The 230,686-nt window shown below is 50.1% G+C and carries 173 protein-coding genes and 1 tRNA gene (1 of these 174 cut by a window edge); 73 read left to right on the plus strand and 101 right to left on the minus strand.

What is annotated here, in order from left to right; translation table 11 throughout:
* Positions 1-11: 11 nt before the first annotated feature.
* Complete coding sequence (locus ACY0JR_RS03560) at positions 12-365, minus strand: hypothetical protein (RefSeq protein ID WP_462632497.1); 354 nt, start codon at positions 363-365, stop codon at positions 12-14.
* 288 nt (positions 366-653) lie between these two features.
* On the opposite strand from ACY0JR_RS03560, the gene ACY0JR_RS03565 reads away from it, so the two are divergent.
* The 3 genes from ACY0JR_RS03565 to ACY0JR_RS03575 all read left to right on the plus strand — a co-directional run bounded on the left by ACY0JR_RS03565 (position 654) and on the right by ACY0JR_RS03575 (position 3,436).
* On the plus strand, positions 654-1,295 hold the full coding sequence (locus ACY0JR_RS03565; protein ID WP_462632498.1) for a C40 family peptidase: 642 nt from the start codon (positions 654-656) through the stop codon (positions 1,293-1,295).
* Between the two features lie 293 nt (positions 1,296-1,588).
* Entirely contained in the window at positions 1,589-2,479 is an 891-nt protein-coding gene (locus ACY0JR_RS03570) for a YkvA family protein (protein WP_462632499.1), read from the plus strand.
* A 204-nt stretch (positions 2,480-2,683) separates the two neighbouring features.
* Positions 2,684-3,436 carry a M48 family metallopeptidase gene (locus ACY0JR_RS03575; RefSeq protein ID WP_462632500.1) on the plus strand — a complete coding sequence of 251 codons (753 nt, stop codon included), beginning with the start codon at positions 2,684-2,686 and terminating at the stop codon, positions 3,434-3,436.
* Positions 3,437-4,297: 861 nt separating this feature from the next.
* Here the strand turns inward: ACY0JR_RS03575 and ACY0JR_RS03580 are convergent.
* From ACY0JR_RS03580 to ACY0JR_RS03595, 4 genes are all read right to left on the minus strand, one after another.
* Positions 4,298-4,516, minus strand: coding sequence for an acyl carrier protein (locus tag ACY0JR_RS03580; RefSeq protein WP_462632501.1), 219 nt, complete (start codon positions 4,514-4,516; stop codon positions 4,298-4,300).
* Between the two features lie 374 nt (positions 4,517-4,890).
* The gene (locus ACY0JR_RS03585; protein WP_462632502.1) at positions 4,891-5,634 is read right to left on the minus strand and encodes a LytR/AlgR family response regulator transcription factor; all 744 of its coding nucleotides are present in this window, start codon (positions 5,632-5,634) and stop codon (positions 4,891-4,893) included.
* Positions 5,631-6,656, minus strand: coding sequence for a sensor histidine kinase (locus ACY0JR_RS03590; protein ID WP_462632504.1), 1,026 nt, complete (start codon positions 6,654-6,656; stop codon positions 5,631-5,633). The genes ACY0JR_RS03585 and ACY0JR_RS03590 overlap by 4 nt, the downstream gene beginning before the upstream one ends.
* Positions 6,657-6,706: 50 nt before the next feature.
* A complete protein-coding gene (locus ACY0JR_RS03595) occupies positions 6,707-7,528 on the minus strand; it encodes a LiaF transmembrane domain-containing protein (protein ID WP_462632505.1) in 822 nt (273 codons plus the stop codon).
* Positions 7,529-7,840: 312 nt separating this feature from the next.
* On the opposite strand from ACY0JR_RS03595, the gene pheS reads away from it, so the two are divergent.
* Together pheS and ACY0JR_RS03605 are read left to right on the plus strand one after the other, a co-directional pair.
* The gene (gene pheS / locus ACY0JR_RS03600; protein WP_462632506.1) at positions 7,841-8,866 is read left to right on the plus strand and encodes a phenylalanine--tRNA ligase subunit alpha; all 1,026 of its coding nucleotides are present in this window, start codon (positions 7,841-7,843) and stop codon (positions 8,864-8,866) included.
* Positions 8,867-9,072: 206 nt separating this feature from the next.
* Positions 9,073-9,146 (plus strand) — tRNA-Asn (locus tag ACY0JR_RS03605).
* A 221-nt stretch (positions 9,147-9,367) separates the two neighbouring features.
* Here the strand turns inward: ACY0JR_RS03605 and ACY0JR_RS03610 are convergent.
* From ACY0JR_RS03610 to ACY0JR_RS03690, 17 genes are all read right to left on the minus strand, one after another.
* The gene (locus tag ACY0JR_RS03610) at positions 9,368-10,123 is read right to left on the minus strand and encodes an NUDIX hydrolase (RefSeq protein WP_462632507.1); all 756 of its coding nucleotides are present in this window, start codon (positions 10,121-10,123) and stop codon (positions 9,368-9,370) included.
* A 309-nt stretch (positions 10,124-10,432) separates the two neighbouring features.
* Entirely contained in the window at positions 10,433-11,308 is an 876-nt protein-coding gene (locus ACY0JR_RS03615; protein ID WP_462632857.1) for an alpha/beta hydrolase, read from the minus strand.
* A gap of 381 nt (positions 11,309-11,689) precedes the next feature.
* Complete coding sequence (locus ACY0JR_RS03620) at positions 11,690-13,441, minus strand: glycoside hydrolase family 43 protein (RefSeq protein WP_462632508.1); 1,752 nt, start codon at positions 13,439-13,441, stop codon at positions 11,690-11,692.
* Between the two features lie 105 nt (positions 13,442-13,546).
* Complete coding sequence (locus ACY0JR_RS03625) at positions 13,547-14,908, minus strand: glycoside hydrolase family 43 protein (protein ID WP_462632509.1); 1,362 nt, start codon at positions 14,906-14,908, stop codon at positions 13,547-13,549.
* 65 nt (positions 14,909-14,973) lie between these two features.
* Positions 14,974-16,548 carry a glycoside hydrolase family 43 protein gene (locus ACY0JR_RS03630; RefSeq protein ID WP_462632510.1) on the minus strand — a complete coding sequence of 525 codons (1,575 nt, stop codon included), beginning with the start codon at positions 16,546-16,548 and terminating at the stop codon, positions 14,974-14,976.
* A 29-nt stretch (positions 16,549-16,577) separates the two neighbouring features.
* The gene (locus tag ACY0JR_RS03635) at positions 16,578-17,429 is read right to left on the minus strand and encodes a sialate O-acetylesterase (protein WP_462632511.1); all 852 of its coding nucleotides are present in this window, start codon (positions 17,427-17,429) and stop codon (positions 16,578-16,580) included.
* Between the two features lie 133 nt (positions 17,430-17,562).
* Positions 17,563-20,043 (minus strand): glycoside hydrolase family 95 protein, encoded by a 2,481-nt coding sequence (locus tag ACY0JR_RS03640; protein WP_462632512.1) that lies wholly within the window; start codon positions 20,041-20,043, stop codon positions 17,563-17,565.
* Positions 20,044-20,260: 217 nt separating this feature from the next.
* Positions 20,261-22,207, minus strand: coding sequence for a glycoside hydrolase family 97 protein (locus ACY0JR_RS03645; RefSeq protein ID WP_462632514.1), 1,947 nt, complete (start codon positions 22,205-22,207; stop codon positions 20,261-20,263).
* 22 nt (positions 22,208-22,229) lie between these two features.
* Positions 22,230-23,372, minus strand: a complete 1,143-nt coding sequence (locus tag ACY0JR_RS03650; protein WP_462632515.1) for an endo-1,4-beta-xylanase — start codon at positions 23,370-23,372, stop codon at positions 22,230-22,232.
* A 424-nt stretch (positions 23,373-23,796) separates the two neighbouring features.
* Entirely contained in the window at positions 23,797-23,961 is a 165-nt protein-coding gene (locus tag ACY0JR_RS03655) for a hypothetical protein (RefSeq protein ID WP_462632516.1), read from the minus strand.
* Positions 23,962-23,979: 18 nt separating this feature from the next.
* The gene (locus tag ACY0JR_RS03660; RefSeq protein WP_462632518.1) at positions 23,980-24,657 is read right to left on the minus strand and encodes an alpha/beta hydrolase; all 678 of its coding nucleotides are present in this window, start codon (positions 24,655-24,657) and stop codon (positions 23,980-23,982) included.
* 398 nt (positions 24,658-25,055) lie between these two features.
* The gene (locus ACY0JR_RS03665) at positions 25,056-27,173 is read right to left on the minus strand and encodes an endo-1,4-beta-xylanase (protein ID WP_462632519.1); all 2,118 of its coding nucleotides are present in this window, start codon (positions 27,171-27,173) and stop codon (positions 25,056-25,058) included.
* Positions 27,174-27,198: 25 nt separating this feature from the next.
* A complete protein-coding gene (locus tag ACY0JR_RS03670; RefSeq protein WP_462632520.1) occupies positions 27,199-28,230 on the minus strand; it encodes a DUF5627 domain-containing protein in 1,032 nt (343 codons plus the stop codon).
* Positions 28,231-28,282: 52 nt separating this feature from the next.
* A complete protein-coding gene (locus tag ACY0JR_RS03675) occupies positions 28,283-30,025 on the minus strand; it encodes a RagB/SusD family nutrient uptake outer membrane protein (protein WP_462632522.1) in 1,743 nt (580 codons plus the stop codon).
* Between the two features lie 25 nt (positions 30,026-30,050).
* Positions 30,051-33,020 carry a SusC/RagA family TonB-linked outer membrane protein gene (locus tag ACY0JR_RS03680; RefSeq protein WP_462632523.1) on the minus strand — a complete coding sequence of 990 codons (2,970 nt, stop codon included), beginning with the start codon at positions 33,018-33,020 and terminating at the stop codon, positions 30,051-30,053.
* Positions 33,021-33,112: 92 nt separating this feature from the next.
* Positions 33,113-34,999 (minus strand): RagB/SusD family nutrient uptake outer membrane protein, encoded by a 1,887-nt coding sequence (locus ACY0JR_RS03685; protein WP_462632524.1) that lies wholly within the window; start codon positions 34,997-34,999, stop codon positions 33,113-33,115.
* 10 nt (positions 35,000-35,009) lie between these two features.
* Complete coding sequence (locus ACY0JR_RS03690; RefSeq protein ID WP_462632525.1) at positions 35,010-38,144, minus strand: SusC/RagA family TonB-linked outer membrane protein; 3,135 nt, start codon at positions 38,142-38,144, stop codon at positions 35,010-35,012.
* Positions 38,145-39,498: 1,354 nt separating this feature from the next.
* Between ACY0JR_RS03690 and ACY0JR_RS03695 the strand changes: the two genes are divergently transcribed.
* From ACY0JR_RS03695 to ACY0JR_RS03710, 4 genes are all read left to right on the plus strand, one after another.
* The gene (locus tag ACY0JR_RS03695; protein WP_462632526.1) at positions 39,499-43,515 is read left to right on the plus strand and encodes a hybrid sensor histidine kinase/response regulator transcription factor; all 4,017 of its coding nucleotides are present in this window, start codon (positions 39,499-39,501) and stop codon (positions 43,513-43,515) included.
* 468 nt (positions 43,516-43,983) lie between these two features.
* Entirely contained in the window at positions 43,984-46,410 is a 2,427-nt protein-coding gene (locus ACY0JR_RS03700; protein WP_462632527.1) for a TonB-dependent receptor, read from the plus strand.
* A 24-nt stretch (positions 46,411-46,434) separates the two neighbouring features.
* Positions 46,435-47,679, plus strand: a complete 1,245-nt coding sequence (locus ACY0JR_RS03705; RefSeq protein WP_462632528.1) for a DUF4374 domain-containing protein — start codon at positions 46,435-46,437, stop codon at positions 47,677-47,679.
* Positions 47,680-47,748: 69 nt separating this feature from the next.
* Positions 47,749-48,984 carry a PepSY-associated TM helix domain-containing protein gene (locus ACY0JR_RS03710; RefSeq protein WP_462632530.1) on the plus strand — a complete coding sequence of 412 codons (1,236 nt, stop codon included), beginning with the start codon at positions 47,749-47,751 and terminating at the stop codon, positions 48,982-48,984.
* 197 nt (positions 48,985-49,181) lie between these two features.
* Here the strand turns inward: ACY0JR_RS03710 and ACY0JR_RS03715 are convergent, their stop codons facing one another.
* From ACY0JR_RS03715 to ACY0JR_RS03740, 6 genes are all read right to left on the minus strand, one after another.
* On the minus strand, positions 49,182-50,561 hold the full coding sequence (locus tag ACY0JR_RS03715; protein WP_462632532.1) for a DUF58 domain-containing protein: 1,380 nt from the start codon (positions 50,559-50,561) through the stop codon (positions 49,182-49,184).
* Between the two features lie 89 nt (positions 50,562-50,650).
* The gene (locus tag ACY0JR_RS03720; RefSeq protein WP_462632533.1) at positions 50,651-51,649 is read right to left on the minus strand and encodes an AAA family ATPase; all 999 of its coding nucleotides are present in this window, start codon (positions 51,647-51,649) and stop codon (positions 50,651-50,653) included.
* 6 nt (positions 51,650-51,655) lie between these two features.
* Positions 51,656-52,855: a DUF4350 domain-containing protein gene (locus tag ACY0JR_RS03725; RefSeq protein WP_462632534.1), complete on the minus strand. Its 1,200-nt coding sequence runs from the start codon at positions 52,853-52,855 to the stop codon at positions 51,656-51,658.
* Positions 52,852-53,583: a DUF4129 domain-containing protein gene (locus ACY0JR_RS03730; RefSeq protein WP_462632535.1), complete on the minus strand. Its 732-nt coding sequence runs from the start codon at positions 53,581-53,583 to the stop codon at positions 52,852-52,854. The genes ACY0JR_RS03725 and ACY0JR_RS03730 overlap by 4 nt, the downstream gene beginning before the upstream one ends.
* 9 nt (positions 53,584-53,592) lie before the next feature.
* Positions 53,593-54,477, minus strand: coding sequence for a hypothetical protein (locus tag ACY0JR_RS03735; RefSeq protein ID WP_462632536.1), 885 nt, complete (start codon positions 54,475-54,477; stop codon positions 53,593-53,595).
* Entirely contained in the window at positions 54,452-55,423 is a 972-nt protein-coding gene (locus ACY0JR_RS03740) for a stage II sporulation protein M (RefSeq protein WP_462632537.1), read from the minus strand. Before ACY0JR_RS03740 ends, ACY0JR_RS03735 begins: the two co-directional genes overlap by 26 nt.
* Before the next feature lie 69 nt (positions 55,424-55,492).
* Here ACY0JR_RS03740 and ACY0JR_RS03745 point away from each other — a divergent pair, with 69 nt between their 5' ends.
* On the plus strand, positions 55,493-56,221 hold the full coding sequence (locus tag ACY0JR_RS03745; RefSeq protein WP_462632538.1) for an RDD family protein: 729 nt from the start codon (positions 55,493-55,495) through the stop codon (positions 56,219-56,221).
* A gap of 28 nt (positions 56,222-56,249) precedes the next feature.
* Here ACY0JR_RS03745 and ACY0JR_RS03750 read toward each other — a convergent pair whose 3' ends face one another.
* The 8 genes from ACY0JR_RS03750 to ACY0JR_RS03785 all read right to left on the minus strand — a co-directional run bounded on the left by ACY0JR_RS03750 (position 56,250) and on the right by ACY0JR_RS03785 (position 67,702).
* Entirely contained in the window at positions 56,250-56,738 is a 489-nt protein-coding gene (locus ACY0JR_RS03750) for a DUF421 domain-containing protein (protein ID WP_462632540.1), read from the minus strand.
* Between the two features lie 27 nt (positions 56,739-56,765).
* Entirely contained in the window at positions 56,766-57,239 is a 474-nt protein-coding gene (locus ACY0JR_RS03755; RefSeq protein ID WP_462632541.1) for a hypothetical protein, read from the minus strand.
* A 387-nt stretch (positions 57,240-57,626) separates the two neighbouring features.
* Positions 57,627-59,228 (minus strand): family 43 glycosylhydrolase, encoded by a 1,602-nt coding sequence (locus ACY0JR_RS03760; RefSeq protein ID WP_462632542.1) that lies wholly within the window; start codon positions 59,226-59,228, stop codon positions 57,627-57,629.
* A gap of 79 nt (positions 59,229-59,307) precedes the next feature.
* Positions 59,308-60,396: a glycoside hydrolase family 43 protein gene (locus ACY0JR_RS03765; RefSeq protein WP_462632543.1), complete on the minus strand. Its 1,089-nt coding sequence runs from the start codon at positions 60,394-60,396 to the stop codon at positions 59,308-59,310.
* 66 nt (positions 60,397-60,462) lie between these two features.
* On the minus strand, positions 60,463-61,620 hold the full coding sequence (locus tag ACY0JR_RS03770) for a cellulase family glycosylhydrolase (protein ID WP_462632544.1): 1,158 nt from the start codon (positions 61,618-61,620) through the stop codon (positions 60,463-60,465).
* Between the two features lie 228 nt (positions 61,621-61,848).
* Positions 61,849-62,940 carry a glycoside hydrolase family 43 protein gene (locus tag ACY0JR_RS03775; protein ID WP_462632545.1) on the minus strand — a complete coding sequence of 364 codons (1,092 nt, stop codon included), beginning with the start codon at positions 62,938-62,940 and terminating at the stop codon, positions 61,849-61,851.
* A 69-nt stretch (positions 62,941-63,009) separates the two neighbouring features.
* A complete protein-coding gene (locus tag ACY0JR_RS03780) occupies positions 63,010-64,545 on the minus strand; it encodes a RagB/SusD family nutrient uptake outer membrane protein (protein WP_462632546.1) in 1,536 nt (511 codons plus the stop codon).
* 34 nt (positions 64,546-64,579) lie between these two features.
* Complete coding sequence (locus tag ACY0JR_RS03785) at positions 64,580-67,702, minus strand: SusC/RagA family TonB-linked outer membrane protein (protein ID WP_462632547.1); 3,123 nt, start codon at positions 67,700-67,702, stop codon at positions 64,580-64,582.
* A gap of 1,009 nt (positions 67,703-68,711) precedes the next feature.
* Here ACY0JR_RS03785 and ACY0JR_RS03790 point away from each other — a divergent pair.
* From ACY0JR_RS03790 to ACY0JR_RS03805, 4 genes are all read left to right on the plus strand, one after another.
* Positions 68,712-70,349: a sodium/sugar symporter gene (locus tag ACY0JR_RS03790; RefSeq protein ID WP_462632548.1), complete on the plus strand. Its 1,638-nt coding sequence runs from the start codon at positions 68,712-68,714 to the stop codon at positions 70,347-70,349.
* Positions 70,350-70,442: 93 nt separating this feature from the next.
* A complete protein-coding gene (locus ACY0JR_RS03795) occupies positions 70,443-71,609 on the plus strand; it encodes a galactokinase (RefSeq protein WP_462632549.1) in 1,167 nt (388 codons plus the stop codon).
* A gap of 39 nt (positions 71,610-71,648) precedes the next feature.
* Positions 71,649-72,671 carry a UDP-glucose--hexose-1-phosphate uridylyltransferase gene (locus ACY0JR_RS03800; protein ID WP_462632550.1) on the plus strand — a complete coding sequence of 341 codons (1,023 nt, stop codon included), beginning with the start codon at positions 71,649-71,651 and terminating at the stop codon, positions 72,669-72,671.
* A 449-nt stretch (positions 72,672-73,120) separates the two neighbouring features.
* Positions 73,121-74,488, plus strand: a complete 1,368-nt coding sequence (locus ACY0JR_RS03805; RefSeq protein ID WP_462632551.1) for an MBL fold metallo-hydrolase — start codon at positions 73,121-73,123, stop codon at positions 74,486-74,488.
* 450 nt (positions 74,489-74,938) lie between these two features.
* Here the strand turns inward: ACY0JR_RS03805 and ACY0JR_RS03810 are convergent, their stop codons facing one another.
* The gene (locus tag ACY0JR_RS03810) at positions 74,939-76,477 is read right to left on the minus strand and encodes a SulP family inorganic anion transporter (RefSeq protein ID WP_462632552.1); all 1,539 of its coding nucleotides are present in this window, start codon (positions 76,475-76,477) and stop codon (positions 74,939-74,941) included.
* 936 nt (positions 76,478-77,413) lie between these two features.
* Between ACY0JR_RS03810 and ACY0JR_RS03815 the strand changes: the two genes are divergently transcribed.
* Together ACY0JR_RS03815 and ACY0JR_RS03820 are read left to right on the plus strand one after the other, a co-directional pair.
* Positions 77,414-78,568 (plus strand): S8 family serine peptidase, encoded by a 1,155-nt coding sequence (locus ACY0JR_RS03815; RefSeq protein ID WP_462632553.1) that lies wholly within the window; start codon positions 77,414-77,416, stop codon positions 78,566-78,568.
* A gap of 615 nt (positions 78,569-79,183) precedes the next feature.
* Positions 79,184-79,357 carry a hypothetical protein gene (locus tag ACY0JR_RS03820; protein ID WP_462632555.1) on the plus strand — a complete coding sequence of 58 codons (174 nt, stop codon included), beginning with the start codon at positions 79,184-79,186 and terminating at the stop codon, positions 79,355-79,357.
* Positions 79,358-79,443: 86 nt separating this feature from the next.
* Here ACY0JR_RS03820 and ACY0JR_RS03825 read toward each other — a convergent pair whose 3' ends face one another.
* The 5 genes from ACY0JR_RS03825 to ACY0JR_RS03845 all read right to left on the minus strand — a co-directional run bounded on the left by ACY0JR_RS03825 (position 79,444) and on the right by ACY0JR_RS03845 (position 85,598).
* Positions 79,444-81,813 (minus strand): T9SS type A sorting domain-containing protein, encoded by a 2,370-nt coding sequence (locus ACY0JR_RS03825; RefSeq protein WP_462632556.1) that lies wholly within the window; start codon positions 81,811-81,813, stop codon positions 79,444-79,446.
* A 592-nt stretch (positions 81,814-82,405) separates the two neighbouring features.
* Positions 82,406-83,017 (minus strand): sterol desaturase family protein, encoded by a 612-nt coding sequence (locus ACY0JR_RS03830; protein ID WP_462632557.1) that lies wholly within the window; start codon positions 83,015-83,017, stop codon positions 82,406-82,408.
* A gap of 84 nt (positions 83,018-83,101) precedes the next feature.
* Complete coding sequence (locus ACY0JR_RS03835; RefSeq protein WP_462632558.1) at positions 83,102-83,644, minus strand: shikimate kinase; 543 nt, start codon at positions 83,642-83,644, stop codon at positions 83,102-83,104.
* Between the two features lie 288 nt (positions 83,645-83,932).
* Positions 83,933-85,048, minus strand: coding sequence for a BT_3928 family protein (locus ACY0JR_RS03840; protein ID WP_462632559.1), 1,116 nt, complete (start codon positions 85,046-85,048; stop codon positions 83,933-83,935).
* Complete coding sequence (locus ACY0JR_RS03845; protein WP_462632560.1) at positions 85,029-85,598, minus strand: DUF1599 domain-containing protein; 570 nt, start codon at positions 85,596-85,598, stop codon at positions 85,029-85,031. Before ACY0JR_RS03845 ends, ACY0JR_RS03840 begins: the two co-directional genes overlap by 20 nt.
* A 24-nt stretch (positions 85,599-85,622) precedes the next feature.
* On the opposite strand from ACY0JR_RS03845, the gene folP reads away from it, so the two are divergent.
* From folP to ACY0JR_RS03860, 3 genes are all read left to right on the plus strand, one after another.
* A complete protein-coding gene (gene folP / locus ACY0JR_RS03850) occupies positions 85,623-86,501 on the plus strand; it encodes a dihydropteroate synthase (RefSeq protein WP_462632561.1) in 879 nt (292 codons plus the stop codon).
* Positions 86,498-87,328 (plus strand): diadenylate cyclase CdaA, encoded by an 831-nt coding sequence (gene cdaA / locus ACY0JR_RS03855; RefSeq protein WP_462632562.1) that lies wholly within the window; start codon positions 86,498-86,500, stop codon positions 87,326-87,328. The genes folP and cdaA overlap by 4 nt, the downstream gene beginning before the upstream one ends.
* Positions 87,329-87,803: 475 nt before the next feature.
* Positions 87,804-88,760, plus strand: coding sequence for a serine hydrolase (locus ACY0JR_RS03860; RefSeq protein ID WP_462632564.1), 957 nt, complete (start codon positions 87,804-87,806; stop codon positions 88,758-88,760).
* Positions 88,761-89,133: 373 nt separating this feature from the next.
* Here the strand turns inward: ACY0JR_RS03860 and ACY0JR_RS03865 are convergent, their stop codons facing one another.
* Entirely contained in the window at positions 89,134-90,579 is a 1,446-nt protein-coding gene (locus ACY0JR_RS03865; RefSeq protein WP_462632565.1) for a phytoene desaturase family protein, read from the minus strand.
* A 136-nt stretch (positions 90,580-90,715) separates the two neighbouring features.
* Here ACY0JR_RS03865 and ACY0JR_RS03870 point away from each other — a divergent pair, with 136 nt between their 5' ends.
* Both ACY0JR_RS03870 and ACY0JR_RS03875 read left to right on the plus strand, forming a co-directional pair.
* A complete protein-coding gene (locus ACY0JR_RS03870; RefSeq protein ID WP_462632566.1) occupies positions 90,716-91,393 on the plus strand; it encodes a 3'-5' exonuclease in 678 nt (225 codons plus the stop codon).
* 221 nt (positions 91,394-91,614) lie between these two features.
* Entirely contained in the window at positions 91,615-92,931 is a 1,317-nt protein-coding gene (locus tag ACY0JR_RS03875; protein WP_462632567.1) for an erythromycin esterase family protein, read from the plus strand.
* A 201-nt stretch (positions 92,932-93,132) separates the two neighbouring features.
* Here ACY0JR_RS03875 and ACY0JR_RS03880 read toward each other — a convergent pair whose 3' ends face one another.
* The 3 genes from ACY0JR_RS03880 to ACY0JR_RS03890 form a co-directional block, all read right to left on the minus strand.
* Positions 93,133-94,044 carry an NYN domain-containing protein gene (locus tag ACY0JR_RS03880; RefSeq protein WP_462632568.1) on the minus strand — a complete coding sequence of 304 codons (912 nt, stop codon included), beginning with the start codon at positions 94,042-94,044 and terminating at the stop codon, positions 93,133-93,135.
* Positions 94,045-95,324: 1,280 nt separating this feature from the next.
* A complete protein-coding gene (kbl, locus tag ACY0JR_RS03885; RefSeq protein WP_462632570.1) occupies positions 95,325-96,518 on the minus strand; it encodes a glycine C-acetyltransferase in 1,194 nt (397 codons plus the stop codon).
* Positions 96,519-96,605: 87 nt separating this feature from the next.
* On the minus strand, positions 96,606-97,301 hold the full coding sequence (locus ACY0JR_RS03890; protein ID WP_462632571.1) for a serine aminopeptidase domain-containing protein: 696 nt from the start codon (positions 97,299-97,301) through the stop codon (positions 96,606-96,608).
* A gap of 214 nt (positions 97,302-97,515) precedes the next feature.
* Between ACY0JR_RS03890 and ACY0JR_RS03895 the strand changes: the two genes are divergently transcribed.
* The 10 genes from ACY0JR_RS03895 (at position 97,516) to ACY0JR_RS03940 (ending at position 109,218) form a co-directional block, all read left to right on the plus strand.
* Positions 97,516-98,478 carry an NAD-dependent epimerase/dehydratase family protein gene (locus ACY0JR_RS03895; RefSeq protein WP_462632572.1) on the plus strand — a complete coding sequence of 321 codons (963 nt, stop codon included), beginning with the start codon at positions 97,516-97,518 and terminating at the stop codon, positions 98,476-98,478.
* A gap of 267 nt (positions 98,479-98,745) precedes the next feature.
* The gene (locus tag ACY0JR_RS03900) at positions 98,746-99,474 is read left to right on the plus strand and encodes a DUF3891 family protein (protein WP_462632573.1); all 729 of its coding nucleotides are present in this window, start codon (positions 98,746-98,748) and stop codon (positions 99,472-99,474) included.
* A gap of 84 nt (positions 99,475-99,558) precedes the next feature.
* Complete coding sequence (locus tag ACY0JR_RS03905; protein ID WP_462632574.1) at positions 99,559-99,888, plus strand: thioredoxin family protein; 330 nt, start codon at positions 99,559-99,561, stop codon at positions 99,886-99,888.
* Between the two features lie 75 nt (positions 99,889-99,963).
* Entirely contained in the window at positions 99,964-101,403 is a 1,440-nt protein-coding gene (locus ACY0JR_RS03910) for a DUF4403 family protein (RefSeq protein ID WP_462632575.1), read from the plus strand.
* Positions 101,404-101,604: 201 nt separating this feature from the next.
* Positions 101,605-102,510 (plus strand): YihY/virulence factor BrkB family protein, encoded by a 906-nt coding sequence (locus ACY0JR_RS03915; protein ID WP_462632576.1) that lies wholly within the window; start codon positions 101,605-101,607, stop codon positions 102,508-102,510.
* Positions 102,511-102,953: 443 nt separating this feature from the next.
* Positions 102,954-103,445: a hypothetical protein gene (locus ACY0JR_RS03920; protein WP_462632578.1), complete on the plus strand. Its 492-nt coding sequence runs from the start codon at positions 102,954-102,956 to the stop codon at positions 103,443-103,445.
* 311 nt (positions 103,446-103,756) lie between these two features.
* Positions 103,757-104,425 (plus strand): tRNA (5-methylaminomethyl-2-thiouridine)(34)-methyltransferase MnmC2, encoded by a 669-nt coding sequence (mnmC2, locus tag ACY0JR_RS03925; protein WP_462632579.1) that lies wholly within the window; start codon positions 103,757-103,759, stop codon positions 104,423-104,425.
* 742 nt (positions 104,426-105,167) lie between these two features.
* The gene (locus ACY0JR_RS03930) at positions 105,168-107,678 is read left to right on the plus strand and encodes a S9 family peptidase (protein WP_462632581.1); all 2,511 of its coding nucleotides are present in this window, start codon (positions 105,168-105,170) and stop codon (positions 107,676-107,678) included.
* Between the two features lie 509 nt (positions 107,679-108,187).
* Complete coding sequence (locus ACY0JR_RS03935; protein WP_462632583.1) at positions 108,188-108,775, plus strand: hypothetical protein; 588 nt, start codon at positions 108,188-108,190, stop codon at positions 108,773-108,775.
* 59 nt (positions 108,776-108,834) lie between these two features.
* Positions 108,835-109,218, plus strand: coding sequence for an SRPBCC domain-containing protein (locus ACY0JR_RS03940; RefSeq protein WP_462632584.1), 384 nt, complete (start codon positions 108,835-108,837; stop codon positions 109,216-109,218).
* Between the two features lie 97 nt (positions 109,219-109,315).
* Here ACY0JR_RS03940 and ACY0JR_RS03945 read toward each other — a convergent pair whose 3' ends face one another.
* From ACY0JR_RS03945 to ACY0JR_RS04000, 12 genes are all read right to left on the minus strand, one after another.
* A complete protein-coding gene (locus tag ACY0JR_RS03945) occupies positions 109,316-110,701 on the minus strand; it encodes a SusD/RagB family nutrient-binding outer membrane lipoprotein (RefSeq protein WP_462632585.1) in 1,386 nt (461 codons plus the stop codon).
* A gap of 12 nt (positions 110,702-110,713) precedes the next feature.
* Entirely contained in the window at positions 110,714-113,893 is a 3,180-nt protein-coding gene (locus ACY0JR_RS03950) for a SusC/RagA family TonB-linked outer membrane protein (RefSeq protein WP_462632586.1), read from the minus strand.
* Between the two features lie 564 nt (positions 113,894-114,457).
* Positions 114,458-115,027: a 5-formyltetrahydrofolate cyclo-ligase gene (locus ACY0JR_RS03955; RefSeq protein ID WP_462632587.1), complete on the minus strand. Its 570-nt coding sequence runs from the start codon at positions 115,025-115,027 to the stop codon at positions 114,458-114,460.
* Between the two features lie 2 nt (positions 115,028-115,029).
* On the minus strand, positions 115,030-116,586 hold the full coding sequence (bshC, locus tag ACY0JR_RS03960) for a bacillithiol biosynthesis cysteine-adding enzyme BshC (protein ID WP_462632588.1): 1,557 nt from the start codon (positions 116,584-116,586) through the stop codon (positions 115,030-115,032).
* Positions 116,587-117,392: 806 nt separating this feature from the next.
* Complete coding sequence (gene rimO / locus ACY0JR_RS03965; RefSeq protein ID WP_462632590.1) at positions 117,393-118,760, minus strand: 30S ribosomal protein S12 methylthiotransferase RimO; 1,368 nt, start codon at positions 118,758-118,760, stop codon at positions 117,393-117,395.
* A gap of 346 nt (positions 118,761-119,106) precedes the next feature.
* On the minus strand, positions 119,107-120,066 hold the full coding sequence (ftsY, locus tag ACY0JR_RS03970) for a signal recognition particle-docking protein FtsY (protein ID WP_149089628.1): 960 nt from the start codon (positions 120,064-120,066) through the stop codon (positions 119,107-119,109).
* Positions 120,067-120,174: 108 nt separating this feature from the next.
* On the minus strand, positions 120,175-120,327 hold the full coding sequence (locus ACY0JR_RS03975) for a DUF4295 domain-containing protein (protein WP_071887815.1): 153 nt from the start codon (positions 120,325-120,327) through the stop codon (positions 120,175-120,177).
* A gap of 2 nt (positions 120,328-120,329) precedes the next feature.
* Complete coding sequence (rpmG, locus tag ACY0JR_RS03980) at positions 120,330-120,518, minus strand: 50S ribosomal protein L33 (protein ID WP_062543030.1); 189 nt, start codon at positions 120,516-120,518, stop codon at positions 120,330-120,332.
* 212 nt (positions 120,519-120,730) lie between these two features.
* Positions 120,731-122,314 carry an aminopeptidase P N-terminal domain-containing protein gene (locus tag ACY0JR_RS03985; protein WP_462632591.1) on the minus strand — a complete coding sequence of 528 codons (1,584 nt, stop codon included), beginning with the start codon at positions 122,312-122,314 and terminating at the stop codon, positions 120,731-120,733.
* A 45-nt stretch (positions 122,315-122,359) separates the two neighbouring features.
* The gene (gene rpmB / locus ACY0JR_RS03990; RefSeq protein ID WP_181305142.1) at positions 122,360-122,599 is read right to left on the minus strand and encodes a 50S ribosomal protein L28; all 240 of its coding nucleotides are present in this window, start codon (positions 122,597-122,599) and stop codon (positions 122,360-122,362) included.
* A gap of 110 nt (positions 122,600-122,709) precedes the next feature.
* Positions 122,710-122,907, minus strand: a complete 198-nt coding sequence (locus tag ACY0JR_RS03995) for a DUF5522 domain-containing protein (RefSeq protein WP_462632592.1) — start codon at positions 122,905-122,907, stop codon at positions 122,710-122,712.
* A gap of 576 nt (positions 122,908-123,483) precedes the next feature.
* A complete protein-coding gene (locus tag ACY0JR_RS04000) occupies positions 123,484-124,215 on the minus strand; it encodes an SIMPL domain-containing protein (RefSeq protein WP_462632594.1) in 732 nt (243 codons plus the stop codon).
* A gap of 157 nt (positions 124,216-124,372) precedes the next feature.
* Between ACY0JR_RS04000 and rocD the strand changes: the two genes are divergently transcribed.
* Both rocD and hemB read left to right on the plus strand, forming a co-directional pair.
* A complete protein-coding gene (gene rocD, locus ACY0JR_RS04005) occupies positions 124,373-125,617 on the plus strand; it encodes an ornithine--oxo-acid transaminase (protein WP_462632595.1) in 1,245 nt (414 codons plus the stop codon).
* 720 nt (positions 125,618-126,337) lie between these two features.
* A complete protein-coding gene (hemB, locus tag ACY0JR_RS04010) occupies positions 126,338-127,318 on the plus strand; it encodes a porphobilinogen synthase (RefSeq protein ID WP_462632597.1) in 981 nt (326 codons plus the stop codon).
* A gap of 126 nt (positions 127,319-127,444) precedes the next feature.
* Here hemB and ACY0JR_RS04015 read toward each other — a convergent pair whose 3' ends face one another.
* Positions 127,445-130,318: a T9SS type A sorting domain-containing protein gene (locus ACY0JR_RS04015; protein ID WP_462632598.1), complete on the minus strand. Its 2,874-nt coding sequence runs from the start codon at positions 130,316-130,318 to the stop codon at positions 127,445-127,447.
* A gap of 77 nt (positions 130,319-130,395) precedes the next feature.
* Positions 130,396-130,770, minus strand: coding sequence for a hypothetical protein (locus tag ACY0JR_RS04020; RefSeq protein WP_462632600.1), 375 nt, complete (start codon positions 130,768-130,770; stop codon positions 130,396-130,398).
* Positions 130,771-131,059: 289 nt separating this feature from the next.
* On the opposite strand from ACY0JR_RS04020, the gene ACY0JR_RS04025 reads away from it, so the two are divergent.
* From ACY0JR_RS04025 to ACY0JR_RS04035, 3 genes are all read left to right on the plus strand, one after another.
* Positions 131,060-131,872 (plus strand): metallophosphoesterase family protein, encoded by an 813-nt coding sequence (locus ACY0JR_RS04025; protein ID WP_462632601.1) that lies wholly within the window; start codon positions 131,060-131,062, stop codon positions 131,870-131,872.
* Between the two features lie 5 nt (positions 131,873-131,877).
* Positions 131,878-132,489, plus strand: coding sequence for a hypothetical protein (locus ACY0JR_RS04030; protein ID WP_462632602.1), 612 nt, complete (start codon positions 131,878-131,880; stop codon positions 132,487-132,489).
* A 148-nt stretch (positions 132,490-132,637) separates the two neighbouring features.
* Positions 132,638-133,174, plus strand: coding sequence for a CopD family protein (locus ACY0JR_RS04035; protein ID WP_462632603.1), 537 nt, complete (start codon positions 132,638-132,640; stop codon positions 133,172-133,174).
* A gap of 484 nt (positions 133,175-133,658) precedes the next feature.
* On the opposite strand, the gene ACY0JR_RS04040 is transcribed toward ACY0JR_RS04035, so the two are convergent.
* Positions 133,659-133,829 carry a hypothetical protein gene (locus ACY0JR_RS04040; RefSeq protein WP_462632605.1) on the minus strand — a complete coding sequence of 57 codons (171 nt, stop codon included), beginning with the start codon at positions 133,827-133,829 and terminating at the stop codon, positions 133,659-133,661.
* 318 nt (positions 133,830-134,147) lie between these two features.
* Here ACY0JR_RS04040 and ACY0JR_RS04045 point away from each other — a divergent pair, with 318 nt between their 5' ends.
* Complete coding sequence (locus ACY0JR_RS04045; protein WP_462632606.1) at positions 134,148-134,378, plus strand: hypothetical protein; 231 nt, start codon at positions 134,148-134,150, stop codon at positions 134,376-134,378.
* 305 nt (positions 134,379-134,683) lie between these two features.
* Here the strand turns inward: ACY0JR_RS04045 and ACY0JR_RS04050 are convergent, their stop codons facing one another.
* The 10 genes from ACY0JR_RS04050 to ruvX all read right to left on the minus strand — a co-directional run bounded on the left by ACY0JR_RS04050 (position 134,684) and on the right by ruvX (position 145,378).
* Positions 134,684-135,064, minus strand: coding sequence for a co-chaperone GroES (locus tag ACY0JR_RS04050; protein WP_462632607.1), 381 nt, complete (start codon positions 135,062-135,064; stop codon positions 134,684-134,686).
* Between the two features lie 306 nt (positions 135,065-135,370).
* Positions 135,371-137,308 (minus strand): tetratricopeptide repeat-containing sensor histidine kinase, encoded by a 1,938-nt coding sequence (locus ACY0JR_RS04055; protein ID WP_462632608.1) that lies wholly within the window; start codon positions 137,306-137,308, stop codon positions 135,371-135,373.
* A 427-nt stretch (positions 137,309-137,735) separates the two neighbouring features.
* Positions 137,736-138,935, minus strand: a complete 1,200-nt coding sequence (locus ACY0JR_RS04060) for a homogentisate 1,2-dioxygenase (RefSeq protein WP_462632610.1) — start codon at positions 138,933-138,935, stop codon at positions 137,736-137,738.
* A gap of 125 nt (positions 138,936-139,060) precedes the next feature.
* Entirely contained in the window at positions 139,061-140,713 is a 1,653-nt protein-coding gene (locus ACY0JR_RS04065; RefSeq protein ID WP_462632611.1) for a S41 family peptidase, read from the minus strand.
* 133 nt (positions 140,714-140,846) lie between these two features.
* The gene (locus ACY0JR_RS04070) at positions 140,847-141,575 is read right to left on the minus strand and encodes a hypothetical protein (protein WP_462632612.1); all 729 of its coding nucleotides are present in this window, start codon (positions 141,573-141,575) and stop codon (positions 140,847-140,849) included.
* Between the two features lie 128 nt (positions 141,576-141,703).
* On the minus strand, positions 141,704-142,441 hold the full coding sequence (locus tag ACY0JR_RS04075) for a hypothetical protein (protein ID WP_462632613.1): 738 nt from the start codon (positions 142,439-142,441) through the stop codon (positions 141,704-141,706).
* A gap of 118 nt (positions 142,442-142,559) precedes the next feature.
* Positions 142,560-143,513 carry a zinc dependent phospholipase C family protein gene (locus ACY0JR_RS04080; RefSeq protein WP_462632614.1) on the minus strand — a complete coding sequence of 318 codons (954 nt, stop codon included), beginning with the start codon at positions 143,511-143,513 and terminating at the stop codon, positions 142,560-142,562.
* Positions 143,514-143,664: 151 nt separating this feature from the next.
* Positions 143,665-144,177 (minus strand): hypothetical protein, encoded by a 513-nt coding sequence (locus tag ACY0JR_RS04085; protein WP_462632615.1) that lies wholly within the window; start codon positions 144,175-144,177, stop codon positions 143,665-143,667.
* Between the two features lie 218 nt (positions 144,178-144,395).
* Positions 144,396-144,962 (minus strand): peptide deformylase, encoded by a 567-nt coding sequence (gene def, locus ACY0JR_RS04090; protein WP_462632616.1) that lies wholly within the window; start codon positions 144,960-144,962, stop codon positions 144,396-144,398.
* On the minus strand, positions 144,959-145,378 hold the full coding sequence (ruvX, locus tag ACY0JR_RS04095; protein WP_462632618.1) for a Holliday junction resolvase RuvX: 420 nt from the start codon (positions 145,376-145,378) through the stop codon (positions 144,959-144,961). Before ruvX ends, def begins: the two co-directional genes overlap by 4 nt.
* A gap of 166 nt (positions 145,379-145,544) precedes the next feature.
* On the opposite strand from ruvX, the gene ACY0JR_RS04100 reads away from it, so the two are divergent.
* The 3 genes from ACY0JR_RS04100 to ACY0JR_RS04110 all read left to right on the plus strand — a co-directional run bounded on the left by ACY0JR_RS04100 (position 145,545) and on the right by ACY0JR_RS04110 (position 151,428).
* A complete protein-coding gene (locus ACY0JR_RS04100; RefSeq protein WP_462632619.1) occupies positions 145,545-147,110 on the plus strand; it encodes a serine hydrolase in 1,566 nt (521 codons plus the stop codon).
* A 486-nt stretch (positions 147,111-147,596) separates the two neighbouring features.
* Positions 147,597-150,584 carry a M16 family metallopeptidase gene (locus ACY0JR_RS04105; protein WP_462632620.1) on the plus strand — a complete coding sequence of 996 codons (2,988 nt, stop codon included), beginning with the start codon at positions 147,597-147,599 and terminating at the stop codon, positions 150,582-150,584.
* 178 nt (positions 150,585-150,762) lie between these two features.
* Complete coding sequence (locus ACY0JR_RS04110; RefSeq protein WP_462632622.1) at positions 150,763-151,428, plus strand: hypothetical protein; 666 nt, start codon at positions 150,763-150,765, stop codon at positions 151,426-151,428.
* 82 nt (positions 151,429-151,510) lie between these two features.
* On the opposite strand, the gene ACY0JR_RS04115 is transcribed toward ACY0JR_RS04110, so the two are convergent.
* Positions 151,511-153,775 (minus strand): TonB-dependent receptor, encoded by a 2,265-nt coding sequence (locus ACY0JR_RS04115; RefSeq protein ID WP_462632623.1) that lies wholly within the window; start codon positions 153,773-153,775, stop codon positions 151,511-151,513.
* A gap of 323 nt (positions 153,776-154,098) precedes the next feature.
* Here ACY0JR_RS04115 and ACY0JR_RS04120 point away from each other — a divergent pair, with 323 nt between their 5' ends.
* The 6 genes from ACY0JR_RS04120 (at position 154,099) to ACY0JR_RS04145 (ending at position 161,995) form a co-directional block, all read left to right on the plus strand.
* Entirely contained in the window at positions 154,099-155,376 is a 1,278-nt protein-coding gene (locus ACY0JR_RS04120) for a serine hydrolase domain-containing protein (protein ID WP_462632624.1), read from the plus strand.
* A gap of 70 nt (positions 155,377-155,446) precedes the next feature.
* Complete coding sequence (locus ACY0JR_RS04125; protein WP_462632625.1) at positions 155,447-157,954, plus strand: glycoside hydrolase family 9 protein; 2,508 nt, start codon at positions 155,447-155,449, stop codon at positions 157,952-157,954.
* A 455-nt stretch (positions 157,955-158,409) separates the two neighbouring features.
* A complete protein-coding gene (locus tag ACY0JR_RS04130; protein WP_462632626.1) occupies positions 158,410-158,856 on the plus strand; it encodes a hypothetical protein in 447 nt (148 codons plus the stop codon).
* A 73-nt stretch (positions 158,857-158,929) separates the two neighbouring features.
* A complete protein-coding gene (locus ACY0JR_RS04135; RefSeq protein ID WP_462632628.1) occupies positions 158,930-159,322 on the plus strand; it encodes a hypothetical protein in 393 nt (130 codons plus the stop codon).
* A gap of 135 nt (positions 159,323-159,457) precedes the next feature.
* Positions 159,458-160,876: an SDR family oxidoreductase gene (locus tag ACY0JR_RS04140; RefSeq protein WP_462632858.1), complete on the plus strand. Its 1,419-nt coding sequence runs from the start codon at positions 159,458-159,460 to the stop codon at positions 160,874-160,876.
* Positions 160,877-161,092: 216 nt separating this feature from the next.
* Complete coding sequence (locus ACY0JR_RS04145; protein WP_462632629.1) at positions 161,093-161,995, plus strand: NmrA family NAD(P)-binding protein; 903 nt, start codon at positions 161,093-161,095, stop codon at positions 161,993-161,995.
* Between the two features lie 21 nt (positions 161,996-162,016).
* Here the strand turns inward: ACY0JR_RS04145 and ACY0JR_RS04150 are convergent, their stop codons facing one another.
* On the minus strand, positions 162,017-164,032 hold the full coding sequence (locus ACY0JR_RS04150; RefSeq protein WP_462632630.1) for a cation:proton antiporter: 2,016 nt from the start codon (positions 164,030-164,032) through the stop codon (positions 162,017-162,019).
* Between the two features lie 360 nt (positions 164,033-164,392).
* Here ACY0JR_RS04150 and ACY0JR_RS04155 point away from each other — a divergent pair, with 360 nt between their 5' ends.
* The 3 genes from ACY0JR_RS04155 to ACY0JR_RS04165 all read left to right on the plus strand — a co-directional run bounded on the left by ACY0JR_RS04155 (position 164,393) and on the right by ACY0JR_RS04165 (position 166,962).
* Positions 164,393-165,712: a gluconate:H+ symporter gene (locus ACY0JR_RS04155; protein WP_462632631.1), complete on the plus strand. Its 1,320-nt coding sequence runs from the start codon at positions 164,393-164,395 to the stop codon at positions 165,710-165,712.
* A gap of 105 nt (positions 165,713-165,817) precedes the next feature.
* Positions 165,818-166,513: a DsbA family oxidoreductase gene (locus tag ACY0JR_RS04160; RefSeq protein ID WP_462632632.1), complete on the plus strand. Its 696-nt coding sequence runs from the start codon at positions 165,818-165,820 to the stop codon at positions 166,511-166,513.
* Positions 166,514-166,557: 44 nt separating this feature from the next.
* Positions 166,558-166,962, plus strand: a complete 405-nt coding sequence (locus ACY0JR_RS04165) for an ACT domain-containing protein (RefSeq protein ID WP_462632633.1) — start codon at positions 166,558-166,560, stop codon at positions 166,960-166,962.
* 291 nt (positions 166,963-167,253) lie between these two features.
* On the opposite strand, the gene ACY0JR_RS04170 is transcribed toward ACY0JR_RS04165, so the two are convergent.
* Entirely contained in the window at positions 167,254-169,884 is a 2,631-nt protein-coding gene (locus ACY0JR_RS04170; RefSeq protein ID WP_462632634.1) for a glycoside hydrolase family 3 C-terminal domain-containing protein, read from the minus strand.
* Positions 169,885-170,346: 462 nt separating this feature from the next.
* On the opposite strand from ACY0JR_RS04170, the gene ACY0JR_RS04175 reads away from it, so the two are divergent.
* The 7 genes from ACY0JR_RS04175 to ACY0JR_RS04205 all read left to right on the plus strand — a co-directional run bounded on the left by ACY0JR_RS04175 (position 170,347) and on the right by ACY0JR_RS04205 (position 177,833).
* A complete protein-coding gene (locus ACY0JR_RS04175) occupies positions 170,347-170,907 on the plus strand; it encodes an outer membrane beta-barrel protein (protein WP_462632636.1) in 561 nt (186 codons plus the stop codon).
* Between the two features lie 279 nt (positions 170,908-171,186).
* Positions 171,187-172,200 carry a PDDEXK nuclease domain-containing protein gene (locus ACY0JR_RS04180; protein WP_462632637.1) on the plus strand — a complete coding sequence of 338 codons (1,014 nt, stop codon included), beginning with the start codon at positions 171,187-171,189 and terminating at the stop codon, positions 172,198-172,200.
* Between the two features lie 584 nt (positions 172,201-172,784).
* Complete coding sequence (locus ACY0JR_RS04185; RefSeq protein ID WP_462632638.1) at positions 172,785-174,521, plus strand: AAA family ATPase; 1,737 nt, start codon at positions 172,785-172,787, stop codon at positions 174,519-174,521.
* A gap of 4 nt (positions 174,522-174,525) precedes the next feature.
* On the plus strand, positions 174,526-175,446 hold the full coding sequence (locus ACY0JR_RS04190; protein ID WP_462632639.1) for an HNH endonuclease family protein: 921 nt from the start codon (positions 174,526-174,528) through the stop codon (positions 175,444-175,446).
* 158 nt (positions 175,447-175,604) lie between these two features.
* Entirely contained in the window at positions 175,605-176,186 is a 582-nt protein-coding gene (locus ACY0JR_RS04195) for a Crp/Fnr family transcriptional regulator (RefSeq protein WP_462632640.1), read from the plus strand.
* Between the two features lie 154 nt (positions 176,187-176,340).
* Positions 176,341-177,216 carry a pirin family protein gene (locus ACY0JR_RS04200; protein WP_462632641.1) on the plus strand — a complete coding sequence of 292 codons (876 nt, stop codon included), beginning with the start codon at positions 176,341-176,343 and terminating at the stop codon, positions 177,214-177,216.
* A 242-nt stretch (positions 177,217-177,458) separates the two neighbouring features.
* Positions 177,459-177,833, plus strand: a complete 375-nt coding sequence (locus tag ACY0JR_RS04205) for an endonuclease domain-containing protein (RefSeq protein ID WP_462632642.1) — start codon at positions 177,459-177,461, stop codon at positions 177,831-177,833.
* Positions 177,834-178,204: 371 nt separating this feature from the next.
* Here the strand turns inward: ACY0JR_RS04205 and ACY0JR_RS04210 are convergent, their stop codons facing one another.
* Together ACY0JR_RS04210 and ACY0JR_RS04215 are read right to left on the minus strand one after the other, a co-directional pair.
* Positions 178,205-179,005, minus strand: coding sequence for an SDR family oxidoreductase (locus ACY0JR_RS04210; protein ID WP_462632643.1), 801 nt, complete (start codon positions 179,003-179,005; stop codon positions 178,205-178,207).
* A gap of 31 nt (positions 179,006-179,036) precedes the next feature.
* Entirely contained in the window at positions 179,037-180,845 is a 1,809-nt protein-coding gene (locus ACY0JR_RS04215) for a glycoside hydrolase family 15 protein (RefSeq protein WP_462632644.1), read from the minus strand.
* Between the two features lie 327 nt (positions 180,846-181,172).
* Here ACY0JR_RS04215 and ACY0JR_RS04220 point away from each other — a divergent pair, with 327 nt between their 5' ends.
* The 4 genes from ACY0JR_RS04220 (at position 181,173) to ACY0JR_RS04235 (ending at position 185,656) form a co-directional block, all read left to right on the plus strand.
* Positions 181,173-181,820: a DUF5025 domain-containing protein gene (locus ACY0JR_RS04220; protein WP_462632645.1), complete on the plus strand. Its 648-nt coding sequence runs from the start codon at positions 181,173-181,175 to the stop codon at positions 181,818-181,820.
* Between the two features lie 46 nt (positions 181,821-181,866).
* A complete protein-coding gene (locus ACY0JR_RS04225; RefSeq protein ID WP_462632646.1) occupies positions 181,867-183,048 on the plus strand; it encodes a serine hydrolase domain-containing protein in 1,182 nt (393 codons plus the stop codon).
* A gap of 566 nt (positions 183,049-183,614) precedes the next feature.
* A complete protein-coding gene (locus tag ACY0JR_RS04230) occupies positions 183,615-184,118 on the plus strand; it encodes a VOC family protein (protein WP_462632647.1) in 504 nt (167 codons plus the stop codon).
* A 143-nt stretch (positions 184,119-184,261) separates the two neighbouring features.
* Positions 184,262-185,656 (plus strand): MATE family efflux transporter, encoded by a 1,395-nt coding sequence (locus ACY0JR_RS04235; protein ID WP_462632648.1) that lies wholly within the window; start codon positions 184,262-184,264, stop codon positions 185,654-185,656.
* Positions 185,657-185,943: 287 nt separating this feature from the next.
* Here the strand turns inward: ACY0JR_RS04235 and ACY0JR_RS04240 are convergent, their stop codons facing one another.
* A complete protein-coding gene (locus ACY0JR_RS04240) occupies positions 185,944-186,930 on the minus strand; it encodes a M90 family metallopeptidase (RefSeq protein WP_462632649.1) in 987 nt (328 codons plus the stop codon).
* Positions 186,931-187,386: 456 nt separating this feature from the next.
* Between ACY0JR_RS04240 and ACY0JR_RS04245 the strand changes: the two genes are divergently transcribed.
* Positions 187,387-187,842 (plus strand): DUF1801 domain-containing protein, encoded by a 456-nt coding sequence (locus tag ACY0JR_RS04245; RefSeq protein WP_462632650.1) that lies wholly within the window; start codon positions 187,387-187,389, stop codon positions 187,840-187,842.
* 117 nt (positions 187,843-187,959) lie between these two features.
* On the opposite strand, the gene ACY0JR_RS04250 is transcribed toward ACY0JR_RS04245, so the two are convergent.
* The 3 genes from ACY0JR_RS04250 to ACY0JR_RS04260 all read right to left on the minus strand — a co-directional run bounded on the left by ACY0JR_RS04250 (position 187,960) and on the right by ACY0JR_RS04260 (position 190,094).
* Positions 187,960-188,523, minus strand: a complete 564-nt coding sequence (locus ACY0JR_RS04250; protein WP_462632651.1) for a cupin domain-containing protein — start codon at positions 188,521-188,523, stop codon at positions 187,960-187,962.
* A 2-nt stretch (positions 188,524-188,525) separates the two neighbouring features.
* Positions 188,526-189,413, minus strand: a complete 888-nt coding sequence (locus tag ACY0JR_RS04255; RefSeq protein WP_462632652.1) for a c-type cytochrome — start codon at positions 189,411-189,413, stop codon at positions 188,526-188,528.
* Positions 189,414-189,554: 141 nt separating this feature from the next.
* The gene (locus tag ACY0JR_RS04260; RefSeq protein WP_462632654.1) at positions 189,555-190,094 is read right to left on the minus strand and encodes a hypothetical protein; all 540 of its coding nucleotides are present in this window, start codon (positions 190,092-190,094) and stop codon (positions 189,555-189,557) included.
* A gap of 315 nt (positions 190,095-190,409) precedes the next feature.
* On the opposite strand from ACY0JR_RS04260, the gene ACY0JR_RS04265 reads away from it, so the two are divergent.
* The 4 genes from ACY0JR_RS04265 (at position 190,410) to ACY0JR_RS04280 (ending at position 193,390) form a co-directional block, all read left to right on the plus strand.
* Positions 190,410-191,429, plus strand: coding sequence for a helix-turn-helix transcriptional regulator (locus ACY0JR_RS04265; protein ID WP_462632655.1), 1,020 nt, complete (start codon positions 190,410-190,412; stop codon positions 191,427-191,429).
* 100 nt (positions 191,430-191,529) lie between these two features.
* The gene (locus tag ACY0JR_RS04270; RefSeq protein WP_462632656.1) at positions 191,530-192,036 is read left to right on the plus strand and encodes a GbsR/MarR family transcriptional regulator; all 507 of its coding nucleotides are present in this window, start codon (positions 191,530-191,532) and stop codon (positions 192,034-192,036) included.
* A gap of 75 nt (positions 192,037-192,111) precedes the next feature.
* Positions 192,112-192,474, plus strand: a complete 363-nt coding sequence (locus tag ACY0JR_RS04275) for a hypothetical protein (RefSeq protein WP_462632657.1) — start codon at positions 192,112-192,114, stop codon at positions 192,472-192,474.
* 4 nt (positions 192,475-192,478) lie between these two features.
* Positions 192,479-193,390, plus strand: a complete 912-nt coding sequence (locus ACY0JR_RS04280; RefSeq protein ID WP_462632658.1) for a TIGR01777 family oxidoreductase — start codon at positions 192,479-192,481, stop codon at positions 193,388-193,390.
* Between the two features lies 1 nt (position 193,391).
* Here ACY0JR_RS04280 and ACY0JR_RS04285 read toward each other — a convergent pair whose 3' ends face one another.
* The 8 genes from ACY0JR_RS04285 to yjjX all read right to left on the minus strand — a co-directional run bounded on the left by ACY0JR_RS04285 (position 193,392) and on the right by yjjX (position 204,078).
* Positions 193,392-195,533, minus strand: coding sequence for an ATP-binding protein (locus tag ACY0JR_RS04285; RefSeq protein WP_462632659.1), 2,142 nt, complete (start codon positions 195,531-195,533; stop codon positions 193,392-193,394).
* A 250-nt stretch (positions 195,534-195,783) separates the two neighbouring features.
* Entirely contained in the window at positions 195,784-198,579 is a 2,796-nt protein-coding gene (locus ACY0JR_RS04290) for an outer membrane beta-barrel protein (RefSeq protein WP_462632660.1), read from the minus strand.
* A gap of 598 nt (positions 198,580-199,177) precedes the next feature.
* A complete protein-coding gene (locus ACY0JR_RS04295; RefSeq protein WP_462632661.1) occupies positions 199,178-200,368 on the minus strand; it encodes an NRAMP family divalent metal transporter in 1,191 nt (396 codons plus the stop codon).
* 64 nt (positions 200,369-200,432) lie between these two features.
* A complete protein-coding gene (locus tag ACY0JR_RS04300) occupies positions 200,433-200,945 on the minus strand; it encodes a hypothetical protein (RefSeq protein WP_462632662.1) in 513 nt (170 codons plus the stop codon).
* A 19-nt stretch (positions 200,946-200,964) separates the two neighbouring features.
* A complete protein-coding gene (locus tag ACY0JR_RS04305; RefSeq protein WP_462632663.1) occupies positions 200,965-201,735 on the minus strand; it encodes a LamB/YcsF family protein in 771 nt (256 codons plus the stop codon).
* The gene (locus ACY0JR_RS04310) at positions 201,732-202,733 is read right to left on the minus strand and encodes a 5-oxoprolinase subunit C family protein (protein ID WP_462632664.1); all 1,002 of its coding nucleotides are present in this window, start codon (positions 202,731-202,733) and stop codon (positions 201,732-201,734) included. Before ACY0JR_RS04310 ends, ACY0JR_RS04305 begins: the two co-directional genes overlap by 4 nt.
* Positions 202,723-203,454, minus strand: a complete 732-nt coding sequence (pxpB, locus tag ACY0JR_RS04315; protein ID WP_462632665.1) for a 5-oxoprolinase subunit PxpB — start codon at positions 203,452-203,454, stop codon at positions 202,723-202,725. The genes ACY0JR_RS04310 and pxpB overlap by 11 nt, the downstream gene beginning before the upstream one ends.
* A gap of 57 nt (positions 203,455-203,511) precedes the next feature.
* Complete coding sequence (gene yjjX, locus ACY0JR_RS04320) at positions 203,512-204,078, minus strand: inosine/xanthosine triphosphatase (protein ID WP_462632666.1); 567 nt, start codon at positions 204,076-204,078, stop codon at positions 203,512-203,514.
* Positions 204,079-204,276: 198 nt separating this feature from the next.
* Between yjjX and ACY0JR_RS04325 the strand changes: the two genes are divergently transcribed.
* Both ACY0JR_RS04325 and ACY0JR_RS04330 read left to right on the plus strand, forming a co-directional pair.
* Positions 204,277-206,880: a M1 family metallopeptidase gene (locus ACY0JR_RS04325; RefSeq protein WP_462632667.1), complete on the plus strand. Its 2,604-nt coding sequence runs from the start codon at positions 204,277-204,279 to the stop codon at positions 206,878-206,880.
* A gap of 157 nt (positions 206,881-207,037) precedes the next feature.
* Positions 207,038-207,745, plus strand: a complete 708-nt coding sequence (locus tag ACY0JR_RS04330) for a YceI family protein (protein ID WP_462632668.1) — start codon at positions 207,038-207,040, stop codon at positions 207,743-207,745.
* Between the two features lie 82 nt (positions 207,746-207,827).
* Here ACY0JR_RS04330 and ACY0JR_RS04335 read toward each other — a convergent pair whose 3' ends face one another.
* A complete protein-coding gene (locus ACY0JR_RS04335) occupies positions 207,828-208,499 on the minus strand; it encodes a DUF4136 domain-containing protein (RefSeq protein WP_462632669.1) in 672 nt (223 codons plus the stop codon).
* A gap of 184 nt (positions 208,500-208,683) precedes the next feature.
* Positions 208,684-209,484, minus strand: a complete 801-nt coding sequence (locus tag ACY0JR_RS04340) for an alpha/beta hydrolase family protein (RefSeq protein WP_462632670.1) — start codon at positions 209,482-209,484, stop codon at positions 208,684-208,686.
* Positions 209,485-209,787: 303 nt separating this feature from the next.
* Here ACY0JR_RS04340 and fabF point away from each other — a divergent pair, with 303 nt between their 5' ends.
* Positions 209,788-211,032 carry a beta-ketoacyl-ACP synthase II gene (gene fabF, locus ACY0JR_RS04345; RefSeq protein ID WP_462632671.1) on the plus strand — a complete coding sequence of 415 codons (1,245 nt, stop codon included), beginning with the start codon at positions 209,788-209,790 and terminating at the stop codon, positions 211,030-211,032.
* A 280-nt stretch (positions 211,033-211,312) separates the two neighbouring features.
* Here the strand turns inward: fabF and ACY0JR_RS04350 are convergent, their stop codons facing one another.
* The 6 genes from ACY0JR_RS04350 to ACY0JR_RS04375 all read right to left on the minus strand — a co-directional run bounded on the left by ACY0JR_RS04350 (position 211,313) and on the right by ACY0JR_RS04375 (position 221,569).
* Complete coding sequence (locus tag ACY0JR_RS04350; protein WP_462632672.1) at positions 211,313-212,443, minus strand: glycoside hydrolase family 18 protein; 1,131 nt, start codon at positions 212,441-212,443, stop codon at positions 211,313-211,315.
* Positions 212,444-212,654: 211 nt separating this feature from the next.
* The gene (locus ACY0JR_RS04355) at positions 212,655-214,001 is read right to left on the minus strand and encodes a glycosyl hydrolase family 18 protein (RefSeq protein WP_462632673.1); all 1,347 of its coding nucleotides are present in this window, start codon (positions 213,999-214,001) and stop codon (positions 212,655-212,657) included.
* Positions 214,002-214,034: 33 nt separating this feature from the next.
* Positions 214,035-215,630 (minus strand): SusD/RagB family nutrient-binding outer membrane lipoprotein, encoded by a 1,596-nt coding sequence (locus ACY0JR_RS04360; protein WP_462632674.1) that lies wholly within the window; start codon positions 215,628-215,630, stop codon positions 214,035-214,037.
* Positions 215,631-215,653: 23 nt separating this feature from the next.
* On the minus strand, positions 215,654-218,785 hold the full coding sequence (locus ACY0JR_RS04365) for a SusC/RagA family TonB-linked outer membrane protein (protein WP_462632675.1): 3,132 nt from the start codon (positions 218,783-218,785) through the stop codon (positions 215,654-215,656).
* 260 nt (positions 218,786-219,045) lie between these two features.
* The gene (locus ACY0JR_RS04370) at positions 219,046-220,278 is read right to left on the minus strand and encodes a glycosyl hydrolase family 18 protein (protein WP_462632676.1); all 1,233 of its coding nucleotides are present in this window, start codon (positions 220,276-220,278) and stop codon (positions 219,046-219,048) included.
* 232 nt (positions 220,279-220,510) lie between these two features.
* Positions 220,511-221,569, minus strand: a complete 1,059-nt coding sequence (locus tag ACY0JR_RS04375) for a proline iminopeptidase-family hydrolase (protein ID WP_462632677.1) — start codon at positions 221,567-221,569, stop codon at positions 220,511-220,513.
* Positions 221,570-222,046: 477 nt separating this feature from the next.
* Here ACY0JR_RS04375 and ACY0JR_RS04380 point away from each other — a divergent pair, with 477 nt between their 5' ends.
* Entirely contained in the window at positions 222,047-222,364 is a 318-nt protein-coding gene (locus tag ACY0JR_RS04380) for a hypothetical protein (RefSeq protein WP_462632679.1), read from the plus strand.
* 1,068 nt (positions 222,365-223,432) lie between these two features.
* Here the strand turns inward: ACY0JR_RS04380 and ACY0JR_RS04385 are convergent.
* From ACY0JR_RS04385 to ettA, 3 genes are all read right to left on the minus strand, one after another.
* The gene (locus ACY0JR_RS04385; protein WP_462632680.1) at positions 223,433-223,633 is read right to left on the minus strand and encodes a helix-turn-helix transcriptional regulator; all 201 of its coding nucleotides are present in this window, start codon (positions 223,631-223,633) and stop codon (positions 223,433-223,435) included.
* Positions 223,634-223,637: 4 nt separating this feature from the next.
* On the minus strand, positions 223,638-224,075 hold the full coding sequence (locus tag ACY0JR_RS04390; protein WP_462632681.1) for a hypothetical protein: 438 nt from the start codon (positions 224,073-224,075) through the stop codon (positions 223,638-223,640).
* 172 nt (positions 224,076-224,247) lie between these two features.
* Positions 224,248-225,915: an energy-dependent translational throttle protein EttA gene (gene ettA / locus ACY0JR_RS04395; protein WP_462632682.1), complete on the minus strand. Its 1,668-nt coding sequence runs from the start codon at positions 225,913-225,915 to the stop codon at positions 224,248-224,250.
* A gap of 253 nt (positions 225,916-226,168) precedes the next feature.
* Between ettA and ACY0JR_RS04400 the strand changes: the two genes are divergently transcribed.
* The 4 genes from ACY0JR_RS04400 (at position 226,169) to ACY0JR_RS04415 (ending at position 229,515) form a co-directional block, all read left to right on the plus strand.
* Positions 226,169-227,485, plus strand: a complete 1,317-nt coding sequence (locus ACY0JR_RS04400; RefSeq protein WP_462632684.1) for a DUF349 domain-containing protein — start codon at positions 226,169-226,171, stop codon at positions 227,483-227,485.
* Positions 227,486-227,534: 49 nt separating this feature from the next.
* Positions 227,535-228,323 (plus strand): outer membrane beta-barrel protein, encoded by a 789-nt coding sequence (locus tag ACY0JR_RS04405; protein ID WP_462632685.1) that lies wholly within the window; start codon positions 227,535-227,537, stop codon positions 228,321-228,323.
* Positions 228,324-228,492: 169 nt separating this feature from the next.
* Complete coding sequence (locus ACY0JR_RS04410; RefSeq protein WP_022821757.1) at positions 228,493-228,714, plus strand: DUF2795 domain-containing protein; 222 nt, start codon at positions 228,493-228,495, stop codon at positions 228,712-228,714.
* A gap of 72 nt (positions 228,715-228,786) precedes the next feature.
* Complete coding sequence (locus ACY0JR_RS04415) at positions 228,787-229,515, plus strand: ABC transporter ATP-binding protein (protein WP_462632686.1); 729 nt, start codon at positions 228,787-228,789, stop codon at positions 229,513-229,515.
* Positions 229,516-229,631: 116 nt separating this feature from the next.
* On the opposite strand, the gene ACY0JR_RS04420 is transcribed toward ACY0JR_RS04415, so the two are convergent.
* Positions 229,632-230,114, minus strand: a complete 483-nt coding sequence (locus ACY0JR_RS04420) for a GyrI-like domain-containing protein (RefSeq protein ID WP_462632687.1) — start codon at positions 230,112-230,114, stop codon at positions 229,632-229,634.
* Between the two features lie 35 nt (positions 230,115-230,149).
* On the minus strand, positions 230,150-230,686 hold the 3' portion of the coding sequence (locus ACY0JR_RS04425) for a 2-C-methyl-D-erythritol 4-phosphate cytidylyltransferase (protein ID WP_462632688.1). Its footprint extends 180 nt past the window's final position; 537 of the gene's 717 nt are visible here — the last part of the coding sequence; the start codon falls outside the window, past its right edge; its stop codon occupies positions 230,150-230,152.

The raw sequence follows: 230,686 nt of genomic DNA on the forward strand, positions 1-230,686 counted from the left end.
CTGCCCTAATTTCAGACGGCAGAAGTTGGAGGCGTTTGGGGCTTGTTTTTGGCCAGATGTTCCTCTTTTACGCCTGCCATGCGGGCTTCCACTTCATATTTGTTGTTATAGTAGCCTACCCGCACAGATTCTACTAAGTAGAGCCATAAAAATTTAAGGTAGCCATGTTCCTGAAACTGACGCACATGACACAGTTCATGGGCCACCCAAGGGGTGTCACGCAGAAAATTTTCTTTGGAAACTCCGCTTAAGTGAATAGTTTTGCCCAGCACCATGGCTACGTTAGAACTCTTCAGTTTCCAGCGGGCAATACGGGCAAAAAGTGAATTCTCAATTATTTTGAGATTTTTTTCAGGCAGTTGCATCTTCTTATTTTGCCATTTTATACGGCATTCTGGTGGCTTAGGCTACGTTTTCACCTCTCCCAAAATTTTATCTTCCTGCTTTAATACTAAAAGCGCGCTTTTACGAGTTTGTTTTTAAAAGGTTTCATTTTTACCTTTGAAATAGTGAGAGAAAGTTGAAAATCAACAAACTCTCTGTAAAAGGGCTTTCTTCCTGTTTTTCGGGCGCTTTAGGGCGCTGACAGTTGGAAGGGCCGCGAGTGGTCTCTGCTGCAGCCGGTACCACCCGATGTTTCACCATTAAAACAGATGATGAAAAGTTACATTCTGTCTGCACTAGCCTTAGGCTCTGCGTTTATGTCCTTCTTTTATGAAGTACAACCATCTTCAGCCTCTACTTACTCTGAAGATTTTATCACAGTCACCCCATCAGAACAAATTCAGGAATGGGCTTTGGAACACAACAACTTTGGTGCTTCTGACCCGGTCAACGAGGTAGCCCGCGAAAAGGGCCTCACCTACAAAGACTCCCTCTTCTACAACTACTACTCCCAGTCTTTGGGACTTCGCCTAGATTATGACGAAGACAAAGCCCTGCTGGAAACCGTAGCCGATTGGATTGGCACTCCTTACCGTTCCGGCGGAAACACCCAACGCGGCACCGACTGCTCCGGCTTTGTCAGCAAAGTATACAAGCAAGTGTACGGCATTTCGCTTACCCACAGTTCCCGCTCTATGTTCCATGAAGTGAACAGGGTTTCTAAAAACGCCATGGAAACCGGAGATCTGGTTTTCTTCCGCCGCGGCCCCGGCCAACCAATTTACCATGTGGGCATTTACCTGGAAGACGGAAAATTCATTCATGCAGCCTCTAACGGTGGTGTTATGATCAACTCGCTCATGTCGCCTTACTACAAGAAAAACTTCTACGCAGCCGGCAGAGTCATCTAACCCAAGCTGCTGACAGCAATAGAAAAGCGCCTGCTTCTGGTTTCCAGAGCAGGCGCTTTTTTTATGTCCGCTAAAGAATTACTCTTTCCGGTCAGTTTCACAGAAAGGGCTTCAGAAACAGAATGGCCGCACTAACTATTTACCGCGAAAACGAGTATACAACATGTTAGCGGCCAGAATAACCCACAAAGGCATAAGACAGAAATCACGTGTTTGTGCTTGGGTTATTTTTTGTTTCTTCGCCCTAGAAAATAAGCTTCCAACGCCATAGAGATACCTAAATCACTTTTCATATGAAAGACCAAACGGATAATACCCAGAACATACACCAGTCCTCGTTTTTCAAGCGCTTTTTGCAGAAAGCCGAGGATTACCTGAAACAGCCTCTCCGCATCAAAACGCTGCTGAACGATGCCTACCAGAAAGCGAGCGAGCGCAAGGACTTCGGGACTATTGCCGCTGAGGTAATGGAGAGCCTGGCCACGTTAACACGCCTCATCAAAGCATCGGTTTCCGGTGAATACCACGGTATTCCTAAAAACACGGTGGTTATGGCTGTGGCGGTGCTCATTTACTTCCTGTCGCCCATTGACGTAATCCCCGACTGGATTCCGGTGATTGGTCTCTTAGATGACGCTACGTTGCTGGCCTGGTTTATGACCAGCATCAAAACCGAAATGGATAAATTCCACGCCTGGGAAGCGACTCAGCCCGCCGCCACTTCTAATGACGCAAGCCCGCAGGTAGCCGGAGTTTTGAGCGTAGATAACTCGGCCCATACGCCCAAATATGAGAACGAGGCTCCGGGCCAGTACAGCGCCGGCAGCGGCACTACCAACCCCGTTACCGCTCCGTCCAACTCTGGGGTAGGCTCATCGGGGCCGCAGCAGAACCCAACATACGGCGAAGGCAACATTCAAATGGGCAATAACTCGTCTGGGTCGCAGGGCTCTACCGGCGGCGTTATCCCCACGCAGAATGACACTCCGGTTACCAGCTATGACAGCGTAGAAGGCACGCCCATTCAGGAAATAGACCCCACGGCTACCGCCGATGCCGCCCCCACCGATCAAGGTGTTCCTTCCGGCTACGGCGAACCCGAAGTACGCGCCTCTACCACAGACAGCTCCCGCGTTCCCAGCAGCAACAGCTATGACACCGACCACGGCGGAAACGTGCGGTAGGTTGGATTGAGTGAGTGAGTGATTGAATGATTGATTGAGAGAATGTTAACCTGAAGTAGGATTAGCTTCCTCCTTACATTCCTTAAAGCAATTTTAACAAAAAGACGCCTCGTTTGGGGCGTTTTTTTTTGTTGGCGCCCGATGAAAAGCCCGTCTTCTGCATAAGAGGAAAATAACGTGGCAGGCTGTATCTTTGCTTTAGATATGGAGAGGAAGAAAAGCAGCCCCACCCTTACCACGGGGATTCTGGAGAAGGAGATAGAAACCATTGGTTTGGTGCAGTTTGTACCCAGCGCCACCGCCAAATACGTTAGAATCAATATCAAGCCCGGCAAAGGCGTACGCGTGACCATGCCCAAACGGGCTACCCTGGCCCAAGCCGAAGCCTTTGTGCAGGAGAAAGCCGCCTGGATCAGGAAACATTTAGCCTCGCAGCAACAGGAACAACAAAACAAAACACTGTTCTCGCCAGAGTCCGAATTCAGGACCCGTTTCCATCAGTTGCTACTGCTCCCCCACCCGTTACCGCACTGCAAAAGTCGACTCAAAGACGGCATTCTGTATGTGTGGTACCCCGAGCAGGTCACCTGGGAACACCCCGACATCCAGGACTACATCAAGAACGCCGTAGAATACACCCTTCGGCTGGAAGCCAAACGCTACTTACCCCAACGCGTAGCGCATTTCGCCCAGCAATTTGGGTTCACGTACCAGCAGGTGACCATCAAGAACGCCAAGACCCGTTGGGGCAGCTGTTCGCACACCAACAACATCAACCTGAACCTCCACCTCATGCGCCTCCCAGAACACCTCTGCGATTACGTGATCCTGCATGAACTGGCCCACACCGTAGAAAAAAACCACGGCCCCCGTTTCTGGGCGCTCCTGGACAAAATTAGCGGAGATGCCCGCGGCCTAGACAAACAGATGAAGGCTTACCGGTTGCAAGGGTACTAAAGGGAGTTCTGAGTCTTGAGTTCTGAGTTCTGAGTGGGAATACTTTCCATTTTTTACCGTTATTCTGAAAGGGAAGGCAGCAACGCTTTTTTGAAAGATAGTAGCGGAACCACCCCCAGCCCCTCCTAAATCAGGAGGGGAGCTTTTGCGCCTATGGCGTTTTGGGCTGTTTTGCTGAAAAGGAGGGCAAAAGCATAAACCAATTCAGCACCACTACGTCCGCAGGACGACGAAGGCGTTGCAACGGAACAAACAGCAACAAGGCTCTCCTGCGTCTTCCCCAGCGGAGGGCCGCCTGCGTAGCCCGAAGCTAAGGGAAACGCAAGCAGCGGCGGTTCAATTGGCAACAGCGCAAGCTCCCTATGGAACAGAGGACGGCTGCCCGGTGGTACTGAATTGAAGCTCCGCCTGTCTGAGCGGCAGCGAGTTCGGAGCTTCTTGATTCTTTTGGTTACTTTTCTCATCAAGGAGAAAAGTGACAAACGCCCGCAGAGCGCATCTGCCGCCAAGAAGTTAGCAAGAAGGAAGTGGAAAGTAAAGGCTAACTGGAGCGGCGGTCTTGGTTGTTGGTGAGAACACCAACAACGGCGAGGATTCAGCTAAAGGGAAGGCCTATCCGTTCCGCCAATCAGGAGATTGGCTGGCCACCAAGTGCGTAGAGCGCTGCCGCTAACTCTACGCACAGCAAATAATTCTACGCACAGCGAAAAAGTAATTCAGCGAAAGAGAAGAAAGAAGTGAGAGGAAACTATGCTAACACAAAAGCACCTATAACTGGCCACTTCACCAACCTCACGAAAGAAAGGCAGAAGGAAATTCCCGCTGCCTTTCGGAGTCAAAAAATGAGCAATAATAAAGGGGTTAAGAAGCTTGCCGCATGGTGTGGGTGGACACATAGTCCACAAAATCACCCACGGTATTCAGAGGCACTTCATCTGGAATCACAATCTGGAAGTTCTTTTCCAACTCCAGGATAATGTCTACCACATCAACGGTATCAAACCCAAACTCTTTGCTTAGGTTCGCAGAAGCCAGGAGACGGGATGGCTTAATCTCCTTGGTTTTGCTTATAATTTTCACGACTTGCCGGGTAACAGAGGGAGTATGTGCAGTAATCATATAGGTAAAATTAAGGTCCTTCATCAATCAAATCAGCCTACCAGAACCGCCAAGCGCTATGACCTTATGTATGAGCATCACGATGGACGTATCCATCTTGATGACTGCCAAACACGGTTCCACCCCTACGCCTGAAAGAAATAATTTCAGAAAATTTTTCAGTAGTTGAAAAAAACAGGGCAAAACGCGCCTTCAGCCACTTAAAGCAGTTTCCGTTTTACAGTAGTTTGCGGAAAAGAGGCTGGAAAGGAGTTGGCTCTATGAACGGGGCTTCATATCCTGATTTACCCTTGCCACCTAGGCAGGGAATTCCGGTCAAGGCCGGAAGCCTGAGGCTATATGCCTAAAACAGCCTTCAGCTTGGGGTAACCGGTTTTGCTGAGCGGAATGCGGGTGCCGTTGCGGAGCAGGGCCACGTGCGTTTCTTTCTCCAGCGGCTCTATGCGGGTGAGTTGGTCCAGGGCCAGAAGGAAAGAGCGGTGCACCCGTACAAACTTGCGGCTATCCAGGGTTTTCTCATAGTAACCCATGGTCTTCTTCTTCAGGAAGCAGCCGTACGCGGTATGAATTTTCACGTAGTCATCATAGGCTTCCAGGTAGTGGATGTCCTGCACGGGGATAATTCGGATGTCGTTGTTCACCTTCACCACCACGCGCACCTGTTCCTCGGGCTGTTTGGCGGTGACTTCCTCCAGCACTTTCACCGTTGCCTCTGCCGCAGGTTGCTGCTGTTTTTGCCGCCATTTCTTCAAAGCAGCATCAAAACGCTCCTGGGTGAAGGGTTTGAGCAGGTAATCTACAGCGTTGGTTTCAAAGGCCTTGATGGCGTACTCGTCAAAGGCGGTGGTGAAAATTACGCTGGGCACGGCCTCTACCAGTTCCAGCATCTCAAACCCGTTAATTTTGGGCATCTGAATGTCCAGGAACACCAACTCAGGCTGGTGCTGCATAATGGCTTTCACGCCCTCAAACCCGTTGTTGCATTCCTGCACCATCTCAATGTCGGGGTACTGTTGCAGGTATTCGCAGACAATGCTGCGGGCCAAAGGCTCATCGTCAATTACCAGGCACTTGATCATGGTTTCTGCGGAATTTTAACGGTGGTGATGAAAATGTTGTCTTGTTGTTGGGTGGAAAGTAAATCTGTGCGAGCGTACAGTAAATACAGGCGACGGCGCACCGAGTCCAGCCCGAAACCGGTGCCCTGCTTGTGTTGCAGCAACCCAGAGTCAAAAGGATTGACGGTACTGATGACCAGCATGGAGTCCTGCAGGGTGGCGGTAATCTGAATCAGGATGTCGTCAATGGTGTCATACAAACCAAATTTGATGGCGTTTTCCACAATGGGTTGCAGCAGCAGGTACGGCAGAGTCCCTTGCAGGCTTTCTTCCTGGTAATCTACCTGGGTCTGCAATCGGTGCCCGAAACGCACTTTCTCAATCTCCAGGTAAATCTGCAGGTGCTGTAGTTCATCTGCGAGGGGCACCATGGTCTGGTCGTCTTTGCGCAGGGTGCCGCGCAGAAAATCTGAAAGTTGCTGTACCATGAGCTTAGCTTGGTCGGGCTTGGTTTTCACCAGGGCACTAATGGAATTGAGGCTGTTGAACAGGAAATGCGGCTGTAATTGCTGGCGCAGGTTGAACAACTCGGCTTCACGGGCCAGTTTCTCGGTGGCGGCTTTGCGCTCTTCGGCTTCCTGTTTTTCGCGGGCGTAAAACCAAAGCCAGTTCTGCAGCACAATGAACAGCACCATGAGCCACGCAAAGGCCAGCCGCACAAAGAAGGTGTTGTCTACAAACGCCAGGTATTCTTCCTGAGCGGCCAGCAGGTACTCTATGCCCACATTGAACAGCAGCAGACTAGCACCCGCCACGCCCAGACTCCACCCCATGAGGTACAAGATCTGCCATACGCCAGGCCGGTAATACCGTAGCGCGAAAGACATCACGTAGCCACTGCTCACCGTCAAGGCACTGCTCAAAACCGCGTCTCTCCAAGCCAACTCCACCGGAAAACCTGCCTGGTAAATGACCACGGTTTGCACCACCGCCCACAGCAAGGCCCAGCCCAGATAGAGGAGAAGAACTTTAAACGAAGACATAAACCAGATAGCTAAACGTGTGCATTTGAGAAGGCGGAAACCGCTTAGATTTAGTAACTTTTGATTTCTATGCCGCCACAGAATATGGTTCCTCGCAGGATCAAGACTTTGTCAGATTCCAGGGCTGCCTCTACAAAGTGGCGTTTGTCATCTATGCCGCCAAACACTGTCACCACCTCAGAACGCACCTTCCAGTGCGCCGGAACCACCAGCTTCACGCCGCCAAACGCCTCATTGATGTTAATGATGACCTCGCCCTGCATGTCTGCGTGTGACAGGTTGTATTCGGCCCCGCCGCAAAAGGTCACAATATCACCGCCCTTGAAATCTTTGGTGAACACGTTTTTCTTGATGCCGCCAAAAATGGCCGTGGCCGTCAGGAAATCATCATGGCTGCCGGGGGCTGCGGTAGAAGGGGAAGTGGTGGTGGAAGTGGCGCTCACAGCCTGAGGCTCCCGGTACCTGCTACTGGACCCGAAGGGCCGTCTGTTTCTGAAGTTTTTCTCATACGGATGCCGGGGCTTGAAAATAAACCAAAGCCCTACCGCCATGATGATGGCTGGCCATAGATACCTTCTCACGGAAAGGCCGGGCATGAGGTCTTCCAGGAGAAAGATACTGCCAATCATCACCGGGAAAATCCACCCCGGGTTCCGGAAATTGTGCCGGATTCCGGAAATCAACCCGATCACGATAATCAGTACTTTCCAGGAGAACACCCAACGCGGCAGCACGATGGCGTTCATCTGATAGGCCAACAAAATGGCGCCAATGCCCACAATGAGCAAGCCGCCGGCCACTCTTCCGCCTCTGGTGGTATGGTGTGCCCACCGCTGGCGATTTTCTAGTCTGTTTATGTGTTGCTTTTCCATAACGCTGTTGCTTTATGTCCCAAATCTAGGCGGAACCCGTACGTGCCACAACGGGAATTAGGCTAAGCCACCTAGAAAGTAGGTAAACGGCCGGTAGCCGTAGGTGAAAGGAGAAGCGCATTCCGTTTACCTACCAACCTTGCCTCTAAACCTGAGCAGCAGCAGACCCAAAGAACGCATTTTCCCGCTGATTTTCAGAAAACAAGCCCCAAACAACTGCGGGCTGATTTGGGGTTAGTTTAGGAAAAGCAACCGTAAAAGGTCTTCTTGATAAAACGGCACGCAATCCCCATTAATCTTTATCTTTGCGCTATGCTATTGGAGAACATAAAACGGCTCACCCAAGAGGTAGAAGCCTATGCTATAGAGAACAAAGAGCAACTGGAAGCCTTCCGGAACACCTACGTGAGCCGCAAAGGCCAGATTGCCGCCCTGTTTGACGAGATGAAAACCGTTGCCCCTGAGCAGCGCAAACAGGTAGGCCAGGAACTGAACCAACTCAAGCAACTGGCCCAGCAGAAAATAGATACCGTTCAGGAAGCCCTGGAGCAGAATGCCACCCCAGATGCCCTGTCTGGCCTGGATTTCACCTTGCCCCCGGTTCCTAACACCTTGGGCACGCGCCACCCGTTGGCCCGTGTGCGGGAGCAGATCATCCGTATTTTCGAGCGCATCGGGTTCAACGTATCGGAAGGCCCCGAGATGGAGGACGATTGGCACAACTTCTCGGCGCTGAACTTCCCAGAGAACCACCCCGCGCGCGACATGCAGGACACGTTCTTCCTGAGCAAAAACCCTGATATGCTGTTGCGTACACACACCTCCAGCGTACAGGTGCGCGTGATGGAGCACCAGAAGCCACCTATCCGCACCCTGTCGCCGGGCCGCGTCTTCCGGAACGAGGCTATCTCGGCGCGCGCACATTGCGTGTTCCACCAGGTAGAAGGCTTGTTCGTAGACCGCGGCGTGAGCTTCAAAGATTTAAAAGATACTTTGTATTACTTCGTGAAGGAGTTGTTCGGGCCAGATACGCAAATCCGGTTCCGTCCGTCGTTCTTCCCGTTCACGGAGCCCTCTGCCGAGATTGACATTACTTGCCTCATCTGCAAAGGCCAGGGCTGTAACATCTGCAAGCAAAGCGGTTGGGTAGAGATTGGTGGCAGTGGCATGGTAGACCCACAGGTACTGGAAAACTGCGGCATTGACTCCAAAGAGTTCTCCGGGTTCGCCTTCGGGATGGGCATTGAGCGGATCACCATGCTCAAGTACCAGATCAAAGACTTGCGCCTGTTCACTGAGAACGATGCCCGTTTCCTGCGTCAGTTTGAAGCTATTTAAGAGTTTGCTTGCGCAAGAATAGAGGTTCAAACCCTGTTTAGGGGCTACTTTCTTAGAAACAGCCCCTAAACAGAAAAATTTCCGGTTTCATTTTCAGAGACTTATCAAAAAAGATGAAATTTTTCCAGACCAACACTTGCGCGCTATCATAGTAGACCCTACTTTTGCATCATCATTCAAGGTCACACGGCCAAAAGATGATAAACTCCTCCTTAGCTCAGTCGGTTAGAGCACATGACTGTTAATCATGGGGTCCTTGGTTCGAGCCCAAGAGGGGGAGCTTCTAAATCAGCCACTTACGAGATAAAACTTGTAAGTGGCTTTTTTGTTTGCATACAATTTGCACACAGCACCTAAAATCAACCACAAATAAGGTTAGAAAAAAGAGCTCGGACCGATAAACAAGAATCTATTGCGACATTACTGAAGCAAAATCCACTAAGCCAACCAATAAGCTTCAATCAAATTAGCCTAATATTAGGTTTAGCCGCCGTTCTTTAGCTATTCAAAAACGTCTCTGTTTTCTCCCTGAATTTTCTTTAAGTTGGGAACAAACTTCAGGAAAGCCTCAAAGTTATCCTGGTATTTCTGCTTGTCTAGTTTGAAGTAGAAGGCACCTTTCTTGGAATTCACTTTCTCCTTGTCCTCCTGCCGCACCAGCAAGCCGGTAGAAAGTACTTTCCGGATGAAGTTGCGTTTGTCAAACGTGGAACCGTAAAGCTTTTCATGGAGGGTTTGCAGTTGCGGCAAGGTAAACTTCTCGGGTAAAAGCTCAAACAAGATGGGGTGCAGGGCTGCTTTGTACCTGAGGCGCATCTTGGCCATCTCTACCATGCGATTATGGTCGAAGATCAGGTGGGGGATTTCGCTGAGCAGGAACCACTCAGCGTGATAATCTGAGCTTAGTTGGGCCTTGTACTTGTGAATGTCAATCAGGGCAAAGTACGGCACGGCAATGGTGCGTTCTACGGGGTCACGGCTGGGTTCACTGAAGGCTGGAATTTGCTCCAGGTAAACGCCATCCAGTCCGGTGAGCTGTTTCAGGACCCGTTGCGCCCCGGCTTCCAGGCTTTCATAGGGGTTGACAAAACCACCCATCAGGCTCCATCTATGTTTTTCAGGCTCAAAGCCCCGTTGAACCAAGAGCAGCTTGAAGTTCTCTCTGTCAAACCCGAATATGATACAATCAACCGCAACCTGAACCTTCGTTTGTCCTGAATACGTCATCCCTCCACCAATAGCTTTCATTTGATTCATTTCATATGGCTAGCATCTTAGGGCTAGTTCAGGTTTTTCATGGCTGCTTATTGGGACTACCCGGCAGGAAGGAGAATTTGCCGAAGGTGTTTCCAGGTGACGGGCATCACGTTTCACTTCCTTTTTTAGAAAAGGATTGCTAGTAGGTACAATCCTAGGCTTCGGCATTTCTTTGCCTATAAAAACCTTGCACTTTAGAGTAAGCTCAAAGGCCAATTCCGTGAAGAATAGACCTTTGAGTTTATCAATATTTAACAGACCAATGTTCCGTCAACGCTTAACTGGGCCGTCCATCAACTGACTGTCTAATTATTTCCCGGTCTTGGCGGTGAGGAATTTGTTCACGTTCAGCCAGTGCATGAAAGCGTCAAACCAACGGTTGCTGGTTCTGTCGGGGTTGCCGAGGCCGAAGCCGTGGCCGCCGTTCTGGTAGAGGTGGAACTCAACCGGAATACCTGCTTTGTACCAGGAATCAATCACGCCGAACTGACCGCGGAAGAGGAAATCATCGGTGGCGATGACGTTGAACATGGGCGGAGCGTTCTTCGGCACCTCCACCGCCCCCATACCGCCATAGATTGGGCCGATGAAGGCCAGTTTCATGGTCTTGGAGTGGAGCGTTGAGTGCATGGTGAGCCCGGCACCGGCCGAGAAACCGATCATGCCGATTCTGTTAGGATCTACCCCCCATTCTTTGGACCGTTTAAGGATCATGGCGTAGGCAGCTTCGGCGTCCTCTAGCTGATTAGACAGATCAGGTTGCTGCGAAGCGGACGGAGTTGCACCTCCCGAAGTAGTGGAAGACGCAGCCGGCGTACGGGGGCTCTCCATCCAAGCCTTGAAGTCATCAAGCGATTCTGGCGTGGGGTGGAGCCGGTATTTCAGGACGAAGGCGGCGATTCCCTTATCCGCAAGCGCTTTGGCTACTTCCCAGCCCTCGTTGTCCATGGAGAGCCACCGGAAACCACCGCCAGGGGCCACAATCACGGCGGTACCGTTCGCCTTGCCCGGGGCAGGCAGGAAAGGAGTGAGTGTGGCCGTGGAGATGTTGCGGGCCATAGGGTCGCCCCACTGCTTGAACCAGGTCTCAGGCGCTTTCTGGCCCTCTACCCCGCCCGTGCCGAGCTTGATTGCATTAGGCTCGGCAGGAGCTTTAAGCGGATAGATGGTACCGTCCTGCGCCATGGCTGGAGCGGCAAAAATCAGGAAGGAGGCGAAAAGCCACGCTTTCGCTACGTTTATCGGTTTATACTTCATAAAGATGATGAATAGGTAAGGTTTAACTATGTAATAGGGTTATGCAATTTCTGAAGTGAGAACGCCTTGATCTGGCGCAAGCGTCCGCTTGTGTCTCCGTTTTGGGGCTACTTTTCCAAAAATGGCCCCGAAACAGAAGCTTAGAATATCCTACAGGCACAAGCAGACGTTTGCGCCATAACCTGAAATAAAAACGCGAACCAGCTTCTATTCAATTTCTGAAAGGCGAACAAAGGAGTTCCGTCTACCCAAGCAGTAGACGAATCTCCCTTGTCACCGTGCAATTGATTCTATGATAGTTAGGCACTTCTACTGAGGAAGTGCATCGTTGGCAGAAGTGGCATACAAACCAATCAACGTACCCGTGAAACCACCTGCCACATTGGTGGAGAGAATATCACCCGACACGGCGCCACCTAGATTGACAAAGTCGGTGTCATTCAGGGCATAACTGAATTGGTAGTTATCTCCGGCGGCTTTCACCTGCAGTTGAATTGGCTTCTTAACGTCTATCTTCTGGCTGGCGATAATTTTAGAGGCACCTTTCTCTGTTCTTTCCAGCACTAAATAATAGTCTTTGTCTTTCTTGGTCAGCCCGAAAACGTAGTTGAATTTCTCGCTTTGCAGCAACGTAATACCCGCCAAATCCTTTTCTGAGGTAGGCTTGTAATCTAGGGTGGTGGTGTAAGAGAAGGTGTTGTGCTGTTGGCGGTGGAAGAGCGTTGACGTAGGTTTCAGTTCTTTGATGTTGGTAGCGAACGGGGTGATCTGTAAACCTTTCTTGGATGTAGAAATAAACGCCTCACGCGGGCCTCTTAACCCAACCCAGCGGTAATCCAGCTTCTTGGAAGTAAAATCATCTTTGAAGGTGAAATTGCCATTAGGGAAGAAGCCTTCTTTTACGGTTTTGTTAACCACTCCTGTTGGTGTTTTCAGCTTCGGCTCCATAGGCACCAGTCCATTAACGAAAATGGGGAACTCCCCTGACCAGTCTACCGGCAAAATAAACGTCTCACGCCCGATATTTACGCGGTTCTTCTCGTTCGGGCGGATACCCAAGAACACGCCATAGTATTTGTTGTCAGGTCCTAGCACTAAATCGGCGTGGCCGGCCCAGTCTACTTTGTTTGGTCTGTTGGGATTCAAACTTCTTTGCGACAGGATAGGGTTATTAGGAGCCGGGATAAAGGGACCCATAGGGGAATCGCTCACGAAAATCACTTCGCTGTGGTTGCCACCCGTACCGCCCTCGGCACACATGAGATAATAGCGTCCGTTTTTCTTGTAGATATGCGGGGCCTCAATCCAGATAGGTTTTTTCGCGAGGTCTACCCCACCGTTTACAATGATCTTATCAGTTCCGGCAATGACCTGGTCTTTGGCAAGATCATATTCCCATACCTTGATTACGCGGTGCCCTTCGTACAGTTCTTTGCCTTTGTCTGGAGCATCATTGTGGACCACATAGGCTTTCCCGTTATCATCAAAGAACATAGAAGGATCTATTCCGCCGAATTTCAGCTTGTAGGGCTCACTCCATCCTTTGGCCGGGTCTTTCGATTTCACCACAATGTTTCCCGCACCTCCGGCAAAGGCTGTCACAATCATGTAGAAGGTGTCATTGTTGGGATTGTACTCAATATCTGGGGCGTAAACACCGGCGCTGATAGGCGTGTCATGCACGTTCAGCTGCGAAACCCGATCCAACGCGTGCCCAATCTGCGTCCAGTTTACCAGATCTTTTGAATGGAAAACAGGAACCCCAGGGAAAATAGCGAAAGTGGAAGCTACCAAGTAGTAATCATCGCCTTTGCGGGTGATGGCCGGGTCTGGATAAGCGCCCTGCAAAATAGGGTTGTAAAATTCACCCTCCTTCAAAGGATAGTTATTGTATACAGGATCGTTTCCTTCATAGACAGAATTGGAAAACACCGGGGCGTTTTGGGCCTGTTTTTTCGAATTCTGGCTGTTTGCGTTAAATCCGATTGAAAAGCACAGAACCACCATAGCACAGAGCAAACCTGCCCGGCGACTTCTAAAAGGAGCAAATTCAAATTTCATTCTCTTCATCTTAAATTATTAGCTGTTTTGTTTTAAGCCTACTTTCCTGAAATCCCCCTTAAAACAGGAGAGTCAGACAAGGTTGATGGGGTTACCAATTAATGACTATTCTGAAAATCTCCAGTAGTCGAAAAACAGGATGTTGCTGGCTGCTTTTCCTTTGAAGACAAAATAGACATCGTGCACTCCGGTGACTTTTTTAACCTCGGTTGAAACCAGGGCCCATCTGTCATTCCCGCCGGTAAGCGGCACATTCACGGTACCTATCAACTCGCCTTCCACACTTCCCAACCGGACTTCCATGGTCACATTGCCATTGTGAGTGGTACCAAGCCGGGCTGTCAATTTGGAGGCGCCTGTTTTCCGGAAATCAACATCTTTTACTTTGGTGTAAGCGCCGTTCCGCAGGGCGGTCACAAATACGCCAACGTTGGCATTCTGCCTGGATTTAACCCCTTCAGACCAGGCCATGGTCTCTGCCTCGTTCTTTACAAATGGATTCAAAGGGGCCAAGCCTTTGGTAATCCCCTTCGTCATTTTCAGAGGCTGTATGGTGCCGTCTTTTTTGAAGACCACTTCCTCCACCGCAACCGAGCGGGTAAAACCGCCGCCGCCCGGCAAGGCTCCGTTGTGATAGAAGAAATAAGTCTTCCCTTTGAAGTCAATGATGCCCGGGTGATTGGTAAAACTGCCGCCTTCGGTGGGCATCAAAAACCCTTGGTACTTCCAGGGGCCGGTAGGACTGGAGCTGGTGGAGTAGCCGATATGCTCTGGAATGGGGCCTGCGGCGAATAGCAGATAATACAGCCCTTTGCGCTTGTAGAGCCACGGGCCTTCCTCGTAGGTGGTGGGCCTGTCTGGGTTGCCTTCGCGCTTGCCGAACGATTCTACCGTGTTGGGCACCTTCACCACTTCTCCCTGGTAAGAAATCATGTCCTCGTTCAGTTTTACGTAGTAACAATTGGGGTTGCCCCAATACAGATAGGCCTGCCCATCGTCATCTATGAACACATTAGGATCAATGTCACCCACGCCACTTTGGACCAAGGGCTTATCCAAAGGGTCTGTGAACGGCCCGTACGGACTGTTGGCAACCGCTACCCCGATGGCACCTTTGTTGTCCTTGGTGGTTACGGGAACATACATGTAGAACTTACCTCCCCGTTCAATGCACTGCGGGGCCCACGCGTTTATTTTCGCCCAACTGAAATCTGAATAGGACAGGATAGTGCCGTGATCAGTCCAGTTCACCATGTCGTCGGTGGTATATAGCTTCCAGTCGTTCATAGTAAACCAGGTAGATTCGTCCTCATCGTGGCTGGTGTACAGGTACAGCTTGTTGTTATACACTATGGGCGCCGGATCGGCGGTATAGGTAGTCTGGATGATGGGATTCTGTGCCTGGGCAAAAATCGACACCAGGCAAAGTACCCCAACCCAGCAGATTTTTTTGAAAGGATTTGTCATGTTTAACACTCAAATTTCTGAAAGCCACTCTCTGGTGACCTTATCTGTATTGCTGAAACTGGTGATTATTCTGCTTGGGTTATTTGCCCGTTTATCCGGAAATAATCGAAATCTACCTGCCCACCCGGTGTCTTGGTGGCGTAGTTGAACAGCCCGAAACGGTAGCCCATGAAGTGCGGAAGCGTGTAGGCCATCTTTAGCGGCGAGCCAATCTTGGTCCAGGTCTTTCCGTCCAGGCTGTAGAAGAAATTCGCCTCGTCCTTCCGCTCTTTGAAATCACATTCGGCCTTCAAATACACTTTATTTTGTTGCAGAGGAATCCGCCCCACTTCCACCGGCCTTCCCGACTGGACGTTGATTGCCACAATGGATTTTGCCCCGTTTTTGAATTTCACCCCCACTAAACCATACCGTTGCTGCAACAAGGCCAGGCCGGCAAAATCACCGTCCTTCATGTTGGACACATCTACAAGGGTGGAACCGGTACTCTCCGGTCCTATGGTGCGTTGGGTAAGCGTGTTTCTGGCCAGCAGGAAAGAAGTATCTACACGGCCGGTAGTCAGGCTGAGGTAGCCCTTCCGCTTGGTGACGGACCAAAGTTTATTGTCTGGGTTGTGGTTCCACTGCCAAACCAACGGCAGGGCCGCCTCGCCTTTCTTACGGGTGAACTCATCCGAAGCCACAATGCCCGGCATCAGGCCTTTACTGGCGGGCAGGTTCAGGTTATCAGGCGCTTTGCCGTCAACTCCCAAAACAGGCCAGCCATCTTTCCAGGTAACCGGCACCAGATACGGAATGCGGCCCACGGCTCCAAAGTCCCGGAACAGGTACGCGTACCAATCGCCGTTTGGTGTGTCAATCAATCCACCTTGCGCTACACCTTTGTCCTGCAGGGCAACCCGGCCTTCATAGGGGCCGGTAATCTTATCTGCCCGATGAACAATCACCGTGCGCATGCCGTCTTTGGGCCAGGCGATATTAAACAGATAGTATTTTCCGTTCACCTTGAAAAGCTGGGACCCTTCGGCGGGTAAACCCACGTTTGGTCCGGCCGGGGCACTGGCATTGTCAATGAGCACCCGTTCCGTACCGGGCTTTGGCCCCGATAGATCTTCTCGGAGCTCAAGTATTTTCAGGTTACCGGCTCCATAGATCAAATACACCTTTCCGTCATCGTCAAAGAAAATGGTGTGGTCATGGTAAGACGGCCTGAAAGAAATCGCCTTCCAGGGACCTTTCTCTATGTCCTTGGTGGTGTACACATGAGTTTTTCCGGTGGTTTGCGCAAAAGTGGTCAAATAGTAGGTACCCTTGTGGTGCCGCAGACTGCTGGCCCAGGAGCCTCTTCCGTAGGTGCTTTTCCCGTTGGTGAGGGTCAGTTCATCTACATTGGCCAGGGTATCATAGGCGTAACTCACCAATTGCCAGTTCACCAAGTCTTTTGACTTCATGATGGGCACACCCGGACTCATGTGCATGGTGGTGCTGCTCATATAATAGGTGTCTCCCACCCGAATCATGGCCAAATCGGGCACATCGGCGTGAATGATAGGGTTTTGGGCACCTTGCCCCTGCGAAGGCAAGGTCCAGCAGAGGGAAAGAAGGGTCAGTAAAGCTATGCGCGAAAGTATCTTACTCATAGGAATCTATGTTCTCTTTTAGGAAGCCGCTACTCAGCCCGAACGTTTTTATAGCCCAACAAGGTCAGCATTTTAGCGCCGTATCTTCTTCCCAACTTTCTATATCCCTCAGCGCTGAAATGCAATTGGTCGGCCACGGCTGGGCAATCTTCTGAAGAGATGATATGGGCGTTAGGTATTACTTGAGGCAGTTTGGCGATGATGGCGTTCATGCTGGCGCATTTACCTCCTTGCTCCTTGCTTACCATTTCGCCGGCCAGCAAAGGCACTTTTTTTGGATTGAGGTTTAGGTCTTTTATCAGGTTGTCGTACACGCCTTTCACCTTGGCAGGCCAGGTTTCTTCACCGGTGTTGGACTCGCCCTGGTGCATCAGAATGCCTTTGATGACGCCGTCTTTCTGGGCCAGTTTGGCCATTTCCACCAGTCGGCCGTAGGGGTTCTTGTCATAGGGCTCCAGCATTGACGTCATCCAGTTAGGGGCCGTGGCCACGTAGGATTGGTAGGTGCCTTTTTCAAACAGCTCTATTTTGCAGCCTCCCACCGCCACGTTGATCACCCCCACTTTGATGTTTTCCGGAAGAGTAGCGAGCAAGGCGCGGCCAAAATAATCGGCGGGAGTAAGACCGGTGTTGCATCTGGCCAGCGGAGGCGTAGCTGGATACCACTCGCCTTTTTTTCTCCCCAGTTCGGGACAATCTACCGCTTCCAGAACTTTAAACCGGTTGTTGGCAGTGGTGTCCTGCGGCTCAAATTTGGCGTGCCCCTCCATGTTGGATTGCCCGAAGCACAGGAAAATGTAGAAATTAGGGTCTTGGGCGAAAGCCGCCGTGTGCAGCAAAAACAAGACAGCCAGCAGGGAAAAACTTCTTTTATAGTTCATGCCATTACTCGTTAGGTTTTAATTAAATATTTTGTCGCTTCGATTTAGAAGCCTTTATACAGTTTCAGAAAAATCCTGCATTGAATCTGTTTTAAGGCCGTTTTCTGTAAAACAGGCTCAAACCAAGCATCCTTTATTTTGCCAGACGTATCGTGTAACTCTTACCGGCTTTGGTAGCAAGGTCATACTCATAGACGGTTCTGGCGGATGTACTTTTCAGGTCATTTACCGAGGCTATCAACGGTTCTTTGGTGGCCGGGACCTGGTAAAAAGGATTCTTATTCGTTCCTTTTGCTTTTTGCAGGCCTTTACCCGTGAGCGGGTAATACGACCTCACTCTACAGTTACCGCCCAAAGCCGACCGGACTATCACTTCACTTGGTTTATTGCCTGCCCAGGTCAGGTTCACTTCAAATCCGCCCGGCGTTCTGAGCCCCTTGATGCTGCCCTGCTGCCAGGCATCGGGCAAAGCGGGCAACAGGTGAATGGCGCCGTCCTGGCTTTGCAGGAGCATCTCGGCGATGCCGGCCGTGCACCCGAAGTTGCCATCAATCTGAAACGGCGGATGCGCATCAAATAAGTTCGGGTACGTGCCTCCCCTTTGCTCGTCGTTTGGCTGAATGGAAGGCGTGAGTTGGTCCTGAATCAGTTTGAGAGCGTGGTTTCCGTCCAGCAGCCGGGCCCAAAGGTTCACTTTCCAACCCATGGACCAGCCGGTAGACTCATCGCCCCGGGCCTGAAGCGAGGTTCTGGCCGCCGCAAACAATTGCGGCGTACGGTACGGCGAGATTTGGTTAGACGGGTAAAGTCCGTACAAATGCGAGACATGGCGGTGGTTGTCTTTGGGATTGTCCCAGTCAGCCATCCACTCCTGGAGCTGCCCCCACTTGCCTACCTGCATGGGCGGAAGCTTTTGCAGACTCGCCTTCAGTTCTGCGGTGAAAGCAGCATCAGTTTTAAGGACTTCCGCGGCCTTGATGGTTTTGCTGAACAGGTCAAATACCAGTTGGTTGTCCATGGTAGTACCCGCCGTAACGGACGTTTTACGGTGCAGGCCAGGCGCATTCTCCGGCGAAATGGAAGGGGCCACCACTAACCATTGATTCACGGGTTCAGCCACCAGAAAATCCAGGAAAAACCGCGAGGCTTCCTTTAAGACGGGGTACACCGATGCCAGGTACGCTTTGTCTCCGGAGTACGCGTATTTGTCAAATAGATGCTGCGAAAGCCAGGCGCCGCCCATGGGCCACATTCCCCAGAAAGCGCCATCTACCGGACCGTTGATGCGCCAGATGTCAGTGTTGTGGTGCAGTACCCAACCTCGGGCACCGTACATGTCCTGGGCTGTTTTCCGCCCGGACTCCGCTACCTCCTGCACCATCTTGACCAACGGCTCGTTCAACTCCGTGAGGTTGGTGATTTCCGAGGGCCAGTAATTCATTTCGGTGTTGATATTCACGGTGTACTTGCTGTCCCAGGGCGGAGTGAGTTGGTCGTTCCAGATGCCCTGCAAATTGGCAGGCTGTCCACCGGGCCTAGAGGCCGAAATCAACAGATAGCGGCCAAACTGAAAATACAGCGCGACCAGATCAGGGTCGTTCCCGTTTCTGAATTTCTCTATTCTTTGGTCGGTGGGCAGGTTTGCAGCCTCGGTTTTCCCTAAACTGAGGCTTACCCGGTCGAAGAACTTTTTGTAGTCGGCCATATGGTCCTGGTAGAGGACGCTGACCTTCTTTTTCAGAGCTTTCTGAAGATAGGCCTCGGCCTGTTTCCCGGCGTTGCCACTGATGTCTTGATAGTTTTTGAAGTTGGAGGCGATGGAAATGTAAATGGTGACCTCATTCGCCCGCTCCACCTGTACACTGGTTCCGGTGGTTTGGACGGTTCCGCCCGAGGCTTGGACCTTGGTTTTGGCCTGAAACTGAACCTTGCCTTCCACGCCGTCCACCGTACCGGTTTTACCTGACAAGAGTAGCATGTCCTTGCCCTGGGTGGAAACCTGGGCGTTTTTGGGTCGATCCATAGTAGCCGAGAAACTGATGGCGCCCGGTTTGTCGGCTGTAATCCTCACCACCATCACCTGGTCTGGGAAAGAGGAAAAGACCTCGGTTTGGTAGTTCACCCCATTCACCCGGTAACGCGACGTAGCCACCGCTTTTTCCAGGTCCAATTCCCGGTAATAGTGGGTGTAGTTTTCATGACCACGGAACGAAAGCTTCAGGTTGCCCACCGTCTCATACGGCATGCCATGGGAGGTTTTGCTGATGAACTTCTGGTTCACCAGCTGCTGGGCCTCTTCATACTTCCCTGCGAAAATCAATTTCCGGGCCTCGGGTAAGGCTTCTTTCGCCTGCGGGTTATCGTTGCGGTTCGGCTGCCCGGCCCACACCGTATTCTCATTAAGCTGAATGGTTTCCTGCACCGGATTCCCGAACACCATCGCTCCTAAACGTCCGTTCCCCACGGGCAAGGCTTCTACCCACTTTTGGGCGGGTTGGGTGTACCAAAGCTTTAGGTTTGAAGTGGTTTGAGCGGATACATTGCACAGGAAGGCCAGGTTGACGATCAGACAACCGATAAAAATCTGGAAGCGCTTCTTTTGCAATCTGTACATGGTGCGAATCTCTCCTTTTGGGGTACGTTGCTTACAGCAGGTAATGCGCTTGGCTCATGCGCTGTTTGGGGCCTGATTTTCTAAAAACAGGTCCGAAACAGCGTTAAGAAACAGAACAAGCTCCTACTCTTTGAGAACTTTTCAATACAGGTAATTATTCCGTGATTTGGGGTCGTTTTCAGAAAAACAGGCCCGAAACACAAAGCAAGTTTTTCTATTACTGGCCCACTACTACAATGCCACCCTGCGGCTGAATGGTGACTTTCAGCTCGCCGTTTTTGGCTACTTTCACTTTTTTGGTGTAGCTGCTGCCGTCCTGGTTATCACCGTAGAAAACGACCTCTTTCCCGGAAAGCATGGGTAAACTGAGTTTCAGGTTCACGGGCTCAGCTTGGGCATTTACGCCAGCCACGTACCAGTTGGCCCCGTGCTGACGGGCCAGTACGCTGTATTTGCCGGGGTACCCGTCTAGGAACTTGGTGTCATCCCAGGTGGTGGGCACCTGCTTCATGAAATCAATCGCGAAGGCGGGGGCGTCTTGCAGGTTGTTGGGCGCGAGGGCGAAAAACTGCACCGGGTTCTGGAACAGCACCGAGGTCGCCAACTGGAACACATCGGTGGTTTTGCGGTGGTTGCCGCCGTTGTTGGTGCGGTTGTAGCGCTTGTTCAACACCACGCCACCAAACTCCATGCTGCCCACGGCGTTCCGAATGAAGGGGTGCAAGGTGGCGCTGAAGGCCTCGCGGTCATTGGAATGTTGGCTGAACATCAGGTTCTCAGAGGCCAGTACGGCTTCGCTGCCCACGTAATTGGGGAACATGCGCTCCCAGCCTCTCGGCAACGTGGCCCCGTGGAAAACCACCATCAAACCATAATCGTTGGCATCCGAGAGGATGTCCTCATAGAGGCGCATGGTTTCCTGTTTGTCTCCCCCGAAGAAATCGACCTTAATGCCTTTCACTCCGTTCTTTTTCATCCACTGCATTTCCTTTTTGCGGGCGATGGCGGTGTTCATTTTATTGAGGGGCGTCTGCGGCGCGTCATTGACCGTTCCGTTGGAGTTGTACCACAGGAAAACCCCTACTTTTTTGGAGGCCGCATACTTTATGAGTTCTTCCATGCGCGGGTACCCAATATTCTTATCCCACAGGGCATCAATGAGGATGAACTGGTAGCCTAGCTGCGCCGCCAAATCAATATACGTGACCTGGTCCTCGTATTTCATGCTTTGGTCCTGCCACATAATCCAGCTCCAGGTTCCTTTGCCGTAGGCGTATTTGATAGAAGGCTCATACAGCGGCTCCACCACGTCATTGGCAACGGTGGTCTCCACAATGGGTTTCAGGCCCTTGCCTACCGTGATGGTGCGCCACGGCGTAGTGCTCGGCACGCCAGTAGCGGCGCCGGTGCTCCCGAACCCGTTGTTCTCTGTGATATCCGGAAACGCGATGGTGTACGTGCCGTCCGGAGTAGGATCGCTGAGGTGGGAACCGCAGTAAAGACCTCTCACGCCAGTTTCAGAGAGAAGCGCCCAGTGGGCTCCTACCCTGAAAAGCCCCGGAAACGTGTAGCCCTGCCCATGCGCAGATTTGGCTGCGATGTCCTGCTCCACCTGGTAGCCTTCCTCGTAGCTCGGCTTGGTTCTGGCAAAACCTACCATGGATTTGGATTGCGGCGTCAGGAAGCCTTTGGCCTGTGCGGGGAAATTAAAGCCAGTCGTTTCTTTTTCCACCACCAGCGCCCGCGGGTCGCCTTGCTCAGGGAGCTGGTACCGGAAGGCGATGTCATTGTTGCTTACCCTGAACACCACCTGCAGCACCTTCTTGTCTTTGTTCACAAACGTGCATTCCAGCTCATTGGCCAGGTAATGCACCTGCGACCGTTTGGATTTCTCCTGTTGGTAGGTCTGGTCTATCTTGTTCTGCTTGCTGCCTTGCAGGGTCAGGTTACCGGAGTAATCAATCAGGTTAGTTTTCAGACCCAGCGGCGAGTTCTCCAAAATGGTTTCCCCGGCGTAGCTGACCCGGTACTGCGGTTGGCCGTTCTGCAAAAGCACCTCTACCTGAAGCCGACCGTCAGGACTCTTTACGATAGTATTTTGCGCCTGTGCCAAAGAGGAAATACTGATTACTAAAAAAAGGAAGATCGGAAATGTTCTTTTCAATTCTTTCAAATGCATACGTAGTTTATTGTTTGGCAGCTTGAATGATGGCGTTCACCACTGCCTTGGGTTTGTTGTCTCGGTCAAATAGCAACGGATAATCGGTGCGGCCGCGTACTGGCCAGCCGTTGCGCCAGGAATCTTTGTCACTTACACCCCACAACGTCACGCGGGAGATTTTATCCTGATGCTTCAAAAAGAGCTTGAAGAAGTCTAGGTACCGCTCATTGAAAGCCTGGCTCACCGAATCTGGCAAGCCGTTCGGGTAAGGGTTCATCTTCTGCTGGTACTCAAAATTAGCCGATACCTCAGCGCCAATGTTTCCGCCGGGCGAAGGCAATACTGTCAGGTCCAGTTCCGTGATCATCACTTTCACCCCCAAGCCAGAAAAAGCCAGAATGCTTTTCTCGAACTCCTCCGTGGTAGGGAAGGTCAACCCGATGTGGCCCTGCATACCGATTCCATCAATCTTAACGCCCTGCTGCTGCAGTTCTTTCACCATTTCCACCACGCCCGCTCTTTTCTTGGGCAGAGCCATGGAATAATCATTGTAGTACAGTTCGGCTTTGGGATCAGCTTCCCGCGCGAACTGGAAGGCGAGCTTTATGAAGTCCTTCCCGATGATCTCATAGAACTTACTTTTCCGGTAGGAACCGTCGTCCAGAATGGCTTCGTTCACCACATCCCAGGTATGCACCCGTCCTTTGTAGCGGCCCACCACCGTGTAGATATGGGTTTTCATGCGCTGAATCAAAACCTCCCTGGACACGTTACGGCCCAGACTGTCGGTGAAAAACCAGCGGGGTGCCTGGGAGTGCCAGATGAGCGTGTGCCCGTTGATGAGCATCTTGTTCTCCTCCCCGAACTTCACAAATTGGTCTGGCAGGTCAAAATTGAACTGGCCTTCGCGCGGCTGGATCATTCCGCTTTTCATGCAGTTCTCGGCCACTACAGCGTTGAAGTTCTCCTTTATTACCTGAACGGAAGCCGCATCTTGCCCCGTAATCTGCTGCGTATTGAGCGCCGTGCCAATATGGAATTTGCCTTTGAACGCGTCTTTCAACGTCAACTCACTTGTCTCTTTTTGGGCAACTTTACAGGCTCCACTTAAAAGCACGACCCCAAAAAGAGCGGCTCTTACCGTGCTATAGAATGTTGTTCTCTTCATTTCTTCTAATGCTTTTAACTAGCTATCTCAGGCATTCAAGCTATGTCTTCGGTGCCACAGTTTTCAGCCTTTGCCGGACACTTCATGATGTAACTTACCAAACTTCGCCCGTCTTGCTTCTTTACTAAGAGGTACAAAAATCAAATGTATCTAAGCCGTGGGAGAAGCCCCCATAAAAGCCGTCCATTTCTTCCGCTTCATGTTACATTCAGCGAGCCATCTGTATCAAAAGTTTGCGCTCATGTTACATAACCTGCCCTAGAACGCGTAAACGAGTTACCAATAAGATCATAGGCAACTCTTTCTCTCATGCAAGCAAGTGAAACAAAAGCGTTTTGGGCCTATTTTCTAGAAATCATATCAGAACAGCTTTCCTGTGATGCTTTTGCTCTGATTACAAACTGTGGCTAGTAAAGCCGGTGCCTTATTTAGCGCTCTTAGCTGCCTTGGCGGGTTTGAACAAGAGTTGCGAGAACATGTATAAGTCGTTTTTCCAGACGTTAAAATCATGGCCGCCCGGCTCCAGGTAGTACACGTGCGGCACGCCGTGCTGTTCCAGGTACGCATGAGTGCGTTGGGTGATATTCATCAGGTTGTCCTCCACGCCTCAGGAAAGCCACAGCAACTGCAGCTTGCCCTTGCCCTGCGCCGGACTGGGGAACAGTTCCGCAGGCATTTTCGTGTTGGGCGCCGATGAGAACCCGCCTATCCAGGCAAACGTGTCCAAGTTCTTCAACCCGAAATTCAGGGACTGTCCGCCTCCCATAGATAATCCAGCCAGGGCTCGGCGCTTCCGATCTTTTTCTACCGGGTAGGACTTCTCCACGAACGGAATCAGGTTCTCCAGCAGGTCTTTCTCAAACGCGGCGAACGCCTGCACTTTGAGGCTGTCAAAGATATTGCCCACGGGCCGGTCGTCTTTCATGGCGCGTCCGTTGGGTAACACCACAATCATGGGTTCTAATTTGCCCTCGGCATAGAGGTTATCCAGGATGATGTGCGGTTGGCCGTTGCGCAGCCACTCAAATTCATCGCCGCCGATGCCGTGTAGCAGGTACAAAACCGGATATTTCTTTTTCTTGGTATAGCCCGGAGGCGTGTACACCAACGCCTTCCGGTTGGTGCCCAGTTGCTTGGCCGTGTACGCCACCGTATCAATTTTCCCGTGCGGAATTTCTGGACGGAGCTTATCAAACCCTGCGGGCGCTACCTTCACCGTTTCCTGCGCCCAGGCGTTTGCCATGAAAAGGGAGATGGTGAAGACCGTTAATAGAAGCTTTCTCATAGGTTTATCTTGGTTGTCACAATGCTTGTTGGATTGGAATTAAGATAATGCGTATTGCTGAACCACGGCGTTGGTGTTCCCTCTTTTGAGAGAATGTAAGCAGTTCTTTGGATTCTGTTTAGAGGCCGTTTTTTGAAAAACGTACCAAAAACCAATATAGGAGATGACCCCCGCTGGAAATTAGCGCAACTTCGCCCCACCTGTTTGCATGACTGGTTAAAAAAAGATCCCTCAGCGCCGGAAACCTGAATGACTCATGTTTTGGTAGTCTGGTGTTAAAGACATTCTTTCGGCTTGGCTGATTTCACGTTGAGCTTACAGGAAAAAACCAGCGTTTAAGGGCTATTTTCAGAAAACAGCCCTTAAACGCTGGTTCACTTAACCAGAGAAACTTCCAATTACTTCAATCCTTTCAGACCTTCGGCGAAGCCGGAGTACGCTGGTTTTCTAATGAGCCCTTGGGTCCAGAGTCCGGAAGGCTCGGCAGTAACATCTACAGGGCTGGAGATAGTAACTCCATACCGTTGTTTAGCAGGCACCATCTTCACGTATTCATCCAGAACGTACTGGAACATTTCTCTTTGGACCAGGTACTGCTCTGGAGTTACTTTGTCTGCGGTAACCCCTGGTGACACGCTTAACCCAGAGATCCTGACCATTTTGCCGGTGGCCGCTAGTAACTGGAACATGGTGGAAATGTTCTGCTTATCAGAGAGAAGGGTAAGGTTCAGTCGGGTTCCTATGCCGTCTACTTTGCCGCCATTCGCCTCAATGTACTTCACGTACTCAATAAGTCCTCTGGTTTTATCCAGGTTTTGCTCCAGTTTGGTGTCATTGATGAACAGCAGGTCAGTGGCGTTGGCATTGGCCCGGGCAGTTTTGAAAGCCGTTACGGCGTACTCTTTGCCCAGGTAATCTTGCCAGTAAAACTCATCAGAGGCTACGGTTTTGCCGGTTCCGGTTCTTACCTGAGAAGGTTTGTCATCATCCATGGGCTCACTTACTACATCCCAGGCTTTCACAGATCCCTTGGAAGCGGTGACCATGCCAGAAATCCAGCGGTCTAGCTGACCCGTAATAATGGCTTTTTTCTCTGTGGCGTTTTTCTGCACCAGGGTGGTTCCGCCCACAGAAACGGCCGAGCTCAGCACCACGTCATCTATGTACACGGTACCGGCAAACTCGCCATAACTAAAGACAAGACGACTTCTGTCTGCTGCGGTGGCGGTAGTGGTGATGGAGACAAGTTGCCAGTCTTTGGTCACGTTCACCATCCCGAAGCCGTTGGAAGAGTAGTTAGGGCTCTGTAATTCTGGCCTGATGACACCCGTGGCAGTACCTTTTACCCAGAAAGTGAGGTTGTACGCTTTTCCGTTGTCCAGCGGCTTGGGTAATTCATAAGAGGTTTGTACGGTGTAGTAATTGGCCTCTACCTTAGGATTGGTAACAAAGAACGCCTTACCGGTGTTGTTCAGGCCCATTCCGTCTGCTGTGATACCCCTGGTGGAACTGCCTCCCCAGCCTCCCCAGCCAGATCCTGTTTCAAAATTGCCGTTGGCCACCAAATTGGTGATCAACGGGGCTCCTTGGGTATCATACACATAGAAATTGTTGATGTCTACGTAATACGTCACGTTGGGAGCATACCCTAGGTCTAAGTGCAGTTTGATAGAACTAGCATCAAAATCATTTACCTTGAACCTAACCCTTTTCCACCCAGGGCCGGTAGTGAAGGTGGCCGAAATACTGCCTGTACCCATCCAGTCTCTGGAAGGAGTGTTGTTTTTTAACCCTTCAAAGGTTACTCTGCCTTCGCCCGGTGCATCAGACTTTATGTATAGAACCACTTCGTACTCATGGCCTTGCACCACCGGAATGGCGGGTGTTACCAGTTGGAGGTCAGTGGGCTTAGAAGCAGAGGCACCAGACACAAGCTTGATCGCTTTCACATTGCCCCCCATTCCTTCATTGTCTACAATTGAAACAGATGCCCCAGAGGTAGCATAGCCGGTAAATGTTCCAGCTTTGAGGTTATTAGTATTCAAAGAGTTGGCATACGCCGGAGACTCTACCACCAAGGGAGCAAGCAAGCCATTCAGGTAACCGGCGTTCTGGTTTGTATGCGACACCAGGGTGTGACCAAAAACGGTCACCCCTGCCTTCTCGGCGGTGGTTAGAAATTTGGTGACGTTTTCCAGGTTAAGGCTTCCGTCAGACTGCACTACGGCCCCGTGCTTCATGCCAGAAGCGGGGGTTACCTCATCAAAATTTCGGTTGATGAGTCTGTAGAGTACCCCTTGCAGGTTGTAGTCTGTTATTACTGCGCCGGTGCCTAGCTTAAAGCTGGGGTTAGCCCCTTTGTTCACGTATGTTTTCAGGTCTGCATACGCGTCAATTTCTTCCTGTTGGGCAAAGCTAGCAGGTTTCTCTACCTCAAACTCAAGCGGCTCATAGTCACAGGCAGTTGTCAGGAGTAAACTGGCAAGGCAGAATCCTAGTTTATATAAATGTTTCATGTTGTCCTAAACAAGATTTATACAATTATTTAAGCACCGGTGTGTAGGTTTCCATGGTCACCCCACGGTCGCGTAACACGACGGTGTCTGTAGAGGTGATGCGCATGTCGGCCATCTCAATTTTATAGTTGAGGTAAAGCGCATCTCTGTCAGCATTCCCCCAGCTTTTCTTTTCTCCTCTTTTCACAAACTTCCCGTTTCCGGTCACGGTGTAGGTCGTAGAATTACTTGAGATGGTGCAGTTTCCCTGCTCACTAAATGACAGTACTAAATTGTACGTAACGTCCTTTCCGGCTTTGTCTTTCATCATCACAGGTAATCCCACTTGGCTCAGTGATTGGGTGGTGAGTTTGATTACCTCATCATTCTCCACGTATGGTTTGTGTCTCACCACTGTTTTATTCAGAGAGGCATCGCCGTTTTTTGCTTCAACAACATCCTTACCTCTTCTAAGGTAATTTCCATGCCATGGGTTTACATACTTCACTGCGTACAGCACAAAGTCTTTGGGGACAATGCTCCAATGACCTGCCACTGCTCTGTTGGGGTTTTCAATCAAGGCCTTGCCTGACAAGATGGAATCCGCATTATGCACCGCCGTCATTCGCATGGGAATAACATAGTTTGTCTTCAAAGCCAAAGGGTCAGCAAAGAATTCATCGGTGAGTTGTACCTCCACGCCCCCAATGGTCTTACCCTGCGGAATAATGATTTTGTCTGAGGCTAGCTTGTAGTAATTGCTGGGCATGGCCGTCACCGCATTCCCGTTCGGGCCAAACAGCAAACCAGCGCTCAGTGAATTGTCAACGGTTACGGCAATGGTGACGTCTTTTTTGTTTTCATACACCCCGCCGGTAGTAGCCATAATGCTACACTTCTTCTGGTTGTCCAGGGTGGTGTCAAAAATGTCTTCCCCCATGACTATGGTGCGCACCGGATACTGGTAGGCGAAATAAGTAGACTGGAATTCGTAATCCGGGAACTCCCATTCCTCGTTTTCACAGGAAGTCAGGGCGACTACTAGCAGGCTTAGGAAGCTAAAATATATCTTTTTCATTTTCGAATTTTTAATAAAGGAAACCTAGGTGTAAAGAGAATAAGTGGGTCTGTTACCATCCCTTGTTTTGTGCCAGGTTATTAAACTTCAGAATCTCACTGTAAGGGACTGGGCCGTATTTCATGTGACTTGCATATACCCTAGCCTCCACTGGTATGGTCTCAAAGGTTCCATTTTGGATTCTAACCCCTCTTGCCCCCTCTGTCAGGTCGGCGTTCCAGCGGCGTAGATCCCAGAAGCGGAAGTCCTCAAAGCACAATTCTAGGCGGCGTTCATTTCTGATAAGCGCCCGCATGGCGTCTTTGTCTGACTTGATAGACTCCAGGTAGTTGTCAGGTTGGCTGATACCGGCACGTTTCCGGATGGCGGCAATCACATCATAGGCAGAGAAACCCGCTGTTCCTGTACCAGTTGGTCCCCAAGCCTCATTTGCTGCTTCAGCGTAGATAAGGTAGATCTCCGTATAGCGGATGCGAGGCTTGTAGTGCTTTTGCGTGTTGGTAGTGACAGGGTTAAGGTTCACGTCCTGACGAAGCAATTTGCGCAGGTAATAGCCTGTCCGGGTAGAGGTCTCCACCTTGTTCAGAGCATCATTGGTGGTTCCATCTGCAGCCGTGACAATGGCTGTATTGTTCGGGCCACCGGTGCTTCCGTTCACGGTGATGAAGAGTTTCAGGCGAGGATCACGGTTGTCATAAGGAGCAGTGGCCTTGTACCCGCTGGCAGCAGCCGTAATAGGAAAGCCGTTTGCCATAGGGAAAGCATCTACCAGGTTTTGAGAAGGGTTTAACCTACCGTTGCCGTAAAGGGTTGGAGGGAAATGCTGCCGCTCCAGGTCGTTGCTTTCAGAAACATCACTTCGCCAGAGTATCTCTGAGGGGTTAGTTCCTGCCGCTAATCCATTGATCACAGCGGCCGCCGAATACCAGCTCAATCCATTAGGATCAATGCCGCTTACTCCTCCTTTCAACTGTAATACCTTTCCGGCATTCTCGGCTGCTTTGGCCCAGGTGGTGGTATTACCGGAGCTATAGGCTGGGCTGGCCGCCAACAGGGAAGCTTGGGCTCTAACGGCCATGGCAATCCGCTTTGACATACGCTGGCGGGCAAATTGACCGAACACCCGATTGTATTCATCTACATTGCTCCCCGTGTAAGCGGGTGGTAAACTAGACGCATCCTCAAAGTCCAGAGGGAGCAGTTCTTCGGCTTTGTCCAGATCTCTGTAGATCTGCTGCATGCATTCCTCAAAGGTTGCCCGTGGCTTGTTGAAGTCAGAATTGGTTTGCTCAGGTTCCAGCACAATAGGAACCCCAAGCAGTTCACCACTTGGACTCTCTCCTGCATGCGCCCGTAACAAATGGTACATGAAAAGTGCCCGTAAACCATATGCCTCCCCGTTGATACGGTCTTTGAACATCTGGCTTACTTTCTCATCTTTGGCCCATTTCACTTTCTCACTCTCCTTAAGCAGGATATTCAGGTATTGAATAGCTGCTTTGGAGTTTCTCCATTCATCAAACGGGTTGTTGTTAGACGTCCACTGGCCGGTGGCCACTTTCAGGTAGGCATTGTTTCTGTCATTGCTGACTGCGTTGTCAGTGGCCACATCAGTAAACGCCCATCCGTTGGTGGGTATGCGCACATACCCGTTCAGAAGGAACCCTTGGGCATATTCTGCCTCTTCGTACATATCATCAAGGCCCCGAAGGTTTTCCAGGCCTGGTTCAATCAAATCATCACAGCCACCCGCCATAAAAGCGACCGCCAGAAATAAGAGTAATTTCTTTTTCATATTAGTATGCTTATTCAAAAGCCTATTAGAATGATGCCTTCAAACCAAAATTGTAAAACCGGGTTTGGGGTGAGCTCCCTACATTCAGTTCCATCACTTTGCGTTCCGGAGAAATGGTTAGCAGGTTTGCGCCACTGAGATAAACATCCCACTCCTGGATAAAGGACTTCTTCAGGATGGAGGTAGGAAGGCCGTAGGAGATCTGTATTTTGGCTAAATCGAACCGGTTGGTGCTGTAAAGCCAAAAATCAGATGAGCGGAAATTGTTGTCACTGTTAAGGGTGGTAAGCCGTGGATAAGTAGCGGTATTTTGGGTTTCTTGGGTCCAGCGACCACGCACCACCTCAGAATACTTGTCTTCTCCGTCTACCCAGAAGTAGGAGTTGTTTTTCATGGCATACGCGCCAAATCTACCTACTCCCAACGCAAAGAAGGTAAGGTTCCGCCACTTAGCAGTCAGGTTGATGCCCATGGTGAAAGGGCTCCCGTACCAACCACCTTTACCCAGATAGACTTCATCCTGAGTATTGATGATTCCATCGCCATTCTGGTCGATGTATTTGATATCACCAGGTTTTAACTGACCAAAAGACTGCGTAGGTGAGTTGTCTATGTCCTCTTGGCTCTTGAAGAACCCGGCATTTTGCAGTCCCCAAAGGGCATCCAGCGGTTTGCCTTTCCGGTTCTGGTACTCATCTTCGTAAAGCTCAGCGCGTTTAGTGGCTTTAGAATCATAGTAAGTTCCAACCACTCCCAAAGACCAGTCTACTTCGCCCAAGCGTTTGTTCAGGTTCACATTGAAGTCAAAACCTACCCGCTGGTCATCGTTATAGTTGACATAGGGAATGAAGGAAGAATTTGGCCAACCGGTAGTAAAGTAGCTGGGGTACAGAACCGATGCCTGCACCACATTGCCGGTGATTTTATTGGCAAAAACAGAGCCTTCAAAAGTAACCAGTCTGTTGAGGAACGACGCTTCAATACCAAGGCTTATTTCTTCTCTTTTAGAGAAAGTAAGGTCAGGGTTCTCTCCCCGTCTTGAGTCAGTGGTTCTGCTAAGCGCGCCATCTCTCCAGTTGTACCATGCTCCGTCTGTCTGGGTGTAGATACTCTGGTAGAGATAATAGTCATTGATGTTCAGGTCTGTGTGCAATACCCCTCCGGAAAAGGACAATTTCAGATGATCTAACACAGACGAGTTCTTCAGGAAGTCCTCTTCACTGATTCTCCAGCCCAAAGAGGCCGTTGGCGAGAAAGCCTGCCGGTTTCCTTCAGGCAATCTGGCAGAATGCACAAGGGCACCGTTGAGGTCTACATAATACTTGTTCAGGAAATCATACCCTACATGGAGACCTAAGTTGGCGTTGCTGGTCTTATGGTAAACCGCCGATTGCGACTGCTGAAATCCATTCGCGATCAGCATAGCCGAGATATGATGATTGTCTTGTATCGTGGTCAAGTAGTTGAACTGACCAGAAAAGGCCAAGGTTTGCTGGTACCAGCTATTGCTGACGTTTTGAGCCCCAGTTTTGAAATCCTGCCCAAATTTGGTTAAGCTACTGATTTGATCATACCCGGCATAGTTGTTCCAGGTGGGCTGGTATACCGCATAATTGTTGTTGAAAGATTGGTTGTAAGAGGTAGAATAATCAACTCCGAAGTTAGTCTCAAAGGTTAATCCTTGCAGAACATTGTTCAGGTTAACGCCTACTCCGGTGCCAAACTGAAACTGACGGCTGGTGAATTTGTTATTCCCGCCGGCGTAAATAGCTGCAAATGGGTTTGTCTGGTCTAGTTGGGTACCACCCAGAAGGTACTTGCCATCAATTATGTAATTACTGTTGGTTACCAACTGCCGGGAAGCCTCATCACTTTCCTCTATCATACTGATGGGAATAAGGGGAGCAAACCGGTTGGGCCGAAGCGTGGCGGCACCGTTCCAGTAATTGGTGTTTACCCCAAATCCATTGTAGTAGATTGCGGAAGCATCTACCCGGGTAGTGATAAAGCTATTCAGGTCAATGTCAACGTTCCCCCGTATATTGAAGCGTTCTGTTCTATTATTATCTACCGCCTCCCCAAAGTTCAGGAGAGATCCTGCGGTATTGAAGCCCATGTTGGTGTAGTAGCGGGCCTGCTTGTTACCCCCTGATATTTCCACGGTACCGTCATACCGATTATAGGTCTTTTTCAGATAATCAGGTGAATAATAATCCACATTTGGGTACCGGAAAGGGTTGGCCCCGGAAGCGTGGTTGTAAATGGTTGCATCACTGTATAGTCTATCCAAGCCATCGTTTTGCCGGGCTTCATTATACAAGGTCATGTATTCAGCAGAGCCCAGGTACTTTGGATAAGCCTTCGGAACGAACATACCCGCATTTACTCTTGCTTTGATTTGTTGATCCTGTACTTCTCCTCTTTTGGTGGTGATGTAAACCACCCCTTTGGCGGCCCGGCTTCCGTAAAGAACCACCGCAGACACACTCTTGAGGAAAGTCACCTGCGCGATTTCTGTAGGCATTACACTGCCAGCTTCACGAGGTACGCCATCTACTAGCAACAGATAACCGTCCATTCCCCAGATATTGCCGTTAAACCCATTGGCAAAACCCTCCAGCCCTTCCAGGCTGCTAGTAGTGTAACTTTTCTCTAAGATTTCGGCCAGATTCACTACTGACACCCCCTCCAGCACACTTCCTTTGTTTACTTTCCGAAAAGCGACTTGTACGGGCTGCGTATCGCCAACGGGTGCCAGGTTGATTTCACTTAACCCCGAAGTTGCCTCAATTGACCTTTGCTCGTACCCCGCTGCTCTCACCGACAAAGTAGCGTTGGGAGAGGCCGTCAAAGAAAAAGTACCCAGTGAGTCGGTTACCGTATTTTCGGCTTCGCTCCCACTACTAACTACCGCCCCACGGAGCGGTTTTCCTTCCGCCCCGCGTACAGTAGCTTTAATATCAATCTTGTCCGTTGTCTGTGCCTGCAGTACCATGGGGGAACCCGTGACAGCTGCACATAGCATTACTATATAGATGTATTTCATCATGCTCAAGTTTAGAATACCTATTTTGGATTACAACCCCATTACCATCCTGGGTTCTGTCTGAACTCCAGATATATGCTTACATCAGCTGTCTTCAGGGGTAACCAGTAGTGTTTGCTGCTGAATTTCCGTTCCAGAATGACTTGCTCCCGTAGGTTGGTCACCTTGTTCTGTTTGGGATCTGTGGTATTGAAAGCTCCAGTGCGGTTAAATTCAAGGGAAGTTTTCAGTGTATAAGGGCTCTCAATCAACAGCAACCAGCGACGAAGATCATTGAAGCGGTGTCCTTCAAAAGCGAGTTCCACGGCTCGTTCACGTCTTACTTCACTCATGAACAGATCCAGTGATCCCAAAAACTTGTCGGCTACATGGCCTACACCCGCTCTATCGCGGAGCATATTGATAGCATCTACCGCAGTCTTGCTGTATCCTGGGACTTGGCCCACAGGAGAGCTATACCCTTGCGCAGCAGCTTCGGCGTACATAGTATAGATATCTCCTAATCTCATCCAAGGAAGGTGAATGTTAAGGCTGTTACCGTAATCGTATCCGTTGTCATACTTATTGGCCGTGATAGGAATGAATTTGTAAAGCAGGTACCCTGTGCGGCTACCGGTACTGATGTTCCTGAAATTACCTCCGGTGAAAAGGTTGGCATACCGGTCGTCTTTCACGGCATCAGGAATAGACCCTTGCACTACTTTTACCCCATCATATACAATGTCATTGTAAAACCGAGGGTCACGATTACGCCAAGGATACTCAGGATCATACCCAGATTCAGGGTCAGCCTTGGTGATGTCCTTGATAGGAAGCCCATTCGCCATGCCATAGAAATTCACGTAGTTAGCTGTAGGCAGGAACTTCACATCACCGTCAGTTAAGATAGGGGACGGCTGATATTGCTTACTAGTACCCCAGTTAGAGCTATTGGCCCCAAAGTAAGGCCCCCGGAAAATGGCTTCGGTGCTACCGGGCATCTGCCAGTTCTGACCAGTGGTATAGAAATTCTTGTAATACTCTTTGAAAGGCAGCAGTTTATGGGGAGCCTCACCGCTTTCAGATAATTGTAACAACTCCGCAAATGCCGCCGCAGCTTTCTTGCACAATTCAGGATTATAGCTTCTATTCCCGGTTGATTCAAAGTTCATCAAAGGACTACCAGACCACAGATAATTCTTACCCAGGTACCCCAGGGCCATGATCTTATTAATCCGAAGCTCATTTTTACCAAGCGTTCTTTTCCCAACCGTGGTATTGTCCCAGTTGACAGGCAATAAGTCGGCGGCAGCTCTAAAGTCCTGGGCTGCTTTCTCCGCGCATTCCTGGTAGCTTAAGCGGGGTAAGGTTAATTTCTGATCGCTGGGAAGTACGTAATCAATGTAAGGTAATCCGCCGAAGTACTGCATGAACTGGAAGTGGAACCAGCCTCTGAAGAACAGCAGTTGTCCTTTCACCAGGTTCTTTTCTTCCTCGGTGGCATCAGTCATCTTATCCAGGTTCTCCAGACCCATGTTGGCTTTTCTGATTCCGTACCAACCCAGTTTCCACATAGATTTTGTAAAACGGTCATCATTCGTGGACGTGTTGCTTCTATCCATCCAACCGGCTTGCCAGCCATCGTGCTCAGACTGCCAACCCCAGAAGTTTCCGTTATCTATTTTAACCGCAAAGTGGAAATCGCGGGCAGTAGACTGAATTTCATCATCTCCCCAGTTCCATGAATTCGTCCAATAAGCATTGGAGAAGTCTGGAATACAATGGTAGAGCTCCTCGGTGTACCCCTGGAAGTTGGTGAAGTTTTTAAAAGCTTCTTCCGGCGCAATGATAGACTCATCTGTTACGTCAAGGTAGTTTTCACAAGATGCCGTTAACACCATAGAGAATGCCAGGCCCCACCGCAGTAAAGTATTAATATATTTCTTCATATTATTTGTGCTAAAAAACAATGTCAACTCCTAAATTATAGCGCTTTACCGTAGGGTAAGCTCCCTGTGAAGCCCATCCTGTTCCTGCAAAGTTGGACTCCCGGTCATCTGGCATCTTGGTCCATACATAGAGGTTATTTCCGTTCAGATACACCCGAACATTGTTGAACCCGATTCTTTTGACTGCCTTGGAATTAAAGGTATAAGCGATCTCTGCGTTCTTCAGGCGTAGGTAAGAGCCGTCATACATGTACCTGTTGCCGCTGTTGTAACCGCTAGGGGTTGAGAGCCAACGGGGCATGGGAGTATCAGCATTGGTGTTATCTTTAGACCAGTAGCTTCCCTCTTCGTACACCACATGGTTTTGTGAACTCAAGCTGGTAAGCACCACCTGTCTGGTTACATTGTTCACGCCGTAGAACTGCACAAAAGCGCTGAATCCTTTCCAGTCTAACCCAACCGTGCTGTTGTAGGTGTTTTGCGGGGTGCCGGTATAACCAAAAGGAATGTTGTCAAATTGATCAATAACCCCATCTCCGTTATAGTCAGCGATCAAATAGTTACCAGGCATCTTCTGGTTGTCATTGGTGTTGTGTGCCGTGCTGGCATACAGCTCATCCCAATTGTTGTAAAAGCCTTGGTTCACGTAAGAGTAAGCCTGCCCAATCTGCTTGTTTTCCCTTTTCTGATATTCTGGGAGAAGCCCGGCGTCATCGGCATCCAGCACTTTGTTTTTAGAGTGGGTCATGTTAAGATTAGACCACAAGCGTAACCCAGTTCTAAATTTATGCTCAAGGTTTAGCACAAACTCATATCCCTGGTTTTGCACTCTTCCTAAGTTGGCAACCGGGGCTACCGCACCATAATAAGAAGGGATTGATCTGCTGCCACCAGCCAAAAGAATGTCATTCCGCTCGTCGCGGAAGAAATCCACGTTTCCGTGTATGGCTCCGTTTAAGAATCCGAAGTCAATTCCAACGTTGTATTTCTTTACTGTTTCCCAGCGAACATCCTCATTTCCAACAGAGTTTTCTCTGTACCAGTTGTATGGACTCTGTTCAGCTGCCTCTCCCGTAATACCAAGCCGTGATCTACCACCGTAGGCCCATTGGGTTAAGTAAAGCCATCTTCCGTTGATATTGTCATCCCCAATCTCTCCGTAAGATGCCCGTAATTTCAGCATATCAATGAAAGAGAGGGATTCCATGAATTTCTCTCTGGAAAGTAACCATCCAAGACCTCCGGAGGAGAAGAAGGCAAACCGGTTCTCTTTGCTGAATTTTTCTGATCCATTGTAGGCACCGTTGTACTCCAGCATATACTTACCTGCGTAGTTGTAAGTAGTCCGGAACACCCAGTCTTCCCTGAATTGCGGCACCTGGCTTCCTATCGCTAGTTCATTCCGGTTCACCAACCCCATGGCAGTGATGTCATGATCTTCTGCCACGGTGATCTTGTAGTTCAACTGAGCCTGGTAGAACAGTCTGCGCTGAGAAGCCCCATTGTCAACTGCCCCAGGAGTGGCACTCCATTTCACCCCTTCCTGAAAATCAAATCTGTTATTCGGGTCAAAACTTTGTTTGTACGTGACGGTTCCTGTCACCGGATCTACCCAGGTTTCCTGCGTAGTATTGTACAAGTCGTTTACGCCTCTGTCTCTTTCAATGAAGGTGTTATCTAAGGCGATAGTCCCTCTGAAATTAAGTCCTTTCAGGAGCATGTCTAGTTTCTGCTCCAGCACAAAGTCTGTGTTCAGGCGCGCCGTTGTTCTATACTGGATACCGCTGATTGCCAGTGACCTTACTGAGTTTTCGGCTAAACCTGGATTTTGGGCAAAATACCCCCATGAACCGTCTGAGTACTGAGGGAGAAACACATCTGGGGCATTACTGTAGGCGGCAATCCACATGCCGTATTCGTTGCCGCTTGCTCCCCACGGGCTTTTCTTCACGCCGTAGGAACCGGAAAGATTTGCTTTGAAAACCGTAGTGGGGGTGATCTGGAAGTCCAGGTTGCTGCGCACGTTCAACCGGTTGAAGCCATAGCCTGGCTCATACCCACGGTTGTTGTCAAATTGCCGCATCAAGTCTCCTTCGCGCAGGAAATCTGCACTGGTAAAGTACTTCACGAATTTAGAACCGCCGCTTACGTTCAAGCTGGCGTTATAAGACATGGCGTAGTCTCTGAACAACGTGTTTGCCCAGTCAACATTTGGATACCGCTCTCTTTCTGCCTCGTTTTCCGGAAAGCGGTATTTGTCAATGATAGCTGCCGGAAGGTAGTCATTCCAGGCAGATGGCCTGAGAGCCAATTCATTTTCTATGGCCCGGTTACGTACCCATAAGGCATCATACGCATCATATTTACCGGGCAATTTAGAAGGAACTTTCATGGTGGAGTTCACCCGTCCCCGTATCATGGCTTCTCCCTCCACTCCTCTTTTGGTGGTGATAATGATGACACCATTGGCCCCTCTGGAACCATACACAGCAGTGGCGGAAGCATCTTTCAACACAGAGACAGACTCAACTGAGCTAATGTCCACGCTTGTCATGGGCCGTTCAATACCATCTACCAGCACGAGCGGCGAAGAATTATTCCAGGAGCTTGACCCTCTAATCACAATTTGAGGATCTTCCTCCCCCGGCATACCTGTACTCGCTGACGTAACTACGCCCGGTACGTTACCCGTCAAGGCAGCTCCAATACTGGACACCCCACCGGCACGTTCCAACACTTTACCCGTGGTTTGGGTAATGGCAGCCACTACACTTTCTTTCTTCTGCTCACCGTACCCTACTACCACTACTTCCTGCAAGCTGTTGACATCTGCCTTCAAGGTCACATTGACCTGCGCTTTACTGCCTACCACCATCTCCTGCGTAACGTACCCAATAAAGCTGAAAACCAATACAGCTTCCTGCGACGGTACATTGATGGAATAGCTTCCATCTATACTAGTAGAGGTACCAATGGTGGTGCCTTTCACATACACACTTACCCCCGGCGCGCCTTGGTCATCGTCGCTTAGGATTACCTTGCCCGTGATGGTCCTGGTTTGCTGGGCAGCACTTCTTCCAACCGAGAACTCGGCTGTTTCTGCTGCCAGGTTAATTTCACTACTGCCTTTTGGTTGGGGGCTCATGCCAGACGCCCAGGATGTTCCAGCCAGAAGCCACTGAACACAAACCCCCAGGCAGGCATATCTTAGCAAATGCTGATTTTGTCGTAGAAATTTTCTCATGCCATTTTCATTTAATAAGTAGTTGAACAACCCAGATGCTTTTCATGTATGAATAAATTTGTTTGTAGTGTTTAAGGAGCGTCATCAACTGGCAAGCACTTAAGACCTCAGTGCCTTGACTCTACTCACTCCGGTTGATTCAAAGGAAGATTGTCGTTTAGTCAGAGAAGCCTGCTGATGGCACCATACATTTACCCGATAGGCCTTCTATTGCGTAAGCCCCTATGTTGGTGCCGGGAAAGCCAAATGAATTGACTTTGGATAGGTTTTGAGTAGTAACCTTTCCCACATCCCTCCTTCTCTTGAAGAGAAGCCCTTCCGCCAGGTATAGTAAGCGCTTCTTACCAACTTCCTCTTTGTCTGCCCAAGGCCGCTACTTAACATAATGGCTTTGCTCTTGCACTATTTTTAAAATAGAATCTTCAATGCCTTCCTTTTCTGTCCTTTGATTTTAAAAACATATGCTAATGTATTTTGCTAAGAGCTAAGATGAACTTATTCATGTAACACGTCTTTCATACCATGTTGCATGAGTAAAATCTGGTGTAACATATATGCGGCCTGATGTAACATAACCCGCAAATTTCAAAGGAATGGAGGTTTTTACTCTCTGAAGGATTTTGGCGCTGTAACAAAATCTAATTGACAAATCGGCAAAGTTGCTTTGAAAGACACCTAACATGACAAGGCGTAAAGCGGGCCAGGAAATGAGAAAAGATATTGGACTGTGTCAATACTAGATATGCGGGAACCTAGACGCACTTTGTGCCCAGCAGTGCTTCGAAGGCAGGATTTCAGCTTCTATTCTACTTCTGTATAGCTTATAAGCCTGTCTGTTTCAAGCCTTGTTTTCTGAAACCGGCACAAAAACGGAGACCAAGAAAGCGGTATTGGTTTTAAACACTTGTGAGATGGGCGTTCTTTAATAGGGCAGAAGCAACAGAAATTGACAATTCAGGCGCAGGAAAACAGATTATTGTCATTTTAACAAATAACTCTTCAAAACCCGTTTATTTTTAGTAAATAGCTTATTATTAGCGATTCATTAAGACAAAGGAAAGAATTCCGCTAAGTCTGAAAACTGAACCTGCCTTTCAGACGGTGCCTCAACCCTACAACAAATTAGTTCACTGGCTGAAGGCTCTTCATGAATCACAAGCCCCTATACCTTACCCCCTTTTCAGTGAAGATGAGATTCAAGCTTTTCTGTCTACTCTTTTGGATACATAGTATTGCGGCTGCGCAGTCCGTGAAAATGTTTTCAGTGGACCTGGAACTCTCCAACAGTCTTATCCATCAGGTATTTCAGGATAGCAAGGGCATTATCTGGGTAGCCACGCAAGACGGGCTGAACAGATATGATGGTTCTAAGTTTACTATTTACCGACATGACAAGAAGGACCCTCACTCCATCCTAAACAATTATGTTCGTTTCCTTTTCGAGGACAGTAAAGGACATCTGCTAATAGGGTATTACAATGGTCTGCAGCTCTATGACCATGCGACGGACTCCTTTAAAAAAATTCCCCTACTGCCGGATAGGGGTGAGGAATATGATGCCCACGTACTCACTATAACTGAACGGAAGAATGGTGAGGTCCTGGTTGGCACCTCTGGCTTTGGGGCTTATTCTTTGAGATTTGAGGGGCAGAAATACAAACTTCAGCAAATCAAACAGCAGATACCAGCCGATATTATCGATTACGTTTTTGAAGACCAAGACCAGAGCCTTTGGATAGGTTCCCAGGACAAAGGCCTCTTCCGCATCAGCAAGGATGGTAAAATAAGGTATTTCCCCGGCTCTGTCACATCTCCCCGAAACACCATTACGGGTATTTGCCAGGATAAAGAAGGCAATGTATATGTGAGTAGTGCCAACAATGGGCTTTTTATCCACAGAAAGTCTACTGACAGCTTTGAGAAGATCCCGTATCTCCCCTCACCCAATCTACCCATCAATACATTGCATTTGGGCAGAAAGGACATGCTTTATATAGGAACCGATGGGGAGGGCATCAAGATTTATGACCTTAAGAAGAAGAGTATCACCGAAGGGAATTTCAATGTCACCACCTTTGATTTCACAAAATCTAAGGTGCACTCCATTCTGGAAGACCAGGCGGGGAACCTGTGGTTAGGGATTTACCAGAAAGGCGTCATGCTGCTACCTGCCAGTGCCAGCAATTTCAAGTACATCGGGTATAAATCAATCAATAACAATACCATCGGCTCCAACGCCATTCTGAGCTTTTTTGAGGACCACAAAGGAATACTTTGGGTTGGCACAGACAGCGATGGTTTGTATGGGTTAGCTGCAAACGGGAAACAAGTAGCGCACTTCGGCCGCACCAGTGATCCCTCGTCTGTGTCTGCTTCCATCATGAGCCTTTTTGAAGACTCTGACCAAAACCTCTGGCTGGGTTCGTACCAAAACGGTTTAGCGAAACTAGACCGCGAGACCGGCAAATGTGACTATATCTCTACTATTAGGGATGAGAATTCCAATGTGGTGGAGCGTATCTATAGTATCACAGAAGACCGACAGAAGACACTGTGGATTGCCAGCATGGGAGCCGGCCTGTTCTCCCTGGATTTACGCACGCAGAAAGTCACCCACTATGACGCCGTTCCCGGTTCACCCAACACAGGCCAGGAGAATTTCCTCCACAACCGCTGGATCAACTCCCTGCTGCTGACCAGCAAGGACAAGCTTTATATTGGAACCTATGATGGCATTGGGTGCTTAGATCTGAAAACCAAGAGCTTTACCTCTACCCACGGGACCAACCGGTTGCTGCATGGCCTTATTATTTACTCTTTGTATGAAGACCCAAAAGGAAACATCTGGATTGGCACCTCACAGGGACTGAAGTATCTGGATGGCAGAACCAATGAGATAAAGTCTTTCACCATAGATGACGGCTTACCCAGCAATGTAATTTGTGCGGTAAAGGGAGATGCAGCGGGTAACCTTTGGATTAGCACCAATTACGGCGTCTCAAAGCTGAACCTCACCAAAAAGCGCTTCGTGAATTATTATGCCAACGATGGCTTACAGGGCAATGAATTCAGTAAGGGAGCAGCCTTTGTGAATGGGAAAGGCCAAATCATCTTTGGCGGGGTCAATGGCATCACGTACTTCAACCCGCAGGAAATTCCTGATGTGATTTCCGCGCCCGGGAAAAAGCTGGAAGTTCGCATCACCGGTTTTTACCTTCATAACCAACCGGTGAAGAAGGGGACGAAATCTGGCAGCTATGATATAGTAGATACCGCTGTGCTGGATGCTGACTTATTCCACCTCTCGCACAATGACAACTCCTTCAGCATAGAATTGGCTACCCAGGACTTTGCCAATCCAGAGCGCATCACTTACCAGTATTCCCTGCAGGGCGGGAATTGGATTAGCCTTCGGCCGGGTACCAACACGGTGAACTTTACAGATCTGGCTCCTGGAACGTACCGTTTCAAGGTAAGGGCAAAAGACTATAGCCTTTCTTCTGCCGTAAAGGAGGTTACCATCATTATTTCCCCGGCCTGGTATTTCTCTACCGGGGCAAAGGCTGTTTATGCGCTTTTACTGGCAGCAGCTTTTCTATTGGTAGTGTTGCAGGTCAGGCATCGGCAGCGCACGCGGCAAAGAATGCAGGAGCACCTGCAGGCCAAACAAATCAATGATGCCAAGTTGCAGTTCTTCATCAACATCTCCCATGAGATTCGGACCCCCATGTCTTTGGTGATAAGTCCTTTGAAAAAGCTGATTTCCACAGACAAAGACCAGGACCGCCAAAAGTCTTACGCGACCATGCAGCGCAATTCTGAACGGATCCTGCGTCTGATCAACCAGCTCATGGACATCCGTAAGATTGACAAGGGACAATTGCAGTTAAGATTTCAGGAGACCGAAATCGTGGGCTTCCTGGAAGAGCTTTGCGCCATCTTTGACGAGCAAGCCCGGTCTAAAAACATCGACTTCCACTTTCACCACGAAGTGGAACGGCTACCAGTATGGGTAGATCCTAACCAATTTGATAAGGCTATCCTGAACGTGCTGTCCAACGCCTTCAAGTTCACCCCTGAGAACGGCAGGATTGGCCTTTACCTTCACGCTGGGGAAGATGAAACTGCCACAAATGAACTGCGCCACTATTTTGAGATTGTTATTTCAGACAACGGGATCGGCATTGCCGAAAGCGAGCGGGAGAAAATCTTTGATTGCTTTTACCAGGTTCAAGACGCCCATAATCATTTTGTGGCAGGTACTGGCATTGGCCTACACTTAACCCGCTCCATTGTTGACCTCCATCATGGCCACATAAGAGCAGAAAGCAACCCAGAAGGCCCAGGAACCCACTTTATCATGCGTCTACCTTTGGGTAAAGACCACCTGAAGACAGAAACACTCCTGGAGACACCCACACCTGTATTGAAACCTGAGCCTGCCGTTCTGGTTGTACCCACTCCCGTGCTTGACGGGGAAAAGGTGAAGCCGAAATCCAGCACTAAAAGCCATGTGCTGGTGGTAGATGATGATGAAGAAATCAGGAAGTATATCTGTGAGGAGTTTTCTACCGAGTTTCATGTAACCGAGAGTTCTAATGGCAAAGAAGCGCTTTCTGTTTTGCTGAACAAAACACCTGATTTAATTATCAGTGATGTAATGATGCCCGAAATGGATGGGATTACCTTGTGCCGGAAGATCAAACAGAATGTGAACATCAACCACATTCCAATCATCCTGCTCACAGCCAAATCAGAGGAGGAAGACAAACTGGAAGGTTTGGGCATTGGCGCCGATGCCTATCTGGTGAAACCGTTTAACATTGAGATTCTGAAAAAGACGGTTCAAAACATCATCAAGAACCGGAAGATGCTCCGGAACAACTTCAGTGGCAATCAGCACCAGAATGACAAAGTTCAGAAAGTTGCCATGAAGTCAGCAGATGAGAAACTGCTGTCTAAACTGCTTGACATCATCAACCAGAACATAGGCAACCCAGCCCTGAACATAGAAATGATTACCAGAGAGATTGGTATCAGCCGGGTACACTTACACCGCAAGATGAAGGAACTGACGAATCAATCTACCAGTGACTTTATCCGGAACGTTCGCCTGCAACAGGCGGCTGACCTCCTTTCCAGCAAACATCTTAATATCTCTGAGGTAGCCTTCGCGGTGGGGTTCACAAACCTTACGTCTTTTTCAACGGCTTTCAAGGAACTTTACGGAATGTCACCAACAGCTTATATGGAGGCTCATTCCAAGCAATAGCACACCTAGGGTTGCTTACAGTTTCATCATTGGGGGAGCAAGAGTAAATAATTCTTCCTGCTCTCCCCTTACCTCCACTATGCCTGGTACCTTGCTTTGCTCTTGGGTGAGTTTAACAAAGCTTACGCTGTTCCTTATTTGAAAGCGATAACGCTCTGTTTTTGGGCTTGTATTTGAAAATCTGCTCTAAATCACCACGCACCAAAGCCTGCTTCCTGTTGCGCCCACACTCCATTTGTACTTCCCCAGCCTTTTCCAAAGGTTAAAGGCCTTCATCGGCAGCCAAGTCATTTCTTCCGGTAGCTGATGCGGCTTTGGTCTGCTTCTCTCCTGATTAGTTCTTCGCCTACATTCTCGCTCATTCTGTAGAATCATTCTAAATAACTTGGCATTTCAGAATGTATGCTTTAATATTGAGCTATTATTTAGATCAAGTCTAATTAACAAGTAGAACGCTTGTTTAGAAATATGGGAGTACCAGCTACGTGGCAGTCTGTAAAGCATAACCAATTCTTTGGAAAGGAGCTTTTCCTCTTCTTTTTCTTCTTTTTCATCAGCGCTTTGGCTGGTATGGCGCAAGACTTGGGAACGGTCTCGGGGAAGGTGGTAGAAGCGGGTAACAAGGCCCTGGAATTCGCCAACGTTTCTATCCAAGGCACCAATGCCGTAGCCCAGACCAAGGCAGACGGTTATTTTTCCTTATCCGCCCCGGCGGGCGATTATGACTTGGTTATCTCGTTTGTGGGCTATTCCACCAAAACAACCAGAATACGCCTGGTGGCTGGCCGCACCACTACCCTAGGCAACATTACCTTACAGGGAAGCCTGAACATGGGCGAGGTGGTGGTCACCGGAAAAACGCAGAACACCGCTATTAAGGAGGAGGGTTTTAACGTGACCGTGCTGGATGCCAAAAAACTGTACAGCACCTCCGCCGACCTGAACCAAGCCTTAAACCGCACTACTGGTATTAGGGTGCGCGAAGAAGGAGGCGTAGGTTCCAATTTCAGTTTCTCTTTGAATGGCTTTTCGGGAAAACAGGTCAAATTCTTTCTGGACGGCATTCCCATGGACAACTTCGGCTCTTCCTTAACGCTCAACAACTTACCGGTAACCATGGCCGAACGGGTAGAAGTGTACAAGGGCGTGCTTCCCAACCATTTGGGGGCAGATGCTTTGGGCGGTGCGGTGAACATTGTGACCCGGGCGAACCCTAACTTCCTGGACCTTTCGTACGGTTTTGGCTCCTTCAATACGCATAAAGCCTCCATCAACGGAGCCTTCACCAATCCCAGAACCGGGCTTACCCTTCGGGCGAACGCTTTCTACACGTACTCAGACAATAACTACAAGGTAGAGGTGAACCCCATTGACCTTACCACTGGGCAAAAGGCCGAGAAACCGCAGGAAGTAGAGCGCTTCCATGACGCCTATGAATCTGGAACGCTCCAGTTGGAGAGTGGCATTACCGGCAAAAAATACGCTGATCTGCTCCTTATTGGGCTTATTGCCTCGGGCAATGACAAAGAAATTCAGACCGGCGTCACCATGGAGCAAGTCTTTGGGGCCAGGACTTCCCGCTCCTCCTCCCTGATCCCGACAGTGAAGTACCGGAAAGCGGATCTCTTTGTGCAAGGCTTGGACGTGAGTCTGTACAGCGCCTATAACATGACCCAGAACCGGTTTATAGACACTACCCGCCTGCAATACAACTGGAACCAAGAAACAAAGAGGACCACTACGGCTGAAGCCGTTCGTACCCAACTGAAGAACCTCGACAACGAAGGCCTGGTAACTGCCAACCTCAGCTACAAACTTTTTCCAGACCATTCCCTGTCGTTTAACTACGTTTTGTCTGATTTCGGCCGAAAATCCAGTGACGTGGAAGACCCGGAGAACGTGACATTTCAATACCCACAGAGCCTGAACAAACAGGTCATGGGCCTTGCCTGGCAAATGAGCAAGAAACGGTTCAACGCCACGGCCTTCTCCAAGCTCTATCTGCTTAATGCCAGTTCCTTTGAACAAGTCTCAGACGGAACGGGTAACCCCAACTACCAAGCCATCCAGACCAAAACCGATAACATAGGATATGGTACAGCGTTAGCCGGTTTCATTTTGCCGCAACTGCAATTAAAAGCCTCTTATGAGCACACTTACCGCCTGCCAGAGGCGATAGAATTGCTGGGCGACGGATTATTTGTCCGGAGGAATTCGGCTTTGAAGCCTGAGAACAGTGATAATATAAATGTGGGGGCCAGTTATTCCTTCAAGCTTCGCACAGATCACCAGTTTGCCTTTGAGACCAATTACATCTACCGCAATTCAGATGACTACATCCGTCTGGATCAAAGACAAGCCCAGCCTATTGACCGGCAGTACATCAACATGGGAAATGTGGTTACAAACGGAATAGAGGGTGATTTCAGATACTCCTGGCAGAACAAGTTCCAGGTTGGTTTAAACCTTACCTACCAGAACATTATTGACAAAGAGGAATTCTTGACGAGCACCAACCTTACGGGTACCACTGTCTATAAGAACCTGGGCTACGATCATCGGATTCCCAACATGCCGTACCTGTTCGGAAATGCGGAAGTAGGGTATTCTTTCACTGAACTAGGCGCAAAAGACAATGTGCTTACCCTCAACTACAACCTCAACTACGTGGAGGAGTACTACTTCACTCCGCAGCACTTAGGTTCCAACAACAATGATATCATTCCGCGCCAGGTAGCTCACAATGCCATGGTTAACTACACGCTGCAGAATGGCAAATACGGTTTGTCGCTGGAGTGCCGGAACCTGACCGATAGCAAACTCTTTGACAATTACCTGCTTCAGAAGCCCGGCCGTTCCTTCTTCTTACGAGCCAGATATTTCATCAATAAATAACATCACCAACCAATAATTACCTACATGAAGTCCACATTCAAAAGACTAGCCAAATTCAGCTTTCTAGCGGGAGTAGCTTTTACTGCCTTTTCCTGTAATGATAACGAAAACGACGATCCTACCCCGGTAGCCGAAACTGACAAGGTGTTTGCCTTAGGTGTGGGTGTCACCACTTCCACGGCTACCACTAACTACGTAGTGCAGACCAGCAACCTCATGAGCGGCACCATTTCCTTAACCGGGAACGGTCTCCTGCAGTCGGGTTATCGTGATTATGCTTTTGGCGGCGGCACGTTCTACAGCATTGGCGGGCTAGGAATTACGGATGTCAATGCCATTACCCTGAACGCTTCAAACCAACTGACCACCAGAACCGGGCTTACGTTTGAAGAGGCCAACAATCAGTTCATAGACGCAGACGGCACCGGAACCACCATGGTGGGCGCGTCTTTGCCAGCCTCTCCCACAGCAGGCCTTAATGCCAAGTTCTACACGGTGAATGTTGCCTCCAACGCTATCACCAACAGAGCAGATGTGCCCATGAACAGCATTCACCCAAGTAACAGAGATTGGCTGTTCCATACCGGTATGCAGGTGAGAGGCAACCAACTGTTCCAGACGTTTTACCCGGTGAACTACACCACCTACGCCACCACCAATACAGACACCTGCTACGTAGCCATCTACAACTACCCTGGCTTCGGGCTGCAGAAAGTAATCAAAGACACCCGCACGGGTCCGGCCGGAGCGTTCAATACCCAGTCTGGCCTGTTCAAGACCGAGAACGGAGACCTGTACACCGTTTCCAACAGCAGCTACTCCAACGGCTACAGCCAGTCAACCAAGCCCGCCGGTATCTTGAGAATAGCGGCCGGAACTACAGAATTCGACAAAAACTACTTCTTCAACACAGATGCAGCACCTAACGGCGGAAAAATAGCGCACGCCATCTACATTGGAAACAACAAGCTGTTCGCCGCCGTGACGGTGGTAGCCCCTACCCTCCAAGACAGATGGTCTGACAACAACCTTCGGCTTGCCATTGTGGACTTATCTGCCAAAACCATCACTCTGGTAGTCAATGTGCCGCAGTTCAAAGGCCATGGCGGCAGAAGTTTTGCTGCGTTGCTGGATGAAGGAAAAGTGTACACCGCCCTTAACATCAATGGCGTAGAGACCATTTACCAAACTGACGTAGCCACCGCCACCGCTACCAAAGGCGCCGTGATTGAAGGCTCGTTCCTGGGCGGCATTGCCAGACTGAAATAACCCGTATTTCCACCAGCTCCGGCCTGTCCTTGCCGAAGCTGGTTTTTATTTCCCTAATTCTCCAACCAAATGAAAGGCAAAAAAGCAACCAACCCCAGCGTAGCAAGACGCATCAATGATTGGCTTCACCTCTGGCTGGGGCTGGTGTCTGGCATTGTGGTGTTTATTGTGAGCATTACGGGCTGTTTTTACGCTTTTCAGCAGGAAATCAAAGATGCCCTGGAGCCCTGGCGGTTTGTGGAAGTGCAGGAGAAGGCTTTTGTGCCGCCCAGCCAACTGCTAGACACTGCCCTGGCGTACATGCCCGGCGCAGAGCCCACCGGCCTTACGTACAGCAACCGAGAGGAAGCGGCGGCCGTGGGTTTCAGCAGCTTTGAGAATGGGAAACGCAGTTTCACAGCCATTTTCCTGAACCCTTATACCGGTCAATTCCTACAGAAGCAGAAGTCCATTGGGCAGGGCGAATTTGATTTCTTCCGGTTTATTATTGATGGGCACCGCGCCCTTTGGCTGCCGTACAACATTGGCCGCCCTATTGTGGGGGTGTGTACGCTTATCTTTCTGGTGCTGCTGGTGACCGGCCTTGTCATGTGGTGGCCCAAAAGATGGAACAAATCTAACCGTGATAAAAGCTTTAAGATCAAATGGAGCGGCAGCTTTAAACGGGTGAACTATGACCTGCACAATGTGCTAGGCTTCTACAGTTTGTTACTGGCGTTGGCGTTGGGCGTGACCGGCTTGGTTTGGAGCTTTACCTGGTTTGAAGACGGCTTGTACTACGTCACTTCCGGCGGAAAAGAGAAACCCGATCACCACCATCCGCATTCAGATACCACCCAGGCGGCGCTGCTGGCCAACAACACCGTATCTGCGCTGGACAGGGCCTGGTACAAAACCATTGCCGTAGAACCAGACGCGCAGGGTTTCTACATGACGCCAGTTCTGAAGGACAAGGATGATGCTCTGGAGATTATCGCGTACCAGGACCATGGCTCCTGGTATAACCGAAACGAATATTACTATGACCAGTACACGCTGGAGCTGTTCAGGGTACAAGGCGACCGTTACGATGAAGCCGGCTTCGCCGATAAATTGTCTTTGCTCAACTATGACCTCCACATAGGAGCCGTCTGGGGGTTGCCGGGCAAGGTATTGGCTTTCTTTATCAGCCTGATCTGCGCCAGCCTGCCTGTCACCGGGTTTCTGGTGTGGTTAAACAAAAGGAAAAAGACAAAGAAGAAAGCGAATTCCAGCAGATCTCCGGAGAATCTTAACGTAAGGAATCCTAACGTAGCAAGAGTATAAAAGGACTTCAACTTACTGCCCCACCACATCAAAAAGCTACTGACAAGTAAAATCTGTCAGTAGCTTTTTGATGAATCGTACTTTCCACTTCTTCTAAAGCAGCCAAGAAAGATATGTACTTTCTGGCTGGCGCAGTTTTACGCTCTTTTTTTCTAAAACTAGCCAAAACGAGTGGGCGCCGTTACAGAACCCTGTCACTACAGCAACCCGCGCGATTTAAATTCCAGGTACTTGTTGATGGCGTTGACGGTGAGTTTGTCGGGTGGGGTTAACACTGAATGGATGCCGTGGGCCGTAAATTCCTTCACGATCTGCCGTTTCTCATAGGCAAACTTCTCCGCGATGGCTTTCAGGTAAACTTCCTCCAGGTTTTCGGCGGGTTTTTCCAATAACTCCTTCGTTTCAGTATTCTCGAAGAAGACCACCAGTACCAGGTGGTGTTTGGCTAATTTGCGCAGGTACGGCAACTGGCGTTTGGCACCGTTCAGGGTTTCAAAATTGGTGAACAGGAGCAACAAACTGCGCTGCTTTATTTTAGAACGAATGGTGACGTATAGCCGCTGAAAATCGGTTTCCTGGAATTTGGTGGTTTGGTTGTAGAGTACTTCCAGAATTTTCTGTAGTTGGGAGGCACGGCGCTCGGCGGGCAGCACCGAACTGATGTGGTTTGAGAACGTGATTAAGCCCGCTTTGTCTTCTTTGCGCAGCGCCACGTTAGACAGCACCAAGGAAGCGTTGATGGCGTAGTCCAGCAAACTCAACTCGGCGAAGGGCATTTCCATCACACGGCCTTTGTCAATAAGACAATACACTTGCTGCGATTTCTCGTCCTGGTAATGGTTCACCATCAATTCAGATTTACGGGCCGAGGCTTTCCAATTGATAGTGCGTTGGTCGTCACCGGCTACGTAAGACCTGATCTGTTCAAACTCCGCACTGTGCCCCACTTTCCGCATTTTCTTGATACCCATGGCCGAAAGGTGCTGCGAGGCCGCCAGAAACTCATACTGCCGCAACTGGATAAACGACGGATAAACCGGCACTTCTTGCCCCTGCCCGAAGCGGTAGCGCCGGCGGGTCAGGTGCAAAGGCCCGTTCACGAACACGTTGGTGGCTCCAAAAGCGTACACGCCGCGTTGCACCGGCCTAAGCAGGTATTCAATCACGTGCGTCTCGCCTTTGGGAATCTGCACCAGAAAGCTGGCATCGCGCTTCTGAAACTGAAAGGGCAATTCCTCTATTACTTCTACCCGCACCGGAAAAGCGTAATAGTTCTCCACGTACAGGTACACCGGGTTCTCACTTCCGTTAGAGAGTTTTTCCTGCATACTGCGCGACGCCATCACTCCCTGCGGGTGACGGAACAAGGCCGCCATATCCATGCCCACAAACAGCACCAACACGCCCAGCAGAATCTTCACCAGAAACAGGAAAGCCGGAAAAAAGAACGCCAGCACAAACAAGCCTACTAGGCCAGACACGGCATAGTAAAAGTACTTGGTGAAATACAGGCTGCGGAGAAAGGACACTAGCGACGGGATTTTAGGGTCGATTTGCGAAAAAAGGGTTGTAAACATACTATGGCGCGGAAGTTACTTCCGTGACTTACCGACTTAGAAGAAAGTCACGGAAGTAACTTCCGCGCCATAGTAGCATAGAAAGAACACTAGCGGGGAACCTCGGTTTTCTGAATGATTTGCTTGATGACATCGTCTGGGGTGGCGCCTTCCATTTCCCGCTCGGGTGTGAGCAGGATTCTATGCCGAAGCACCGCTGGAGCCAGTTCCTGCACATCCTCGGGCGTTACAAACGAACGGTTTCTGATGGCGGCCAAGGCTTTGGCGCTGTTCAGCAATGCCAAGGAAGCGCGCGGGGAAGCTCCCAGGTACAGAGATTTGTTCGCACGGGTCTGTACTACCAGGCTGGCAATGTATTCCAGTACTTTAGGGTCTACGTGTACCTCCTGCACCTGCTTCCGCAAGGCGGATATTTGACCTGCGTTGAGCACCGGCTGTACTTCGTCTACCTCGCGCTGCAACGCAGGCCGGTGGTGGTGTACGCCCAGAATGGCCACTTCCTCTTCCAAAGACGGATAATGCACCAGAATCTTAAACATGAAGCGGTCTAGTTGCGCCTCCGGCAAGCGGTAGGTTCCCTCCTGCTCAATCGGGTTTTGGGTAGCCAGCACCAGGAACGGGTCGGCCATAGGGTATTGGGTACCGTCATGGGTGATTTGCTGTTCTTCCATGACCTCAAACAAAGAAGACTGCGTTTTGGCCGGGGCCCGGTTTATCTCGTCAATCAAGACAAGGTTAGAGAAGATGGGGCCTTGTTTGAACTGGAACGTGGCCGTACCCGGATGGAATACCGACGTACCCAGCACATCTGAGGGCATGAGGTCTGGGGTGAACTGAATACGGTTAAAGCCTACGTCAATGGTGCGGGCCAGCAGTTTGGCAGTGAGCGTCTTGGCGATGCCGGGCACGCCTTCAATAAGCACGTGCCCATCGGCTAAGATGGCCACCAGCAACAGGTCAATGAAGGCTTCCTGCCCCACAATCCGTTTCTTAAGCTCGATTTTAATGCGTTCTACGGCTTCCTGCAACGCAGAGAAATCTGTAGTAGGTGCCAGCCCAAGGGCGGCGTCTTCTAGTGGTTCCATCATATTGAGTTAACGGCGGGTGGCTTGCCGGTAAAAGCTTTCTAATTGTGTATTGAGTTGCCAAAGGTTCTGTTCCTCCAGGCTGGCGGTAGACCTTACATACCTAATCACCCGGAAAAGCTCGGCCATGGCTGAAGCTGGTACCCCTGATTTTTGGGTAATCCGGTCCTGTAGTTCTTTGTCCAGTTCATTGGTATTTTCATGGTAGTGCAGGCGCAGGTACTCCAGAAAATACGTAATTTTCTTTTCGGCCAGGCCGCGGTGGTCCTGGGAATTAAAGTACAGGTTGCCAATGACCCGCACAAATTCCAGCGTAGTGTTTCTGGGTTTCTCCAGAACGGGAATAATACGCTGGGTGCGTTTGCTTTCAAACAGCACAAAAATGAGCAGGCTACCCAAGGTCAGGTAATACGCCCAGGCCAAGGCATCATGGCTGAGCAACACCCTGAACACCGAGCCACTCCCGGCGGGGCCTTGCTTCTGGTACTCATCCCACCAAACGGGCTGTACTTTCAAATGTGACAAACTCAGCGCGGCATACTTATTTTGCCTCGGTTCAATGACGTGGTAATTGGTAAAAGCGAAGGGCACCGAACTGATGAAGAAGCGACCTTTTCCGTAATTGATTTGCACGAAGTTGGTGTCTCCGGCGGTATTCTTCCCCAGCACTACTGTTTTCAGGTCAGAATCTAAGGTGAGGATTTTGTTTACTTTCTGCCACGCATAGACCGTCGGTTTTACCTTTTGAAGTTGTGGGTGCGTGAAGAGAACGCCTAAAGAATCCTGCTTCGGTTTTGAGGAGTCTTCTACTTTGAAACCCAAGGCATCTTGAAACCGAGGGGAAAACCGATGCGCACTGATGAACACGTCATTCCCCGCCTCCACAAATTGAAGGAGCGCCTCCAGTTCCAGCTTATCTACCTGAAAAGCCGAGTTCACAAAGATGTAGTTTATGGGCTGTTTTGCGCTATCTGGGCCTAAAACAGATTCCTCCACCTGGTTCACAATAGGCAACCGCACAGACGTGACCGGCTGTTCTTTGAACAAATCGGGTAGCAGCTCAAAGAGCACGTAGGTGCCATACGGAATCTTGTCTTTGTTGGAGAAAGTCTCTTTCCAGTCAATCGGCTTGGGCCGATAATATTCCACCACCACAAAAACGGCGAACAGCAGGCCTAACCCCAGGGCGTAGGAACGGTAGTTTTTCATGCCGTTTTGGAAAAAGACTGGGTAAACTTCTGAAACGATTGGCGCACCACTTCAAACTTTTGCTGGTCTAAATAAGTGCCGCCGTACCAGACGTATTCAAACAGTTGGGTCACGCGCTCAAACGGCATTCTCAGCGGAGAGCTTTTCAGTTCGTTCACATAGCTCCAGTTGGTTTTCCCCGGTTTCCAGTCAATCAGGCCTTGGTCGGTGAGGGTTTTCAAGGTACGCAGGTAGTACAGCCGAATGGCCCGCCGGTAATCGCCTTGGGCTTCGGCTTCTTCCAAGAGCGCCTGAAAATCTATTTCATGGATGTTTTCGCGGTACGTTTCATAGGTGATAGCGGCAGCGGCTGGTTTTCTGCCGAACAAGCCTACAAAATCAACCTGAAACAGTTTCAGAACTACAAACACGGTGGTACCAATGGCGATGCCGTACAGCACGTACTTCCAAAAGCTGTCGTATGATTTAGAGGTCAGCAACCTGGAAATGTAGTTCCCCACTTTGCGCCAGAAACGCTCCCAGAAAGACATATCGGGACGTACATCTTGCTGGTACTGGAAATCTCTGTTTGCACGGAACTCCTTTAACTTCTCGGGATTAGGGTAGCGAATTTCCAAAGGCACAGGAGCCACCGGAGCGGAAGTCTGGGCCGTAGTTTGGGCAAACGCAGTTCCGTTTAAGGCACAATTCCAGAGAAACAGCACAAAAACGAGTAGACAGAAACGCACGAACACAGCTTAATAAAGGTCAGTTCCGGCCGAGGCGCGGGATTGGGCACCTATTTGGTTTACCTGCTCCAGCAGACCTATGCCTTCTTTTTTCTCTACCAGATCGAAATACAGAAATGCGATGGAGGTAATGGTGAGAACATACAGGAGCAAACTGATGAAGGTGGTAAAGGCGGTGGCTACTACCAACAATACATCACTTTCGCCGCCCGGCAAGTGCAGAATCCGGAGAACGTACACTACAATAGCCGGCAAAGAGGCCGCAAACCCCACTATTCCCTGTATCAAGAACATCAGCAACAGAAATCCGAAGCTAGACCACCAGTGGCCTTTAACCAGGTAGAAACAACGCTCCACGGCATCCAGAAAACCTACCTCTTCGTGCAACATGACCATGATGAACATACTACACGCCACCGCCACGTAGATACCCGGCAGCAACAGCAGCAACGAAGCCAACGCTATCATGAGTCCTACGCCCACGCTGGAATACAGGCAGGGAATGAAATTGCTTTTGACGCTTTCCCAGACCTGGGCGGTTTCTACCTGTCCCTGGTTCTGTTTATACTGCAGCATGTACGAGTAGACCGTCAGGCACAGCAGCACAAACCCCACCAACGTAAAAAACAGGCTGACCCAGTATTGGAGAGACAGCAGGCTTTGGGCAAATGCAAAGGCGCCCAGAGAACCGTAGCGCTCCGTTCCGGATAGGGCCTTTAGTTGGGCACCCTGGTAAATGCCCGAGAAAATAGCGGACAGAACCGCAAACGGCACCACGTACCACAAAATGCAGGTAAAAAGCGGCCTGAAGTTCTGCCGGAGAAACCCGATAGTGGCATTTATTTTCTGCCCGGTATCGCGCTCCAGCCTAAACTCCATCAGTTGGTCTTTCATGAGCAGATAATTTGGCTTGCAGCCAGTAAGGATATAACAGGAAGTAAAAGACAATAAGCGCGGCCGAAGTCCCGATGATAAAGAGACTGGCATACAGCGGCATCTGAGTATGGCGAGTCACAAAACCTTCCAGAAAACCGGCCATGATAAAAATAGGCACCAGCCCCACCACAATTTTGAGCCCGTGTTTGGCCCCTTGCCGGAAAGACTCCATGCGGGAAAAAGTTTTGGGGAAGAGCAGGCTGTTGCCCAGCACAAAACCCGCACACCCCGCAATGATAATGGCCGAAATCTCCAGGGTACCATGAATCCAGATGGTGAGCACCGAGGTGAGCAACAGGCCCTGTTTGTAGAAAAAGTACTGGAAAGCGCCCAGCATGACTCCGTTTTGCAGCAAAATCCAGAAAGTACCCACAGAAAGCAAAGAACCCATAACAAAGGCCATAAACGCTACCTTGATGTTGTTGTAGGTGATGGCCAGGAACATGGTGGCTTCATCGGTTTGTTTGTACACCGCCATGGGGTCGCCTTTCTTGATGTTGGCCAGCGTCTGGTTCACGTACTGGTCGCCCAGAATAAGCCGCACGAAGGTGTCATCATACGCCGCCGATAACGCCCCAATAAAACAGGCCGACGCGAAGATGAGAAACGCAAAAAACAGCTGCCGGTGGTATTGCCGGAACAGCAAAGGCAATTCCTGCTTCCAGAACAGCACCAACCGGTTACTCTTCTCTTTCTTGTTGCGGTAAATGGTCTGGTGGACTTTGCCCGTGAGGCTGTTCAGATAATCTGTGTTGTCAGAATCTGGGTAGAACGTGCGGGCGAAGGACAGATCATCGGTTAGCTCAATAAACCTATCGGCCAACTCATCTGGGTTGGCCGTGGGTTCTGTGGCGTACCGTTTCCATTTAGCTGAATTCTGTTTGATGAAAGCGGCCTCGCGCATGCCTCGTGCTTTTGTTTCCTTCCAAATATATCTAACTTAGGCTACTTATTAAAGCAGATTTTCTTTTAAATGGACACCATCAAGATTAAAACTACCCAGAATGTGGAGGTAGAATACGCCATTGCCAGTGTGGGAGATAGAATTCTGGCGTATTTGATTGATGCTGTGGTGGTTTTTGGCTGGATTATCTGCTGCTCCATCGTTTTCTCCCTGGTCTTTGCCTCCGGCAACACTTCTAAAAGTGCTATTATAGGCATGGTGGTACTTGCCATGGTGCCCATCACCTTCTATCATCTGCTCTGCGAAATCTTCCTGAACGGGCAAAGCCTGGGGAAAAGAGCCAAAGACATCAAAGTCATCAAGCTGAACGGCCAATCACCTAGTCTGGGTGATTACCTGCTGCGGTGGCTTTTCCGGATTCTGGATATCTGGTTCTACGGCATTGTGGCCATCGCTACTATTGCCATTAACGGGAAAGGCCAACGGGTAGGTGATTTGGCGGCGGGTACCTGTGTGATTAAAACTACGCCCGTGAAGAGACAGAATCTGTTTCAGGTACCGTTAGAAGAAAACTACACCCTTGTCTTCCCCGAGGTAGCCGTTCTCTCAGACAAAGACATGGCTTTGATCAGAAAGCTGCTTTCCAAAGCCATTGAACACAAAAATGAAACGCTGTTACAACGCATCGCGGAACGGGCCAAAGAGGTAATGGGCGTGCAGCCCAACCTAACAGACCGCGAGTTCCTGAAAACCGTGATCAAAGACTACCAGCACCTTACCGCGGGTATGGAGGCGTAATTTCCCTTTGTTTCCGCTGGTTCTCCAGCTATTCTTCCTTGATAATATCAGGCTTAATGCCCTGCTCATTCAGGTGGAAAGGGATGATACTGATAGAGCCGTCTTTTTCCAGCACGGCATACTTAATCTGGTCCATATTTTCCAGCCCCTGCGACTTTCTGGCGGCTTCCAGAATATCATCTTCCTGTAATCTGGCTTTGTCCATGCGGTCTAGCAGCGGCTTGCCGTTTTCCAGAATGATCAAGGGAATACCATTGATGACACTGTCCAGAAACCTGAACCTGTTGGTAGCCAGGGAAACCATAATATCGGCGAAGACCAGCGTTAGAATCACCAGCATACTTCCGGTAATGGATTTATCCTCATCTACCAGGGCATTTTGCACGGCTTCGCTTATGATCAAAAGCAACACCAGATCAAAGGCTGTCATCTCGCCCAACGTACGCTTCCCCGCCATGCGCAGGATAATGAACACCATGATATAAACAATCAGAGCCCTTAAAACGATTGATTCCATAGCTGCAGGTTTTGACGTTATTTGACGTTATAGATACACAAATTGATGCGCCTTCAATTGGGCTTTGCCAACCGTTACGTCCAGTTGATGTGAGCCCGTTTTGTGAGGGATCAGGTAGAAAATGATCAATCCGTTTTGCACCGAATGGAAGGTGTAGATCAATTTATGATCCTTTACTTCTACCGCCACGGGCTGCGGCACCACCTGATCAATCCTTACTTTTCTGATATAGTCATTATTTAAAATGACTTGAGCATTCTTGCCTAACTGGCCCACCTGTATGTGCAGTTCAGTCCCTTTTTCAACCCGCATAAACCGGGTGTACTCAAACTGAACACCATGGGCCGTAACCTTCCTGTCACTCAGCAGACCTTTCCCAAATAGGCCGAACGCCGCCGCTACCAGCACCATCGCCATCAAAGACCAGAACACCCGGGCTACTCTCCATTCATTTTTTTGGAACCTGTAATAATCTTCCGCCAGTTTTATGTCCTTGTCCATGCCTAAAAAAGAGTGAAAGCCATCAACCTTAGGTAGTACCCTGAACCAGACTTTTGGTTGCTTGAGCCACGCGCTATTCCAGAAAACATTCTTTAAGGCGAGTTGTATTAAGGGCTTTTTCGGCAAAACCGCCTTGAAAGGCAAAACGTAGGAGCAATCCCTTATGGCTGCCCTTTCCATGCTCCTTTTCAGAAAATGCAGAATGTACGGACAGGTCGCGACCTGTCCTACGGTAGCAGAAAACGTAATCAGCAACCATCAGAGACTACCCGTACATCTGAAATTGCATGTCGGCCCTGCCGAAATACACAGCTATAAAAAAAGGGTGTTTAGGTTCTGCTTTCAGGAAAACAGACCTAAAACACCCCTAAAGAACTGCTTCAACAATCAATGAACTAGCCGGAACCACTCAAAAGCGGCGGTGCTGCCCGCCGGTCCTTTGGCAGTGAGGCCCACGCGCACGCCCCGGTCCCAAGGAGGTAGGAAATCACCGTTAAGGGGTTTGCCTTCGTTCAAGAGAGTCCAGGTAGTGCCGTTGGCACTCCAGGCGAACTGTAGCTGGTCTCCTTTGGCGGCGGTGAGTCTGAACTGCAACATACCTCCAGCCGGGGCGGCAACTTTGGAATGCACCGTCTCTTTATTTTCCTTCACCGACCACAACGAAATCTCCCCGTTCTGCACTGATACGCCTATGGCATTCTGCGGATCTCCAATGGCGGCCAGCCCTGCCGCTACCCCGCTGCCCAGTTGCTTTTGGTTGATGGCGGCCGTGGCGGTGTACGCCCCTTCTACCGTGCGCTGGCTTAACACACTTCCTATCTTCTCTGGTGTTGCCTGCAACAGCAAACGCCCTGACTGCACCGAGTACTGAGGCATCTGCTCCACAAACCACTGCCAGGACTGGGCCAACTTGCTGGCCGTGAATTCCTCCTGGACATCTATCACGTCTTTGGCGTTGGTTCTGTACGGAGCCGTAGCGGTGATGGAAGGAGAACTGTTCTCAAACTTCGGCCAGCCGTCTGCACCCCAGGTGATTTCATCCAACAGCCCCTGCCGGCCGGGGTACACGGTGTTGTTGGCGCTGTAGGCGTGGTATAGAAAGTAATCACGGCCCTTTTCGTCTGAGACTACAGTGCCGTGACCGGGACAGGTCCAGGCTTCGTTCTTCTTCATGATGGGGTTATTGGCGTATTTCTCCCAGGGTCCCCTTAACTCCTTGGCTCGGGCCACGCCCACGCCGTAGGTACACGCTCGTCCGCAGCAGGCATCACCGGCGTAGAACATATAGTAGTAACCGTTGCGTTTGATCAACGCCGGGCCTTCTACCAGACCACCCTCCCAGGTTCCTTTCTCGTTCCGGAACAATTCAAATTTTTCGCCCGTGAGCGCGGTTCTTTCCTCGTTCATGCGTTGGCCCCAGATGGGGGTAGGTTTGCCCACGCTGTTAGCGTCTTCTTTCCAAATGAGGTACAAATCGCCTTTCTCGTCTCTTATAGGAAAACCATCAATGGAACCTACTTCCTGGCAGACCAAAGGACCTAAATCTGTGTAGGGGCCGGTGGCTTTGGTTGCGCTGGCCACGCCCACGCACAGGTTGCCGCCTTTCTTTTTGGCGGTGTAGTAGATGTAGTATTTGCCCTTGTCATAAGTAATTTCGGGAGCCCAGAAATGCGCCTCAGCCCAGTCTGGCAGTTTATTGGGGAACACATGGCCCACGGTTTCCCAGTCTACCAGGTTCTTTGAGTGCAGGATAGGGTACAGCGGCGCCCACTCAGAGGAAGTGGCTGTGGCCCAATAGTCATTGCCTACGCGCACTACTGACGGGTCTGCGTAATCGCCGGGAAGTACGGGGTTTTGGTAAGTGACAGCCTGGGTGGAAGTAACCGGCGCTGTAGCACTACTTTGTGAGACTATGCTTTGATTTTTGTTACACGAAAAGGTCAGGAGGCTGACCACCACGGCAGAGAGGGAGAAGAGATAGGCTTTCATAGGCAAAGGAACGGACGGTTTGGTTGAGTTTTTCTGCAAAGGCACTGATTACGCTACGTAAGTTCAAGCAAAGATGGTACTACTGTTCGCCGGAAGGCACCGGCACGGGAACCCCGGCCGGAACGGGTTGCCCGAAGTTGGGGTAACCGTCAGCCGTCCAGGTGAATTTCTGCATTCTGATGTCGCGCTGCCAGCCGGGAGTGGCAGATTTTTTGGCGTGGTACAGAATCCAGTCCTCAGAATTATCTGGCGAGGTGGTGAAACTGCAATGCCCCACTCCCAGCACCCGCTCCGTGCCCTGGAAAACCGGTGCGCTTGATTTTACCCAGTTTTGGGGCTGCATGGGATCAGACAGCGTATCTGCCAAGGTCAACTGGCCCAGCCGGTAATCTTTGAGCCAGGACTCGCGGGTAGAATAAATCAGGAACGCTTTCTCTTTTTTCTTCAGCAGCTCGGGACCCTCGTTCAGGTCCAGCTCGCCGCCCGTTTCCCAGGGCTGCGTGGGTGATGAAATTTTTACCCGGTTGGTGCTGATGGTCCAGGGATTGCTCATTTTGGCGATGTACAGATGTTGCTTGGTTCTATCCGTTAAGGCATTCTCTTCCCACCCCGACCAAGCGGCGTACAGTTGTCCGTTCAGGTAGAAAGGCGTCAAATCAATGGCCCATTTCTCAGAGCCCGGCTCGGCCAGATTATCGCCGGTGTACAGCATGCCTTTGTCTACGTACGGCCCAAAGGGGCTATCTGTGGAAGACTCCAGCACCCCAGACTTCTGGTGGATGAACGGCCCGCCCGGTTCTTTGCCAGCGGTGTAGTAGATGTACCACTTGCCCTGCAGGTAATGGATCTCAGGGGCCCAGATATTGTGCGCGTTCCAACCAGTGTCAGGCGCTTTCCAGACCGGCACCCGCTCCCCCAGTTTGGTCAGTTTAGAGGATTGGGACACGTAAATCCCTTTGTTGGAGGCTCCGCAGGAATAGTACACGTTCCCCACCTTCAATACCCAGGGATCAGCGCCTTCGGCGATAGGATTGGTGAAGAAGAGGGACTTGTTTGCAGTAGCGGTCTCCTTGATTTCGGGCGCAGGCGCAACGGTGCCGGTTTTACACCCCAGCAGCCATGCCTGGCAAAAGAGAACTACTAGAAGCTTACAATACCGTTGGTTCATTCTGCTTGTACACAGGTTTTACGCTTATTTTCTGGATACCAGCCTTGAAAGACAGGCTTTTGATTTTTACTTAGTGGAGGCGGCTTTCCCCGTCATACTTTTGATTAAATCTACTTCCTCCTGGCGGTAGGGCGTGCCGTCCTTCCTGAAAATGTCATGGAACCAGATGGTAGGTTCTGCGGTGTATTGCTTTTCCCAACTGTCCCAAGGGTAAATGGTTTGCGTTTTTCCGGCCACGAAGCCCCAGTTGATCATGCCTACGTTGTATTTTCTGGCAATGGGCAGCGAACTTTGAAAGGTGCTGCCGTTGGGCCGGGCCATGTACTCGGTGCAGATTATGGGCTTGCCGTAGCGCTGGAGCCAGACAATCCGTTTTTCCAGTTCCTGCGGGTTGTCATAGTTGTGGAAGGTGATGATGTCAGATTCCTCTATCATTACCTTCTGAATGGGGCTTAAACCTTGGTGCGTAGACCAGTCACCCGCCCAGACTGCCGCCGTCACCGGCTGCACCGGATTCACCGACCGCGCCCAGACGAAGCTTTTCTTCAACAAAGGCAACACGTAGGCCAGTTTATTGGGCAACTCCTGCTTCCCGTAGGCCGCTCCCTCGTTGAGGTTATAGGGTTCGTTCCAGATGTCCCAAGCCAGCACCCGTTGGTCTCTGCCGAATCGCCCTATCACCCCTTTCACGTACCTTTCCAGACGCGGATATTGGGTAGAATCTTGCAAACCCTCGTACCCCGGGCTTTGCACCCACCCGGAGTTATGCACGTGCGGCCGAGGCTCCCGCTGTTTCCCCAGCTTAGGATGCGGGTCCCACACCGAATCAAAAATCACCAGCATGGGTTTGATTTTGTGTCGCTGCGCGATGTTCAGGAACGTGTCCATTCTCTTCAAAAACCCCACAGAGTCTTGCTGCCAGAGCAGGTCATGCAGGTACACCCGCGCCGTGTTCATGCCAATCGCCTCGGCCCAGCCTAGCTCCCGATTGATGGTAGCGGTGTCAAAGGTTTCGGCTTGCCACATCTCCAGTTGGTTAATGGCGGTGCTAGGCGAAAAGTTGGGGCCTATCAAGAAGCCTTGTTTGCCATACCAGGCTTGGGCCTGCTCTTTAGACCATACGTCTCTAGGTTTACCGCCTTGTGACGCTACTCCGTTTCTAGCGCAGTTCTGGAAAAGCAGGCAGCAAACAAAAGCTATCAGGTAAAGTTTATTCCGTTTCATAGTTCAGTTTCTGGAACGTACACGCGTACAAGTGAGAAGCAACGTAGAGGTTACTTTGTTTTCTTTTATCAGGCACTGTTTTAAGCCTTATTTCAGGAAATCAGGCTTAAAACAGTTTCCTCCATCGGCTACCGCCGAAAACAGGCGCTTCTCTACTCTCCGTTTTCAGGCTGTTTTTACTAATTCCCCCTCAATTCATTTTGACATGACCTGGTGCAAACTAACGCATTATTTCACCTCTCCGGAAGGTCGGGTGATAGGCGTACCGGTTTTGACGGGTTCCCCGAAGTTGGGCGTACCGTCTGGGTTCCAGGTGAATTTCTGGATTCTGGGTGTACGGGTGTCGCCGCAGCCCTGGTTACTGGAGGAATTAGCGTGGTAAATGATCCAATTCTCGGTGCCATCTGGCGAGGTAAAGAAGCCGTTATGCCCCGGCCCGAACGCGTTGTTGGCTGATTTTGTAGTTAAAATAGGCGTGGGGGCTTTGATCCAGTCATCGGGGTTCATAGGGTTGCCGTTGTCGCGCAGGGTTAATCTTCCCAGAGAATAATCATCTGTCCAGCAGCCGCTGGCAGAATAAATCAGGAAGAGTTTACCGGCCGGATTTTTGATCACCTCGGGTCCTTCGTTCACCAGGCCGTTCATTTCCCAGTTGAGCGTTGGCCGTGAGATCATGACGCGGTCGCCTTCCAGGGTCCAAGGGTTGGTCATTCTGGCAATGTAGATCTGCTGGATGCCCGGGTCATTGAAACCCACCCAACCCGACCAGATAAAGTATAGCTGCCCGTTGTGCTCAAACACAGAACCGTCTATGGCCCATCTGTCAGTAGTAGGGGTGAGTTTTCCCTTGAATTCCCAGGTGCCGGTGGTGGGGTCTGCCGCTGCGTTTTCCAGCACGTACATGCGGTGGTTCACGTCATTACCGTCATCGGCGGCGAAGTAGATGTACCACTTCCCGGCTATCTGGTGTATTTCTGGGGCCCAAATATTTCTGGAGTATGGTCCGGTAGAGGGCGGGGTCCAGACGGTGGTAAACCTTTCCTTCTGCAACTGCGAGATAGCCAGCGTTTTGATTAAGCCAATTCGGTTGCCCAGGGTGTGCGTGTAATAATAGGTGCCCCCTTGCTGCCACACCCACGGATCTGGCCCGCTGCCTATCAGCGGATTGGTAAAAGTGGTGCTTGTATCTGGCGTTGGCGTTACCGGGGTTACCGGCTCGTCCTCACTGCCTTTGCATTGAGCAAAGAGCAAAACCCAGCCAATGAGCAGCCACACCTTTCCCTTGCCTGCTTTCATCTCACTTCTTCTTGCTCTCTTCATGTTGGTCATGCTCCTTAAAAAAAGTAGCGAGAAGGCTGCACGTGCAGCCTTCCCGCAGGATTCTTCAGCTTAGAAATTCTGTCGCAGATTAGGGTTGATGTCTATCTCGCTCTGCGGAATAGGCAGGTATTTGTCCCTGTTCTGATCATAGTTGTTGAATTCAGGGTCACGGGCTTTCAGTTGGTTCAAGCGGGCAGCATCGTCCAGGTAGCCCCACCGGAGCAGATCTAACCAACGGGTGCTTTCGCCGGTTAACTCTGTGATTCTCTCATGTTCCAGTTGCTGCATGAACGCCTGCTGAGACAAGCCCGGCCGAGCCACCGATAGCCGCGCCAACCCTGCGCGTTGCCGTACCCGGTCTACATAGGGGTAAGCCTCGGCGGTCCGGTTCAAGGCGTTCAGGCACTCGGCGTACATCAAGAGCACATCCGCGTAGCGAATCACCCTGAAGTTGATGGGTCCTTCAAAGGTCTCGTCCAGTCTGTGGTAGTCGTTCAGGTACTTCCGGTACCAGGCGCTCTGCATGAGGTTGTCTGGCACCAGTTGGTCAAACGTTCTTCCATAGAAGGTCCCCGGATTGCCATTATAGATGGCCGTGGCGTACAACCTGGGGTCAACGGCGTTGCTGGTGGTTCTCTCCTGCATGAATTCATCTATAACCCACCGGCGCATCTGAATGTCATTGAAACCTGCCTGCGGATCTGCCTGGTTTCTGCGGCCGGGGCCGAAGAAAGGCCCCCGTTGGTTGCCCAGGTTAGAGGTAGGCGCATCTTCATCTGTGGTAGACTGGAGGGCAAGGAACTGGACTTCAAAGACAGATTCTCTGTTGTTCTCCGTGGTATGCAGGAAGTTGTCACGGTAGTTAGGCACCAGATCATACAAGGTTCGGCCTTCGCCAGTAACCAACCAGCTAAACGCATCTAAGGCGGGCTGGTATTCCCGTTGCTGTAAATGCGCTTTCCCTAGCAGCGCATACGCGGCTCCTCTGGTGGCTCTGCCCAAGTTGGCGGCATCATAGGAAGGCGGCAGATTGGGAGCCGCTTCGGCTAAATCTCTTTCAATCTGGGTCCATACCTCCGTTTCAGTGGCCTGGTTGGGCAAGTCTGTCGGCTTAGAGGGCTCTAGCACCAAGGGCACAGACCTGAAAAGCGTGACCAGGTTAAAGTAATGCAGCGCCCTTAAGAACTTGGCCTCAGCCACATACCGCTGCTTCAGTGTTTCATCCATCTGGATGGCAGGCACATTGGCGATGACCTGGTTAGACCGGAAGATAGCCCGGTAGTGGTGGTCCCATATATTACGGGTGCCTTCAAAGTTTAAGTCTACCTGGGTAAAATCAATGGTACTGCGCAATTCTCCCCAACCGGTAGAAGCAAACCCATCATCTGACCGGGGGTTCAGGTACATCTGCAACCAACGCGCGTAGGTGCCATTTCTGTAAAATGCCCCGTAAACAGCATTCACCCCGGCCAGGGCATCGCTCTCTGACCGCCAGAAGTTCTGTTCGCTTATCTCATTGGGGTTTTCTATCTCCAACGTGTCTTCACATGCCATGGCTGCGCCAGCAAGGGTGAAGGCTACTATATAGTTGAGTATCTTTTTCATTTCTCAATAAACATTAAGTCAAGTACTAACATCCTTAAAACCCGAACTGAACACCCAGGGAATAAATTCGCAAGGCAGGATACTGGCCATTGTCTAAGCCGCGCTCAAAGATGTTAACCCCCACTATATCAGGATCCAACCCGGTGTATTTGGTGAAAGTGAACAGGTTCTGGCCGCTCAGGCTTACCCGGGCAGACTGCAACCCAATGCCCTGTAAAAGAGCCGGTGACAGGGTGTAGCCTATTTCCAGGTTTCTCAGGCGTAGGTAGGAACCGTCTTCCAGCCAACGGTCAGTGTCAGGTCTGGCATTGTATTGGATGCCTTCATCTGTGTTCCCGAACCCGATTCTGGGGTCTTCTGTATTGGTGTTGTTAGGCGTCCAGGGGGAATAATCACTGCGGTAAGAGGCGTTTTCATTGCCACGGTCTGTGTTGAAGCGAGGTCGGTTGTAGATTTTATTTCCGGCCACCCCGTACCACTGCATGGAAAAGCTGAAGTTGTTATAGGAAGCGTTCCAGACTAACCCACCTTGTATTTTAGGCCAGGGACTGCCCACATAGGTACGGTCTTTGTCTACATCCAACACTCCGTTGCCGTCCACATCTACGTACCGAATGTCGCCGGGCTTGGCCCAGGGCTGCACCCCGTGGGCGGCCACCTCTTCCTGGGTTTGGAAAATACCGTCGGTCTTGAGCACATACCACTCCCCAATGGCGCGGCCCACCTCTGTTCTGGCATCGCCAAACTGAATGTAGGTTCTTCCGGCACCCAAGTTACCCAGCTCCAGCACCTCGTTTTTGATATGGGTAAGGTTTACGTTCAGATCCCATTTAAAAGGATTCTCGGCGCTCCGCAGGGTGACAGAAAGCTCAACCCCCTTGTTCTGCAAAGAGGCGGCATTCACGGGAGGCGCACTGGTGGTACCGGCAGGGGCGGCGTTTCCGGTGGTCAACGGTACAGGTAGATTGGTGAGCACATCTTCGGTGGTAGAAATAAAATACTCAGCCGTTACGCTTAATCTGTTGTTGAGGAAAGAGGCGTCTACCCCAAAGTTGGTGGTTCTCTTCTCCTCCCAATGCAGGTCTGGGTTAGCTAACTGAATGTTGATCGCTCCTGGGAAGATCGTTTGCTCCGGACCAAAAACCGCTCTGGGGAAAGGACTAATACGCCCGAAATACTGCCAGGGCGAAAGCACCTCACTGTTCCCCAGCGCTCCGTAAGAGGCTCTCAACTTCAGGTCACTGACGGCTGGGAAAGTAAAGAACGGCTCCTCGCTTAAGCGCCAGGCCACCGACACAGACGGGAAGTTACCCCAGCGGTAATTAGGGCCAAACCGGGAATCTCCGTCTCTTCTGAACGAGGCACTTAACAGGTATTTATCGGCGAAGCTGTAGTTAACCCTCCCTAAATACCCCAGAATGGCCCACTCGTTGCGGAAACTACCCACAATGGGGTTGTTGCCCTGGTTTAGAACCGTGTAATACTGACCAGAGGAGTTAAACGGGAGGTTTTGCTTTTGGCCATAAATCTGGTCGTACCTAAAGATCTGGTTACTAACCCCAGCTACGGCACTCACGCTGTGCTCTCCAAACTTACGTTCAAAGTTCACGGTGTGCTCAAACAAGGTGGAGAGGAACTGCGCCCGGTTTTCATCTGCGGTGGCCAGCACATTTGGGGTACTTTGCCGGATTACACCTGGGCGGCGGAAGCCTCTGAAATTATCAAAGCTAGATTCCAGCCCTACGTTGAATTTGTAAGACAGGCCGTCTAGGATCTCAAAGGCCACAAAGGCGTTTCCTCTGGCTCTGTAACTGTATAAGTCCCGTTGCAACAGATTTTGCAGGGCTACCGGGTTTTCCCCGAAGGTATTAGCAAAAGTTTGATCCCCAATGGCCCATCCCTCTGGGTTACTGGGTCCCACATACCTGCTGCTCTGGATAGGCATAGTGGGCAGCATGCGCAGCATGTCCACCAACGGGTTACCTTCCAGGTAATCATCATGGGTATAGGAAAACAGGAAGAACTCTCCAAACGAGAACCTACCGCGTTCTCCCGTGGTGTTCACCCTGAAGTTAGCGCGCTCAAAACTGTTGTCAATGATAGTGCCTTTGTTATTGAAGTAGTTTCCAGAAACCAGGTATGTACCGGTGGCACTACCCCCAGAAAGACTCAGGTTATAATCCTGGGTAGAACCAGTGCGCATTAACGCTTCCTGCCAGTCTGTGTCTACGTTAGGGTCAAATTCTGTGGTAACGCTGGTCTGGGGTGTTGCTCCCACATTGGTGTAAGCCTGGCGGTTTAGTTCGGCAAACTCAGAGCTGTTTCTTAAGTCCCACCGTTTCCGGAACTGCTGGATACCTGTTTTCACGCTTCCGGCAATCTGCAGTGGCCCTTCCTTTCCTCTTCTGGTGGTAATGATGATCACGCCGTTGGCAGCCCGTGAACCGTAGATGGCCGCCGCCGAGGCGTCTTTCAATACCTGAATAGACTCAATGTCATTGGGGTTGAAGTCTGGCGTGGCATTGGAAAGCATGCCGTCAATCACGTACAGAGGCTCATTGGCTCCAAAAGTACCCGTACCCCTTATGTCAATCTTAGCTCCTGCCCCTGGCGCTCCGGTAGTTCTGACGGTAACCCCTGCGGCTAATCCCTGCAAGGACTCAGCCACGGTATTGGCGGTCACCCGGCGGGCATCACTGGCATTCACGACAGAAACCGCGCCCGTCAGATCTTCCTTCCGGATGGTCTGGTAACCGATCACCACCACTTCGTTCAAGGTTTGCTCATCTGTTTGCAGGGTCACGTTCACCGTGGTCTGGCCGGCAATGGGCACCTCCTGCGAAGAATACCCAATGTACGAGAAAACCAAGGTGCCATTCTCCTGTCCGGCTATCAGAGACAGCGTGTAGTTACCGTTGGCGTCAGTAGAAGCGCCGGTGCTGGTGCCTCTTACAATAACCGTTACACCCGCCAATCCTTCGCCTTGTGAACTCACCACCTTTCCTGTGATGGTTCTTCCCTGGGCATTTGCCTCATGCGTGAAAGTGGAGGCCAATAGGCACACCAACAGCAGATAAATCCACTGGCTCATTACCCTCCCTATCTGGGGAGGCTGGGTAACGTGAAGCCTTTGATTAATAGGTAAAATTCTTTTCATGTGTTAAGATTTAAGAATGAACAAAAGCAATCCTATGACAACTGAACATAATGGTGTTTATACTATCTACATAGCAGTTTATCTTAAAATATATTAATAATGGATTTCACTAGCCCGTATACGTTACAGATTTAATAACAGAGAAAGTTTAAGCGTTGTTTAGCTAAATATTACAATTTGTTTATAAAATATAAAATTGTCAATAGAACACTTCCTACATGTATCTTACCAGATTCATTTTCCAAAGTATTTACCCAATACCTATTAAAAGATAAATTCATGGATTTGATTAAGTTTCTGCTATATATTTACGTGATTGCCTTGTAGCATGAGCAGAACTATTTCCTTGTTATGACTGGAGAACTAAACATGAGGACCGCTACAGTTTAGAGCACCTTGGTTAAGTGTTCTTCTAGCAGTTCTGCTAGTAAGAATAAAAGTAGCCAGGCTGATGATAGGCCTTATGACTTGTATCCCTAAGTTCAGATAGGTTAATTGTTTGGGAAGTGCATACCCAAGTCAGGAGAAAGTTGAGGAAGGCTTCATCACGCACGGGAAGTTGTCCAGTGATTTTGGCCTCCTTTTCGCAAAACAGCACTTAAACCTACTTGGTAGTTCAGAAGTCCACTTTAGGGTGGAGGCGATCTCTGCTTTGCGAAGACTTCAGGCAATCAAAGAAAGAGACTGGAACAAGCCAGTAATTGGCGGGTTGGAAGTTCTTCTGGCGCGGACATTACCCTAGCCTAACTGTTTCTGTAAGCAAAATGCGTTTTTGGCATGAATTGGCTAATGCATTACTGCACCTTTAGCAGGCAGAAACGTACTTTCCTGCCTCTCCACAAAAAGCTATCCTTAGTTTGGTATTGATGCTTTGCGCAACAAAAACGGCTTTAAAATGAAAAAACAGTAATTTCTTGTCTGAAAGACACATAAAATACAATTAAAAATATAACTTCACCTTTTGCATACATCAACTTAAACTAACAAACTACTATTACACACTCCTACTATGGGCTTACAAACCATTGACTACATTGTCTTCCTGGTCTACTTCTTTATTGTCTCGGGGTACGGCTACTGGATTTACCGGTCGAAAAAAGAAGAAAAGATGGATTCCAAGGACTACTTCCTGGCCGAGGGTTCCCTTACCTGGTGGGCCATTGGGTCTTCCTTGATTGCATCAAACATTTCTGCGGAGCAGTTTATCGGGATGTCCGGTTCTGGTTTCGCCATGGGACTTGCCATCTCTACCTATGAGTGGATGGCCGCTCTTACGCTCATCATTGTGGCGGTCTTCTTCATTCCAATTTACCTGAAGAACAAGATTTACACCATGCCCCAGTTCTTATCTCAGCGATATAACGATGGGGTGAGTACGATTATGGCCGTTTTCTGGCTGTTGGTGTACGTGTTTGTGAACCTTTCCTCTATCCTATACCTGGGCGCCCTGGCTATTGAGACGGTTACCGGCATTGACTTTGATTACGCTATGTACGGTTGCGCCATCTTCGCTATCTTCATCACCCTGGGTGGTATGAAAGTGATTGGCTATACAGACGTAATTCAGGTGTTTGTATTGGTGCTGGGTGGTTTGGCCACTACGTATCTTGCCCTAGACCTGGTATCTGACCAATTAGGCGGTACTGGTGCCTGGGACGGTTTAGGCTTCCTGCGCAAAGAGGCCGCTGACCACTTCAGTATGATTCTTTCTGAAGGCGAAATCATGATCCCGAACGGCGAAGGCGGAACCCGCGATGCCTACATGGACTTACCTGGTCTTTCTGTTTTGATTGGCGGTATGTGGATTGTAAACCTGAACTACTGGGGTTGTAACCAGTACATCACACAGCGCGCGTTGGGTGCTGACCTGAAAACGGCCCGTAGCGGTCTTATTTTTGCTGCCTTCTTAAAACTGATGATGCCTGTTATTGTGGTATTGCCCGGTATTGCCGCGTATGTATTGCACAAGAACGGTTTGTTCCAGACAGAAATGGCGAATGAAGCTGGTCATATCATTCCTGACCACGCGTACCCGGTATTGCTGAACTTGCTGCCTACTGGTTTGAAAGGGTTGTCGTTTGCCGCCCTTACAGCCGCTATTGTAGCTTCTTTGGCGGGTAAAGCAAATAGTATTTCTACCATCTTCACCCTGGACATCTACCGCAAGTTCTTCAACAAGAACGCTTCTGAGGCAAGATTGGTGAGCTTCGGTAAAATCACGGTAGTGGCTTCCTTCATTATTGCCATCTTGGTAGTACCGCAATTGCGTAAACTGGACCAGGCATTCCAGTACATCCAGGAGTACACCGGCTTTATTTCTCCGGGTGTATTTGCCATCTTCTTCCTGGGCTTCTTCTGGAAGCGTACCACGTCTGCGGCGGCCTTAACCGCGGCAGTATTAACCATTCCGCTTTCTACCTTCCTTAAGTTCCAGTTTCCTGAGATTCCGTTCCTGGACCGGATGGGTATTGTGTTCGTGGTGTGTATGGTGCTGATGATCATCATTACGTTATTGGATCCTAAGAGCAAAAACAACCCTAAAGGGCTGGAGATTGATTCTTCTATGTTCAAGACTACCACCACCTTTGCCGTATTGTCTGTACTGATCTGCGGTATCTTAGCAGCCCTTTACATCTCTTTCTGGTAAGAGATACCTAATCAAAAGCATCTTAATTACGTTTACCTCTAAAGGCACAGCATTTACTAAAGTGCTGTGCCTTTAGACCTTAAAGCAGAAACCATGGTTGAAGACATTGTAGCTAAATTCAAGGAACTATATAAATCAGAGCCGGTAGTAGCTCGTTCGCCGGGCCGCGTAAATTTGATTGGCGAGCATACAGATTATAATGAAGGCTTTGTGCTGCCCGCCGCCATCAACAAAGAAATTTACTTCGCCCTGGCACCCAACGGCAGCAACACCATGCGGGCATACTCCTATGATATGGAGGAAAGTGCCGAGTTTGATCTCAACAACGTGCAGCGTACTGATATTGGCTGGGCTAATTACCTGTTGGGCGTGGTGGCACAGCTGCAGAAAGCCAACTATGAAGTAAAAGGATTTGACTTAGTGTTTGGGGGAAATATTCCCATTGGCGCAGGTCTTTCCTCTTCCGCAGCGGTGGAATGCGGACTTGCCTATGCCTTGAACTATCTGTACGCCTATGGCATAGAACGCTTTGACATGGTGAAGATGGCCCAGAAGGCCGAACATGAGTACGCGCTGGTCATGTGCGGCATCATGGATCAGTTTGCCAGCATGTTCGGGAAGCACAATCATGTGGTGAAACTGGACTGCCGTTCCCTAGAATACCAGTACTACCCTTTCAACATCACAGATTATCGTATTGTGCTCTGCGACACGCAGGTGAAGCACTCGCTGGCCTCCAGTGAGTACAATACTCGTAGGCAGGAGTGTGAAACCGGTGTAGCCCTGCTTCAGAAACTCTACCCGCAGGTGAATAGCTTACGCGATGTAACCGAGCAGATGCTGGAGCGCCACAAAGACGAGTTTGACCCAGTGGTGTATCGCCGTTGTCTGTACGTAGTGCAGGAAAACCTGCGCGTGGAAGACGCCTGCCTGGACCTGGAGCGTGGAGACCTGGAAGCGTTTGGGCAGAAAATGTTCGCCTCGCACCAGGGTTTGCAGCATGATTACGAGGTAAGCTGTCCCGAGCTGGATTTCCTGGCCGACAGAGCCAAACAGTCTGATGCCGTACTGGGTGCCCGCATGATGGGCGGTGGTTTTGGGGGTTGCACCATCAACCTGGTAAAACTGGACAAGCTGGACGAGTTCACCCGCCAGATGACCCAGGCTTATCAACAACAGTACAACATTGCGCTCAAGACCTACGTGGCCGAGATTGTGGACGGCAGCAGTTTAGTCCCTACAGATTTCTCCAAGAAATAGCCAATCTCTACCCTCTTCCATTCCTTACCTCTAGAAACTATGAATTCATTTGATATTACAGAACACTCGCACCGCCGCTTCAACCCACTGCTGGGCGAATGGGTACTGGTCTCTCCGCACCGTTCCAAGCGCCCCTGGCAAGGCCAGCAGGAAACTACTGAAAAGGACACCCGTCCCCAGTACGATCCCACTTGCTACCTTTGCCCAGGCAACGTGCGTGCCAACGGCGAAAAGAACCCGGATTATCCTTCCACCTTTGTGTTCGTGAACGATTTTGCGGCCTTACAAGCTGAAAGTCCCTCCGGCTCCTTCTCCAATGGTATGCTCAGAGCAGAAAGCGAGCGTGGTATCTGTAAAGTGATCTGCTTCTCGCCCCGCCATGACCTCACCTTGTCTGACATGGAGACCTCTGAGATCAAGAAAGTGGTGGATTTGTGGCAGGAGCAATACCAGGAACTGGGCGCCATGGAGGAGATCAGCTACGTGCAGATCTTCGAGAACAAGGGCAGCGTGATGGGCAGCAGCAACCCGCACCCGCACGGCCAGATCTGGGCCCAAAGCTCCGTACCTGGCGAACCCGCCAAGGAAACCGAACAGCAGGAAGCCTACTTCCAACAGAACGGCCGCAGCCTGCTCTCTGATTACCTAATCCAGGAGCTGGAGGAGAAAACCCGCATAGTGGTGGAGAACGAACATTTTGTGGCGCTGGTGCCCTTCTGGGCTGTGTGGCCGTTTGAGACCATCGTGATCCCTCGCCGTCACTTCGGGCACCTGGGTCAGATCACGGAAGAAGAGAAACTCGGCTACGCCGATATCATGAAGCGGCTTTCCTCTATCTACGACAAGCTTTTCAACACCTCCTTTCCGTACTCGGCGGGTATCCACCAGGCACCTACTGATGGCAAGGATTATCCCGGCTGGCACCTGCACATGCACTTCTACCCGCCGCTGCTCCGTTCGGCCACGGTAAAGAAGTTCATGGTAGGCTACGAGCTTATGGCAGACCCCCAGCGCGACATCACCCCAGAGAGCGCCGCCGAGCGCCTCAGAGGATTACTGTAAGTTTGTTTTGGGTCTGGTTTCTGTAGATCAGGCGCTAAACAGCACTTCATCACAATTAAAGTAGAAGCCCTTGAATGATTGTCATTCAGGGGCTTTCACTTTTTTCATCTTTTGAAAAGGGCAACCACCAAGAATTACCCTACATTAGAATTCACACGGATATCCAGATCACTGGTGCGAGCGTCCCGCTCGTGTCCGCACGCATTGCTGAATACACCTCTTCGTCTTCCCCTCTTTGTCATCCTGAAAGGACCTTGTAAGCGAACGGCAGCAGCGCTTACTTCAAAGCCTTTCTAGTTCGCCCACAAGATCTTTTCAAGATGACAAAGAGGTAAAGTACATTGCATCTCTTTTCGTCCTGTTTTTCAGAAATCAGCCCCAAAACAAATTTCCTGTATCTGAAAAGGCTGCTGCCCGTACAACCTCCACCTATTCAGACGTACTTTTCTATGACCATATCTTTTTACGGAGCGGCCCAGACCGTGACCGGCAGCAAGCACTTAGTAACCTTAGAAAACGGAAAACGCATTCTGCTGGACTGTGGCATGACCCAGGGCATGGGCGACAAAACCGAGGAACGGAACCGCTCCTTTGACTTCGAGCCCGAGAACCTCACCTGCCTCATTTTGTCGCACGCGCACATTGACCATTCTGGCCTGATCCCTTTGCTGGTGCGCGAAGGCTATACCGGCCCTATTTACGCCACCCCACCTACCCTGGAACTCTGCAAACTTTTATTGATGGACAGCGCCCGTATTCAGAGCAGCAACGGAAACAGCAGCACTACGCCCCTCTACACCGAGGAAGACGCCGAGCAAGCCCTTCAACAATTCGTAACTGTACCGTACGACGAGCCTTACCAGATTGACGAAGACATTGAACTGCTCTTCACCGACACCGGCCACGTGCTGGGCAGCGCCGCTATCAACCTCCGGCTACAAGATGATGGCAAGGAGCGCACTCTGTGCTTCAGCGGTGACATCGGGCGGTTTGCGAACCGGATTCTGAATCCGCCGCAGGCGTTTCCGCAGGCCGAGATCATCATTTGCGAGTCTACCTACGGTAACCGCGTGCATGACAGCCTGGAGAACACTGAGGAACGTTTGCAGAAGATTGTGCAGGAAGTGTGCGTAGAACGGCAAGGCAAACTGTTGATCCCTGCGTTCAGCATTGGCCGTACGCAGGAATTGATTTACTCCTTGAACTATCTAGCCGAGGAAGGTCGCCTGCCAGATGTGAAGGTATTTGTAGATAGTCCACTTTCGGTGTACGCCACCGATATCATGCGCGATAATCCGCAATATTTTCGGGACACCATGCAAGAATACATCAAGGATGACCCCGATCCATTTGGGTTTCCGCAGCTGACCTATATCACGGAGGTGGACGACTCCAAGGAACTAAACAAGATAGACGAACCTTGCGTGATCATTTCGTCCTCGGGCATGATGGAAGCCGGGCGCATTCAGCACCACCTCAAAACCAACTTATCTGACCCCAACAGCGCGGTGCTTATTACCGGTTACTGCGAACCGTCTACCTTAGGCGGCAAACTCATGAACGGCGCGGAGAAAGTCTACATCATGGGCGACGAGGTGGAGGTGAAAGCCGAGATGATGATCATGAAGGAATACAGCGCCCACGCAGATTACGGCGACATTGCCAAATTCCTTCACTGCCAGGACAAAGAGCAGATTAAACGCATCTTCTTGGTGCACGGCGAAAAATCTGTGATGGGCCAACTGAAGGACGATTTGACTGAGTTGGGCTATCAGAACATCGAGATCCCAGAATTCCGCTTGTCTTACGTGGTATAGACTTTCATCTTCAAAAGCAGCAAAGCGTTTCGGGGCAGATAATGACAAATCTGCCCCGAAACGCTTTGCTGCTTTTTGCTTATTCCTATATTCTAACGCTTTCCGCTGGCGCGAGCCTCCGGTTCGTGTCCGCACGCATTCCTACGTGTGCCTGTTTCTCGCTTTTCAGAAATGCTATTTTCTACCCTGGCCAGCAGGAAACTCCTCTTTCCCCTTTGTCATCTTGGAAAGATCTTGTGAGCAAACTAGACAGGCTTTGTAGTAAGCGCTACTGCCGTTCGCTCACAAGATCTTTCCAGGATGACAAAAGGGGCGGCAACGATGATCTCCAATGCGTGCGGACACGAACCGGAGGCTCGCGCCAGCGAGATCTACTTCGCAAAAAGAGCGCGTTCCAAGCTTATCTTCTCCAAAACAGGCTTAAAATACAGCTTACTCCTACTACCTAACTCAGCCTCTATCCGTTACAATAGCATAGTGTGGGTCTTCCAGAATATTCACATCAATCACCGCATCGGCGTTTTGGAGGAGGAGACGGCAATCTGGGCTAAGGTGCCGCAGGTGCAGTTTTTTACCGGCCTTGTGGTAGCGTTCGGTTAGTTTGTTCAGTGCCTCAATGCCGGACATATCGGCTACGCGGCTGTCTTTGAAATCTATGATCACTTCCGCTGGATCACCCTGCACATCAAACTTCTCGGTAAAGGCAGCCACCGAGCCGAAGAACAGTGGCCCGTATAGTTCATAGTGCTTCACTCCGTTTTCATCTACGTACTTTCTGGCTCTTATACGCTTAGCGCTTTCCCAGGCGAACACCAACGCGGAGATAATCACGCCAATTAAAACCGCCAGCGCCAGGTTGTGCAGCCAGATGGTAATAACAGCTACCAAGATGCCTACAAACACATCATGCCTCGGCATTTTGTTGATGATTCTAAAGCTGATCCACTCAAAGGTGCCAATGGACACCATCACCATTACGCCCACCAGAGCCGCCATGGGCACCCGTTCTATGAAAGGAGCCCCTACCAAAATGATGACCAGAATGGTAAGTGCCGCAATGATACCCGCCAACCTGGCCCTCGCGCCTGCCGAAAGATTCACCAGCGTCTGCGCGATCATGGCACAACCACCCATACCGAAGAAGAAGCCGTTCAAAAGGTTGGCACTGCCTTGCGCCATGCTCTCGCGGTTTCCGTTGCCGCGGGTTCCGGTTATCTCATCTACCAGGTTCAGCGTGAGCAAACTTTCGGTGAGTCCCACGCCGGCCATAATTAAGGCATAGGGGAAAATCACTTGTAGGGTGTCTAGGTTAAAAGGAATTTGGGGAATATGAAACGGCGGCAAACTGCCACTCACGGAGGCAATATCTTTGACCACTCTGGTTTCTATCCCGAAACCCATTACAATACCAAACACTACCAGTATGGCTACTAATGAAGGAGGCACCGCTTTGGTGAACTTAGGCAATACCAAAATAATTGCGATGGTTACCGCAACCAGACCCGCCATGATGTACAGCGGAGCACCCGTGAGCCAGGTGGTTTCTCCGTTTACCACCGTCTTGAACTGCTCTACCTGCGACATGAAAATGATGACCGCCAACCCGTTCACGAAACCGAACATCACCGGCTGGGGCACCAACCTGATAAACTTGCCTAGCTTGAACAACCCTACCAAGATCTGCAGAATACCGGCTAAAGCCACCGCTGCAAACACGTATTCAATACCATGGGATTGCATCAAAGCAATTAACACCACCGCCGTAGCACCAGCCCCACCTGACACCATGCCTGGCCTTCCGCCCAACACAGCAGTTACCAGCCCCATGATGAAGGCGGCGTATAAACCCATCAATGGCGGGAACCCGGCTAAAATGGCGAAGGAAAGAGACTCCGGAATCATGGTCATGGCTACGGTAAGCCCGGCCAAGATTTCCTTTTTATAATCTACTCTCTGGCTGAAGTCAAAGAGGCGTAAATAAAGCTTCATTCTTGAAAATCGATAGTTAGGAAATAGATGCACCGCTGCGTGCTACCAACAAAAGCTTGGAACACCATTAGCAGCATTGAAACATGAGAAATAGAAGGACTGGCGCCCAGAGTAGGAACATTCAGGAAATGGCCTCACGGTGGAGTGAGCGCTATAAATGGAAATGGATTTACCATAGCTGATGCAAAAGTACTAATTTTCTCCTATACAGCTAACCTACTAAAAAAGCATCTATCAAGCGAGAAAGGGTTGCTAAACCGCTTATAACACTGTTTCAAGAATGATTTTTCTATAATCCCCAACCAACTTCACGCTGTGCTTCTTCTTCAAGACCATACAGAAGTAGCTTTCTGCAGCCAAAACAAGATTAAAAAAGCGCATATTAACATATAATTGCTTGAAAATAAGAGCAATAACCCAAACCGTCATATTTAGACTGCCTATTGCTTAAAATTTACCCTCTTTAAACATATTAAGATAATCAAATATAAATATGTTAATATATGTTCAAACATTTTTTAGCTTAATTTATAGATAATAACAAAATATTATTATATTGCTGCCAGTAAGGACATCTTGTTACTGTAATTTAATTATATCCGTTCTGAAAAGGGTTATAAATAAATATGAACAAGACGTTCAAACAGCCGAAATACGCAATAAACAGGTGTGCATATTCAAAGTAAACGAATGGCTCCTTTGGTACTAGCTCATCATCTCTCCTCAACCTCTTGCATTACCCTCGTTTTTGAGGCAGGGACAGGCTTTGATAAGAATTTGCTTCTCTTTAAGCACATTAATCCTTCAAGGGTTTGCAGCAAAGGAGAGTCAATCTTTTATCAGAACCAAGTGAACTATATCAAGAAAGCGTCGGTTACGGGAAAGTGCACCCAAAGGTTACACTAAAATCTTTTTGACCCACAAAAATTGTAATTCATGAAATCACCTAATTTCAAAAAAGCTGTCTCTTTCTTCGCTCTTGCCTCTGTTTTCTCCATGGCTGGTTGTCAGAAAGATGAGCTTTTAGAAGAAACGGCTCTTGCGCCGGCATCTCCTGCCACCACGTCTAATGCTGTTGACGGCAAATACATTGTTGTATTGAAAGATGGCACCACTGCTTCTAAACAAGAGATAAGAGATCGTTTACTCTCAAAATTAGGCATCAAGCGGGAACGCATCAGTGACATGTTCAACGGAACTTCTGATGGCTTTACCGGTAACCTCAGCAAAGATGAGGTGCAGCAATTAAAATCAGATGAGTCTGTAGCATACGTGGAGCCTGAGCAGGCAGTTATGTTAGGTGACGCGTCAGGCACTACCTCTTCTTTTTCTAACCAGACTATTCCTTGGGGCATTGCCCGCGTGGGTTATGGTGACGGTACGGGTAAGACCGTGTGGGTGATTGACTCAGGCGTGCAGTCTAACCACCCAGACCTGAACGTAGACAAAGCAAGAAGCAAGTCTTTCATCACTGGGGTTTCCTCATGGGAAGACGGATACGGCCACGGTACTGCAGTTGCCGGTATCATTGGCGCAAAAGATAACAACGAAGGTGTAGTTGGGGTAGCCGCTAATGCTTCTATTGTGGCGCTGCGGGTATTTGACGATGCTGGCGCCGGTACTCTTACCCGCATTTACTCAGCGCTGAACCACGTGTACAAAAACGGCAAGCCCGGCGATGTGGTGAACATGAGCCTTCGGGTAGCTGCCTCCTCTTTGCTGGATGACCTGGTGAAGAAAACGGCTGCCCGCGGTATTTATGTAGTAGTTGCCTCTGGTAACAGTCACATAGACTGCAAAGCCGATTCTCCTGCCCGCGTAATCAACTCAAACGTATACGTAGTGTCTAACATGGATTCTTACGGAAACCTTCACCCAAGCTCTAACTTCGGCAGCTCCGTTAACTTCTCTGCCCCAGGCACTAACATTCTTACCACCTGGAAAGGTGGCGGATACACTACTGGAAGTGGAACCTCTTACGCTGCTCCGCACGTAGCGGGTATTCTAGCCCTTACCGGCGGAAGCGTACACTCTCAAGGTGTAGTAAGCAACGATCCAGATGGTAGACCAGATGCAATTGCAATCAGATAACAAAATGTTTTGCCCATAAACAGAAAGGCCCGTCTTGCAGACGGGCCTTTCTGTTTATGGGCACTTTCTGTACTTACACGCCTTTCTGGGCAAAGTGTCTGCATTATTCAATTGAGCCATGGAATTAAACGGCTCTCTTTCTGAATTGACTTAGTAAGACGTAATACCAAATCGTCTAAACTTACTTTCATAAACACACTACGGTAATGATTCTTTAACAAACCTCACAGGCCTTGAAGACTTGCGAGGCTTTAACCAATGAAAAGTGGTTTATGCGATTTGACATAAGTCGCTCACCTCCCTTTCCAACCTCTTTTCCAGAAAAAAGGGCCAAAACAGACAAGTCACTTCTCCTATTTCTGACAAGTGCTTCTGTAGCTGAGGCTCAACTACGTCATCAGGAAAATAAGCTCCTGCATAACGGTTTGGCTCGGCTTCTTCATTGAGGCAACCATAGACGCAAAGTATTTTAAGCAATTCGGCTTTAGCCGAACCTTCCGCAACCCTTTCAGTCTGCTTGTTGTATTCAACCTTTTTGTATGAAACACAGTAACATTATAGCAGATGGTTTTATAGTATAAACCGATTCATTATAACTGATTTAAACTTATAGACATGAAAAATTTACAAGCATACTTTTTTGCGTTCATGCTACTGATCACCATGACGCTCTCCGGTTGCGATCTCATTGGTGACATTTTCGAGGCTGGCATGTGGATGGCCGTTATTATCATTGTAGTAGTGATTGCCTTGGTGCTGTGGCTGCTCCGCAAAATCAGGGGTAGGTAGTTTACCTTCATTTTAACTGAAACAGACCTAAAACAGCAAGGCCACCTAAGTAGGTGGCCTTGCTGTTTTAGGCAAAGGAGTTTACCTTATTGTTTTATCACGCGAAGCGTTTCTTTGGTAGTACCTGTCTGCACCTGCACCAGATACACACCTGCTTTTTGGTCTGCTAGATCAAGCTCTACCGGTGAGCCTGACACCAGTTGCACTTGCTTCTGAAGCACTACTTTACCTGCACTGTGGAAGACTGTGATAGTTGCAGTTTCAGAGGCACTGGAAACTTCCAGGCTTACTTTACCGGTTGGAGTAGGGTTGGGATAAGCTGCTACTTTCACCTGCATTTTAGATGCGGCATTAGCCGGGGTCACAACTACTGTTTTAGAGTACTCGAAGGCTCCGTCTATATCTGTTTGCTTCAAGCGAAAATACTGGGTCTTGGTTGGGTTGGCATCATATACCTCTTGGCTGTAAGTAAGTGCTACCATGCTGTTTCCGGCTCCTTTTACTTGTTTCCCTACCGTTTGGAACGTTATACCATCAATGCTTTGCTCAATAGTGAAATGGTCATTATCCTTCTCAGAAGCGGTGGCCCAGTTCAACTGAATTTGCTGATTTACGCGTTTTGCCTGGAAAGACGTCAAAGTAACGGGCAGCGGTGTTGGGGTTGTACCCTTGGCACTTTGGCCCGAGATCGCAAACGGAGAGAAAGAGGTGATGTCTGTACGGGTAAGGGAATAAACGCCATCTTGCAGAACAATCTTGGCAGCACTTCCTTTATCCCATTGCTTGTTGTGGTAGTGCATCAGGAAAGCGCTTTCTGGGATAGTGGCACCAGCAGGCATGTCTGCGGCAGTCCACTGCAAGGTCATTTCCAGGTTTGTGCCACCCACTACTCCTTCATCCACAATCCAGGTTTTACCTACCATCTGGTTGTTGTCATAAGAAAGGCCATTAGGCACGTTCTGCTCATAGGCGGTGTACACGCCATCAATTACTCTAATGCTGAAGGTATCTGCCACGCTGCCTGTTTTCAGTTTCAGCTTCACTGGCAATGCTTTGTTGTCATAGCCTACCGGGAAGATGGCACTGTCACCAGGGGCTAACTTTGTTTTTAAACGACCTTTTCCTTTGGTTGTGATGAAGCTTTGCGCATCAAATAGAACGGGCTGCTTGTTGTCACCCATTACCAGGTCAAAATCACCCAAATCTAGTTTTGAACCATTTTTCAACTCTAACTGACCCGTAATCAAAACTTTGTTGCTTAACTTTTTAACGGCTCCTTTGTTATCAATTCTAAGGTTTCCGTACTTACCAGCTTTTATTTCGCTGCTATTTTCTTTGTAAATAATAGTACTGGTGGCGTCTACATTTCCAAGAGTAGGCAATATCTTACTATCGAAATTAACGATAGCCAAAGCCGCCACCTCAACGTTTACATCCTCTAACTGAACGTTTGCAGGGATGGTGAACTCAATTGGCAACCCGGTACCTATGACAAGTTTAGAACTAGCAGGCAGCTTAATGCTTTTGGTAAGTTCAGGATTGCCAAACAACGGGCTTTGTATTATGAACACCTGGTTAGGATCTGAGAACGAGGTAGGCGCCTCTCCAGCACCCGCCCATCCGGTTTTGCTATAGATCGGGTTGGTATTCCAGGCAGACAAATCACTCAGCTCACCTCCAAGCCAAACACTGCTATAGAATATTTTCTTACCAGTACTCACCACCACTGGGGCAACAGTCTTGAACTCTTCTGTTGTTAATTTGAAATTATCAATAGCCAGAAGATCTTTGCCACTACTCACGGCATTTACCCACCGAATGGTCAACTCTTGGTTTGCTTTAAGAACAACACCTTCCAAACTCTCTTTAACCAGCTTCTGGTTTGCAGTTAAGTTACCGTTCAAAATGACATTTCTGTTTGAAGAGACAGGCCCCCGCAGCGCAGCAACCGGATTCCAGGCACCAGTGGTACTTCCTCTTTCATTGATGCGGAACTCCATAGTAAGGTTAGAGACAGATGATCCATCAAACCATTGCTGCAGCACAAACTCAAGCCCGATGTTGGTCAGAGACTTACCGGTAGCGTTATGGAACCGTACTTTGTAGATGAACTGGTTGTAGGAAGAGGCAAATCCGCCTAGGCTACGATTGTCATTGTAGTCATTGGAACCATAGCTTTTCAGACCTGCAGTAGTAACATCTCCGTCCGTGATCTCAATAGTTGTGGTATTGCTGTTTCCTAGCTGAGCACTCCACCCAGGAAGCGTTCCTTCATTTTCCCACACTCGGGTATTGTTTACTCTATATTGAGCCTGTGGCAGGCTATTGAAATTTTGGGTATAAGAAGTACCAATAACATTGATTGGAAGTGACTGAGCAACCGTGGCAGAAACCCCTGCTATAAACAAGATGCTTGCCAGAAGGATTACTTTTAGATTGTGTAAAATTGCTACCATACCTTTATTGCTTTTTGATTTATATCAATATTGTATTTACTACTGGCACAAAGGTATGTATATACATCAATCCAATTCAATACATAAACCCATTGCACCAGAAAGCAATCAAGCATATATTATCTTTAAATTATTCAATTAAACATACACTATAGACGCATTATTACTATGAATTGCATTATTTACACGACAAGCACTTATAAACACACGATAAAGAGAAGTAGTAAAGAGTTCAATTCATTAGCCTAATCCCAAGAATTTATAGGATACTTAGCAAGCTTCACTTTTACTTTATTTTATAAATCCAACTTTTTAGAAGAAAGATGAAGCACTTTTATTTACCACCTCAAAAAATTACAATCAGTTTTAGATCTAAAATGCAAAAAACAAGAAAACAAGCATAGCTTTATGATTATTTCGAACCCTAATTCAAATGGAACAAAGCAAAAACTAGCTGACAAATAGGCTCATAACTTATCTAAACAAACTTAATCCTGCTCACTAATCAGGATTAATAAAAGGAGACACAAACAGTATTGGCACAAAAAAAGAGGCCTTTCGGGCCTCTTTTATAAAAATCATTAGTAAAACGTTATTTGCGGCTTTTCTGCGGCATGGTACCCATTATCCAATCCCAAAGCGGAGAAGAAACACCATACGCCCGTTCCGGGTCTTTGTAGTGGTGAATGCTGTGGTGAATCCAGAGGGTTTTCAAAAAGTTCTTAGGCGGCGCATAAGCATGTACTGCGTAGTGCACGAACAGGTACAGCGCGTACCCGAACAGAAATCCGGCCACCAAGCCGAACACCATAGACCCGAACACCAGTTTAAACACGAAAAAGAAAAAAGAAGCAATAAACAGACTCACAATGGGCGGCATGGCCAATCTGGTTTTGTCTTTAGGGTAGTCATGGTGGTTTCCGTGAAATGTGTACTGTATGTTCTTCTTGAACTCATTAGTAGGCTCCATGTGGAAGATGTAGCGGTGCGCCAGGTACTCCACCAGGGAGAAAATCAGCCAACCCGCCAAAAACAACCCCACGGCCGAAAGTACGTCCAGAAAGCCGTACGTAAAGCCGTAAACGAGCAGACCGGTGGCAATCACTAGAAAGATGGTAATAGGAATGGCAATATGCGTGTGGGTAAGACGCTCCAGCACCGGATTCTTGAAAAGAGTCGCAGATCCTTTATGATTCGGTTTCATAGTAGGTAAAATTAGATGAAACGTTTCTTGCTGTGAAACGTGCAAAAATAGGCAAAATTATCTAGACACGCCTTTAAACAAGCGTCAGCGCGGGAATAAAAGCTGGACAACGGCTTGGGCCACCTCCTGCGCAGCGCCTTCTCCGGCGGGCACCACACAGGAAGCCTGCTTGTAAAATTTCTCCCGCTCGGCCAACGTAACCGCTAGATACTCCTGCAATTCGGCGGCACTTTTGTTCCGTAACAGCGGTCGTAGCTGCAGATCATGCGCAGATAACCTTGAAACCAACTCCTGGGGAGAAAGCTTCAAATAGACCGGTATCCCGTGGGAAACCATAAAGGCCATGTTCTCACAAAAGCAAGGCGCTCCGCCCCCCGTTGCCAGCACCACATCTTCCACCCTTTCCGCCGCCCGGCGCAATGCTTTCGCCTCGGCTTCCCTAAAGTAAGCCTGCCCGCGTTGCTCAAACACCTCCGGCACCGTCTGGCCCTCCTGCTCCTCCACCAAGGTATCTAAGTCCAGAAACCGATAACCCAGCAATTCAGCCAGAACCTTCCCCACCGTCGATTTCCCGCAACCCGGCATTCCTACCAGGAAGATTTTAGAAACGGCGCTTTCTGAAGACATAATGGTGATTGAATGAGTGAGAGATTGAATGAGTGAGAGAATGTTGAAGGATTGTGGAATGAGGTTTTCGGCTTATTTTTTTGAAATTAGCCTTGAAACGATTGAGATTGATAGGGAAAGAAGTTGTTGGCGTAATTATGAGCCTTAAGAGAGTTGAGAAGAGTTAGCGCAACCGCCAAAGAAGTAAATGAAGTTGTATTACTCAGCCAGCAATACAACTTCATTTACTTCTTCTCTCACTTATTCAAAACCCCATTCTTTCACTCATTCAATCTTTCCATCTCTCATTTATCGCACCAATTCCTGCACATCCTGCAACGCAGGGATGTCATTGTAGTGCCATTTGCCTACCACAATGCCGTTCTTGAACAGCAGCAGGCCTGGGTTAGACCGGATCATGGTTTTAAGCACAGTGGCATCGGCGAAGAAGTATGGCGCTGCCAGGTTCACTTCGTGCCGAAACACGTCAAACTCCTGGCTGCTGCTGGAGGTAATCACCACCGGCACAATTTTAGGGCTTTGGTTTTTCTCCAGACCGGCCAGTAAACTGTTTATCTCTTTGAAGCTCTCCTGGTCGGCCTTCTTTACGTCTTTCACCAGAATCAGCAGCCGGTTGCCCAGGAACATCTCCTTCGTGAAATCGCCCTGGTCGTTCCAGATATTGAAGTCTGTGATTTTGGGACCATCTTGGGGGTTAAGCGGCACCATTTTCTTGAACTTGTAGGTGGTGTCTGTGGGGTAGCTTTCAAAAGAAACTTCTTTGCCGCCTTTCTCCATTATATATTGGTACCGCAACGGGGCAGACGGCTTCATGGACTGCGGAATATTGGCTCCCACACGGTACGCTCTAAAATCAAGGAACGGCTCATGCCGGTAGGCGTACACGCTTACGCTTACTGAAAAAAGCAACGCCACCACTACTATAGCACCGGCCACTCCTCGGTTTATCTGCCCCAGTGACACCAGATGCCGTTGGGTGAACAGCAGCACCAGAATAAGCACCAGCAGTACTACGTCTTTGGTGAACGACTGCCACGGCGTGAGTTTGATGGCATCTCCGAAGCAGCCACAATCGGTTACTTTGTTGAAGTATGCCGAGTAAAACGTGAGAAACGTGAAAAACAACGTCAAAAAGAAAAGCAGCCACAGTACGGTGCTCAGCTTCCAGCGCACCAGCAAAGCCACGCCCAGCACTACCTCCAGCGTACTCAGGAGAATGGAAAAATAAAGGGCAAACGGTTTCAGCGACAGAAACACCGAGGAGAAATCTACCGAGAACACCTCAAAGTATTCTTCCAGTTTGATAGCGGTGCCTACCGGGTCGTTCAATTTGATCAGGCCCGAGAAGATGAACAAGGCGCCCACCGCTATCCACGCGAATCTACTAAGCAGACGGAGTGCCATGGTTCGGATAATTTAGTTTAATCAAGCAGAAAACAGCGTAGTTGAGCATGTCGCGGTAGTTGGCTTCCACACCTTCAGACACCAACGTTTGGCCAGCGTTGTCTTCTATCTGTTTGGTGCGATATATTTTCATTAAAATCAGGTCGGTCATGGACTCTACACGCATGCTGCGCCAAGCCTCGCCGTAGTCATGGTTTTTGTCTTCCTGCAAGGCCTGCGTCTTCCTGATTTCCTCTTCGTACAGGCCTCGTACCTGCTCCACTGGCAACGCCTGTTCGGTCTCGCCCTGCGCTATCAATTGCTCCTGCATTAAGGCAATCACGCAGTAATTCACAATGGCCACAAATTCAGACGTAATGTCATCCTGTATCTTCTGGGTGCCTTTCTCCTGAATGGACCTGATGCGTTGGGCCTTGATAAAAATCTGGTCTGTGATGGAAGGCAGCCGTAGGATTCTCCAGGCGGTGCCGTAATCCTGGGTTTTCTGCAAAAACAGGCGTTGGCACGCTTCTATCACGCGATTGTACTCCTGGGCGGTTTGGTGAATCAAGTTTTTCGTTTTACTTTTAAGAAAATGAATATAGGCGATTTGACCGCGAAAGATACACTTTTCTGCAAAAAAATAACCCTTAACTGCCGCGGCAGACTGGTCATGTTGCAGCAACCCGCGGTCATGGGTATCCTTAACGTCACCCCAGATTCATTTTACGCCAACAGCCGCCTCACCGGAGTAGGCCAGGCGTTACGGCAGGCAGAGAAGATGCTCGCAGACGGAGCTACGTTTCTGGACATAGGCGGGTATTCTACGCGCCCGGGTGCCCCCGAGGTTTCGGAACAGGAAGAGTTAAATCGCGTAGTACCCATTATAGAGGCGCTCGTCAAAGCATTCCCAGAGGCGCTGTTGTCTGTTGACACGTTTAGGGCCCGGGTGGCGGAGGAAGCCATACGCCAGGGAGCACATCTCATTAATGACGTTTCTGGCGGCACACTGGATGAAGCCATGTTTAGCACGGCGGGCAGATTAGGCGTACCCTATCTGCTCATGCACATGCGCGGCACCCCGCAGAACATGGCTTCTCTAAACCAGTACGAAAACGGGTTGCTGGAAGAGGTCTTCTCCTTTTTTGCCGAGCGCGTGGCCTTGCTGAGAGCTGCTGGCGTGAAAGACATTTTGCTGGACCCTGGTTTTGGCTTTGCAAAAAATGTAGACCAGAATTACCAGCTGTTGCGCCGCCTTAAAGAACTGGAGGTATTTGAGTTACCTGTATTAATTGGGCTTTCCAGAAAATCCATGACCTACAAACCGCTGCACGTAGGTCCTGAGGAAGCCCTTACGGGCACAATTGTTGCTAATACGCTCGCGTTACTGAACGGGGCAGACATTCTGCGGGTGCATGACGTAAAGGAGGCAGTACATACTATTGAGATTGTAAAAAAGATGTTGACGGCGTGATTTCATTGTTTTCCATAGGATTTTTAGAGATAGAGTGGCTGGATATTATTGATGTCCTGCTGGTGACGGTACTCTTGTACCAGCTCTATAAACTCCTGACCGGAAGCGTAGCCCTCAAAATCTTCTTAGGCCTGCTCTCCATCTATCTCTTGTACCTGGTGGTGAAGGCTGCCGGTATGGAGCTGCTTACCATTATTCTGGGGCAGTTCATGGGCGTGGGCGTTTTGGCGGCCATTATTGTATTCCAGCCCGAAATCAGGCGTTTTCTGCTTATGATTGGGAAAACCACGGCCTTCAACAACGAGCGTCTGTTCAAAAGTTTTCCGTGGCGCCGCTCTGAAAACGCCGACAAACTCTCTATCACGCCTTTCATTGAAGCCGCCAAATCACTGGCCGGCAAGAACACCGGTGCCTTGATTGTTTTCGCGCGAAGCTCTGAACTTCGCTACTTCGCCGAGTCCGGCGATGCCATTGACGCCATTGTCAGCAAACGTCTGCTCATCTCCATTTTCAACAAGAACAGTCCGCTGCACGATGGGGCCGTCATCATCCAGGGCAACCGCATCAAAGCCGCTCGCTGTATTCTGCCCGTAACCGAAAGTAACGACGTGCCTGCCTCTATGGGCCTCCGGCACCGCGCCGCCATCGGCTTGTCTGAAGTCACTGACAGCGTAGTTTTGGTCGTTTCTGAAGAAACCGGTCAGATTGCCCTCGTACGCAACGGCGAAGTCTTCCGCAACCTCTCCGCCGCCGACCTCCGCTCCAAACTCAACCACTTCCTCTTTGACATTGAACCCAAGGTAGTAGAGAAAGTAGCAGCGGCGTAGGTTGGTGAATGAGAGATTGAATGAGAGATTGAATGAGTGAGAGAATGGGGGAATTCATTTACAATCATTCGCCTGCTACCTACTTTTTCTTTAGCTGGCACGAGTCTCCAGACTCGTGCCTACGGTGCTGGGTGGTCTCTGACTAGCCTCGCTGCGGCGCAACGAAAGTACGTCTGCTGGTCTTTTCACCACCCCGCCCTTCGGGCACCCCTAACTTAGGAGGAGTGTTTCTGGTTTGCACTGCTATTTTGCTTGCCCCAAAGACCTCGTAGCGTCTAGAAGACCTGCGAGCGTCTGTGCCAATGCCGTTCCGTCATCCCAATCAGGAGATTGGCTGCCCAACTCATGCGTAGAGCGCTGACGCTAACTCTACGCACAACCCTATATTTGCTTACATGTGCGTTTTGGGGCCGCTTTACAAGAACCAGGCTAAAAACTCTCCTCGTTCTTGCCAACGCCACAGATAAGATAAAATATGTATCTTTTGGGCATCAACCAGATGACCATGCGCTACCTTTCACTCTTCTCGCTTCTTCTCCTGTTTTCCTACGGTTTTCCGGTTTTCGGGCAGAAAACGGTCAAGGAAAAAACCGACGCCAAACTCACCCAAAAATTACAAGCGCTTACCCAAGGCTTTCAGGGCGAGGTGGGTATTTATGTGCGGCACTTGAAGACTGGCAAAACGGTAGCCATCAACGCAGATACGCTTTTCCCTACGGCCAGTATGATCAAGGTTCCTATCATGGTAGGCATGTTTGACAAGATAGAGCGGGGAGAAATTGACCCGAAAACCGTGCTCCGGTACCGGGACTCCTTATACTATGCGGGCGAAGACATTGTAGGCAATTTCAAAGACAGCGCAACAGTAGCTTTGGGTAAAATCCAGATGCTGAGCATCACCACTTCAGACAATACGGCCAGCTTGTGGCTCCAGCAACTGGCCGGAACAGGAACTTCTATCAATGCCTGGCTGGAGAAAAACGGCTTTCAATATACCCGCATGAATTCCCGAACGCCGGGCCGCCGCGCCAACTGGCAGAAGTACGGATGGGGCCAGACCACGCCCCGCGAAATGGCCACTTTGGTCTCCATGATCAGGGAGGGCCGGGCGGTTAGCCCTTCGGCGAGTGAGCGCATGTACCGCAACCTGGGCCGTATTTACTTTGATGATGTGGCGCTCTCCCAGATTCCGCCGCATGTGCACACAGCCTCCAAGCAGGGAGCCGTAAACCAATCGCGTTCCGAAGTAGTCTTGGTCAATGCGCCGCACGGCGATTATGTCTTCTGCATCATCACCAAAAACCAGAAAGACGAGAGTTGGGAATACAAAAACGCAGGGTACACCCTCATCAGAGCCGTGTCTAAAACCCTATGGAACCACTTTGAACCGAAATCTGACTGGCAACCCGCCACAGGAATGGAAAAATATTAAGGCAAATCAGCTTTACTTGTTTCAGGACTGATTTTGGATAATCTACCTTAAAACGTCTTTGGAAGAGTAAGTAGGACTATATAAAAGTAAAGGTTTCACTCGCTCGCGTCCCGCGAGTGTGAGTTACCTGCGGCGTCCCGCCGCTTTGTATACGTTTATCCAAAAAGAGCAGAGAATCGGCCAGAGGCCGAAAGTAGCTCACACTCGCGGGACGCGAGCGAAGTCTGCTTCAGGTTAGCATTCCTTTCCCCAGTACTGCTACTAAAGAATAAAGCCCACCTTCCGCACTAGGTGCTTCCGGTGGACTTTTTCCCTTCATGAGTTAATAAGACCGCTCTTCTTGCCTGTACCCCTATCTGGTACTGAATATTTCTTATTTCAGCGTTGGGGCCGTCAGATGGAAGACATCTTTCAGCGCCCGGCGGGCGGCGTGGAAACCGCACATGCCGTGCACGCCTCCGCCCGGCGGAGTTGACGAAGAACAGATATAAATTCCCTTTGCCGAGGTCTGGTAAGGCGACAACGTGACTACCGGGCGCGTGTACAACTGCCACATGTCAATAATGCCGCCGTTGATGTCGCCGCCTATGTAGTTGGGGTTATGGGCCTGCATCTGCGCGGTGTTCATGGTATGGCGTTTCAGGATCAAATCCCGGAAACCGGGCGCGAAACGCTCTACCTGCCGTTCAATGGCCTCGGTCATGTCTACGGTAGAACCGTTGGGTACGTGGCAATAGGCCCAGGCAGTGTGTTTCCCCTGGGGGGCACGGGTAGCATCAAAGAGGCTTTGCTGGGCAAGGAGCACAAATGGTTTCTGCGGGTGTCCTCCGCTCGCGGACTCTCGTTCAGAGGCGGCAATTTCTTCCAGCGTGTTTCCTAGATGGACCGTTCCGGCTTGGCGGCATTCCGGGGCAGTAAACGGAATGGGACCGTCCAGTGCCCAATCTATCTTGAACACGCCCATGCCGTAGCGGTAGCGTTGCAGTTGGCTCCGGTAAAGCGGTGACAGTTTTTCACCAGCCATTTCTAATAACTGCTTGGGCGTTACATCCAGCAACAGTGCTTTGTGCGAAGGCAGTTGCGCCAAAGAAGTAATATAGCGTCCGGTTTCAATTTTTCCACCCAGGCTAGTGAAGTAAGACACCAGGGCGTTGGCAATTTGCTGGGAACCACCTTTAGGCACCGGCCAGCCCTGCAAATGCCCCACCGCCATCAAGACCAGGCCAATGGCCGAAGTAGTGAGATTAGACAAGGGCTGAATGGAGTGCGCGGCCATACCGGCCCACAAACCCCTTGCTTCCTGCGTCTTGAACCGGTCGGCTAGGAAAGTGGCGGAGGTGAGGGCATTCAGGCCGAAAGCCGCCATGTCTAGGGGGTGTTTGGGAATACGCAAGGGCCCCAGAACATCGGGCGCCAAACCAGGCCAGCTTTTCACCAGCGGCTGCATCAGGTTCAGGTACGCCTGCTCGTCTGCTCCCAAGCCTCGGGCCGTTTCGCTTAAGGACATGGTCAAGGTTGCCGCCCGGCCGTTGTCAAAGGGGTGCGCTGCCGATACTTCGGGATACAGAAATTCCAGCCCGTGTTCCTGCAGCGGAAGTGTCTTGAAAAAGGGCGATCCGGCTGCTAAGGGATGGATGGCCGAGCACACGTCATGCACAAAGCTCGGCAGGGTTAATTCCTGGGAGCGCAAGCCGCCACCCAATTGGTCTTTCCCCTCCATCAACAGCACCTCCAACCCCGCCTGCCGCAACAGAATAGCCGCCGACAACCCATTAGGCCCGGAGCCCACTACTACTGCATCATATTGAGTATTACTCACGCTTGTTATTTTTCTTTTTCTGAACTACGCTTACAACCACCCTGCGCCCAAACTGTTTTGCGTCTACTTTCTGAAAACAGGCGAGAAAACAGATTTCCGTTCTTGCGTATAGGACTACAAGCTACTCATTTTTTCCATGCCAGACGCTCCCTTCCTTCCGCTTTTCCCGCAACTCACGCCCATTCTCAGCAATGTGACGGCTATTGATTTTGAAACCACCGGGGTAAGTGGCAGCAAAGGCCGGGTGATAGAGATTGCCGCCGTGAAAAGCGCTCACAGGCAAATTACCGGCCGGTTCCATACGCTGGTGCAGTTGAAAGGCGAGTTGCCCCCCAAAATCACGGAGATTACCGGCATCACGCAGCAAGATTTAGCCAATGCTATGGAGGAACGCACCGCCTTCACTATCCTGAAGGAGTTCATTGGTGACAGTACGGTGGTCGCGCATAATGCTCCGTTTGACTTGGGTTTTCTGTACAGCACCTACCGCCGCCTGAAATTGGGACCGGTGCAACATCCGTTCCTGGACACCTTATCGGTTTGCCGGTTGCGCCAACCGTCTCCGCGGAATCTACCCGATATGTGTAAGGTCTACGGTGTTCCGCTTACCAGATGGCACCGGGCTTTGCCAGATGCCACGGCTACCTGGCACCTGCTCCACAAGCTGCACGAAGAAAGCCCGTTAGATGACATGCGCAACAAACTAGTTCTGAATCCCAAGTACGGCACACCCTACTGGCTTCCGCCGCTGGCGGAAATACTACCTCCGCCCAATGCACCTGTTACAGGGGTTGCCAGCTCTGGGACTGCATAATCCCAAGGCTTCCGTAACCAAATTAAAATTAAACAATCTCAATACGCTTCACCGCAATAGAGCTTACTGCTTTCTGGTATTTGCACCCACAAAAACCCGTACAAATTCAAGTTACCCCGTTCTCAGCTATCCGTTAAAGCATACTTCAGGAATATGTAAGAAGCTTAGGTTTATCACTCTTCCTGTTACCAAACAATCTATAAGCTTAAGAAGGGAAAGGCATGAGAAAGATAAGTGTATTATGGATGCTGGTATTCAGCGGTTGGTTCTATTCCTGTTCCTCTGATGAAGACGAACTGGACCAGATGCAGCAGGAAACAGACTTTCTTACCAAGGGAGTGTACCCTTTGCAGAATACCGACGACCTGGACCTGCTGGTGAATGAAATAGGCAACAGCCAGTATGTATTGATTGGGGAAGCCTCACACGGCACGTCTGAGTTCTATACCTGGCGGGCCGAAATCTCTAAAAGGCTCATCCAGGAGAAAGGATTTAACCTGATTACGGTGGAAGGAGATTGGCCATTTGCCTATTCGTTGAACCAGTACATTCAGGGCCAGGGCAGCGGAACCGCCCAGCAGGCCGTTCGGTCGTTCCAGCGGTGGCCTACCTGGATGTGGTCTAACCAGGAGGTAGCCACTTTCTCTGAGTGGCTCCGGCAACACAACCAAGCCCTGCCGCAAAACCAGAAAGTAGGCTTCTATGGTATGGATGTGTATAGCCTCTGGGAATCATTGGAAGCGGTACGTATGTACATGGAACAGGCAGACCCAACTATTGCGCAGTTAGCCCGAAATGCGCAGTCTTGCCTGGCTCCTTACAACCGAGACGAGCAATTATACGCCCAAGCCACCAGCCAGGGAACTTCATGCGCCGCGCAACTTCAAACGCTGCTGGAGGCCGTACAAGCGCACCGGACAAGACAACCAGCCAATGACGAAGCCGCTTTTAATGCCGAGCAAAACGCGTTGGTGGCCGTGAACGCCGAACGGTATTATTACCAGATGATCAGAAGTGATGTCACTTCCTGGAACGTGCGGGACCGGCACATGCAGGAAACGGTGAACCGGCTGGTAGCACACAGAGGAAATGGCGCTAAAATTATTGTCTGGGCCCACAATACCCACGTAGGCGACGCCCGCTACACAGACATGGCAGCTTCTGGCATGGTAAACGTGGGTCAGTTACTGCGCGAGCAACATGCCCAGAAAGGCGTGTATCTGGTGGGGTTTGGCACTTACCAAGGCCAGGTAATTGCCGCTAATGCCTGGGGCGAAGCCACCAGGGTCATGAATGTTCCGGCCGCTATGGTCAACAGTTGGGAAGAGATCCTGCACCGGCACAGCCCAGAGAACAAGTTGCTGCTGATGCGCGAACTACAGGACATTCCGGCGGCCATGCAGAGCCGGGGCCACAGAGCCATTGGCGTCTCTTACAATCCTGCTGCGGAAAGAGGGAATTACGTGCCAACCATTTTGCCTAAAAGGTATGATGCCTTCCTGTTCATAGACCAAACCAAGGCTTTGTCTCCGCTGTAGGAAACTTAGGCTGTTTAGGAAACCTAGCCCAATTTCCATGAAAAAAGGGGAGCCTGTACGGCTCCCCTTTTTCTGTTTCAGTTGCATTTTTGGCTTTCAAGCGTTCTCCGGCAACAGGTAGTCAGGCTATTGATGGAGTTCTGCGCAGGCAGTTAGTCAGGCTGCTTGGCAGAGGCGCTTCTAGAACAGGTAGTCAGGCTGTTAGAGGAGCTTTACGCTTTTGGCCACGTCATTGCCTTCATCGTCCTTCTCAATCTCAAACTCCACGCGGTCGCCCACGCGCAGTTCATTGAAGTCAGTGTCCAGCACGTTGGTGAAGTGGAAGAACAGGTTGTTTGGCGGGAATTTAATGAAACCGTACCCGTTTTTCAGGCTCATGATTTCCCCCTCGCCGTGCCCTTCTACCAGAGCATCGTCATCATAATGTTCCTCCTGCACCACGGTAGTGCTTCGCTTGTGGTCTGGCTGCACGAATAAACGCTGAATGGCGGCATCATTGCGAGCTATACGCTGGTCAATAATACCGTGCATAGCCATAGGGTACGTTACCTCGGCCAGCAGATCCTGTGACGGGCGCGTGGTCATGCGCTGGCCATTGTCTGTAGTGTACTCAAACTCCCAGGTTAAGGCCATTACGCGCGTACCCAAGGTATTCACCTTACGCACCATGGGTACATAATCTCCGTCTGAGGAAATCAGCACCAACACATCAAATCGCTTGTAAAAGGCTTGTTCAAAGGCCTCAAGGGCCAACCAAACGTCTATGCCGCGTTCTTGCTTGTAGCCTTCAGGCGTAGTCCGTACCGGCAGATAATGGGTAGTCACGCCTTCAGACATCAGAATGTCATCAAACACGCGGTCCCAGTATAGGGTATCGCCACGCTGGCTGGCTTCATACGCATTGAGACGGCCCCTGAAATAATGGGCATCCACAATCCGGCAGAAGCGGGCATCCACGTTTTCTTCTTCGGCTACTTGGTCTCTGATAAACTCATGAAGGCCCGAAATGCTTATCCTGCGCTTACGCTGATGGCCGTAGGCGTAATAATTGCTTACCTGCAGGAAATAATTACCATCATAGAAGACGCCAATTCTCACTAACTTATCCTGCATGTTGTTCTTGCTTTTTATCTGTTTGCATCTTTTTATTTAATTTGTCTGTATCTTTTCTCAATATATTTTTCACTTATATACACAGGGGAAATAAACAGGAGAAAGCGGTAAATATGACAGGGGTTTCTTGGGGAGAAGAGGCAGGGAATAGCTCACTATTACATGCTGTGGGGAACCCAGGGGAAGTACTTCTGCTATATTTTAAGAACACTTTCATTTAGCTTGTTCGCGGGACCACTTTCAACGTTGTTTTCTTCTGCTCCAGTATAGGTCCCCTATACTGGACATGCGCATTCCTGTTACTACAGGTGGTGCCATTTTGTTTCCCCTGAAAGAAAAGAACAGGTTTTTCTAAGGAGTGCCGGGCAAAAGTAGGGAATCATTACTTTGCTGACAACCTATTTTCTACACAATGTAAACGTCCTCAAAGCCTAGTATAGTACCTGCTTTCAAGACGTTTTAGATTTATTTTGAGAAAAAGAAACTATCTACAAGAAGCTGCCTGGGGCCTTTTGCCTATCCTTCTCCTTGCTTCTACTACGTTTGCTTAGCTTCCAGCCTAAAGGGATTCTCCTCTCCTTACCGGAGGTTGCCACAGCCAAAACAATCTCCCGGCTTAAGGTCTATTTGCTACCTGCATGAAGAAATACTACCTCAGCAGGTGTCTTCGTCCTGCTTCATGTATGCAATCCAAAATTATTTGGGTCTGACTTATTTATGATTATTAAGGCTATTACTGCCCTTTTACCTAGTACAGGCAAGAAATCAGGTATGATTTAACCAATTATAGGCTTAGTAATGATCCTGAAATTCAATTTTGATACAGAATAGCTTTTACTCGTATTTGCTTTCCATTCCTATTAAAATAACAGCGGAGAGATTCCTTCTCATAACTAACTATACCCAACAAAGCTGCAAGAGGCGTGAAGCAAAAAGCCCACACATTCTTTCATGTTCCTACATACAATAACCTAGGTGAACAGGAAATAGGGCACTAATAAAAATATAATTATTTCCTTCAACATTGTACTTTGCAAGAAGTTTTAAGCGGAAAAATAATTTACTACTTACTTAAATTTCCCCATTCTTATGGAAGAAAGCACATTCAATTCATTTTGGTGACTAATTCAATTCACTACTTCGTTAGTCGCTTAGTTAGGATTACCTGGTAGCTTACTTACCATTATTTAGTGGCTCAGAAACAACCTATTAAAAGCGAAAGAGGCTTGCCAATATCTAATTGGCAAGCCTCTTCTTTTCTAGCATTGAGTGGTTTATAACTATCCTTTTAAAACACCTAATTCTCTGCCTACTTCGGTGAAGGCTTGGATGGCTTTGTCCAGATGTTCCTGGGTGTGGTCGGCGGAAAGCTGTACCCTGATGCGGGCTGCGCCTTTGGCTACCACCGGGTAATAGAACCCAATCACATAGATACCTTTCTCCAGCATTTTGGCCGCAAACTCCTGGGCTAACGTGGCTTCATACAGCATTACCGGCACAATGGGGTGTACGCCCGGCCTAATGTCAAACCCGGCAGCCGTCATTTTCTCTCTGAAGTAGTTGGTGTTCCACTCCAGGCGGTCGCGCAGTTCAGTGGTAGAACTCAACAGTTCCAATACCGCCAGCGAACCACCCACAATAGCCGGAGCCAGGGAGTTAGAGAACAAATAAGGGCGCGAACGCTGACGCAGCATGTCAATGATCTCTTTCCGGCCGGTGGTGAAACCGCCCATAGCGCCGCCCAAGGCTTTGCCCAACGTACCCGTGATAATGTCTACGCGGCCCATCACGTTGTGGTACTCGTGGGTACCGCGGCCGGTTTTGCCAATGAAACCGCTGGAGTGGGATTCATCTACCAATACCAAGGCTCTGTACTGGTCTGCCAAGTCACAGATTTTGTCCAGTTGGGCAATGGTGCCATCCATGGAGAAAGAACCGTCGGTGACAATGATGCGGTGCTTGGCACCTTGGCTTTCCTGAAGTTTGGCTTCCAGGTCTGCCATGTTGTTGTGCTCGTAGCGGTAGCGCTGCGCTTTGCATAACCTAATGCCGTCAATAATGGACGCGTGGTTCAGGGCATCAGAGATAATCGCGCTTTGCTCATCAAACAGGGGTTCAAACACGCCGCCGTTCGCGTCAAAGGCTGCTGCGTACAGAATGGTGTCTTCGGTGCCCAGAAACTCGGCCAGTTTCTGCTCCAGTTGCTTGTGGATGTCCTGGGTACCGCAGATAAACCGTACTGAACTCATGCCGTAACCGTGGGTATCCAAGGTGCGTTTGGCTGCTTCCAACACGGCCGGGTGTGAGGAAAGGCCTAGGTAATTGTTCGCGCAGAAGTTCAGGACCTCGCCGGTCTGCTGGGTCATGATTTCGGCGTGCTGCGGTGTAGTGATCACGCGCTCGCTTTTATATAAGCCGTTGGCTTTGATTTCGGCTAACTGCTGCTCTAAATCTGGTTTTAAGGTTTCGTACATAGTATGATCTGTTGCTTATTTCTGGTTTACATTCTCAGTTTAGGCTTGATTTACGAAAAACTAGCCGATAACCGCCTGTCTTACTCTCTACTTTCGCAGGAACTGCGAAATATGGTGAAGCATCTCTTCTTTCTGTTGGGCCGTAGCGCCATTCCACATGTCATTATGAATGGTAGCAGGCAGGTTTATCACTACTGTCCCGAAGGTCGCTTGTTCAGTTGGTGTGGGTAGAACCCCTGCATCTGCTAGCTGGTCGCTTGACCTTAGCGTAAGCACTTGCGGCCTAGAAGCTCTTGGCAGAGGCACCCGACGATTGTCCAGGGAGATAATCTTCTGCACCTGCGCCGGGTACTGCTGCGCGAAAAGCATAACCATGTCCCCTCCGTTAGAATGCCCTATTAAAAGAAGCTGGTCAACATCTACTGCTGGTCTTGTCTTCTTCAGCTCCTGCAGCACAAAAAGAATATTCTGCACGCCCCGCTGCCAGTGTGGCATTCTTACGTCATAAACATTTCCCGTGAGGGGCATGGGTGGGTCACTGGGTAATTCATGCTGGATACTTGCTACCATATATCCCTGCGCCACCAGATGATGGGCAATAAACGAATACGCCGAGTTCTTGCCACCATACCCGTGGTTCAGGATGGCTAATTTTCTTTTGGCTGAAGCGTTTGTCTGGGCCAGTGCGTGATACAGCAACACAGGAACTGCCCTGTCCCTGCTGTAGTCATACAATGCCAACTCCTCTGTTCTTATTTCAAATGGCTCTTGCGTTGACGGCACAGAAGTTCCCACACGTGGTGTTTTGGCACAACCACCGGTAAAAATGCAAAGCCATGCAAAAAATAAGAGCTGTAATCTCATTGCCTCAAAAAGAAGTACACAGAAGGAACGGCTGGGCCGGCTTCTTTTGCCAAAGATACAAAAGCCCGCCGCCCCACCATACTTTTGAGACCCAAGAGAATAACGTACATTTGTTTTCCTATTCAGTACCAGCATGACAAAACAAAAAAATGCCATTCTAGTGATAGGCGCCTGCGGACAGTTAGGCTCTGAACTCACCCTTGAACTAAGAAAGATGTACGGCGATGCCAATGTGGTGGCCGCTGACATTCAATATCCCAAGCAAGCCGATTTACGCGAGAGCGGTCCTTTTGAGATTGTGGACGTGCTCACCCCGCAGCACCTCACAGAACTGGCAACGCGCTACAAATTCAAGCAGATCTACCATTTGGCCGCCATCCTCTCCGCTACTGGCGAGAAAAACCCCAAATTTGCGTGGCGCCTGAACATGGACGGGTTGTTCAATGTGCTGGATTTCGCGCTGGAGCAGAAGGTGGAGAGAGTGTACTGGCCTTCTTCCATTGCCGTTTTCGGGCCGAACACGCCGCGCGAGAACACGCCGCAGAATACCATCATGGACCCTAACACGGTGTACGGCATCAGTAAGCAGGCCGGTGAACGGTGGTGCGAGTACTACTTCCAGAAATACGGCTTGGACGTGCGCAGCCTTCGGTACCCAGGATTGATTGGATATAAAGCCCTGCCCGGCGGCGGCACCACCGACTATGCCGTGGATATCTACCACCAGGCGCTGGCTACCGGCACCTACAAATGTTTCCTGAGTGAGAACACCCGCTTGCCCATGATGTACATGCCAGACGCCCTCAAAGCCACCCTGGATTTGATGCATGCGCCCATAGAGCAGGTGAAAGTACGGTCGTCTTATAACCTGGCGGCCATGAGCTTTACGCCCCAAGAGATTGCCGCCAGCATTCAGCGCCATTACCCAGATTTCTCCATCACGTACGCCCCAGACAGCCGCCAGCAGATAGCAGATTCCTGGCCACAGAGCATCAATGATCTAGCCGCCCGCCAGGATTGGGGCTGGAACCCGCAGTACGACCTGCACACCATGACCGATGACATGCTGCTGCACTTGAAGAGAATAAACAATTAGGAGTCAATAATAGGAATTTAGTCAAACCCCGGTGGTTCTCAGGAACGGTCGGGGTTCTGCTTTTTAGAGCATGTTTAAATTTCTGGTTTGCTGGCGAAAACGCTTTCGCAGGTTCTTGCTATGGTCTTTTGTAGCGCAAAAGAGAAATTCAAACATGCTCTTAGGCTATTTTTCAGAAAACAAGGGCTAAACAGAACGCCAATCTTCGGCGGTAGCCGTACACTTTTCTATTCTTTAGCAGATGACCGCCCACGGCAGAAAAAAGCAATGATTGTAAACCCACATGAGAGAGGCTGGGAGATTATTTACCAGCAGGCGCACGCCTTGTTGGCCGCCGAGATTGGCTTTGCGTGGCAGACAGAAAAAAGGCCACTTCACTTTCTGCAAACGTTAGCGGCTATTGCGCAGCATGATGACGGCCAGCGGGACGTAACCGGCAAATATGCCCTTACCCCGGCCGGTGCCCCCGCCAATTTTACGCAGTTGCCTTTCTCTTTGGAACAGGCCCAGCAGGTGATGCGGGAAGCTTATTTCCAAGGGCGGTGGCGTAGTCTGCTCACCAGCATGCACCTCTCTTTTCTGTACGAGGAACTACGCGGCCAGAAAAAATTGTGGGACGACTTTCTGGACGAGCAACTTGCCTCCCAGAAGAAGTGGCGGCACAGCCTAAAGATCAACAAAGCGCAGGCCCAATACGCGTATGATTTCATGCAGTGGTGCGACCGCTTTTCGCTTATTCTCTGCCGGAACGAACTGCCCGAGATGGAGCGTGCGCTGGAGATAAGCAACGGGCCAGACCAGATACGGTATGAGGTAACCCAACTGAAAACCGGAACGGTGCAGGTTTCGCCGTGGCCTTTTCAGGAAAAGCAGGTGGCTTTACATGTAGAAGCCCGCTGCCTTGCCCAACTACAGTTCTCCTCAGACCACGAATTGTCTTCGGCGCTAGAACAGGCGTCCATTTCCAAAAAAGAGTGGCTGCTCCAGAAAGAGTAAACGTCTGTTTTGGGGTTAATGGGCATCTTCTTTAACCTATGGCGGTATTCTCCGTTACTTTTCAGGTAGAAACATACTTTTCCAATGGCTATTCATACCTCCTCAGATACTGAACTACGCTCCATCATCTTCGCCAAAGAGCGCGTAATTGTCAAATTCATAGACGAAGACTGCCTGATCTGTAAAGCACTGGCTCCTTCGTTCAAACAGTTTTCAGATGATCCCATGTACAAAGACATTACCTTCCTGCAGATGGATGCCGCTGAAAACCCGGTGTCTAGCAAGGAGGTAAAGCTAACCGGCACGCCTTTCTTTGCCATTTATTACAAAGCCACCCTGCGGGCCTGCGCCTTGTTATCTTCTGAAGAAGAGGTGCGCGAGTTTCTGGACCAACTTCTTACGGCCAAAGGGTAGCCTGTTTTAGCACTATTTTCATAAAACGGGCTTAAATTTGCTTTCTGCTTCTGTAACCACCAATTTACCCACAGTATGCGAGGGCATTCTCTTCCTTTTTACGTTTCTATACTGTTTTGCCTGAGCCTTGCCGCCGGTTGCCAGAAGTCCACCTCCCTGAAGGCTACTGAACCAGAGGTTACTACGGTGGCTCCCCAACCGCTGCCAGCGCCTCAGCTTTCTACCATTACTTTGCCCATTTCCGTTCCGGTTACGGCTCTAGAGGAAATCCTGAACCAGGAACTGACCGGCGTTATTTACCAGGACGATAACCTGCAGGACGATGACCTTATGGTCAAAGTCACCAAAGCCGGTCCTATGAAACTGAAGGCCGAGTTCAGCAAGTTATCCATGGAGGTTCCGCTTAGAATCTGGGCCAAAGGCCGATGGCAGTGGAATGCCTGCGAGCTGTGTAAAAAACTACAGAAGACTGAGGAAACGGAGTTTGAGGTGACCGTGCGTACCGAGAGTCGCCTGCAGCTTCAGCCTAATTATACCTTGAAAAGCTACACCAACGGAGATTTCGCCTGGGGCAACCGGAAGCCCACGCTCTCTTTAGGCCCATTCAACCTGAATCTGGCTCCTTTTATAGAATCTAAGCTGAAAGCGCAGATTGCTCCCATGCTGCTGCAATTAGACCAGGAACTGCAAAAGCGCATTCCGCTGCCCACCTACTTAAATTTGGCGTGGAAACAACTGCAGGAACCGCTTCAGCTTAGTGAACAATACAACACTTGGCTTTCCATTGAACCGCAGGCCGTTCGGCTTACCCCGCTGGAACTTCAGCAAAACCAACTGAGCCTGCAAGTAGGGATAGACGCCTTTATCAACGTGCTCTCGGGGCAAAAGCCTAACCAAACCAAACTGGCGGCGCTGCCCAATTACACCCCTACCCGTGCGCTTCCGCCTGTGGCGCAACTCAACATTGCCAGTGATATTTCCTATACCTACCTCACGCAGGTACTGCAGAAAGAAGTCAAAGGCCAGAACTTCCGCTTTGAAGAAGGCAAGCACCAACTCACCATCCATGACCTTACCATCAGCGGAAAAGGCACCAAGTTGCTGCTGGCCCTAGACGTAAGTGGCCAGACCAAAGCGGCTTTCCTCACCAAGAAGTTCAGCGGGAAAGTGTTGTTGCAGGGCACGCCGTTCTATGACGCCGCTACCCAAAGCATTAAGGTACAGAATCTGGAATACACCCTGCAAACCCGCGACCAACTAGTGAACACCGCCCAATGGCTCCTCCAGAACCGCTTTAGGGCAGAACTGGAAAAGCAGATGACGGTTCCGGTTAAAAGTCACCTGACGGCCTTGCGCGAAGCCCTGCAAACCGGCCTGAAAGAGAACAAACTGCAGGAACGTTTTCTTTTGCGCGGCTCCAACTTCACCATTGACCCAGACACGTTGTACATAACCGCTACCGGTGTACAAACCCGTTTCCTGGCCTCGGGGCAACTCACGCTTTCTTTTCAGTGAGAGATTGAATGAATGAGAGAATGATTTCATTTGCCCCATTCTCTCATTCATTCAATCTCCCAATCATTCATCAAACCTGAAATTCAACAATTGCGCTTTTCTCCCGTAGTTTCAATACATACAATATCTGAATCTACCCGAATGGCCAAATATACAACGAAAGGTATTTTAGCTCTTATCACGAATTCCGCCTCGGAGTTCATGAAAAACAACTCTCTTAGGCTGGCCGCGGCCCTCTCCTACAACACTATTTTCTCGCTACCACCGCTTTTGTTCATTGTGGTGCGCTCTGCCGGTTATTTTTTTGGCGAAGAAGCCGTCAGCGGACAGTTGTACGGTCAGATACGAGGATTGGTGGGGGCTGAAGCTGCCGCCGAAATACAGTCCATGATTACCAAACTGCACCTGGAAGGCCCCAGTCCGCTGGCTACCTGGATAGGCATTGGCACGCTTTTTTTTGCAGGTACTACCATCTTTGTGACTTTGCAGGAGTCTTTGAACAATGTCTGGAACCTGCAGACCAAGCCCAAGAACGGCATTTTGAAACTGGTCATGGACCGCATCCTGTCCTTCGGCATGATTCTCAGTATTTCCTTTTTGCTGCTGGTGAGTTTGGTGGTAAGCGCCATCATAGGTGTCCTGACGGACTACATGCAGCGCCTGCTGCCCGGCATTGCAGTGGTGTTCATCTACATTCTGGACGTGGTAGTTTCCCTGGGCTTTATCACACTGCTTTTTGCCCTCATTTTCAAATACCTGCCAGATGCCATCATTCGCTGGCGCGATGTGTGGGTAGGTGCCTTGGTGACGGCTTTCCTCTTTCTGCTGGGGAAATACCTCATTGGCTGGTACCTGGGGCAGAGCGACTTCAATAGTTCTTACGGTGCTGCCGGGTCAATGGTCATTCTCTTGTCATGGGTGTACTATTCTTCACTCATCATTTTCTTCGGGGCCGAAATAACCCAGGAGTACGCCGATGCCTACGGTCAACCGGTTACCCCAAACCATAATTCCGTTAGGATTGAAGTGCGGGAAGTGCCCCACGAAGAATCTACTGATGCCCAAATGGCTGGCCGTCCACCCGCAGAAGGCCGTTTTAGAAAGTAGCTTTGGAGTCCTTTCCCCAGAGATACCTCTAAATTAAAACACAAGTTAGCTAGCTCACTATCAACCTATTACCTACCTTCAAGTAATAGTTAAGAGTCTGGTATTTTTGCTGATTTTTGTTGCAGCAGCAGGAATAATTCTGTATCTTAATGGAACTCAACCGGACATCGATTCTAAATTAAATTTGCTAAAATGTGGGGCTAGCATGTAGCTTAGTAAGGGATTTCTACGTATACAGAACACCATTCTGACTTTTTTCTTTTAATTCTCCTTTGGGTATGTGGCGGCTGTTGGTGCTTTTGTATTTGCTCCCTTATTGGGCGCATGGTGGCTGTCAAGTAAATCAGGAACCTGACAGTCCGCGGGTAGCCAGAGCCGCGGTTAGACCTAAATCTATTTCTCCCAAGAAAACATACGCCCCAAATTTCAACAACTTTGCCCGCATGGAGGCGTTTTATGAACAACTGCAATTGCTAGCGCAGGAACATCCTGAGGTGGTTAAAGCGGCCGCGTTCATTAACAACCCTTTCCTACCCGTGGAGGAACCGGTCTTACAGCACTATGCGGCTCAGATCCATACCAAATTTCAGGTGCTGAAAGACACCGTCACCAACCAGCACAAGGCCCGCTACATAGACACCCTTTTTCAGCTCAACTTTGACTCCAGCACTGTGGAGCTGTACTACCCCATCTACACCAAGCGCTTCCTGCTTTCCTACGCCGACATCAAAAGTCCGAACCTGGCCTTGAAAAACGGCATCAAAGTAGGTTGTCCTCGTCAGGAGTTGCTGCAAAAACTGCTGGACTATAAACTGTTCATCAAAGAGCAGAAAAACGTCATTGAAGTTTGTGACTGGGAACGCACCTCCTGGCTCCGGTTCTACCTGGCTAAAGGCAAGGTGTCCAGTATTGAATTTGAAGGCTACATAGACTGATGTTGAACTAAGAATTGCCACCATCTTAGTTTCCTGTTTGCCATTGTCTACGCTACTTTTTACGCGCCTTTCTGTAAAAGGCGCTTTTCTGTTTTAGCGCTTGTTTCAGGAAACTAGATTCAAAATAGCTGTGCCCACTCACGGCAGGGGTAAATTATTTGATGAAGATTTCATCTACTACCAGAATTATGGGCCTATTTCCATCTTCCACTTCCAGCGTGTTTTCTAAAAAAGAGCTTGAAACAGATGCTCCCCATTCCTAATTCTTCATTCCTACTTTTTAATTCAATTAGGATGCTTAATTTCCGCTCATGAATCTTGAAGTAAGACAAACGAAGGACGGCTCCACCACCCTTTTTGTGCAGGAACTGAATGAACACTACCACTCGGTACACGGGGCGTTGCAGGAATCTTTGCACGTATTCATCAAAATGGGACTGGAAGCCACGCTGGAACGCCAGCCCACCGTTCGACTGCTGGAAGTCGGTTTCGGGACCGGCCTCAATGCCCTGCTCACCTTGCAACACACCCTAGTTTCCGGAGCCGATGTTCACTACGACACTTTGGAGAAATACCCGCTCACGCCCCAGGTAGTCGCGCAGCTACAGTTTGACCGTTTCATCCTCAACCCAGAACTGCTCGACTTTTTCAAACCGTTGCACGAGGCCCCCTGGGAGCAACCCGTTTCCATCACTCCCCACTTCACCCTCCGCAAACTGGAGACAGACTTAGAAGCCTTCGCCCCAACCCCAGAAAGCTACGACCTCATCTACTTTGATGCCTTCGCCCCAGAAAAACAACCCCACCTCTGGACCGATGCCATCTTCCAGAAAATGTACGATTGCCTCGCGCCCGGCGGCACTCTGGTCACCTATTGCGCCAAAGGCAGCTTCAAACGCAGCTTGAAAGCCGCCGGCTTTACCGTAGAGGCGCTGCCCGGCCCTCCAGGCAAAAGAGAAATGACGCGTGGAGTGAAATAACTACCCCCAGCCCCTCATAAGTTAGGATGGGAGCTTTTCCGCCTATGGCATTTTAGGCTGCTTTTCAGAAAAAGAAGGCAAAAGCACAAGCCACTTCCAAACACGTCCGCAGGACGATGCAGGAATTGCAACGGAACAAACAGCAACAGGGCTCTCCTGCGTCTTCCCCAGCGGAGGGCCGCCTGCGTAGCCCGAAGCAAGGGGAAGCGCAAGCAGCAGCGGTTCCAACAGCAATGCCGTAAGCTCCCTATGCAACAAAGGACAGCTGCCTGGTGGTACTGAATTGAAGCTCCGCCTGTCTGAGCGGCAGCGAGTTCGGAGCTTCTTGATTCTTTTGGTTACTTTTCTCATCAAGGAGAAAAGTGACAAACGCCTGCAGGACGCATCTGCCGCCAAGAGTTCAGTAAGAAAAGACGTAGGAAGTAAAGGCTAACTGGAGCGGCAGTCTTGGTTGTTGGTGAGAACACCAACAACGGCGAGGGAGACAAGAGTTACGAATGTCCATAGAAAGCAATTAGCGAAAGAGAAGGAAGAAAAGAAGTAGAAAGTAATCAGTCTATCCGTCTCGCCAATCAGGAGATTGGCTGCCCACCAAATGCGTAGAGCGCTGACGCTAACTCTACGCACAACAAATAATTCATACCACAAGAGAAAAGCACCTCTCCTCCATCCAATCCCACTTAAAATCTGCTCTTAATTCCGTAACTTCCAGCTTCCAAACAATACAAACGAAACCCTTTACATGAGAACCCTTTACTTTCTGGCTGCCTTTCTGTTGGTAAGCTTGGGAGGGCAGGCCCAGACCGCACCGCCGGTAAAAGCCAATTACCAGCTAGCCTCCCGCTTCTCCCCTAAAAAACTCGAAAAGCTTATCTTCACTACCAGCCTGGACCCACATTGGTTAAAGCAGTCTGATAGGTTTTGGTACCAATATGAGACTTCCAACGGCAAGAACTGGTACCTGGTAGACCCGGCTACCAAATCCAAACAAGCCATCTTCAACACCGATAAACTGGCCGCCGACATTACCTTGGTGGTGCGTGACCCGTTTGATGCGCAGCACTTGCCGCTGGAAAACCTCAAATTCACGGATGACGAGAAGAACGTGCAGTTTGAGGTGAAGAGCACCATTGACCAGGTAAAGAAAGACCGTATTGATAAGAAAGCGGCCGACTCACTGGAGAAGAAGACCTTCTACTTCCAGTACAACCTGGCTACTCGCAAGCTCACCGAACTGAAGGACTACAACAAACCGAAGCGCAAGCCTATGTGGGCTTCCATCTCGCCAGACCAGAAATTTGTGGTGTTCGCCAAAGAGCACAACCTGTACTGGATGGACCGCGCCAACTACGAGAAAGCCCTCAAGAACGAAAAAGACTCTACCATTGTAGAAACCAAGTTTACTACTGATGGGGTGGAGAATTACTCCTACGGCGATTCTCAGGGCGAAACCAACGTGGAGCGCGAGAAAAACAAGAAGAACCGCAAACCCGCCTTCATCATGTGGTCGCCGGACAGCAAGTACTTCATCATGACCCGCACCGACAACCGCAAAGTGAAAGACCTGTGGGTGATTCACAACACCGCCGCTGGTCGTCCGGCCCTGGAAACGTACAAGTACCAGATGCCCGGCGAGAAAGAAGCCCCTATCAGAGAACTGATGCTGTTCAACTTCGCTGACAAAACGGCCAAGAAAATCAACACCGCCGCCTTCAAAGACCAGGAAATCTCGGTGTGGCCCGCCCCGGCCAAGCAAAGCTCCCGCGATGACGAGTTCCGCGCCAATCTGTGGCACGGCACCAACAACAAGGTGTATTTCACCCGTACCAGCCGTGATTTGAAGAAGATTGACGTGCTATCTCTGGATGTTCCTAGTGGCACCGTAAAGCCGCTGATTGACGAGCGCTTCAACACGTACGTGGAAGTAAGCCGCATAGGCCTGGTAAACGGCGGCAGCGAATTGATCCACTGGTCTGAGCGCGACGGCTGGGGCCACTTCTACCTGTATGACGGCAACGGCAAGCTGAAAAACCAGATTACCTCGGGTGCTTACCACTGCGAAGAGATCATTGGCATTGATGACAAAGCCCGCGTGCTGTACTTCACCGCCAACGGTCGCGAAGCCAAGGAAGACCCTTATTTGCTGCACTTGTACCGCGTGAACTTTGACGGTTCTGGCCTGAAGCTTCTGAACAGCGGCAACTTTGACCACCAGGTAAGCATGAACGACAGCCGCAAGTTCTTCGTGAATAGCGCCTCACGCGTGAACTCCGTGCCTACCTTCGCGCTGTACAACAACACCGGCAAAAAGGTAATGGACTTAGGCACCGCTGACTTGTCTGGTCTCATGGCTGCTGGCTACAAATTCCCCGAGCCGTTCAAAGTGAAAGCCGATGATGGCATTACTGATTTGTACGGCGTCATGTACAAGCCCTTTGACTTTGACTCTACCAAGAAATACCCTATCATTGAGTACATCTACCCAGGCCCGCAGACTGAAGCCGTGAACAAAGCCTTCGGGAGAAGCATGGACCGCATGGACCGTCTGGCGCAAATGGGCTTCATTGTGATTACCGTAGGAAACCGCGGTGGTCACCCGGCCCGCTCTAAATGGTACCACACCTACGGCTATGGCAACCTGCGCGACTACGGCTTGGCTGACAAGAAAGCCGCCGTAGAGCAACTGGCAGACAGACACTCCTTCATTGATATTGACAGAGTAGGTATCACGGGTCACTCCGGCGGAGGTTTCATGTCTACGGCTGCTATGTTGGTGTACCCAGATTTCTTCAAGGTAGCGGTGTCTGGCGCCGGTAACCACGAGAACAACATCTACAACCGCTGGTGGTCTGAGAAGCACCACGGCGTGAAAGAAGTAATCACCGCCAAAGGCGATACCACGTTCCAGTACGCCATCGACAAAAACCCAGAGCTAGCCAAAAACCTGAAAGGACACTTGCTGCTCACCCACGGCGATGTGGATAACAACGTACACCCGGCCAATACCATTAGAATGGCCGATGCCCTAATCAAAGCCAACAAACGCTTCGACCTGGTAATTATGCCAGGCCAGCGCCACGGCTACGGCGACATGACCGAGTATTCCTTCTGGATGACCGCCGATTACTTCTCTAAATACCTGCTAGGCGATTTCTCCCAAACCGTAGACATAACGGAGATCAACAAAGAAACGCAGCAGAATAACAAGAGACCTCAAACCGGAAGAGCCACTCAACCTGAGGACGAAGAATAGTTTTCTTGGGATCTAAAAATTGCAAAAGCCGCAGCCATTCAATTGGCTGCGGCTTTTTTATGACAAAGGACTTAATTAGAAGACATCTAAGCAGCAGGAGAAATTAAAATATATCTTTTGTCATCTTGGAAAGACCTGGTGAGCGAACTAGCAACGCTCTTTTTTAACGTTACTAGCGCTCGCTACCAAGACCCTTTCAGGATGACATGGAGAAAAGAAGGTAGCCTTATTCCCGTGCCGTTGTTGGTGTTCTCACCAACAACGGCACGGGAATACAAATCATTTATTTTCCTACTCTCCCGTTCTATGGCCTCTATGGCGCGGAAGTTACTTCCGTGCCTTGCAAGAAAGTAACTTCCGCGCCATAGAAGGGAAGAAGGATGCAATTATCAGCTCTTTTTCAGAAAATACGGCAGAAACAGGAGTTTAAAGCGCTTACCTAGATTTTTAGAAGCAGCTTCTTTCCTGCGTCCAATCCTTTTATATAGGAATTTCCGTATAAAGCATCTATGAAAAAACTGCTTTCCTGTTTGCTGCTGCTGTTTTGCTTCCTTACGTCCTGCTCCAGAGACAACACGGCCCAATATGAAGTCAACCCATCGGTAGAACAGGTGGTAGATGCCGTTCCGGCGGTTTCCTTTTCCAGCTTTGTTTCTGAATTGCCTGTGCTAGGCTTACCGTTTAAAGCTACGTGCTCCTTTGATTACACGTTAGGCTCCAGGTTAGACACCACGGTGGCCAGCAGCTATTTGAAACCGCACGAACTCCCTTACCGGCGTTTTTCCGTCAATAAAGACGTAACCGCACTTGTCTTGCTTTTTCCCACAGATGAAACGCTGCCCAGAATTAGAACCTACACCCCAGACGGAAGAACGCTGGATGAACAGGACTTGAAATTTACCCCTTGCGGAGAGGAACCAGGCATCAAGCATAGTGAGCAATATACTATTCAGAAGGATTTCACCATTGTGCACATAGACAGCACCACCCGTTGGCGGTTTGATGCCGAATACAAGGAGGTACCCAACACCAGAAAGCTCACTGTTACCCGTAAACGATTTAAGATTTCACCTAAAGGAGACATCACAGAACTATAGTCCTTCAAAGTAGTATCTGTAACTTGCCGTAGTTATCTCGTCGCTCAACCGTTTAGCCCATGAAAGAATTCAAGAAATATTACCTGCTGCCCGCCACGCCAGAAGAAGTGTATATAGCCTTAACCAACCCCATCACCTTAGAAATATGGACCGGTGAACCAGCCGAAATGTCTACAGAACCCGGCACCGAGTTTTCGCTCTGGGAAGGCAGCATTGTAGGCAAGAACCTGGAATTTGAGGAAAACAAGAAGATAGTACAGCAGTGGTATTTTGAAGGCGAACCCGAAGAATCCATTGTCACCATTAAACTTCATTCGCACAAACAGGGCTGTTCTATGGAGGTGAAGCAGACCAACATCCCAGACGAGGCCTATGATGATTTGGTGGAAGGCTGGAACGATGCCTATGCCGGGGCTTTGCTTTCGTTTTTTGAAGAACAGTAAATAAACCAGATTAAGTCTCATCCTGTTTTCAGGGTAATTTCATAAAAAAGGCCGGTAAACAACCGGCCTTTTTTATTTATAAGATGATGGTATAAGATTATTTATCCCACCACACTTTGCCATACAAGCCATCTGTACCGCCTAATCTTTGCAGGGCAGCATTGTAATTGGTGGTGTTGTTGGCAGATTCGTTCGCAGGGTACATCAATCTAGCTGGGACTGCTTTTCCGCCGGGAGCCACTAAGTTGTTAGGATACCCGGTTCTTCTATACTCGGCCCACGCTTCATAGCCGTGCATGAATAGGTGCACATACCGTTGGGTTGCAATTTGCTCTAAGCCTCTAGCAGGTTCATACGCAATTCCTGGCTTCGCTAAAAAGGCACTTACGCCGGTATTTACTCCCGTCCACTGAATAATAGATTGTCTGATCCCCTCTTCGTAATTCGTTTTGGCTTCTGCATCGGCATCGGCAATCCAGCCACGTTTAGCGGCTTCTGCTTTGGCGAACAAGGCTTGGGCATAGGTTACCAGGTACACTGGAGCATCTTGCTTCCAGATATCGGAGCCAAGCAAAGCATAATCATTAGGAACGCCGCCCTCGGGTTTCCCGAAGGCCAGCCCTACGTATTCTCCGTCTTCGTTAGGATCTGCGTAGATCGCCAGTCTAGGATCTGCGGTAGGTTTCATGGTGTTCACCAGTGTCTGGCTTAGTGCCCACCATAAACGTTGCTGTCTGCCTACCTGACTGTACCAGTAATTCTCATTTACTTCCAAGGCCAGATGCTTGAACACCAGGTTGTCAGCGTTAGAGGTCATGATACCAGCCGTTAATGCTTGGTTAAATTCATCTTTGCCTTTGGTGGGGTTTACTTCAGATAACCGGAGCGCCATTAATAGCCGGATGGTGTTTCCCAGCTTTTTCCACTTGTCCATCTTTCCGCCGTAGACAATATCATTCTGGATATCTCCGGTCACCATCTGCCCGTTCGCTTCCTTTAGTAAGGCGAAAAGATTGTTGTAGATGGATTCCTGGGTATCATACGCCGGGGCGAAATTATCGGTCCCTTTCAAGGCTTCGGTGTAAGGAACATCGCCCCATCTGTCGGTTATGTTCCAGAAGAAATAAGCCTTTAAGATTTTCGCTACGGCTTTCTGGTTTTCTACCGGTCCTTCTCTTCCGTCTAACGTGGAAGAGTTGATCACTTCTTCCAGGTTCATCAACGGGCCGGTGTACAGTCCGTAGAAACTGGTAGCGCCTTCCGGGTAAAGGGAGCCTCCGGGGAACTGGGTTTCAGATAAGTATTGGGCCATAAACTCGCCCTGTGGCGAAGAACTCAGCCCCGGCAAGTACAGCATGGCATTGGCCAGTAACTGTCCGCCAGAAGCCTCGCTGGGTTTGTTGGGGTTTACGTTTATATCCTCGTCAAACTCACAGCTTGCCAGGGCAAGGCAGGCGAGCAATAGTATATAGATTCTCTTCATGGTCTTCTCTAATTAAAAAGTGATGTTCAGGTTAACGCCATAAGAACGAACGGTATTCAGTCCTCCGGTTTCTAACCAGCTAAAGGAAGAGGCACCCGTCGCCAGCTCGGCTGGGTTTAGTCCTTCAGGCGCCTTCTGCCAGATCATAACCGGGTTGCGGGTGATGAAAGCGATGCCTACTTTCTCAAAAGGCAATTTACCTAACGTGGCTTTGCTTAAGGTATAGCCAAGCCGCACCTCTCTTAGTCTAACGTAAGAAGCATCATACAGCCACTCTTCGTATACCCGCGTTCCCAAGGTGGTTCTATAGTAAGCTCTAGCGTCTACATATCCGGTGAATTCCTGCCCGGCAAGCGGCGTTCCAGGACCGTAGATCCCGTTTACTTTCACGCCTCCACCTTCAGAAAGTGGGTCGCGCACGTTTTTCCCGTTATCATTCAACGCAGCTGTTTCCTCGGCCAGACCGGCCTTCACGGCTAACATGCGAGACCAGCTGAAGAACTGACCACCAAACTGGTAATCAATCATGGCGCTCAGGTCAAACTGCCCAAACCGGAACGTATTCTGGAAACCACCGGTAGCATCTGGCAGCACGCTCCCGAAATCATGCGTGGCGGTGGTGTACAAAGGCAGGTTGTTGGCACCTAACAGCACCTTACCGGTTGCCTCATCGCGCTGATAAGCTTGGCCCACCAGAGTCCCGAAGGGCTGCCCTACGTTGGAGTATAGGTACATGGAAACCCCGCTGTAGGTATTAGATTCAATTAAACGGGAAGCCAAGCCTGGGTACAGCTCTTTCACAGTGCCTCTGTTTCTGGCCAGGTTCAGGGCCACATCCCAGGAGAAGCGCTCTGATTGCAGGGGAGTTCCTGTCAAGGCCAGCTCAATCCCTCTGTTCACAATAAGCCCGGCATTGATATAAGATGACGTATACCCGCTGGCGCCAGACACATTCAGGTCAATAACATCATTTTTGTTTCGCTGCTGGTAATAGGTAAAGTCTGCCCCTAAGCGTCCGTTGAAGAACTTAAGGTCAGCGCCTATTTCATAGGAGGTGGCAAACGAAGGTTCAATGTTGGGGTTATTCAAGACGTCTGGTACATAAGAAGTGTTGTTAGTACCATACAAACCACCTACCTCATAATTGAGGGAAGTGGCATAAACCGCTACATCGTTTCCGGCTTGCGCATAGCTTGCCCGAAGTTTACCAAACGAAAGTGGTTTCCAGTTCAGCAGTTCACTAAACACAAATGAGCCCGATACAGATGGATAATAGTAAGGATCAGGCAAAGTAGAAGAATGGTCTCTTCTCAAAGAAACGTCCAGGAAGTAGGTGTCTTTGTACCCTATAGTGGCCATGCCGTACACGCTTTGCAGCTGTTTTCTCAAAAGGTAAGAAGAAACGGTAGGCCGTTCACGGGAGGCTTCAATGTTGTAGAATCCTGGGCTAGACAAACCACCCACGGTAGCTTGGGAGAGGTAGCTGTAGTTTCGGTCAAAGAGGTTGGCGCCTAAGTTGAAGTTGAAGGAGAAGTCGTTCCAGTCTTTGGTGTACTGCGCTAGGAACTCATAGTTCATTTCTCTGTTCTGGTACTTTCCAACCGAGTACGCATCTTGGTATCTTCCGCCGGCCCCTTCGCGGTGCTCAATGTTCTGCACATAGATATCTGACCGCACAAAGCCGCTTAGCTTTAAGTCTGGCAATACCTGGTAGGTTAAGCCTACATCTCCGAAGAAGCGGTCCCGGTTATCACCGTTGGTGTTTTCATAGGCTTCAAAGTAAGGGTTGTTCCAGTCAATGGGCTCAAAGCTGGAGATTACCCCGGCGGCGTTAGGTCTGTTTATGTTCCAGTGGTAGAAAGTACCGTCTGGGTATTTATAATCCTTCAGCCTATTCATGTCCAGGTTGCGCTGGAACCACTGGGTGAAGTTTCGGGAGCCTTCATAATACCCTTGCGCCGGACGCTGGGCATCATTGGTGGCATAGTTGATGTTGGTGGACACGCTCCACTTCTTCGTCAGGTCAAGAGAAGCGCTTAGCCCTAAGTTGTTCCGCTTAAGCCACGTATTGGGCTCCACCCCTTCAATGTAGGTATTGTTATAACTTAACCGGAACGTAGAATTCTCATTTCCGCCGGCTACACTTATTCCGTTGTTGAGATTGAATCCGGTTTCAAAGAAGTCTTTGATGTTGTCTGGATGCGCCACAAAGGGCTCCAATTTGCCATACATGGGGTCTTGCGGGTAGAAGCTGTGCATGTGCCGCACCAGCGTACCGTCCATTTTAGGCCCCCAGCTTTCATCTGTGCCGTCTACATACTTTTCACCGTTGGCAAGGGTTCTCCAGGTTTGGCTTCCGCCGCCGCCGTAGACATTTTGCATGGGCATTAAATTGCCCACTTTCTCCACTGAGAAAGCAGAATTCAACTGAACCACTACTTTTTTAGGACCTTTGCTGCCTTTCTTGGTAGTAATCATAATCACTCCGTACTGACCCCGGATACCATACAGCGCCGATGCGGTAGGCCCTTTCAGTACGTTGACAGATTCAATGTCCTCGGGGTTAATATCCTGGGCCAGGTTTCCGTAGTCAGGGCCGTTTCTGCCGGCAAAGTTGGAGTTTGAGATGGGAGTACCATCCACTACCACCAACGGCTGTCCGCCACCCGTCACGGAGTTCACCCCTCTAATCTGGATCTTCTGCGTTCCGCCCATGCTAGCCCCAGATGAACCCGATACTTGCACCCCAGCTACTTTACCGGCCAGAGAACCCAGTACGTTCTGTTCTTTGGTGAAGGTCAGGTTCTCGCCTTTCACTTCTTGGGTTGAATAGCCCAAAGACCGCTCACTTCTTTCAATGCCCAACGCGGTGACCACTACCTCCCCCAATTGCTGGTTGTCTGGCGAAAGAGAAAGATTGAGGGAAGATTGGCTTCCAACGGAGACTTCTCTTGAGAGATACCCCAAGTAGCTGAGTACTAAAACTGCCGCATTGTCTGGCACCCGCAGTCTAAAGTTACCATCTGCGTCTGTGGAGGTTCCATTAGTGGTTCCTTTGACCACTACACTAACGCCCGGCAAGGCAGTGCCATCATCTGAGGCGGTTACCTTACCGGTAATTTCCCGCTGCTGCGCAAAAGCCATGCGCAGCGAAGAAAAAAGCACCAGTAAGAGAAGTAACGTTTTTTTCATGCTTTGTTAGATTTAGTTAGGTGAGAAGATAGTTATGGAGGTTAGAGAGAGACAACCTAAAACGAATGCGGAGTATATTCATTAATCTAAATATCTCCTAAAATCAGCCTGAAAAAATTGCTCTTTTTTGCAGCACCCTACAGCTTTTCTACAAACACCGGGCAGAGTACGCCTTTTATAAAAAGTTAAATCAGCTCTTCTGCTGAAGGTCTTACACCAGAACGGCAGCCTGAAGTAGAAATGAAATTGGTGGGGGATTCAGCCGGAAGCACAGGGGTTCCCAAGACAAAGTAGCTGCAAGCGCAAAGCTGTACTTAACTAGAGCCAGTCATGTCTGCTGGCTTCTCTTTCTTCTGCGGAAGATACGCCCAGCAAAAGCAGTTAACGGCAAACCAATAATGAAAAGCAGGAGCTACTCGTCTCTGAGAGACAGTCTATGTTGGGTTTACCCCTACGGCACCCTGAACTTTTTTGGCCTATTTTTGGAAATTCGAGCCAAAAACATTGTCATAAATTGATGGGAATTGCCGTCAGTTACCGTCCACTATTCCTCTGCGGGAATGGTTAGAACTTATACACTTGGGTGGGCGTCACTACGGCATCTAGCGTGAGGTCATTGACGTGCACATCATCAATCACTTCAATGGGTGGCTCTAGGGACAACCCCAGTTTTTGGCTCGTTTTGGGCAAAAGAGCCAGAAAACGGTCATAGAAACCTTTCCCGTACCCCACCCGGTGCCCCTGCAAATCAAACACCAGCAGCGGAACCAGGACAATGTCAATCTCAGACTCAGGCAGGGGCAAAGCGTTGACCGGCTCAGGAATTCCCCATTTGGTTTCCTGTAGCGGGGTCTCTGGGGTAAACAGGAAGTGGGCCATGGAGAAGTCCACCGGGTTGGCTACCGGAACCGCCACCTGCACCCCTTGCTCCCATGACCGCCGGATAATGTGCCCTGTGTTGATTTCCTGGTGCTGCCGAATAGGCAAAAACGTATGGACTGTTTGCCCGGCCTGAGGCTGATAGACAGAAAAGAAAAGATCAGAAATGCTTTTACTGGCAGCTTCCACTTCTTCTGGGGAGTACTGCTTCCGCTTTAGTAAATATTCTTTTCTGAGATCTGCTTTCAACGCCATGTTTATTCTTCCTGAAGCACGGTAAAGCAATAGGCAAACGGATCAAACGCGTCTACCAATTCCTGAATGAAGGCCGGATTATTGGTTTGGTAGGTGAGCAGATTGTCTACCCTTTCTTGCAACACTCCCGTAGGGAAAAGCTTCTCTTTGAGGTTGGCCAGTTGGTTATAGGCCGTGTCGTTTTTGTTTTCGGCGGCTTTGTTCAGTTTCTTTTCCAGCATCTGCAGGCTGTTCTGAGCTTTCTGAGCCTCGGCCCCTACGGCTTTCACCAAGGTAGGCTCCACGGTTTGGGCCAGTTCCTCCACCTGCTTGAACACTTCCTCCAAGGTAGTCCGTTGCTGGGCAAGATTTACCTCCTGCTGGTTTAAAAGTTCGGCCAGGCGTTTCTTCAACTCAGGCAGTTCCCTGAACATCTCGGTTACGGTAAAGCCCAGCTTCTCCAAGCGTTGCGCGTTTGCTTTGGTGATGTACATGGCCGAATTACGCAGCATCACTGCCGGGTACGCCACGCCTAATACCTCAAACAAGCCTTTGAGCTGAAACCAATACGCCACCTCGGCCCCACCGCCAATGTACGCCAGGTTAGGCAACACCAGTTCCTGGTACACCGGCCGAAGCACCACGTTCGGGCTGAATTTCTCAGGTTCGTCTTGGGTTAGTTGCAGGATTTGTTCCTGCGTGAAAACCAAGTCGGTGTTTAGCACTTGGTACTGGTTTCCTTCCCGCACAATGCGTTCGCGCAGGTTTTGGTCCAGGTAGAACAGGTTTATTTCCCGCACCATCACCTGTGGTTTGTAATGCTTTTCCAGGGCTGCATTGGTCTTCGTCACCGCCGAGAATCCTACCTGCTCGGTCAATTCCCGCTGCGCGATGGGGCTGAACGCCCGTTTTAGAACCGCACTATCACCGTCCAGACACACCACCCCGTATTCACCGAAGAGGCCGTTCACAATGTGGCGCATGGCCTCGGCTAGGGTCGCACTTTCGGTATAAGCCTGCTCAAACAGCGGATAACTTTCCGGCATCTCGTCTAGGAGTTCATTCAACCCATCGGTAGAGAAGCGGCCCACAGCTCCTTTGGCATCGCTTTCCCACGCGTACTTCTTCCCGAAGAGGGTGAAATGGTTCACTTCGGCAAAGTCATGGTCTTCGGTGGCCATCCAGTACACCGGCACAAACTTCTGGTCTGGGTAGGCTTTCTGCAGTGCGCGGGCCGTATTGATGGCCGTTACAATCTTGTAAATGAAGTATAGCGGACCGGTGAAAAGGTTGAGTTGGTGCCCCGTGGTAATGGTAAAGGTCTGCTCTTGGGCTAACGCCGAAATATTGGCCTGTACTGCCTCTGACATTTCCACGCCCTGGTACTGCCGGTGCAGTTCCTCCACTAACGTCTGCCGCTGCTCCGCCGGAAAGTTCCGCTCCTTGATTAACGCAGAAAATGCGCTGATTTCCGGAAAATGGGCATAAAACGGCTGCAACTTGGCATCCTTCTGGAGGTAATCCAGCACAAGGGAAGAAAAGGCACCCGTGGCGCTATAGTCAATACAGGAAACTTTCATATCTGAGGTACAGCGGCTTTGAGTTCGCTTGCCGTGCAAAGGTAAACTCTATTTTCAGAATAATACCCGTAGTACGTTTCTAAGCGCTGGGTGGATGGTGTCGTGTAGGAAACCTTCTTCTATAATTCTTGCTTTGAATGTTTCTTTCTTGGGTAGAGGTGCACGCAGTTTGCTGTTGCTTTGGCTAGGCCGCATGATTCGTGGGTTATTAGTAAATGCACGTCTATTGCCATTGCTGGCGTGGCGGTGGGTTGATGCGGGGCACTTATGCTTGATTGTTGCATGGTTCCCCTCCGTGCGCTCACGGCCGCGAGGCCCCGTCTTCCCTTCTCGCACTGCCCTTTCGGCCTGAATTGTCCTTTGCGCTTAGTTTTGTCTTTCCAGGGCCAAAAGCGAGGCGCGCTCAGGAAAGACTGGAATTGGGAAAGTTGCAATAATGGTGATGAGGACCCGTAGAGACTAGCCACTGCCTTGTCTCTGTCACGTATTCCTTTCTTCTACCTCTCTATGGCTCGGAAGTTACTTCCGTGACTTCAGAGCGTTGCAGCAAGGCACGGAAGTTACTTCCGCGCCATAGGGGTACTGCCTGCATCTCCATTAAAGGCGTATACCCCCCTCGGAGGGGTAGGGGCGGGTTCTGCCTCCTACCGCAATATCGCTTGCTCAAAAGACCTCGTAGTGTCTGCAAGACCTGCGAGCGTCTATGCCAACTGCCTCAAATTTCTAAAACAAAAAGACCTCACAGGTTTCAAAAACCTGTGAGGTCTAATCTAATCATATTTACCTCTCCGTTTTAGCTCCGTTTCTTACAAAACAGACGGTAAATGGGCGGAAGCTTCTTTGTCTGCCGGAGCGTAGTTGTTGGTTACTACCTCGCCGTACAGGTCGAAGTCTGAAGAATCTGTGATTTTCACGTGGGCGAAGTCTCCTAAACGCACGTAGGTGCTATCAGCGGGTACCAATACCTCGTTGTCTACTTCCGGAGAATCGTACTGCGTACGGCCTACAAAGTAACCGCTTTCTTTGCGGTCGAAGAGCACTTTGTAGGTATTTCCTACTTTCTCTTCGTTCATCTCCATGGAAATACCTTGTTGCAGTTCCATGATGGCATCGGCGCGTTCTTGTTTCACCTCGTCTGGCACATTGTCTTCTAAGGTGTGCGAGTGCGTGTTTTCTTCATGGCTGTAGGTGAAAATGCCCAGACGATCAAATCTAATTTCCTCTACCCAACGGTACATTTCCTCAAAGTCCTGCTGCGTCTCACCGGGGTGACCAGCGATCAACGTGGTTCTTAAGGCGATGTCTGGTACGCGCTGGCGGATGGTGTCTACCAATTCCAGCGTGCGGCGCTTAGAGATACCACGACGCATGGTTTTAAGCATGTTGTCAGAGATGTGCTGCAACGGCATGTCCAGGTACTTGCAGATGTTCTCGCGCTCTACCATCACATCTAGGGCATCCATCGGGAACTGGCTTGGGTAGGCGTATTGCATGCGAATCCACTCAATGCCGTTCACGTCTGACAGGCGCTGTAACAACTCGGCTAGTTTACGCTCGCCGTAGTGCTGCAGACCGTAATAGGTCAAATCCTGCGCGATGAGGATCAATTCTTTGGTGCCCATGTTCGCCAGACGCGTAGCTTCTTTCACCAGGCTATCCATAGGACGGTCTACGTGCTTACCGCGCATCAACGGAATGGCGCAGAAAGAGCAAGGGCGGTTACAACCTTCAGCGATTTTGAAGTAGGCGTAATGCTTAGGCGTAGTGAGCAGACGCTCCCCAATGAGTTCGTGCTTGTAATCGGCCTCCAGGGTTTTAAGGAGTTGCGGCAATTCCAAGGTTCCGAAGTAAGCGTCTACCTGCGGTATCTCGGCTTCCAAAGAGTCTTTGTAGCGCTGAGAAAGGCAGCCGGTGACATAGAGTTTGTCAATGGCTCCGGCTTCTTTGGCATCGGCGTAGCGCAGGATGGTGTCAATGGATTCCTGCTTGGCGTTGTCAATAAAGCCGCAGGTATTCACGATGATGATGTTGGCGTCATCTTTCTCTGAGTCATGCACTACGTGGCGGTCGTTGGCTTGCAACTGGCCCATGAGCACTTCTGAATCTACCAGGTTTTTGGAGCAACCCAGCGTGATAACGTTGTATTTGTCTTGTTTAAGCGATCTTACTTTCACGTGCCTGTCTTAGGGAATTCTTACTTATGGGAAGCAACAACCAAAAAGGGGTGATTGGTTTACTTTCTGCTTATTTTCTTGGAATCGGCCTGTAAATAGCTTAATTCCGATCTATTTTTTATTATCTCTGGTTGAAGTTTTCAACTTGGACCTATTATGGTCTGAAGTTTGAAACTTCAGTGAGGCTGTAGCCTCAGCATACACATTTATAGCTTTTCCAGGATTTACCTGAAACGCGGGCAAGTTGAAAACTTGCGGAAATGATGGCTCTAAGTTGAAAACTTGAAGCATGAGAAATTCTTGTTTTGAGCTCATTTTGCTAGAAACAGGCTCAAAACAACCTTTCCTATTTCTTGGAGAACAAGGAATCTACGAACTCACGTTTGTCAAATACCTGCAGGTCTTCTACGCGCTCGCCTACACCAATGTACTTCACGGGAATCTTAAACTCGTCTGAGATACCAATGATAACACCACCTTTGGCCGTTCCGTCCAGCTTGGTCACAGCCAGGGCAGTTACTTCGGTGGCTTTGGTGAACTCGCGGGCTTGAATGACGGCGTTCTGGCCGGTGCTACCATCCAACACCAACAATACTTCCTGCGGCGCGTCTTCAATCACTTTCTGCATCACGCGCTTGATCTTGGACAACTCGTTCATCAGGCCCACTTTGGTGTGCAGACGGCCGGCGGTGTCAATGATTACTACATCAGCGTTCATCTCTACGCCTTTCTTCACGGCATCATACGCTACCGAGGCTGGATCTGTGTTCATGCCGTGGTCAATCACGGGAATGCCTACGCGATCACCCCAGATTTTGAGTTGGTCTACCGCGGCAGCTCTGAATGTATCACCAGCACCCAGGACTACTTTCTTACCCGCTTTGTGAAACTGCGAGGCCAACTTACCAATGGTGGTGGTTTTGCCTACGCCGTTCACGCCCACTACCATGATCACGTACGGGTTTCCGCCTGTGTCCGGAAGAGTGAAATCGGCGGCTACGCCTCCTTTGTTCTCTTCCATGAGGTCCATGATCTCTTCGCGCAGGATGCGGTCCAGGTCTGAGGTTCCCACGTATTTGTCACGGGCTACGCGTTTCTCAATGCGGTCAATGATCTTGACGGTGGTACCAATCCCTACGTCTGCGTGTACCAGTACGGTCTCCAGCTCATCCAATACTTCTTCGTCCACCTTAGACTTGCCCACAACGGCTTTGCTGAGTTGGTCAAAGAAGGAGGTTTTGGTTTTCTCCAGACCTTTGTCCAGAGATTCTTTTTTGTCTTTGCTGAAGAAACCGAAAAGTGCCATAGCGGTCTAGGGTACTATTGGAAGAAAAAATTAGAAATAAGAATATACCAAAAAAGTCCCGCGTATGGAGGGACTTTTACAGGTATATCATCAATGCGATATCGGCAATTATTTTTTGAGGGCGTCTTGCACTTGGTCAATCGGCACCATCTCTTCTCTGAAGGTGTATGCGCCAGTCTTAGGAGACTTAACAGCTTTGATCACCTTTGCCCAGTCCTTACCAGTGGCGGTCTTCAGGGTTGCTACTACTTTCTTAGCCATGGTTATTTAATTTCTTTATGTACGGTAACTTTCTTCATGAACGGATTGAACTTCTTCATCTCCAAACGCTCAGGAGTGTTCTTTCTGTTTTTGGTAGTGATATACCGAGACATGCCAGGTACGCCGGAGTTTTTCTGCTCAGTGCACTCCAAAATCACCTGAACTCTATTGCCTTTAGCTTTCTTTGCCATCGCGAAGTTGATTTTTATTTAGGACTGCAAATATACGAGGCTAGTCCTGTAATTACAAATGCTTTTCTACTTTTTTACTTTGGGTATCACGTAGTTTGTGCAAAAAACGGTCTCCCTTTCACCCTTGAAAGACCAAAGAACATGCTTTAGTTCCTTTTAAGCCTCCTTTTCAGAAAACAGCCACCAAACCATCTCTCTGCTAAATGCCTCCCTTATTTTAACTCCGGCAGTTTGAAGTTATCCAGTGCGCTGGTTTTGGACATGGTGGCCTCAATGTCTTTGATGGAGCGGGGTGCCGCCGCCGAGAGATTCTCCCAACCGGTTTCGGTGATGAGCACATCGTCCTCAATCCTAATGCCTATGCCCCACCACTTCTTATCGCAAGGACTACCTTCGGGAATGTAGATACCTGGTTCCACGGTGATCACGGTGTTAGCTTTGAAAGGGCCGTAGGTGCCCCGGTCGTGCACGTCCAGGCCCAGGTAGTGCGACACGCCGTGCATGGTGTAGCGGCGGGCCTCTTCGGCTTTTTGGATGATACCCAGCTTCATCAATCCTTCGGCCATGAGCGTCTGCGCGGCAGCATTGGGAGCATTGAACGCATTGCCCACCTTACACTCCTTGAAACCTGCTTCCTGCGCGGCATACACCAACTCGTAAATCTGCTTTTGCTCTGACGTGAATTTTCCGTTGGCCGGAATGGTGCGGGTCACATCGGCGGTGTAGCCGTGATACTCAGCGCCCAGGTCCATCAGCACCAGCTCATTGCCTAGCTTCGGTTTCTCGTTCTCGATGTAGTGCAGAATGCAGCCGTTGTTGCCCGCGCCCACAATAGACGGATAGCCTTCATACTCAGCGCCGTATTTTTTGTACACGAACTCATGAATGCCCTGCACTTCCATTTCAGCCATGCCCGGGTGCATGGCTTTCATGACCTCTACCTGCCCAACTGCCGACATGGCAATGGCCTTGCGGAGCAATTTCATTTCTTCGGAAGATTTGGTCTCCCGCATCTCGCCTAGTATGTTCTCCAGCGCAGAAAGGTCGAATTTCTCCTTCGGCATAGAAGTCACCAAAGCCGCGCGGGCGGGCGCATCTTTCGCCGCCACATAACTTTTCAGGAAAGGGTTGCTGCTCAAGGCCGGATTAGTCGCCATTTGCCTTTGCACCTGCTGCTGTACCCGTTCTCCCGCCTGGGCGTCATATTGCCTGATGATCTGGTATAGCTCCTGATGGGCGAAATCCTGACCAGGTTTCAAGCCTATTTTCTGCCGGAACTGCGCCACCAAATCATACAGATCGGCTTTGTTGCCGGGGTCATTTCTAAGGTCATGCGGCAGTTCCAGGAACAAGATCTGGTCAAATGCGGCGGTGTCTAGTTTCAGGTTCCCGAAGGCAGTGGCGGGCAGGGCGTGTGTTAACCCCAGGTGCTGCTTCACTCCTTCTTCGCCCAGGCGTTTGCCTGTCCAGGACTCTTGCTGCGGGTTACGGGGCTGTGCAAAGAGTACCTCTTGGGTAGCCACGCCGTTAATGACCTGCTGGTCAGAAAACAGGAGCAAAACAGCGTTGGGCTCGCGGTAGCCGGTAAGATAGTAGAAATCTGGGTGCTGGTGGAAGTTAAAGTCCACGTCATTGGCACGGTTTCTAAGCGGATTAGAAAACAAAACGGCAACGGAGTGGGCCGGCAGCTTTTGCCGCAGGGCCTCTCTCCGTTGCCGGTGAAATTCTTTATCCAGGAAATCCGCAGGTTTGTCCGGACCAGTATTTTGCGCGGTCACCCCTAGCGGCAGCGACACAAGCAATGTAAAACAGAGGTGTCGCAGGGCCTTCATGGCAGAAGCTTAGTAAACGATATAACCGTCTTCTTTTGCTTTCTTCAAAACGGCAGAAATACCGTTTTTGGTAATGTTGCGCAGGGCAGATGTAGAAACTTTCAACGTAACCCAAGCATCTTCTTCAGGGATGTAGAAACGCTTCTTCTGCAAGTTAGGGAAGAACTTACGCTTGGTTTTATTGTTGGCGTGCGAAACGCGGTTACCCACCTGCACTCTTTTACCGGTTAAATCACAAACTCGTGCCATTGTATCGTTAGTATCGTTTATTACAAAAGGGATGCAAATATCCGCAAAAAGATGGGTAATGTCAACCCTTCTCTGCAACTTTTTTCTTTAAGGTGTTCTTCAAAAGTAATTTACCCTGCTTTACCGTCGTTTTTGCTTCCACCTTTCTGGGCAGAATTGCCGTTTTTGAGGTACCCGTACGGACAATGTTTACAGCCACTCCGGCAGCAGTACCCGCGCCTGCGGTGGTATTGTTCGGTGAAGACCATGAAGCCTTGCTCGTTGAAATAAAAGTCACCGGGCTCCAGGGGCAGCGGTTTTGCCTTCATGCCGCAAAGATACATGGTGTTGGTTTCGTATGAAAGTCTCTTTGCTTTTGGGTTCTGTTTTAAAGGTGTTTTCTCTGAATTAGCCGGTAAATGGAAGAATTGCTTTCGGGCTGATGCCTTGGCTGTGCGGCTTTTTTTGTGGGTTCAGGAGCTTTATTGTTTCATTTTGAGCGATATGCGCTCACGGCCGCGAGGCCCCGCCTTCCGCCTTCGCGCTGTGATTTCTCCTCGTCCTCTTCGCTCTCGCTCAGGGACGGTCGAACTCTAGGCGCTCAAGCGAAAGGCTGGAAACGGATATGCGTGTTTTTCTTTCCCGTTGTCCCTGCTGGCGCGAGTCTCTGACTCGTGCCTACCGGTGCCGGGTAGTCTCCAGACTACCCGGCACCGCAGCGAAACCTCTTATTGCTGATCAACAGGTATGACCTGCAAGTTTCTCCTAGATATTTTCAAGAGTATCAAAGAAACGCACGTTAAAAAGTTGGCCATTATTACAAGTGGGTTTAAGGCAAATAGGAAGGCATTCGCTTTTGGTCTTCTTTTCAGAAAACTGACAAAAAAACTAACAGTCAGCAATACTTACTCTACCGCGTATTCCACCCGTACGGTGATGGTGGCGGTCTTTTCTTTGTCTGAAGTGTTGAACACGCCGCCGTAGCTGTAGTTTTCGTTGCTGTTCTGGCCCACAATCTGGAAAACGCCCATGGTGGCTTTCCGGAGGCTTCCTAAGTCGCCGCCGCTGTTTTCGGCAATGGCTTTGGCGCGGAGCCGGGCATCTTCTGAGGCCTTGGCCAGTAGGTTGTGTTTGAGGTCCTTCAGCTTGGTGTAGTAATACTGGGGCGGCGTAGAATTGAACTCCACGCCTTTCTCAATCAATTCGGTGACTTCCCTGGACAACCGCTCTACCCGACCAATGTCCGTAGATTCCACTTTTACCTGCTGCGTGAGGGTATAGCCGCTGAAGTCCTGACCGATTTGCCTTCCCTGCAAGTCAAACCTGGGCTGGAAATCTTTCATGATCTCCACCGATGAAATGACCACGCTGCTGTCCTGAATGCCTTTGGAACGCAGGTATTGCCTAATCAGCCCCTCGTCCTGCTTCAGGGCGGCATACGCACTTTTCAATTCCATGGACCGGCGGGCGTAAAAGCCTGTCCAGACTACCAGGTTGCTGCTGAAATCCACTTCGGCGGAGCCGGTCACGCTGATGGATTCTGTGGCTTTGAACTTGTACCGGTAGGCGCTTGCTGCAATAAAAGCGGCTGCTATTACGGCCAAGGCAATGATGAGGTAAGCGGATATCTGTTTCATAGGTTTAAGGATATATAGGAATTGCCTTTCCAATTTCGTGCCGACTTTGGGAGTAAAGACTTTTGCTTACTTTTATCTCTGCAAGCCGATTAACCGTATTTACCTAGAGCCTTATTCGGCTGGGTTCTTTGTTTCAATCTACATAAAACTGTTGACTATGAATACTTCCACCAATACCTCCATCAGCCAAGAGGCCATCGCCTTAGAAGACAAATACGGAGCCCACAACTACCACCCGCTGCCCGTGGTTTTGAACCGCGGCGAAGGCGTGTTTCTTTGGGATGTGGAAGGCAAACGCTACTATGATTTCCTGAGTGCGTACAGCGCGGTGAACCAAGGGCACTGCCACCCACGCATCATTGGCGCCTTAACCGAGCAGGCCCAGCAACTCACCCTCACTTCCCGCGCCTTTTACAACGACAAACTCGGTCCCACTGAGAAATACATGGCAGAGCTCTTTGGGTATGACAAAGCACTGCTCATGAACTCCGGGGCCGAGGCGGTGGAAACTGCCTTGAAACTGGCCCGCAAATGGGGCTACAAAGAAAAAGGCATTCCGCCGCACGAGGCCGAGATATTGGTGGTGGAGCACAACTTCCACGGCCGCACCACCGGTATCATCTCCTTCTCCACCGACCCCAGCAGCACCGCGGGTTTCGGGCCGTACATGCCGGGCTACAAAGTATTGCCGTATGACAACCTGGAGGCGCTGGAGCAAGCCTTGCAGGAAAACGCCCACATCTGCGCGTTTATGGTAGAACCCATCCAGGGCGAGGCGGGTGTAGTAGTTCCCTCAGACGGATACCTAAGCGGAGCTAAGGCGCTGTGTGAGAAGTACAACGTGCTCCTGATTATTGACGAAATCCAGACCGGCATTGGCCGAACCGGAAAACTGCTGGCCTCTCATTATGACGGCGTAAAAGCCGATATCCTTATCTTAGGCAAAGCCCTCTCTGGGGGAGTGCTCCCAGTTTCTGCGGCGCTCGCCGATGACCACATCATGCTCTGCATCCAACCCGGCGAGCACGGCTCTACCTTTGGGGGCAACCCGCTGGCCTGCGCCGTAGCCGTAGCCGCCTTAGATGTGATTCAGGATGAGAACCTCACGGAGAATGCCATGCGCCTGGGCGAGATCTTCCGGTCCAGAATGAATGAACTGAAAGCCCGTCACCCGGAACTGGTCAGTTTGGTGCGGGGCCGGGGCCTCTTAAACGCCGTCATCATCCAACCCACGCCAGACGGCCGCACCGCCTGGGATGTCTGCGTAAAACTAATGGAGAACGGCCTGCTTGCTAAACCCACGCACGGTGACATTATCCGATTCGCGCCGCCCTTAGTGATTACCGAAGAACAGCTCCATGCCTGCTGCGACATTATTGAGAAAACACTGGCGGAGTTTTAAGTTTGATACATTCTTGGAAAAGAGGCTGCCCTGACAGAAGTTGGGGCAGCCTTTCTTTTTTCAGGCAAATTTTAAGTAAGAGGTTCTAAACCGAATGAAAGACAAGGAAGCTCCATATCTCATCTAGCTACACCTCACTGTCCCATATTGGCGCGAGACTTCAGTCTCGTGACAAAGGATGAAGCGAGACTTCAGTCTCGTGACAAAGGATGAAGCGAGTCTCCAGACTCGCCGGGAACTACAAGTTGAAATGTAGCTGTGCGTAGAGTTAGCGCCAGCGCTCTACGCACCAAAGGACAGCCAATCTCCTGATTGGCGAGTAACTGGCACAGACGCTCGCAGGTCTGGAAGACACTGCGAGGTCTTTTGAGCGAGCGGCATAGCGTAACTAGCAGAAACTCCCCTCCTACTTTACTTTAGGAGGGGTGCCCAGAGGGCAGGGTGGTGAAAAGCCAACCATAAAAACCTTTAGTAAGCATTCAGTCAACACCATCTGCTTTGGGGCTTCTTTCTTGAAAACGAGTCCAAAACAGCCTTTCCCAAGCAGAGCTTTCGCAAAACATAGTATCTGAAAACTGCATGCCGTACCTTTGCGGCCGAGCAGGGAAGTCCGGCAGAAAAAACCATTTTGGCCGAACACTTTTCCTAAAGCTCTTTTGTTGTATCAGCAGCAGGTCCGTTCAGATTAAGAATTCGGCTTGCTTAACCCCTTTAGCTGCTATGAACCACTTAACCCGCCGGCCTCGCCGGAACCGTAAATCAGATGTCATCCGCAATCTGGTACAGGAAAATCACCTTACGTTACACGATCTCATCTTTCCCATATTTGTCACCGAAGGCCAGAATGTCGTTCAGCCTATTGCGTCTATGCCCGGTATTTCCCGCTTCAGCTTAGACCGCCTGGTAGACGAGGTGGGGGAATGTGTGGAGTTGGGCATCAAAGCCTTCGCGCCGTTCCCCAATATCTCTGAAGACAAAAAAGACCGTTTCGCACAGGAAAGCAAGAACCCCGAGGGGCTGTTCCTAAAGGCTATCTCAGAATTGAAGCGTCAGTTTCCGGACATTGTCCTGGCGACCGATGTGGCCATGGACCCCTACAGCACCGACGGCCATGACGGCATTGTGGAAAACGGTGAGATCATCAATGATGCCTCTTTGGAAGTATTGGGCCAGATGGCCTTGGCGCAAGCCCAAGCCGGTGCCGATATTGTGGCCCCGTCTGACATGATGGACGGCCGGGTAGCGCATATCCGCCAGGTTCTGGACAAGCACGCCTTCACCAACGTAGCCATCATGAGCTACACCGCTAAGTACGCCAGCGGCTTCTACGGACCGTTCCGCGATGCACTGGAGTCGGCTCCTAAGCACGGCGACAAGAAAACGTACCAGATGAACACCGCCAACAGCCGCGAGGCTTTAATTGAAGCCGAACTGGACACGTTGGAAGGCGCTGATTACCTCATGGTGAAACCGGCCCTTTCTTATCTGGATGTCATCAAACTGCTCCGCGATAATTCTAACCTGCCCATTGCTGCCTACAATGTAAGCGGTGAGTACGCCATGGTGAAAGCCGCTGCCCAGAATGGCTGGATTGACGGTGAGAAGATCATGCTGGAAACCCTGCTCAGCATGAAACGCGCCGGAGCCGATATTATCTTAACCTATTTCGCGAAGGAATTTGCGCAGTACGTGAAGCGCTAAACCCATTTCCGGCCGCTTTCCTTAAAAGACGGCAAAAACCAGGAAAGTGTAGTTTCCCAAAAAACCAAAACAGAAAAGGCTGCTGGATAACTCCGGCAGCCTTTTCTGTTTCAATAGCACTCCTACTTACCGCAAGAAGGTCATGCGCTTGGTGTAACGTTTGCCGTCAATGGTGAGTTGATACAGATAGGTTCCGGAAGTCACGGTTCCTCCTGAGGCAGTTCGGCCATCCCAGGTAACTTGGTGCAACCCAGCTTGCTTTTTAGCATCTACCAGCGTGACAATGGCTCTTCCGCTTAAATCATACACGGTTAGTTTCACATTGCCCGGCTTTTCCAGGGTGAACGGAACCGTGGTCACTGCTCCCTGCCGGAAAGGGTTGGGATAGTTTTGCTGTAAACCCAACTTAGAGGCATTGGCAATCTCTTCCTTAGAAGCCAGCGGGCCATTGTAGCGGCGGCTGTACACGCCGTTGCCGTGGGTACCTACCAGTACCAGATTGTCTGTAGTACGGCTAATGACCATGTCTACTGGCACCTGTCCAATATAACTTGCTCCTTCCTGTATCCAGGTAGTGTTGTTGCCGGCAAGACTGGCGGTTGCATATAAACCCGTGCTGGTGGCTACAAAGTACTTAGCTCCCCCACCTTGTTCCGGCAGAATAGAAACCCAGCGGGTAGAAGGTCCATTTCCGGTAGTGGCATTTCCGTTCTCTTCCAGGTTCCCTGAAATTGGAGTCCAGGTAGTACCGCCGTTAGTGGTATAGAACAAACTCTCTACCCGGTAATTTGTGAAGGTTACAATTGCTTTGTTAGCATCTCTGGGGTCTATGGCAATACAGCCAATGTTAGCCCCGGCTGGGAAATTCGTTCCGGTTACTTCTGTTGTTGTAGGGGTAGCGGCGGCGGCATTGGCAAGTTTGTAAAGCTTACCCGCTCTTGTGCCAAAGTACACCACATTGGCCGGCGTGGTACTTACCGCCACCGCTGAGATGGTTTCACTATTGCCTAAGTCTCCTACCACTTCCCACCCTATGTTTGATTGGTTATCGCCGGTAGGCAGCAAACTAACATCTTTATTACGCCACAAGGAGTCTCCGGCCGGAATATAAACCGTGTACTCATTGTTGGGGTCAATGGAATAAGGATTGATAAAAATGTACCCTTTGGCTCCGGGAGGATCGATTCGGGAATAGCCCGTGTTCTCACCGACATCGTCAAAAATGTACCGGTATACGGTTCCCTCTTGCGAGGAGACAAAGATGGAGTGGGTAGCTACCGCTGTAAAAGCCCCGTCGCCGCCCAGCAATGACTGCCAGTTAGAAGTAGCATCAATGTCAAATACGGCCCAGCTTCCATTGTCCTGCAAGCCACCCACCACAAAATCATCTGTGGTATTCAAATCTACGGCAACGGTGTAGAACTGCGTAGTCAGGTAACCTTTGTTTAAAGACTCCCAGACAACCGAAGTGGCGGTTACATTAGCACTTCTGGAGATTCCCCCGTCATGCGCAGAAAGCGCCCTGTTTGGAGTGGAGGGGTAGAAAACAAATTCATGCTGATCTGGATGGTGGTTCGCGTAGTTTGCGAAACTGGAGTTGTTAGCCACGTAGCCCCCTATCTTGCGGGTACCAGTTGTATTGGAGAAACCACTGGTGGAGATGTAGAGGTTAGTGCCGCCTAATACCACTACGTTAGGATTGTCAGGCTTCACTTTGATGACCATGTTATAGCTACCCTGCAAATCCAGATCTCCAGATTTTCCGCCTAACATAGGCAGATTAGCCGATAGGTTAGTCCAGGTTCCGCCTGTTCCGCTGCCATTACCAGACAGGTACTCATACTTCCAGATATTGGCGTTGGAAGGCTCGTTGGTAGTGGTGTGCACCAGAAAATAAACGATATTCTCATTAGAGGGTGCAATATCCAGGACAATACGTTGGTAGGTAGCCGGAAAATCCGCCGGGGTAATGTCTGTCCAGGTGGTTCCATTGACAGAGCGGTAGATTCCTTTTTTGACGGACGCTCTGCCTCCGTTGGCCGTCTGACTTAAGGTGGCGTACATCACGCCGCTGTTGCTCACGTCTATGTCTGTGTAAAAGGGACTGACGTTAAAATCATCGGTATCGGCACCGAAGCCTAGAATGTATTGCCAGGAGGCACCGCCGTCTGCAGATCTGAGAATACCGCCCAAAGAAGCAGAAAACACTTCATCTTGCGTAGTGTTACCCGGATTAACTGCCACCCGGTAGTTATATTGCTGTATATCTGAAAGCACGGTGGTGGCGGGCGTACGAGTATTCTGCAAAGGGTTCCAGGTAACTCCGTTGTCAATAGATTTGAAGATACCGTTGCCATAGTAAGGAGCCCCCACTTTTGAAGCGGAGTTCCCTAAAAATTCTCCAGTACCATAATACCAGATATTCTGTTTACCAGCCCGTTTGTCCTGCACAATGGTGGTCACACTCTGAATCTGGTCTGGGTCAGTCACTTTGGTCCAGGAAGCGCCGCTGTTGGCACTTCGCCACATGCCACCAGATACCCCTCCGGCTAAAATGATATTCTCATTGGCCACATCTACCGCCAGAGCCCGGGTCCGGCCGCCCACATTGTACGGCCCCCGGTTACTCCAGGCAGAAGTCACAAACTGAGCATAGGGGTTCATCATGTGCAGCAACTGTTCTGCGCTGGGAATGGAAGAGGCAAAGGCCAGTTCTTTGGCTCTTATCCCTTCGGGGATAGTACCTGTGGCCGGGTCTTTCAACCTATCCAGTTCGTACTGAAAGCGGGCGAACGGATTCTCTTCGCTCCCGGCAGAACCTTTCTTATGCAAGCGTTCCGCCTTTGCCAAGCGACCTATTTTGGCTACTCCCTCGGCGGAAAAATGAGATCCTGCATGCCTGCCTACCGGAATAAAAGAAGCGACATGCAGCAAGGCGCCAAACAGCAGTAGCAGGATACAAGAAAGCCAGAATTGGCGTTGCCGGGTTACACGTTCCATGAAATGAATGATCTAAGTTTTGTCTGAAGTTTTATGAATCTATAAAGGATAGCGGCAGATGGACCTCTACGCAGTAGTTAATCAAGTAAACTATAAGAGAAGACAACCAGGCGGTCAGTATCACCTATAGTACTTTGCAGATCAGCGGTTATTTTCTTTCCTGCGGTTACGCCGGGCCTTCCGTCAACCGCTTGCACCGTCATGGGGAAATAGGCCTGCACTTGCTGGTCTTCGGCTAAGGTTTGAGTAAATCCGGAGCCATAGCCTATTACCTGTATGATCTTTACTTCGGCCTTACAAGGCGCCTTGCTACAGGGGCCGTTTCCGGTAGTTTCCAACTCAGGGAACACCTTTACCACTTGCACCACCGCCCGGGCCTGGCTGGGCGCAATGGGCTTTTTATCAGGAATTGGGGGTGTTTGCTGTATGGAGTTGAGTTTTGACGAGGACACGGGTTCTTCTATTTCAGCAACAGGCTTTGCTTCAGGCACTCGTTTGCAGGCAAAACCCGTCAACAACAAAAATGTTGATAAAACAAGCCATTTATTTCCTCTTACAGAAGCCAGACGCATAAAACAAATATAATCACAAATATCAGGTTTCTAGCAGCTTACTGGCAATATCTCAAGATAAAGTTTATAAGTATGCCTTGATTTGCCGAAATATCTTAAAACCAACAACCTTGCGCACTGTTTTAGGTATAGTAGAACCATTAAGCTTTACCTATATTTAACTGACTGCATGAAAACCTCTCACCTGCCACCGCTCTATCAGTGGCTGGCATTTTCGCTGCTCTTCCTGCTTTCTGGCTGTGATCTTTTTGAGTACCATCCGTATGCCGGTAATCTTGACTACAAGAACATAACCGCTCAGAATGTATCCAGAATCAAATCTTTGGAAGCCAGTTACACGGCACGGCCTTCTTTCCAGTTTGTGCTAACCGGAGACACGCAAGGCTACTTTGCCGAAACAGAGGACATGGTGAAAGACATCAACGCCCGTGACGTGGCCTTTGTGCTGCACGCCGGTGACCTCACCAATTATGCGTTCACCGATGAATATGAGCGCATGCACGAGGCTTTGTCTAAACTGAAAGCCCCGTACGTAACCGTAATCGGGAACCATGACTGCCTGGGCGATGGCGACAAGATTTACAAAGAAATGTATGGCCCCCTTAACCATTCCTTCACCTTCGGCCTAAACAAATTCATTCTCCTGAACACCAATTTTCTAGAATTTGATGAGAGCGTGCCTGATGTAAACTGGCTGGAGCAAGAGCTGCAGACGCCCGCCAGCATTGTGAACAAGTTTGTGATCTCGCACATAATCCCTAACAACAGCGAGGCCAATCCTGCGCAGGAGGAAACCTACGTGAATTTACTGCGGAAGTACAACGTGCGCCTTTCCTTGCACGGCCACACGCACAATTACACCGCCTCGCAGCTCTACAATGACGGCATTCCGTACGTGACCACCGCCGCGGCGCTCAAGCGAAGCTATGTATTGGTCACCGTGACCGGCAACCAGGCCACCTATGAAAAAATAGATTTTTGACTTCTATGCGCTACGTTACTGCACTTTGCCTGTTTTTCTGCCTCTCCGGCTCCTTTTCTACCTACGCGCAGGAGGCTTCTGACAAAATAGACCGACCCAAAAACCAATGGTACGCCCCAGATTACGTGGTGGTGCAACACGCCGGCCTCATCGGGATTCTTGCAGCAGGCGTTGGGTATGACTTCGGGAAACATGACCGCACCAACGCCGAGCTGATGTATGGCTTTACGCCCAACTATGGTTTCAAGAACACAACCCATACGTTTACCACCAGAATCTACTACCAGTCACACCCCCAGCCGCTGTTCAAGGATTTTAAGATCAGTTGGATCAAAGCCGGGGCAGGCATTAGTATGACCATTGGCGACCAGTTTGAGACCTTCTTTCCCAAAAGATACCCCGAAGGTTACTACATCTGGCCCACCGCCACCCGTATTCTGCCGTTTGTAGGCTCGTCCTTGGGAAGAGAATTCAAGGGCAACAAACGCCCGGTGTACGGCGAGTTCTATGGCGAACTAGGCACCTCAGATGTCATGATTGTAGACAAGTACCGCAACAAAGGCATCTCCGTGCCTGACATTCTCAACCTGGCTATTGGGGTGCGTGTGTCACTCTAAGCTGGTTTAGGGGCTGTTTTACCAAAACAGTCTCTAAACTAGCTCTACAGGAAAGCTCTATTAGAGCGCACCAGTATAGGTTTCCAGAGGAAGAACCCGCATTTTTGCACCAGCATTGCCTATACAGCTATCTCTCGCGTATTTTCTTATGGACTACAACTACCTGAAATCACTGCACATCATCTTTGTAGTTACCTGGTTTGCGGGACTGTTCTACATTGTGCGGTTATTTGTGTATTATTCAGAAACCAGCCAAAAACCAGAGCCCGAAAAAAGCATTCTGCAGAAGCAGTTTGCCCTTATGCAGAAACGGTTGTGGTACGGTATTACGTGGCCATCGGCGGTAATCACGGTGATTATGGGGTTTTCTGTGGTCTACTCTTTAAACCTTCACCAGGTTTGGCCCGCCTGGCTCCTCTGGAAACTGGGCTTTGTGGCAGGCTTGGTGGCGTATCATCTGTACTGCCACCGCATCTACCAACAGCACCAGCGCGGCGAAATCAAGCAAAGCTCCACCACCCTCCGCATCTGGAACGAAGTCGCCACCCTTTTCCTAGTCAGCATTGTGTTCTTAGTGGTGCTTAAAAATGGATTAGATGCCACTTTGGGCGTTCTGGGCTTCATTGGGCTATCTATCCTCTTGATGGTCGCCATTATGGTCTACCGGAAGATCAGAAAAGCCTAAGACGGCAATTGGCACAGACACGCGTGGGTCCAAGTCGCAGACTTGAACCATCTACAGGGGTGGAAAGGAATGCGTGGACTGGCAGGTGTAAACATCCCCCTTCGCTCCCTTCAAGGGGGGAGTCTCCGCTTTAATAGGCAGAAGTCCATTTGCTACTTTCCTCTACACATTGCCAATTCCAGTCTTTCCCGAGCGCGCCTCGCTTTTGGCCTTGGAAAGGCAGAACTAAGCGCAAAGGACAAGGCAGGCCGAAAGGGAAGTGCGAGAGGGGAAGACGGGGCCTCGCGGCCGTGAGCGCATATCGCTAAAGATGAAACAACAAAGCATCTGCACCCACTAAAAAAGCAGCCGAGCCCAAGGAACGGCAAACTGCATTTATCCGCCAATTTCTCTCCAGAAGCCACCTCAGCAAGACAAAAAAGCATAAAACGTTTGAAGCCTGATTTCCTAAAACCAAGCTCCAAACGACATACAGCAACAACCCTTAAACTGCTTTACTGAACATCGGCTTGGCCGAAGCATCACTTGCTCCTTTTATCAAGTACAAATCAAAAGCCGTGTAGACAGAACGAAGGAAGCGGCGACCCGTGGTGGTGAGCGCCAGTTGTTCTTCTGTCAGTTTTATCAATCCGTCTGCAGCCAGATTTTGCAACATAGGCTGAACCTGTTCTTGAATCAGATCTGCTACCGGGCTGCTGCCAATTGGTTTTCCCGCCGCAAGCGATATCCAGAATATGGCGCCGCATCTGCAGGTCGGTTTCAGAGATTCACTTAAAATGCTGGGAGATGGCTTTTATCAGTTTACCAGAAATTTCAGCTTATCTCCGGTGCCAGGTTTTAGGCTGGTTTTGAGTAAATCAGCCTAAAACCTTAGCACCGCTTTAAAAAGGAAACGGCCCCATTGGGGCCGGCTCACTACAAACAACCAACATGATAACGGCTCTTACCAAGCCGTCATTATCTTTTCGTATTCATGTATGTAGAACCCTCGGTAATAACCGTCAGGGAATACGATTCTACTATTTCACCTGCTGGTGATGCCCCTTTACTTGGCGGCATGAAACCATTTTACAACCCGGCATTCCTCATGAAGGCGCACAGCGATCTCAACGGCCTTCTGCTTTTTGCTAGCAGCCCCAAAATTCTGAATGCCGGCTGGCAGTACCAGATTCAGGCCACCCAATACAAGAAAAGAGGAAAGTAGAAATGCCCGCATGCTTTTGCCTTTAAGGAATGTCTTACAAACAGCCAATCACTTTCTCTTTATGCTAAAGACAGCCTTTGTGTTGAGTGGTTGCATTGGTCTTATAAAATCAGCTTGCCTATGGTTAGTCAAGTGCTATGCCAATAACCTAATTACCTTATAATAAATAGATTATATAAAAGGCATAAAATAAAATTGCCCGCTTCCGAACAATAAATATTCAAAAGCGGACACTACAAGAATGCATTTTAAGCCAGTTTTAGCTAAAACACGCCAGATTCAAATCCGAAGCAACCAAGGGCGGATTACTCTTCTTCCCGTTCCAACAGCAGCACCGATGACTGCGGAACGATGAAGTATTTGTCGCCGTGGTAATTGATTTCAACGGCGTCGCGCTGAAGGTAAATGGCCAGATCGCCTTCGCGGGCCTGTAACGGGAGGTAACGTACTTGTTCCTTTTCGTCCTGGTTCCAGATTTCGTCATCCAGGCCGTAATCGGCGGGAATGGGGTAGCCGGGGCCCACGCGCATGACGTAGCCTTCCTGCACTTTCTCTTTTTCCTGCACGCCGGGCGGCAGAAACAGTCCACTTTTGGTCTGCTCTTTCGTTGACTTGGGCTTAATGAGCAAACGGTCTCCTACTACAATCAGTTTCTGCAATTTATGGGCGGGTGATTGGTGGCTCATACTGGTACAAATAAAATGAAGTAACAAAGATAAAACGGCAGGCAGCTTGTGCGCAATGGCAATTTCTCCCTTTCGGCAAAGCCGATGACACGGTTTGTTTTAACGCCGCTTTCTGGGAAATAGCGTTGAAACAAACCATCTATCATGTACAAAGACAAAACATGGTGCAGAACGGATGTAGAGACGCAACACCTTGCGTCTTGGCTTTGCAGAACGTTTGTGCACGCCAGACGCAAGGTGTTGCGTCTCTACAAAAGACCATGTAACGTACGCGCAATAGAAGGTTAATATGGCTCTGCCCTATCCTCAGTTAAGCATCTGCGCCGGGAACTTCACCGCGAACAAAGATCCTTCGTTTACCTCGCTTTCCACGATCAACTCGCCGCCGTGTCGGCTGATTAATTCCTCACAGATCATGAGGCCGAAGCCGCTGCCGCCTTCATTGGCGGTACCGGCGGTGGTGAAGTATCTCTTGCGTCTTATCTTCTTCAGGGTTTCTTCACTGATGCCAATGCCCTGGTCTTTTATCTTGACCAGAACCTCCTCCGCTACTGCTGCTGACACGGCCACGTTCCCTTCTTTTCTGGTGAACTTCACCGAATTAGACAGCAGATTCCGAAAAATCACCTTCAGCATTTCATGGTCGCCCACTACGTTTAACTCCGGGGCCACGTCATTGGTCACCGTGATTCCCTTGTTCTGCAACGCGGCATCCTGCTCCTCAATGAGCTTGTCAAGCAGAGATTTCAGGTTGACTTCCTCGGGCACTATGGGGTCTCCCTGCATCTGGCTTTTTATCCAGAAAAGCAGGTTTTCCAGGAGCGCCAGAGACCGCACATATTGCTTTTCAAGCTCTTTGAAGACGGGTTTGAACTGTTCAGGCTCTAACACCCCATTGTTGATGAGCTGCAAAATGCCTTGGGTGTTGGATAAAGGCCCGCGTAGGTCATGGGATAGAATGGAGAGCAACTTGTTCTTCATGAGGTTGGCTTCCTCCAGACTTTCGTTCTGATGGGTAATGGCTTTGTTGAGCGTTTCCAGCGCCGCGGAATGCTTCTCAATGACATCATTCTTGATGGCCAACTGTTTGTTGGCTTCGCGCGCCTTCAGGTAATTTCGGTACCACAGGTATGTGATGATGGAAAGCGCCAGTAAAATCACGACCACCATGCCCAACGCGTAATAGGTGATGGTTGCTTTCTGGCTGGCTAGTACCGCTTCTTTCTCATAGGTTATCTGCTGGTCCTGTTTCTCGCGCAGAATATCCAGAAAATGGATGGCGTAGGTTCGCTCCAGTTCAAACAACTGTCGCTGCTTTTGCAGAAGGGTATCTTGCCACTCAGACACCATCAAGTAGTTTCTCTGGCTTTTGTAGATGGTAGCCAGATTTTCCATGGCTTCAATTTCCAGTTGGGAAGCATCAACGGAACGGGCGGCCTGCAACGCAGCCGTGGCCAGATAAACGGCTTCTGGGTAGTTACCTTCCTGGCTCGCGATTAACGCCAACTTACTTTGCGCCAGAGATATTCCGTAGCGGTCATCTGTGCCTTGGTCCAGTTCCAGGGCTTTGGTGAAATACCTTTTCGCTTTAGACAAGTTACCCATCTTCAGGTACAGCAACCCCAGGTTGAAGTGTGCTTTCTTAAACCCGTATTGGTAATTTCTCTGCTTGCTTTCCTGTAGCGCCTGGGTAAAATACGCCTCCGCTTGCTTAAATTTCTTTTCGTCCAGTTTAACCCGCCCCAGGTTGTTTTTTATATTTACTACATCATTCCACTGCTTCAGGGAAATGTAGTTTGCCAGCGTCTCCTTGTACAGCTGCTCTGCCTCCCCAAAGTGTTGGGCATCTTTCAAAGCACTGGCAATCTGTTGCTGCGCCCGCGCTACGTTGAAGGTATCTTTAACAGCCTGGCTAATTTGCAGCGATTTGTAGTAAAGCGAAAGCGCTCTCCTGGCGTACCCATTCTGCTGGTAAATACCGGCCTCATACAGGTAAGAGGTGGCCTCCCCTGTTTTGTAACCGTGCTTTTGGGCGAGCAGCAAGGCGTCATTCAGAAGATTAAGCGCTTTGTCAATGTCCTGGCGCTTCACCTCAAAACCTACTTCATTGAGGGAGTCAACAAGGGCCTCTACCCTGGAGGAAGCGATCGGTTTTGCCCGCATGGCTTTGGGTTGCGCCTGGGCAGGCACCAACAACCAGGAAATTATTGAAATACACAGAAACGCCAAGGCTACACGCACCATCTTCCTATTTATAGCACGGTGGCGATAAACACGTTTCAGGGATTTCTCTATAGGTAGGCTACTGCGCAACAAAACTCAGATAAATACAATGGTTGCTTAACACAAGCAATCAATACACAAAGGTAAGCACAAAAAATTAATACTTATACAAACACACTCTTGTCTTACTTTAAATAACCCTAATTTTATCAATTAGAAGCTAAAAACAAGCAGTTTCCTAAAGTAAACCAATAACAGAATATGACTATATCAACAACCACCAAGCATTTGAAAAAGACAGAACAACGCTTTCTGTGAGAAACAAGAGATTGGCTTAGACAAACTTATAAATTGTCAGCGAACAGGCATAAAAACCAACCCCGGGCACGCCTCCTTGTGGAGTTGCAACCGGGTCTAGTTTGATGATTACTCCGGGAAAACGGAAAAATCAGTCCATCATGTCTGCGGGACGAGGCGTTTGCGGCGCGGCATCTGGGTTCCAACTCATGGGATAGTTCTGATCTACCAGTTCCAGCGCATCAACCGTGAGGTATAGCGGCTTAAAGGTGTCAATCATCACTGCTAGTTCGTGCGTTTCTTTCTTGCCAATGCTGGCTTCTACGGTACCAGGGTGCGGACCGTGCGGCAGGCCGCTGGGGTGAATGGTGAACGAGGCGATGTCTATGCCTTTGCGGGACATGAAGTTTCCGGCCACGTAGTACAGAATCTCGTCTGAATCTACGTTGGAGTGGTTGTAAGGCGCCGGAATAGCCAGCGGATGGTAATCAAACAACCTCGGCACAAACGAGCAAACCACGAAGCCTTGTGTCTCAAAAGTCTGGTGTACGGGTGGTGGCTGGTGAATGCGGCCGGTAATGGGCTCAAAATCATGGATGGAGAAGGCGTATGGGTAAAAGTAGCCATCCCAGCCTACCACGTCCAACGGAGAGAAATCATAATGATATTGGTGTAGAAACCCTTCTTTCTTAATCTGCACCAGGTAATCGCCGGGGGCGCCCTCCATCAATAATTCATGCGGTGGCCGTATGTCACGCTCACTGTAGGGCGAATGTTCCAGCAACTGCCCGAAATGATTTCTGTAGCGGCGCACGGTTTCTACGGGGCTGAAACTTTCAGTAATGAGCAGGCGCACCGGACCTTCGTTCCATTTCCATTGATGGATGATGGTGCGCGGAATGACCACGTAATCTCCGGCCTCTACTTCCAATCTTCCCATCTGCGAGTGCAACTCCCCAGAGCCTTCATGGATGAACACAATCTCGTCTGCTAGGGCATTCTTATAGAAGTACGTCATGGTGCGCTCCCGCGGAAGGCAGATGGAGATGGTGCAGTCTTTGTTCATCAGGAGCGTCTTGCGGGCGCTCAGGTAATCTTCGCCGGTAGATTCTCCTTTGAAAGGCCGTATGTGGTAGGGCGCCAAAGGCACATCGGACTTTACCGGCCCGTAGGGCACCGGCTCTCCTATCTTGGTGATTCTGGTGGGCGCATGCCGGTGGTAGAGCAGAGAAGATACGCCGGAGAAACCCAACGTGCCCACCAATTGCTCATGATACAGGCTGCCGTCTGGTTGCCTGAACTGCGTGTGCCGCTTGCGGGGAATAGAACCTAACCGATGATAGTATGCCATGCCTTTTAAATGAGTGAAGGAGTGATTTAATGAAGGAGTTAATAAGTTAAAGTTTCCTGCTCAGAAAGCAAAAAGCGCGGCCGGAAATTCCGGCCGCGCTTTCACTCTATTTTCTTCAAAACAGCTTATCTACCTAAACTGATTTGCTTTGCTTGACCAAACAAGCCTAACGCCTTTTGAAAATCTGGATCAATCTCGTTCAATACGGGGTAGAACCCGGCGGCTTCAAACCGACTGCGGGCCACAAAGGCTTTCAGGTTGTTCCGGATGGTTCGCTCTGAGCGCTTCAAGTCTTTAGGGTCTACTTTGATGTCCACACGTTTCGCCTCCTTCAATAAGCCCTGCAGCATGGCGTCCGTCACCTGGAAATTCTCCCGGAACTGGGTCAGCGTGGTATTGTCCAACTCTGCCTTATGCTCCCTAAAATACGTTAAGGCGTATTCGCGCAGCACGTTCTTGCGGTACAGTTCGGTTAACAGGTTGGTGTTGTCTGTGGTGTCACGCGGCACAAATACGTCTGGCATGATGCCGCCGCCACCGTATACCACGCGTCCGCGGCTGGTTTTGTACTTGAGGGAATCATTGAACTTGATGCTATCCTGGCTGAAAAGCTCGCCGTGCTTGTAGCGGTTCATCAAATCCATTTCGTATTCCTCAGAAGACTCGGGATCATACGGTTTCTGGATGGAACGGCCGCTTGGGGTGTAGTACCGGGAAATAGTCAAGCGAAGCTCACCACCATCTGACAAAGAGATAGGTACCTGCACCAACCCTTTCCCGAAGGAACGACGGCCCACAATAAGGGCGCGGTCATGGTCTTGCAACGCACCAGCCAGAATCTCAGACGCCGAGGCGCTTCCTTCGTTTATCAGCACAATTAGTTCGCCGGTTTCAAAGTCACCTTTCACTTTGGCGTAGTAGTTGGCATCATACTTAGAGCCTTTGCCGTCTGTGTACACCAGTTTCTTGTTTCCGGCAATAAACTCATCGGCCATGCGGGTGGCGTGGTCTAGGTAGCCGCCGGGATTGTCGCGCAAATCCAGAATGAGGCGTTGCAGCCCTTGTTTTTTCAGGGCACTTAGCTTGTCTTTGAATTCTTCATACGTCCCGTTAGAGAAGCGGCTTACTTTGATGTAGCCCGTTCTACTGTCAATCATGTACCCCGCATCTACAGACACTGACGGGATTTTACGACGGACCACGGTAAACTGCACGGGTTTGGTTTCTCTGGGCCGCAGCACGGTCAAGTTTACCTTGGAACCTCTGGGGCCGCGCAATTTCTTGAACACAGTCTCATTGGAAATCTTGACGCCCGCAATGTTTTCGCCGTTCACTTTCAGGATTTTGTCGCCGGCCTGAATACCCACTTGCTCAGAAGGACCTCCGCTTAGCGGCGCCACCACGTACAGGGTATCCTGGAAAATGTTGAACTCCACTCCTATCCCGTCAAAATCACTTTCCAGGTAAGAACGGGCCATGGTCAAATCTCTGGCCGGAATGTAGGACGAATGCGGATCCAGCTTCTGCAGCATCTCATTGATGGCGAACTCAGAAAGCTGTTCGGTATTCACGGTGTCCACGTACTCGCGGTCAATATAACTCAGCACTTCCCTGAATTTCAGGTAGCCGCGCGCGGTTCCTTGCGGATTATTGGAACTGGGCTGAAACAAGGTGGCTCCCAGTAAAATACCTACCGCCACCGCCAACCCCAGAAACAAGGGCAAGCGCACCTGAAACAAGGAGTTTTCTACTTTCTTTTGCTCTGTATTCTCCGTCATGTTCTCTCTATCATAGTAGCACCAAAGAAAATGCTCCTGCAAGCTACTGATTATTGTACAGTTAAAAGCTATCTATCTGAAGCGTTTTTCGCTTATAATACAAAAACTAGCCCAGTAAAGTTGCCTTAAATGCTTAAGCGTTGCTGGTTAACTTTTGCGCCATTTTCTTCAACTCACGGGCGTATATCTGGCGGTAGCTTCCGTGGCGGGTAGTAGTATCTGCCGCAGAAACAACCGGACGGGCCTGTACCCGTTTGGCCGTGGTTAAGGCAACCTGCGCAATTTGCTTGTCGCTCCAATGTCCTTTCAGGGCGCGCAGGCATTTGTAGATGAGCTCCGAATCTTCAGATTTCGCCTCCATCAATTGTTCAGTGTAATAGCCAATGGTGTTGAGCACGTTGGTGTTGCCCATGTCCTGGTAGTAATGCGGGAACAACTCATGGCGCAGCATCTCATTGGCCCCCTGCTGCTGCAAGACAAACAGGTAGTCCTTCTTCATGTTTTGCAGCAAAACCCCTTTGATATCGGCGTGCTTGTCTGCCCAGTTGGCCTTGCCGGCGTGGAGTTGTATGATGGCGGGAATTTCTTCAAACGGGTTCTTTTTAGTTCCGGCGGGCGGCGTTAGCCCCTGGTATTTGGACCCTTTGGGGAAAGTAATCTCATATTCGGGCTCTTTGGCTTTGGTAGCGGAAGAATCTGCTGCCTGGGCATTGGCTGCCGTAGCGGATGAATCTGCGGTTTGCTGCTGGCCTGATGGTGTTTTGGTGGCCATGTCGCGGAGCATCTTCTCGCATGAGGTCAGGCTTACCACCCCTATAATTGCTAGTGCCCACCCGGCACGATTGGAAAAAGGAAATTTCATGAATCAAGTTTAAACCATACTACTAGGACAGCCAGGGCGCGCAGCACCCTACTCTTCGCTTCTAAAGTAATACTTTATTAAGTTACGAAAAGAAAATAGGGAAGTATTTTTGAAATGCTTTCTCTGCATTAGTTGCCAGCCAGTTTTGCTATTCGTTCGTTTTTCTTCGCGTCTAAGCGGTCTGCCATCTTTTTCAGCTCCCGGGCATACACCTGCCTGTGATATCCGCTGACGGTGGCCGTATCTGCCGCAGATTGGATTTTTCGCGCTTGTACCCGTTTGGCGGTAGAAAGTGCCGCTTGGGCAATCTGCTCTTCGGGCCAATACTCTTTGAGCGCCCGCATACACATGTAGATTAACTTGGCGTCTTCAGACTTGGCTTCCATCAATTGCTGGGTGTAAAAACTGATGCCCTCTAGCATATTGGGTTGGGTAGGGTCCAGGTAGAAGTGCGGGAACAGTTCGCGCCGCAGCATTTCATTGGCCGCTTGTTGTTGCAGCACAAACAAGTAGTCTTTGCCCGCATGAGCTAACAGCAACTGGCGCATGTCGGTGTCTTTTCCGGCGTAATCCCGCACGGGGCCGTTGGCTTTTACCAGGCGCTGTACCTCCAGAAAAGGATTGGGTGTTACCCCGGCCGGAGGCGTGAGGCTATCGTATTTTGAACCGATGGGAAAAGTAAGTTGCCACTCCGGTTCCGGGAGCACCGCAGCCCGTATTGGGGCCGAAGCGGCGACCTTAGTGGCCCGAAGTCCCTGCCGGTATTCTGCCTGAGCGGGGTCTGGGTTCAGGAAGAAACGCTGCACCACCAACGTAGCCAACCCCAGCGCAATCAGGAAGATGTCAGTTTTATAGATTTTCTTCATTTTCAGGGCCTTTCTAAACCTGCTGTCTTTCTTCCCCAACCTCATTGAATCCTTTTCTTTTGACAAGATGCATTTTAGCCCCGTTTTCCATAAAACAACTAAAGAACGTACATTTTACCTATTCCCGTGTGTCATGCTCACCGGTTTGGAACACGGTTTTCTCCAGCTCCAGCTGTTGTTTTTGTTCTGGCGTTAACGGTGCCAAGTTCTTCAGGTCGGGTTGACCAGCATTTACCCAGGCCGTGTACCAGTAACTGGAAACCAAATGAATAGCCAGCCGCATCTGCCGTTCTACTTGTCCCGCCAGTTCTCGGTGGTACGCTTGACTGAATTCCCGGGAATAAACTTTGAGGGCACTGGCCCCACGTTCCTCCAGGCTGTACTTCTTGTCTTCGGTAAACGTCTGGCTGAGTTGCTTTTCCAGGGAAAACACCGAATCTAAGGCGGCATTTGACCTCGCCACTATCTCCCAGGCTGTTCGGTTGGGGTTTTCCAGGTGTTGCGGCGGACCAATAAAGAAATCATAATGCGTGGCCCAAAGTTCCGGTAAACGGCTTTCCCACAGTCCATGAATGCCCCGTTGGTTCGTAAACTGCCCATTATAGTTGCGGGTGGTGTGCAGCGGCACACAGGCATCAGCTACGTAATGGCCCAGTTCAGCGGAAAGACGCAGCAGACGCTGTACATCATGCTGTTTGAACGCTTCGGTGAGCTGGTACTGCACTAACCCTATGTGCCAGGGCACAATGCCATGCCGTTGCAAGGTATCTAGGGTGAATTGTTTGACGGCGGCATCCCAGAAATGAGGCAATTTGTACGCGGCGCTGTCGCCGTACACGTCCAGGTCAATGAAGTGGCGCGCGCCTTCTTCGGGCACGGCATAGCGCCTTTTGTCTGGGGCCACGGCCTGCTCCACCAGATACGGAAGATGTTGTTTGTAAAATCCCACCATCTCGGGCGGCAGAGTGTACACCGCCTGCTGGTTGATGCGTTGGTGCGCGTAGAAGCCCCACGCTGCGGCTACCTGCTGGAGGGTCAGAAAGAACACCAAGAACATAACCCATTTTCGCATAGGCTTTTATACGCGCCACCAGCACAGATAAGTTCTTGCGTTTCGGGCTTCTTTCCCAATAAACAGGCAAAAAAACGTCTCCGCAGATTTTCTTCGGCAAAGCCGATGATCGTTTCAGGGCTATTCTTGGGAAAACAGGCGCAAAACGGGTTTACAGCTTGGCGCTTTTCTTGGCTTGCAAGTAATCTTCTTTCTTGAAGATCTTAATGCCATAGTAGTTGATTTGCTTGTAGTCATACAGGCGGGCCACAATATGCTCATCGGCGTAATCTGAGTACGCGTCTACGAAGTCCAGGCCTTCTATCTGCTCGCCTTCCTCCAGCAGGGTCATGTCACGTTGTTTCACGTTTTTCCTGATTTTGTCGAAGGCGGGGCCACCCTGGGCATTGTAGAGAATGCGGTTGGGCGTGGTATCACTGTAATAAAGAATGCACCAGGCATCGGCCCCTTCGCCCTCGGGGTTGAAGGCCCAGACGGCCTTGCCCATCTTGGCTTCGGCCGGGGCCGCATCAGACTTGGTCACCCAGCCTTTGCCCTGCAGGAAAACGGCAATGTCCTGCTTGCCCATGCTTTGCAGTTTCAGGAGTTGGTCCAGGTTCAGGCCTTGCCCCATGCAGGAAAGGGAGAACATCATTAATTCCGAATATAGAACGAGCTTTTTCATACTACCTAGCTGTTAATGATTGCCTGACAGTAAGATACATTATTATTCTTAAATTCAAAAGAAGAATTATCCTGTACTCCCCACCCTTCGGGCACCCCTCCTAAAGTAGGAGGGGAGTTTTTCTGTTTCCAGCCTCTTTCCGCTATATCAGCTCTAAAACAAAAAACCTCACAGGTCTTGGAGACCTGTGAGGTTTAGAAAGGATCACTTATACCCAATTATCGTCTGCCCGCTGTGGCGAATTTCATGCGGTAATCAGCGTCTACGTCTCCTTTGGAGATTTTGGTGAGTTTGCCTTTGATAAGGCGTTTTTTAAGGGCAGAAAGGTGGTCAGTGAAGAGGATGCCCTCAATGTGGTCGTACTCGTGCTGGATCACGCGGGCGGTCACGTCATCGAACTCCTCCACGTACTCTTTGCCTTCCAGGTCATAGTACTTGATCTTGATGCGCTCATTCCGCCACACTTCCTCGCGGATGCCGGGTATGCTCAGGCAGCCTTCGTCAAAGCCCCACTCCTCGCCAGACTCTTCCAGAATGGTAGGGTTAATGAACGCTTTCTTCACGCCTTTTTCTTCTTCGCCCTCGTCCATGAACGGCTTGGAGTCAATCACAAACAGACGGATGCTTTTGCCAATCTGCGGGGCGGCCAGCCCTACGCCGTGGGCGTGGTACATGGTTTCAAACATATCCTCAATGAGTTTAGGCAACTCCTCGGAATTTAAGGGAATGTCCTGGGCTTTGGTGCGCAGCACCGGATCGCCGTAGGCAACTATAGGGTAGATCATAGGTATTCTCTGCTCTCTAAATAACTCTGTAAAATAATGGTGGCGCTGATTTTGTCCACGGTGGCTTTGTCAGCGCGGGCTTTTTTGTTCAGGCCCATGTCTATCATGGTCTGAAACGCCATGCGTGAGGTAAAGCGTTCATCATGAGTGATTACTTTTTTACCGGGAAACAGCTTCTTAAGTTGCCGCACGAAGCCTACCACGTGCTGGGTGTTGTTGGTGTCTGAACTGTCCAGGTGTTTGGGCATGCCAACCACAAACGCATCTACCTCTTCTTTCTGGCAGTACTGGGTAAGATAGGCCAGCACATCTTTGCTGTGCACCGTGTCCAGCGCCGAGGCGATGATTTGCAACGGATCTGTGACGGCCAGCCCCACCCGCTTCACGCCGTAATCTATGGCCAGTATGCGTCCCATGTTTCCGTTTTTACGTCATTTTCCTGAAAGAAGCCTTCAAACAACCGGCCTTTCAGAAACAGGGCAAAGGTAGCGCATTATTCTGAGAACCGTTTCCTGGGCTGGTCGCCTGTTTTAACCGATCGCACTTTTACGTACCTTGTGCATTGAAACGAAATCCTCACCCATGTCTTTTAGTCCCACTTACCGGTCTCTCCGGCTTACTTTTCTGGCCCTGCTCTTGTGGAGCCTCTCCCTTCCCGCCTTTGCCCAGGTTGATTTTCAGAAGCTAGACGCTTACTACCAGAAGGCGCTCAAAGATTGGAACGTGCCGGGCATGGCCATCGCCATTGTCAAAGATGATTCTGTGGTGTTCGCCAAAGGGTACGGCGTGCGCGACCAACAGAAAGGCGGTGCCGTAGATGCGAACACCCTCTTCGGGATTGCCTCTAACACCAAAGCCTACACCGCCGCCGCGCTGGCGATGTTGGTAGACGAAGGTAAACTGAGTTGGGATGACCCCGTGACCAAATACCTGCCTTATTTGCAGCTGTATGACCCCTACGTGACGCAGCACCTCAACATTAGGGACCTACTCAGCCACCGCGTGGGTCTGCAAACCTTTTCCGGCGATTTGCTTTGGTACAACACCACCTACAGCCGCAAAGAGATCTTGCAACGCGCCAAATACCTGAAACCTGCTTATCCGTTCAGGGGCGGTTACGGCTATTCAAACCTCATGTTTATCGCCGCGGGCGAAGTGATTGAAGCGGTTTCCGGCAAGCCCTGGGAGCAGTTTATCCAGGAACGCATCTTCCGGCCTTTAGGCATGACGCGGTCTTATACCTCGGTGAACCAACTCAAAGGAATAGAGAATGTAGCCACGCCGCACGGCAACCCCGTCACAGAAAACGGCAAACCAGTACCCACCGTGCTCACCGCCTGGAACAATTGGAACCCGGCCGCCGGAATTTTCACCAGCGTATTGGAAGATGCCAAATGGCTCAAACTGCAACTGAACCGAGGCACCTACCAAGGCCAGCGCCTCTTTTCTGAAAACGCCTCCCACACCATGTGGACCATGCACAACCCCACGGTAGTAGCCAAAGAGATGGAAACCATTACGCCTTCAATACATTTCAGCGGCGCCGGTTTGGGCTGGATGCTCAATGACTACCAAGGCCGCAAGATAGTAGCGCACGGTGGCGGACATGAAGGCATGAACAGCCGTACGGTGTTGGTACCCGAAGAAAAGTTGGGCATCATCATCCTGACCAACAGCATGAGCAGCATCATGGCCCCTATCGCTAACTACACCATTGACCAGTTCATGGGCATCACCAACGGCCGCGACTGGAGCCAGTTCAACCTGCAGGCTGCCGCCAAAGCCCAAGCCGCAGAAAAAGCTGCGGAAGAGAAGATTGCCAAAGGGAAAGCTTCCAAAGCTAAACTCACCCGCGACCTGAACGCCTACGCGGGCACTTACCACAGCCCTCTGTATGGAAACGCGGTAATAACGGTGCAAAAAAGCAAATTGGTTCTGAGTCTGGTCGCTGCTCCGGCTTTGGGCGGTGAACTATCGCTCTGGCAACCTGATATTTTTGACCTAGCCTGGAAAAATAACTTCGCGCTGCTCACGCCTACCAAAGCCCGGTTTCTACCAGGCCCAGACGGCTCCATTACGGAACTACGCTTAGATTCTAATAACCCAGATTTCCACTTCTCAGAGCTGGAATTCAGCCGGGTTAAATAGCCAGAAACCATCTACCTTGATGACCAAAGTAAGTAGCAGAACAAATTAAAATATACATTTTGTCATCCTGGAAGGATCTCGGTAGCGAGCGGCAAAGGCGTTTATTTACAGCTTTTCTAGTTCACCCACAAGATCCTTCCAAGATGACAAAGAGAGAATACATAGTTATTTCTGTCCACTTACATAAAAACAGTGAGCATTGCCCGTTCAATCTGGCAATGCTCACCGTTTAAGGGCTGTTTTTAGAAAACTGATTAAAAACGGAAATTTTTGTAATATTTCCCTGAAAGTCCCGACTTATCCTGTATCTTCCCTATTGTAAACACAAGCAACCCCTATTGTAAACACAAGCAACTTTGCTTTTTAAGAGCCTAATCAATTATTTCCCAAGTAGTTAATGAACCTTTCTCAACCAAGAATTGTGCAATAGATTCCTTGGTAATATCCTTCTAACCCGCTTTCATCAAACCCAAACAAACTAAGTTCATGTCAAAGAAGAGCACACTGGCCATTTTACTGGCTGCCGCCATGCTCACGCAGGCACAAGCGCAGACCAAACCAAAGGCCACTCCGGCCAAAAAAGCGACCACAACCGCTGCTAAAACTCAGCAAGGCACCCGCAAATTGGAGACTGTTACCCGTAAGAGCGGCGAGTTGCTGATTCCTTACGAGAAATACCAGTTGCCTAACGGTTTAACCGTGGTGGTGCACGAAGACCATTCTGACCCCATTGTGCACGTAGACGTGACTTACCACGTAGGCTCGGCTCGCGAGGAAGTGGGTAAGTCTGGTTTTGCGCACTTCTTTGAACACATGATGTTCCAAGGCTCTGACAACGTAGCCGATGAGGAGCACTTCAAGATTGTTTCTGATGCTGGCGGAACCCTAAACGGTACTACTAACCGCGACCGCACCAACTATTTTGAGACCGTTCCCTCTAACCAGCTAGAAACCGCGTTTTGGCTGGAAGCTGACCGCATGGGCTTTTTGTTGGATGCCGTGACCCAGAAAAAATTTGAGGTACAGCGCGAAACGGTGAAGAACGAACGCGGCCAGAACTATGATAACCGCCCGTACGGCCTGGTATATGAGAAGACCTCTGCAGCCCTGTATCCATACGGTCACCCGTATTCCTGGACTACCATCGGGTACATTGAGGACCTGAACCGGGTAAACGTAAATGACCTCAAGAACTTCTTCCTGCGCTGGTACGGCCCTAACAATGCTACCCTCACTGTAGGTGGTGACGTTACGCCTGCCCAAGTGGTGAAGCTGGCCGAAAAATACTTCGGTTCTATTCCAAAAGGTCCGGAAGTGAAGAACATGAAACTGGCGGCTCCGGTGCTTACCCAAGACCGTTACATTTCTTACGAAGACAACATCCGCTTCCCTTTGGTGCAGATGACATTGCCTACCGTTCCGGCCAATCACCCAGATGAGCCTGCCTTAGATGTGCTTTCTGACATCATCGGCGGTGGCAGAACATCCATCATTTACCAGAACATGGTAAAAACGCAGAAAGCCAACCAGGCCGGTGCGTACCATTCTACCTCAGAACTAGCCGGTGAATTCACCCTTTCGGCCCGGGTTCTTCCAAACCAAAGCCTAGCAGATGCCGAGAAGCAACTACGCGATGCCGTAGCTGAGTTCGAGAAAAAAGGCGTGACCGATGAGGACATTGCCCGCTACAAGGCTTCTTATGAGTCCAGCGTCATTAACAGATTATCCAGCGTACAAGGCAAAACCTCTACGTTGGCCGCCAATCAGTTCATGACCGGTAACCCTAACCACCTCACCAAAGAATTGGCGGCGGTTAAAGCGGTCACCAAAGCCGATGTACAACGGGTGTACAACCAGTATGTTAAAGGCAAAAAAGCCGTTATTCTGAGCGTGGTACCTAAGGGTAAACCTGAGATGGTGGCGAAAGCCGATAACTTCAAAGTTGACCCAAGTGGCTACAAAGCTCCGGCTGACCAATATGCTGGTTTGACCTACGTAAAAGCCAAAGATACTTTTGACCGCAGCAAACGCCCGGCGGCGGGTGCCGCTCCTACCATTACTGTTCCTCCATTCTGGAAAGAAAGCCTGGCCAACGGCATTAAAGTGATTGGTGCTAAAAGCGACGAAGTACCTACCGTCACCATGTTGTTCACCCTGCAAGGCGGTCACAAACTGGAAGCGCACGACCCATCCAAAGCTGGTATCGCTTCTCTGACAGCTTCTATGTTGAATGAGTCTTCGCAGAAATACACGGCTGAGCAAATCAGCACGGAATTGGAGAAACTAGGTTCTTCCATCGGGTTCGGGAGTGGTTCTGAAAGCATGACCGTACAGGTGCAGTCGCAAGTGAAAAACTTGGATGCTACGCTGGCTTTGCTGGAAGAGCGCATGTTCCGTCCTCGCTTTGATGCCGCTGAATTTGAGCGCATCAAAAAGCAGCGCTTAGAGGCCATCAAAAACCAAAGCACCCAAGCCACCACGGTAGCCGACAATGTGTACAACAAAATGCTGTACGGCGAAGGCAACATCCGCGCCATTCCGGTTGTGGGTACCGTGGCTTCTGTGGAAAGCATCACATTAGATGACGTGAAGAAATTCTACGCGAACTATTTCTCGCCAAGCGTGACCAACCTGGTGGTAGTAGGAGATACTGATCAGAAGCAAATCATGTCTAAGCTGGCGTTCCTGAACAAATGGGCAGCCAAGCCTGTGACCATGCCTGCAGACTTCAAAACGGCCGGTATTGACAAGACGAAGATCTTCATTGTAGACAAAGAGAAAGCCGCCCAGTCTGAGATCAGAATTGGCTACATGGCGCTTCCGTATGACGCCACCGGCGAGTACTACAAAGCCTCCTTGATGAACTACGTGTTGGGTGGAGCCTTCAACAGCCGCATCAACCTGAACCTGCGCGAAGACAAAGGCTACACCTACGGTGCCCGTTCTGGTTTCTCTGGTACTGAAGAGGCTGGTCCATTCACCGCTTCGGCCGGGGTTCGTTCCAATGCATCTGACGCGTCTGTGGTGGAGTTCATGAAAGAGATCAAGCGCTTCAGAGAAGAAGGAATCACAGATGCCGAGCTGGCTTTCATGAAGAATGCCATCGGTCAGTCTGATGCCCGCAAGTATGAAACCTCGTTCCAGAAAGCAGCCTTCCTCAACAACATCCTGCGCTACAACTTAACGCCTGACTACGTGACCAAGCAGAACGAAATTCTGCAGAACATCACCAAAGAGGAAATCAACGCGCTGGCTAAAAAATACCTGCCGGTTGATAATATGAGCATCATGCTGGTGGGCGACAAAGCCGCTATCAAGCCAGGCCTGGAGAAATTAGGCTATGATGTGGTGGAACTAGATACTGAAGGAGCCACCGTGTTAGCGAAAGCTGACGTTGCGGCTACTCCGGAAGTAAAGAAAGAAGAGCCTGTGAAAAAAGGCCGCAAAGCCAAAGCACAAGGCCGTATCTTCTAAGCTAATCCTTACCGGTTTACCGGAATAAAGGAAACCTATTTTAAAGGCGTTTTCGGGGAAAGAACCCGGAAACGCCTTTTTTCTTAAGCAACGCTTCTCCAACCATTATTTTCCTGTAAATGAATGGGTTACTTTCCTGCACAACCGGAATCAAGGAGAAATAACGTTGCTTTCTGCCATGCCAAGACTACTCACTTTTATTGTCGGTCTCTTCTTGTTAGCGGGCATGAACGCCTGCTCCTCAGACCCAGGGTTACAGTTCGAGAACCCGCAGCCACTCACCGCCGCCGAAGAAACACAATTCCCATCCGCACTTTGGGGCGAATACGTCAATCCGCAAGACAGCTCTACCCTTCACCTCAACGCTACTACCTTAATCCGGAAAACGCAATTCTTGTCACCCACCTCTGTACAGGAGTTGCAGAAGGATTCCATCACCTACAAACTGGAGAATGGCCGGTTCTACGCCGAGGGATTCCCGGAAGGAATGCCTGTTCTGCGGCAAACGCCAGACTCCCTCTACCTGTTGGTTACCACCAGCGACACGTTGTTCTTTCAGAACACTGCTCATCAATTACGCAAATTCAAAGGTCAGTACTTCCTCAACCGGCAGATTGCTCCTAACAGATGGGCTGTTTTCTGCCTGAAACCAGACGGTAAAAAGCAGATTCAACTTCAATACTTAGATGATTCTGTAGACCGGGAAAAGATGAAGGAAATCATTCCACTGCGGGAAGAAAAGGAGGTGTTTTTAGCCAATCCCAGCCAAAAAGAACTGCGGAAGTTTTTACGCCAGGGCGGCTTCCGGCACCGGGAAACTTTTACACGCGTTTCAGAAAAGTAAATCCTTTTATTTCTACTGATCGTCTGACTTATCACAAACCACTACCTATCCTCCGCTTTCTGGCTACTTTCCTAAAAACAGCTTAAAAACTCTTCCGCAACTGTACACCGGTATAGAAGTTACGGCCCGGTGCGGCCTGGAAGTAGCGGTTCCCGAAGGCATTTAAGTCATTACCTAAACTGTAATCGCGGTCAGTAGCGTTGTCCACGCCGCCATACACATCCAGGTGCCAGGTCTGCGCCAGAGTGCGCCGGAAACCGGCTCGGGTGCCCAAGATAAGGTAGTCTGGCGCGTACACCGTGTTGGCATCATTCAGCGGAATTTCCTCAGAGTAATTGGCCGTGGCGTTAAGGTACAATCCCAGTTGGGTTTCCACATCTAGACCAGCTACGGCTACGTGGGGAGCGGTGCCGGTGAGGCGGTTGCCCGAAAAATCGTTCTCGTTCTGTTGGTAGCTCAGGAACCGGAAACGGTTGTAGGTGTAGGTTCCCCAAAGCCGAAGCAAGCTCAGTGCCTCTTGGGGGGCTTGCACAAACGCATATCCGGCGGCCACTTCCACGCCCTGCTGCCGGGTTGTTCCGGCGTTCGCGAAAACAGCTACCCCAGACGGCGTGGTACGGCTCACAATGGTTTCCTTCAGCTTGAAATGAAAGCCTACCACATCAAACGTGAAGCGCTGGTCCAACAGACTGCCTCTCACCCCCACTTCATAATTGGTACCCCGCTCAGGCTGCAGCGAAAGGTTGATGCTGGCATCAGACGGACGAACCTCGGCCTCTGTGGGCGGTGAGAACCCCGCACTCACGCTGGCGTGCGCCGATAACGTAGGGGAAATTACTTTCACCAGACCAACGCGTGGCGAGAGCTGGGCATCAATCTTCCGGGTTTGCTCATAGTTAGGATTTGTGGCCGCTTCAGACACCCGGGCAATGTCATAGCGCAAGGAATTAAGGCTGGCTCCCAGCGTAAGCAGAAAATCAGAAGGCAAATCCACTTCGGCCTGGCCGAAAACAAAACCTTCTTTTACGGTCACTTCATCGTCATAATTCAAAGGTCCGGGCGTACCGGCGTTGTTCACGTATTGGCGGGCATTGATGAAGCGGCGCTGCGCCTCGGCACCAACGGTGAACCGCGTAGGGAGCAACCCTATCTGGGTTCTATAAGTAGTGCGCGTGCGGCCCCCGAAACTCTGGTTTACATTGCGCTCATAATCCGTCACGAAGGGATGGTTGAGGAAGCTGAACACCCCGAAGAAGGAAGTGGTATTGCTCCAGCGCTCATTGAACTGGTAATTGTGCACAAAGCCCAGGTTCAGGCCTTCCACGTTGAGCGAGGCGTTCTGGTCTTTGTTCAGTTGCCGCGCCGCGCGCGGATTAGCCTCAAACTGCTCACGGGTGAGGGCACCGGGCAACTCATAGAACAGGTCTGAGTAGAGCGCATGAAAGGAAAAGGTTTGCTTCTGGTTTGGGTAAAACTGCCCCGAAAGGAGCACGTTTTTGCGATCCAGGGCACTTTGCTCACGGTAGCCGTCCAGGGTTTGCCGGTCAAAGCGCAACAACAGGTTTGATTTCTCGGAAGCCACACTGGCAGCGGCAAACCCTCGGCGCAAGCCATAAGAACCTACCTGTGCTCCAGCCATGACGCTGCTTTCTATGGGCCTCACGGTTTCCAGCAGAATAGTGCCGCCCGTACCCGCGCCGTATACGCTTCCCGCCGGACCTTTAATGACTTCAATGTTACCTATGGTACCCGCATCCAGCATGTTCAGCGGAATGGTACCGTTTGCTTCTACCAGCGGTACCTCATTCAGGTACACTTTCACGTTGCGTACGCCGTACGGTGCCCGCAAAGAACTGCCCCGTATGGAAATGCGGTAACTGGCCGTGGCTCGTTCTTCCATGCGTACCCCCGGCAACGTATTGAGAGCGGGCACCAAGGTGGTTTGGGAAAAACGTTCCAAATCACGGGTGGAAAGCAGCCCAATGGCCCCGGCCGTCTTTTGCAAGGGCCTACGGGTCTCATAGCCTCTCACCACTACTTCCTGCAGATTCACGGCCAACGGCTCCAATAAAATTACCAGTTGCTTTCTGCTTTGGGGCACTACCAGTTTTTGCAGCCGATGGCTGGTGGCGCGCTGCACCAGCAACGTATCAAAGCGCGAAGCCAGCATTATCTGAAACTGACCCGCGGCATCCGTCAGCACCAGGCTACCAGTCACTGCTTCACTGACCACCGCTCCTTCCAGCGGCTGTTGGGAACGGGCATCCAGTACGCGTCCATTTATGGTAACCTGCGCAAAGGCCGGAAGAAAATAGATTAGAAATAGGAAAGTTAAAAGGTATCTCATGAGGTGAAAAATGAAAGCGAAGACACTAGACCAATGTGAACAGGAATACCTCTTCTGTTGGCGTCCTGCGCTTGGTACGTTGCTTACGCAATTTGAGGGGAACAGACAGTACAAACCTATGAAAAAAGTAACAAGTCGGGTTGTAGTGTTGCGCTTGATGAGTGCTTGACTTCTGATAAACGTAAAAAGGCTACCTTCTAAATCTTTGAAGCATTTCTCCGCGCTTACTGGTACGCACTACTAAAAATTGCAGTATCTTACATGGTACAACTCCATTCGCGGCGATGCCTCGGCCTGTGCCAACAAACCCAAAAAGCAACCCAATGAATAAAATCATCTACGCTTTACTATTCATTTCCCTTACAGCCTTTTCCTTCAAACTACCGCCTACCAGTAAAAAGGCAAAGAAGGCTCCTGCCATCGTTAATCATGCGGTGAAAACCCAGATAGATACGGCCTTAAAGGGCTTTGTAGATTCAGGCAGAGTAGCGGGCGCATCGGCGTTGATCTTTGAGAAAAACAAGGAAGTCTACCACAATGCTTTCGGGTATGCTGACCGGGAGGCCAAAACGCCCATGGACCGAAACACCATTGTGCGCATCTATTCCATGACCAAACCGGTGACCGGGGTAGCCCTGATGAAGCTGTACGAGAAAGGCGCCTTTCAACTGGACGACCCGCTATCAAAATATATTCCGGCGTTTGCCAACATGAAGGTGTACAAGGGGGTAGATGCCTCGGGTAACCTGATCCTGGAGCCGCTCAAACGCCCCATCACCGTCCGGGACATTACCCGCCATACCGCAGGATTCGCGTCTGCCACCGACCTTCCGGGTTTAAGCGAATTGGTGCAGAAGGCCGACCTTTCCAACCCCAACAACACACTGGAGCAGATGGTGAAGAAATTAGCCAACCTACCGCTCCTGTTTCAACCCGGTGAGCAGTGGTCGTACGGTCCATCGGTAGACGTGCAGGCTTATCTAGTGGAGCGCCTCTCCGGCAAGCCTTTTGCCCAATTCCTGCAGGAAAACATCTTTACCCCGCTGGGCATGGCCAACACCCGCTACGTGGTGCCGGAAAGTGACAAGAGCAGGTTTGCCGCTACCTACCGCAAAGGCGAAGGTAGCCAGCTGACCCGCGTTCCTGACATAGACAATCTTTTCAACACCAAAGGATTTGCCTTGACACCGGGCGGTTGGGGCCTCACCTCTACCCTGGATGATTACATGAAATTCGCCCGCATGTTGGTGAACAAGGGTACCTTGGGTAAGGCCAGAATTCTGAAACCCGAGACCGTTAAATTGATGGCTACAAACCAGCTGGCAGACAGTGTTACGCAGCGCATGTGGCTACCCAGCAAAGGACGAGTGGGTTTCGGGATTGACTTCGCGGTACGCCTTTATCCGCCGGCTTCTAAAGAGGAGAACAACGGGGTGATGGGCGAATTCTTCTGGGATGGCGCGGCCAGCACCCTGTTCTGGGTAGACCCGGTGAATGACCTTACCGCCGTCCTGTTTGTGCAGGTATTCCCCTTTGACGGCAAACTGCACAAGCGCTTCCGCGATGCCGTTTATGGCCCGTTTAAGCCAAATCAGCCTTAAACCACAGTTTCCAACTGGTTAAAAGGGTATTATCTTGATTCTGCCAGACCATCCTTCTATTCTATATCCAATGATCAAAAGACTACTCAAAAGAGCCTCTTGCCTGACGGCCGTAGCGGTGCTTGCCTTGCAAACGCCCAATGCGCTGGCCCAGACCAACACCAGCGGTGGCTTAAGACTAAACGAACTGGAGTACCTGGAGATGCCGGGTTTGAACGTGATGTTGGCCCATGACTTCTACCCTGAGAGCCACCAGGGCGGCGTGGGCATTATCCAGAACGGCCTGCGTATTGGCACCAACGGCGATCTGCGCCTGGAGCCTACGCCCGGCCAATGGCAGCCGGTGCCTAAGGTAGGTCCGCGCGTGGTAGACAAAGCCACCCAGACCATCAGTGTGCGGATGCAGTACCCAGACCCGGACAAAAACCGCAAAGGCTTCAACCCCATCATCTACCCCGACCTGAACTTCGCCTACGAGGTAAAGGTGCGGCCCGAGGGCAAGAACTTCCGGATTATCGTGGACCTGGACAAACCCCTGCCCGATGAATGGATTGGCAAAGTAGGCTTCAACTTTGAGCTGTTTCCGGGTATCCTGTTCGGGAAGAGCTACTACATGGACAAGCAGTTCGGGATTTTCCCACGGCAGCTGAACGGCCCAGGCTTTTATGATGCGTCCAAAGAATACCAGACCACGCCACTGGCAACAGGCCAGAAACTGACCATCGTACCCGAAGACCCTCGGCAAACGCTCACTATTCAAAATGTCACTGGCGAAGGCCTGCAACTGATTGATGGCCGGGCACAGCACAACAACGGCTGGTTTGTGGTTCGGTCACTGGTGAAAAAAGGCGCCTCTAAAGGAGCCATTGAGTGGTTGGTGTCGCCCAACGCGATTGCCGGTTGGAAGTATGATCCAGTGGTACAAATCTCACAGGTGGGTTATCATCCCAAGCAGCAGAAAGTAGCTGTGATTGAACTGGATAAAACCGAAACGCAGCGCCATCCGGTGACTTTGTACCGCATCAAGGAAACAGGCGGGCTGGAGAAAGTGCTGGAAACCCAACCCAAGGAATGGGGCAAGTTCCTGCGCTACCATTACCTGCAGTTCGATTTCACCAAAGTAGAGCAGCCCGGCATGTACAAAGTGCAGTACGGCACCTATGAAACCAGCCCGTTCCAGATCAGTGACCAGGTGTACAAGCGGCACGTGTGGCAATCGGTGATTGAGACGTTCTTGCCGGTGCAGATGTGCCACATGCGCGTGAACGACCGCTACAAAGTCTGGCACGATGCCTGTCACCTGGATGATGCTCGCATGGCGCCCCTCAACCACAACCACTTTGACGGCTATATCTCCGGCCCCAGCACCCTGACCAAATACGCACCCGGCGAGCACGTTCCCAACCTGGCGGTAGGCGGCTGGCACGATGCCGGCGACTATGACATGCGCGTGGAATCCTTGGCGGATGAAATCCGGATTTTATCGCTCGCTTTTGAGGAATTCAAGGTAAAGTACGACAACACCAGCATCGACCAGAAACTGAAGATTGCTGAGTTGCACCGCCCCGATGGCAAGAACGATATCCTGCAACAGGTAGAGCACGGTGCTCTTTCCATTGTAGCCGGTTACCGCAACTTGGGTAGATTGTATCGGGGCATCATTGAACCGTCTCTGCGCCAGTATACCTTATTGGGCGAAGCCTCCACCCAAACCGATGAAGTAGTGTTTGACCGAGCCAAAGCACCTAATCCACTCCCGGAGATTGGCCAGAAAGGTGCCCCGGATGATCGTTGGGTCTTCACAGAGGAGAACCCCGGCCGGGAACTGCAGGTAGCTTCCTGCTTGGCCGTGGCTTCGCGTGCTTTGAAAGGTTACAATGATTCTTTGTCTACGCACTGCCTGCAAATTGCCCAGGAGTTGTGGGACCGTACGAAGGAGAAAGACAAGATGCAGCGCGTGAATGCTGCCGCCGAGTTGCTGCTTTCCACCAAAGACAAGAAATACGCTAACTGGCTTGTAGACAACACCCAGGACATCGCCAAGAACATCAGTCGCACGGGTTGGGTGATTGGCCGTACTTTGCCGCTTATCAAAGACAAAAAATACAAAGCGGCGGTACTGGCTGCCGTGGCCAACCACAAGAAAGTAGTAGAGGAACAGGAAAAGAAAACGCCGTACGGCATGCCGTATGAACCCGATATCTGGGGCGCCGGCTGGGGTATCCAGAACTTCGGGGTGCAGCAGTATTTCCTGCACGCCTCCTACCCCACTATCTTCCCGAAAACCTACATGCTGCACGCCATGAACTTCGTATTAGGCGTGCACCCGGGTTCTAACGTGTCTTCCTTCGCCTCGGGCGTGGGTGCCAAATCATTGACTACCGCCTACGGAAACAACCGCGATGAGTGGTCGTACATCCCCGGCGGCGTAGGTTCCGGTACGGCCTTAATCCGGCCAGACTTCCCGGAACTGCTGCACTGGCCGTATCTCTGGCAACAAACCGAATACGTGATTGGCGGCGGTTCCTCAGATTACATGTTCCTGATTCTGGCCGCAGATCATTTGCTGAGCAAGTAACGCTCCCTTCTTACCTAAAACAGAGAAGCCCGAGGACACACCCTCGGGCTTCTCTGTTTTGCGGCCGTTTTCTAGAAATCAAGATAGAAACAAGGCTTTTCACAAGGTCGTTCTTCTGCATAGGAACTTCAGCTACTTAACGTTGGCATATCTTCTCAAGCTGTTCCAGACACCTGTTCCTAAAACAAGCTTAGAAACAGATTCTAGCTTGTACTTAATTTTAGGTAATTAAGAGATTATCAACCTACTACATTTAATATACAACAAATAATTAAGTATATTCAGTAATCAATTCCAACCTCCCCCTCTGGTTCGTCAAACGAGTTAGAACAGCCTGAAACCCCTCCGTAAGCTGCTTTTAACCCGGTATTTTCCTATGACGCAGGCATCCTCTCACAGACCATGACAGAGAAGCCAAAGATTGCATTTCAAGAGTAGGCCATTACCAGATCACCATGAAAAAGATTATCCTCGCCCTGACATTCCTGATCCAGACCACTGTTTGCTACAGCCAGACACCTGTCACCTCTACCCAGGAAGGTCCACTTAAAGGCACAAAGGAGTATTATCTCCATAAAAGCAAAGTAAAAAAGATAAAAGGCTGGGTTTTCACTCCGGTGGGGATAGGGCTCATTGGGCTTGGAGCAGCGATGTCTTTTGCGGAGGTAGCTGGTGCAATTACTACCTTAGGAAAGGATGAATCTAATGGCACTGGAGCAGGCTTGGTGATAGTAGCGGGGATAGCATCCACGATTGGAGGCACTATTTCCTTTATCTCTGCCGGGTACAACAAAAGAAAAGCACGGTCTATGGCCGTTGGCTATGAACAGGTTCCCTTACCGCAACAGGGAAGTTTGATGACCAAGGCCGTCCCCATGGTGGGGCTGAAGGTGTCTTTCTAATGCTTCACAGGCTAGAAACTTCCACAGCAGCATTGACCAGAAGGCGCATAAATTATCAGAGATCATGAAAAGTATGGTGTGTTTCTTTTTCCTGCTTACGGTAGCTACAAAAGCCTTTAGTCAGGGAACTACGTCCACTTCCCCTCCCCCTGATTATTCAAAATTAGCGCAGTCACAAACGGTAGGGGGAGTACTTCTCCTGGTAGTTGGGACGGGGTTATGTATTACAGCAGGTAGTTCCATAGAATTGGGGATCAACCGTGAAGCTGACAACACGATTTTCTATACCCTGGGGACCGCTGGTGTGGCCTCTATCATAGGAAGCGTAATCTTGCTCAAAGCCGGAGGGCGCAACAGGAAAAAAGCCAGGGCCATGCAATTGAAACAGGGGCAAACCTTCTTGCCGCAACAAGGGAGCATGATGACAAAGGCCGTACCCACGGTGGGGCTGCAAATCCATTTCTAAGTTTAAAGTTTCAGCAACAAGTTACCACCTCACTGGTTCTCACTTTCTTACTCCCTCCATCCATAACAAAAGCAAACCAAGGCTGTTACGGTAAAACACTTCCTTCTGTGAATGGAGGAAACATCGGCAGCCACCATGAAAATCTTACTCACCGGCACTACAGGGTACATTGGGCAGAGCCTGCTCCCGGCGCTGCTGAAAGACGGCCATGAGGTGGTGTGCTGCGTGCGCGACAAAAACCGGTTCGATGAGAGCAAATACGCCTCGGAAAAGTTGCAGGTCATTGAGGTGGATTTTCTGGACCAAGTATCACTAAGCGCTATTCCGAAGGACATTGAGGCGGCTTATTACCTTATCCATTCCATGTCGGCGGAGAGCGGCGATTTTGAGAAGCTGGAGCGCACCACAGCGCTTCATTTCAGGGACAGAATCCAGAAAACGGCCGCAAAACAGGTCATCTATTTGGGCGGCATTACCAATGACCAGAAGCTTTCCAAGCACCTGCAATCCCGTAAGGTAGTAGAAGAAATACTGGCCTCGGGCTCTTTTCACTTGACTACGTTGCGGGCGGGCATCATCCTGGGTTCGGGCAGCGCTTCTTTTGAGATCATGCGTGATTTGGTGGAGAAACTGCCCGTCATGATTGCGCCCAAATGGCTCAATACCAAATCGCAGCCTATCGCCATAAGAAATGTCATTGAGTACCTCAAAGGGGTGTTGGGCAAGGAAGAGCTGTATGACCAAAGCTTTGATATTGGCGGGCCAGATGTGCTCACGTACAAAGAAATGCTGCTGGGCTTTGCCAGAGTGCGGGGATTGAAAAGAACCATCATCACAGTGCCGGTCATGACGCCCCGGCTTTCGTCTTACTGGCTGTACTTTGTCACGTCCACCTCGTACACGCTGGCTACCAACCTGGTGCAGAGCATGCGCGTGGAGGTCATCTGCCAGGAAAACAACCTCAGAGATAGCCTTGGCATTAAACTCCTGCCTTATGACATCGCCATCCGGCTGGCCTTTGACCGCATCCAGAACGAAGGCGTGATTGCCAGTTGGAAAGACGCTTTGTCCAGCAACGTACTCAACGAAGGAATTTCCAAGCTACTCACGGTACCTACCTTCGGGTGTTTCACAGACAAACGGAAAGCCGACGTAACGCAGGTAGAAAGGTCGGTACACAAGATCTGGTCCATTGGCGGCGAGAACGGCTGGTATTACGCCAACTGGCTCTGGAAACTGCGCGGGTTTATTGACAAGCTGTTCGGGGGCGTGGGGCTTCGGCGGGGCCGAAAAAACAGCACCATGATCCACGCCGGGGAATCACTGGATTTCTGGCGCGTCCTCTACGCCGACCGTGAGGAAAAACGCCTCCTACTGTACGCCGAGATGAAACTGCCCGGCGAGGCCTGGCTGGAGTTCAAAATCATTGACAGAACGCTTTACCAGACCGCTACCTTTCGGCCGTTGGGTTTGTGGGGCCGCTTGTACTGGTACTCCGTGCTGCCGTTTCACGCCTTTATTTTCAGTAACATGCTCAAACGGATTTCCGCCTGAGTAGCGCACATCACACGCATTTCATAGCCGTTTTCCCATTTTCAGGTCTAAAACAGAGACCGCGTAGTCTTCAGGAGTACTACGAGCGTCTGGGTATCTTCCTGTAAGTTAACCTTTACCAGAAAACAACTTTGCCACTCTTCGGTTAACAGAGTAAATAAACCGTTAGACAGCAAACCCGGTGGCAACCTGGCCAGAGGGTAGCTGAAGAATAAGATGAGCAAAGTGATTTTAGTGGCAGGCGGCACCGGAAATCTGGGCGGAAGAATTGTCAACTCTCTTCTTGAACAAGGAGCAAACGTCAGGGCCATTGTTCGCGCCAGCAGTGACCCCAAAAAGGTAGAAAAGCTTAAGAAACTAGGCGTAGAGGTGGTGCCGGTAGACATGCACAATATGGGCGAAGTAGCCATCGCCTGCCAGGGTGTTTCCTGTGTGGTGTCTGCGTTGTCTGGCTTGCGCGAGGTAATCATTGACACCCAGAAAGTCTTGCTGGATGCCGCCGTAGCCGCCGGAGTTCCCCGCTTTATTCCGTCAGATTTTTCGCTTGATTTCACCAGAATTTCGGTGGAAGAAAACCGAAACCTGGGGCTCAGAAAAGAATTCCACCGTTACCTAAAGCAGGCGCCCATTATTCCCACTACCATTTTCAACGGCGCCTTCGCCGACATGCTGACCGGGCAGATGCCGCTGGTGCTCTTCAAGTTCAAACGGGTGCTGTACTGGGGCAACGCCGACCAACGCATGGATTTCACCACCATGGATGACACCGCCGCTTTTACCGCGTGTGCCGCGCTGGATGACGCCGCGCCGCGCTACTTACGCATTGCCGGAGACCAACTCAGCGCCCGCGAAATACAGGAAGTGGCCAGTGCCGTAGCCGGAGAAAAGTACCGCCTCTTCCGCCCCGGCGGATTGGGAATGCTGAGTGCCCTTATCAAAGTCACCAAAAAGGTTGCTCCCGGCGGCAATGAGATCTACCCGGCCTGGCAGGGCATGCAGTACCTACACAACATGCTGGACGGCCGCGGGCACTTGGAAAAAATAGACAACCACCGCTACCCAGACCTGCAATGGACTACCGTGCGAGACGTGCTCTCCGCTCATTTGGCAAACGCGTAACTCCCTCTTTAGATAATAGCTTTACTTCTGCTCTGGGTATAACAGCACGTAACTCACATCCTGGAAGTAGCGGGAAAGGTAGCGGGGCACCACGTTGAACTCCGGGCGATAAGAAACCGTGTGCGGCCGACCGAGAACCACCAGGAACAAATCATTTTTGGTCACTTCTTTGGCGAGAGTCTGGAAGTTATCCCAGTTCTCATACAACTCATAACTGATATTCACGGTATACCGGTCTTGGTTTGTCACAAACGCCTCCAGGGTTTCTAAGGTCTTGGGCGCGCCCAAAATCCTGATTCTGGCTCCGGCTCCTTTCGCAAATTGCAGAATGGTATTCACCCAATACGGGAACCCGGCTTCCCGTTCAGAATTGCGGGGCACTACCACTATAATGGTCTGGATAGTGTTCAACGGATCGCAGAACTTACAGAACATGGTCTGCACCGACGTATGGTTCACCACCCGGTTCAGCACACTGCCCAGCAGCCACTCGCGGGCGCTCAACTTGCCGTTCCAGGCCATCACAATCTCCGTGATGCGCAGTTCCCGCACCGCCCTAATAATCCCGTTGCCTACGTTGATATCTACCCGGTACACCGGCCGTATCTGCTCCGGCTCCTCGGTCGCTTCCTGAATCACAGAGGCCACATCGCGCTGGTGCAGCTTAATCTTATCTTCGGGGTTATGATGTTCTGAGAGCACCACCAAGGGCATTAATGGCTCCGAGGCAATGGGGTTCTTGATGAGCAGCGAGAAGTCCAGGAGGCGTTTCAGGTGCTGCAGATTCTCTACCGGAATCAAAATGCGCTCGTCGCCTTCGGTGCCTTCCGGGACTTTGTCTGCCATGGCAATGGCAATAGTCCTTCCTGCTTTTTCGGCCACAATGCTACTGATGAGGCAGGAAACCAGAATTAAGATGATGGTGCCGTTCAAGGCTCTTTCGTCTAAAATGCCCAGGTTATACCCAATCAATACCACGGCAATAGTGGCGGCCGCGTGGGCACTGCTCATGCCAAAGATCAGGTTCCGTTCACTGGCATTGAACCCGTAGATTTTCTGGGTAGCGAAAGCCGCGATCCATTTACCCGCGAAGGAAATACAGATGATGACCGCCGCCACAAACAAAGCCTCAGGACCTTCCAGCAGCACCCGCACATCTACCAGCATACCCACACTGATGAGGAAAAAAGGAATGAACAGCGTATTGCCCACAAACTCGGTGCGGTGCATCAAAGGCGAGGCTTTGGGAATGAGTTGGTTTAGGGCCAGTCCGGCCAGGAAAGCACCTATAATGGGTTCGGCCCCCGCCACGTGCGCCAGAAAGCCAGACAGAAACACCACCGCCAGCACAAACAGGTACTGCGCGTTGCCCTCGCCCTCCAACGACCGGAAAAACCATCGGCTTAGCCGGGGCACGCCCCACAGCACCAGAAATACGAACACGCCCAACGAAGCCACAAACTGCACCCAGAACAAAGGCGACAAATCTGGTTTCTGCAAGTTGGTAACCACCGCCAGAATAATCAGAACGGCCGCGTCTGTGATAATGGTACCGCCCAGAATGAGCGTGACGGTTTTGTGCTGCGTAATGCCCAAGCGCCCAATAATAGGGTACGCCACCAACGTGTGCGTAGAAAACATACTGGCCAGCAAGAAAGACGAAAGCGGACTGTACCCCAGAATATAGTGGGCACCCAGAAAACCCAGAATGAGCGGAATGACAAACGTGAGCGCCCCAAAGACAATGCTCTTGTTCTTATTTTCCCTAAAGTCATCCATGTCCATTTCCAGCCCCGCCAGGAACATGATGTACAGCAACCCGATGGTACTGAACAGCACCACGCTTTCGTCGCGCTCCAGCACCCCCAAGCCGTGCGGCCCCAGCACCACCCCAGACAGAATGAGGCCCAGAATACCCGGAATCCCCATTTTATTGAACAGCATGGGCGAGAACAAAATCACCAGCAGAATGACCGCAAAGACCAACACCGGGTCCTGAATGGGAAGCTGGAACAGGGACTCAGACAATAAAACCATTACGGGATAAATCAGAGAGTAGAACGGAATCTGGTACGTTGCCTCAGGATGTATGTTCCTGCGCTACACTCCCCTTACTTGAAACAGATAAACTAGTTTTGGCAATTTTACAGCTTGCTACCTTTCTGCGTATATTTTCAGGAAACAGCGTAAAAACCGCAGGCAGAAAGGCCTTTACGGTAGCCAGAAAAGCGTTGAGAAGTAGGAATCTGCACCCGGTGCGGCGGCTATCTAAAACTTTTCTACATTTAAGAAACTAAGGCTGCCATCACGTGAGGTTAAAATTTCAACACTCTGGTACGGCCTCCGTTTAGCACCCGTTTTCTGGAAAACACCTGCAAACCAAACTAACCCAGGCCTATGCCGCTCCTGCTCATTGCCCTTGCCGTACTTGCCTTACTGGTCTTGATGATCTTCTTCCGGCTGAATGCCTTTCTGGCTTTGATTCTGGTGGCACTGGGATTAGGCATTGCCGAGGGGATGCCCGTCAAAGACGCCATCACGTCGGTGCAGAACGGGATTGGGAGTACACTGGGGTCTATTGCTTTGATCATCGGGTTTGGCTCCATGCTGGGCACGCTTATCTCTGACAGCGGTGCCGCCCAGCGCATCTCGTTAAGCCTGATCCAGAAGTTCGGGATACGGCATATTCAGTGGGCCATGATTCTGACGGGCTTTGTGGTGGGCTTGCCCATGTTCTACAATGCCGGGTTTATCCTGCTCATTCCGCTGGTGTTCAGCGTGGCGGCCTCTACGGGCTTGCCGCTGTTGTTTGTGGGCCTGCCCATGGCGGCGGCGCTCTCGGTCACGCACGGCTATCTTCCCCCGCACCCCGGCCCCACATCCATTGCGGTCATTTACAAGGCAGACATCGGCTTAACCCTCATTTACGGGCTCATTGTGGCGGTGCCTGCCATCATCATTGCCGGACCGGTTTTCACGCGTTTCTTAACCCGGTTCAAGGCCAGTCCGCCCGCCGGGTTGGCTCCTCCCAGAATCTTCACCCAAGATGAAATGCCCGGCTATGGCGTCAGTTTCTTCACCGCCGTTTTCCCGGTCTTGCTCATGGGTGTGGCTACATTGGCAAACGCCGTGTTACCGGCAGAATCTACGCTCCGCAAAACCCTGGACTTTGTGGGAGACCCGGCCATTGCGTTGCTACTGTCTGTATTGCTGGCGTTGTACACCCTCGGCTTAAGCCGAGGCCGCAAAATGGACGATCTTATGGCTTTGCTGAGTGGTTCGGTGAGTAGCATTGCCATGATCATGCTCATCATTGGCGGGGGCGGCGCGTTGAAACAAGTATTGGTAGACAGCGGCGTAGGCGATTACATCACAGCCCTGGTACGCGACCTGTCGCTCTCGCCGTTGGTGCTGGCCTGGAGCATTGCCGCGCTGTTACGCGTCTGCCTGGGTTCGGCCACCGTAGCCGCCATTACCACCGCGGGTATCACGTTGCCCATGATTGCGGCCACCGGCGTAAGTCCCGAGCTGATGGTGCTTTCCACGGGCGCGGGTAGCCTGATGTTTTCGCACGTGAATGACCCCGGTTTCTGGATGTTCAAAGAATATTTCAGTTTGAGCATTGCAGATACCATTGCCACTTGGTCCATCATGGAGACATTGGTATCGGTCATAGGTTTACTGGGCGTGTTGGGGCTGAATGCTTTCCTGGGGTAAAGCAGCGTTTCATTGGCTTAAATGCTTCCCGTTGCGTACCCTAGAGAATAGACGTTACCCATGACGAATCTATGCGTATTTTTGAGGCATAATTAAGAAACCAAGATGAAAGTAGAGATATGGTCTGATGTGGTTTGCCCTTTCTGTTACATAGGCAAACGCAGATTTGAGAAAGCGCTGGAAGCGTTTCCGGCGAAGGAGAAGGTAGAGATAATCTGGCGCAGTTTCCAACTAGACCCCGACCTGAAGTTCGTGCCCGGCCAATCGGTGCATGAGTATCTGGGCAAACGCAAGGGCGGCACTACTGCCGAAGGAAAACAGATGAACGACCACATGGCCGCCATGGCTAAAGAAGTAGGCCTGGACTATGACTTCGACAAGGCCATCATCAACAACACCTTTGACGCCCATAGATTACTGCATTTGGCCAAAAAGCACGGCAAGCAGAACGAGATGAAGGAGCGCCTGTTTCTGGCGTACTACACCCAAGGCAAAAATGTGGGCGACCTGGATACGCTGGTGCAGTTGGGCGAAGAAGTGGGTCTGAACGGTGCCGAGATCAGGGAAGCCCTGCAAAGCGATGCGTACGCGCAGGAAGTACAGCAAGACATCTACCACGCCCAGCAGGTAGGCGTACGCGGCGTGCCGTTCTACGTGTTCAACAACAAATACGCCGTTTCCGGGGCCCAGCCCACAGAGTTGTTCCAGGAAGTACTGGAGAAGGTTTGGGACGAGGAAAAACCTCAACTCATCAGCGGCGATAGCGCCGGTTCCTGCTCCATTGACGGCACCTGCGACTAAGCCCGCAGATTTGCCTCGTTTTTAGAAAAACACCCGCAAAACAGATGGCCGGAGAAACAGACCTGAACACCCTTCTTCAATCCATGCAACCGGAGCTGAACCCCGGAGAGTACGTCTTTTGCACCGTCTCCCCAGAAAGGTTCGCTCAGGTTCCAATGGATGAGGTTCTGGGCGTATTCAGAGAGCAGGAAGGCGTTACGCTGGTACTAAGAAAAGAAGTGGCCGAGCAGCAGGCGCTAGCGTTCAGTTTTGTAGCCGCTTGGATTACCCTAACGGTACATTCTGCCCTAGAAGCAGTAGGCCTCACCGCCGCTTTCTCCAAAGCCTTGGCAGATCATGGTATCAGCTGCAACGTCATCGCAGGCTTTTACCATGACCACCTTTTTGTAGCCAAAGAAGACGCCGCGAAAGCCCTTCAGGTACTAAAGCAACTGTCGAGTTTTTCGTAAGAACCGGCGAAGAACATGGTTCAAGTTTTCAACTTGGACCCAAAATGCCCGGAAGTTTGCAACTTCCGTGAGGCGAAAGCCTCAAAACTACTATGGCGCGGATTTACTTCCGTGACTTGCTTTTAGCGTAATCCTGAGAGGCACGGAAGTAACTTCCGCGCCATAATATACTATAGTAGGCCAATAAAAATTGTAGGCCAATAAAAAGCCCTCCTGCCAAATGTCACCGGCAGGAGGGCTTTCTTGTTTCGGGCTCGTTTCTGGAAAACAGGCCCGAAACGGAGTGTATTCTTACTTCAAAGCCAGCGTTCCTTCTACGGTCTTCTTGCTTTTCTTCGTAGCGGCATCTGGCTGGCCCCCACCTACGCTGATGGTCACGTTACCCGGGACGTGCTTGGCGGTACCGTCCTCGGCAATCAAATGCAGGTCTTGGGGACGAAGGGTGAAGGTCACCACTTTGCTTTCGCCGCGTTTCAGGGAAATGCGCTCAAAACCTTTCAGGGCTCTGACTGGTGTTTTAAATCCGGCCTGCTGGCGCGTGAGGTACAACTGCACCACTTCGTCGCCGTCCATTTTGCCGGAGTTCGTCACGCGTACGCTCACCTGCACGGGGCTGTTCACCACGCTGTTTTTAGGCAGATCCAGTTTGTCATACGTGAAGGTGGTGTAGCTCAGGCCGTGCCCGAAGCCGTACTGCGGCTGGCCTTTGAAATAGCGGTACGTGCGGTTTTCCATGGAATAATCGCCGAAGGCAGGCAGGTCTTGGTCACTTTTGTAGAAAGTAACCGGTAAACGGCCCGCCGGGTTGTAGTCGCCAAACAGCACATCGGCAATAGCCGTACCCGCTGACTGACCCGCGTACCAGGCGTTCACAATAGCCGGAATGTTCTGGGCTTCCCATGGCATGGCAATGGCGCTACCCGTCATCATCACAAACACCACCGGTTTGCCGGTAGCTTTCAAGGTCTTCATCAAATCGGTCTGTACTTTGGGCAGTAAGATGGACGTACGGTCGCCGCCGTTGAAGCCGGGCTCGTCTACTTTCATTTCCTCGCCTTCCAACTGTGGCGAGATACCGCCCACGTAGATGATGGCATCGGCGTCTTTCACGCGGTTGGCAATGGCTTTGAAGTCAGACTTGGCGAAGTTACCGGCCCGTAGTTGGATGGAGGCTTTGCCGCCGTCCTGGTTGTATTCCACCACCAGGCGGTATTTCTGACCGGCTTTGGTGGGCAGTTTGTAGCTTTTCGCGCCCCAACGGTTGCGAGTCCAGGCGTTCAGTTGCTCTTTGCCGTCTACCAATAAGCGGTAGCCGTCATCGCCTTCTACCTCCAGGGTGATGGAGCCGGTAGCGGTAGCCGTATAATCTGTGGTGTAACGGGCCGAGAAGTTATAGGCTTTCATGTTGCCTACCACGGTTTCGCCCTCTTGCCAGAAGTTGTTCACCCCAGCTTCCTGACGGGTAGCTACGGGTTGGCCTTTCAGCTCCATATTGTTGAAGTATTCGGCTTTTACGCCGGGCTTGCCTTCAAAGCTCAGTTGCGGCGCGATGTTGGTGTACACCAGCAGCGTGTCTTTGGTGAAGGTGGAGGCGCGTTCATAGACCACCTCGGTACCCGCGCCCACTTTGTTTTTGATGCCTTGCAGGGCCGTCACAATCTCAGACGGCAACCCGTTGTAGTTCCCCAGCACCGCAATCGGGTTGTCAGCATTCGGTCCGATAACGGCAATCTTCTTCAGGTTCTTTTTAAGCGGCAGGGTGTTCTTGTCGTTTTTCAGGAGTACCATGGATTGCCGCGCCATCTTAAGCGAATGGGCTTTGTGCGGCGCACTTTCCAGTACGTCTGTCTTGGTCTGCGCGTATTTCACCATAGCCACGGGGTCAAACATGCCCAAACGGAACCGGATGGTGAACAGACGCTTCACTGAGACGTCAATCATGCGCTCGGTAATTTTGCCTTGCTTCACGGCTTGCACCAGGGCTTTGTAGGCATCAGTTCCGCAGTCAATGTCAGTGCCGTGCATTACGGCATCGGCTGAGGCCGAGGCAGCGTCTGGGTGAGTCTTATGGTTCTTGAAGAAGTCATCAATGGCCCAGCAGTCTGAGGTCACGTAGCCGGTGAACTGCCACTGGTTCCGCAGGATGTCGGTCATGAGTTCATCGCTGCCGCAGCAGGGCTGGCCTTTGTAGGCGTTGTAGGCGCACATGACACCCGCTACATCGGCGTTTACCACCAGTTCCTGGAAGGCGGGCAGATAGGTATCCCACAGGTCATAGGGCGTAGCGGTGGCGTTGAACACGTGGCGCTCCGGCTCAGGGCCGCTGTGTACGGCGTAGTGCTTGGCGCAGGCGGCCGCTTTCAGGTATTTGGGGTCATCGCCCTGTAACCCACGCACGAACGCGCGGCCCAGCATGGCGGTCAGGAAGGGGTCTTCGCCGTAGGTTTCCTGCCCGCGGCCCCAGCGTGGGTCCCGGAAGATGTTGATGTTAGGTGTCCAGTACGTGAGGCCCACATAGCGCTGCCCAGATTTACCATCAGCGATGGCTTTGTTGTAAATGGCGCGGCCTTCCAGGGCTGAGAAATCGGCCATTTGCTGCAAAGAGGTGGTGTCAAAGGTAGCGGCCATGCCGATGGCCTGCGGATAAACGGTCACTTTATAAGGCGTACGTGCCACGCCGTGCAGCACCTCGTTCCACCAGTCATAGCTGGGAATTCCCAGACGGTCAATAGCCGGAGCGGCGTTCAGCATCTGGGCCACCTTTTCCTCTAAGGTAAGGCGAGACACCAGGTCGTTCACGCGGGACTCAATGGTGAGCGAGGGATCTTGGAAGGGGTAGGCATATTTCTCTTCTTTGCCCATAGTGAAGGCAGCCATGCCAACGATGGCACATAAAGAGAGTAAAACATAGACTTTTTTCATGAAATGGGGCAAAAAGTGGTTGTGCGGTCTAAATTGGGGAAAATAGTTAACATTTCCGTGGAAAAGCGGCAAGTTTCAAGCGTGGTTATGCCTTTTACCAGAGTCATTTCTTGCAGAAGAGTAAAAAGTCTGCTTCTTCTGCTTTGGGTCTAATTCTTTTAAATTGGCTCTTAAACAGAAGGTCTCCCTGAGGTGGGTGGAGAAAGCTTGAGCTGAATGCAGTCAATAGTGGTCTGTCTCTAAAGACGAACGACATGCCCTTACCGTCATGACTAAACCGTGAGACTTGTATGTAAAGGCGTACCGCCTTCTCTAATTCAATTGCCGGTAAACTCACCGGACCGGGTTGGTAAAACAGAGAAACTCCTCTATCTTCCATTCTAAATATAGTGCTTTACCCATACCGCAAAACGCACCGGACTCAATTATCAAATCGATATATAATCAACCATAAAAACCTACATGAAAAAACTATTCTTTACCCTCATTTTATTGACTTGCATTGGTGCATCAGCGATGGCTCAAACTGAAAAAGGAGCAAAACTTATTGGCGGTGCTGGTACCTTCCACATTAATACCAATGATGAAGATGGAGCTAGTTCTTTTGTAGTTGTAACTCCCCGTGTTGGCTTTTTTGCGGCAAACAACGTGGCTCTTGGAACAGCTGTCCCCCTATTTTATGCCTTTTCAGATAACTTCAGCAGCACTTCAGTAGGTATCACCCCATTTGTGAGAGGCTATTTTGGCTCCTCCGCTACCCGCTTTTTGCTGGAAGGAAGAGTAGGGTACACTCGCCAGAAGTATGAATATGAAGATGCCCTTTTTTCCAGCTCTGAAAAATCAAACTTTTTTAGCTATGGTATAGGTGCAGGGGTAGTACACTTTCTAAATGAGCATGTTGGCTTGGAGGCGCTTGTAAGTTATGACGACTCCAAACTGCCAATGGGCTCTTTTGAGTATAGCAACTTTGATGGCATCAACCTAAACGTAGGCCTTCAAATCTACTTATCTCACAAACAGTAAGTGCTTCCCGTTTAGTAGAAATCTAACTACTGAAAACCGGTGGCTCAGGAATAAAATTCAGTTAACCTGAAATCCCAGCACTTCTTAAGCTTTAAAATGAATTTAAGAGGCCTGACAGGCTTGCCTCTGCTTTCTACCTAGTTTATAAATAACGGCATAAAAAGGAGATATTTCTAAGCCTGAATGGAAGATGTAACTTGCTAGTCAACTAGCGGATTGATGAGCCGGTAAATGAACCCTTCCGCTTAGTCACTTTCTAAAACTGGGCGAAGAAGCTGCATGAAAGAAGTACAACCATACAATGGATTGATCAAGCAAATTGGCGAGTTGCTTGAGGCGGGGCGTGCCCAGGCGGGACGAGCCATCAATACCATTCTGGTGCAGACCTATTGGCAGATTGGCAAACACATTGTAGAGTTTGAGCAGGGCGGAAAAGCAAAAGCTGAATACGGTTCTGAGCTATTAGTCCGGTTATCAAAAGATCTGACCTTAAGCTATGGAAAGGGTTTTGGCCGCTCTAATCTCTTCTATATGCGAAAGCTCTACCAAGCTTTTCAAAATAGTGGGACACTGTCCCACCAATTGGGATGGGGACACTATTATGAGATTCTGAAAGCTGACAATGACCTTGAAATCAGCTTTTATGCCAAGCAATGCGAAAAGGAAAACTGGAGCGTGCGCGAACTGAAACGCCAAATGAAAAGCATGCTCTTTCACAGGTTAACTTTAAGCAAAGACAAAGCAGGCATCTTGCAAATAGCAGAACAGGGAACCGATATGCAGAAGCCAGCTGACATCATCAAAGATCCATATGTTTTTGAATTTCTAGGCATCCCGCAGCAATACCAGTACAAAGAAGGCGAACTGGAAGAAAAACTGATCCGGAATTTAGAGGAGTTTCTGTTGGAGTTGGGCAAAGGCTTTGCTTTTATTGGCCGCCAGTATAAAATCAGTCTGGCTAACCGGCATTTCTTTGTGGACCTGGTTTTTTACCACCGCATTCTTAAATGTTTTGTGTTGATTGACCTGAAGCGCGGCGAAATAGAACATAATGACATTGGGCAAATGAACCTGTACTTGAACTACTTCGCCAAAGAAGAAAATGTGGAAGGTGACAATCCACCCATCGGGATTGTATTAGGCGCTTACAAAGACCACATCTTAGTAGAATACGCCACCGAAAACATCAGCAACCAGCTTTTTGTAAGCAAATACCAATTGTACCTGCCCGACAAAGCTTTGCTTTCAGCGGAGCTTGAAAAACTGTTAGGAGAGGATACAGACCAACTATAAACCCAACGTGCTTATCTACCTTGTTGATTTAAACAATGATAAGGTCTTACGCCTCTAACTTGGTTGATAATATTCTGGCATTAGACAATTGCTGCTGGTGGTCAACTCTAAACCCAATTCTTCTTACGGCACACACGCCGTGTCTAAGCACTACGTGAACCTGCCTGTGGGCATCCGGTCTCTGTCCTACTCCCAAAGCGAAGCCTCCGGCCCTGATGGCAGAGCCCGGCACTCACATGGTAGACAGTTATAGGTGAAAACAAAAGCAGTATGAAGCTGAAAGAAACTCTGTTTTGAATATTAGTAATCCACAAATCAAGTAATTCTATTACGTTTATATACTATCTTAAACTATCAGCTGTACATTTAGTAATAGAAACATAAGGAAATGGCAAGATGAATACCTATCATATAAATCTTATTATACATAAGATAAAACACAACTATTGAATCAATGGTCATATTACCGAGCACAATACCTCAATTGGTTTATTAAAGAGTGAATTACGTAAACAGAAAAAATTTTTTAAATTGAAACAGAACTTAGTATTCGTTGAACAAAGCTTTAGATCAATACATTTAAAATGAAAAACATCCAATACATCCATGAAAATGTTTTTATTCTCCTAAATTCATGGAGTGAAGAAAGCAGAATAAACAACAATGAAATAAATCCTTACTTTTACATGAGAAGCGTCAAAGATGACCGCTTTAAGAAAGGATTTTGGTTCCCAGGAAATGAGTCCTATTTGTGTGTATCGTTTTGGTCGGGCGGAGATTCATATCACAAGACTCCCAATATATATTTTGAAATAAATGAAAAGCTTGGATGCCGCATAGTTGTTGTCTCTAAAGACTCTGACTCTAAGTATGAATATTTTAACCAGCTACTAACTACAATAAACAACAATAACAATACCCCATACATTCAAAACAAAAGCAGCAAAATATGGATTAAGCAACTCTCAAACAAACACCAAGATTGGCAAAAAGAATTGGAAACTTTTTTAATTAGAGACAAACGATGGATTGACGATCATATCGATAACAATCCATTAATTGATTTTGAAGAGTTTGTTTCACGCTTTGGCTTTATCACATCAAAGGACTTTGATACAATGATATCAAGGGTAAAAAAGGAAAGAGACCTACTTAATTCTGAGAAATACGAAAAGCAACAAGCTTTTTATACTTCCAAAAAACTACCATTTTCATTATTAGGAATTTCAATAGAAAACTTTCAAGGTATAAAAAGCACTGGTGTTAATGATTTAAGGCCGGATGCAAGATGGGTATTCATTACCGGAGAAAATGGATATGGCAAAACAACCATACTGCAAGCTATAGCACTAGGCTCAAGTAATGACCCTGAATTAGAAAAATTTCTGGAAAATAAAAGCAGAGTTAGTTTAGAAATAGCTTCCAGAAATGAGAAAGCCTTCCCTATTAGAACGAAGGGAGCGTTAAGCCAAAATGAATCTTATGACTACGGTCAATTTGTAATAGGATATGGACCAGCAAGGTTAAATATACAGTCAAATACCTCAGAAAACATGGATAACAAAAGCAAGAATCATGTTCTGAGCCTATTTGAAAATGACACTTTATTAAAAAACATCAATTATGAATTATTCGCAAGCAACTACTCAGATAAAAACACTTACACTGAACTAGAAACTTTAATAAAGACGGTTACAAAGAATAGAATCTCAGAAATTAAAGTAAAGCAAAGACAAGTCTTATTTGTTGAAACTCTTACAAACGGCGACAAATTAGAAGCTTTACCTCTTGATAAACTTGCTGCTGGATTTAGAAGCATCATTAACATCGTAATAGATATATATCTAAGGTTCAAGAAAGTTCATTCGAATATTCCTTACCACGAATTCTACGGCATTGTTCTCATCGATGAAATTGAGAACCACTTACATCCTGTTTTACAACGAGAGCTCCCAATTACTCTTTCTACTGTGTTTCCTAAAATACAGTTCATCATCAGTACCCATAGCCCAATCCCCTTACTTGCAGCTGAAAAGAACTCTATAATACTAAAAGTGAATAGAAGTAAAAAAGAAGGGGTAACATTGGAAAGGTTAGATGAGATAATTGATTTCCCAAACTTACTTCCAAACACAATTTTAACCTCACCTATTTTTGGCTTTAATAATATTTTTTCAGAAACTAAAAATAGTGAGGATTTTATCAGAGTTGAAACAACCTATAATGAATTGACTCAAAATGAAGAACAAAACAAAAGGATACAACAACATTTAAGCAAAGAAACAACTGATGCCATTTTAAATCTTCTAAGAAATAAATAATAAAATGAGATACGTAATAAAAGACTTAGCTGATATCCCGCCATCTTTAATTACTGATAACGCTAAAATAGATATAGAAAAAATAGCTAATAGAGATGGGGCAACTAAAATAAAAGACACAATTTACAAGGGTCAATATAAAGATACCGAAGGAAGAAGTCAATCTCAGGTTAGAGACTTCTTGAATAAGTACTACATAGGAAAGTGTGCTTACTGTGAGCAAACATGCAAGGCAGAAATTGAGCACTACAGACCAAAGAGTGGAGTTGCAGAAGTTAAAGATCATGAAGGATACTATTGGTTATGTTATACTTGGTCGAACTTAGTACCATCTTGCAGGTATTGCAACACTGAAGGAGGCAAGGGAACTCAATTCCCCATCATGAATGAATCTAAGAGGGTAACCAATCCTTCATTCAATCCGACTAAACTAGACCAAGATAAATGCCACGCACATAAAACACCATTGATTGATGAAGAGCCATATTTACTTCATCCTGAAATCGACAAGAAACCTGAAGCATATTTAATTTTTGAAATTAGCAAGGACAAAAATGGTATTTCGATATTAGGAAAAGACGATAAAGGACGTGGCTCCAAAACTATAAAGATATGTAACCTAAACAGAAAAGACTTAAGAACAAACAGACTACAAGAAGTTTGTTACAACATGAAGCAAAAGATTAAAATAATCTTTGACCTTAACGCTACGAATCATATTCCTAACGAAAAATTAGGAAGTGCTCTAATTGAAGTCTACAAAGAACTTGACAGAGAATCAAACGACGTATCATTAAGTCATACATTGCTTAGAAAATATTTAATTGCAAATGCTACTAACTTTAAAAATCACTTTTCACCTTATCTTGAAAACGACTCAGTAAAAGCAATCGCAATTCAGGCTTTTGAAAATTTTAGGCCTTAAAGCTGTAATTTATAATATATAATTACTTCTATAAATTCAAATAATTTGGATAGTACATAGCAGTTTAATTATTATTAAAACTTTTAAGAAATAGTATATTAGTAGTTTATTTAAGCAGCAGTAGATACTCCAAAAAAGTAAACACTCACAATTTCCTCATGCACTCTCCCCTCTTCGCTTACATCACCCAATACACCCAAACCACGCTCACCGAGGAGGAGCAGGGTTTGATTCAACGCGCCTTCCAGCCGAAGAAGCTCCGGAAGAAGCAGTACCTGTTACAGGAGGGAGATATTTGCCGGTACCTGGGATTTGTGGTGCGTGGGGCCATGCGGCAGTACAGCATAGATGACAAGGGCACCGAGCATATTGTGCAGCTGGCGGTAGAGAACTGGTGGGTGGGCGACCGGGAAAGCTACCTCATGCTTACGCCCTCTTTGTACAACATTGATGCCTTGGAAGACACCGAGGTCCTGCTCATTGAAAAAGCCGACCTCCTGCAACTCTACCAGCAAGTACCCGCCATGACCCAGATGGCCCGGCAGATGGATGACCGGCATTCCATGGCCGTCCAGCGCAGAATCAACGCTGCTATCAGCTTCCCCGCTGAGAAACGCTATGCAGAGTTCGTAGACTGCTACCCCGAGTTTCTGCAGCGCTTCCCGCAGCACCTCATTGCCTCTTACCTGGGCATCACCAAAGAAACCCTGAGCCGCATCCGCAAGCAACAGGTGCTGTAAGTCCGCGCGCCCCGCCCCCACTCCAGTTTGTTGACATTTATCAACGGTTTATTTTATCCTACATCATCGTCGGGCGGCGGGTCTTTGCCGCACCTTTGTATCGTTCGGAAGGGGAAAAGAAAAGCCCTTCTACCACCCTTAAAACGATACAGCCATGAAAAAAGAAGTGAGTTTCTCCACCAGAGGCCAACGCGCCGACATAGGTGATTTAACCATCTACCGCATTGTGCCTAACCGCTACGCCCAGGCCGTGGGTCCCTTCGTGTTCCTGGACCACATCGCGCCCAAAGTCCACGCCGCAGATGCGCCCCGCATGAAAACCGGAACCGGTGCCCACCCGCACAGAGGCATCGCCACGCTCACGTATTTGCTGCAGGGCGAAGACGAGCATTTTGACAGCGCCGGACATCACGCCAAAGTCACTTCGGGCGGTATCCAGTGGATGAAAGCGGGCAACGGCGTCATCCATGACGAGAACCTGAACCCCGACCCGCAGGACGATAGCCGCACCACCCACGGCCTGCAGTTCTGGGTGAACCTTCCGGCCAAAAACAAAGCCGAAGCCCCGGAATACCTCGCCATCCAAGCCGAAGATGTTCCGCAGAAAAAGTTGGACCAGAACCGGGGCTGGGTGAAAGTGATTGCAGGTAGTTACGAGGAATTGACTTCCCAAATCCCGAGCTACTCTGAGCAGTTCATCTACCACCTGCACCTGGAAGCAGGCCAAACGTTCTCCCTTGACACCACGCCCGGCCTGGAGTACGCCGCCTTCTTACTGGAAAGCAACTCGGTGCTCAACGGCACGCCCTACCACGCCGGCGAGTTCCTGGAATTTGACCGCAAAGAAGGCACTATTGAACTGACCAACCCGTCTGCCGAGGCCATTGACGTCATTCTCTTCGGCGGCGAACGCTACCAGGAACCCATCGTGGCCGAAGGTCCCTTCGTGATGAACTCCAAAGCCGAAATCGCCGAAGCCTACCGCGATTTTTTCAACGGCAAATACGGCCAGATTGTGTATCCTAACTAAGTAGTTAGGTTGACCACTCAGATAGGTTTTGAGAGTGAACCTGTGGGCGAACGGCAGTCATGTATAACAGCGCTACTGCCGTTCAACCCAGGCTCTTCATCAAACGGCTCCACTTAATTAAAGACACCTATTTAATTAGATTCTCCCCTTGAGGATTGCCCAAACGAGAGTTTGAGGCAGCGAGCGCAGCTCAGAAGAGGGGTGTTTACACCTACCGGTCACGCATTCCGTAAGCATTCCTGATGCCCAACAGGATCATTCCATATCGGCCAGACCTGCGGGAAAAAGCAAAGCACCTCCGCAAAAACAGCACACTGGCTGGGGTGCTGCTCTGGAAGGAAATCAAGGATAGAAAATTGGGATTCCAGTTCCACCGGCAGGTACCCATGCTCAATTACATTGTAGATTTCTATAGCCATGAGTTGCAATTAGCCATTGAAGTAGATGGTGATAGTCATAACGACAAAGAGGAATATGACCAACGAAGGGAGCAGGAACTGAACGCATACGGTGTCAGGTTCCTCAGATTTCAAGACATTGATGTAAAGCGAAACATCAGATATGTAATGGATGAAATCTTCCATTGGATAGAAGAATATAGTAATCAGCAGAAGTAGCTCTCCTGTGTAAACACCCCTCTACGCTCCCCTCAAGGGGAGAATCTGCATTTTGAGACTGCCTACTATGGCGCGGAAGTTACTTCCGTGACTTTCTGCAATCTCAAGTCACGGAAGTAACTTCCGCACCATAGTGCAGGTTAACTCAAAGACGCAGAATTGAGTTGATATTGGTATGATTTGGCGGGGAAACTGAACGAGTTAGGGGACAAGACCCTAGATGCTCAGAAGTCCGTTTTCAACCTACTTTGTTAAAAATAGTCTTCAAACAGACCTTAGCCTCCTTTACCACATAAAGCCCAAAGCGCCTCACCAGTACATCTGATGAGGCGCTTTGGGCTTTCTTTCCAAAAATCAGCGATGAAACAATATCAACCATTATCCACGAAACCGGGGTACAGGGTCATGCCGCCGTCTACGTAAATGGTGGTGCCGGTGATGTAGTCGCTCTCCGGTGAGGCCAGCCAGACGGCTACTTTGGCGATGTCCTCGGGGAGGCCTATGCGTTGGTAGGGAATCAGTTTCAGGAGTTCTTTTTTCTTTGCCTCGTCCTGCCACACATCGGCGTTGATGTCTGTGGCGATGGCCCCCGGCGAGATGCCGTTGACGCGTATTTTCTTAGGGGCTACTTCCAGGGCCAGTGATTTCATGAGCATGAGAATACCGCCTTTGGACGAGGCGTAGTTCACGTGCCCGGCCCAGGGAATAATGTCATGCACCGAGCTCATGAAGATGATGTTCCCTTTGGCTTTGTCTTCGGGCCCGGCCTGGCCTTTTTTATCGAATATTTTGATGGCTTCGCGGGCGCAGAGGAAATAGCCGGTCAGGTTAGTGGTCATCACCTTGTTCCATTGCTCCAGCGTCATTTCGGCGAAGGCGTTGTCCTTTTGGATTCCGGCGTTGCTCACCAGCACATCTACAGTGCCGAAGGTATCTACCGCCTCCTGAAACATGCGGGTCACGTCTGCTTCGTTGCCTACATCTGCTTTGCAGATAATGCCTTTTCCGCCGCCCTCTTCTACCTGTTTCAAGGTTTCGCGGGCACTTTCCTCATCGCCGTGGTAATTGATGATGACGTTGGCCCCTTGTTGCCCGAAGGCGATGGCAATTCCCTGGCCTATGCCGGAACTGGCACCAGTCACTAATACGGTTTGTGTGGTCTTTGTTGACATGTGCTTCTTGTTTATAGTGGGAGGAACTCTCTTATGCTCGTTTTTTATTTAGCTGCCGGTCCAGGTTATAGGCGGCACTGATCAATCCTAAATGGGTGAACGCCTGCGGAAAATTGCCCAGATGCTCGCCCTGAAAACCCAGTTGCTCGGCGTACAAGCCCAGGTGGTTGGCGTAGCCCAGCATCTTCTCAAAGTAGAACCGCGCTTTCTCCACCTGCCCCGACCGCGACAGACATTCTACGTACCAGAACGAACACATAGAGAAAGTGCCCTCGTGGCTCACAAAACCATCGGGCGCAGCCATATCTTGCCGGTAGCGGTACACCAAGGAGTCTGAGACCAGTTCTTCTTCAATGCGTTTGAGCGTAGAAAGCCAGCGCGGGTCTGTGGGACTGATGAACCGCACCAGCGGCATGAGCAGCGTAGACGCATCTACGGTCTGCGCGCCGGGGTACTGCATAAACGCCTGCTTCTCCTCGTCCCAGAAATCGGTGAAGATGCTTTCGTAGATTTTGTCGCGCTCAATGCGCCATTCTTCCTTTAGGGGGAAAGACCGTTTCATGCCCATTCTGATGGCGCGGTCAAACGCTACCCAACAGAGTAACCGCGAGTACAGGAATTTCCTGCGGCCGCCCCGCACCTCCCAAATGCCTTCGTCGGGTTGGTTCCAGTTGCGGGTAAGCCAGTCCAGGTGTTTTCCCAGGCTTTTCCAGAAATCATATGAAATTGGGTCGCCGTACTTGTCTGAGAGGTATACTGAGTCCAGCAGCTCGCCGTAAATGTCCAGCTGCAACTGGGCGTAGGCATCATTGCCAATGCGCACCGGCGAAGACTTCCGGTAGCCCTCCAGATGCGGTAATTCTTTTTCTTCTAACTGCCGTTCTCCGTCCAGGGAATACATAATACCCAAGCGGTCCTCTGCTTTGATTCCCTGGCAAACGGCTTCTACCCAATGCATGAAGTTGCCCGCTTCCTTGGTGTACCCCAGCCTGATCAAGGCATACATGGAGAAAGAGGCGTCTCTGATCCAGGTGAAACGGTAATCAAAGTTTCGGCCCCCGCCAATGTTCTCGGGCAGACTGAAGGTGGGCGCCGCCACAATGGACCCGTACTTATGCGAGGTGAGCAGTTTCAGAAGCAGCGCGGAGCGGTTCACCATGTCCAGCCAGCGGCCGGTGTAGGTAGACTGGCCTATCCAGTTTTTCCAGTAGTTCACGGTCTCAAACAAACTCTGCGTCACGAAAGCCTCAAAGTCCCTACCCTTGGCGTGTTCCTGGTCTACGTGCTCCAGCACGAAATCGGCGGTCTGGCTCTGCCCTAAGGTGAACTCCGCTACTACATCGTTCCCGTCCAGTTGCAGGGGCACAGAGCTCACCAGGCGCAGGATAATGGAGCCTTCGTCTGTACAGGTAAACAGGATTTCATGGTCTGAGACCTGCTCTACGGTGTGCTCGCTCTGGCCATAGTTGAACCGGGGGCGGCACGTGAGGCGGTATTTCACCTCTCCCCTGATAGTGGCCACCCGCCGCACCAGTTCCTTGCCGTTGAAGAGTTCTTCTACCGGCATGAAATCCGTGATCTCGCCCACGCCTTCCTCTGACAGAAAGCGCGTCAGGAGCACGTTAGTGTCTGGCAGGTAGAGCTGTTTTGTCTTCCTTTCTTTGAAAAGAGGCTCAATCTGGAAACTTCCGCCTTTGGCAGCATCCAGCAGGGCGGCAAAGATGCTGGGCGAATCAAAATTGGGGAAGCACATGAAATCTATAGACCCGTTCAGGCCTACCAGGGCCACGGTGTTCAGGTCGCCAATGATTCCGTAATTTTCTATAGGCTGATAAGGCATGTAGGCAAAAGATAGAAGGTACGCTGCGCCGGTAAGACCAGCGCGCGCTAGTAAATACTGCCATTGCCCCGCAAGTGTTCAGGTATGGAGGTGATTTCTGACCAAGAAGAAAGGTCTGTTCTTGCCCTGGTTTTCTAAAACGAGCCCTAAAACGGTATTTCTCTGGCTTCTTTGGTTTATAGAAATCCGCTAATTTTTGAAAACACCTCAGCCTTAACCTTTTGAAAATCTGAAATATACTTTAACTTGATTCCTGATAGGTGATGCCGCAGTTACCGGTTTGGTTCCTGTGGCACAGAGGGGAAGGCAATCTCAAAGTTCTGTCTCATGATAAAAATAACTAAACAGTTAGCCGCTTCCGCCTTCTTTGTAAGCATGGGGATTTCCTTTAGTGGTTGCGAGAAAGAAGAACCACTGGCAGCGGAGATAATCAAGCCCCTCAACGCTATTAGCATGCAAGTAAATGAACAGAGATGGCAACCGGCCCAGATAGGAGAAGACGACTGTATGCAGACGTTCAGTGTTTCCAGGTCTGGGCTAACGGGGAGTGGTGGCGTGAATAAACCGTTTTATACTATTTGGGCCTACCGAGACCTCAAAGCCGTAGCCGATTACCGAAGCGAGAACGTATTCCGGCTGCAATTCATGAATGTCAAAAAAGTGGGCAGCTACCCTATTACCGGCTCCTATAAACAAGATTTTAGTTCTTTTGTGGTGTTCACTCTGAATGAGCCCGGTGCGCCTTCCAGCAGGTACATCAATAAAACAGACAAAGCCAACTTCAAGGTAGAAGTAAACGCCTTTTATCCCATTCCCACTTCTTTCAGCACTGGCATAGAAGGTACTTTTTCCGGCACACTTTACAATGAAAGCAATCCACAAGATTCTATTACCATCGCCAAAGGCGCATTCACTTTCAAAAAAGTAAACTGGACCACCTTTAACCAATGTGCTGAACAAGGGATGAAGACATAGCTAGATGACAGATTCTGGAGATTGAGTAGTATTTCGCACTTTTGCTATGAAAAAGTCCTTCCTGTTTTCCCTCTATCTTTTTTCAGTTTCCTGGTCTATTTGCGCGCAAACCATTACGCGTCTGGATAACAGCAAAATCACGGCGGTGGCGCTGGACGCCAAGATTCAGCAACTCATGCAGGCGGCGCAGGTACACGGGTTGGCTGTGGCGGTGTTCAACCAGAACAAGCCGGTGTACCAGAAAACCTTCGGTTATAAAAATACGGGCACCAAAGAACCCCTTACTCCTACCACCAACCTCTACGGCGCCTCACTTAGCAAAGCGGTGTTTGCGGTGCTGGTGATGAAACTGGTAGAGGAAGGCAAACTAGATTTGGACAAACCGCTGCAAAGCTACCTTCCCCAACCCATCTACACCTACACGCCTGCTACCAAATGGCACGACCATTACCAGGACCTGAAAACCGATACGCTGTACCAGAAAATAACCGCCCGCATGTGCCTGACCCACACCTCGGGTTTTCCCAACTGGCGCTGGGACTTACCAGACGAGAAGCTGCGCGCCCAGTTTACACCGGGACTTAAATACAGCTATTCGGGCGAAGGACTCGTGTACCTGCAAGTGGTGCTGGAAAAACTGCTGGGCCAACCACTAGAGGAAATGATGCGGCAAAAGGTGTTTGGGCCGGCGGGCATGACCAATTCATCGTACACCTGGCAGCCCCGGTTTGAGCAAGACTACAGCCTTGGGCACCAGGCCAACGGAACACCGTATGAGAAAGACAAAGACAACGAGGCTCGCGCTGCCAGCACCCTGGAAACCACATTGCAGGATTATACGCTGTTCACCCAGGCCGTACTGCAAAACAAACTCCTGAAACCTGCTACTACCAAGGCCATGTTCACCCCGCAAATCAGGATTAAGTCGGTGCAGCAATTCGGTCCTTTGCGCCTGCGCGATTCCACCACCAATGATGGCATTCAGTTAAGCTACGGTTTGGGTTGGGTGCTTCTGCAATCACCGTACGGCACGGGTGCCTTCAAAGAAGGGCACGGCGACGGCTTCCAGCACTACACCATCCTCTTCCCAGAAACTGGTACCGGCATTGTGCTCATGGGCAACAGCGACAACACCGAGAGCATTTTCAAAGAACTGCTGGAATACGCCATCAAAGACACCTTCACGCCCTGGTACTGGGAGAATTACATACCTTACACCCAGAAGTAAGCCCCAGAAGAATGCTCAAAGACCACACATTTCGTCCCCCTTTGAAGGCAGGGTCGTTAAGTTCTAAAAATTGATATGGTTCAAGTTTTCAACTTGGACCTAAAATGAGCTGAAGTTTGCAAATCAGTGAGGCGTTAGCCTCAAACTCTGCAAGAAAGGCAATGGACTTTACCGCAGTTTAAGCCTCCAAAGTAGAACTTAACGGCTCTACCCCTTGGAAGGGGGATGATTCCTCCTGCTAATCATGGCGTACCTCCAGAATCTATGGTGCGGAAGCTATGTAAGTCACGGAAGTAAATCCGCGTCATAGAAGGCCATAGTAGATTTTGCATAGCTGCTTCCTTCGGGTCTTCAACGGCCTTGGTCATCCCCCTACCCCCTTCCAAGGGGGAGGGAATACGTGCGCTGCATAATGGATTGCCTTACTTGTTATATTTCCTCATTCATATTATCGCTATAGCTTGCCTTTCTTTTGACGCAAACGCCCCGTCATTTGTCGTTTTTGCACCCTCTTTCCCAGCAATGGAAAAGGTAGATTTACTACTCAACCACTTCTCTAGATCATCATGGAAATAAAACCCAACTACACCCAGAAAATCACGCCGTTTCTGTGGTTCAACGGCAACGCCGAAGAGGCCATGAACTTCTACACCTCCATTTTCAGGAACTCCCGCATCAAATTCATTTCCCGTTACGGTGAGGTTGGGCCGGGGCCGAAGGGACAAGTCATGACCGGTAGTTTCACGTTGGAAGGCCAAGAATTTATGGCCCTGAACGGCGGACCGGCTTACTCGTTTACGCCCGCTATTTCGCTCTTCGTGCACTGTGAAGACCAGGAAGAAGTAGATGACCTGTGGGAGAAACTTTCAGCGGGCGGGGCTACCAATCGGTGTGGCTGGCTACAAGATAAATTCGGGGTATCCTGGCAGATTATCCCGGCCATCTTAGGCGAGTTGCTGCACGGCAAAAACGCCGATACTTCTGGCCGGGTGATGCGGGCCATGCTCCAGATGGATAAGCTTGATATTGCTACGCTTCTGCAAGCCTACCACGCAGAAGCTACTGCGTAACGTGATTTCGCCCGCGCATATAACTTTAGGCAATAATGCCTGTTAAGGTGTTCTTAGGTGTCCTTGCGTTTACTTGAAACCACACCTGCGGGTGAAGGTTTGCGTACTTAGGGCCAAGCACCCTTCTAAATTTACCATCTCTCATGAATTCGCGCAAAGAATTCTTCAGACTCATGTGGGCTGCCGTGAAAGGCCAGGAGCAGGACTATACCCGCCTGGGGCTGAAAGAATCCATTGTGTTGCTGGCCACACCCATGATTCTGGAGATGCTCATGGAATCTTTGTTTGCGGTGGTAGACATCTTTCTGGTGGGTAGGTTGGGTTCCTACGCGCTGGCCACGGTGGGCCTCACCGAGTCTATCCTGATGATTGTGTACTCGGTGGGCATGGGTTTGAGCATAGCCGGTACTGCTATGGTGGCCCGGCGGTTTGGGGAGAAGAAATACCGGCAGGCGGGCACTACCACGTACCAATTGCTGGTCACCGGCGGCATTCTGGCTTTTCTCACCAGCATCCTCACGTTCTTCTTCGCCCCTCATATTCTGGCGTTGATGGGTGCCGAGGCGGAGGTCATTGCCAAAGGGGTGGGTTACACGCGCATCATCTTTGCAGGAAACCTCATCATCATTCTGCTGTTCCTCATCAACGGGGCGTTTAGGGGAGCCGGACTGCCGCACCTGCCCATGCGTACGCTTTGGCTCGCCAACGGTGTGAACATTGTACTGGCTCCGCTCTTTATCTTCGGGCTGGGCCCCATGCCTGCTTTGGGGTTGGAAGGCGCGGCTTGGGCTACCACCCTCAGCCGGGGTATTGGCGTCGTGTACCAACTGTACCATTTGCTCAACGGGAAGCACCTGCTCAAGATTGCCAGAGAAAACCTGGTGCTCAACTACAAGGTGGTAAAACGTATTCTGAAAGTAGCTGCGGGTGGCATGGGCCAGTTCATGATTGACTCCGCGAGCTGGATTTTCCTTACCCGCATCATTGCCGAATTTGGCAGCGATGCCCTGGCGGGGTATACCATCGCGTTCCGGGTGATTACGTTCACGCTGCTGCCTGCCTGGGGCTTGTCTTCGGCGGCTACTACGTTGGTGGGCCAGAACCTGGGGGCAGGCAAACCGCGCCGAGCGGAACTTTCTGTGTGGCTCACAGCCCGCTATAACATGATTTTTCTGGGTGTAGCCACGGCTGCTTTCTTTTTCTTCGGAGACCATCTGGCCGGTCTTTTCACGCAGGAACCAGCTGTCATTTCCATCGCCTCGGCCGGGCTTAAAATCATTACGCTGGGGTATATCTTCTTCGGACTGGGCATGGTGATGGTGCAGGCGTTCAACGGAGCCGGAGACACCAGAACGCCGGCCATCATCAACATTCTGGTGCTTTGGGTGCTGGAAATACCGTTGGCTTACCTGTTGGCCGTGTACTTTGGCTTTGGCGTAACCGGCATCTTCGTGACCATAGCCTGTAGCCACTCCACCCATGCCCTCCTCAGTTGGTGGGTGTTCCGGAAAGGCAAATGGAAGACTGTGAAGATTTAGGAACGTTTCAGGCCTGTTTTCTAGGGATTAGCTTTGAAATGGACCTGCACCACCCCGCCCTCCAGGCACACCTCCTAAACTAGGAGGGGAGTTTCTGTCCCCGGCTGCAAAACCGCCTGTTCTAAAGACCTCGCAGTGTCTGTGCCGATGCCGTTCCCGTTACGCCAATCAGGAGATTGGCTGTCCGGTGGTGCTTAGAGCGCTGACGCTAACTCTACGCACAGCAATAAACTCCCGGCAAGTCTGGAGACCCGCGCTAGGGTTGACTTGTAAATGCAGGAACGTGTTTAAGCCGCTGACTTTTTAGGCAAGCAGCAGGTTTTGTACTTCTTGCCGCTGCCACAGGGGCAGGGTTCGTTGCGGCCCAGGCGTTTGCCGTAGGGGTTCAGAAGCTCATTGAAGTTGAGCCGGAAGCGACGTCTGGGGTTTTGTTTGAAGATGCGGGAAAGCATGGTGTACAAGCGCGGATGTTTCTCTGAGAGCTGGGCGGGTTTCTCAAAGAAATACTCGGTGGTGACGGCGAAGAACTCGGCTTCATTGGTGGCCGCGTACGGGTTTATGTCTGATTCGCCTTTCTTGATTTGTTTGATTTTGCGCTCCATGAGCTCCTGCCAGGGCTGCACCAGTTCATCGGGCAGGTACGCAGCGGGCGTGCCGTCAATCTCGCCATCGGCCTGGTCCAGCATGTGCGCGAATTCGTGGATACCCACGTTCTGGCGGTCGGCCATGTTGTGGAAGCCGCGTTCCAGAGCGGGTTTGGACAGGGTTACGTAATGGTCGTTCTGGAAAGGATTCACGCGGCCCAGCACCTCAGAAACAGCCTCGCTGTCTTCGTCCTTGAACCGCTCCAGACTGCCCGGAAACACCAGCACTTCGCCCAGGTTCTGGTACTCCCAATCTTGTATCCCGAACACGGGAATAATAGCACTGGCGGCCACCAGCACTTTGGTGACGTCATCAATGCGCACCTCAATGCCCGTAATGCGCTTCTCAGAAAGAAACAGTTGCAGCATTTTTTCAAACCGCTCTTTCTCGGCGGGCGTCTGCAAGGTATGGTAAAAGCCTACCCGGTCATTCAGGATCTGCCGCCATTCCGCCGGAAACTCCTGCGCCATGATTTTCTTTCTTCTCCGGTTCTTGCGGGTAGCCCAGCGGTAAAATACCACACACACTACCGCCACCACTAAAATAAACGCGAACATTCCCATAGACGCTACCAACGTGTAAACGGCGGGAAAGATGCACGCCGATTGGCTGGCGTAAAAATAGTGCATTGACCTGAATCTGAAAGTTCTGCCGTATTCCTTCCTTCGAAGGGAGACGGATGCGTGCCCCGGCTACAAAGCGTTCCTGTTCTGGCACCATTTTCAGCAAAACAGCCCCAAAACACGGACAGCACTAACCTAGCCGGGCAGGTTAAAGCATTCCTCGTACTTCGGCGCAGGAACAACCTAACCAGAACACTTGCCCGCGTCTGGCGAGTGTGAGTTACCTGCGGCCTCTGGCCGAATGATGGGAATGTTAACCAATATTTCACGTAGCGGAAAGCTCTGTTTCAGGTCTGTTTTTAGAAAAACAGACCTGAAACAGAGCTTTCTTTTGGTGGATAGCCACTAGTGGCACCACATTAGGTCTTTTTGCAAATTCTGCTAACTTTGATAGGTGCCTTGGGGTGTTCTTCCACTTCGGCCAGAGGCCTTTGTTTGTGTTCATCTTAACTGTATCAGCTTATGCAGACTACCGCCCTCAGCCCGCAAGAATACGTAGACACGCTTCCCGAGGACCGAAAACAAGCGCTTTCTGCCCTACGAGCCGTGTTTTCACAGAACCTACCCCACGGCTTTTCTGAGGAGATGAGTTACGGCATGGTGGGCTACGTGGTGCCGCACACGCTGTACCCGGCGGGATACCATTGCAATCCCAAGCTGCCTTTGCCGTTTTTGAGCATTGCGTCGCAGAAGAATTTTATTGCGGTCTACCACATGGGCTTGTATGCAGATACGGAGTTGTTGGCTTGGTTTACTTCGGAGTACCCCAAGCACAGCAAAACCAAGCTGGACATGGGCAAAAGCTGCATTCGGTTCAAAAAGCCCGACCAGATTCCGCTTCAGCTACTGGGCGAACTGGCCGCTAAAATGACGCCACAAGATTGGATCCAACTCTATGAAGCTACGTTGAAGAAGTAAACCCCTTACATATCTCAGTTTCCCCAGGAGCTGGAAGAATTTTAGAATCTAATCCTGCATTTAAGGCCTGTTTTCTGATAAACAGGCCTTAAATGCAGGAAAATTCAGCATCTGCCGCTAGGCGGGCTCCACGTAATAGCGGTGCAGTTCTTTGTCCAAGCCTTTGCATCTGGCAACGCGGGCCAGAAACCCGAAGAGGCGTTGCTGCAGCCGTAAGGGCAACCCTGGGAAGTAGGTTCCGCCTTTCTCAAACATGATGGCCAGGTGCCAGAGGTTGGGCGTTCCTTTCTGGTTGGTTTTGCCATCGTTCGCTAACCCATAGGCAATCCTGATCATCTGCTCAAACTGCCGGGCGGGCTTAATGGTGGTTTTGAACAGGACCGCCTCCAGCTGGCTTGGGTTGTAGAACCGGTGCACTGCTTTGGCGGGCACGGTGGCCACTTCGCCGGGCTTCAGAAAGAACTTCTGTTTGTCGCACTCAATTCCCAGCGTGCCCTGCAGCACTTCAAAGACTTCTATGTAGTCTATGTGGTAGTGCAGACCGTTGCCGCCGCCGGGGGCCAGCTCTACTTCTACTAACGTGTAGGCCCCGTTGGTTTCTGAAGCGGTTTTCAGAAAAGTGACTTTATCCTTGATGAGTGGGTTAGAAAGTGTTCTGGGTAAAGAGGAGGTAAGTACCATGCTTATGGAAGAGAATTACAGTATTGGTAGAGAGAAGCTAATTCTTGGTCAGTGTATTGGGCGGTCATTTTCCAGGGCATGTTGTCATTGCTGAGCTGCTTGCCTTCCGGTGTTTTGCCGCTACGCAGGGTCTGTATAAACTGAGCTTTGGTCCAACGGCCTACGTGGCCAGACCGGGTAATATCTGGGACGGGCGGCATGCCAGGCGCTATGGGGTCGCCGCCTTTCAGGTTGGCGTGGTGGCAGCCAGTGCAGGAAACGGCCAGGTATTTCCCAAAAGCCACTCCTTCCACCTGGTCTACTTGGGCCACCATGGGTTTAGCGTGGTCTATCTTCTCCACAGAGAGCAGCGGCATTTTGTCTAAGTAAGACAGCACCTTCGCCATGGGACCCAGCTCAAAAGGAGGTAATTGATGGTTCACGGGAGCCAGGTTCTGGCAGTAGGCAATGAGGGCGGCCATGTCCTGTTCAGAGAGCAAGGTAGTTTCATGCGAAGGCATAAACAGTAGCGGCTTCCCTTCCCGGTTCACTCCGTGCCGAAGCGCCCTAAGCCAGTCTGCCGGGCTGTAGTCGGCGGGTAAGCCGCCTTTGCCTTTGGTGAGGTTGGAGGAAACCAACCGGCCGAGGGCCGGATCCTCCATCATGACTTTACCCTCCATATTGGTTCCGTGGCAATCTGTGCAGCCTTTGATCACGGCTAAATGCGCGCCCTGGGAGATCAATGTGCTGTCCTGCGAGAGCGGGATGTTCTCAGCGGCAAACGCATACTTCTTTTCTACCCGCTGCCCTATGTTGTAGGCCACATAGACGTAAGAAAAGCAGAGCAGCAGCGCCAGCGAACCAAGCGCAAGACCGGTCCATTTCAATAGTTTCTTGACGATGGGTTTCATAAACAAAGATTTAGGAGAAGTGAGAATGGGATAAATCAGCGAAGCGATCCAACAGAGGCTACTTTTGCTTTAAAGCGCCCCACGCTTCGCGATGCTCTCGCCCCAATGCATGAAGCTTTGGGACGAGAGCCAGCAGATGGTTTAATGGAGGAGCGTGACGTCTGTGAAAGTACCGCTAGTGATGGTGGTGGAAGACGCACCGTTCATCCCGTACAGTACCGTCCCCGAAAATGTCCCCGATACTTTTTTGGTGCCTCGGTCTATTTTGGTGATGGTCACTTTGGCTTTGCCACCCGGGTAAACAGATGACCATACTCCGCCGTCAAAGTCAAGGTAGGTGAGCATCACCGTAGCGTCTTCGCCACTTCCCTCTTGCGAGGTGTTGTACTCATAGGTTCCTTCAGCGGCGGGCACCACAAAGGCGATGGTGGCCGTTTTGCCGTTTACTTGGTTAGAGGGGCCCGTGGAAAAAATAAGGCCGTTGTCTTCCACATCGGCTGCGCCGAGCGTGAATTTGAGGTCTGTGCTGCCAACCTTTGCTTTGATGTTGGCTTGCCCAATGGGTGCTGGTTCCGGGTCTTTGTCGTCGTTGTCATCGTTGCTGCTGCAACTTACAGAGCACACGGTAAGCATGGCCGCCAGGGCATAGAAAATAGCTTTTTTGAAATAAGTGGTGAACATGAGGGTAAAATTTGAAATGGGTTAAACAATGGTTCCGCCTCAGAACAGGCTAAGCACGTGAGGGTTGCCTCTGTCTTTCTGTCTGATGACGTTGCAAAGTTGGGCCCGCTGGCAGGAAGAATGCCTACGCCAAAAGGATTGAATCCTACGCAAAACGGATTCTTTGCTGGCAGTTGCCGTAGGGGAAATGCAGCCCTTCTGTGTCTCTAAAACAGCTACCTGTTTAAGCTTTCATTTTCCAGCTCTTCCTTATGGAAATCAGGAAGTTAAAAGGTAACTTAGAACACATCTCTCACCTGCTCTTATAGATCACCAATGGCAACTACCATTATAAAGGCAAGCGACCTCTTCGAATTTGAGGTGATGCCCACTGTTCCCAAAAGAGAAGAGCCACAGGAATGGCAACTGCTGAATCCCGCTGTGAAGGTGTGCCACCCCACTGCCGGAGAGATTACCATCAAAAACATTTCCTTCCCGCACCTGCACTTGATGGAAATGAACTGGCAAACGGCCTCTGAGCCAATAGAACTCCATGATTCTACCCCCACAGACCATATCAATATCAATTTCATGCTGGGCGGAAGTATGTATTCCCGTTTTCAGGGCCTACGCCATGACCTGGACATGCAGCCGCTGCGCCACAACCTGGTTTACCTGCCCGAAGGAGGAGGAGCCAATCAGGTGAAGGGGAATGATGCCATCGCTATGTTGCACCTTACGTTTGAGAAAGATTTTTTTGTCTCGGCCGTGGGCCAGGACGATGCCTGGGCGGAACAGGTACTGACTCATCTGCACCACCAGCGGCCTTTTTCCGGGGTAAATGGCACCGGCTCCGTTACCCCGCAGATGGCCCACCTCATTGACGGCATTAGGAACTGCCCCGGGGCGGGTCCGCTGCGTAACCTACTGGTGCAGTCCAAAGCGCTGGAACTGCTGGCTCTACAGATTGAACAGTTCAAAACCCCCACCCCCACCAAGGAAACCTTACGCCCCCACGAAGCCGAAAAGCTGCACCACCTGAAAACCTATCTAGACACCAATTTTCTGTCTGAGATGAGCCTGACGCAGTTAAGCCGACGCTGCCTGCTCAATGAGTTCAAACTGAAAAAAGGGTTCAAGAGTCTTTTTGGCACCTCTATTTTCAACTACCTGCGCAAGCTGCGCATGGAGTACGCAGGCCAGATGCTCAAAGACGGCACGCTTACCATAGAGGAAATAGCAGATGCGCTAGGCTATGAACATGCCCAGCACTTTTCCATCGCGTTCAAGAAATACGCAGGCACTACGCCTTCCCATTTCCGCACCTCCCCAGAAAGACGGCAAGTACTGGTCTAGGAATTAGGTTTCAATGGTCTACTTTCCTCACTTGTACTTCTTATCTAAAAATAACTTTCAATATTTATTGAAAGTTAGAAAACTTCTTTATCTTTGAGCCATGGAGTTAGCAGAGGCAAAGCAGCGGTTCATTGAGGCTTGGGGTAAATTAGGCTCTGAGTGGGGTATTAACCGCACCATGGCTCAGGTACATGCCCTGCTTCTTATTTCGCCGGAGGCGTTGACCACCGAGCAGGTAATGGAGCAGCTTCAGATTTCGCGCGGCAATGCCAACATGACCTTGCGTGATTTGATTAACTGGGGTCTCATTGAAAAACAGCACCGCAGCGGAGAGCGCAAAGAATACTTCTATGCCGAGAAAGACGTCTGGACCATTGCTCGCCAAGTAGCCAAAGAACGGAAACGCCGCGAGCTGGAGCCAGTTCTGAAACTCTTGAACCAATTACAAGATGTACAAGGAAACGAGAACGACCCCGAGTTCCAAACCTTCAAAACCTCGGTGACTGATATTAACAAGCTAGCGTCTAACGTGGACAAGACCTTGGAAACCATGCTGAAAGCCGAGGAGAACTGGTTTTTCGGGTCTATCTTCAAGCTGTTCAAATAGCTATTTTTTTGCCCAATATGTTTCATTTTTTACTGAAAGTTCAATAAAACAATTCACACTTTAACCTTACCTACTATGAATTACTTTATCCTTACCTATGCCATTTATTTGACCGTCAGCATTGCGCTTACTGTTTGGGTAGCCCGGGTTCTGTTCAACAACGGCCGCATCTTTCTGGTAGACATCTTCCACGGAAATACTGATCTGGCAGATTCTGTGAACAAACTCCTAGTGGTGGGCTTCTACCTCATCAACGTTGGCTACATGACCCTCGCCCTCAAAGAAGTGGGTTCTATTGCCTCTGCGCAGGCGGTAGTGGAAGTATTAAGTTACAAACTGGGCTGGATCATTCTCATTCTGGGAGGCATGCACTTCCTCAATCTCACCATCTTCTTCAAACTACGAGCCCGCGCACAGCAGCAACTTCACATTCAATAAGGGTATGGCTAAGATTGTACTAGCGGGAGGCAGTGGCTTCATTGGTCAGTTGCTCACCCAACATTTTATTGGTAAGGGCGATGAGGTCATCGTCCTTACCAGAACTCCGGCTACCGGTAAAACGCTGGGGCAGCACGTCTTCTGGGATGCAAACACGCTGGGAGATTGGGTGCCTTATCTGGAAAACGCAGATGTGCTCATCAACCTCACGGGCAAAACCGTAAACTGCCGTTACCATGAGAAGAACAAGCGCGCAATCATTGCTTCCCGCGTGAACGCCACCCAGGTTCTGGGCGAGGCACTAAAGCAGTTGAAGAATGGACCCACAGTCTGGCTGAACGCAGCCTCCGCCACCATTTACCGGCATGCCCTAGACCGTGCGCAGGATGAAGAAACCGGCGAAGTGGGCCAGGGATTCTCCGTTGCCGTTTGCCAGCAGTGGGAAAGCGCGTTTTTTGCCCAAAAGCTAGAAAACACCCGCAAAATAGCCCTCCGCATTGCCATTGTGCTGGATAAAGACGGCGGCGTGATGCCTTACTACCTGAACTTGGCCCGTTTTGGTTTAGGGGGCCGACAGGGGAACGGCTTGCAATGTTTCAGCTGGATTCATGCCCAAGACCTGCTGGGCAGCATTGATTTTTTACTGCAACACGAAGAACTGGAGGGAGTCTTCAATCTCTCTTCCCCCCGCCCAGTTCCCAATCATCACTTCATGCGCGCCGTTCGGCAAGCATTGAAAGCCCCCTTCGGGTTGCCTGCCAAAAAGTGGATGCTGGAGATTGGCGCGTTTGTTTTAGGGACAGAAACGGAACTGCTCCTGAAAAGCCGATGGGTGGTTCCCAAACGGCTACAGGAGGCGGGTTATCGGTTTCAAGTACAAACCATTGAAGAGGCGGTGCGGTTATGCATGCCGTAGCCTACTGCCTAAAGTAAACCTTAAACGTAGAGCCTTTGCCTTTTTCGCTTTCCACTTCAATAGAGCCGCCGGCGTTTTCTACAATGCGTTTCACAATGTAGAGGCCAATGCCGGTGCCTTCTACGTGGTCGTGCAGGCGCTTAAACATGGTGAAGATTTTGGCCCGGTCTTCTGGTTTCATGCCTAAACCGTTGTCTGAGACAGAAAAGACAATAAAGCCGGGAACATGCTCCGTAGTCACCTTTATTTCCAGCGGACGTTCTTCTGAGCGGTATTTCAAGGCGTTGCTCAACAGGTTGTAGACCACGCTGCGCACGTTTTTAGCCGAGAACTTAACGGTTGAGTTAGGTGCCAGGTGGGTTTCTATGTGAGCGCCAGATGCTTTAATCAGGTTTTCAAAATCCAGTTGCACATCGGCTACCACCTTGGCCAGGTCAATGGAAGCCACGTCTTCATCGGCTTCGCGCTGAATTTTGGCTACTTCGGTTAAATCTGCCACCGCCCGCTTGAATCTGCTCACAGAGGCATCCATCATGCGCAGCACCCGCTGCACTACATCCTGCTGCTGAATCTCAGGGGGTAAATGATCCACCAATGTTTCCACCAGGCCTTCAATGTTGGAAATAGGAGCCTTCAGGTCATGCGACGCGGAATACACGAAGTTGTCCAGATCAGCGTTGATGGCGCGAAGCTCCGTGTTCATGGCCTCAATCTCTTGGCGGGCTTCCACCTGCTCATTTATGCTAATGGCCACAGCAATAATCCCAATAATGGAACCCTGTTGGTCGCGCATAGGGTGGTACACAAAGCTGAAGTACATCTGCTCCATTTTCCCGCTTCGCTCAAGCAGTAAAGGCAATTCATTGTTCACGTACGGAACTCCCGTGTTGTAAACGCCATCCAGCAATTCCTTGATACCTTGGTCTTTTACCTCGGGCAGGGCTTCCAGAATTGGCTTGCGCAGCACGTCTTTCTGCTTTTTCCCCCACAGTTCACAGATACCCGGGTTAGCCAATTCCACCACGTGGTCTGGGCCGCGTAGAATACAGATGGCTACTGGCGCTTGCTGAAACAAGTTGGTGAGCTCTGCCTGTTGCCGGGCGGCTTCCTCACGGGTTTGCACGCTGGAGATGGAAGTGGCTATCTGCCCGGCCAGCAGGTCATGGAAATTATGGTAATCGGTGTCATATTCCAGCCGGGGGCTGATGCCTGACACAAAGAACCCGATGAGCTGGTCCTGACCCGACCGTAAGATGGGAAGAATAACAGCTTTGCGCGAAGCCAGTTCACCCTCCTGGTGGTGCTCTGGAAAGCCTAAGGCTTGCAGGTTATCTAACACCAGCCCCTGCTTCGACTGCATCACTTCCAGAAAAGGCCATTGTTTCCTGGCTTCGTGTTCCTGCAGCACCAAGGTCTGTTCCATTTGCGGCGGCACTTCTCCAGATTGCCCTAACAGCGTTACCTCGGTCTGCCCCGGGTTTAAAAGGTAAATCTGGCTAAACGGAATATCTCTTTCATTATGGGCCAGAATGTCACAAGTGGTTTGGCAGGCCTGGTTCAGGGTCTGGATCTGGGGTTGCGCCTCAGAAATATCTTTGAGGGTTTTAAGCCGACGCTGACCCAGAATGGTGCTGGTTTCCTCAGAACAGGCGCAAAACACCCCGGCCGCTTTTCCTTCATCATCAAAGGCGGGGCTGTAGGAAAATGTCCAGTAGGTTTCTTCCCTGAAGCCTTTCCGGTCCAGGTACAGGAGCAGACCTTGGGCAAAGAAAGGCTCCCCTCCCGCTAAAATCCGTTCGGCAATGCCGCCTACATCGCTCCATATTTCGGCCCAAACCTCTCTGGCCGAGGTTCCCAGTGCCCACGGGTGCTTTTTCCCTAAGGCTGGCAAATAGGCATCATTGTGAAAGGCGTACAAACCTTCTGACCACCAGATGAACATGGGGAAACCAGAATTGAGCAATAACCGGATGTTTGCTTTCAGACTCTGTGGCCATTGGGCGGGACTGCCCAGTGGGTGCGCTTCCCAATTATATGCCCGCATAAGGGCTCCCATCTCCCCGCCCCCATGAAAAACCAAGAAGGAATCTGGGCTTACTTCACCTTGGGAAGAACTGGGCGTAAGGGAATACTTATCAGACATATAGAAACTTCATTTTTAAAAACACCCTATAAAAGGCACTACAAGTTCTTTTATACGGGCAACTACCAGAAAGACGTATAAACCACGAAAACAGGTCTACTTTATGCCAATGGGGCAAGGTCTAACTAAAAAGAGCCCTTGTTTTAGGGCTCTTTTTACAATAATAGGCTAAAAATAGTTACAAAACCTTCCTACTTCAGATTTACCCAGACAAAGATTCTTTTTCCTTCACAGCCCCCTGCCGCTAGGCTTAAAACCGGAAGAAGCTGTTGGTGCCGCCTACTTTACCCCCAAAGTTGCGGATGTTGTACGTGAACGTGAGCAGGGCATACCGGGTGAGCACCTGCGTCTGCACATCTTCTACCAGGTTCTCCCTGATGCTGCGGTACACACTTATGTTCTGGTTCAGCAAATCATATACTGACAGCTTTAGCTGGGCACGGTCATTCTTCATAAACAGGAAGGTCACGCCGGCGTTCAGGCGGCTAATGTCTTTCCGGAGGCCGGGGGCCACGTTGGAATTGAAGGTGTAGTCAAAGGTAGCTTCCCACACAATCCGTTTAGGGGTGCGCACTACTACTCCGGTTCTGGACGTGCGGGTATTGAAGCTGATGTTCTGGAAGGTGTTGTCTTCGTACCAGCTGCGGCGGTTTCCCAGCGTCAAACTCTCATTGAACTCAAACTTGTCATTCAGGTTGATGCGCGCGTTCAGGCTGGGGTTTACTGAGATGGTCTGGCCGTAGCTGCGGAGTTCGTTCAGGATGATGAGGGTGCGCACGTAGTTCATCCAGACGGAGGCCGTCAGGGAAAACTGCTTTTTGCCGTCAAATTTCCAGTCTTTGGTAATGTCGCCGTTCGCGTTCAGTTGCCAGTTGCCGTCTGTGTTGATGGGGCGGGTAGTTTGCTGGCCGGTAGTTTCATTGACGGTTCGGGCGCGGGTCACGGCATCCTGGCTGAAACTCCCCGACAGGTACGCCCAGTAGTTGATAGACCGCTTAGTATCAAACTTGCGGTAGTTCAAATTCACCGAGTTGGAGATGGTGGGCTTGAGCCCTGGGTTGCCGTACTGGATGAACAAGGGGTTAGATTGGTCGGTGACGGGTTGCAAATCGGCGGCCGAGGGCTCCCGTACGTTCACGTTGTAGCTGAGGTTGAATTGCTTCCAGTTCGCCGTCAAAGACGGAAACGCATAGAAATACTCCTGGGTAATGGGTTGCAGTTTCTGGAACGTATTGTCAATGTTGAGCAACGTAAACCGCACGCCCGGTTGCAGGGTCAGGTCCTTGATTTTCCATTTCACCCCGGCGGTCACGTAATTGCGCCAGCCACTGCGCTCTACCTCATCTGACAATTCCGACAACAGCACCTGGTCATCAGGTCCTTCGCCCCCCAGGTCAAAGGTGTTCACGTAATTCTTGTCTTTGAAATACTCAGAATTAAGCCGCAGCACCCCGCTCAAGGTTTTGCTGAAGGGCTCTGTATAAGAGAAAGAGGTGTTGACTGACCGGTTGGTGACTACATTGTCCCGCAACTGGTCCAGGGTTTCGGTGTACGGGTTCAGGCCATAATAATAGCTTTCCACCTGGTAAAACTGGTCCTGGTCGCCGTCATTGAAGTTGTAGGTCCCATAGAAGTTGAACTGGCGGCCTTTTTTCTTGCGCGAGCTTCGGTCAAAGGAAAGGTTACCCGAGAAGGTGGTGGTGTTATTTTCCAACAACTGCCGGTTTTCACTGCTGTTGAGTGGTTCATTTACACTACGGAAAGTGTTGGTGAAAAGCCCTTGGTTGGAAGCCCCCCGCGCCAGCACCACGCTAGGCGTGAAACTGAGGTTGGTCAACGAGTCTATTTTCCAGTCTAGCCGCCCGCCAATTCTGTGGTTTTGGGAGTTGCTGTTCTGGTCACGGACGCGGCGCGAGGTGAGGGTGTCATTTTGCAGGTTTTGCGCTGAATTCACCAACTGGTTCAGGTCAGCGTCAATGCCGCCGTAGAAGTACTGCAGGTTCACTTTCAGCCCGCCTTTGAGCAGCGTATTGAAGTTACCGCCCGCGCCGCTAGACCTCTGAATGCCTTCCTCGGTACCGCCAAAAGAAATGCCGTTCACCGCGAAGCCGCCGTCGCTCCTGACCATGATGCTGTTCATGCCGCTGCGGTTAAAGCCCCCAATTCTGGAAATATCCTCAAAACCGAAGGCTGGTTTGTTCAGGTTATTGGAGTAGCCCAGCAAACTGATTTGCGTGGTATCTCTAAAAACGTTGAGAATACCCCCGCCTTCATAGCGGCTGTCTGTGCCGGTACCGGCGTACACTTTCCCGAAAGCGCCTTGCTTGATGCCTTTCTTCAGCTTCAGGTTAATGACCTGCGGAATTTCGTTCACCGGCAAATCGGGGTCTCGCCGCAGAGCGTCGGGGTCGTTCACCACCTGCACTTTCTCAATCATATCGGCGGGCAGGTTTCTTGAAGCCACTTTCGGGTCATTCCCGAAAAACTCTTTCCCGTCTACCAGAATCTTGTTCACCGACTTGCCATTCACCGCAATGTTACCGGAACCGTCTACCGTTACTCCGGGCAGCTTTTTCAGAAGGTCTTCCAGCAGCGCCGTAGGCAGGGTTTTGAACGAGTTGGCGTTAAATTCCAGCGTATCTTTTCTTACAATGATGGGCGGCGCCTCAGACATGATGATTACTTCGCCCAGCAAGTGGTCTGCCTGCTCCATGTTGATCTGCCCCAAATCCAGCTCTGCATTACCAGAACTCAGCGAAAACTCCTTGCGGTATACCTTAAAGCCGGTCATGGTGATTACAATCCGGAGCGGTTGGTTCAGCGCCAGACTCGGCACCCGGAAGTTCCCTTTTTCATCGCTTACCCTGAACGTAACCAAGGTAGTGTCCTGGGCCGTGTAGACCGCAATGGTGGCGTAAGGCAAGGCCTCTTTGTGGGTAGCGTCCCAGAGTTTCCCTTTCACCTCTCCTTTCTGGTTCTGGGCAGAAGAGACGGTTGAAAAGCAGAGGCAAAACAGGAAAAGAAAAGTGGGTAGAAGTGTTTTCATGAGCCGGAGATAGAGGAAAGAAAGTGACCGCACACTGGTGCAGCGTTCTGGTATTAATGTTAGGAAATTTCCGGCAGAGCACTTCTTTGGCCCTTTCACATTTAACAAACATTAACATTTAGGGATCTTTTGTTCACAACCCGTTTTCTGGAGAAGAAAGGACATAATCACCGAGGACCTTTCCATAGGCTCTCGCCTCACTGAAGTTGAAAACTTCAGCCCATGGTAGGTCCAAGTTGAAAACTTGAACCATGTTTTACTGCATTTCTTCACCGTTTCTACCACTTTCCCCAGTTCCAGTCTTTCCCGAGCGAGCCTCGCTTTTGGCCATAGAATAGCGAAACTAAGCGCAGAGGACACTTCAGGCCGAAAGGGCAGTGCGAGAGGGGAAGACGAGGCCTCGCGGCCGTGAGCGCTTACCAGAAAAGATGAAACAACACAGCACCTGCACCCACGCAAAAAACAGCCAAGCCAAGGGAACTCCGTAAGGCATGCACCAATTTATCTTCAGAAGCCAACTCTGAGCAGATGCTTCTTGAAAAGACCTCCGTTTAGAAGTTGATTTGACAAAAATAGCCCGAAAAAGAAAGCTGATATGTCACTCCAAAAAGCTCTTGATCTGCTGCACCAACGTAGCACCCGCCATCCAAGACATCACCAACACCACCACCAATCCAAACAACGTCAACAGCCTTGGATGTCGGTACTCGCTCATCAGACTCTTTTTGTGCGCCGCCACCAGCATAGTTCCAAGAGTAACAGGCAGGACAAAGCCATTCAGCAAACCAGCCCATACCAGCAACAGCACCGGCTTCCCAATGGACACGAAAATAACCGTGGAAACCACAATGAACCCAATAATAAACCAGTTCTCATTTTGCGCAATACGCGGATGAAAAGACTTGATAAACGAGACCGACGTATACGCAGAGCCCACCACCGACGTAATCGCCGCCGACAACATCATGATGCCAAACAGCTTGTAGCCAATGGTACCCGCTGCCAGTTCAAACACCGAGGCCGGTGGATTGTCAGGGTTCAGCACGTTGCCGCCTTGCAGCACGCCCAAGGTGGCTAGAAACAGAAACACCCGTATGAGAGAGGCCAGTGAGATACCAGATACAGCGCTCGTCGTCACTTGCCCCAAGGCTTCTTTGCCCTTGATACCCGCATCCAGCAAGCGGTGCCCACCCGCGAAGGTGATGTAACCGCCCACCGTTCCGCCTACCAGCGTGATAATGGCCGAGAAACTTATCTGTTCCGGCGCAAAGGTCCGGAGGGCTGCTTCCGCCACGGGCGGCGAAGAAACCCAGGCCACATACAGAATCAACCCAATCATGAGCACGCCCAGAACCTGCGCAAACCTATCCATGAGTTTACCGGCTTCGCGCACCAGGAAAATACCAATCGCCACTGCCGCTGAGATTACTGCTCCCGTTTCCACGGAAAGCCCGGTGAGCACATTAAGCCCCAAACCCGCGCCCCCTACGTTCCCAATGTTAAAGGCAAAGCCACCCAGTACAATCAAGAAGGCAATAAAGCCGCCCAAACCCGGCAACACCGCGTTGGCAATGTCCTGCGCCCGCTTCTCCGAAATGGCAATCACGCGCCACACGTTGAGCTGCACGCCAATGTCCAACAGAATGGAAAGCAGAATCACAAACCCGAAGCTCGCGCCCAGGCTTTGCGTAAAGACGGTGGTTTGCGTCAAGAAGCCGGGGCCTACGGCCGAAGTCGCCATCAGGAAAGCGGCACCCAGCAGCACACTCCAGTTTTTGGGTTGTTTCATAAAACGCTCTCGTGCAAGCGGCGGCCGAGTCTGGAGGCCGCCGCTTACGCCATGTTATCTGAAGTTATTTTTGCTGTATAATATAATCTGCAGTTACTGAAAATGCTGTATCTTTTTTCCCTAGGCGGGGAATTACAATCAAACCAATCCATTTTTTACCCTTGAATTCACCCTTTCTTAGATTAGCATCTTCTGCTATAAACTTGATAAAAGCAGTGTCTTGGGTTCCACTGACAACTTTAGTAGTATCAAAGTAAAGGTTTGACCAGCGGATGGAGTCCTGATGGAATTTGAATATCGGGCTTACACTATCTGAATTGTATAGTGTTTTATGGTTTGAAATAAATAACTTCAGTCTATACGTCTCACCATTTTGAACAGTGTCCTTCTCTGTGAATACGAAACCAAAGCTAGTAGTCTTCGGAAGGTTTTTATAGTTCTTATGCTTATTGTATTTAAAATCAAACTCTGATGATACATTCTTGTTTAACACAGAGTTTGCTGATTCGTTTATAGTATTCGCGGACTCACAGGAAGCAAAAACGGCTGTAGAAAGTAATAGAAGAAGTATTCTCATATATTATAATTCCATAAAACTAGACCGTAAACGCCTGTAGGGTGATATTCTCCTGAATAAGCGTTTCCCTAATGCGGTGGGCAAACGCCACCGCGTGCGCACCATCGCCGTGAATACAAACGGTATCTGCCTTAATAGGCACGTCAACGCCCTGTTGCGACCGCACTTTTCCATCTTTGACCATGCGCACCACCTGCTGCACCGCTTCGTGCTGGTTAGTAATTAAAGCGTTGGCCAATCTGCGGGAAGTGAGGGTGCCATCTTGCTGGTAGGTTCTATCGGCGAAGACTTCGTGGGCGGTTTTCAGGCCCAGTTTCTCTCCGGCCTTTACCAACGCACTTCCGGCAAGGCCATACAGCACCGCCTCCGGGATTACCTTGTACACAGCTTCGGCAATGGCTTCGGCCAAGGCAGGATTCATGGCGGCCATGTTATACAAGGCCCCGTGTGGTTTTACGTGGTGTAGCACGCCGCCTTCGGCTTTGATGAAACCGGAAAGCGCGCCTATCTGGTACACGGTCAAATCAAAGGCTTCCTCGGGAGAAACGGCTAGGTCGCGCCGCCCGAAACCGAGTAAATCCTGAAACCCGGGATGCGCGCCCAAGGCCACTCCCTGCCGCAAGGCTAACCGAACGGTTTTCTTCATCACCGCCGGGTCACCGGCGTGGAACCCGCAGGCAATGTTGACCGAGGTGACCAAAGGCAGAATGGCTTCATCATGGCCCATTTGGTAGACCCCGAAGCTCTCGCCCAGGTCACAGTTTAAATCAACGGTAAAGGTTGGGTTCATCTTTTCAATTGAAGGTGAATGGCACTCGCTAGGTGTTCCAGGATTCGCTGCTGCCGGTAGTACAACTCGTACGCTTCGGCCAGAGAAACCTGCTGGAAACGGATAACCCCGCCTGGTCGCACCTGCGCCAACACCGGCAAATCAGCGGAGATTACCTGGCCTATTCGCGGGTAACCGCCCGTGGTCTGGTGTTCGGCCATCAAGATAATAGGATTTCCGTTGGCAGGCACCTGTACGGTCCCAAAAGTAACGGCGCTGGAGAGCAGTTCTACCGGTTGGCTCAGCGGCAGCGCGGGCCCTTCTAGTCGATAGCCCATGCGGTCTGAGGCGTTGGACACCTTGAATGCCGCTTGCCAAAAGATTTCCTGCATGTTTTCGGAAAACAGGCCATATTCCGGTCCCGGTACTACGCGCACCGTGGGGTTTTCGGCGTACGCCGGAAGAAGTTCAGTGGAGAGGCCCCATTTAGACACCAGAAACGGTTCTTGCGCCGGGCTTTTCTGCTGCCAGAAATGAAGCTGTTCCAGAGAAATGACTTTCAAGGGCAGCTCATCGCCTTTCTGGAGGGCGCGGCCCTGCCATCCGCCAACGGCGGCCCGCGCGTAGGTAGCGGCACTGCCCATGATTAAAGGCACGTCAAGACCTCCGGCCACGGCCAGGTACGCGCGGCAGCCTTGCGCGGGTGTCCCGAACTCCAGCAAGGTGCCCTTCCGGAGAAAGATAGGTCTGTGAATGGGGGCTGATTGGCCGTTCAGTGTAGGGGAAAGGTTGGCTCCGGCTAGGGCAATCAGGCAATCTTGCTGGAACAGCAGGCTGGGGCCCATTAAGGTAATTTCTAGGGTTGCTTCGTTCTCTGCATTTCCTACCAAAAGGTTAGCAAGGCGAAAGGCGAAGGAGTCCATAGCCCCGCTGACCACCATGCCTTGCTTCTGGAAACCATGACGGCCCAAATCCTGCACGGTGGTGAGCAGACCGGCTTTTTCCACTTTAATGCCCACGCGTCTGACCCTCCTGTTTTAGGTACGTTTCCATAGAAACAGGCACAAAACGCACCACATCGCCCATCTGCAACAGACTAGGCACTTCCCGCTGAGGATCAAACAAAGGTAGCGGCGTGCGGCCAATCAGTTGCCAGCCACCCGGAGTTTCAAGGGGGTACACGCCCGTTTGCGCCCCGGCAATACCCACCGATCCGGCCGGAATAACCTTTCTGGGCATCTCTTTGCGGGGCGCGGCAATGCGGCTGTCCATGCCGCCCAGATACGGGAAACCGGGCGCGAAGCCAATCATGTACACCAGGTACTCGGGCTGGGCATGGAGAGCGATGACTTCGTCTGGACTAAGCCCTGCATGCTGCGCGACGAACTCCAGATCTGGCCCGAATGCACCGCCGTACACCACTGGAATCTCCTTGACCTGGGGGCGGTCAGATGAGACTGTGGATTCCAGTTGGGCCAGCATTTCGCGCAGGTTTTCTTCCACCGCGGCGTAAGGATCTTGCTGGCCTTTTTCACTCACCACCCACGAGTCATAGTAGATGGTCACGGTGGTAAAGGCGGGAACGTACTCCAGCATTCCGGGAAAGGAATGCTGGTCCAGGAACTGCGCCACGGCCTTTACCCGCTCATGCGTCTCAACCGCAATTTCTTCCCCCAGTTGCAGCACAAGGGCCGCATCTCCCAGAGGGTATATGTTGACGGATGAGGACAGAAGTGACATAGGTACATCTCCAGTTTGACCTTAATCTAACGAAAAAAGGCTGGAAATGTATCATGCTTAGGCGAACATCTTCTCGCTGGCTCTGCTGTAAAGGGCTTCGTTTTTGAAGGGAACCAATGCCAACTTGGTGGCTTGCTCGTATAATTCGGTGCGGTCTACTACGTTATCAGTCAAGATGCCGATGGCACCGCCTTTTTGCTTGGAGTTGGTTTGGCCAAACACCTGGTCATCGGCTACGCCGAGTTCCACGCCTTGTTTCACCAATTCTGCTACCGCCTGCGGCAAGAAGAACATACCGGAGCGGGCTTTGCCTACCAGGTTCTTGGTGCGCACCACAATCCAGGCGAAAGACGCCAGTTCTACGTGTAAAGACTGCACGCCGCCTTCAATGCCTACCCAGAAATCTGCCTCGGGGAAAGCCTCATACGCGTTGTTCATCCGGTTGAAGGCACCAGTCAACGTTTCGGTATCCGTGAGAGGTTGGTCTGCCACACCAGAAGGAACAGAGACAGATTCTACTAGAAATTCGTGCTGCGGAAACATGGCCTGTAACCCACTATATACCGCCTTCACTTTTACAGGATTGGTGGAGCCCACCACTACTTTTAGTACTACTTTATTCATCTCTTTTGTTTTCTTGACACGAAGTAAAGCAAAATTATTACATTTTACTACAACTAACACCTAGAATAATTTTTTTGTACGTTTTTTAGAAAAATACCGGTAAAATAGCCATATCTAAAGTACAATGCATTTAAAAACGGAATGCAATCTCATTTAAACCGCTGGCGAGATAACCGAATTTTTATAATTTTACCCAGAATGAAAAACAAGCATCTTCAGGCTTTCCAGAAAGGCCTCTTTTTTGTCTTTTTTGCCTCGGCGGTTTCCTGTATGAAGCAAGTTTCGCCTGCCAGCAGCAGCGCTGTTCCGGTAGTCCCCGGCGTCTCCAAAGAATTAGCCGATTATAGGATTTCGCAACTGAGCAAGATTGCCTATGACCTGCACCTCATACTTCCGGCCCGCAAGGAGGAACCGGTGCTGGCGTCTGAGGTTATCTCCTTCTATCTGAAAGAAAAAGGCCAGCCGTTGCAACTCGATTTCAAGGAAGCAGCTGATAAACTGAAGCAGGTAAAAGTGAACGGAAACGTGGTGCCGATAGAGCACACGCAGGAGCACCTGGTTATTCCGGTTAAATTCCTGAAAAAAGGCGAAAACCAGGTGGAGATTCAGTTCACGGCAGGTAACCTGTCTTTGAACCGGCAGCAGGATTTCCTGTACACGCTGCTGGTGCCCGACCGCGCCCGCACGGTGTTCCCCTGTTTTGACCAACCCAGCCTGAAAGCCACGTTCAAACTCACCCTAACCATACCGCAGGAGTGGAAAGCCATTGCCAACGCGCCGCTGCAGGATTCTGTGCTAAGCACCGGGCAGAAGACGTACCATTACCAGAATTCGGACCTGATTCCTACGTACCTATTCTCCTTTGCTGCCGGAAAATTTGACCACGTGGCGCAAACGGGAAACGGCCGCACCATGCACTTCCTGCACCGCGAAACTGATAAAGAGAAACTGCAGCAAAGCCTCTCCCCCATTTTCCAGATTCACCGTGATGCCCTTCAATTCATGGAGCAGTACACCGGCATCAAATACCCGTTTCAGAAGTTCGATTTTGTATCTATCCCCGATTTCCAGTACGGCGGCATGGAGCACGTGGGCGCGATTCAGTACAAAGCGGCCACGTTGTTTCTGGACGAGGGCGCGACGCAAGACCAGAAAATCTCCCGTTCCAGCCTCATCTCTCATGAGACGGCGCACATGTGGTTCGGGGATCTGGTGACTATGGAGTGGTTCAATGATGTCTGGATGAAGGAAGTCTTCGCCAATTTCATGGCTGATAAAATCACGCAGGTAGCGGTGGTCAACTCCAATTATGACCTCAAGTTTCTGGTAGATCATTTGCCCGCCGCGTACGGGGTAGATAGAACCGCCGGGGCCAATCCCATTCGGCAGCAACTAGACAACCTGCAAGACGCGGGTTCTATGTACGGCAACATCATTTACCACAAAGCTCCCGTCATGATGCGGCAACTGGAACGGCTCATGGGCGAAGAAGCCTTCCGGAAAGGTTTACAGCAATACCTGAAGAAATACGCCTACGGCAACGCCACCTGGCCCGACCTTATCCAGATTCTGGACAACCTCACTCCCGCTGACCTGCAAGCCTGGAACCAGGTGTGGGTAAACGAACCGGGCCGTCCGCAGTTTGACTACAGGCTGCAAACCGAAGGCAATAAAATCTCTAACCTCACCATCCGTCAGAAAGGCGAAGACGGTTCCACTCGTTTCTGGCCGCAGCACTTTGAGATTGCCTTGGTGTACCCAGACCGAATTCAGGAAATGACGGTGAACATGAACCAAGCCCAGGTAACGCTGCAAGAAGCGGTGGGCAAAGAGAAGCCGCTGTTTGTGCTGTTTGATGTCACGGGCCAGGGTTACGGTGTGTTTCCGGTTGATGCGCAAATGCTAAGCGGACTATACGGACTGAAGAACCCGGTCGCGCGCGCTTCGGCCTACATTAATCTGTACGAGAACATGCAGAATGGCCGTAGCGTCACGCCGTCCCAACTGCTGGACTTCTACCGCAGCGGGCTTTCCAAAGAAACGGAAGAACTCAACGTAAAACTGATCACCGGCCAACTAAGCGATATTTTCTGGCGCTTCCTTCCTGCTGCCCAACGGCCCACCCTGGCTTCGCAACTGGAACAGGAACTCTGGACCGCCATGGAGAAAACCAGCACTGCCAACGTGAAGAAGCTGTTTTTCAAAACTTACCAGAGCATTGCCCTAAGTTCTGCCGCCCAAAACCGCCTTCACCAGATTTGGGACAAAGAACAGGCACCCACCGGCATCAGGTTGTCTGAAGATGATTACACCTCACTGGCTTTGGCATTGGCCGTGCGCGACTACCCGAACAGTCCGCAACTCTTGGCCCGCCAGATGACGCGTATTCCTAACCCAGACCGCAAGAAGCGGCTACAGTTTATGCTGCCTGCGTTGTCAGGAGATGAGAACGAACGGGATGCGTTTTTCGCCTCGCTCAAAAAAGAAGAGAACCGCGAAGTGGAATCCTGGGTGCTGGCGGCGTTGGGGTATCTGCATCATCCGCTGCGGGCGGCTACGTCAGAGAAATACCTGAAAGAGAGTTTAGACCTGCTGGCCGAAATTCAACTCACCGGTGATATCTTCTTTCCGGCCTCCTGGCTTTCGGCCACCTTCGGGTCTTACCAGAGCGCCGGAGCCGCCACTACGGTACGCACCTTTCTACAGACCCACCCAGACTACAACCCCAAGCTGAAAGGCAAGATTCTGCAAGCGGCAGATGGCGTGTTCAGGGCCGAGAAGCTGGTGCAACCGGTGAAGTAATCAACATTTAAAATTCAAGGATAAGTGGTGGCTTTTAAAGAAGTTTGATAGCTTTGGCCGCAAGTACTATTTCAGAGGAAGAGAACAAATACTGACTCCGTTCGTTCTAAGCACAAAGTTTATGTACCTACAGAAATTGAATAACCCTTTTACACCTATGAAAAAATCATTCTTCTTACATACCGCCGGGCTGGCTCTAGTAGCAGGATTGGCCTTTACTTCTTGCAACCAGGCTCCCAAAGAAGGCGACCAAGCCACCATCACCGATCAAAAAGCCGCCGCTGATGCCACTGGCCAAACCTTTGTGGTAGATACCGCCGCCTCTTTGGTAGAGTTTACCGGAAACGGTGTAGGCAAAAACCATCCGGGCACCTTTAAACTTTCATCTGGGACCGTAGCCGTAGCTAATGAGCAGATTACAGGGGGCGAGTTCACCATTAACATCAAATCCCTGTCCTTGAAAGAACAGGGCGAAATGTTCCAGACAAAACTGAAGCCGCACCTCCTGAGCGGCGACTTCTTTGACGTCGAGAAATTCGGGACGGCCAAGTTTGAGATCACGAAGGTAGAGCCGTACAAATCTGATGGGAAAGACACCTCTTTGGTAGCGGGTGCCAACTTCAGCGTGAGTGGGAACCTGACCCTGAAAGGCGTGACTAAAAACATTACCTTCCCGGCGCGTATTGAGTTAGATGACAACACCATGGAAGCCGAAGCCAACTTCAACATTGACCGCCGCCAGTGGCAGATGAACTACGGCAACGACAAAACCTTAGGCGACAAGTTCATCTCCGAGACCGTGAACATAGAACTAGATTTAGAAGCGACCAGACAAGGTGGAAACGCTTCTGCTTCGGCCCAGTAGATCTATTCACCCGCTACCAAAAACAGCCCGAAGACGTACGTTTTCGGGCTGTTTTTGTAAAAGCGGGTCAGATATAGGCATCTTATTTGATAAGGTTTTCCTGCTGCATCTTGTTAACGGTGACTTCGGCAAACTTCTCAGAAAAAGACTGCAACCCTCCCGGATTGTAAGATTCTGACTGGGCAGACCACAGCAGCTTTTCAGAGGCAGCATCATACAGGTTCGTTTCCAGAAAATACACCTTGTCTTCGCGGTAATACCCTGGGTCAATCATCATAGGTCGCATATAGGTATAATAGCCCCTGAACGTACCGTACCAGCCAAACCGGGTGACCGGCGTGTAAGTAGTAGTACCTGGCACGTAGCGGGTTTCGGTTTCAGTGTTCACCAGCGCTACGGTTAAGATGGCATCGTGCCGGTCGCCTTTGATTTTGTCCAGGATGGCATCACCGGTGGTGTTCCCATCCCGCATAAGGGACGGCGGAATCAAGTCAATGCTCTTGGTAGCCGTAATGCCCCGCTGCTGCAATTGGGTTTGCAGGTGCGCCTCAATGGTTTGCCTTGCCACCGCGTTATCAGTTAGAGCCGCTACAATGACCCGGTTGAACGTAGGGGTGGTAACTTCCGGGCTTTTCCAGGTACCGGTAATTTGGGTGGCGGGCGCGCACCCTCCCGCAAGAACCACTAGCACTACCATCAGCCCCACCCAAGACTTCACACTTTTCACATAGCCTCTCAACATATTCATAATCATATATTTAAAACAAGTTTATCACTATCTTAAAAAACGGATTGGTTTGAAAATGGATACCAGTTTCTGCAGTTCAAGCGTTCCTTTCTCCTCCATATCCCATCAACCTCCTTGCCTTTAAAAGCAAAAGGTGCCTGAAACTATTTCAGGCACCTTTTTTGAAAAACAAGCCAAAAAACAAGCGTTACTACTTCTGCATCAGGAGATCTTTCACCGCCTGCGCAATGGCAGGCCATACCGGCGAGGTGGGCGCCACCAAATCAAAATGACCGGCATCTGGCAGCAGCACTAACTTAGCCTTGTTCTTTCTGGAAGAAGCCTGGTTCACAAAGTTCTGCGCTTGGCTCACCGGCACAATGGGGTCGCGGGCGCCTTGCACCGTTCGGACGGGTGTTTTCAAGGCCAAAGCAGGCGAAGGGGTTGCCTCAAGATAGCGTTGCGGCATTGAGGTGGGCAAACCGCCCATCAGTTGCTCCACCGCGGCATTGCAGCTTCCTTGCGCAGTGCTGTACGTAGATAGGTCAGGAATTCCGGCCAGTGAAACCACGCCTTTTACCTTTAAGGGGTTCTTGGTGTACAAAGGACTGGTTTTGGGCAAGTCTTTTCGGCCAGCGGCCCAGAGCGCCAGATGCCCTCCGGCGGAGTGGCCCATCACCAGCACCTCTTTGCCGGAAACCGGGAATTGTTTGGCTAATTCCCGCACATAATCGGTGGCTTGGGCGATGTCCTGGAAAGTGCCGGGGTAGCCGCCACCCAGGTTTCCTACGCGCCGGAACTCGATGTTCCAGGTCGCGAATCCGGCTTTAGTAAGGGCAGCACTCACATGGTTCATGTACTGGTAATTGTATTGAGAAAGCCAGCAACCACCATGAATGACCACTACCACCGGGAAAGGCCCTTTTCCTTCGGGCACCCGCAGCTCTCCAAACTGCAAAGAATCGGTACCATAGGCAATGCGTTTCCCGGCGGCAGGCGTAGGCAGTTGCATGAGATCTTGCCACGTGACCAGTTTGGCCGGTTGCGTTTAGGCTTTAACTGAGCCAATGTCCGTTAGAAAACAAGACATCAGAAGAAATAGAATGAGCTTCATGGTGCGCGTAAACAAAGTTCTAATAAGTAAAGAATAGGAACCTCAAAGGTTAGAAGAATGAAGGTACGAGCGGCTTTTCATTTTGAACGAGTATCTTGCCGATACTTTCTCTTAAACGGGAAGGAAAACGGTGGCAAAGGACGAGAGACGAAGGACAGAACGAAACTGCAACCGGCAGAACAGCTTTATAAAAGACAAGAAATGAAACGAGTAGTAGTAACCGGCATGGGTGCTTTGACGCCCATCGGGAATAAAGTGCCAGCATACTGGCAATCTTTGATTAACGGTGTGAGCGGCGCGGCGCCCATCACCCGCTTTGACGCCTCCAAGTTCAAAACCCGCTTCGCCTGCGAGCTGAAGAACTTCAACCCGTTGGACTTCATGCCCAAAAACGAGGCCCGCAAGAACGACCTGTACACACAATACGCGCTCATCTCGGTGGCCGAAGCGGTGCAGATGGCCAACATCAACTTTGAGAATCTGAACCGCAACCGGATTGGCGTGATTTGGGGCACCGGGCACGGCGGCCTTGTTACATTGCAGGAGCAGTTGCTGGAGTTCGCCGCCGGCGATGGCACCCCTCGGTTCAACCCTTACTTCGTGCCCAAGATGATTGTGGACATTGCGGCGGGCGTCATTTCCATGAAGTACGGATTGCGGGGCGTGAACTTCGCCACGGTTTCGGCTTGTGCCAGCTCCAACACCGCCATTCTGGAAGCCTTTAATTACATTAGATGGGGCAAAGCCGATATGATTATCACGGGTGGTTCCGAGGCTTCTATTAACGAAACCGGCCTGGGTGGTTTTGGGGCACTCAAGGCCTTGTCTACCCACAACGATGACCCGGCCACCGCTTCGCGCCCGTTCGACGTAAAACGAGACGGTTTCGTGATGGGTGAAGGCGCGGGTGCCCTCATTCTGGAAAGCTACGAAAGCGCCGTGCAGCGCAACGCCGTGATTCTAGCCGAGGTAGTGGGCGGAGGCATGGCCGCCGATGCGTATCACCTTACGGGCACCCACCCCGAGGGCGAAGGCGCCTACCTGGGCATGATGGAAGCCCTGGCCGAAGCCAACCTTTCTCCCGAAGACATTGATTACCTCAACTGCCACGCCACCTCTACGTCTATTGGCGACGCCAGCGAACTGATAGCCGTGGAACGGGTATTCGGGACCAATACGCACCTACACCTGAGCGCCACCAAATCCATGACGGGCCATTTACTAGGTGCTGCCGGGGCCATTGAAGCCATTGCATGTATCAAGGCAGTGCAGGAGAACCTCATTCCGCCTACCATCAACGTGACCGAACCAGAACCTGAACTCAGCGCGAAGTTTGACTTGACCTTGGGCAAAGCGGTTTCCAAGGAAGTGAATTACGCCATGAGCAACACCTTCGGGTTTGGCGGGCACATTGCCACGGCTATTTTTAAGAAGTTTGCTGAATAAGGCTTACTTCTGATTTTTTACAGTCTTTTCAATAAAAGAGCCCGGCAGCATTATGTTTCCGGGCTCTTTTATTGAAAAGGCTTGATAAATGATTGGGCAGAAACAGCTGTATCTTCTTCCCCCCCTTTGTCATCCTGAAAGGATCTTGGTGGCGAACAGTAGTAGCGTTTATTTGCAGCTTTTCTAGTTCGCACGCAAGATCCTTCCAAGATGACAAGGAGATAGTTTAAGTTATCCTGCTCTTAAAAGCTGTTCCGCTGGTTTTCTCTCAGAGTGCTGGCTATTTAGCAGAACTCACATTTTTCTCTACAGCTTGGTTGATAGCGTCTAGCAAACCGTTGGAGGGCAGGTCTTGGGCCAGTTGCCAGAACATGATGCCGCCTAATTCATGGCTTTTTACATACTCTACCTTTAGGCCCAGGGAGCGTTTATCGTCATAGGTGACAAAAAGCCCTTGCGCTTCATTATAGAGATAGGGTGCCTGCGCTTGCTCGTCCCAATGGTAAGTGTAGCCTTTAGATAAAAGCGTGGAAAAGTCTTTGAACGCTTCGGCAGTTTTGAACTTTCCCGTCTGGTAAAGGCCGTTGTTCACATTGGGCACTTGTTCCCAGATTCGGCCGTAAAATGCGGCCCCAATAATTACTTTCTCAGAAGACACGCCTTTCTTCAGGAGGTACTGTACGGCATTATTGGTGGACTCTGGCTGCTGAGGAGTGGAATACAGCGCGGTGTGGTGACCCGTTTTAGGTGAGGCGCCGTTGACTAAATCATAGGTCATCAGGTTTACGAAATCCACCTTTTTCATCACCTTCTTCCAGTCTATCGCCTCGTCCAGAAACTTCTGGAATCCGCCGGCGGCGAAACTGATGATGGCTTTCTTGCCCAGGCTGCGGCGCAATTCCTGCACCAACGCGGTGAAGTTGTCTTTATCTTCCGGAGCGAATTTGTGCCCGGGAAAACCCGCCACCACCGGATATTCCCAATCCAGGTCAATACCATCGGCTCCAAAATACTGATTCATTTTCTGCACCGAAGCGGCAAACTCCTTCCGCCCCGCGGAAGTAGAAAACACATCTGAACAGGTTTCGCAGCCGCCCCAACCGCCTAAAGAAACCAGCACTTTCAACTGCGGGTTCTTCTGTTTGAGCAATACCATCTTCTGCAGGACAGCGGAATCTGCTGGGTTTCTCAGTTTCAATTTATTTCCGTCAAGCAGTCCGAAGGAATAGATGATGTGGGTTAGTTGCTGCGGGTCATACGTATCCAGCTGCGCGGCATTACCGGCAAAATACGCGATGACCGCCGGGCGCGGCGGAGTTGCTTTCTGCGCCATTGCCGCAAATGACAAGAATAAGAGAAACAGAAAGATTCTGGTAGATTTTATCATCATGAATTGGAGGAATAGGCTCATTTTGTTTTTAGCCCTTTTTGCAGAAACCAGCTTAAAAGGCGCTCACCGTTCTGATCTACTTTCCAGAAAACAGGCCAGAATCAGTTATCCGGTTGAGCGCATCTTTTAGAAAGTAGTTTGGGCTTTTAACCGTACTCCTGCTTTAAGGCTGTTTCAAGTAAAACAGCCTTAAAGCAGGAGTACGGTTAATGAGAGAAAATTTGAAGTCCCTTTAGTTACCTAGTGCGGTGTTGGCGGCTTTCAGCAAGGACTTAGATTGGTCATTGGTATCGCTTTCCAGGCTCCACATCATCAGGCCACCCAGCCCCTGGTCTTTCACCAACTGGGCTTTCTGTTGAATCATGGGGTGTCCGTCATAGAAGATGCCATCATCTATGGTCAGCACGTTTTTGGTGTGCGCCGATGGATCTTTCAGCAAGATGCTTCTGAAACTTTCATAGGTGGTAAATTGCCATAAGTTACCCCAACCCACCTGCGTACCATCTTTGGGCATTTTGTAATGCAGACCGAACGCCGGAATGCCCAACACAATCTTCTCTTTCGGCATCCCGAAGTTTACCCACGTATTCACCAAGTCTGTCGCACCCCAGTAAGGAGAATGAGGTGTAGGCGCCAAATCTTCATAGCGGTATGGTTGAACATTTACCCAGTCAATTTGCGGAACCTTCGCGATGGCGCTCAATACACCGGTAGTCCAGCCGCCGGGTACCGAGGCGGTGTAGAAAAATTTACCGTTTGGTCTTGGGGGCAAAGCGACTGGTATGGCCTTGAAAAACTCCTCTACTTTTGAAACTGGCTCTAAAACGCCTTCTGAGGTGTTGTTCAGGTACACATTGATGCCGTCAAAGCCATTGTTAGAGGCAAACTTCATGATGGTGGCAATGGCCGTGGCCTGCTTGGCCGGGTCTTTAATAACATTGAAGAAACCGTAATCGGCGTATAAACCACCACCGTTTAAGGTCACCATGTTGCCGGTTACATCCAGTAATACATACACGCCCGCATTATGCGCCGCTTTGATGATGAGAGGAATGTTCAGGTTCTCTAAGGTAGTGTCTACCAACGAGGCCTGCCCTGCCACCTCCCCCACTACCGCCGAGGAGATAACCAAGTGCGTCAGGTTGGCGAAGTTCACGTCATTGATGGAGCCGTTCTGCGTCAAGAAACCTACCATTTTCTTATTGTAGGTTTTGGGTACGAAAGGCTTGATCACAATCACGCCCGCTTCTCTGGAGTTGGTGACCCCGTTGCGGGTGGCTTCAAACTTGATGGTATAGTCTTTCGCCTCCGGGAAAAGGTACTTGAACCTTCTTTCATTTCCTACCTCAACGCCGTCCACAAACCATTTGAAGGTTGCGCCCTCGGCGGGCGACACCTGCAAATCAATGATGAGCGAGTCTGAGATATCAGTGGTGTAGGTGTTGGCCGTTGACCACCCGAAAATGCGCGGAATGGCCGTGCTTTCAAAAATGGGGTTTTCGTCATCCTCTACCTCGCAGTTGGTTAAGAAGAACAGGCAGAGAAAAGAGCCTAGAATGAGATTTATATAATTTTTCATCATAATCTGGTTAATTGCTTTGTTACTCCTTGCTTATTTATCCCACCAAACCCGAGCTGTCCAGACATCGCCGCCGGTTATTCTGCCTGCGGCTTCTTTCACGTTGGCTTCGTTCAGCAAATACTCGTTGACCGGGTACTGCATTCTTCTTGGCACCTGACCGTTAGACTGGTTTACACCGGGATCGCGGTTGCGGTAAGCCAGGTTAGGCAGCCCGGTTCTTCTCCAGTTAGCATATCCTTCCTGCGGGTTCAGGGCGAAATTGATCCACAGTTGGTTATTGATTTGCTCCAGCTCCTTGCCGGCCATTAAGGGGTTTGCTGCTTTGAAAGCATTGATGGTAGCCTGCGGTACTTCGGGGGCTTTGTACACCGTCATTTGCTTCACGCCAGCTTCCAGTGCTTTGCTGAAATGTTCCTGCGCCGTTCCGCCAGCATTCCAGCCTCTGAAAGCGGCCTCGGCTCTCCATAATTCCACCTCGGCATAACTCATGATAATATAAGGCGCATCAATGGCCGAAATGTATTTGGAAGGCTGCATCACTTGTAAGATGCGGGGAACCTCTGTCGCCTGACCGTTTACGTCTACGCTGATAGCCGGGCCTGTTCCTTCATAAGAGAAAGTACTGGGCGGCAGAGACATAGCGGTATAGCTGCCCAGTTTGCCACGTACCTGGTCAGTGATTTCGGTGCGGTTTTCGTCTTTCAGGTAAGAAGCGCCAAAGATTCTCAATCTTGGGTCAGAGGTGTCTTCCAGGTATTTGGCAAACGTGTTGACCATCCGGAAAGCGCTTTCAGACGGGGACACCGCCATGAACACATAGGAAACCCCGTTCCCGCCGAACACATCGCCCCCGAAAGGAACATTAATGTGCTGCATTACGGCCATGTCACTGTTGCTTTCCATAACGCCTGCGGCGATGGCTGCTTCGGCTTCTTCTTTCGCTTTAGATGGCTCCACTTTCACCAGGCGCATAGCCAGACGCAAGCGTAAAGAATTCCCGAATCTCCGCCACTTATTCACGTCTCCATTGAAGTAGAAGTCTTGGGTAACCGGGTCTCCGGCGGGGTTCAGTGCCTTGGTGGCGGCATCCAGCTCTTTAAAGAAGTCATAGTAAATATCGCGCTGGGCATCATACTTGGGCGTTAATACTCCTTCATGATAGCCCTTGCCGGCCTCAAAGTAGGGAATATCTCCGTACAAATCTGTCAACCGCGAGAAGATGTACACCTTCATAATTCGGGAAACGGCGTTGATATTCACCTGCGCCGGGTCACCGGTGGTGCGGATCACCATATCAGAGATGTTCTTCACTTCGCGTGGGTATTGGGTATCCCAAAGGGCGCTCATATACGCGTCGTTTTTCTGGCCCTTCCCTCCAAATTCAGTGGTAGCGTATTCGCCCGTCCACTGCTGCATCCAGTCACCGCCGTAAATAAAACCGTTCCGCCATTGCTCATACATGCCACCAGACAGCTGCAACTGGATAGTAGGCAGCATAAGGTTAGGATCCATTTGCGTGGACTTGGTAGGATTCTGGTTCATCTCCTCAAAATTGTCACAACTGCCCAAGGACAGGAGAAGCAAACCACTCAGTAAAAGCCTTATTTTCTTATATGTTGATTTCATACTAAATCTATGTATTGTAAATGCTAGAATCTGATTGATAAGTTAGCCCCAAAGCTTCTTCTGGACGGGATGGAACCGTACTCCAAACCTTGCCCGTTGCCATTGTTGTAGCTGGACTCTGGGTCAATGTTGGGTAGGTTGCTGTACAGGATAAACAGGTTTCTCCCCACAAAGGAGATAGACGCCGCCTGAATAGGTAATCTGCCATACAAGGTTTTGGGAAGGGTGTACCCGATGGTCAACTCTCTGAGTTTGGCGTAAGTAGCATCATAAATAAATGGCTCCGGTGAGTTAGACAGAAACGTGCCCCAATAGCTCTGCGGGTTCACAAAGGTGGTGTTCGGCTGGTAGTTAGGAGCTTCAGCGGTACCTACATTTACCACCCCTTTGCCTACGTAACCACCGGTTGGCTTCCAGTCAGCGGGGCTTGCCCCAGCGGCCAGCCTGGCTTCCTCAGAGGCATACCATTCGGCACGACCTTCCAGGGTTTCTTCAGAGGTTCCGTTGGTATGGGCAATGGCACTGCTCATGGAGTACACATCGGCGCCTGATTTAATGTCTACCAGAGCACTCAATCTGAAGCCTTTAAAGGTCAACACATTGGTGATACCAGAAGTCCAGTCATAGGTTCCTTTGCCTAATACCTCCTGCTCAGTGCCAAAAACAGGTAACCCGGCGGCGTTATGCACCACATTTCCTTCTGGGTCGCGCATCAGTTTCTTTCCTACAATGGTCCCGAAGGTTTCTCCTTCCTGCGCCATAATAGCGGCTCCGGCCCAGCGGGCGTTGGCCAGCGTATATTCTTTTACCTGCTCATGCAATTTTACCACTTGGTTCACATTGCGGGCATAGTTCACGATCACATCCCAGGAGAAAGCAGGGGTATTAACCACGCCACCTTTCAGCATAAGTTCCACGCCTTTGTTCGTAATTTCACCGGCATTGATGATTGCGGTGTTATAACCACTGCTAGACGGAATAATCAAAGGCAGAATCTGATCGGTGGTTTTCTTGCTGTAATAGGTTAAATCCAGCTGCACTCTGTTTTCCAGGAACCGGAGGTCGGTACCGAATTCATAGGTGAAGGTCTGGGTAGGCTTCAACTCCAGGTTAGGAACGCTGGTATTGGAAATCTCGCCCAGCGGTTTGCCTAACAGGGAGAAATTCTTCAGGCCATAGGTTAAGCTCAACTGATATGGATCAGTGTCACCGCCTACTTGGGCCACGGAAGCGCGAAGTTTACCAAAGGAAAGAATAGGGCTTCTATCTAATAGGTTCGTGAACACGAAACTTCCGGAAAGGGATGGGTAGAAGTAAGAGTTATTGCCTTTGCTCAAGGTAGAAGACCAGTCGTTCCGGGCCGTTACATCCAGGAAGTAGGTGTCTTTGTACCCAGTCTGGATGGTGCCGTACAGGGAGTTGATCTGTTTGCGGAACAATCCATAATCATTGCTCTGGGTGGTGAAATTGGTAATGGCCTGAATGCCTTCCAGTACAATGCCAGAACCGGTACTCATCTGGTTTTCGGCCCGGCGGTGCATAATGTTCCCACCCACAAACGCCGTAGTATAGAAGTTATCTGTAAACTGCTTGTCAAACTTTAGGAGGGCTTCATAGTTGTTTTCCGCTACGTGATTGGATTGCTCCTGCAGCGCACCGGTTTCCCACAGCGGGGTTCCTTTAGGCGAGAAGTTGGTGTACCGGAAATCATAGAAATCTGTACCGCCGCGTAGTTGCAGCTCCAGCCAATCTGTGAAGTCATAGTTCATTTGCAGATAGCCAATCACCCGGTTCCGTCTGGAGGTGTTGGACATCTCATTGATAGACCAGTAAGGATTGATACGGTAGGTATTCCCGTTCCAGTCCTGGTAGCGGCCAAACGCATCTTTGTAGCCTTCAGAAAGCCAGCGCTGGTCAAAGTTAGGGGCAATCCCGATGATGGCCAGCCCCACGTTGTTGGGGTTGTCTGACAAGGCCGGTCTGTTGTCTACTTTTTCAGTGATATAGTTCACCTTGCCATTGATGGAGATTTTAGAGCCCAGCTTCATGGTGCTGTTAATAAGGAAGGTGTTTCGGGCCATGCCGGTCTTAGGCACTATGTCTTTGTTGTGCATGTCAGAAACAGATACCCGCACCGAGGCATTTTCAGTTCCGCCGGTGAAAGCCAGCGTATTAGTGAAGGTAGAACCCGTCCGGAAAAAGCTTAGGATGTTGTCGTTTACCAGAGAATACGGCTTCATTTCGCCGCTGTAAATCTGTAAGCTGAGGTTTGGATCTAACTGAGGGCCCCACGCCGACTGGGTGTTGTTGGCGTTGGCCTCCATGGGCAGAATACCATCCCGACCCTGTCCGTATACTTTCTGGTAATCGTCAAACTTAGACAATACCCTTTCAGCAGTATAGTTGCCAGTGTACTCTACGCCAATTCCTTTTTGCTTAGCTCCGGTTTTGGTGGTAATCATGATAACCCCGTTTGAAGCACGGGAACCATACAAGGCAGCCGCAGCACCCCCTTTCAACACTGACACAGATTCAATATCATCTGGATTAAGGCTGGACAAACCGTCTCCTAAATCATACCCGCCCCACTGCCCGGCTCCACCCGCTGGGGTATTGTCCATGGGTACGCCGTCAATGATGTACAAAGGCTGGTTGTTGCCGCTTAATTCTGAGTTACCTCTAATGATGACCCGGGAAGAACCAGAAGGGCCAGCCGTGGGGGTAGAAATATCAACCCCCGCCACTTTACCGGAAAGAGAGTTGATCACGTTGATTTCTTTGGCGGTCGCCAATTCACTGCCTCCTACCTGTGAGATGGAATAACCCAAGGCCTTCACGTCTCTCTTGATACCCAAAGCCGTTACCACCACTTCTGACAAGGCCGTCACATCTGGCACCAACGTAATCGTAATGTTAGACTGGCTACCCACCGTTACTTCCTGCGGAATATAGCCGATAAAGGAAAACACCAGCACACTGCCCGGCGCGGCTTGTATGCTGAAACGGCCACTTACATCTGTGGCCGTGGCGGTGGTGGTTCCCTTAACCAGGACGGTAGCACCGGGGATAGGGGAGTTATCTTCGGAAGACAAACATTGGCCCGTAATGACGGTGGTTTGCGCTTCTGCCCGATAAAAGACAACAGTCAGCATCATCAACATGACTGTTATACATTTCTTAGGAAAAGTAAAAGTTTTGTTCATACATATGGGATTTTACAAATTGAATAGTGGGAGAGAAAGGCTACTGAGTTCCTAAGATAATTTAAAAAGTTACCATTAAGAAAGAAGTGTCAGAGTGCACTTTATTAAAATTTCTTCTAAAATAAATGATAGAAAGAAACCGTCACTATCATTAGCATAGAGATAGTTGAAGTGATCAGAAGAGTAGGAATTTGGCAATCTTGCCTACTACTTTATTCTACCAGGTATTTGTTTGAATACACCAGGTTATCTGCTTTTACCTGAATCAGATACATGCCTTGGGGCAGACCAGGCAGTTCTATTCTATCCTGTCGCTGTTTATTCCTGAAGGCCTTGTCATACACTTTCGCGCCCTTCATGTCTCTGATGTCAATTTTCACTTTATTGGTGGTTTCGGGGAAAACCAGGTACCCGATGGCAGGTAGTTTAGCCGGATTGGGATATATATGAATCTGGATAGGGTCTGAACCCTGCGGGGCAGAGCCGGTCACTCTTTTAAGAACCTGATGAATGGTATTTAGCAGCGAGAAGTTTCCGGTAGCATCCTGGGCCAGTTGCCAGATCATGATACCGCCGTACTGCTGTTCCACTACATATTCTGCTTTGGCCCTGATGGTAGGAATGCCGTTGTAATAAATGGTGTTCCCCACCTGGTCCTGGTTTTCTGAACCCGGATACCGAGCAATGATTTCGGCGAAGCCCATGCCCTGGTTAAAATCTGCCCCAAAACCGTAGCCATAAAAAGGTACCCCTAAGACGGCTTTCTCTTTCGGGAGCCCGCGGCCTACCCAATTATCCAGACAGGCTTTGGCAAACTCAAAGGAAGAATGCTGCCCCGGACGGGCAGGTGCCCACGGCCCGGTTTCGTCATAGGCCATGATGTTGATAAAATCAAAATATTGGAAAGTCTCGCTGGATACGGCATTGCCGCCGTTGGTATGCGCCAAGGCCGCAGTAACCAGCTTGCCTTGCGGCTTCAAAGCCGCAGAGAGGTCAGCAATGAATTTGCCGTAGTCACTGTTAATGGCAGGCCCTTCCAAATCAACATCTATGCCGTCCAGATTATGCGCGGTTAGATACGCCGCAATTTTACTCACGAAACCGGCCCGTTGCGCATCACTGATTAAGTTGAAGTAAACAGCATACATGCTGGGGTTAGACGAGATAGCGCCACCCCCAATAGAGACCAGCACTTTCACCTTCTGGGCGTGCGCCAATTGGATCAACGTATTGTTTGCCGCATTAAAACTCAGGTTACCGGCTGCATCTGTATTCTCAAAGGCAATATTGATGTGGGTTACCTTATCATAGGCAATGTTTCTGGCAATAGCATTGTAATCTAACCAGTTAGGCAGGTACGCCACCACTTTGTTCTGCGCCTGCACGTGCCAGGTAAGAAAAAAGATGAAGACAAACAGTCCCTTAGCTTTCTGTAATTTTTTCATTGCCTGTTTATCTTGAAGGTGGGGTGAAGTATTAGTTAAAGCTACTCTTTTCTTTCTGAACACAAATGGGAACCTACTAAACTGCTCTTTATTGCAAAGGACTAAGAATACCGGGCATGCCAGTGGATTTTCTGATGTCCATCCGGGTTATGCCCTGCTGTTTAGGAGCTTGTTTTGCAGAATAAGGCCGAAAACAGTTACCTTTTCTGCAGACCAATTCTAAAGGCGCTACTTAGAGCTTCACTTCTTTCTGCCCTTCGTTTACGCCTTTCAGGAAGGTGATCAAGCCTTTCATGTAGGTTTGCTGGTCATCATAGAAAGCCATGTGGCTGCCTTTGGGGCAATACAGGTACGAACCGTTTTGCACTTGCGTGGCCATCCATTCCATGTGTTTGGGGTCCATGGTGTCAAACTCAGCGCCTACTGACAAGGTGGGCACGGTGATGTTCTTCAAATCTGCTTTGCGGTCCCATCTCTCCAGTTTCCCCGAAATCCCGAATTCACTGGGGCCTTGCATAGTCACGTAGAAGGATTGGTTTGTTTTACCCAAGGAGCGGGTCACGGGCTCGGGCCACTCGTTCATGGGCAGGCGCAACACGTGTTTGGCGTAGAAGTGAGGCATGAGCAATTCCATGTACTTGGGGTTCTGGAAATCCTTTCGGGCTTCAATGTCCCTGATCTGCACCAGCACCTGCGGGTCCATCTGCTTGGCTAGCACATCATCGGCATACTTGCCATAGTCAATGGCGCTGGACATCATGTTGGAGATGATGAGGCCTTTCAGGTTCTGCTGGTACTTGAGGGCGTACTCCATAGCCAGAATACCACCCCAGGAATGCCCCAACAGATAAAAGTTCTCTGGCCCCAGGTTCAGCGCGGTACGCACTTGCTCTACTTCCTCTACGTAACGGGGCAAATCCCACATGGTGGTGTCCTGGGGGTTGTCTGAGTTGCCGCAGCCTAACTGGTCATAATAGATAAACTCGATACCCTCGGCAGGCAGGAAGCTTTCCAGGCATTCAAAGTATTCGTGCGTGGCACCGGGGCCGCCGTTGAGTAAAAGCAATTTTATCTTGGGGTTATTACCTACGCGTTTGGTCCAGACGTTGAAGGTGCCTTTGGCGGTCTGAATGGGAATCATTTTCACGCCCCCGTCCTGCACGCCCTGTTCTGTCTGGGCGAAATATGCTGCGGTGGAGGACGTAGCTATTTCGGGCGCGTTTTTCTGCTGAGAGCAGGAAAACAGAAAGCCTAGCACAAGCAGGCTGGCGTAGGGTAAAAGTTTTTTCATAGGGCAAAGTTTATGGGGTTGCATTTGGTTCTAAATAGAAAGGATACTCTTGCGGCCCTGCGGGGAAAGCTCAGCCTGTACTTTTTTACCTCAAGACAATTAAGACAAAAGCAGCAATGATTTCCTCTGCACGTCTCTTCTTTAGAGCATGTCCTTATTATACAGACAGACTATAACAGAAACAGTAACAGCTAAATATAGGCTAAAAAATTTGTAGTCCGCTTAGGGGTAAGGAAAGAACTCTGTGTCTATACTTTGGAAAATGCACAAGCGCTTGGCATTCTTTTCAAATAACCCTACGATGTACCCCGTGAAAGGGCTTTCTCTCGTGCTCGCATGTTCCTGATTGAATCAGGTGCTTGCCACGAAATAGAGGAGACCAGTCCTTAAGCGGACAACCAACCCCGTATCTTTTTGAAATTGAATTGAATTGAATTGTTTTGAATTTCTACCACCTAGAAGTTAAGCCATTGTGCCATGAAAAGAACCAACATCCTTTTATTTTTACTACTAACTACTTTCACCAGCCTCAGCCTGTCTTCCTGCTCCAGCGATGACGATAAAGAAGCACCTGAAGCCGACCCTTGTGGCTTAAAAAATGAAACCGAGGCCTTTGAAAAAGCTGTAGATGCTTATTATGAGAATCAAAGCGTTGCAAATTGCCAAGCCTACAAACAGGCCACGGTCAATTACCTGGAAGCTGCCAGAAAATGTACCCTGTTGGATGCTGCCACCAGAAAAGAATTGGAGGAGACTTTAATTGCCGTGACTTCAGGTCTTAATTGCAACAACTAGGCAATTACCCTTTTTGCTGCCACAAAGAGCAAAAACCTGACTTGCCGGTTTACCCATAAGAATGAAAAGAGCCCGTGAACTTACGTTTACGGGCTCTTTCCTTTAAAACACATTTATAACAGACTTCATCCATCTGCTCTATTTTGTGTTTATGGAAATGTCTTATTATCGCCTTAGAACACTTAACACCTAGTTAAATACTAGAATAATACAGTTTATAAAATTCATTCTTCAATTAGAAAAACGGAAAACCCAACCTTCAGCTTTAGATTAAAACTCTGTCAACGCGCCAATATTAAGCTTTTACCATACAACAAGCACAAAACCACATCTACTCACGCCCAGGATATTAAAGGTGAAGTTTTACGTATTTTATAAAATAATGATACTAATATTCATTTATAATTTACTTAACCCATTAATATGATTTTTCTCTTTACACCTTATCTACCACATAGCAAATATGAGTTTAAAGCGCCTGGGGCAACATTCGCCTTCACTTAAGTTTTTTTATTGCTATCAACCCTTAGAAATATCATAGTTCTGGATTAAGGCTTAGTTTCCTGTTTTTTACTCATGACACCCCGTAATATTGTATCATAATAAAGAGCAAAAGGAAATGAACACAACCGGGTTACATCTGAATAGTACTTCTCAACAGTCACAATCTTTCATTAGCTTGTCAACTGCAAAGAAACCTGGGGGACAAAAGTCCCAAAATATCTCTGTTTCGTCTAAAAATTACTCTACCACATCTATCCACAATTCGGTAGAATTCATGAGCAATCCCCTTACCGACGGGTTTGTCTTAGACGGTTATTTTTTAGGAACATTCGAATTTGATTCCCTTACCGGACACCCGGGCATAAGATACTAAGACTTCGCCGCATTTGTTGGTTTATTACCAACAGCTTCCTTACATATCCCCCAAACCTAAAGAGCCCAGAAACAGATGTTTCTGGGCTCTTTCTATGATATCAGCTCTAAAACAGTTAACTCTATGAGTTAGGTGCTTCCTGATTCAGCAGCATCTAACCCTGCAACCACTTACAAAAGCCCCTTCGGCGGCTAATCAGAGGTTTCTAATTCAAATAACTCTTCTACTCCTTTCTGAAGCACTCTCGCTAATTTGAGCGCCAGCACCGTGGAAGGCAGATACTTATTTGTTTCAATAGAAATGATGGTTTGCCTGGAGACTTGCACCAATTCTGCTAACTGGGCTTGGGTAAGTTGTTTTCCGACCCTTTCCTCCCTGATGTAGTTCTTCATTAAGTCATTTCAACTTAACATACAGCATGTAATGGAATCTGGCTATAAAACCGAACCAGAAAACCAACAAGGAGGCAACTAACAAAAGTAGCACTACTTCTCTCTCATTTTCACTCCCTAATAGCAGCCATGAAATAAAACCGCAGATGGTGAAGAGTAACTGAATCAAAGCCGCCATTTGAAAGCTATTTACTCTAATGCTTTGAATCATTTCATCTTCTATTTTCTCTTTTGCAAAAGCTATGCAATAGAACCCTCCTAAAAAGCCGAAGAAAGAAATGGAAGCTACAACCATGTTAAGCACATGGTAATCACCTCCCCCTAATAGAAAGACAAGAAGTTGGGTAATCACACCCCTTTGCATCAATAGCCAAAAGATGAAGCCTAAAGGAATCAACACAATTCCTATTTTCTTAAATTGGTGGGGAAGTAGTAGATTCATAAAGGATAGCTTAGTTGATGAGTTGCTTAAATGTAAAGCAAACTTTACATTTAAGCAACAAGCCTTTCAAAGCACTTTTTAAGTTAGCGGATAACAACCTACGCCTCCCAAACCAAGAGCCCGGAAACTCACGTTCCCGGGCTCTTTTCATAAAATCAGCGTTAAAACAGACCTAGTCCATCAGCTTCTTGTAACGGATGCGCTTCGGCTCAACATCGCCCAGGCGTTTCTTCTTGGCTTCTTCGTAGTCTGAGAAGTTTCCTTCAAACCAAACCACTTGGGAGTCGCCTTCAAAGGCCAGGATGTGCGTGGCGATACGGTCCAGGAACCAGCGGTCGTGGCTAATCACTACGGCGCAACCGGCGAAGTTCTCCAGGGCGTCTTCCAGGGCACGGATGGCGTTTACGTCCAGGTCGTTGGTAGGCTCATCCAGCAGGAGCAGGTTGGCACCTTGCTTCAGGGTCATGGCCAGGTGCACGCGGTTGCGCTCTCCACCGGAAAGCACGCCTACTTTCTTCTCCTGGTCACCACCGGTGAAGTTGAACTTGCTCACGTAGGCGCGGGCATTCACCTGACGGCCTGCCAACAACATAGTCTCGGTACCACCTGAGATGGTTTCAAAAACAGACTTGTTCGGGTCCAGGCTTTCGTGTTGTTGGTCTACGTAGGCGGTTTCTACCGTTGGCCCTACGGTGATGGTTCCGGCATCGGCGGCCTCGCGGCCGGTGATGAGGCGGAACAAGGTAGACTTACCGGCACCGTTCGGCCCAATGATTCCTACAATACCAGCGGGTGGCAAATTAAACGTTAAGTCTTCAAACAGGAGTTTATCTCCGAAGGCTTTAGTCAGTCCTTCGGCTTCAATCACCACGTTCCCCAAACGCGGACCGTCTGGGATGAAGAGTTCCAGTTTCTGCTCTTTTTCTTTGGCTTCTTCAGAGGCCATTTTCTCGTAGTTGCCTAAACGAGCTTTAGACTTAGCTTGACGTGCTTTCGGGCTCATGCGGGCCCACTCCAACTCACGCTGTAACGTCTTCTGGCGCTTGCTCTCGGTTTTCTCTTCTTTGGCTAAACGCTCGGCTTTTTGCTCCAACCAGCTGGTGTAGTTGCCTTTCCACGGAATACCTTCGCCACGATCTAGCTCCAGAATCCAACCGGCTACTTTGTCCAGGAAGTAACGATCGTGGGTTACGGCAATCACGGTGCCTTTGTATTGTTGTAAGTGTTGCTCCAGCCACAGCACAGACTCGGCGTCTAAGTGGTTGGTAGGCTCATCCAGCAGCAACACATCGGGCTCTTGCAGCAGCAGGCGGCACAGGGCCACGCGGCGCTTCTCACCACCAGACAGGTTGCCTACAATGGCTTCGCCCGGAGGGGTGCGCAGGGCATCCATGGCGCGCTCCAGTTTGCTGTCCAGGTCCCAAGCCCCCAGGTGGTCCAGTTTCTCCTGCACTTCGCCCTGGCGGGCCATGAGTTTGTCGAAGTCGGCGTTCTCATCGGCGAAGGCTTCGTTGATTTCTTCGTACTCTTTCAGGAGAGCCACCGTTTCAGCGGCACCTTCCTGCACAATCTCCATCACGGTCTTGGCGGGGTCTAGTTGCGGTTCCTGTTCCAGGTAACCCACAGAGTAACCCGGCGAGAACGCCACATCGCCCTGGTACTGCTTGTCTACCCCGGCAATCACCTTTAAAAGGGAAGATTTACCCGAGCCGTTCAGACCCAACACGCCAATTTTAGCGCCGTAAAAGAAAGAGAGATAAATGTTCTTGAGAACTTGTTTCTGCGGCGGGTAAATCTTACTTACCCCCGCCATGGAGAAGATAATGGTTTCGTTGCTCATGAATATAGGATAGATTCTGGTATGTGTGCTGGCCTAAAACAGTTCTGGGGTATTTTCAGAAAAACGGCCCCTAAACGCCACAGATAACCTTGTGCCCCAAAATCAGTATGCAAACAGATGTCAGGGTGCGCGTGTTTTCTGCCAATGGGCACAAATATCGTAAATTTTGGCACGGCCGAGTTATGAAAATTGGCGTTTATTCATAAACTTGTACCAAAATAGACTTTAATTTTTTCAGTTAATTATCCAGTTGATGGAAACCAAAGATTTGTCTGAGGAGGCCCATAAGTACGGCTACATTGAAGGTAACCAGGTGTGGTTGAAGCCGTTTATGAATTTTCCGGCGCGCCAGGTAGGCGACGTGAAGGAGGTCCCCGAAGAATCATTACAATACTTCGCAAACCGATTTGAGAACTTCAAACAGAAGGTAGACAGCCTTTTGGAGAAGATTGAAACCTCTGAGAACAAAGGTTCTTTCTTGATGAAGGTGTTGCACCTGAAGGAGCAGATTGAGAAGTATGACGCCATTGGCGACTTTGAATCTTTGCACCATCGTTTGTCTGCCGCTGAGGAGGAAATCAAAGAAGCCATTGCCCGCAACCGCGATAAGAACCTGGCCACCAAGATTACGCTCATTCAACAGGCCGAGGCCCTGCAAACCAGCATTGACTGGCAGGAAACCACTGACAAGCTGAAGGAGTTGCGCCAGAACTGGATCAAAACCGGTCCGGTAGACAAATCCTTGGCCGAGGAACTGGAAGAGCGCTTCAAAACGGCCGTGGAGGTTTTCTTCACCCGCAAGAAAGACTTCTTCCAGGACAAGAAAGACATGCTTTCCCGCACGGTAGACAAGTACAAGGCGCTGATTGCGCAGTCTGAAGCGGTCAAGAACTCTGAGGAGTGGGAAGAAACCAGCAAAAAGCTGAAAGACCTGCAAAACCAGTGGAAAGAGATTGGCGGCACCCTGCCCCGCAAAATGTCCAATGACCTTTGGAACAGTTTCAGGGCGGCCAACAACCATTTCTTTGAGCGCCTTAAAAAGCACATCAACAGCCAGAAAAACGAATCCAAAGACAAGTACCTGGAAGACAACCTGGAGAAAAAGCGTTCACTTGTGGCCCAGGCCGAAGCTTTGTTAGACGAACCCGTGCAACAGGCCGTTCCTAAAGCCAAAGAACTACAGGCCGCCTGGAAAAAGGTGGGCCCGGTAAAACAGGAAGAGTCTGACGTGGTCTGGGAAAGCTTCTTGGTGGCTTGCGACAAGATATTTGAACTGAGCAGCCTGGAGCATTTCATGCGCAAGCGTCCGTTGCCCGAAGGCAAGAATTCTGAGAATGACCAACTGCACGCCCGCATCAATGCCCTGCGGGATTTCATCAAGTATGACAAGCAGGAGCTGGAAGTGCTGGAAACCAACCTGGGCCGGTTAAATCCAAATCCGGGGAATGAAACGTTCAGGGCCATGCTGGAAGGCAAGATCAAGAACTTCAACCGGAAGATTAGAACCAAAAACGAACTGATAGAGCTCCTGCGCAAAAAGTCTGGCGTGCAGAGCAACAAAATTGCCTAAACCATTCGTAAGCCGTTAGAAATTGTCCTAAATTCTAACGGCTTACGCTATGAGAAAATACTTTCTATTCTTTTTCCTTTCTCTGCCCTTTCTGGCGCAGTCCCAGAACATTAAGGGGCCTTATGTAGGCGTTACTACCCAATTACAGAACACCTGGGTCATCAATGACGAGCAGTACGAAGATGTGAACTACAAGCACCGCTCCACCACCAAATGGGCGCCTTACGGGTTTGTAGTCGGTTACAAATTCAACGAGAACCACAACGTACAGGCAGAAATCTACCGTTCGCACCAGGGCCAAAAGTTTGACTTGATAGACATAAACGGTGATAAATCTGGCGAAAAGGAAATTGATCTGGTCTACTACAACATTCCGCTGCTCTTCAAATACACCACTGCGGGCAAAGTGCGTTTCAACTTTCAGGTGGGGCCGCAATTAGGCATTTTACAGAAAGGCACGGAGCGTAACAGTTTCTCCCGCACGGCTACGTACCAGATCAAAGAAAGGACGTTTTCTGTACCGCAAGGGAATTACCTGCTGGCCAGCACCCAAGACAGTGACCGCAGCAACGCCAACGTAGGCGAGTTTAACCAATATGATCTGGGCGTTTTACTGGGAACCGGTGTGGAATACAGCCTCGGCACCAACTTGATTCTAACCGCGAATCTTAGGTACAGCTATAATTTTGTGAACATCCGCAATGAAGAGCACATTGAAGATTTATCCCGCGACTCAGACTATTACGTGCTGCGCCAGAACATGGTAGCCGGTGTGCAACTGGGCCTTAACTACCTTTTCAACACCGGTGACGGCACCAGCCGTGCCCGCCACGAGTAAAAAATCAAACTCGCAACTAAACATTTTACTAGTTTGCGCGTTGTGTTTTAGCATTGCAAGAGAACTGTAATTATAAGATAAATTTGATTTCTCAATCAAAATCTTATTTTTGCGCCTCGTTCACCTCTGCAACTTGTTTGTATAGCTATACTTTAAAAGCGAATTTACTATGTATTGGACACTTGAACTTGCCTCTTATTTGGAAGATGCGCCTTGGCCAGCTACCAAAGATGAATTAATTGATTATTCTATCCGCTCTGGTGCTCCCATGGAAGTGGTAGAAAACCTACAGGCTTTGGAAGACGATGGTCAACCATATGAGAGCATTGAAGAGGTTTGGCCGGATTATCCTACCAAAGAAGACTTCATGTTCAACGAAGACGAATACTAGCATACTTGGGAAGTAAGAACTAGGAATTGCTTATCTGCCATTTCAATTCTTAATTCCTGATTCTTACTTACCTTGAGCATTTTAGAAATAAAAGATCTGGTTGCGGGATACGACGAGCGCGTACTTCTCCGCAACCTTTCTTTTTTAGTACCCGCGCCATCCTTCGTGGCTATTATTGGGCATAACGGCAGCGGCAAATCTACCCTCCTGAAAACTCTTACCGGCCAGGTTCCTTACCAGGGACAAATTCTGGTGCAGGATAAGCCATTGGTCACGCGCGCCGGCGCCCTTGCCCGCTCCCTCTCCTACCTTCCGCAGAAAAACAACGTGACCTTTCCCATTAAGGTGCGTGAACTAGTAGTCATGGGTTTGTTCCGGCAGAAGCGTTTGCTGGAGCATTATACCGCCGCAGACTATACCCGTGCGGAGGCCATGCTGGAGCGGCTGCATATTGCACACCTCAGCGAGCGCACCTTCACAGACTTATCTGGAGGCGAACAGCAGTTGGTCTGGCTGGCGCAGCTGATGCTGCAAGACGCTCCTATTGCCTTACTGGATGAACCCACCCAGCAGTTAGATGTCTACCACAAGAAAAGAGTTTTTGATTTAATGGCAGACTGGGTGCGCGAAGAACAGAAGACTGTGCTCTGTATTACCCATGATTTGCTGAACCTGCTTCCGCTGGAAGGCTACCTCCTGAACATCTCCCAACCCCAGCCCACCCTGCAGAAACTCTCGCCAGAAACCGTGCTGGCCCAGCAGCGCTTTCTGGAAACCCAGTACCTTGTAGCCAGCAGATAAAGTAAACCTGGCGTGTACAGTTAACTGGAAGACAAGCGTTTTTGGCCTGTGTTCCTGAAAAAAGCCAAAAACGGCAATCCGCTTACTTACTAACCCAGCGCGTTTTAAAAGGAAGATTATTGAATAGGTACCCAAATGTCTTCTTCAGAAGCAGGATTGGTATGGCCCAGGTATTTACTGCCCATCACCTCAAAATGTGGCCGGTGGGCTAATGCGAAGCCTGAGGCGGGCAACCAAACGTCAAAAATGAGGTGGGCCGTTTCATGAAATTCACGGGAGAGTCCTTTGTGTACAAACACCGCATAACGTCCGGCGGGAATGATACATACTTCCAAACCTTCCGGAACAGACGTTACCTCCTTCACCTCTACCGCAGCCCATTTCTCAAAAGGAGTAGTAGGCATAAAGGTCTGACTCCCCAAACCAGCCGGGAAAAATTGCACCGAATACAACTCCTGCCCTACCGTATGCTCAATTTCCTTGCGCCGAGGCATGAAAGAACGCCATAGTAGGCTGGCACTATCTTCAGCCAAACAGGTAGTCATACGCAGGCCCACTAATTTCTTCTCTTCTAAAAAGACCAATTTAGGCTCCTGCATGCGCTCTTGAGTTTATAAGAAGGAACCAACCGGTTTTAAGAAGGAGAATTACCGGAAGAGGGGCGTTCTGCGGCCAGAAAAGCCTCAGCCAGCACCAAGTCTTCTGGGGTGGTGAGTTTTATGTTACGATAGCTTCCTTCCACCAGCTCTATTTTGTGCCCAAAGCGCTCCACCACAGAGGCGTCATCGGTGAAGAGGGGAATTTCTGGCTGGGCGTAGGCGCGGCGGAGCAAAGGCAATCGGAAACACTGGGGGGTTTGCACCAGCCGGTAGGCGGTTCGGTCTACGGCTTTGGAATAGCTGCCCCGTACGCGCCTAATAGATTCTTTCAAGGTTACGGCTACCACGGCGGTCCCTTTTTCAGCGGCGGTGGTGTACGCGGTGGTTAAGATAGCATTGTCAATAAAAGGCCGAACGCCGTCATGCACCGCTACTACGCCATCTTCTTCCTGGTCTAGCGCCGCTAACCCGTTCTTCACGGACTGGAACCGGCTGCTGCCCCCGGAAACTACCTGGTGCGGAATGGTGACCTGATGCGTGCTACACAGGCTTTGCCAAGTGGAGATTTCGGC

Source organism: Rufibacter sp. JT3400010 (genome assembly GCF_054956755.1).

Bases quoted from the DNA above. Each gene is read 5' to 3' on its own strand.
- ACY0JR_RS04235 (WP_462632648.1), top strand. From the start codon at position 184,262: ATGAATTCGCGCAAAGAATTCTTCAGACTCATGTGGGCTGCCGTGAAA.
- ACY0JR_RS04155 (WP_462632631.1), top strand. From the start codon at position 164,393: ATGCCGCTCCTGCTCATTGCCCTTGCCGTACTTGCCTTACTGGTCTTG.
- ACY0JR_RS03895 (WP_462632572.1), top strand. From the start codon at position 97,516: ATGACAAAACAAAAAAATGCCATTCTAGTGATAGGCGCCTGCGGACAG.
- ACY0JR_RS04210 (WP_462632643.1), bottom strand. From the start codon at position 179,005: ATGTCAACAAAGACCACACAAACCGTATTAGTGACTGGTGCCAGTTCC.
- ACY0JR_RS03920 (WP_462632578.1), top strand. From the start codon at position 102,954: ATGGAGGCGTTTTATGAACAACTGCAATTGCTAGCGCAGGAACATCCT.
- ACY0JR_RS04065 (WP_462632611.1), bottom strand. From the start codon at position 140,713: ATGACGGAGAATACAGAGCAAAAGAAAGTAGAAAACTCCTTGTTTCAG.
- ACY0JR_RS04290 (WP_462632660.1), bottom strand. From the start codon at position 198,579: ATGAAAACACTTCTACCCACTTTTCTTTTCCTGTTTTGCCTCTGCTTT.
- ACY0JR_RS03910 (WP_462632575.1), top strand. From the start codon at position 99,964: ATGCGAGGGCATTCTCTTCCTTTTTACGTTTCTATACTGTTTTGCCTG.
- ACY0JR_RS04085 (WP_462632615.1), bottom strand. From the start codon at position 144,177: ATGAAAAAGCTCGTTCTATATTCGGAATTAATGATGTTCTCCCTTTCC.
- ACY0JR_RS04240 (WP_462632649.1), bottom strand. From the start codon at position 186,930: ATGCACTATTTTTACGCCAGCCAATCGGCGTGCATCTTTCCCGCCGTT.
- ACY0JR_RS04330 (WP_462632668.1), top strand. From the start codon at position 207,038: ATGAAAAAATCATTCTTCTTACATACCGCCGGGCTGGCTCTAGTAGCA.
- ACY0JR_RS04380 (WP_462632679.1), top strand. From the start codon at position 222,047: ATGAAAAGAACCAACATCCTTTTATTTTTACTACTAACTACTTTCACC.
- ACY0JR_RS03655 (WP_462632516.1), bottom strand. From the start codon at position 23,961: ATGAATATCACCCAACGCACTCATGCGTACCTGGAACAGCACGGCGTG.
- ACY0JR_RS03565 (WP_462632498.1), top strand. From the start codon at position 654: ATGATGAAAAGTTACATTCTGTCTGCACTAGCCTTAGGCTCTGCGTTT.
- ACY0JR_RS04050 (WP_462632607.1), bottom strand. From the start codon at position 135,064: ATGAGCCACCAATCACCCGCCCATAAATTGCAGAAACTGATTGTAGTA.
- ACY0JR_RS04030 (WP_462632602.1), top strand. From the start codon at position 131,878: ATGCGCTACGTTACTGCACTTTGCCTGTTTTTCTGCCTCTCCGGCTCC.
- mnmC2 (WP_462632579.1), top strand. From the start codon at position 103,757: ATGAATCTTGAAGTAAGACAAACGAAGGACGGCTCCACCACCCTTTTT.
- ACY0JR_RS03780 (WP_462632546.1), bottom strand. From the start codon at position 64,545: ATGAAAAAGATACTCAACTATATAGTAGCCTTCACCCTTGCTGGCGCA.
- ACY0JR_RS04130 (WP_462632626.1), top strand. From the start codon at position 158,410: ATGAAAAAGATTATCCTCGCCCTGACATTCCTGATCCAGACCACTGTT.
- ACY0JR_RS04125 (WP_462632625.1), top strand. From the start codon at position 155,447: ATGATCAAAAGACTACTCAAAAGAGCCTCTTGCCTGACGGCCGTAGCG.
- ACY0JR_RS04200 (WP_462632641.1), top strand. From the start codon at position 176,341: ATGAAAAAAGAAGTGAGTTTCTCCACCAGAGGCCAACGCGCCGACATA.
- ACY0JR_RS04375 (WP_462632677.1), bottom strand. From the start codon at position 221,569: ATGAAAAAACTTTTACCCTACGCCAGCCTGCTTGTGCTAGGCTTTCTG.
- ACY0JR_RS04355 (WP_462632673.1), bottom strand. From the start codon at position 214,001: ATGAAAAATTATATAAATCTCATTCTAGGCTCTTTTCTCTGCCTGTTC.
- ACY0JR_RS04295 (WP_462632661.1), bottom strand. From the start codon at position 200,368: ATGAAACAACCCAAAAACTGGAGTGTGCTGCTGGGTGCCGCTTTCCTG.
- ACY0JR_RS03835 (WP_462632558.1), bottom strand. From the start codon at position 83,644: ATGTCTTCAGAAAGCGCCGTTTCTAAAATCTTCCTGGTAGGAATGCCG.
- ACY0JR_RS03785 (WP_462632547.1), bottom strand. From the start codon at position 67,702: ATGAAAAGAATTTTACCTATTAATCAAAGGCTTCACGTTACCCAGCCT.
- ACY0JR_RS03690 (WP_462632525.1), bottom strand. From the start codon at position 38,144: ATGAGCCCCCAACCAAAAGGCAGTAGTGAAATTAACCTGGCAGCAGAA.
- ACY0JR_RS03905 (WP_462632574.1), top strand. From the start codon at position 99,559: ATGGCTATTCATACCTCCTCAGATACTGAACTACGCTCCATCATCTTC.
- ACY0JR_RS04180 (WP_462632637.1), top strand. From the start codon at position 171,187: ATGAAAGAAGTACAACCATACAATGGATTGATCAAGCAAATTGGCGAG.
- ACY0JR_RS04075 (WP_462632613.1), bottom strand. From the start codon at position 142,441: ATGAAGAAAATCTATAAAACTGACATCTTCCTGATTGCGCTGGGGTTG.
- ACY0JR_RS04265 (WP_462632655.1), top strand. From the start codon at position 190,410: ATGGCAACTACCATTATAAAGGCAAGCGACCTCTTCGAATTTGAGGTG.
- ACY0JR_RS04035 (WP_462632603.1), top strand. From the start codon at position 132,638: ATGGACTACAACTACCTGAAATCACTGCACATCATCTTTGTAGTTACC.
- ACY0JR_RS03590 (WP_462632504.1), bottom strand. From the start codon at position 6,656: ATGTCTTCGTTTAAAGTTCTTCTCCTCTATCTGGGCTGGGCCTTGCTG.
- ACY0JR_RS04120 (WP_462632624.1), top strand. From the start codon at position 154,099: ATGAATAAAATCATCTACGCTTTACTATTCATTTCCCTTACAGCCTTT.
- ACY0JR_RS04305 (WP_462632663.1), bottom strand. From the start codon at position 201,735: ATGAACCCAACCTTTACCGTTGATTTAAACTGTGACCTGGGCGAGAGC.
- ACY0JR_RS03585 (WP_462632502.1), bottom strand. From the start codon at position 5,634: ATGATCAAGTGCCTGGTAATTGACGATGAGCCTTTGGCCCGCAGCATT.
- ACY0JR_RS04175 (WP_462632636.1), top strand. From the start codon at position 170,347: ATGAAAAAACTATTCTTTACCCTCATTTTATTGACTTGCATTGGTGCA.
- rpmB (WP_181305142.1), bottom strand. From the start codon at position 122,599: ATGGCACGAGTTTGTGATTTAACCGGTAAAAGAGTGCAGGTGGGTAAC.
- ACY0JR_RS04110 (WP_462632622.1), top strand. From the start codon at position 150,763: ATGCCAAGACTACTCACTTTTATTGTCGGTCTCTTCTTGTTAGCGGGC.
- ACY0JR_RS04270 (WP_462632656.1), top strand. From the start codon at position 191,530: ATGGAGTTAGCAGAGGCAAAGCAGCGGTTCATTGAGGCTTGGGGTAAA.
- ACY0JR_RS04225 (WP_462632646.1), top strand. From the start codon at position 181,867: ATGAAAAAGTCCTTCCTGTTTTCCCTCTATCTTTTTTCAGTTTCCTGG.
- ACY0JR_RS03995 (WP_462632592.1), bottom strand. From the start codon at position 122,907: ATGAAGGCAAAACCGCTGCCCCTGGAGCCCGGTGACTTTTATTTCAAC.
- ACY0JR_RS04335 (WP_462632669.1), bottom strand. From the start codon at position 208,499: ATGATTATGAATATGTTGAGAGGCTATGTGAAAAGTGTGAAGTCTTGG.
- ACY0JR_RS03570 (WP_462632499.1), top strand. From the start codon at position 1,589: ATGAAAGACCAAACGGATAATACCCAGAACATACACCAGTCCTCGTTT.
- ACY0JR_RS03715 (WP_462632532.1), bottom strand. From the start codon at position 50,561: ATGTTTACAACCCTTTTTTCGCAAATCGACCCTAAAATCCCGTCGCTA.
- ACY0JR_RS03680 (WP_462632523.1), bottom strand. From the start codon at position 33,020: ATGGTACTGCAGGCACAGACAACGGACAAGATTGATATTAAAGCTACT.
- ACY0JR_RS03760 (WP_462632542.1), bottom strand. From the start codon at position 59,228: ATGAAAGCCTATCTCTTCTCCCTCTCTGCCGTGGTGGTCAGCCTCCTG.
- ACY0JR_RS03615 (WP_462632857.1), bottom strand. From the start codon at position 11,308: ATGGCGCAGGACGGTACCATCTATCCGCTTAAAGCTCCTGCCGAGCCT.
- ACY0JR_RS04105 (WP_462632620.1), top strand. From the start codon at position 147,597: ATGTCAAAGAAGAGCACACTGGCCATTTTACTGGCTGCCGCCATGCTC.
- ACY0JR_RS04405 (WP_462632685.1), top strand. From the start codon at position 227,535: ATGAGAAAATACTTTCTATTCTTTTTCCTTTCTCTGCCCTTTCTGGCG.
- ACY0JR_RS03635 (WP_462632511.1), bottom strand. From the start codon at position 17,429: ATGAACTATAAAAGAAGTTTTTCCCTGCTGGCTGTCTTGTTTTTGCTG.
- ACY0JR_RS04165 (WP_462632633.1), top strand. From the start codon at position 166,558: ATGGCCGGAGAAACAGACCTGAACACCCTTCTTCAATCCATGCAACCG.
- ACY0JR_RS04350 (WP_462632672.1), bottom strand. From the start codon at position 212,443: ATGAGCCTATTCCTCCAATTCATGATGATAAAATCTACCAGAATCTTT.
- folP (WP_462632561.1), top strand. From the start codon at position 85,623: ATGAATATAGGCGATTTGACCGCGAAAGATACACTTTTCTGCAAAAAA.
- ACY0JR_RS04190 (WP_462632639.1), top strand. From the start codon at position 174,526: ATGAGATACGTAATAAAAGACTTAGCTGATATCCCGCCATCTTTAATT.
- ACY0JR_RS04025 (WP_462632601.1), top strand. From the start codon at position 131,060: ATGAAAACCTCTCACCTGCCACCGCTCTATCAGTGGCTGGCATTTTCG.
- pxpB (WP_462632665.1), bottom strand. From the start codon at position 203,454: ATGTCACTTCTGTCCTCATCCGTCAACATATACCCTCTGGGAGATGCG.
- ACY0JR_RS03820 (WP_462632555.1), top strand. From the start codon at position 79,184: ATGAAAAATTTACAAGCATACTTTTTTGCGTTCATGCTACTGATCACC.
- ACY0JR_RS03595 (WP_462632505.1), bottom strand. From the start codon at position 7,528: ATGGAAAAGCAACACATAAACAGACTAGAAAATCGCCAGCGGTGGGCA.
- ACY0JR_RS04195 (WP_462632640.1), top strand. From the start codon at position 175,605: ATGCACTCTCCCCTCTTCGCTTACATCACCCAATACACCCAAACCACG.
- ACY0JR_RS03915 (WP_462632576.1), top strand. From the start codon at position 101,605: ATGAAAAACAACTCTCTTAGGCTGGCCGCGGCCCTCTCCTACAACACT.
- ACY0JR_RS03725 (WP_462632534.1), bottom strand. From the start codon at position 52,855: ATGAAAAACTACCGTTCCTACGCCCTGGGGTTAGGCCTGCTGTTCGCC.
- ruvX (WP_462632618.1), bottom strand. From the start codon at position 145,378: ATGGGACGCATACTGGCCATAGATTACGGCGTGAAGCGGGTGGGGCTG.
- ACY0JR_RS03860 (WP_462632564.1), top strand. From the start codon at position 87,804: ATGTATCTTTTGGGCATCAACCAGATGACCATGCGCTACCTTTCACTC.
- ACY0JR_RS04385 (WP_462632680.1), bottom strand. From the start codon at position 223,633: ATGAAGAACTACATCAGGGAGGAAAGGGTCGGAAAACAACTTACCCAA.
- ACY0JR_RS03630 (WP_462632510.1), bottom strand. From the start codon at position 16,548: ATGAGTAAGATACTTTCGCGCATAGCTTTACTGACCCTTCTTTCCCTC.
- ACY0JR_RS03975 (WP_071887815.1), bottom strand. From the start codon at position 120,327: ATGGCTAAGAAAGTAGTAGCAACCCTGAAGACCGCCACTGGTAAGGAC.
- ACY0JR_RS03755 (WP_462632541.1), bottom strand. From the start codon at position 57,239: ATGGACAAGGACATAAAACTGGCGGAAGATTATTACAGGTTCCAAAAA.
- ACY0JR_RS03955 (WP_462632587.1), bottom strand. From the start codon at position 115,027: ATGGCGTTGAAAGCAGATCTCAGAAAAGAATATTTACTAAAGCGGAAG.
- ACY0JR_RS04260 (WP_462632654.1), bottom strand. From the start codon at position 190,094: ATGTTCACCACTTATTTCAAAAAAGCTATTTTCTATGCCCTGGCGGCC.
- ACY0JR_RS04400 (WP_462632684.1), top strand. From the start codon at position 226,169: ATGGAAACCAAAGATTTGTCTGAGGAGGCCCATAAGTACGGCTACATT.
- ACY0JR_RS03815 (WP_462632553.1), top strand. From the start codon at position 77,414: ATGAAATCACCTAATTTCAAAAAAGCTGTCTCTTTCTTCGCTCTTGCC.
- ACY0JR_RS04365 (WP_462632675.1), bottom strand. From the start codon at position 218,785: ATGATGCTGACTGTTGTCTTTTATCGGGCAGAAGCGCAAACCACCGTC.
- fabF (WP_462632671.1), top strand. From the start codon at position 209,788: ATGAAACGAGTAGTAGTAACCGGCATGGGTGCTTTGACGCCCATCGGG.
- ACY0JR_RS03670 (WP_462632520.1), bottom strand. From the start codon at position 28,230: ATGAAAAAGATATATTTTAGCTTCCTAAGCCTGCTAGTAGTCGCCCTG.
- ACY0JR_RS04410 (WP_022821757.1), top strand. From the start codon at position 228,493: ATGTATTGGACACTTGAACTTGCCTCTTATTTGGAAGATGCGCCTTGG.
- ACY0JR_RS03830 (WP_462632557.1), bottom strand. From the start codon at position 83,017: ATGAAACCGAATCATAAAGGATCTGCGACTCTTTTCAAGAATCCGGTG.
- ACY0JR_RS03705 (WP_462632528.1), top strand. From the start codon at position 46,435: ATGAAGTCCACATTCAAAAGACTAGCCAAATTCAGCTTTCTAGCGGGA.
- ACY0JR_RS04140 (WP_462632858.1), top strand. From the start codon at position 159,458: ATGAAAATCTTACTCACCGGCACTACAGGGTACATTGGGCAGAGCCTG.
- ACY0JR_RS04275 (WP_462632657.1), top strand. From the start codon at position 192,112: ATGAATTACTTTATCCTTACCTATGCCATTTATTTGACCGTCAGCATT.
- ACY0JR_RS04250 (WP_462632651.1), bottom strand. From the start codon at position 188,523: ATGGTACTTACCTCCTCTTTACCCAGAACACTTTCTAACCCACTCATC.
- ACY0JR_RS03740 (WP_462632537.1), bottom strand. From the start codon at position 55,423: ATGCGCGAGGCCGCTTTCATCAAACAGAATTCAGCTAAATGGAAACGG.
- ACY0JR_RS04145 (WP_462632629.1), top strand. From the start codon at position 161,093: ATGAGCAAAGTGATTTTAGTGGCAGGCGGCACCGGAAATCTGGGCGGA.
- ACY0JR_RS04220 (WP_462632645.1), top strand. From the start codon at position 181,173: ATGATAAAAATAACTAAACAGTTAGCCGCTTCCGCCTTCTTTGTAAGC.
- ACY0JR_RS03810 (WP_462632552.1), bottom strand. From the start codon at position 76,477: ATGAAGCTTTATTTACGCCTCTTTGACTTCAGCCAGAGAGTAGATTAT.
- ACY0JR_RS03665 (WP_462632519.1), bottom strand. From the start codon at position 27,173: ATGAAACATTTATATAAACTAGGATTCTGCCTTGCCAGTTTACTCCTG.
- ACY0JR_RS04300 (WP_462632662.1), bottom strand. From the start codon at position 200,945: ATGAGAATACTTCTTCTATTACTTTCTACAGCCGTTTTTGCTTCCTGT.
- ACY0JR_RS04100 (WP_462632619.1), top strand. From the start codon at position 145,545: ATGTCTTTTAGTCCCACTTACCGGTCTCTCCGGCTTACTTTTCTGGCC.
- ACY0JR_RS03620 (WP_462632508.1), bottom strand. From the start codon at position 13,441: ATGAAATTTGAATTTGCTCCTTTTAGAAGTCGCCGGGCAGGTTTGCTC.
- ACY0JR_RS03640 (WP_462632512.1), bottom strand. From the start codon at position 20,043: ATGTACAGATTGCAAAAGAAGCGCTTCCAGATTTTTATCGGTTGTCTG.
- ACY0JR_RS03950 (WP_462632586.1), bottom strand. From the start codon at position 113,893: ATGAAAAAAACGTTACTTCTCTTACTGGTGCTTTTTTCTTCGCTGCGC.
- ACY0JR_RS03610 (WP_462632507.1), bottom strand. From the start codon at position 10,123: ATGAATCAAATGAAAGCTATTGGTGGAGGGATGACGTATTCAGGACAA.
- ACY0JR_RS03800 (WP_462632550.1), top strand. From the start codon at position 71,649: ATGAATTCATTTGATATTACAGAACACTCGCACCGCCGCTTCAACCCA.
- ACY0JR_RS03775 (WP_462632545.1), bottom strand. From the start codon at position 62,940: ATGAAGAGAGCAAGAAGAAGTGAGATGAAAGCAGGCAAGGGAAAGGTG.
- ACY0JR_RS04135 (WP_462632628.1), top strand. From the start codon at position 158,930: ATGGTGTGTTTCTTTTTCCTGCTTACGGTAGCTACAAAAGCCTTTAGT.
- ACY0JR_RS03650 (WP_462632515.1), bottom strand. From the start codon at position 23,372: ATGAAGAGAACAACATTCTATAGCACGGTAAGAGCCGCTCTTTTTGGG.
- ACY0JR_RS03805 (WP_462632551.1), top strand. From the start codon at position 73,121: ATGACCATATCTTTTTACGGAGCGGCCCAGACCGTGACCGGCAGCAAG.
- ACY0JR_RS03685 (WP_462632524.1), bottom strand. From the start codon at position 34,999: ATGAAGAAATATATTAATACTTTACTGCGGTGGGGCCTGGCATTCTCT.
- kbl (WP_462632570.1), bottom strand. From the start codon at position 96,518: ATGTACGAAACCTTAAAACCAGATTTAGAGCAGCAGTTAGCCGAAATC.
- ACY0JR_RS04340 (WP_462632670.1), bottom strand. From the start codon at position 209,484: ATGCAACTGCCTACGCCTGCCGCCGGGAAACGCATTGCCTATGGTACC.
- ACY0JR_RS03675 (WP_462632522.1), bottom strand. From the start codon at position 30,025: ATGAAAAAGAAATTACTCTTATTTCTGGCGGTCGCTTTTATGGCGGGT.
- ACY0JR_RS03700 (WP_462632527.1), top strand. From the start codon at position 43,984: ATGGGAGTACCAGCTACGTGGCAGTCTGTAAAGCATAACCAATTCTTT.
- rocD (WP_462632595.1), top strand. From the start codon at position 124,373: ATGAATACTTCCACCAATACCTCCATCAGCCAAGAGGCCATCGCCTTA.
- ACY0JR_RS04325 (WP_462632667.1), top strand. From the start codon at position 204,277: ATGAAAAACAAGCATCTTCAGGCTTTCCAGAAAGGCCTCTTTTTTGTC.
- ACY0JR_RS03840 (WP_462632559.1), bottom strand. From the start codon at position 85,048: ATGGCACTCCGTCTGCTTAGTAGATTCGCGTGGATAGCGGTGGGCGCC.
- ACY0JR_RS04015 (WP_462632598.1), bottom strand. From the start codon at position 130,318: ATGGAACGTGTAACCCGGCAACGCCAATTCTGGCTTTCTTGTATCCTG.
- ACY0JR_RS04360 (WP_462632674.1), bottom strand. From the start codon at position 215,630: ATGAAATCAACATATAAGAAAATAAGGCTTTTACTGAGTGGTTTGCTT.
- ACY0JR_RS03825 (WP_462632556.1), bottom strand. From the start codon at position 81,813: ATGGTAGCAATTTTACACAATCTAAAAGTAATCCTTCTGGCAAGCATC.
- ACY0JR_RS03750 (WP_462632540.1), bottom strand. From the start codon at position 56,738: ATGGAATCAATCGTTTTAAGGGCTCTGATTGTTTATATCATGGTGTTC.
- ACY0JR_RS04255 (WP_462632652.1), bottom strand. From the start codon at position 189,413: ATGAAACCCATCGTCAAGAAACTATTGAAATGGACCGGTCTTGCGCTT.
- ACY0JR_RS03880 (WP_462632568.1), bottom strand. From the start codon at position 94,044: ATGCAGGATAAGTTAGTGAGAATTGGCGTCTTCTATGATGGTAATTAT.
- def (WP_462632616.1), bottom strand. From the start codon at position 144,962: ATGATCTACCCTATAGTTGCCTACGGCGATCCGGTGCTGCGCACCAAA.
- rpmG (WP_062543030.1), bottom strand. From the start codon at position 120,518: ATGGCAAAGAAAGCTAAAGGCAATAGAGTTCAGGTGATTTTGGAGTGC.
- ACY0JR_RS04285 (WP_462632659.1), bottom strand. From the start codon at position 195,533: ATGTCTGATAAGTATTCCCTTACGCCCAGTTCTTCCCAAGGTGAAGTA.
- ACY0JR_RS04160 (WP_462632632.1), top strand. From the start codon at position 165,818: ATGAAAGTAGAGATATGGTCTGATGTGGTTTGCCCTTTCTGTTACATA.
- ACY0JR_RS04045 (WP_462632606.1), top strand. From the start codon at position 134,148: ATGTATGTAGAACCCTCGGTAATAACCGTCAGGGAATACGATTCTACT.
- ACY0JR_RS04055 (WP_462632608.1), bottom strand. From the start codon at position 137,308: ATGGTGCGTGTAGCCTTGGCGTTTCTGTGTATTTCAATAATTTCCTGG.
- ACY0JR_RS04000 (WP_462632594.1), bottom strand. From the start codon at position 124,215: ATGAAACAGATATCCGCTTACCTCATCATTGCCTTGGCCGTAATAGCA.
- ftsY (WP_149089628.1), bottom strand. From the start codon at position 120,066: ATGGCACTTTTCGGTTTCTTCAGCAAAGACAAAAAAGAATCTCTGGAC.
- ACY0JR_RS04215 (WP_462632644.1), bottom strand. From the start codon at position 180,845: ATGCCTTATCAGCCTATAGAAAATTACGGAATCATTGGCGACCTGAAC.
- ACY0JR_RS04205 (WP_462632642.1), top strand. From the start codon at position 177,459: ATGCCCAACAGGATCATTCCATATCGGCCAGACCTGCGGGAAAAAGCA.
- ACY0JR_RS04170 (WP_462632634.1), bottom strand. From the start codon at position 169,884: ATGAAAAAAGTCTATGTTTTACTCTCTTTATGTGCCATCGTTGGCATG.
- ACY0JR_RS03870 (WP_462632566.1), top strand. From the start codon at position 90,716: ATGCCAGACGCTCCCTTCCTTCCGCTTTTCCCGCAACTCACGCCCATT.
- ACY0JR_RS03695 (WP_462632526.1), top strand. From the start codon at position 39,499: ATGTTTTCAGTGGACCTGGAACTCTCCAACAGTCTTATCCATCAGGTA.
- ACY0JR_RS03770 (WP_462632544.1), bottom strand. From the start codon at position 61,620: ATGAAACGGAATAAACTTTACCTGATAGCTTTTGTTTGCTGCCTGCTT.
- ACY0JR_RS03765 (WP_462632543.1), bottom strand. From the start codon at position 60,396: ATGAACCAACGGTATTGTAAGCTTCTAGTAGTTCTCTTTTGCCAGGCA.
- ACY0JR_RS04040 (WP_462632605.1), bottom strand. From the start codon at position 133,829: ATGTTGCAAAATCTGGCTGCAGACGGATTGATAAAACTGACAGAAGAA.
- ACY0JR_RS03710 (WP_462632530.1), top strand. From the start codon at position 47,749: ATGAAAGGCAAAAAAGCAACCAACCCCAGCGTAGCAAGACGCATCAAT.
- ACY0JR_RS03935 (WP_462632583.1), top strand. From the start codon at position 108,188: ATGAAAAAACTGCTTTCCTGTTTGCTGCTGCTGTTTTGCTTCCTTACG.
- ACY0JR_RS03560 (WP_462632497.1), bottom strand. From the start codon at position 365: ATGCAACTGCCTGAAAAAAATCTCAAAATAATTGAGAATTCACTTTTT.
- ACY0JR_RS03575 (WP_462632500.1), top strand. From the start codon at position 2,684: ATGGAGAGGAAGAAAAGCAGCCCCACCCTTACCACGGGGATTCTGGAG.
- ACY0JR_RS04370 (WP_462632676.1), bottom strand. From the start codon at position 220,278: ATGAAAAAATTACAGAAAGCTAAGGGACTGTTTGTCTTCATCTTTTTT.
- ACY0JR_RS04060 (WP_462632610.1), bottom strand. From the start codon at position 138,935: ATGGCATACTATCATCGGTTAGGTTCTATTCCCCGCAAGCGGCACACG.
- ACY0JR_RS04150 (WP_462632630.1), bottom strand. From the start codon at position 164,032: ATGGTTTTATTGTCTGAGTCCCTGTTCCAGCTTCCCATTCAGGACCCG.
- ACY0JR_RS04280 (WP_462632658.1), top strand. From the start codon at position 192,479: ATGGCTAAGATTGTACTAGCGGGAGGCAGTGGCTTCATTGGTCAGTTG.
- ACY0JR_RS03795 (WP_462632549.1), top strand. From the start codon at position 70,443: ATGGTTGAAGACATTGTAGCTAAATTCAAGGAACTATATAAATCAGAG.
- ACY0JR_RS04420 (WP_462632687.1), bottom strand. From the start codon at position 230,114: ATGCAGGAGCCTAAATTGGTCTTTTTAGAAGAGAAGAAATTAGTGGGC.
- ACY0JR_RS04070 (WP_462632612.1), bottom strand. From the start codon at position 141,575: ATGAAATTTCCTTTTTCCAATCGTGCCGGGTGGGCACTAGCAATTATA.
- ACY0JR_RS03790 (WP_462632548.1), top strand. From the start codon at position 68,712: ATGGGCTTACAAACCATTGACTACATTGTCTTCCTGGTCTACTTCTTT.
- yjjX (WP_462632666.1), bottom strand. From the start codon at position 204,078: ATGAATAAAGTAGTACTAAAAGTAGTGGTGGGCTCCACCAATCCTGTA.
- ACY0JR_RS03940 (WP_462632584.1), top strand. From the start codon at position 108,835: ATGAAAGAATTCAAGAAATATTACCTGCTGCCCGCCACGCCAGAAGAA.
- pheS (WP_462632506.1), top strand. From the start codon at position 7,841: ATGCTATTGGAGAACATAAAACGGCTCACCCAAGAGGTAGAAGCCTAT.
- ACY0JR_RS03720 (WP_462632533.1), bottom strand. From the start codon at position 51,649: ATGATGGAACCACTAGAAGACGCCGCCCTTGGGCTGGCACCTACTACA.
- ACY0JR_RS03625 (WP_462632509.1), bottom strand. From the start codon at position 14,908: ATGACAAATCCTTTCAAAAAAATCTGCTGGGTTGGGGTACTTTGCCTG.
- ACY0JR_RS03735 (WP_462632536.1), bottom strand. From the start codon at position 54,477: ATGAAAGACCAACTGATGGAGTTTAGGCTGGAGCGCGATACCGGGCAG.
- bshC (WP_462632588.1), bottom strand. From the start codon at position 116,586: ATGAAAGTTTCCTGTATTGACTATAGCGCCACGGGTGCCTTTTCTTCC.
- ACY0JR_RS04230 (WP_462632647.1), top strand. From the start codon at position 183,615: ATGGAAATAAAACCCAACTACACCCAGAAAATCACGCCGTTTCTGTGG.
- ACY0JR_RS03875 (WP_462632567.1), top strand. From the start codon at position 91,615: ATGAGAAAGATAAGTGTATTATGGATGCTGGTATTCAGCGGTTGGTTC.
- ACY0JR_RS04115 (WP_462632623.1), bottom strand. From the start codon at position 153,775: ATGAGATACCTTTTAACTTTCCTATTTCTAATCTATTTTCTTCCGGCC.
- ACY0JR_RS04245 (WP_462632650.1), top strand. From the start codon at position 187,387: ATGCAGACTACCGCCCTCAGCCCGCAAGAATACGTAGACACGCTTCCC.
- ACY0JR_RS03660 (WP_462632518.1), bottom strand. From the start codon at position 24,657: ATGAGAAAGCTTCTATTAACGGTCTTCACCATCTCCCTTTTCATGGCA.
- ACY0JR_RS03945 (WP_462632585.1), bottom strand. From the start codon at position 110,701: ATGAAGAGAATCTATATACTATTGCTCGCCTGCCTTGCCCTGGCAAGC.
- ettA (WP_462632682.1), bottom strand. From the start codon at position 225,915: ATGAGCAACGAAACCATTATCTTCTCCATGGCGGGGGTAAGTAAGATT.
- ACY0JR_RS03745 (WP_462632538.1), top strand. From the start codon at position 55,493: ATGGACACCATCAAGATTAAAACTACCCAGAATGTGGAGGTAGAATAC.
- ACY0JR_RS03900 (WP_462632573.1), top strand. From the start codon at position 98,746: ATGATTGTAAACCCACATGAGAGAGGCTGGGAGATTATTTACCAGCAG.
- ACY0JR_RS04185 (WP_462632638.1), top strand. From the start codon at position 172,785: ATGAAAAACATCCAATACATCCATGAAAATGTTTTTATTCTCCTAAAT.
- ACY0JR_RS03930 (WP_462632581.1), top strand. From the start codon at position 105,168: ATGAGAACCCTTTACTTTCTGGCTGCCTTTCTGTTGGTAAGCTTGGGA.
- ACY0JR_RS04390 (WP_462632681.1), bottom strand. From the start codon at position 224,075: ATGAATCTACTACTTCCCCACCAATTTAAGAAAATAGGAATTGTGTTG.
- hemB (WP_462632597.1), top strand. From the start codon at position 126,338: ATGAACCACTTAACCCGCCGGCCTCGCCGGAACCGTAAATCAGATGTC.
- ACY0JR_RS04080 (WP_462632614.1), bottom strand. From the start codon at position 143,513: ATGCGAAAATGGGTTATGTTCTTGGTGTTCTTTCTGACCCTCCAGCAG.